170 protein-coding genes are annotated in these 192,005 nt (G+C 41.1%); 159 read left to right on the top strand and 11 right to left on the bottom strand.

What is annotated here, in order from left to right; all coding sequences use genetic code 11:
• The 16 genes from BLR54_RS08765 to BLR54_RS08840 all read left to right on the top strand — a co-directional run.
• Nucleotides 1-202 (top strand): transposase (locus BLR54_RS08765; protein ID WP_176761901.1); only part of this gene is annotated, 202 nt, incomplete at its 5' end.
• A 241-nt stretch (nt 203-443) separates the two neighbouring features.
• Nucleotides 444-2,171, top strand: a complete 1,728-nt coding sequence (locus BLR54_RS08770; RefSeq protein WP_090419714.1) for a glycosyl hydrolase family 18 protein — start codon at nt 444-446, stop codon at nt 2,169-2,171.
• Nucleotides 2,172-2,309: 138 nt separating this feature from the next.
• Nucleotides 2,310-3,374, top strand: a complete 1,065-nt coding sequence (locus BLR54_RS08775) for an L-threonylcarbamoyladenylate synthase (protein ID WP_090419718.1) — start codon at nt 2,310-2,312, stop codon at nt 3,372-3,374.
• A gap of 83 nt (nt 3,375-3,457) precedes the next feature.
• Entirely contained in the window at nt 3,458-3,853 is a 396-nt protein-coding gene (locus BLR54_RS08780; RefSeq protein ID WP_242871233.1) for an arsenate reductase/protein-tyrosine-phosphatase family protein, read from the top strand.
• Nucleotides 3,854-3,895: 42 nt separating this feature from the next.
• Nucleotides 3,896-4,381 carry a deoxycytidylate deaminase gene (locus BLR54_RS08785; RefSeq protein WP_090419727.1) on the top strand — a complete coding sequence of 162 codons (486 nt, stop codon included), beginning with the start codon at nt 3,896-3,898 and terminating at the stop codon, nt 4,379-4,381.
• Between the two features lie 2 nt (nt 4,382-4,383).
• Nucleotides 4,384-4,692: an AtpZ/AtpI family protein gene (locus BLR54_RS08790; RefSeq protein WP_090419730.1), complete on the top strand. Its 309-nt coding sequence runs from the start codon at nt 4,384-4,386 to the stop codon at nt 4,690-4,692.
• Between the two features lie 3 nt (nt 4,693-4,695).
• Nucleotides 4,696-5,097: a hypothetical protein gene (locus tag BLR54_RS08795; protein WP_090419733.1), complete on the top strand. Its 402-nt coding sequence runs from the start codon at nt 4,696-4,698 to the stop codon at nt 5,095-5,097.
• 4 nt (nt 5,098-5,101) lie between these two features.
• On the top strand, nt 5,102-5,833 hold the full coding sequence (atpB, locus tag BLR54_RS08800; RefSeq protein ID WP_176761902.1) for a F0F1 ATP synthase subunit A: 732 nt from the start codon (nt 5,102-5,104) through the stop codon (nt 5,831-5,833).
• A gap of 47 nt (nt 5,834-5,880) precedes the next feature.
• Entirely contained in the window at nt 5,881-6,138 is a 258-nt protein-coding gene (gene atpE / locus BLR54_RS08805; protein ID WP_028247235.1) for an ATP synthase F0 subunit C, read from the top strand.
• Nucleotides 6,139-6,176: 38 nt separating this feature from the next.
• Nucleotides 6,177-6,692 carry a F0F1 ATP synthase subunit B gene (atpF, locus tag BLR54_RS08810; RefSeq protein ID WP_090419736.1) on the top strand — a complete coding sequence of 172 codons (516 nt, stop codon included), beginning with the start codon at nt 6,177-6,179 and terminating at the stop codon, nt 6,690-6,692.
• The gene (atpH, locus tag BLR54_RS08815; protein ID WP_090419739.1) at nt 6,680-7,246 is read left to right on the top strand and encodes an ATP synthase F1 subunit delta; all 567 of its coding nucleotides are present in this window, start codon (nt 6,680-6,682) and stop codon (nt 7,244-7,246) included. The genes atpF and atpH overlap by 13 nt, the downstream gene beginning before the upstream one ends.
• Complete coding sequence (gene atpA / locus BLR54_RS08820) at nt 7,243-8,748, top strand: F0F1 ATP synthase subunit alpha (protein WP_090419742.1); 1,506 nt, start codon at nt 7,243-7,245, stop codon at nt 8,746-8,748. The genes atpH and atpA overlap by 4 nt, the downstream gene beginning before the upstream one ends.
• Nucleotides 8,749-8,763: 15 nt before the next feature.
• Nucleotides 8,764-9,630 carry an ATP synthase F1 subunit gamma gene (gene atpG, locus BLR54_RS08825; protein WP_090419745.1) on the top strand — a complete coding sequence of 289 codons (867 nt, stop codon included), beginning with the start codon at nt 8,764-8,766 and terminating at the stop codon, nt 9,628-9,630.
• 22 nt (nt 9,631-9,652) lie between these two features.
• A complete protein-coding gene (gene atpD, locus BLR54_RS08830) occupies nt 9,653-11,047 on the top strand; it encodes a F0F1 ATP synthase subunit beta (protein ID WP_090419748.1) in 1,395 nt (464 codons plus the stop codon).
• Nucleotides 11,048-11,057: 10 nt separating this feature from the next.
• The gene (gene atpC, locus BLR54_RS08835) at nt 11,058-11,459 is read left to right on the top strand and encodes an ATP synthase F1 subunit epsilon (protein WP_090419751.1); all 402 of its coding nucleotides are present in this window, start codon (nt 11,058-11,060) and stop codon (nt 11,457-11,459) included.
• A 104-nt stretch (nt 11,460-11,563) separates the two neighbouring features.
• The gene (locus BLR54_RS08840) at nt 11,564-11,794 is read left to right on the top strand and encodes a hypothetical protein (RefSeq protein WP_090419756.1); all 231 of its coding nucleotides are present in this window, start codon (nt 11,564-11,566) and stop codon (nt 11,792-11,794) included.
• A 71-nt stretch (nt 11,795-11,865) separates the two neighbouring features.
• Here the strand turns inward: BLR54_RS08840 and BLR54_RS08845 are convergent, their stop codons facing one another.
• Entirely contained in the window at nt 11,866-12,483 is a 618-nt protein-coding gene (locus BLR54_RS08845; protein ID WP_090419759.1) for a helix-turn-helix domain-containing protein, read from the bottom strand.
• A 516-nt stretch (nt 12,484-12,999) separates the two neighbouring features.
• Here BLR54_RS08845 and BLR54_RS08850 point away from each other — a divergent pair.
• Genes BLR54_RS08850 through BLR54_RS08860 form a run of 3 tightly spaced genes read left to right on the top strand, consistent with a single transcriptional unit; the run spans nt 13,000 to nt 15,545 of the window.
• Nucleotides 13,000-14,034: a lysylphosphatidylglycerol synthase transmembrane domain-containing protein gene (locus tag BLR54_RS08850; protein WP_090419762.1), complete on the top strand. Its 1,035-nt coding sequence runs from the start codon at nt 13,000-13,002 to the stop codon at nt 14,032-14,034.
• Entirely contained in the window at nt 14,031-14,726 is a 696-nt protein-coding gene (locus BLR54_RS08855) for a CDP-alcohol phosphatidyltransferase family protein (RefSeq protein ID WP_242871226.1), read from the top strand. Before BLR54_RS08850 ends, BLR54_RS08855 begins: the two co-directional genes overlap by 4 nt.
• A gap of 3 nt (nt 14,727-14,729) precedes the next feature.
• A complete protein-coding gene (locus BLR54_RS08860; RefSeq protein ID WP_090419765.1) occupies nt 14,730-15,545 on the top strand; it encodes a phosphatidylserine decarboxylase in 816 nt (271 codons plus the stop codon).
• Nucleotides 15,546-15,610: 65 nt separating this feature from the next.
• On the opposite strand, the gene BLR54_RS08865 is transcribed toward BLR54_RS08860, so the two are convergent.
• Nucleotides 15,611-16,114 (bottom strand): GreA/GreB family elongation factor, encoded by a 504-nt coding sequence (locus tag BLR54_RS08865; RefSeq protein WP_090419767.1) that lies wholly within the window; start codon nt 16,112-16,114, stop codon nt 15,611-15,613.
• Nucleotides 16,115-16,394: 280 nt separating this feature from the next.
• On the opposite strand from BLR54_RS08865, the gene BLR54_RS08870 reads away from it, so the two are divergent.
• Genes BLR54_RS08870 through recR form a run of 5 tightly spaced genes read left to right on the top strand, consistent with a single transcriptional unit; the run spans nt 16,395 to nt 21,542 of the window.
• Nucleotides 16,395-17,828, top strand: coding sequence for an aminoacyl-histidine dipeptidase (locus BLR54_RS08870; protein ID WP_090419770.1), 1,434 nt, complete (start codon nt 16,395-16,397; stop codon nt 17,826-17,828).
• 30 nt (nt 17,829-17,858) lie between these two features.
• Nucleotides 17,859-18,932, top strand: coding sequence for a 6-phosphofructokinase (locus BLR54_RS08875; RefSeq protein ID WP_090419774.1), 1,074 nt, complete (start codon nt 17,859-17,861; stop codon nt 18,930-18,932).
• 38 nt (nt 18,933-18,970) lie between these two features.
• A complete protein-coding gene (dnaX, locus tag BLR54_RS08880; RefSeq protein WP_242871227.1) occupies nt 18,971-20,563 on the top strand; it encodes a DNA polymerase III subunit gamma/tau in 1,593 nt (530 codons plus the stop codon).
• A 37-nt stretch (nt 20,564-20,600) separates the two neighbouring features.
• Entirely contained in the window at nt 20,601-20,939 is a 339-nt protein-coding gene (locus tag BLR54_RS08885) for a YbaB/EbfC family nucleoid-associated protein (protein WP_090419782.1), read from the top strand.
• 3 nt (nt 20,940-20,942) lie between these two features.
• The gene (gene recR, locus BLR54_RS08890) at nt 20,943-21,542 is read left to right on the top strand and encodes a recombination mediator RecR (protein ID WP_090419784.1); all 600 of its coding nucleotides are present in this window, start codon (nt 20,943-20,945) and stop codon (nt 21,540-21,542) included.
• A 48-nt stretch (nt 21,543-21,590) separates the two neighbouring features.
• Here the strand turns inward: recR and BLR54_RS08895 are convergent, their stop codons facing one another.
• Nucleotides 21,591-24,509 carry a DUF6240 domain-containing protein gene (locus BLR54_RS08895; protein ID WP_090419787.1) on the bottom strand — a complete coding sequence of 973 codons (2,919 nt, stop codon included), beginning with the start codon at nt 24,507-24,509 and terminating at the stop codon, nt 21,591-21,593.
• Between the two features lie 336 nt (nt 24,510-24,845).
• On the opposite strand from BLR54_RS08895, the gene BLR54_RS08900 reads away from it, so the two are divergent.
• The 18 genes from BLR54_RS08900 (at nt 24,846) to BLR54_RS08985 (ending at nt 41,552) form a co-directional block, all read left to right on the top strand.
• Nucleotides 24,846-26,579: a flagellin N-terminal helical domain-containing protein gene (locus BLR54_RS08900; protein ID WP_090419790.1), complete on the top strand. Its 1,734-nt coding sequence runs from the start codon at nt 24,846-24,848 to the stop codon at nt 26,577-26,579.
• A 99-nt stretch (nt 26,580-26,678) separates the two neighbouring features.
• A complete protein-coding gene (locus BLR54_RS08905) occupies nt 26,679-27,155 on the top strand; it encodes a flagellar export chaperone FliS (protein WP_090419793.1) in 477 nt (158 codons plus the stop codon).
• Between the two features lie 229 nt (nt 27,156-27,384).
• Nucleotides 27,385-27,810 (top strand): prepilin peptidase, encoded by a 426-nt coding sequence (locus tag BLR54_RS08910; RefSeq protein ID WP_176761903.1) that lies wholly within the window; start codon nt 27,385-27,387, stop codon nt 27,808-27,810.
• A gap of 16 nt (nt 27,811-27,826) precedes the next feature.
• A complete protein-coding gene (locus BLR54_RS08915) occupies nt 27,827-28,822 on the top strand; it encodes a hypothetical protein (RefSeq protein ID WP_090419800.1) in 996 nt (331 codons plus the stop codon).
• Nucleotides 28,823-28,850: 28 nt separating this feature from the next.
• Nucleotides 28,851-30,023 carry a CpaF family protein gene (locus BLR54_RS08920; protein WP_090420197.1) on the top strand — a complete coding sequence of 391 codons (1,173 nt, stop codon included), beginning with the start codon at nt 28,851-28,853 and terminating at the stop codon, nt 30,021-30,023.
• Between the two features lie 8 nt (nt 30,024-30,031).
• Complete coding sequence (locus BLR54_RS08925) at nt 30,032-30,727, top strand: type II secretion system F family protein (RefSeq protein ID WP_143008418.1); 696 nt, start codon at nt 30,032-30,034, stop codon at nt 30,725-30,727.
• A 15-nt stretch (nt 30,728-30,742) separates the two neighbouring features.
• Nucleotides 30,743-31,966: a type II secretion system F family protein gene (locus BLR54_RS08930; RefSeq protein ID WP_090419806.1), complete on the top strand. Its 1,224-nt coding sequence runs from the start codon at nt 30,743-30,745 to the stop codon at nt 31,964-31,966.
• A 28-nt stretch (nt 31,967-31,994) separates the two neighbouring features.
• Nucleotides 31,995-32,174 carry a Flp1 family type IVb pilin gene (locus BLR54_RS08935; RefSeq protein ID WP_176761905.1) on the top strand — a complete coding sequence of 60 codons (180 nt, stop codon included), beginning with the start codon at nt 31,995-31,997 and terminating at the stop codon, nt 32,172-32,174.
• A complete protein-coding gene (locus tag BLR54_RS08940; protein WP_090419809.1) occupies nt 32,174-33,676 on the top strand; it encodes a DUF5702 domain-containing protein in 1,503 nt (500 codons plus the stop codon). Before BLR54_RS08935 ends, BLR54_RS08940 begins: the two co-directional genes overlap by 1 nt.
• A 339-nt stretch (nt 33,677-34,015) precedes the next feature.
• On the top strand, nt 34,016-34,687 hold the full coding sequence (locus BLR54_RS08945; RefSeq protein WP_143008419.1) for a hypothetical protein: 672 nt from the start codon (nt 34,016-34,018) through the stop codon (nt 34,685-34,687).
• 18 nt (nt 34,688-34,705) lie between these two features.
• Nucleotides 34,706-35,143 carry a prepilin peptidase gene (locus BLR54_RS08950; RefSeq protein ID WP_090419816.1) on the top strand — a complete coding sequence of 146 codons (438 nt, stop codon included), beginning with the start codon at nt 34,706-34,708 and terminating at the stop codon, nt 35,141-35,143.
• The gene (locus BLR54_RS08955; protein ID WP_090419819.1) at nt 35,140-35,358 is read left to right on the top strand and encodes a hypothetical protein; all 219 of its coding nucleotides are present in this window, start codon (nt 35,140-35,142) and stop codon (nt 35,356-35,358) included. Before BLR54_RS08950 ends, BLR54_RS08955 begins: the two co-directional genes overlap by 4 nt.
• Nucleotides 35,359-35,360: 2 nt before the next feature.
• Complete coding sequence (locus tag BLR54_RS08960) at nt 35,361-36,500, top strand: DUF6382 domain-containing protein (RefSeq protein WP_090419822.1); 1,140 nt, start codon at nt 35,361-35,363, stop codon at nt 36,498-36,500.
• A 115-nt stretch (nt 36,501-36,615) separates the two neighbouring features.
• Nucleotides 36,616-39,183 (top strand): preprotein translocase subunit SecA, encoded by a 2,568-nt coding sequence (secA, locus tag BLR54_RS08965; protein WP_090419825.1) that lies wholly within the window; start codon nt 36,616-36,618, stop codon nt 39,181-39,183.
• Nucleotides 39,184-39,344: 161 nt separating this feature from the next.
• Nucleotides 39,345-40,145, top strand: coding sequence for a class I SAM-dependent methyltransferase (locus BLR54_RS08970; protein WP_090419828.1), 801 nt, complete (start codon nt 39,345-39,347; stop codon nt 40,143-40,145).
• Between the two features lie 69 nt (nt 40,146-40,214).
• Nucleotides 40,215-40,385: a hypothetical protein gene (locus BLR54_RS15040; RefSeq protein WP_207645281.1), complete on the top strand. Its 171-nt coding sequence runs from the start codon at nt 40,215-40,217 to the stop codon at nt 40,383-40,385.
• A gap of 96 nt (nt 40,386-40,481) precedes the next feature.
• Complete coding sequence (locus tag BLR54_RS08980) at nt 40,482-40,832, top strand: type II toxin-antitoxin system HicB family antitoxin (protein WP_207645282.1); 351 nt, start codon at nt 40,482-40,484, stop codon at nt 40,830-40,832.
• Between the two features lie 222 nt (nt 40,833-41,054).
• Complete coding sequence (locus tag BLR54_RS08985) at nt 41,055-41,552, top strand: QueT transporter family protein (RefSeq protein ID WP_090419831.1); 498 nt, start codon at nt 41,055-41,057, stop codon at nt 41,550-41,552.
• A gap of 4 nt (nt 41,553-41,556) precedes the next feature.
• On the opposite strand, the gene BLR54_RS08990 is transcribed toward BLR54_RS08985, so the two are convergent.
• Nucleotides 41,557-42,414: an AraC family transcriptional regulator gene (locus tag BLR54_RS08990; protein WP_090419834.1), complete on the bottom strand. Its 858-nt coding sequence runs from the start codon at nt 42,412-42,414 to the stop codon at nt 41,557-41,559.
• Nucleotides 42,415-42,627: 213 nt separating this feature from the next.
• Here BLR54_RS08990 and dapF point away from each other — a divergent pair, with 213 nt between their 5' ends.
• From dapF to BLR54_RS09020, 6 genes are all read left to right on the top strand, one after another.
• The gene (gene dapF / locus BLR54_RS08995; RefSeq protein ID WP_090419837.1) at nt 42,628-43,461 is read left to right on the top strand and encodes a diaminopimelate epimerase; all 834 of its coding nucleotides are present in this window, start codon (nt 42,628-42,630) and stop codon (nt 43,459-43,461) included.
• A gap of 116 nt (nt 43,462-43,577) precedes the next feature.
• Complete coding sequence (locus tag BLR54_RS09000) at nt 43,578-45,050, top strand: UDP-N-acetylmuramoyl-L-alanyl-D-glutamate--2,6-diaminopimelate ligase (RefSeq protein ID WP_090419841.1); 1,473 nt, start codon at nt 43,578-43,580, stop codon at nt 45,048-45,050.
• The gene (gene dapA / locus BLR54_RS09005) at nt 45,037-45,930 is read left to right on the top strand and encodes a 4-hydroxy-tetrahydrodipicolinate synthase (RefSeq protein ID WP_090419843.1); all 894 of its coding nucleotides are present in this window, start codon (nt 45,037-45,039) and stop codon (nt 45,928-45,930) included. The genes BLR54_RS09000 and dapA overlap by 14 nt, the downstream gene beginning before the upstream one ends.
• Before the next feature lies 1 nt (nt 45,931).
• The gene (locus BLR54_RS09010) at nt 45,932-46,606 is read left to right on the top strand and encodes a rhomboid family intramembrane serine protease (protein WP_242871228.1); all 675 of its coding nucleotides are present in this window, start codon (nt 45,932-45,934) and stop codon (nt 46,604-46,606) included.
• Nucleotides 46,607-46,635: 29 nt separating this feature from the next.
• A complete protein-coding gene (locus BLR54_RS09015) occupies nt 46,636-47,631 on the top strand; it encodes an SCP2 sterol-binding domain-containing protein (protein ID WP_090419847.1) in 996 nt (331 codons plus the stop codon).
• An 11-nt stretch (nt 47,632-47,642) separates the two neighbouring features.
• On the top strand, nt 47,643-48,053 hold the full coding sequence (locus tag BLR54_RS09020) for an HIT family protein (protein WP_090419851.1): 411 nt from the start codon (nt 47,643-47,645) through the stop codon (nt 48,051-48,053).
• Between the two features lie 109 nt (nt 48,054-48,162).
• Here the strand turns inward: BLR54_RS09020 and BLR54_RS09025 are convergent, their stop codons facing one another.
• Nucleotides 48,163-49,224 (bottom strand): undecaprenyldiphospho-muramoylpentapeptide beta-N-acetylglucosaminyltransferase, encoded by a 1,062-nt coding sequence (locus BLR54_RS09025; RefSeq protein ID WP_090419854.1) that lies wholly within the window; start codon nt 49,222-49,224, stop codon nt 48,163-48,165.
• Between the two features lie 192 nt (nt 49,225-49,416).
• Here BLR54_RS09025 and BLR54_RS09030 point away from each other — a divergent pair, with 192 nt between their 5' ends.
• The 12 genes from BLR54_RS09030 (at nt 49,417) to BLR54_RS09085 (ending at nt 61,462) form a co-directional block, all read left to right on the top strand.
• On the top strand, nt 49,417-50,628 hold the full coding sequence (locus BLR54_RS09030; RefSeq protein ID WP_090419857.1) for a cell wall hydrolase: 1,212 nt from the start codon (nt 49,417-49,419) through the stop codon (nt 50,626-50,628).
• Nucleotides 50,629-50,766: 138 nt separating this feature from the next.
• Nucleotides 50,767-51,762, top strand: a complete 996-nt coding sequence (gene argF / locus BLR54_RS09035) for an ornithine carbamoyltransferase (protein WP_090419860.1) — start codon at nt 50,767-50,769, stop codon at nt 51,760-51,762.
• Nucleotides 51,755-52,525: a biotin--[acetyl-CoA-carboxylase] ligase gene (locus BLR54_RS09040; RefSeq protein ID WP_090419863.1), complete on the top strand. Its 771-nt coding sequence runs from the start codon at nt 51,755-51,757 to the stop codon at nt 52,523-52,525. The genes argF and BLR54_RS09040 overlap by 8 nt, the downstream gene beginning before the upstream one ends.
• Entirely contained in the window at nt 52,512-52,898 is a 387-nt protein-coding gene (locus BLR54_RS09045) for a DUF6145 family protein (protein WP_330388176.1), read from the top strand. Before BLR54_RS09040 ends, BLR54_RS09045 begins: the two co-directional genes overlap by 14 nt.
• Nucleotides 52,899-53,669, top strand: a complete 771-nt coding sequence (locus BLR54_RS09050; protein ID WP_090419867.1) for a type III pantothenate kinase — start codon at nt 52,899-52,901, stop codon at nt 53,667-53,669.
• 34 nt (nt 53,670-53,703) lie between these two features.
• Complete coding sequence (gene dusB / locus BLR54_RS09055; protein ID WP_090419871.1) at nt 53,704-54,684, top strand: tRNA dihydrouridine synthase DusB; 981 nt, start codon at nt 53,704-53,706, stop codon at nt 54,682-54,684.
• Nucleotides 54,685-54,837: 153 nt separating this feature from the next.
• Nucleotides 54,838-55,317, top strand: a complete 480-nt coding sequence (gene greA, locus BLR54_RS09060) for a transcription elongation factor GreA (protein ID WP_090419875.1) — start codon at nt 54,838-54,840, stop codon at nt 55,315-55,317.
• Between the two features lie 184 nt (nt 55,318-55,501).
• On the top strand, nt 55,502-56,887 hold the full coding sequence (locus BLR54_RS09065) for an MATE family efflux transporter (protein ID WP_090419879.1): 1,386 nt from the start codon (nt 55,502-55,504) through the stop codon (nt 56,885-56,887).
• A gap of 123 nt (nt 56,888-57,010) precedes the next feature.
• Nucleotides 57,011-59,053, top strand: coding sequence for a lysine--tRNA ligase (lysS, locus tag BLR54_RS09070; RefSeq protein WP_090419882.1), 2,043 nt, complete (start codon nt 57,011-57,013; stop codon nt 59,051-59,053).
• A 109-nt stretch (nt 59,054-59,162) separates the two neighbouring features.
• On the top strand, nt 59,163-59,342 hold the full coding sequence (locus tag BLR54_RS09075; protein ID WP_090419884.1) for a hypothetical protein: 180 nt from the start codon (nt 59,163-59,165) through the stop codon (nt 59,340-59,342).
• A complete protein-coding gene (locus BLR54_RS09080) occupies nt 59,343-59,900 on the top strand; it encodes a zeta toxin family protein (protein ID WP_090419886.1) in 558 nt (185 codons plus the stop codon).
• A gap of 266 nt (nt 59,901-60,166) precedes the next feature.
• A complete protein-coding gene (locus tag BLR54_RS09085) occupies nt 60,167-61,462 on the top strand; it encodes a cation:dicarboxylate symporter family transporter (protein ID WP_090419889.1) in 1,296 nt (431 codons plus the stop codon).
• 16 nt (nt 61,463-61,478) lie between these two features.
• Here the strand turns inward: BLR54_RS09085 and BLR54_RS09090 are convergent, their stop codons facing one another.
• A complete protein-coding gene (locus BLR54_RS09090; protein ID WP_090419892.1) occupies nt 61,479-63,104 on the bottom strand; it encodes a diguanylate cyclase domain-containing protein in 1,626 nt (541 codons plus the stop codon).
• 227 nt (nt 63,105-63,331) lie between these two features.
• On the opposite strand from BLR54_RS09090, the gene yjeM reads away from it, so the two are divergent.
• Both yjeM and BLR54_RS09100 read left to right on the top strand, forming a co-directional pair.
• A complete protein-coding gene (yjeM, locus tag BLR54_RS09095; protein WP_090419894.1) occupies nt 63,332-64,864 on the top strand; it encodes a glutamate/gamma-aminobutyrate family transporter YjeM in 1,533 nt (510 codons plus the stop codon).
• A gap of 128 nt (nt 64,865-64,992) precedes the next feature.
• Complete coding sequence (locus tag BLR54_RS09100; RefSeq protein ID WP_090419897.1) at nt 64,993-65,745, top strand: CPBP family intramembrane glutamic endopeptidase; 753 nt, start codon at nt 64,993-64,995, stop codon at nt 65,743-65,745.
• Nucleotides 65,746-65,780: 35 nt separating this feature from the next.
• Here the strand turns inward: BLR54_RS09100 and BLR54_RS09105 are convergent, their stop codons facing one another.
• Nucleotides 65,781-66,842, bottom strand: coding sequence for a 5' nucleotidase, NT5C type (locus tag BLR54_RS09105; RefSeq protein ID WP_176761906.1), 1,062 nt, complete (start codon nt 66,840-66,842; stop codon nt 65,781-65,783).
• Between the two features lie 492 nt (nt 66,843-67,334).
• Here BLR54_RS09105 and BLR54_RS09110 point away from each other — a divergent pair, with 492 nt between their 5' ends.
• The 28 genes from BLR54_RS09110 (at nt 67,335) to BLR54_RS09245 (ending at nt 102,527) form a co-directional block, all read left to right on the top strand.
• Entirely contained in the window at nt 67,335-70,409 is a 3,075-nt protein-coding gene (locus tag BLR54_RS09110) for an EAL domain-containing protein (protein WP_176761907.1), read from the top strand.
• 135 nt (nt 70,410-70,544) lie between these two features.
• Nucleotides 70,545-71,294, top strand: a complete 750-nt coding sequence (locus BLR54_RS09115; protein WP_090419904.1) for a DeoR/GlpR family DNA-binding transcription regulator — start codon at nt 70,545-70,547, stop codon at nt 71,292-71,294.
• Between the two features lie 18 nt (nt 71,295-71,312).
• On the top strand, nt 71,313-72,218 hold the full coding sequence (gene pfkB, locus BLR54_RS09120; protein ID WP_090419908.1) for a 1-phosphofructokinase: 906 nt from the start codon (nt 71,313-71,315) through the stop codon (nt 72,216-72,218).
• Nucleotides 72,219-72,315: 97 nt separating this feature from the next.
• Nucleotides 72,316-74,238, top strand: a complete 1,923-nt coding sequence (locus BLR54_RS09125; protein WP_090419911.1) for a PTS fructose transporter subunit IIABC — start codon at nt 72,316-72,318, stop codon at nt 74,236-74,238.
• A gap of 281 nt (nt 74,239-74,519) precedes the next feature.
• The gene (locus BLR54_RS09130; protein ID WP_090419914.1) at nt 74,520-74,783 is read left to right on the top strand and encodes an HPr family phosphocarrier protein; all 264 of its coding nucleotides are present in this window, start codon (nt 74,520-74,522) and stop codon (nt 74,781-74,783) included.
• A 30-nt stretch (nt 74,784-74,813) separates the two neighbouring features.
• Complete coding sequence (gene ptsP / locus BLR54_RS09135; protein ID WP_090419917.1) at nt 74,814-76,517, top strand: phosphoenolpyruvate--protein phosphotransferase; 1,704 nt, start codon at nt 74,814-74,816, stop codon at nt 76,515-76,517.
• Nucleotides 76,518-76,763: 246 nt separating this feature from the next.
• Nucleotides 76,764-77,972, top strand: a complete 1,209-nt coding sequence (locus BLR54_RS09140) for an SPFH domain-containing protein (RefSeq protein ID WP_090419920.1) — start codon at nt 76,764-76,766, stop codon at nt 77,970-77,972.
• Nucleotides 77,973-78,028: 56 nt separating this feature from the next.
• On the top strand, nt 78,029-79,609 hold the full coding sequence (locus BLR54_RS09145; protein WP_090419923.1) for a hypothetical protein: 1,581 nt from the start codon (nt 78,029-78,031) through the stop codon (nt 79,607-79,609).
• Nucleotides 79,602-80,393, top strand: a complete 792-nt coding sequence (locus BLR54_RS09150; protein WP_090419926.1) for a TPM domain-containing protein — start codon at nt 79,602-79,604, stop codon at nt 80,391-80,393. The genes BLR54_RS09145 and BLR54_RS09150 overlap by 8 nt, the downstream gene beginning before the upstream one ends.
• A gap of 111 nt (nt 80,394-80,504) precedes the next feature.
• Complete coding sequence (gene rbr / locus BLR54_RS09155) at nt 80,505-81,047, top strand: rubrerythrin (RefSeq protein WP_090419929.1); 543 nt, start codon at nt 80,505-80,507, stop codon at nt 81,045-81,047.
• A 339-nt stretch (nt 81,048-81,386) separates the two neighbouring features.
• The gene (locus tag BLR54_RS09160) at nt 81,387-81,773 is read left to right on the top strand and encodes a GntR family transcriptional regulator (protein WP_090419933.1); all 387 of its coding nucleotides are present in this window, start codon (nt 81,387-81,389) and stop codon (nt 81,771-81,773) included.
• Nucleotides 81,757-82,656 (top strand): ABC transporter ATP-binding protein, encoded by a 900-nt coding sequence (locus tag BLR54_RS09165; protein ID WP_090419936.1) that lies wholly within the window; start codon nt 81,757-81,759, stop codon nt 82,654-82,656. Before BLR54_RS09160 ends, BLR54_RS09165 begins: the two co-directional genes overlap by 17 nt.
• A complete protein-coding gene (locus BLR54_RS09170) occupies nt 82,631-84,622 on the top strand; it encodes a hypothetical protein (RefSeq protein WP_090419939.1) in 1,992 nt (663 codons plus the stop codon). Before BLR54_RS09165 ends, BLR54_RS09170 begins: the two co-directional genes overlap by 26 nt.
• Nucleotides 84,623-85,015: 393 nt before the next feature.
• Nucleotides 85,016-85,294, top strand: a complete 279-nt coding sequence (flgM, locus tag BLR54_RS09175) for a flagellar biosynthesis anti-sigma factor FlgM (protein ID WP_090419942.1) — start codon at nt 85,016-85,018, stop codon at nt 85,292-85,294.
• Between the two features lie 72 nt (nt 85,295-85,366).
• A complete protein-coding gene (locus BLR54_RS09180) occupies nt 85,367-85,879 on the top strand; it encodes a flagellar protein FlgN (protein ID WP_090419945.1) in 513 nt (170 codons plus the stop codon).
• A 41-nt stretch (nt 85,880-85,920) separates the two neighbouring features.
• A complete protein-coding gene (gene flgK / locus BLR54_RS09185; RefSeq protein ID WP_090419948.1) occupies nt 85,921-87,777 on the top strand; it encodes a flagellar hook-associated protein FlgK in 1,857 nt (618 codons plus the stop codon).
• A gap of 46 nt (nt 87,778-87,823) precedes the next feature.
• Nucleotides 87,824-89,812, top strand: a complete 1,989-nt coding sequence (gene flgK, locus BLR54_RS09190; RefSeq protein WP_242871229.1) for a flagellar hook-associated protein FlgK — start codon at nt 87,824-87,826, stop codon at nt 89,810-89,812.
• A 137-nt stretch (nt 89,813-89,949) separates the two neighbouring features.
• Nucleotides 89,950-91,611 (top strand): flagellin N-terminal helical domain-containing protein, encoded by a 1,662-nt coding sequence (locus tag BLR54_RS09195; protein WP_090419951.1) that lies wholly within the window; start codon nt 89,950-89,952, stop codon nt 91,609-91,611.
• Between the two features lie 37 nt (nt 91,612-91,648).
• Complete coding sequence (fliW, locus tag BLR54_RS09200) at nt 91,649-92,101, top strand: flagellar assembly protein FliW (RefSeq protein ID WP_090419953.1); 453 nt, start codon at nt 91,649-91,651, stop codon at nt 92,099-92,101.
• A gap of 2 nt (nt 92,102-92,103) precedes the next feature.
• A complete protein-coding gene (gene csrA / locus BLR54_RS09205; RefSeq protein WP_090419956.1) occupies nt 92,104-92,325 on the top strand; it encodes a carbon storage regulator CsrA in 222 nt (73 codons plus the stop codon).
• A 284-nt stretch (nt 92,326-92,609) separates the two neighbouring features.
• Nucleotides 92,610-93,032 carry a flagellar protein FlaG gene (locus BLR54_RS09210; RefSeq protein WP_090419958.1) on the top strand — a complete coding sequence of 141 codons (423 nt, stop codon included), beginning with the start codon at nt 92,610-92,612 and terminating at the stop codon, nt 93,030-93,032.
• Between the two features lie 11 nt (nt 93,033-93,043).
• Nucleotides 93,044-95,539 (top strand): flagellar filament capping protein FliD, encoded by a 2,496-nt coding sequence (fliD, locus tag BLR54_RS09215; protein ID WP_090419961.1) that lies wholly within the window; start codon nt 93,044-93,046, stop codon nt 95,537-95,539.
• Nucleotides 95,540-95,570: 31 nt separating this feature from the next.
• Entirely contained in the window at nt 95,571-95,975 is a 405-nt protein-coding gene (gene fliS, locus BLR54_RS09220; protein ID WP_090419964.1) for a flagellar export chaperone FliS, read from the top strand.
• Between the two features lie 190 nt (nt 95,976-96,165).
• Complete coding sequence (locus BLR54_RS09225) at nt 96,166-96,648, top strand: hypothetical protein (protein WP_090419966.1); 483 nt, start codon at nt 96,166-96,168, stop codon at nt 96,646-96,648.
• A gap of 404 nt (nt 96,649-97,052) precedes the next feature.
• Nucleotides 97,053-98,537, top strand: a complete 1,485-nt coding sequence (locus BLR54_RS09230) for a flagellin N-terminal helical domain-containing protein (RefSeq protein ID WP_090419970.1) — start codon at nt 97,053-97,055, stop codon at nt 98,535-98,537.
• A 241-nt stretch (nt 98,538-98,778) separates the two neighbouring features.
• Nucleotides 98,779-99,276 (top strand): hypothetical protein, encoded by a 498-nt coding sequence (locus tag BLR54_RS09235; RefSeq protein ID WP_090419974.1) that lies wholly within the window; start codon nt 98,779-98,781, stop codon nt 99,274-99,276.
• Between the two features lie 155 nt (nt 99,277-99,431).
• Nucleotides 99,432-101,300 carry a glycosyltransferase gene (locus BLR54_RS09240; protein ID WP_176761908.1) on the top strand — a complete coding sequence of 623 codons (1,869 nt, stop codon included), beginning with the start codon at nt 99,432-99,434 and terminating at the stop codon, nt 101,298-101,300.
• Nucleotides 101,301-101,360: 60 nt separating this feature from the next.
• On the top strand, nt 101,361-102,527 hold the full coding sequence (locus BLR54_RS09245) for a CgeB family protein (RefSeq protein WP_090419980.1): 1,167 nt from the start codon (nt 101,361-101,363) through the stop codon (nt 102,525-102,527).
• Nucleotides 102,528-102,627: 100 nt separating this feature from the next.
• Here BLR54_RS09245 and BLR54_RS09250 read toward each other — a convergent pair whose 3' ends face one another.
• Entirely contained in the window at nt 102,628-103,902 is a 1,275-nt protein-coding gene (locus BLR54_RS09250) for a hypothetical protein (RefSeq protein ID WP_090419983.1), read from the bottom strand.
• 316 nt (nt 103,903-104,218) lie between these two features.
• On the opposite strand from BLR54_RS09250, the gene BLR54_RS09255 reads away from it, so the two are divergent.
• The gene (locus BLR54_RS09255) at nt 104,219-106,060 is read left to right on the top strand and encodes an autotransporter outer membrane beta-barrel domain-containing protein (protein ID WP_090419986.1); all 1,842 of its coding nucleotides are present in this window, start codon (nt 104,219-104,221) and stop codon (nt 106,058-106,060) included.
• Nucleotides 106,061-106,133: 73 nt separating this feature from the next.
• On the opposite strand, the gene BLR54_RS09260 is transcribed toward BLR54_RS09255, so the two are convergent.
• The 3 genes from BLR54_RS09260 to BLR54_RS09270 form a co-directional block, all read right to left on the bottom strand.
• Nucleotides 106,134-106,664: a serine O-acetyltransferase gene (locus BLR54_RS09260; protein WP_176761909.1), complete on the bottom strand. Its 531-nt coding sequence runs from the start codon at nt 106,662-106,664 to the stop codon at nt 106,134-106,136.
• 68 nt (nt 106,665-106,732) lie between these two features.
• Nucleotides 106,733-107,791, bottom strand: coding sequence for a glycosyltransferase (locus BLR54_RS09265; RefSeq protein WP_090419993.1), 1,059 nt, complete (start codon nt 107,789-107,791; stop codon nt 106,733-106,735).
• Between the two features lie 5 nt (nt 107,792-107,796).
• A complete protein-coding gene (locus tag BLR54_RS09270; protein ID WP_090419996.1) occupies nt 107,797-109,230 on the bottom strand; it encodes an ABC transporter substrate-binding protein in 1,434 nt (477 codons plus the stop codon).
• A gap of 76 nt (nt 109,231-109,306) precedes the next feature.
• On the opposite strand from BLR54_RS09270, the gene BLR54_RS09275 reads away from it, so the two are divergent.
• From BLR54_RS09275 to BLR54_RS09610, 68 genes are all read left to right on the top strand, one after another.
• On the top strand, nt 109,307-110,041 hold the full coding sequence (locus BLR54_RS09275; RefSeq protein ID WP_255396692.1) for a ComF family protein: 735 nt from the start codon (nt 109,307-109,309) through the stop codon (nt 110,039-110,041).
• A gap of 14 nt (nt 110,042-110,055) precedes the next feature.
• Complete coding sequence (locus tag BLR54_RS09280; protein ID WP_090419999.1) at nt 110,056-110,463, top strand: flagellar protein; 408 nt, start codon at nt 110,056-110,058, stop codon at nt 110,461-110,463.
• A 232-nt stretch (nt 110,464-110,695) separates the two neighbouring features.
• Nucleotides 110,696-111,148, top strand: a complete 453-nt coding sequence (locus BLR54_RS09285; protein ID WP_090420002.1) for a hypothetical protein — start codon at nt 110,696-110,698, stop codon at nt 111,146-111,148.
• Nucleotides 111,149-112,060: a hypothetical protein gene (locus tag BLR54_RS09290; RefSeq protein ID WP_090420005.1), complete on the top strand. Its 912-nt coding sequence runs from the start codon at nt 111,149-111,151 to the stop codon at nt 112,058-112,060.
• 83 nt (nt 112,061-112,143) lie between these two features.
• On the top strand, nt 112,144-113,007 hold the full coding sequence (gene cdaA, locus BLR54_RS09295; protein WP_242871230.1) for a diadenylate cyclase CdaA: 864 nt from the start codon (nt 112,144-112,146) through the stop codon (nt 113,005-113,007).
• Entirely contained in the window at nt 113,004-114,293 is a 1,290-nt protein-coding gene (locus BLR54_RS09300) for a CdaR family protein (RefSeq protein ID WP_090420008.1), read from the top strand. Before cdaA ends, BLR54_RS09300 begins: the two co-directional genes overlap by 4 nt.
• Nucleotides 114,294-114,298: 5 nt before the next feature.
• Nucleotides 114,299-115,648, top strand: a complete 1,350-nt coding sequence (gene glmM / locus BLR54_RS09305) for a phosphoglucosamine mutase (RefSeq protein WP_090420011.1) — start codon at nt 114,299-114,301, stop codon at nt 115,646-115,648.
• 175 nt (nt 115,649-115,823) lie between these two features.
• On the top strand, nt 115,824-116,090 hold the full coding sequence (locus BLR54_RS09310) for an HPr family phosphocarrier protein (protein WP_090420013.1): 267 nt from the start codon (nt 115,824-115,826) through the stop codon (nt 116,088-116,090).
• A 109-nt stretch (nt 116,091-116,199) separates the two neighbouring features.
• Entirely contained in the window at nt 116,200-117,888 is a 1,689-nt protein-coding gene (gene leuA / locus BLR54_RS09315) for a 2-isopropylmalate synthase (protein ID WP_090420017.1), read from the top strand.
• Nucleotides 117,889-118,103: 215 nt separating this feature from the next.
• Nucleotides 118,104-118,964 (top strand): dTDP-4-dehydrorhamnose reductase, encoded by an 861-nt coding sequence (rfbD, locus tag BLR54_RS09320; protein WP_090420020.1) that lies wholly within the window; start codon nt 118,104-118,106, stop codon nt 118,962-118,964.
• Nucleotides 118,965-119,087: 123 nt separating this feature from the next.
• On the top strand, nt 119,088-120,173 hold the full coding sequence (gene rfbB, locus BLR54_RS09325; RefSeq protein ID WP_090420023.1) for a dTDP-glucose 4,6-dehydratase: 1,086 nt from the start codon (nt 119,088-119,090) through the stop codon (nt 120,171-120,173).
• A gap of 211 nt (nt 120,174-120,384) precedes the next feature.
• A complete protein-coding gene (gene glf, locus BLR54_RS09330; protein ID WP_090420026.1) occupies nt 120,385-121,530 on the top strand; it encodes a UDP-galactopyranose mutase in 1,146 nt (381 codons plus the stop codon).
• 31 nt (nt 121,531-121,561) lie between these two features.
• On the top strand, nt 121,562-122,440 hold the full coding sequence (rfbA, locus tag BLR54_RS09335; RefSeq protein ID WP_090420029.1) for a glucose-1-phosphate thymidylyltransferase RfbA: 879 nt from the start codon (nt 121,562-121,564) through the stop codon (nt 122,438-122,440).
• Between the two features lie 207 nt (nt 122,441-122,647).
• On the top strand, nt 122,648-123,226 hold the full coding sequence (gene rfbC, locus BLR54_RS09340) for a dTDP-4-dehydrorhamnose 3,5-epimerase (protein WP_090420031.1): 579 nt from the start codon (nt 122,648-122,650) through the stop codon (nt 123,224-123,226).
• 46 nt (nt 123,227-123,272) lie between these two features.
• On the top strand, nt 123,273-126,293 hold the full coding sequence (locus BLR54_RS09345) for a glycoside hydrolase family 25 protein (protein ID WP_090420034.1): 3,021 nt from the start codon (nt 123,273-123,275) through the stop codon (nt 126,291-126,293).
• 147 nt (nt 126,294-126,440) lie between these two features.
• Entirely contained in the window at nt 126,441-127,832 is a 1,392-nt protein-coding gene (locus BLR54_RS09350; RefSeq protein WP_090420037.1) for a sugar transferase, read from the top strand.
• Between the two features lie 113 nt (nt 127,833-127,945).
• Nucleotides 127,946-129,154 carry a glycosyltransferase family 4 protein gene (locus BLR54_RS09355; protein ID WP_090420039.1) on the top strand — a complete coding sequence of 403 codons (1,209 nt, stop codon included), beginning with the start codon at nt 127,946-127,948 and terminating at the stop codon, nt 129,152-129,154.
• Between the two features lie 183 nt (nt 129,155-129,337).
• Nucleotides 129,338-130,426, top strand: coding sequence for a glycosyltransferase (locus BLR54_RS09360; protein WP_090420041.1), 1,089 nt, complete (start codon nt 129,338-129,340; stop codon nt 130,424-130,426).
• Nucleotides 130,398-131,843, top strand: a complete 1,446-nt coding sequence (locus tag BLR54_RS09365) for an oligosaccharide flippase family protein (protein ID WP_090420044.1) — start codon at nt 130,398-130,400, stop codon at nt 131,841-131,843. Before BLR54_RS09360 ends, BLR54_RS09365 begins: the two co-directional genes overlap by 29 nt.
• Nucleotides 131,844-132,036: 193 nt before the next feature.
• The gene (locus BLR54_RS09370) at nt 132,037-133,464 is read left to right on the top strand and encodes a capsular polysaccharide export protein, LipB/KpsS family (RefSeq protein WP_090420048.1); all 1,428 of its coding nucleotides are present in this window, start codon (nt 132,037-132,039) and stop codon (nt 133,462-133,464) included.
• A 268-nt stretch (nt 133,465-133,732) separates the two neighbouring features.
• A complete protein-coding gene (locus BLR54_RS09375; protein WP_090420050.1) occupies nt 133,733-134,710 on the top strand; it encodes an NAD-dependent 4,6-dehydratase LegB in 978 nt (325 codons plus the stop codon).
• 176 nt (nt 134,711-134,886) lie between these two features.
• Nucleotides 134,887-135,927, top strand: coding sequence for a sugar phosphate nucleotidyltransferase (locus BLR54_RS09380; protein ID WP_090420053.1), 1,041 nt, complete (start codon nt 134,887-134,889; stop codon nt 135,925-135,927).
• A gap of 17 nt (nt 135,928-135,944) precedes the next feature.
• Nucleotides 135,945-137,531, top strand: a complete 1,587-nt coding sequence (locus BLR54_RS09385; protein ID WP_090420056.1) for an MBOAT family O-acyltransferase — start codon at nt 135,945-135,947, stop codon at nt 137,529-137,531.
• Nucleotides 137,532-137,556: 25 nt separating this feature from the next.
• On the top strand, nt 137,557-138,492 hold the full coding sequence (locus BLR54_RS09390; RefSeq protein WP_090420058.1) for a hypothetical protein: 936 nt from the start codon (nt 137,557-137,559) through the stop codon (nt 138,490-138,492).
• A 13-nt stretch (nt 138,493-138,505) separates the two neighbouring features.
• The gene (locus tag BLR54_RS09395) at nt 138,506-140,287 is read left to right on the top strand and encodes an HAD-IIIC family phosphatase (protein WP_090420061.1); all 1,782 of its coding nucleotides are present in this window, start codon (nt 138,506-138,508) and stop codon (nt 140,285-140,287) included.
• A 34-nt stretch (nt 140,288-140,321) separates the two neighbouring features.
• On the top strand, nt 140,322-140,564 hold the full coding sequence (locus BLR54_RS09400; protein ID WP_090420064.1) for an acyl carrier protein: 243 nt from the start codon (nt 140,322-140,324) through the stop codon (nt 140,562-140,564).
• A 27-nt stretch (nt 140,565-140,591) separates the two neighbouring features.
• Complete coding sequence (locus BLR54_RS09405; RefSeq protein ID WP_090420068.1) at nt 140,592-142,277, top strand: DUF2142 domain-containing protein; 1,686 nt, start codon at nt 140,592-140,594, stop codon at nt 142,275-142,277.
• A 19-nt stretch (nt 142,278-142,296) separates the two neighbouring features.
• A complete protein-coding gene (locus BLR54_RS09410; RefSeq protein ID WP_242871231.1) occupies nt 142,297-143,496 on the top strand; it encodes a glycosyltransferase family 4 protein in 1,200 nt (399 codons plus the stop codon).
• A gap of 92 nt (nt 143,497-143,588) precedes the next feature.
• Nucleotides 143,589-144,440: a hypothetical protein gene (locus BLR54_RS09415; protein WP_090420074.1), complete on the top strand. Its 852-nt coding sequence runs from the start codon at nt 143,589-143,591 to the stop codon at nt 144,438-144,440.
• Nucleotides 144,441-144,445: 5 nt separating this feature from the next.
• On the top strand, nt 144,446-145,630 hold the full coding sequence (locus tag BLR54_RS09420; RefSeq protein ID WP_090420077.1) for a DUF6077 domain-containing protein: 1,185 nt from the start codon (nt 144,446-144,448) through the stop codon (nt 145,628-145,630).
• Nucleotides 145,618-147,171: a ComEC/Rec2 family competence protein gene (locus BLR54_RS09425; protein ID WP_090420080.1), complete on the top strand. Its 1,554-nt coding sequence runs from the start codon at nt 145,618-145,620 to the stop codon at nt 147,169-147,171. Before BLR54_RS09420 ends, BLR54_RS09425 begins: the two co-directional genes overlap by 13 nt.
• Nucleotides 147,172-147,351: 180 nt before the next feature.
• On the top strand, nt 147,352-148,593 hold the full coding sequence (locus BLR54_RS09430; protein ID WP_090420083.1) for an O-antigen ligase family protein: 1,242 nt from the start codon (nt 147,352-147,354) through the stop codon (nt 148,591-148,593).
• A gap of 178 nt (nt 148,594-148,771) precedes the next feature.
• Nucleotides 148,772-149,851 carry a Gfo/Idh/MocA family protein gene (locus BLR54_RS09435; RefSeq protein ID WP_090420085.1) on the top strand — a complete coding sequence of 360 codons (1,080 nt, stop codon included), beginning with the start codon at nt 148,772-148,774 and terminating at the stop codon, nt 149,849-149,851.
• A gap of 392 nt (nt 149,852-150,243) precedes the next feature.
• On the top strand, nt 150,244-151,212 hold the full coding sequence (locus tag BLR54_RS09440) for a hypothetical protein (protein WP_090420088.1): 969 nt from the start codon (nt 150,244-150,246) through the stop codon (nt 151,210-151,212).
• Nucleotides 151,213-151,484: 272 nt separating this feature from the next.
• A complete protein-coding gene (locus BLR54_RS09445; RefSeq protein WP_090420091.1) occupies nt 151,485-152,849 on the top strand; it encodes a sugar transferase in 1,365 nt (454 codons plus the stop codon).
• 147 nt (nt 152,850-152,996) lie between these two features.
• Complete coding sequence (locus BLR54_RS09450) at nt 152,997-154,220, top strand: N-acetyl sugar amidotransferase (RefSeq protein ID WP_242871232.1); 1,224 nt, start codon at nt 152,997-152,999, stop codon at nt 154,218-154,220.
• A gap of 189 nt (nt 154,221-154,409) precedes the next feature.
• Nucleotides 154,410-155,021 carry an imidazole glycerol phosphate synthase subunit HisH gene (hisH, locus tag BLR54_RS09455; RefSeq protein WP_090420096.1) on the top strand — a complete coding sequence of 204 codons (612 nt, stop codon included), beginning with the start codon at nt 154,410-154,412 and terminating at the stop codon, nt 155,019-155,021.
• Between the two features lie 84 nt (nt 155,022-155,105).
• Nucleotides 155,106-155,876, top strand: a complete 771-nt coding sequence (locus BLR54_RS09460; protein ID WP_090420099.1) for an AglZ/HisF2 family acetamidino modification protein — start codon at nt 155,106-155,108, stop codon at nt 155,874-155,876.
• A gap of 149 nt (nt 155,877-156,025) precedes the next feature.
• Nucleotides 156,026-157,264 carry a glycosyltransferase gene (locus BLR54_RS09465; RefSeq protein WP_090420102.1) on the top strand — a complete coding sequence of 413 codons (1,239 nt, stop codon included), beginning with the start codon at nt 156,026-156,028 and terminating at the stop codon, nt 157,262-157,264.
• Between the two features lie 170 nt (nt 157,265-157,434).
• On the top strand, nt 157,435-158,595 hold the full coding sequence (locus tag BLR54_RS09470; RefSeq protein WP_090420105.1) for a glycosyltransferase: 1,161 nt from the start codon (nt 157,435-157,437) through the stop codon (nt 158,593-158,595).
• Nucleotides 158,596-158,768: 173 nt separating this feature from the next.
• Nucleotides 158,769-159,731, top strand: a complete 963-nt coding sequence (locus tag BLR54_RS09475; protein WP_090420108.1) for a GNAT family N-acetyltransferase — start codon at nt 158,769-158,771, stop codon at nt 159,729-159,731.
• On the top strand, nt 159,728-160,783 hold the full coding sequence (locus BLR54_RS09480; protein WP_090420111.1) for a WaaS/CpsH family glycosyltransferase: 1,056 nt from the start codon (nt 159,728-159,730) through the stop codon (nt 160,781-160,783). Before BLR54_RS09475 ends, BLR54_RS09480 begins: the two co-directional genes overlap by 4 nt.
• Nucleotides 160,784-160,984: 201 nt before the next feature.
• Nucleotides 160,985-161,815 (top strand): NAD-dependent epimerase/dehydratase family protein, encoded by an 831-nt coding sequence (locus BLR54_RS09485; RefSeq protein ID WP_090420113.1) that lies wholly within the window; start codon nt 160,985-160,987, stop codon nt 161,813-161,815.
• A gap of 182 nt (nt 161,816-161,997) precedes the next feature.
• A complete protein-coding gene (locus tag BLR54_RS09490) occupies nt 161,998-162,951 on the top strand; it encodes a glycosyltransferase family 2 protein (RefSeq protein ID WP_090420116.1) in 954 nt (317 codons plus the stop codon).
• Nucleotides 162,941-164,371, top strand: a complete 1,431-nt coding sequence (locus BLR54_RS09495; RefSeq protein WP_090420119.1) for a hypothetical protein — start codon at nt 162,941-162,943, stop codon at nt 164,369-164,371. Before BLR54_RS09490 ends, BLR54_RS09495 begins: the two co-directional genes overlap by 11 nt.
• A 202-nt stretch (nt 164,372-164,573) precedes the next feature.
• Nucleotides 164,574-165,242, top strand: a complete 669-nt coding sequence (locus tag BLR54_RS09500) for an acylneuraminate cytidylyltransferase family protein (RefSeq protein ID WP_090420122.1) — start codon at nt 164,574-164,576, stop codon at nt 165,240-165,242.
• A 1-nt stretch (nt 165,243) separates the two neighbouring features.
• Nucleotides 165,244-166,254: a beta/alpha barrel domain-containing protein gene (locus tag BLR54_RS09505; RefSeq protein ID WP_090420123.1), complete on the top strand. Its 1,011-nt coding sequence runs from the start codon at nt 165,244-165,246 to the stop codon at nt 166,252-166,254.
• Between the two features lie 140 nt (nt 166,255-166,394).
• On the top strand, nt 166,395-167,363 hold the full coding sequence (locus tag BLR54_RS09510) for a KpsF/GutQ family sugar-phosphate isomerase (protein WP_090420126.1): 969 nt from the start codon (nt 166,395-166,397) through the stop codon (nt 167,361-167,363).
• 242 nt (nt 167,364-167,605) lie between these two features.
• Entirely contained in the window at nt 167,606-168,190 is a 585-nt protein-coding gene (locus tag BLR54_RS09515; RefSeq protein WP_090420129.1) for a hypothetical protein, read from the top strand.
• Between the two features lie 454 nt (nt 168,191-168,644).
• On the top strand, nt 168,645-168,827 hold the full coding sequence (locus tag BLR54_RS09520) for a hypothetical protein (protein ID WP_090420132.1): 183 nt from the start codon (nt 168,645-168,647) through the stop codon (nt 168,825-168,827).
• A gap of 179 nt (nt 168,828-169,006) precedes the next feature.
• A complete protein-coding gene (locus BLR54_RS09525; protein WP_143008421.1) occupies nt 169,007-170,698 on the top strand; it encodes a glycosyltransferase family protein in 1,692 nt (563 codons plus the stop codon).
• Nucleotides 170,699-172,063 (top strand): hypothetical protein, encoded by a 1,365-nt coding sequence (locus BLR54_RS09530; RefSeq protein WP_090420137.1) that lies wholly within the window; start codon nt 170,699-170,701, stop codon nt 172,061-172,063. It abuts the gene before it with no gap.
• 12 nt (nt 172,064-172,075) lie between these two features.
• Entirely contained in the window at nt 172,076-173,302 is a 1,227-nt protein-coding gene (locus tag BLR54_RS09535) for an ATP-binding protein (protein ID WP_090420140.1), read from the top strand.
• On the top strand, nt 173,303-174,934 hold the full coding sequence (locus BLR54_RS09540) for a hypothetical protein (protein WP_090420143.1): 1,632 nt from the start codon (nt 173,303-173,305) through the stop codon (nt 174,932-174,934). It abuts the gene before it with no gap.
• Between the two features lie 81 nt (nt 174,935-175,015).
• Nucleotides 175,016-176,476 (top strand): hypothetical protein, encoded by a 1,461-nt coding sequence (locus BLR54_RS09545; RefSeq protein ID WP_090420146.1) that lies wholly within the window; start codon nt 175,016-175,018, stop codon nt 176,474-176,476.
• An 83-nt stretch (nt 176,477-176,559) separates the two neighbouring features.
• Nucleotides 176,560-178,224 carry a hypothetical protein gene (locus tag BLR54_RS09550; protein ID WP_090420150.1) on the top strand — a complete coding sequence of 555 codons (1,665 nt, stop codon included), beginning with the start codon at nt 176,560-176,562 and terminating at the stop codon, nt 178,222-178,224.
• A 10-nt stretch (nt 178,225-178,234) separates the two neighbouring features.
• Entirely contained in the window at nt 178,235-179,485 is a 1,251-nt protein-coding gene (locus BLR54_RS09555; protein ID WP_090420153.1) for a hypothetical protein, read from the top strand.
• Nucleotides 179,472-180,686 (top strand): hypothetical protein, encoded by a 1,215-nt coding sequence (locus tag BLR54_RS09560; RefSeq protein ID WP_090420157.1) that lies wholly within the window; start codon nt 179,472-179,474, stop codon nt 180,684-180,686. Before BLR54_RS09555 ends, BLR54_RS09560 begins: the two co-directional genes overlap by 14 nt.
• Nucleotides 180,687-180,715: 29 nt before the next feature.
• Entirely contained in the window at nt 180,716-183,013 is a 2,298-nt protein-coding gene (locus BLR54_RS09565) for a YfhO family protein (RefSeq protein ID WP_090420160.1), read from the top strand.
• A complete protein-coding gene (locus BLR54_RS09570) occupies nt 183,013-183,933 on the top strand; it encodes a glycosyltransferase family 2 protein (RefSeq protein ID WP_090420163.1) in 921 nt (306 codons plus the stop codon). Before BLR54_RS09565 ends, BLR54_RS09570 begins: the two co-directional genes overlap by 1 nt.
• A gap of 12 nt (nt 183,934-183,945) precedes the next feature.
• Nucleotides 183,946-184,905 (top strand): glycosyltransferase family 2 protein, encoded by a 960-nt coding sequence (locus BLR54_RS09575; RefSeq protein WP_090420166.1) that lies wholly within the window; start codon nt 183,946-183,948, stop codon nt 184,903-184,905.
• 9 nt (nt 184,906-184,914) lie between these two features.
• Nucleotides 184,915-185,988, top strand: a complete 1,074-nt coding sequence (locus BLR54_RS09580; RefSeq protein ID WP_090420169.1) for a polysialyltransferase family glycosyltransferase — start codon at nt 184,915-184,917, stop codon at nt 185,986-185,988.
• 63 nt (nt 185,989-186,051) lie between these two features.
• Nucleotides 186,052-187,095 (top strand): N-acetylneuraminate synthase family protein, encoded by a 1,044-nt coding sequence (locus tag BLR54_RS09585; protein WP_090420172.1) that lies wholly within the window; start codon nt 186,052-186,054, stop codon nt 187,093-187,095.
• Complete coding sequence (gene neuC / locus BLR54_RS09590) at nt 187,095-188,228, top strand: UDP-N-acetylglucosamine 2-epimerase (RefSeq protein ID WP_090420175.1); 1,134 nt, start codon at nt 187,095-187,097, stop codon at nt 188,226-188,228. The genes BLR54_RS09585 and neuC overlap by 1 nt, the downstream gene beginning before the upstream one ends.
• Before the next feature lie 23 nt (nt 188,229-188,251).
• A complete protein-coding gene (locus BLR54_RS09595) occupies nt 188,252-189,187 on the top strand; it encodes a polysaccharide deacetylase family protein (protein ID WP_090420178.1) in 936 nt (311 codons plus the stop codon).
• Nucleotides 189,187-189,981, top strand: a complete 795-nt coding sequence (locus BLR54_RS09600) for a formyltransferase family protein (protein ID WP_090420181.1) — start codon at nt 189,187-189,189, stop codon at nt 189,979-189,981. Before BLR54_RS09595 ends, BLR54_RS09600 begins: the two co-directional genes overlap by 1 nt.
• A 10-nt stretch (nt 189,982-189,991) precedes the next feature.
• Nucleotides 189,992-190,690 (top strand): acylneuraminate cytidylyltransferase family protein, encoded by a 699-nt coding sequence (locus BLR54_RS09605; RefSeq protein WP_090420184.1) that lies wholly within the window; start codon nt 189,992-189,994, stop codon nt 190,688-190,690.
• Nucleotides 190,687-191,751: an acyltransferase gene (locus tag BLR54_RS09610; RefSeq protein ID WP_176761910.1), complete on the top strand. Its 1,065-nt coding sequence runs from the start codon at nt 190,687-190,689 to the stop codon at nt 191,749-191,751. Before BLR54_RS09605 ends, BLR54_RS09610 begins: the two co-directional genes overlap by 4 nt.
• Nucleotides 191,752-192,005 lie beyond the last annotated feature (254 nt).

The following is a 192,005-nucleotide window of genomic DNA, read 5'->3' on the forward strand; positions in this document are numbered from 1 at the left end:
AAGACATGCAAATTTAAAATATAAGTATGGGAATAGGCACTTTTGGTGTAGAGGATATTATGTGGATACAGTAGGAAAGAATGCAAAGAAAATTGAAGAGTACATAAGGAATCAATTAAAAGAAGACTTAGAGTACGATCAGATGACACTCAAAGAGTATATTGACCCGTTTACGGGTGAGCCAGTAAACAAAAGCAAATAATTAATGAGCCCAAGGGGCTCGGCAAGTAAATGATGTTGCGGCTGGCGAACCTTTCGATGAGTCTTTAGACTCCAGTGCCGGTAACAAGCCCTTATAGGGCTAGAACAAACCACCGGCTAAGCCGGTGGTTTTGATTTTCTTAAGAATAATTTAAGAATTAGTAGGCCTCTGTAAAGTGGAATTTGAAGGGCAGTTTTGTTATACTTTTACAAGGAAATCTATATACACAGAGGGAGAAACAATGGCTTACCGTAAAAGAAAAAAGAGACATTATATACCTAGAGGATACATATATATTGCAGCTGCATTAATGACCCTTTTGCTTGTCATTGGAGGAGTTATATATGTTAAGAAATATGCTCCTACCAGAGAGCATATGAAGATAACGGACTATTTCAAGGTTTATCATGAAAAGGAAGCGGCCGTTATTCTTAACGGAGAATACCAGCAGTTAGCGGAAGATAGCCAGTTTGGATATGCTATAGTGGAAGGCTCCAACCCATATTTGGAAATTGGATTTGTTAAGGAATATATTGATGATGGTTATGTTTACGATCCAACAGAAATTACCTTACGCTATGCCACTGATACAGAAATCTACACAGCTACCTTAGGAAGCAGTGATTATACAGTTGATAAAAACAATCAGAGCAATACAATTCCTGTTCTTTTAGCTCAGGATGACACTATTTATATTTCGGTAGATTACCTGGAGTTACTTTCTGATTTCGATTGGATGTATGTAGCTGATCCAGACAGAGTATTTATTAATACCTTGGGATTCAGCTGTGATACAGGTGTTGTAAAGCGTAAGTCTCAGATTAGAAAGCTCAATGGTCCTAAGAGTCCTGTTTTAGAGGATGTTAAAAAGGGTGAAGAGTTATTCGTCCTTAGAGATTCAGGAAACTGGAGCTATGTTTATTCAAAAGAGGGTGTTTGCGGTTGGATAAAAAATAGAGCCTTTTCATCAGGGGAAAAATATGAGGTTAAATCTTCTCACGAGAGAACTTATAGCCACATTTCTGCAGGAGAGAACATTTCCTTGTTGTGGCATCAGGTGACTTCACAGGCTGCAAATGGTGATATAGCAAGTGTTCTTGCAGATTCAGGAAAAATAAGCGTTATTTCACCAACCTGGTTCCACTTAAATGACAATAAGGGCGGTATAGCATCAATCGCAAACAGCAATTATGTAAGTGTATGCCATTCAAATAATATTCAGGTTTGGGGACTTGTTAGCAATTTGGAAAATCCTGATATTGATACAACAACCGTTCTCAATACCACATCAGCAAGAGATGCTTTGGTAAACAATCTTATTGCACAGGCTATTACCTATGGCCTTGATGGAATTAACGTGGATATTGAGCAGTTGGCTGGCGCAGCTTCAGATGGATATACTCAGTTCATCAAGGAACTTTCAATCAAGTGTGAAAAGAATGACATTATTCTTTCAGTAGATAACTATGTGCCAACTGCATCTTCAGCTGGTTACAATCGTAGCATTCAGGCTAAGTATGCAGACTACGTAGTCATCATGGGTTATGATGAGCACTATTCAGGCAGTGAAGAGGCTGGCTCAGTTGCATCCCTTGATTGGGTAAGGGAAGGCGTAGAAAAGACCTTAGATGAAGTACCAGCTGAACAGGTAATTCTTGGAATGCCTTTCTATTGTAGAGTATGGGAAGTAGCATCTGATGGAAGCGTTAAGAGCACAGCCTATGGTATTAATGCAATTCAAAGCTATCTTCGTACAAACGGTGTTACCACCTCATGGGACGAGACAGAAGGTCAGTATTACGGTGAATACACCAAGGGCGATGTTACTTACAAGATTTGGGTGGAGGATGAAACCTCTATCGAAGAAAAGCTTAAGGTTATGAAGGATTACAAACTGGCTGGTGGAGCCTTCTGGAAAAAGGGCTTTGACAGCACAGGAGTATGGAATATCATTGCTAAATACTTATAAGGAACATAATTTTGTCCTTATTATCTTCATTGAAGAAACATCAAAATCACAGAAAAATCATAGTTTTTAATGGGATTACGGGTGTTTCACACAGTTAAAAACATTGTGTTCTAAGGGAAAAGTGTTATAATTTTGAGTATGATTACTAGGATTATGGACGTATCCCAAGAGCCAATCAATATGGAAAATATCAGAGAGGCTGCTGAGATACTTAAAAATGGTGGATTGGTAGCATTTCCCACCGAAACAGTATACGGATTAGGCGGGGACGCCACGGACAAAGAGGCCTCAAGAAAGATATATCAAGCAAAGGGTCGTCCGTCGGATAACCCTTTAATTGTTCATATAGCAAAATTTTCACAGCTAGAGCAGATAACATCTGATTTACCAGAAAATGCAAAACTATTGGCCGATGCCTTTTGGCCAGGGCCACTTACAATGGTTTGTAACAAGAATCAGGTGATACCATATGAGACTACAGGAGGTCTTGATACAGTGGCAGTTAGAATGCCAAACAATCCTGTAGCCCTTGCACTTATCGAAGAAAGCGGCTGCATGATAGCAGCTCCAAGCGCCAATACTTCAGGAAGACCAAGTCCTACAAAGGCTGAACATGTATATCAGGACTTGTCAGGGAAGATAGAAGCAATCCTTGATGGTGGTGCTGTTGATATTGGTCTTGAATCTACCATTGTAGATTTAACGGAAGATGTTGTGACAATCCTTCGACCTGGGTTTATAAACATGGATATGCTTAAAGAGGTTGTAGGTGAAGTTAGAATAGATCCAGGTATAGTGTACAACGACAAAGGAACCACAGAAGGCGCAAAGCCAAAGGCTCCAGGCATGAGATATAAGCACTACGCTCCTAAGGGAGACTTGACAATTATCTCTGGTCAGGAAGATAAAGTGGTATCCACAATCAACAAAATGACAAAGCAGGCTATACAAAATGGTCAAAAAGTTGGTATAATAGCAACCTCGGCCACAAGGGATAGATATGAAGCGGGTGAAGTGCTTGTCATTGGAGACCGAGATGATGAGGGCTCAATAGCCCATAATCTATATGATATCTTGAGACAGTTTGATGAACTGGATGTAGATGTTATTTTTTCAGAAAGCTTTGCAACACCAAAGATGGGGCAAGCGATTATGAACAGGCTGTTAAAGGCAGCAGGGCAAAAGACTATAGAAGTTGGCTGATATTATAGTCTTAAGGGAGAAATGTAATGAAAGAAATTAATAGAGTGATTTTTGCCTCTGGAAGTGGAACTTCTCGTGCGCCCATGGCCACGGCTATATTCCATTCGTTTCCACATTCCAGGCCGATTATTTGTGAGGCCAGGGGATTGATTGTTCAATTTCCGGAGCCGTTGAATCAAAAGGCAGACGCCGTACTTATTAGTAACGGTATAGAGCTTAAGGATTATTCCTCTAAGCAGCTACAGGATTCGGATTTTTCCGACAACTCGCTGATAATTACAATGGAGGAAGGCCAAAGGCAAAAGATTTTAAGTGAATATGCAAACGCCACAGAGGAAAATACCAGACTTCTGAATGAGCTTGTGGGGGATGAGCTCGAAGTCATGGACCCTTATGGTGGTTCAGTACAGACCTACGGTTTGTGTTATGAGGTTTTGAAGGTATCTATTGAAAAGTTAGTAAAACTACTTGAAGTTTAGACTAGAATGTGCGGATAAAGCGCATGTATTGGAGGAGAGACCATGAGTGATAAGAGACTTGATTACATTAGCTGGGATGAATACTTTATGGGCGTAGCAGTATTATCGGGTATGAGATCTAAAGACCCAAATACACAGGTTGGAGCTTGCATTGTAAGCCAGGACAACAAGATTTTATCAATGGGCTACAATGGTTTTCCAAATGGATGTTCAGATGACGAGTTCCCTTGGGCAAGAGTAGGGGACCCTCTGGAAAATAAATATTTCTATACAACACACAGCGAGCTTAATGCAATTTTGAACTATAGGGGAGGTTCACTTGAAGGCTCAAAGCTGTATGTATCACTTTTCCCATGTAATGAATGTGCCAAGGCTATCATACAGTCTGGCATAAAAACTATTATCTATGATAGTGACAAGTACGAGAATACACCATCAGTTATAGCATCTAAAAGGATGCTTAGAGCTGCTGGAGTTGAGTTCTACCAGTATCAGCATACAGGTAGAGAGATTAGCATGACTCTATAATTATGAGAGACAAAAAGAAAACAAATAAAGAAGTAGCAAACTCATTAGTTATGGTGCTTCAGTTTAGTATAAATGCAATTGTTCCGATTTTACTTTGCACTGTAGTTGGCACTTTCTTGGCTCGAAAGTTTGATTGCCAAGGGATTGCTATAGGTGGAATTTTAATCGGTATATTGGCGGCTTTTAATGGGGCTTACAAGTCGGTAAGGGGGTATTTAAAAAACGAAGAATCTCCAGGACAGCGGGCGAGACGACTTGAGAGAGAAGCTCACGTTGATAATAAAGCTCAGGGAGAACTACATAAGGATTAAGACATGATTAAATGGATGAAGCGACTAAATCAAGCTCTACCAGGGCTTGTTTTGGGAATACTTGCATACGGACTACTTGTAGAGCTGATTGGTGTTTGGTTTGTCAGCGATAAAATCAGATATACCACAGGACTTTTAATCGGCGTAAGTTGTGCCTGCGGCATGGCAGTTCACATCGCAATGATTATAGAAGAATCAGTGCGAATCGGAGAGGGACACGAGAAATATCTCTCCTTCAAGTCGGTTATGAGATATCTGGTTTTGTGTGCAATTATGATTACGATGGCGTTTTTTAAGCTAGGAAATATGTTTACAGCGCTCATCGGTGTTCTTGGGCTCAAGGTTAGTGCTTATGCACAGCCTTTGCTAGATAAATTAATAAGAAAATTAAATAGAAGGAGGTGAAAGTGTGACAGAAGGAATTTTACTGGCCTCAAGCGATACTGTTGACATGATAAAAGGCTTATTTTCTTATAAAGTCTTTGGGCAGGAAGTATGGATTACAACGTCCCATGTTTGTATTGCAATCGTTTGGCTTTCCTTAGTGCTTTTTTCTATCATCGCTAATCGGAAGCTGAAGAATGCCACTGAAGTTCCTGATACCTTCCAAAATATCCTAGAGCTGATTGTAGGCTTGTTGGATGGAATTGTGGAAGGAAGTATGGGTAAGCACGCACCAGTGTTTGCAAACTGGATTTGTACCATTTTTTGCTTTATTTTGGTATCTAACTTATCCGGTTTAGTTGGCCTAAGACCACCAACAGCCGATTACGGTACGACACTGGCTCTTGCATTAATTACCTTTGTTTGCATTCATGTGGTAAAGGTAAGGCATCAGAGTGCAAAGGATATTTGGATTGACAAATGTTCGCCATTGCCACCATGGTTGCCAATTTGGCTTCCAATTAATGTGATTTCTGATATTGCAGTGCCTATATCAATGTCACTACGTCTATTTGCAAACGTTCTTTCAGGAACAATTATTATGGGTCTTGTGTATGGATTGCTTGGAAAATTCGCCTTAGTATGGCCTGCAGCTTTGCATGTATACTTTGATATTTTCTCAGGTGCAATTCAGACCTACGTATTCTGTATGTTAACAATGACGTACATCACTCAGAGCTACGGAGATAGTAATTAATCCAGGGCTCAAAAAACTAAAAAATTATTTTTAGGAGGGAAACTTTTATGAACATTTCAGGTACAGACTTAATTAAAGCTTGTTCAGCAATCGGTGCTGGTCTCGCAGTTATCGCAGGTATTGGTCCTGGTATTGGACAAGGTATCGCAGCAGGTCACGGTGCATCAGCCGTTGGACGTAACCCAGGAGCACAGGGACAGATCATGTCTACTATGTTACTTGGTCAGGCCGTTGCCGAGACAACAGGTCTTTACGGCTTAGTTATCGCCCTTCTGTTACTCTTTGTACAGCCACTAGTTGGTTAATTAGATCAGGAAGAAAAAATTAAGGAGGGCTAAAAGTTTTGGAAAGACTATTTGATTTGGACTTTCAATTGCTTAATGATGCTGTACTTTTAGCCATAGCAGTATTCTTCCTATTCCTTATAATGTCAAATCTTTTGTTCAATCCAGCTAGAAAGCTGTTACAGGACAGAAAGGATGGCATTGCGAGGGACATTGCAGATGCTAAAAGAGATAAGGAAGAGGCAGAAAAGCTAAAGGCAGAGTATGAAGCAAAGCTTAAGGACATCGGCAAAGAGAAAGATGAAATCTTAAGCGAAGCAAGACAAAAGGCCTTGAAGAATGAAACCAAGATTGTAAGCGACGCTAAGGAAGAAGCTGCAGCCATCGTTGCAAGAGCTAACGAAGAGGCTGAGCTTGAAAAGAAGAAGGTTGCTGACGAGGTTAAGCAGGAAATGATTTCTGTTGCTGCAGTTATGGCACAGAAGGTTGTAGCTGCTAACATGGACACAACCATTCAGAGTACCTTAGTTGAGCAAACACTTAAGGAGATGGGTGAGAAGACATGGCTAAATTAGTCTCAAACGTATATGGTGATGCGTTATTTGAGCTAGCCGTGGAAACAGGAAAGGTCGACGACTTCCTAAGTGAAGCCGAGGGTGTCATTGAAGTCGTGAAAACAAATGACGGCTTTTCTCAAATGATGAATCATCCAAAGATCAATAAAGAAGAAAAGCTTCAGATTATCGACGACATTTTCAAAGGCAGAGTAAGTGATGAGATGGTTGGACTCCTTAGAATGCTTGAGGAGAAAGATCACATCAAGGATACCGAAAGTGTTTTAACTTATTTCATTGAGAAAATCTATGAATACAAAAAGATAGGACGTGCTTTTGTATCCACACCTTTAGAGCTTACTGATGCTCAGAAAAAGGATGTTGAGAAGCGTTTATTAGAAACTACCGACTATAGTTCATTTATTATGGATTATACAGTAGACCCTGAGTTAATCGGGGGTATGGTAATTCGCATTAAAGATAGAGTTGTTGATAGTTCTATCAAAACTCAGATTAGTAAATTGTCACACGAGTTATCAAATATTCAATTGAAAGTAGGTGAATGCGCTCCATGAATTTAAAACCAGAAGAGATTAGCTCGGTTATTAAAGAGCAAATGAAACGCTATGCAGCGCAGCTTGACGTGGCAGACGTAGGAACTGTTATTCAGGTTGCCGATGGAATTGCACGTATTCACGGATTACAGAACGCTATGCAGGGCGAGCTCCTTGAGTTCCCTGGCGAAGTTTATGGCATGGTCTTAAACCTTGAGGAAGACAATGTTGGTTGTGTTCTTTTAGGAAACGACAAGAACATCAACGAAGGCGATCAGGTTAAAACAACAGGTCGTGTAGTTGAGGTTCCAGTTGGTGACGCAATGCTTGGACGTGTAGTAAATGCACTTGGACAGCCTATCGATGGAAAGGGACCTATTGAAACAACAAAGTTCCGTCCAATCGAGCGTGTTGCTTCAGGCGTTATTTCACGTAAATCCGTAGATACACCATTGCAGACAGGTATTAAAGCTATTGATTCCATGATTCCTATTGGACGTGGACAGCGTGAGCTTATTATCGGTGATAGACAGACTGGTAAGACTGCTATCGCAATCGATACAATCATCAATCAGAAGGGACAGGGCGTAAAATGTATTTACGTTGCAATTGGCCAGAAGGCTTCAACAGTTGCAGCCCTTGTTAAAACCTTAGAAGAATATGGTGCTATGGCATGGACAACAGTAGTTGCAGCTACAGCATCAGAGCTTGCACCTTTACAGTATATCGCTCCTTATTCAGGATGTGCTATCGGTGAAGAGTGGATGGAGAATGGACAGGATGTACTTATCATCTATGATGATTTGAGTAAGCATGCTACTGCTTATCGTACACTTTCATTACTTCTCCGTCGTCCACCAGGACGTGAAGCTTACCCAGGTGATGTATTCTACTTACACTCAAGACTTCTTGAGCGTGCAGCTAGACTTTCTGATAAGTTGGGCGGAGGCTCACTTACAGCATTACCAATCATTGAGACACAGGCAGGCGATGTATCTGCATACATCCCTACAAACGTTATCTCAATTACTGATGGTCAGATTTATCTTGAGACAGAAGCCTTCAACGCAGGTTTCAGACCAGCCGTAAACGCAGGTCTTTCAGTATCCCGTGTAGGTGGTTCTGCTCAGATTAAGGCTATGAAGAAAATCGCAGCTCCTATCCGTGTAGAGCTTGCTCAGTATCGTGAGCTTGCAGCTTTCGCACAGTTTGGTTCAGAGCTTGATGCAGATACAGCTGAAAAGCTTGCACAAGGTGAAAGAATCAAGGAGATGTTAAAGCAGCCACAGTATGCTCCAATGCCAGTAGAGTATCAGATTATGATTATCTATGCTGCTACAAAGAAGTATTTGCTGGATATTCCAACAGCAGATGTTCTTGCATTTGAGAAGGCATTGTTTGATTTGGTTGACACCAAATATCCAGAAATCCCAGAATCTATCAGAAAGACAAAGGTTCTTGAGGATGATATGGAGCAGAAGCTTATTTCTGCAATTGAGGAGTGTAAAAAGAGCTACAAGTAAGGAGGGTGATCTGTTATGGCCTCAATGAGAGACATAAAAAGAAGAAAACAGAGTGTCAGCAGCACTCAGCAGATCACTAAGGCCATGAAGCTTGTATCTACAGTAAAGCTCCAAAAGGCTCGTTCCAAGGCAGAGCAGACAACACCGTATTTCAATGCGATGTACAACACTATTTGTAGTATGCTTGCCAAGGCAGGAGAGGTAAACAACAAGTACCTTAGAGACAACGGTTCTAACAAGATTGGCGTTATCGTCATTACTTCTAACCGTGGTCTTGCAGGTGGTTACAATTCAAATGTTGTAAAAATGATTACCGGCTCTGAAATGAACCCAGAGGATGTGAAGCTTTACGTAGTAGGTCACAAGGGTGGTGAAAGTCTTTCTCATAAGGGTTATGAGGTTGTTAAGGACTATTCTCCAGTTATGGAGGCACCAACCTACGCAGATGCAATTGAAATCTGCAAGGACGTACTTGAAGCTTATGCAAGCGGGGAAATCGGACAGATTTACCTTGTGTATACACACTTCAAAAACACAGTTAGCCAGATTCCAAAGCTTATGAAACTGCTTCCAGCAGAGGTTTCAGAAGAGGATGTTGAGGCAGCTAAATCTTCAGGGGCAGAAGCTCTTATGAACTTCGAGCCAAATGAAGAGGAAGCTTTAGATCTCATTGTTCCTAAGTATGTAACTTCACTTGTATATGGCGCATTAGTTGAGGCTGTTGCTTCAGAAAATGGTGCCAGAATGCAGGCCATGGATTCAGCTACAAATAATGCTGAGGAAATCATTAGTGATCTATCATTAAAATACAATCGTGCCCGCCAGGGATCAATCACTCAGGAATTGACCGAGATTATCGCTGGTGCAGAGGCGCTTTCTTAAAAAAGCAGATAGGAGTGAAAAGATGGCAAATAATATTGGTAAAATCACTCAGATCATCGGTGCGGTACTTGACGTAAAGTTCGCTGAAGGCGAGCTTCCAGAAATCAACGACGCTCTTGAAATCACAAGAGAGAACGGTGAGAGACTGGTTGTGGAAGTAGCACAGCATTTGGGTGATGATACAGTTCGTTGCATTGCCATGGGTCCTACAGACGGTTTAGTACGTGGAATGGATGTTGTAGCAACAGGAGCACCAATTTCAGTTCCTGTAGGTGAGGCTACACTTGGTCGAATCTTCAACGTATTGGGCGAAGCTATTGATGAGCAACCAGCACCAGAGGGTGTTGATAAAATGCCTATTCATAGAAAAGCCCCAGCCTTTGAGGAACAGGCAACTTCAACAGAAATGCTTGAGACAGGCATTAAGGTCGTTGACCTTCTTTGTCCTTATCAGAAGGGTGGAAAGATCGGATTGTTCGGTGGTGCCGGCGTAGGTAAAACCGTACTTATTCAGGAGCTTATCCATAATATCGCTACTGAGCACGGTGGATACTCAGTATTCACAGGTGTAGGTGAGCGTACCCGTGAAGGTAATGACCTTTACTACGAAATGAAGGAGTCAGGCGTTATCGACAAGACCTGCATGGTTTTCGGTCAGATGAACGAGCCACCAGGAGCCAGAATGAGAGTTGGTCTTACTGGACTTACAATGGCTGAGTACTTCAGAGATAAGGGTGGAAAGGATGTGCTTCTTTTCATCGATAACATCTTCCGTTTTACTCAGGCTGGTTCAGAGGTTTCAGCCCTCCTTGGACGTATGCCTTCAGCCGTTGGTTACCAGCCAACACTTCAGACAGAGATGGGTGCTCTCCAGGAGCGTATCACATCTACAAAGAACGGATCTATCACATCGGTTCAGGCCGTATACGTTCCTGCCGATGACTTAACTGATCCTGCTCCAGCAACAACATTTGCTCACTTGGATGCTACCACAGTACTTGAGCGTTCTATCGCCGAGCTTGGTATTTATCCAGCGGTAGACCCACTTGGTTCTACATCTCGTATCCTTGACCCACGTATCGTTGGTCAGGAGCACTTTACAGTAGCACGTGGTGTTCAGGAGATTCTCCAGAAGTATAAAGAGTTACAGGATATTATCGCTATCCTTGGTATGGACGAGCTTTCAGAAGAGGATAAGCTTGTTGTTAACCGTGCTCGTAAGATTCAGAGATTCTTGTCACAGCCATTCTTCGTAGCTGGTCAGTTTACTGGTCTCGAAGGAAAGTATGTGCCAATCGCTGAGACAGTACGTGGCTTCAAGGAAATTCTTGAAGGTAAGCATGATGATATCCCAGAGAGTTACTTCCTTAATGCAGGTACAATCGACGAGGTTCGTGCCAAGATGAACGCAAAGTAGGAGGTGGCTTATGGCAGATAACACCTTTAAAGTTTCAATCATAACGCCTGAGCGAACCTTTTATGAAGGAGAGGCTGAGATGGTTGAATTTAATACAGTTGAAGGACAGATTGGTGTATATCCAAAGCACATTCCTTTGACTACTGTTATTGCGCCGGGCATCTGCACAATCCATGAGGCAGAAGGTCAGAAGAGAGCTGCTGTTCATGCTGGTCTCGCTGAGGTTCTGCCTGACAAGGTAACGTTGCTTGCTGAAATAGCTGAGTGGCCAGATGAGATTGATCTTGAAAGAGCTCGCAGCGCAGAAGATAGAGCAAGAGAGCGCTTAGCAAACAAGGCTGGAGATATTGATTTGCTTAGAGCTGAAGTTGCTCTTAAGAAGGCTTTAGTCCGTCAGGATTTAAAGGCTTAGAATTACTATTTGCGGTGAAATTCTAGATAGGTTCTTGAGAGGGGTTCTTCTCAAGGACCAGCTGGAAATAGTGATTATATTTTTTAGATGGGAGGAGTTGCACCATGTTAGATGCTGATACAAGGAGAGATATTGAGGACCTTAAGAGACAGTTATCAATCTTAGAGGGTCAGGAACAAGGGTTGCTCAAAGAACTAGAAACTTTACGTGCGCGAAAGACTGAAGTAAAGGACAAACTGAAGGTTTTGAGCGATGACGATAAGTATCAGCAGGATATGCTTACTATGGTCTATCAGCAGCGACATGGTAAGCCGCTCACTCCACCTACAGAGTAATAAATATATATATTTGTTATGTAATGTAAAAGGCACCGCGTTTGCGGTGCCTTGTTTTTTGATATTTACTGTTAATCTGCTTCTTTTGTAAGTACTTTCTTTTGCATACTCCACTTTCCACACTTAGGACACTTCATATATCTGGATCTTCCTGCGTGAGGAGCCAGGTTTGCTTGCCAGTAGCCTGGAACATGTCTATCAAAGCATTTTTGACACTCATAGTATCCAGCTTTCTGCTCAATTCCAACGGCAATAAATGCAAATGTCAAAATGATTAAAAGACCAAATACTATAAGACAAACTCTCAGATACACGGGCATTTCCAAAAATGATGCTATAAAACACATACCAATTCCAGCAAGAGTAGCAGGTACGCCAATAAAAATTTCCGTATTTAGTAACTGCTTATTTTTTTCTTCAATTTCCTTTCGCATTGCCAGAAGATTCTCTTCCGCCTTTTTGTCGTATGATTCTGTCATAATTTTTTCGCCCGACAGGAGTTCATTAACGTTAATATGAAGTAGCTGGCACAACTCAAGCATAATTCCTGTATCTGGCATAGACTTACCTGTTTCCCATTTACTAACAGCCCTGTCACTGACACCTATTTTCTCTGCCAAAATGGCTTGAGTCATACCCTGTTCCTTTCTGCATGATGATATGAATTTTCCAATCTTTATTTGATCCATGTCGGACCCTCCTTTCTTGAGTCCACTGTATCTTAATGTCGGTATTGTTAACAGGAACTGCTGGTTGAGTTATTGAAAATACGCTATTTTTCTGAATTTCTTAATCTATATTCTAGAAGATTGTGTTGCAATATAAAATATCTTTTATAAATAAAAAACCACTATCTCATATAAGATAGTGGAAGCATCATCTATTGTTTGACCATCAAGCAACATGATTTTGTTTTTCCGAATATGTAAGAAGTTCCTGTGCCTTTTTCAACGCTTTCTCTAAATCAACTTCTTTTGAAAGCTGTTCTTGAACCTCTTCTGGTATTGTTTTCATAACGTCCTCCTCTTATTATGTCTAATAATTTTTATGCAAGCAAAATATTATCAATATTGTTATCACAGAAGTGTCACACTGAAACCTAAATATATGTTAGAATTATTAAGAGTTCTTAAGAATCCTTGATAACAAAAAATTTTTAGTATAAGGTTTGGTGGGAACTAGTAATACAAAGGGACGTTCAAATAATGAATAGGTCACAAATGAAAAAGGCCTTTTGGATGGTTTTGACATTGGCGCTATCTGTGTTGACGGTTGCGGCTCTTTTAAAGCAGAGCGAAAGCATGTCCATCGAGACGCTTATGAAAAAGATATCAGAGGCTGATACAAAATGGATAACAGCTGCAATTATTTCAACAGCCTGCTATGTCATATTTGAAGCTGTGGCGCTTTGTTCCATTTTAAAAGGAATAGGCTACAAGCAAAATATAAATAGGGGATTGATTTATAGCACATCAGATGTATATTTTTCAGCTATCACACCTTCTGCCACTGGTGGTCAGCCTGCCAGCGCATTTTTTATGTTGAAGGATGGTGTTCCAGCTGGTGTTGCATCAGCAGCCCTAATATTAAACTTGATGATGTACAATGCGGCAATCATATTCCTAGGAATTGTTGCAATAATAATTGCCCCAAGAAGCTTTATAGGTTTTGGAATAGCCGCAAAGGTGCTGATTATTCTTGGTTTTGTTGGGTTATCACTCCTTACAGTTTTGTTTTTCTCTATTCTAAGAAATAGCAAGAAGGTATTTTCAGTAATAAGAAGAATTTTAAATTTCCTTGCTTCAAAAAAGATTATCCATAGACTTGAACCACGATTACAAAAGCTGACAAAGATAGAAGCTGATTATAAAAACTGTGCAAAGCTTATGGCTGGTAAAACAAGGATTATGTTTAAAGCCTTTTTCTGGAACGTTTTGCAGCGCGCTTCACAGATAATTGTTCCAGCCTTGGTGTACATATCCTTAGGCGGAAAATGCAGTTTAGTAAAGATGCTGTTCTCAAAGCAGTGCTTAATAAATATAGGTTATAATTATGTTCCAATACCTGGTGCACTTGGTATTGCGGATTATTTGATGATAGATGGTTTTTCTAGTATCATGTTTAAGGATGCCGCTTTTGAGCTAGATATGATAAGTCGAGGACTTACCTTTTATATTTGCGTTACATTAAGCGGTTTAATAACCCTTTTGGGATATTTGAAAGGACGACACAAGAAATGATGATAGGTGTTTATGATTATACGGTTATTTTGACATATTTATCTACACTCTCAGGTGTAATTGGTATTATAGTTACCATGACAGGAATTGGACATCCTTACTGCGGTACTATGTTTTTGATGATTTCAGGCTTACTTGATGGCTTTGATGGAAAGGTTGCTCGAACTAAGAAAAATCGTTCAGATTTTGAAAAGGAATTCGGCGTACAGATTGATTCATTATCTGATTTGATTTGCTTCGGGGTTCTTCCAGCATCCATTGGTATTGCTCAGCTCCGCGTTAGCGGACTTCTTACTGATTTAGGACGTAAGGCAGTTAAGCCAGACAATTACTCATTTGTATTGCTCCTAATTACTATTGCTGCCTTCTATGTATTGGCTGCGCTTATTCGTCTCGCTTATTTCAACTCTACTTCAGACCAAAGAGCTGAAGAGGCTATGATTAAGGGAAAGGCATACTTTACAGGTCTTCCTGTTACTTCGGCTGCATTGATTTTCCCACTTACATTGGTTCTTCACTGGATTCTTTCGGCTGATCTTACTGTTTTCTATTTCTGGCTTATGCTTATAGTTGCAGTATTATTCATTGGTAACTTTAAGGTTCCAAAGCCAAACAAAAAGCAGTTCGCTGTTATATTGGTTATTGGATTAGTAGAATTTATCGGAACATTGTTGATTTTATTTTGCGCGTAAAATATGAGTGGATTAGATTTTTTATATAAGACAAAGTTGGGGCGAATAATACTTCGCCCTTTATTATTAAAACCAGTTTCAGATTTTTCAGGATGGCTGTTGGATACCAAGGCCTCAAAATGTATTATTAAAGGTTTTGCAAGTTCTAATGGAATAAAATTGGAGGATTATATCTTAGATGATATCAATTGTTTCAATGATTTCTTCTGTCGCCCTATAAGGCCTGAACTTAGACCTCTTGATATGGATGAAAATCATCTTATGGCACCATGTGATGGTCTGTTGAAGGTTTATCCTATCGAAGACGGCTTGGTAATGCCAGTAAAACAGAGCCAGTATTCAGTTGCTGATTTGTTGGAAGACGAAGAATTAGCAAAATCCTTTGATGGGGGATATTGCTTAGTATATCGCCTATGTGTAAATCATTATCATCGATATGCATATTTTGAGTCTGGAGAAAAGTCGAAAGACGTTGTTATACCTGGCTTTTATCATACTGTACAGCCAGTAGCACTTGAGGCTGGCCCCGTATTCGTACAAAATGCTCGTCAGTACACTGTTATTGACACAAAGCAATTTGGACGCTGCGTACAGATGGAAGTGGGGGCTATGCTTGTAGGTCGTATCGTTAACGATGAACCTGCGGCTTGCTCCGTAAGACGTGGTGCTGAGAAAGGCCACTTTGAATACGGCGGCTCCACCATCATCATCCTCGTTCCAAAGGATAAGGTGCAGATTGATGAGCACATTATGAAGCTGAGCCATAATGGTGTAGAAACGCCTGTTAAGATGGGTGAATGTGTAGGAATAAAGATGTAAAAATAAAGGCACCGCAACTGCGGTGCCTTTACTTACGTTAAAAATTTGAAAATACAAAACAGGATTTAATATCTCTTAATCTTGTCATCTTCATCGGTCGTTGATTTGTCAATCAACCTAATCTCTACCTCGTAGGAATAGTCATCATTAACCTTAACCATGACCTTATCACCTACATGTTTGCCACGTATTGCGGATCCGAGTGGGGATTCTATGGAAATAAGCCCTTTAAGAGAGTTTCCGCGGATAGAGGTAACAAGTTTGTAGGTTTCCTCACAATCATCCTCTGGAATATAGATGGTGACAGTGTTGTTAATGCCCACTTCATCGTCAGCGCTGGAGTCGTCAACCACCTCTGCGAATTTAAGCATCTTCTCTAAGTAGCGGATGCGGCTGTCGTTCATGTTCTTGGCGCGCTTTGCTTCATGGTACTCAAAGTTCTCAGAAAGGTCACCCTGAGCGCGAGTCTCCTTTACTTCCTCTAAAAGCTTCGGTCTGATAACAAGCTTACGCTCGTCGATTTCTGCCTGAATTTTATCAATATCCCCTTGGGTAAGTCTTTCGCCCATACTAGTCCTCCAATTACAATAAATTAATACAAAAAATATGAGTGGCAAATGAGCTTTGCCACTTATTTAATAATAGCCAATTAAGGTGTGTATTGTCAAAAATTAAACCAAAAGGAGAAATAGCAACTACTAAACCCTGTGTATATAGACCAATACTATAGTAAAGATAGAATTTATTTAGGGAAAATGATATAGTAAATAAAGGAAAATTTTGTTAAATGGCATCTACCTAGAGGTTAAACCTAAAGATGTTAAATATAAATAGTTAGGAGTAATAAAAATGGCAGTATTAGGCAATTGTAAGCCAGAGAGAGTTTTTCATTATTTTGAGGAGATTTGTAGTATCCCACATCCTTCTTATCACGAGGAAAAGATTAGTGCATACTTAGTAGATTTTGCTAAGGCTCACAATCTTGAATATTACACAGACGATTTATACAACGTAATCATGATTAAGGAAGCATCTGCAGGAATGGAGAATGCACCAGCATTAATCCTTCAGGGACACATGGACATGGTTGCTGAGCAGGATCCAGATTGCACAAAGGATATGCTTACAGAAGGCCTTGATCTTGAAATCGTTGATGGCTTTGTTACAGCTAAGGGTACAACTCTTGGTGGCGATGATGGTATCGCTGTTGCTATGGCACTTGCAATCCTTGAGGATGAGGAGCTTAAGCACCCACGTCTTGAGGTTATCATTACGGTTTCAGAAGAGGTTGGAATGGAAGGTGCAGCAGGCATCGATGTTTCAATGCTTAAGGGACGCAAGCTTTTAAATCTTGATTCAGAGGAAGAGGGACATTTCCTTGCTGGCTGTGCAGGCGGCTGCAGAATGGACATTGAGTATCCATTCGTAAAGGAAGAGATTAAGGGCGCCCTTGTTTCAATCAATGTTAAGGATTGTACAGGCGGTCACTCAGGTGCAGAAATCGACAAGGGTCGTGTAAATGCATCACATGCAGCAAACCGTATTCTTGCAGCAGCTGTAGAGGTTGCAGATGTAAACCTTGTTGACTATGTTGGTGGAACAAAGGATAATGCAATCCCACGTTCAACAAGCGCAAAGGTTGTTACAACTCCAGAGGCAATCAAGGCTATGGAAGCTGAAGCAAAGGCTATCATGAATGAGTATGCCGTTACAGATCCAGACATGAAGATTGAAGTTGTAAACGAGGGAAATGTTGTAGTTAACGGTGTTAACGCTGCTGACACAAAGAGAATCGTTGAGCTTATTCTTTCAATGCCAAACGGCATCCAAACAATGAGTCATGACATCGAGGGTCTTGTAGAGACATCTCTTAACCTTGGTATTTTAAATCTTCTTGAGTATGAGCTTAAGTTCTCTTGCTCACTCAGAAGTTCAGTAGATAGCGCAAAGACAGCTCTTATGAGAAAGGTTTCTATGATTGGAAAGGCCTTCGGATGTAAGGTTTCTACTCATGGTGAGTATCCAGCATGGGAGTACAAGCGTGAGTCTAAGTTCAGAGATGAGCTTGTAAAGATTTACGAGGAGATGAACGGAGAGAAGCCAATCGTTGAGACAATTCACGCAGGCGTAGAGTGTGGACTTCTTGCTTCAAAGCTTGAAGGTCTTGATGCTGTTTCAATCGGTCCAGAGATGTACGATATTCATACTCCAAAGGAGCGTTTATCAATTGCTTCTACAGAGAGAGTATACAACTATGTAGTTAAAGTTATCGAGAACATGTAACCGAGCAAATGAAAAGAGGGGTACAAGACTATGATGAGAATCGGATTGCTTACAAGTGGTGGTGACTGTCAGGCTCTTAATGCTGCAATGCGCGGTGTTGTTAAGGGCTTGGCTGCAAACGTAAAGGACCTTGAAGTGTACGGTTATTTCAATGGCTACAAGGGTCTGATTTATGGTGATTACAGACTTCTCACAAGCCAGGATTTCTCAGGTATTCTTACAAGAGGTGGAACAATCCTAGGCTCCAGTCGTCAGCCATTCAAGCTCATGCGTGAGCCTGATGAGAACGGTTTAGACAAGGTTGAGGCAATGAAATCCAACTACTACAAGCTGAATCTCAACTGTCTTGTTATCCTTGGTGGAAATGGAACACAAAAGACTGCAAACCTCCTTCGAGAGGAAGGTCTTAACATCATCCATCTTCCAAAGACTATAGACAACGATATTTACGGCACAGACTTAACCTTTGGTTTCCAAAGTGCCATCGATATTGCTTGTAATACAATCGATTGTATTCATACTACAGCATCTTCTCATAGCCGTGTGTTCATCGTAGAGGTTATGGGACACAAGGTAGGATGGCTCACTCTGTATGCCGGTGTTGCATCAGGTGCAGATATTATCCTTCTTCCAGAGATTCCATACGACATAAAGAAGGTAGTAAAGGCCATCAACAAGCGTGCCGAGGAAGGCAAAGGCTTTACAATCTTAGCTGTAGCTGAGGGTGCTATTTCAAAGGAAGATGCAAAGCTTTCAAAGAAGGAATACAAGAAAAAGCTTGAAGAATCAAAGTATCCTTCAGTTTCTTACGAGATTGCAGACAGAATCCAGAAGGAAACAGGCATCGAGGTTCGTGTTACCGTGCCTGGCCATATGCAGCGAGGTGGAAGCCCAGATCCATTTGATAGAGTGCTTTGTACACGACTTGGTTCTGCAGCAGCTCAGGCAATCCTTGATGAGGATTATGGAAACATGATTGCCATGGTAAATGGCAAAACAAAACGAATTCCACTTGAAGATGTGGCTGGCAAGCTTAAGGTTGTTGAGCCTGATTGTCAGATGATAGAGGAGGCTAAGCGAATCGGCATTAGCTTCGGAGACTAATAAAAGTTTAAGGGTAGGTAATTGTTATGTCCAAATATATGGCGCTTTATAGAAAGTTCAGACCTCAGACCTTCGAGGATGTTAAAGGTCAGGACCATATTGTGACCACTTTACAAAACCAAATAAAAAGTGACCGTATAGGACATGCATACCTTTTTACAGGAACCAGAGGAACTGGTAAGACTACAATAGCAAAGATTCTTGCTAGAACTATCAACTGCCAGAATCCAAAGGAAAATGGAAGTCCATGTATGGAATGCGATATGTGCAAGGCCATTACAGCGGGCAATTCCATGAATGTAATTGAGATGGATGCTGCATCTAACAATGGTGTAGATAGCATCCGACAGATTGTAGAGGAGGTGGCTTATCCTCCAACCGAAGGCAAATACAAGGTTTACATCATCGATGAGGTGCATATGCTTTCCATCGGTGCTTTCAATGCCTTGCTAAAGACCATTGAGGAGCCACCTTCTTATGTTGTGTTTATTTTGGCTACCACAGAGGTGCACAAGATTCCAATCACCATCCTTAGTCGTTGCCAGAGATATGATTTCCATCGTATTTCCATCGACACCATCGCCGCTCGTTTGCAGGAGCTGATGGATAAAGAAGGTGTGCAGGTTGAGGAGAAAGCTATTCGTTACATTGCGAAGGCTGCAGATGGTTCGATGCGTGATGGTCTTTCGCTTTTGGATCAGTGTATTGCTTTTTACATTGGTCAGACTCTTACTTATGACAACGTGCTCAAGGTACTGGGAGCCATCGATACTGAGGTGTTCTCACGATTGTTGAGAAACATCATAAATGGTCAGATTACAGATTGTATTGGTATCATTGAGGAGATAATGACTCAGGGTCGTGACCTGAATCAGTTCGTAAATGATTTCACTTGGTATCTCAGAAACCTAATGCTTCTTAAGAGCTCAGATGATATGGAGGATGTTCTTGAAATGTCTTCCGATAACATCGCTCTTTTAAAGGAAGAGGCTCAGCTTGTAGATACAGAAGTGTTGATGAGATACATTCAGGTGTTGTCAGCACTTTCAAACGATATTAAATATGCAAATCAAAAACGTGTGCTTATAGAGATTGCACTTATAAAGCTTTGTAAGCCACAGATGGAGCAGGATATTTCAGCTCTTAACAATAGAATTGCTAATCTTGAAAAAAAGGTTGAGGAGGGTGTTCCTGTTGTTATGGCACAGGCGCCAGCTTCATCAGGAAATGCGTCTGCTCCCAGTGTAGCTCCTGTAAAGAAGGAGCCACTTCCAGCAGCCATGCCTGAGGAAGTAAAACAGGCTGCTCAAAATTGGAGCAGTATTCTTGGCCGAGTTCCTGTAAATATAAAGATGTATTTAAAACAGGCAACCACTGTAACAGTAAATGAAGTGGGAGAGTTGGTGCTGATTTTCGACCAGATGCAAGGCTCTGAAAATATGGCTGGAGACTTTGTAAACAGGCCAGAAGTCATTGAAGAAATCTCAAAGACTGTTGAAGATGTAATTCATAAATCAGTTAACATAAAGGTTGAAATTAATTCCAGTGGAGTAAGCTCAAGAAGCACTCACACAGATGCGGTTGATTACTTCGCGAACATGGGAATTGAAGTTGAACAAGACACAGAATAATTTTAAATAGATATACACGAAAGAGAGGAATAGAAACATGGGAAAAGGTAGAGGTGGATTTCCAGGAGGCGGAATGCCAGGTAATATGAGCCAGCTTATGAAGCAGGCACAGCGTATGCAGCGTCAGATGGAGGAAGCTCAGGCACAGCTTGAGGAGACAGAGATGACAGGTACAGCTGGTGGCGGTGTTGTTGAGGTTACAGTTTCTGGAAAGAAGGAAATTACAAAGATTAAGATTGACCCAGAAGCAGTTGACCCAGAGGATGTTGAGATGCTTGAGGACCTTGTTATGGCTGCAGCAAATGAAGCTCTTCGCAAGGTTGATGAAGTAAGTCAGGCTTCTATGTCTAAATTCACAGGTGGACTTGGATTATAATAGATGGAATATTACAGCAAAGAAATTAGCAATTTAATAGCAGAGCTAAGTGATTTGCCAAGCATTGGAAGTAAGTCAGCCCAAAGGCTGGCTTTCCATATATTAGGCATGGATGAAGAAAAGGTTAACGACCTGGCCAACGCCATTGTGCAGGCTAGAAAGAATGTGAGATACTGCAAGGAATGCTTTACTCTTACCGACGATGAGCTTTGTCCTATCTGCTCAAATCCTAAGCGTAATAAGAATATTATTATGGTAGTGGAGGACACTAGGGATTTGGCAGCCTATGAAAAAACAGGTAAATTCGATGGAGTGTACCATGTGCTTCACGGTGCAATCTCCCCAATGGCTGGCATTGGCCCAGGGGATATTAAGCTAAAGGAGCTTATGGTACGCCTTCAGCAAAATGATGTTCAGGAGGTTATTGTGGCCACCAATTCATCCTTGGAGGGCGAAACCACAGCCGCTTATATTAGCAAGCTGATTAAACCTACAGGAATCAAGGTCAGCAGAATTGCATCAGGTGTTCCTGTTGGTGGAAACCTGGAGTACATTGACGAAGTAACTTTGCTTCGCGCACTAGATGGAAGAACGGAATTATAAAAGAATTGAAGAAGGTCCAGAAAGCTTAGCTTTCTGGACCTTTTTCTTTTAAAATAATTCATTAATTAGCTGCATGTAGCTTCTAGCTATACCATAGAGAGCCTCTGTTTGCACTTTGTTTTCTTGAATATCGGAATCTGCTGTGGCAAGTATTCCTTGCTGCATATTGTAAATATCGCTGGCTGTCATGCCACTGACTCTTGTAAAGCTGAAGCTAAAGGAGAACCCCGTAGCAGCTTCCATTTGTTCAGATATATGGTCAGCCAAACTTGCAAGTCTTTCTCTCATTTCAGCAGTTTCACATTCTACATTTGCAGTGACTTCACCTGCTTCGTATCTGAAGGTGGTCTGGATGGTGGCTGTTTTCTGAAGATAGATAGCCATCTTCACCATGCCAGTGTTGGCATCACCACGAACAATTCTAAGATTCATATCACCAACTTCGCCGTCAAGGGTAACAGGAATATGATAGGTTTCTCCGGTGGCTGCCATCTGCTGTATAGCCTTGGATTGTTGAACTACCAACTTCATATCCTCTAAATCGATGGTGCGAACATCTTCCATATTAATCATGGATTTCATGATGGTCTCGGCTAAATCCCCAAGAGCCTCTTCAGCTTCATTCATAGCCTCAGGGCTGTGGCAAGCCTCTTCGAATCGGCTGTAAGCTAAATCTATTAGGTCGTTAATATCCATAGCCTGATTTTGAAGCTTTGAAGCTCGGCCGTATAAATCCTTTACAAAGCTACCTGGGTTCTGAAGAAGCCCCTCAACTGCACTTATCATATTTGCAGAAGATGGAATATTAAACTGTTCTAAAATGCTATCAACTGATTCTGCTGGAGCAAGGGAAGCCTTTAGCTGTTCAGTAAGATAATGGTTGTAGTCTGCTTCTGCAGCTTCATCCATTGTTTGTTCCATAGCGGTAGCAAACTCATCAGGATTCATGGCAAGGATGTCCTCTTCCCCAAGAAGATGCATCTTGGCAGGAGTCATAGCTTCCCTAGCATCTCGACATCTATCTGTCAGGAATACCTTCTCAATCTGTTCTGTAATAGAAAGATCTTTAACTACCATTTCATCAAGCTGTCCAAACTTGTCATCAATTTCATATTCACGTCCGGTGTGCTTGCTAGAGCGAACGGCTGTCATAAGATTTCTAAGGGTAACCTCTGTACCTTGACTTATCAACGCACCGATGGCTGCACCATCTGATTTTTCCACTTGATGAAGAAGTCTGTACACACCAACATAGGCATCACGTTCAGCTTCAGTAAGGTCTGAGTTGTGTTCAGCCTTCCAAAGGAACTTAGCGAAGCTTTCCTCATCTGAAGAGCTTCCCATATCAGCCTTAATATCCTCAGCCTTTTGCTTCAATTCACCCATGGTCATATCCAAAGGATTTGAACCACGCTTTATCATTTCAGCTACAACTGCAGGAGTCATGCTCTTAAAGGTGCGAGAAACCATCTCTGTAGAAGCCTTAACATTCATTACGGACTCAGAGGTAATATCCATCTGATTGTAAGCAAGAATGCGAACGGCCTTCTGGCTAGATTCTGTTGCTTCAATATTAAGGTCTGCTAAAATATCATCCACATTCTGGAAAGCTTTATTAATGTTGTCGTCTAAATCTCTTCTAACTTCTGTACCAACAGCTTCGTAGGTCATCTCCATACGTGAATATTCAGCTGTGACAGATACGCTGACTTCATGTACGTAAGAGAAGGTTTCTGCGTTGATGTTAGAAAATCTTCCAAGGGTTGCAGCAGGGGCCTGAGAAATCTCAGCCATCTCATTCATAACCTGCTTGAAGAGATTTACATTGTTGTTGGTAGCTTCTTTGTTTTCAGCCTTCATTAGAATCTGAAGAAGGTTGGTTTCCTGAAGCTTAAGCTTATCCAACAAATCAGAAAGGTCATTGGTATTAACGTCGATGCCGTTTTTCATCATAGTGAAAGTTGCTTCCACGGTCATGGTTAGCTGAATTTCTGTAAGCTGACGCTGAGCAGTAATTGACTGAAGGTCATTTACATCCATGTTCATTACTTCTTCAAAGGTCTTCTTGGCCTGGTCCATAAGAGAATAACCTGGAAGTAAATAAGCGTCTGTCGGCTCCTTTCCTTCAGCTACAATATCTTCAATAGCAGCCTCTAGCTGCTGATCTGTAGGCTTTTCGTACTGCTGTAAACCAACCATGTATTCAAGATGTTCCTTTGTAATAGGAACATCTTGCTTCAGCATGGTTGCCACAATTTCTTTCAAGTCGATTTGTGGCTCAGTTCTTTGCGCAGACTGATTTTGTTCTCCTTCCATCTCTTGGATGAGAGAATCTATTGTATTTCCTAGGTCTTGGAGTAATTGTTGAATATCAGCTGAGGTCTTTGTATCCTCAGGCATAGTTGGAGCAGAATAGGTAGCATTGTAAATATTAGTAATGGTTGGCTCCAATTCATTTTTTACAAGATAAGCCTGGGTTTCTTCGGGAAGAATAGTGCCAAGACCCTTTGTCATCGCTACAGCTTGAGAGATTGAGCCGGACATAGCTTCAATTTCAGCCGCAGACAATCCACCCATCTTTGAAATGTCGGCACCGCCCTTAGCTAGGTTCATTTTAATTTCATCAACAACTGTGACTAGAGTATGGGAATCCATATCCATAGGATTATGTCCATCCTCAGTTGCTTTTGCTGTTGCTTCATCATCCCAAGCTCGCTCAACATTTTTAACAGCGTCAACTGTGGACATACCAAGAGTGGATGCTTCGGTCACTTCTTTTGTGAAATCTGCATCCGCCAGTTTTCCTTTATTGTCATAGAAGGCATTATCAACTGATAATGCTTTAAGTTCCTTATTAGAATTTGCTTTTTTATCGTCCTTGATACCGCTGGTTCCAACACCAAAACCTGTGATGTCGGCGCCTTCTGTTTTGATGTAATCCGTTACCTTGAGTCCTTCAATTTGCATACAGTTCCTCCAGGGTATATTTGGTTTACATCTAATATTTCGGACGAGATTGGAAAAAAATAAGTGGAAATTTGAAAATCAGAGTCAGGTCGACGGAGGAAAAATTTGACATATAATATGAAGAAATCGAAAGGGGCAAAAAAACAAATTCTGGTGATTAATGATTTGCCGAGCCAATAAATAGGCCATGGGAAATTTGCCGACACACAAAAGTTACAGAAATCTAGTTAAGTTTGTATTTCCACATCCGATAATAATGTTGTAAGGACATGGATGATCTTTATCAAACTTAACACCGCACGGATGCTAGACTTGCTTGTTACTTAGGAGGCAACTATGAGAATTAACAATAACATGTCAGCGGTGATAACAAACAACAAACTTCTCGGTACCGAAGGTTCCCTTGCAGATGTAATGGAAAAGTTAAGCTCAGGATTTAGCATTAACCACGCATCTGACGATCCATCTGGAATCGCCATTGCAGGTAAAATGCAGGCTCAGATTAACGGACTTGACCAGGCATCTACAAATGGCTCCGACGGTATTTCTGCTTTACAGACAGCTGAAGGTGCTCTTAACGAAGTTACAGAGATGATCCAGAGAATGAGAGAGCTTTCAATTCAAGCTGCTAATGGAACAAATTCTGATTCAGAACGTGAAAACATTCAAAAGGAAATCGATTCTCTATTAGTAGAAATTGACAGAGTTGCAGCAACTACGGAGTTCAACACCATTAACTTGCTGGACGGGTCCTGCGATTGCAGAACCTATGCTAATAATGTGACTCGTATTGCTACATCAAACACTGTTCCTTCTGGTATTTATCAGTTAAAGATTAAAGAGGCTGCTGTTAGAGCAAAGGCAACCACACTTCCCACAGGTGATACAATAAACTCTCATACTGATAATACCTATTACAAAGAGGAAGTAGATACAACAGTAACTACACCAACAACATCTCCATTTGATTACAAAGCATTTATCGATGGAACAAGTTGGTCAGAGACAGTAACAAAATATGATTATGAATACCAAAGAGATGGTAATGGAAACATTATCTATATCAATGGAGAACCTCAGTATAGTCACGACTCAAATGGTGATCTCATCAAGGTTTATACAACAACTTCAACCTCTACCGGCAACGGCCTTGGATTATCTGGCTCAGTAATTATCAATGGCTATCCTATGGAATTCCAGCGAGGATTATCTGGTGAAGCCGTTTACGGAATGCTAAGAGAAGCCTGTGAGAAGGGCGGAGCAGAGATTTCCGACTATGATAGCGAAAATGGACTTAGCATCTTTTCTCATAAGTATGGAGCAAAAGGTGATGTAAAGATTGAGTTTTCAAGTATTGAATTTGCACGAGCTTTGGGATTTTCCGAAGATTCCCTTGATGAAGATCAGGTGGCTGGAAAGAGACTAGCCAGCATAACAAGCGCAGGCTCAGATGCAAAAATCGTTCTTTTCAAGGATAACAAGGACGATACAGGTGCAGATATAAAATCCTTGTTTGGAAAGCAGGCAACCTACGAAACAGATGGACTTCGAGTAATTGTTAGAGATACAAATGGTTTTGAAATGTCTTTCATGACAGAGGATGGTTACGCCGAAGGTGCCACCGACGCAGAAGGTAACACTATAGATGGAATAGTTACCTTTAACGTAACCGACATCGGTTCAATGTCTTTGCAGATTGGTGCAAATGAAGGACAGTCAATGCTAGTAAGAATTGCAGCAGTTACAACAGAGTTTATGTATATAGACGATGTGGATGTAACAAGAACTGAAGGTCCAGAGGATGCAATGGATGCTTTGGATGAAGCTTTAAGCTACGTGACTTCAGTGCGATCTCAGCTTGGTGCTTATGAGAATCGTTTGGAGCATACAACAAAATCTCTTGATGCCACAGAAGAAAATATGACCTCTGCTATATCAAGAATTGAGGATGCCGACATGGCAACAACAATGGTTGAGTACACCAAGTTAAATGTTTTAGAGCAAGCAGGTGTATCGGCATTGTCACAGGCTAACGAATTACCTCAGTTAGCATTACAGCTTCTACAATAAGCTGACACAGTAGTTTATAAGGCCAATTACTTGTGACAGTGGACAATAGACAGTGGTCTTAGTGAGACGACTAATTTGCTTTAATAGGAGAAATAGTCAATGAACAGAGATAAGATTTCAGCTTTTACCTTGAAAATTGCATCTAGCAACAGAAGCGGATTGATTACAGTTTTGTACGAAATCTACGAGGAATACCAGACAGAAGCGCTAGATTACTTTGAAGCTGGCCAAGTGGATGATGCCATTGCAGCCTTGAAAAAGTGCTCAGAGGTAGTTACCCACCTCCAGAAGGATTTAAATTTTGATTATAAGGTAAGTTCAAATCTGTACGCGCTCTACGATTACGTAAAGCGAAATGTGTCAAAATCCATATATAAAGCAAATTCAGAAGGTTTACTAGAGGCCAAAAGAATTATGGATGAACTGGGAAGTGCGTTTGACCAGATCGCTAAAGAGGATTCTTCTGAGCCTATGATGAAGAATACTCAGTATGTAATGGCTGGGATTACCTATGGAAGGGAGACACTAAATGAAAGCCTAATGGGTAATCAAAGCAGCCGAGGTTTTTGGGCATAAAAACAATTAAATATTATATAAAAAAGAGACTTCTCAAACAGGAGTCTCTTTTTTAATGCTTTAAAGCGGGTTTGTCTGTGTAGATTTAACAGCAGAATGAGAGATAAGCCACTTGTAAGTATTTACTATTAACAAAAAAACGAATTGGAAAAATATACAAAATAAAATATAGCATGGTTTGCTATATACCCCGAGGCCTTCGGTTGATATATTGATGTGCGAAAGCGAGGTGAAAAAAACGGAAGCATTTGTGATCTGGAGTATTTTGACTTTGGCAACCATATTTGATGCCAGGGCTTACAGGATTCCAAATCAACTGATCGGCTTGGGATACGTAGCAGGCTTATACCTGAATATCCTACAGTTTCAAACCATCGGGATTGTCTATTTCATTATCAAAGCAATATGGCCCATTATTCTATTGTACCTGCTGTATCAATGGAAAGGACTTGGGGCAGGGGACATAAAACTATTTTCTGTAATGAGCACCTTAGTGGGTATGCGTGTTACAACAGATGTATTTGTTCTCTCAGTGATGCTTGCTGGCGTTGCGGTGTTGGCTTTGGTGTTATATGAAGGGCGATTAGAGATTAAGAGAAAACTTCATTACTCTTATTACATTGCTGCCGCGTTTTTTTTGCTGCAGGTTAGATAAAGGAATGGAGTGAAATATGAAAAATTTGGAAGTAGCTTTATGTGATTTTGATTCGGACTACATAATAATGTTTGCCAATCACGTGATGTCCCAGCCAAAGGTGTCTGTACATATATTTACGACACCGGAGGGTTTTTTCTCGGATGAAAATGATTTTGACGTTACTATTCTTACAGAGGATTTTGAGGAAATATCAGGTTTTAGACCTAAAGGGTCCGTGGGGCATAAATACATCTTATGTGAAGAATCCGAAAATCTTACGGAGAATCAAATATACAAATACCAGTCGGTAGACAAGATTGTAGATGAAATAAAAGAGTTAAGAGAAATAGGTATAGCTAAAGCTAGTATTAAAAAATCTAATGTAAATTCTAAGTTGGTGGGAGTGTATTCCCCAACTTCTCATGAGCTGCAGTTGCCATTTGCAATGGCATTAGGGCAGGCATATAGGACGGGTGGAAGAGTCCTTTTCATTGATCTTGAGGAATTATCTGTTATGCCAAATCTTATAGGTAATGGTAGCAGACGCAATCTTATGGATCTTCTTTATGACATTAATACTAGCGAAAATGTAGATTTATCCCAATACCTAAGAACTTTCATGGGCTTTGATTATATCGAACCTTTCCTAAATCCAAACGAGATAGGAGAAATAGATGCTGAGACATGGAATAAGTTCTTTGAAATGTTGGCAAAGTCAAGCTATGACGTTGTTGTAGTTTTATTTGGTCGTGCCATTAATGGGTTTACAAATCATCTTCAGCAGCTAAACAAACTGTATGTTTTAGGACGTTCTGGGGACTACTTTAGAAAGGGTCAGGAATTGTTCTTAGATTATTTAAGTCGGATAGAGGCAGAGGTTGAGGTGGAGGATGTGACACTTCCGATGTCTGCTGGAAATCTGATGGATGGAACCTATCAAATCGAGGAGCTTTTACAAGGCAATTTAGGTGTATTTGTAAGAAAGCTAACTGAAGCTAAAAATAACAAGTCGAGTGAAGCTTATGGTTAATTATGAAGAAGAGATACGTCAATCTACCATGAACAAAATAGATCTTAGTTTTGACGTATCAGATGAAGAATTAATACAAATCATCAGGAATGAGATTGTAGCAAAATCAAAGGAATATCCTATATCTTTGGTGGAAAGGAAAAACATCGAAAGTCATGTGTTCAACTCCCTAAGGAAGTTGGATGTTCTGGAGGATTTGCTAGCTGATGAAGAGATAACAGAAATAATGATTAATGGTCCTGACAATATTTTTATAGAGAAAAAGGGCCAGGTAATACATTCCTCTGAGCATTTTTCCTCAGAGGAAAAGCTGAATGACATTATTCAAAGTATAGTGGCAAACAGCAACAAAATAGTCAATGAATCAAATCCTATAGTGGATACCCGACTGGAGGACGGAAGCCGTGTAAACATCGTGCTTAAGCCTGCGGCGGTGGATTATCCAATTCTATCTATAAGAAAATTTCCGAAGGAACAAATGACCATGGAAAGATTGAGGGGCTTTGGTTCTATTGACGGGGAGCAAATTGAGTTTTTAAAGAAGCTGGTGGAAAGCGGATATAACATCTTTGTATCAGGAGGAACGGGTAGTGGAAAAACTTCTTTCCTTAACGCGCTAGGGGAGTACATCCCAAATGATGAGCGTGTAATCACAATAGAAGATTCCGCGGAACTACAGCTTAAAAATGTGGAAAATTTGGTGCGCTTAGAAGCACGAAATGCAAACCTAGAGGGAAAAAACGAAATCAGTATACGAGATTTGTTGAAGTCCGCTCTAAGAATGCGACCAGACAGAATAATCGTTGGTGAATGTAGAGGAGGCGAGGCATTGGAGATGCTTCAGGCTTTCAATACAGGACACGATGGAAGCTGCTCTACAGGGCATAGTAATTCTTGCAAGGATATGCTTTCAAGATTAGAAACTATGGTTTTGATGGGTGCGGAAATCCCTCTTCCAGCCATTAGACAGCAGATTGCATCTGGTATAGACATCATAGTCCAGCTTGGAAGATTAAGGGATAAGAGTAGAAAGCTTCTAGAAATATGTGAGGTTGAAGGGATAGAGAATGGTGAAATTAAACTAAATCCTCTGTATCAATTCAAGGAGCTTGATGAGAAAAATGGAAGGATAATTGGCGAATGGCAAAAGACAGGAAGCTTAATTCATACCGAAAAGTTAATAGCAAATGGAAGGGCTTAACTTCCTACATGCCTTTATTACAGGGGCTAGGAATAACCATATTAATTGCCTTTTTGTTTTATAGGTCAATTATTGGAATGTTGGTAGGAGTATTTATTATTCCTTTTTGGTGGAAGCTTAAACAACAGGAAATGCATGAGAAAAGAGTTGCTAGAATAGCTCTTGAGTTTAAAGAGTATATGATGCTCATAGTTTCTGGTTTGCAGGCTGGTTATTCCTTGGAAAGGGCCGTGAAACAAGGGGAAGAAGAGCTGGTAAAGCTCTACCCTAAAGATTCAGTTTTAGCTGGACCAATTCATATTATGAATCGAAAGCTAACCATGAATGTTCAGCTGGAGAAGGCTTTTGATGAGTTTGCAAGGGAGATTGAATTGGAGGAAGCAATAAGCCTATCGGAAATAATCTCCTTTGCTAAAAGATCTGGTGGAGATTATGGCCGACATATTCGAGAAACTGCTTTGAAGATAGAGGATAACCTTTCAATAAAGCAGGAGATTGAAACCATAACAACAGAAAAGAGACTTGAATTAAAGGTAATGAGTGTTATGCCTATGGGAATTCTTGCCTATATTTCTCTGACCTCAGAAAGCTTTATAGCACCTTTATATGGCAATCCTCTAGGGGCGGCGGTAATGACAGTTTGTTTGCTAGCCTATGGCTTCTGCATTTCTCTTGGAAAAAGAATAATTGATATAAAGGTTTAATGCTAGGAGGAAATCTTGTTTAAGAATCAGGAATTAACAAAGAAACAGATAGTAGAAATATTGCTGGTGATTTTGGTAATGGGAGTATTGCTTCTTGTATCCGACTATATCAAAGCCAATTATAAGTTTGATGGAACTATTGAAAGAAATCAGGCTGGTGAAGGTTCTTCAACAGAAGACTTAAGATTAAGTTTTTTAGATGAAAAGCAGGAAATGACAGTTGAGGTTTCAGACAAGAGACTCTCTAAAAAGCAGATAGATAAAGCCTTTTCCAAGGCAATAAAGGAAATAGATAAAACTTATCTGGGAGATAACAAATCAGCTAATGATGTTACAACGGATTTAGACTTAAGAACCTCCTATGTAGATGGATTAATTGAAGCCCAGTGGAAATTTGATATCTATGGAATCATTGGAAATAATGGAAAGCTTCGTGATGAAAATATCCCTGAGAAGGGAGAAATAGTCAACGTGACGGCACTTCTTTATTACGAGGAAGAGGAATGCATATATAGCTTTTCTGTGGTGGTAAATCAAAAGAGCCTGGATACCCTGGAGGGCCAGCTTGCTGCTATTAATCGAGAAGTAGAGTCCATAGATGAAAACACTAGAACAAAATCTAGTTTGAAGCTACCTGGTGAAGTAGAGGGCATGGACCTTGTTTGGAAGAAAAAGATGGATTACAGGGGGCTTCAGCTTATTTTGCTTGGTTTTGCAGCAGTAGGTGCAATCCTTATAGGCAAAAGAAGAGATGCAGCTAAGGCTGAGAAGGAAGCTATCGAGGCAAAGGAAAAGGATTATCCAATGATAGTGTCTGAGCTTTCAATATTGATGGGTGCAGGCATGAGTTTTAGGAAAGCGTTAGAACGTATTTCTGCCAAGTATCTTGCCAGTGTGAAAAATGGTGGAGAAAAGAAAGCAGGCTTTGAAGAAATTGTAAAGACCTATCGAAAAATGATAGACGGTTTAGGTGAAATCCAGGCTTTAGAAGAACTGGGTAAAAACAGCGAAAGCAAAGAATATAGAAAGCTTTCCATGATGCTAATACAGAACTTGAGAAAGGGTTCAAAGGAACTGATTTCATCCTTGGAAAAGGAAGAGAAATACGCCTTTGAAATGAGAAAGCAAAGAGCACTAAGGGCTGGTGAGGAAGCATCAACAAAGTTATTACTTCCAATGGCAGGAATGCTTGGAATTGTAATTGTGGTTTTAGTAGTGCCAGCAATAATGCAGTTATAAAAAAGTTAAAGAAAGTAGAGGTAAAAAAATGAATTATTTAATGAATAAGGTAAAAGGATTTGTAGTAGAAGAGGATGGAATTGGAACAGTGGAAATGATCTTAATTTTGGTTGTCCTCATCGGTTTAGTATTAATCTTCAAGGATAACTTAAACCAGTTAGTGGAGAGCTTGTTCAAGACAATTAAGGCTCAGGCAGGTCGAGTGTAGTGAGAAAGAAGGTAAAGGGTTCTTTATCAGTTTTCTTTGCAATGATAATGGTGGCAGTGATGGGGCTTATGTTCACCATGAGCGAATGCATCAGGCTATATGAGCTCCATGATTTTGCTACCGAGTATACGGAGATAGCCACTGAAAGCGTATTTTCTGAGTACAATCCTTATCTTTGGACTAACTACAAGATACTTGCTATCGATTTGGGATATGGAACAGAAAATATTGGCCCTGGAATGTTGGAACAAAAAGCACTTGATTACTGTAAGTATAATTCCAGCGTTGAGTCTGGACATAACTATGCAAGGCTGACAGCTGAAACAGCTTATGCTAGCAAATACGCACTTCTTACAGATGAGCAGGGACAAGGCGTGGTGACACTTGGTGTGAAGGCCGCAAAGGAGGGCATGGCAGCCCAAGTGATAGATGGAATACAAGGCCATATAGACAGTATTAATAACATAGAGAAGGTTCCAGTAGAGGAAAAAGCAAAAAATGGAAAGGCGTCTTTACAAGAAGCAAAGACTGCAAATGCTAATGCCAGGCAGTCGGCAGCAGATGATGACGATCCAAACACTAACCCAGAGGATTATCCAGAACCGGAAGATGTGGAGGATAATCCTTTGGATGCCTTTGATGTGCTTAAAGAATCCTTTTCAAAGGGAGTTTTATCTACAGTTACAGAAGTGGATAAGCTCTCAGAAGCTGAGATAAAAGTGGAGAATATGCCCTCCCATAGAGAATTAGAAAAAGGAACAATGGTATTGGCCACAGATGAAAATCTCATAGATAAGGCATTGTTTATAGATTATTTACTTACAAATTATGGATACTTTGGGCATGACTTAAAGCATGATGGTCTTAAATATGAGGTGGAATATCTATTATCTGGAAAGGAAACAGACACCCAGTGTTTAGCCAGTGTGGTTGAGCAGATTATGCTTGTTAGAGAGGCTGCAAATTATGCCACCATATTGAGTAGTCCCACCATGGTGGCGGAGGCAGAGGCGATTGCAGCAGTAATAGCTGGATTTTCAATGAACCCAGCAATTGTTGAACTGGTGAAATATGCAATTATAGCTGCCTGGGCTTATGCAGAATCCACCCTGGACCTTAGATTAATATTAAGCGGTGGCAAAGTAGCTCCCGTAAAGACTGTTGACCAGTGGACCTCAGATGTTTGGCATTTATCTCAGGTGGGAAATGTAAATTTCAAAGCGAAAGATTGCGGAGTTGGTCTTAGTTATAAGGAGTTTTTAATGGCATTTCTGGCCCTTAGATTCAACTCAACTCTAGCCATGAGAGCCTTAGATGTAATGGAAAATGCTTTGAATTCTACTGAGGACTACAAATTAGTAAAGATGGATAACATGCTTTGGGCTGCAGATATTGAGATGGGATATAGCGGAAAAGAAATGTTTTTATCTCTTTTTAATAGTAGTTCAGCAAAAGATGAGGGTGACTATTATATTGTGAAAAACAGGTATTTAGCATATTAATCTTTAGAAAGGAGGTATAAAAAGGTGTCTCTTATAAAAAAGCATTATCAAACGAATTCCAGCTCAAATGCGCCGAGCTGGATGAGTAGTCCGCCAACTACTCCCTTTAAACGAACTAATATCAAATACAAAAGAAAGGTATTTAATCATAGTCAACCATATATACATACCCTTAAAGAGATACCTCTTTATGCCTCCTTCAGAAAGGCAAGCTATACCATTGAAGCGACGGTAATACTGCCTTTGTTTATCACCTTAATGATATTTGGGATGTTCACATTCAGGTTGCTACAGGTTCAATCAGGGGTACAGAAATCAATAAACTTCGCTAGTCGAACAATGGCAGTTACCCTGGGAAACGTAGCAAATTCAGGAGAATCTGATAAAGATGTGGATACTTCAGAAGAAGATCCAACCATAACAGGGGAATTATCAGAGGCGGCATTGATGGCGTCCACTGTAGCTTTGGCAGGAGTAGAAATAGTAAAAAATGATGTACCTATAGAGTTTGTGGATGGAGGACCAATAGGGTTTAATTTCCTAAGCTCATCTGTAGAGGGTAATTATATTGATCTTCGGGTGTCCTATCAAATGACCTTCCCTATAGGTCTATTGGGGAATTATTCCTTTGATGTTGACCAGAGAGCCCGATGTAGAAAATGGGTAGGTTATGACAACGCGGAAAACACAACTGATGCCAGATACGTGTTCATAACCGATAAAGGTGAGAGATATCATACAAATTATAATTGCACATATTTAAATCCTAGTGTTCATCGTCTTCCAAAAGACGAGATAGATGAAGCTAGAAATAAAAGTGGAGCAATATATTATCCATGTGAAAAATGTAAGAAAACAAAGGCTCTTGGCTTTTACTTTATCACTGATTACGGCACTGCCTATCACATGGATGTTAATTGTAAAGAGATAAAACACAACATAAAAAAGGTTTTATTAGAAGAGGTTGAGGATAAGATGGCCCCTTGCAGTAAGTGTTCTGCGGGGCATTGATATTAGGAGTTTGAGTATATGGAAACATTTGGATTACTTTGTTTGTACATTCTTGCTACTTATGAGGATTTGAGAAGCAAACAGGTTAGATTAATAGAAATAGCTATATTTGCGGTGATAGGAATTATTCTTAATGTGATTATGAAACCATATCCTATAACAAGTGTTTTAGGAGGAGTTTTAGTGGGAGGATTAGTGTATCTGTTTAGTGTCATTTCCAAGGAAAAAATAGGAAAAGGTGATGCGCTAATCATTATGGTGACAGGTCTATATCTTGGATTTATGAACACCGTTTTAGTGGTTTGGCTGTCATCTATTATGGCTGCCTTGGTTGGAGCATTGTATATCAATAGAAAGTATAAAAGTCTTGATTATGAAATGCCATTTATGCCCTTTATGTTAACAGGGTATTGCATCCTCTATGTAATAAATAAGCTTGGAGGATTATTCGGATGATTATAAACAAAAGTCTAAAAGCAAGTTACACGGTAGAGGCTACTGTGGTCATAAGTCTATGCCTCATTTTATTTAGTAGTGCAGTCGTACTGTCATACGAAATTTTTAAAGAGACGTTAGATTATGTAGCATACAAACCAAGCGCTTTTGACCCAGTAAAGACATTTAGAACAAAGGAAGGAATTGTTGGCATTTTCAATGCCATAAGGGATTAATTATGGAAATACAATATAAAAGGCAACATAGCGACAGTTTTATGGTTGTGGATGCCGTTGATACACTTTCATCCTATGAAGAAAAAATGATAGAGGAAAATGCCATTGAACATTTGCTGGAGATGAAAAAGGTAAGTGTCAATGGAGTTCTTCAATACAACTACAATATTTCTAGAAAGGAAAACCTAGAAGATTATTTGGAGTCACATGATTTCACGCTAGAACTGTTTAAAAGGATTTTACTAAATCTTCAGTTGGCATACGAAGAATTAGGAAAGTATCTTATTAACGAAAGGCATATTTGGTTAAGCCCAGAAACTGTCTATTTTGAGAAGGCTGCTGAAGCTTTTAAGTTAAGTCTTTGCTACTATCCAAAGGATATGGGAAGTGTTCAGGAGCAATTCCGTAAGATTATGGAATATGCAATTAAGAAGGTCCCAAGCTCCGATAGAGAATTTGCAGCAATGCTTTGTGAAGCATATGACTTAACCTTAAAAGAAGATTACACTCTAGGAGAAATTCTAGATAGTCTTCAGCAGGACCAGGAAGAGTGTCCTGTAGTGCAGCAAATTAATCTTCGAGACGAGGAACCTAGCCTTAGGACGTCTGAATTAACGGAAGAATGTGATGTGGAAATGACAGGATATTATCTTGAGGATGATTTTTCGGATGTTAACGAAGCTGACTCAAAGGGTCCAAAAGGTTTGATTAATAAAATGCAGCAGTTAGCAAAAGGTGTATTGTTTAAGAAAATTGAGTTCAAGGATGATTTTAAAGAAGAGAGAGAAGACTTTGTCTTTGATCCTGATTATGAGTATGAAGAAAGAACTGTTCTTTTGTCTGAAACAAAGCCTTGTGGCAAGCTTGTATATGATGGTTTAAATCAGGAAGATGATTTTCTGGTAACAAAGGATGTTTTTAGGATTGGGAAATCAAAATCCTGTGATGCAGTTCTTCATGCTCCAACAGTAAGTGGAAACCATGCAAAGATAACTCGTGAAGGGGATGATTATTATTTGACAGACTTGAATTCCACCAACGCCACATATATCAACGAGCAAATTCTACCTTATCGTAAGGCTGTAAAGCTTAATATCTCCGATAAAATCAGATTTGCTAATGTTGCCTACACCTTTTTTTGACATTATAGCTAAAGTGGTTTCAAAACCTTATCAAATCATTGTGAAAACCGCCACTTTCTGTTAAAATAGATGCAGTTTGTGGGCTAATGCCCAAGTAGGTTAGGAGATTAAAATAATGAGCATTATTGATAAGGTGTTTGGTACACATTCACAGCGAGAGCTTAAGAGAATTAAGCCTATCGTAGATAAAATAGAATCATATAAGGATGCTATGGGGGCTCTTTCAGATGAGGAGCTTCGTGGAAAGACAGTTGAATTCAAAGAGAGACTTGCAAAGGGTGAGACACTTGATGACATCCTCCCAGAGGCATACGCAACAGTCCGTGAGGCTGGTAAGCGTGCCCTTGGAATGGAGCACTTTAGAGTTCAGCTTATTGGTGGTATCATCCTCCATCAGGGACGTATTGCAGAGATGCGTACTGGTGAAGGTAAGACCCTTGTTTCTACACTTCCAGCATATTTGAATGCTTTGGAGGGCAAGGGCGTTCACATCGTAACTGTAAATGATTACTTAGCAAAGCGTGATGCTGAGTGGATGGGTGAGGTTCACCGTTTCCTTGGTCTTACAGTTGGTGTTGTTCTTAACGACATGACAAAGGAGGAGCGTCAGGCCGCTTACAATTGTGATATCACATACATCACAAACAACGAGCTTGGTTTCGATTACCTCCGTGACAATATGTGTGTTTACGAGAAAGACTTAGTTCAGCGTGGTCTTAATTACTGTATCATCGATGAGGTGGATTCAGTTCTTATTGATGAGGCGCGTACACCTCTTATTATTTCTGGTCAGTCTGGAAAGTCTACAAAGCTTTATGAGCTTTGTGATGTTCTTGCTCGTCAGATGAAGCGTGGTGAGGATCTTCCAGAATTCTCTAAGATGGACGCTATCATGGGCGTTGAGAGAAATGAAACTGGTGATTTCATCGTAGATGAAAAAGACAAGGTTGTTAACCTTACAGCAGACGGTGTTGCAAAGGTTGAGCAGTTCTTCCACATTGAAAACCTTGCAGACCCAGAGAATCTTGAAATTCAGCACAACATCATCCTTGCACTTCGTGCTCATAACCTTATGTTCAAGGATCAGGATTATGTTGTTTCAGATGGTCAGGTTATGATTGTTGATTCATTTACTGGCCGTATTATGCCAGGTCGTCGCTATTCTGATGGTCTTCATCAGGCTATCGAGGCTAAGGAGCATGTTGAGGTTAAGCGTGAGTCTATGACTCTTGCTAGCATCACCTTCCAGAACTTCTTCAATAAGTATGACAAGAAGGCTGGTATGACAGGTACTGCTCTTACAGAGGAGCAGGAGTTCCGTGATATCTACGGAATGGACGTTGTTGAGGTTCCTACAAACCGTCCAATCCAGCGTATCGACCACGATGATGCTGTTTACAAAACAAAGAACGAAAAGTACAAAGCAGTTGTGGAAGAGGTTAAGAAGGCTCACGAAAAGGGTCAGCCTGTTCTTGTTGGTACAATCGATATTGATATTTCAGAGCACGTTTCAAAGCTTCTTCGTAGAGAAGGAATTGAGCACAACGTATTGAATGCTAAGTTCCACGAGAAGGAAGCTGAAATTGTAGCTGAAGCTGGTAAGCATGGTGCCGTTACCATCGCCACTAACATGGCTGGTCGTGGTACTGATATTAAGCTTGACGAGGATGCACGTGCAGCTGGTGGTCTTAAGATTATCGGTACAGAGCGTCACGAGTCACGTCGTATTGACAATCAGCTCCGTGGACGTTCAGGTCGTCAGGGTGACGTTGGTGAGTCTCAGTTCTTCATCTCACTTGAGGATGACCTTATGAGACTTTTCGGTTCAGAGCGTCTTATCAGCATGTTCAACACCCTCGGCGTTCCAGAAGGAGAGCAGATTAAGCACAAGATGCTTTCAGATGCTATCGAAAAGGCACAGAAGAAGATTGAGGAAAATAACTTCTCAGCTCGTAAGAACCTTCTTGATTACGATCAGGTTATGAACGAGCAGAGAGAGCTTATTTATGCACAGCGTCATAGAGTACTTATGGGCGAGGATATGCATGATCAGATTCTTGGCATGATTAAGGATAAGGTTGATGAGTGTGTTGAGAAGACTATTCCAGATGATGTAGAGAAAGAGCTTTGGGAACTTCCAGAATTAAATCACTTACTTTGTCCTGTAATCCCAGTTCCAATGATGAATCAGCTCTCTATCCAGAATATTAAGAGCAAGAAGGAACTCAAGGAAAAGCTTACAGAAATTGCACTTAAGATGTACGATGCAAAGGAAAAGGAATTCGAACAGCCAGAGCAGTTCAGAGAGGTTGAGCGAGTTATCTTGCTTCGAGTTATCGACCGCAAGTGGATGGAAGAAATCGACGATATGGAGCAGCTCCGTCAGGGTATTCGTCTTCAGGCTTATGGTAACCGTAACCCAGTTGATGAGTACAAGGCAGCCAGCTATGATATGCTTGATGCTATGAACGCAGCTATTATCAACGATACACTTACAATGCTTTACAGAATTCGCATCGAGAAGAAGGTAGAGCGTGAGGAAGTAGCCAAGGTTACTGGAACAAACAAGGATGACTCAGCTACCCGCGCACCAAAGAAGCGTGCAGATAAGAAGGTCTTCCCTAACGATCCATGTCCATGTGGAAGTGGTTTGAAATATAAACAGTGTTGTGGCAGGCATTAATAAAATCAAAACTTGATTTTGATTTTTTAATGCTACGACACATCCTCTTTGCCGAAGGCAATCATGTATGGATGTGTCTTCCCGCTAGCCTTAAATAAACTACATGTGATTTAGACAGAACCATCTCAATTATGAGGTGGTTCTTATATTATGAGGTATATATGAATCAATTAGAAGAGTACTATAACAAATTCAACGAAGACAAACGCTTAAACAGCCGTCATGGCATTATGGAATTCACAGTTACCATGAAATATGTCCATAAATACCTTGAAAAGCTTGCAGATGAAACTGGAAAGTCCAAGTCAGAGATTCAAATATTGGATATTGGTGCAGCCACCGGTGGATACAGTATCCCTCTTTGGGAAGAAGGCTATGATGTTACAGCTGTTGAGCTTGTAAAGCATAATCTTGGTATGCTGAAAGCCAAGGGCACAGGCGTAAAAGCTTTCCAAGGAAATGCTCTTAAATTAAAACGCTTTGAAGCAGATAGCTTTGACTTTACCCTTTTATTTGGTCCAATGTATCATCTTAAAACTAGAGAAGAACAGCTTCAGGCCCTTAACGAAGCAAAGCGTGTTACACGTCCAGGTGGTTACATTCTTGTTGCATATGTAATGAACGAATATGCATTCCTTACATATGGAATCAAGGAAGGGCATGTCCTTGAAAACATTTCAGATGGTAAGCTTGACGATACCTTCCACGTTCGCCCAGGCGAGGATGACCTTTATATGTTTATGCGTACTGAGGATATCGAAAGTCTTAACGCAGAAGCAGGTCTTGAACGTATGCAAATCATTTCTCCAGACGGTCCTGCAAATCATATGAGAAGAGAAGTTAATGCGCTCACAGAGGAGCAGTTTAAACAGTTTATAAATTACCAAATGTCAGTGTGCGAGCGAGCAGATTTATTAGGTGCAAGCGCACATACTGTAGACATATTAAGGAAGGATATATAGTGTTTTAGGGTGTTTAAAAATTTAAGAAAGGATGTTATAATGCAACTAGAAAATAGTTGCAATTTTTAAATGCCAAAGAAAAAAGATTTAATAGAAAAACTATTTAGAAAGCCATATCCAAGAAACTTTACAGTTAGAGAGTTGGATATGTTAATGAATAAATGTAATTGTTCAAAATTTCAGGGTGGTAGAGGATCAGGAATAGGATATTATCATGAAAAAACTGGTAGAATGCTTTAGTTTGATGGTCCTCATCCAGGAAAAGAATTATATAAATATCAGATTGATATGATTAAAAGATATATAGAAGAAATTGGAGAAAAGGAGGTGTAATGCATGAAGTCAGATATGATGAAGTATAAAGGATATCGAGCTACAATAGCTTACGATAGAGATGACAACATTTTTTGGGGAGAGGTTTTTGGAATAAAGGATAGCTTGGGATTTCATGGAACATCTATTAAGGAACTGGAAGAATCGTTTCACAATTGTATTGATAATTACCTTGAGACTTGTGAGCAATTTGGAAAGACTCCAGAAAAAGAATACTCTGGAACATTTAATGTTAGAACTTCACCAACAATTCATGAGAAAGCTTCCATATATGCTGCTGAGCATGGTGTAACATTGAATCAAGTTGTTACAATGGCTATGGAGACCTTCCTTGCAAAAGGATTAGCCTATTAGTTGCACAATATGCATAAAAACTTAATGTCGAATCTGTACACTTTGTATATTTGCCCAATAGAAGATTTTAAAAATCATGATATCCTATAGGAGTTACAAGAAATGAGTTTATAGGAGTATTATCATGAATATATTTAGAGAGTTATTTGATAGTGAAAACGGAACATTAATGACATTTATTGATTATTTAAAGAGTGGATATCTTAACTAAGGGACATTATTATGAATAATAAATCTAATGTTTTAAAAATTACACAGGGAGCTATGATTGCTGCACTTTACGTGGTGCTTACATGGGTAGCAAATGTTCTTGGTCTTGCAAATGGTGCCATTCAGGTTAGATTTTCAGAAGCACTTTGTATTTTACCAATATTTACACCAGCAGCCATCCCTGGCTTATTTGTTGGATGTCTTATTTCAAACATCATAAATGGATGTGTAATTTGGGATATTATTTTCGGAAGCCTTGCAACTCTTATTGGTGCAGTTGGAACCTATCTTCTTAGAAAGACAAAGTTCTTTTTTACACTGCCACCAGTAATTGCAAATATGGTGATTGTACCATTCGTTCTTCGCTATGCATATATGTCAGAGGATACATATTGGTTTATGGTAGTGACAGTTGGTATCGGTGAGGTTATCAGTGTATGCATACTCGGTTTTATCCTTAAAACAGTACTTGATAAGAATAAGAGAGCAATCTTTGGTCAGGAAAACTAAATCATTAAAACGACAGTGAGGCCTGTGACTCAGCCTTTTTTCGAGGGCTGGTGCCATAGGTCTTTTTGTATGCACGAAGGAAGGTGGAATAGGTGCCAAAACCAACCTGTTCGCTAGCGTCTACAATTGGAGTGCCAGCATCTATGAGAGTCTGAGCTGCAGAAAGGCGCTTCATAGTGATGTAGTTTCCTATTGTATAGCCAGTCTCATCCTTGAAGGTGTGCATAAGGTAATATCTTGAAAGATAGAATTTTGCGGCTATGTTATCCACGGACAAATCGTCAGTTAGATTCTCATTTATATATTGAATAATTGAATTTATCTTTGTGCCAGAATAGCTGGTGGAGATATATTCTACCTCATCACTGATAGCAGCACGATTAAGCTGTACCATAAACTCTAAAAAGAGCACCTGCATAAAAAGTTCGTTGGCATAAGCATCCTTGCCTAGATTATTAATCAAAGAATTTACTGCGGAAGCTACCGGAGAGTTCTTAAAAGATCTCAAACGTAAAACGTGAGAGTTGTTCTCCATAGCATTTCTAAAGCAATAAGATAAGTCATTCTCATCCTTGGCATATTCAGCCAAAAATTCCTTAGAGATATAAATAATAATTCGTTCGTAGGTAGAATTATCATGGAAGATTGGGCGGTGAACTTCTCCTGCATTTACAAACACAATATCATTAGCTTGTAAATCAAAATTCTGACCTTCAATAGAATATGAAGTATTCCCAGACAAATGGATTAAAACCTTGTGGAAATCATGATAATGGAAATCAATTTCACCAAGGTTTGAATCTGACAAATGGAAGATTTTAAAGTTGGAATATAGGTAACCTTTTTTGCTGTATTCGGTCATATTGTGTACCTTTCCATAACAAGTTAAGAGAACTTTTGTGGCATACTAAAGGAAAAAGCCAAAAGAATATAAAGTATTATCTTAGCATGAGTATAAATCCAAAAAGCACTATTTGCAACATTTATAACACTAACTGGTATTATCCCATTAGAAAGTGCGGTATATAATCAAATTAAGCTAAAAGAACTGTCGACTAGATTCGAAAGGACAACTATGAAATTTACAAAAATGCACGGCTGCGGTAACGACTATGTTTATGTAAATCTTTTTGAAGAGAAGGTTGAGAACCCAGCAGAAGTTTCAATTAAAGTTAGTGACAGACATTTTGGAATCGGCTCAGATGGACTTATCACAATAGGCCCATCGGAGGTGGCAGATTTCAGAATGAGAATATACAACGCAGATGGCTCAGAGGCTGAGATGTGCGGTAACGGCATCCGCTGCGTAGCAAAATATGTTTACGACCATAAGCTTACAGACAAGACTGAGATTTCAGTAGAGTCAGGAGCGGGGATCAAATACCTTACACTTTTCGTGGAGAACGGAAAGGTACAGCAGGTTCGTGTGGACATGGGAGAACCAATCCTTGAGCCTTCACAGATTCCTGTAGTTGCAGATGGAGATAAGGTTATCGATGCTCCAATACAGGCTGGTGGAAAGACATGGAATATGACATGCGTTTCAATGGGAAACCCACACGCTGTTGTGTTTGTAGATGACACAGAGCATTTTGAGCTTGAAAAGTACGGCCCCCTGTTTGAGAACCACGAGAAATTCCCAAAGCGTACAAATACAGAGTTTGTTCAGGTGCTTTCAAGAACAGAGGCTAACATGAGAGTTTGGGAGCGAGGCTCTGCAGAAACATGGGCATGCGGAACAGGTACATGCGCAACTGTTATGGCTTGCATCTTAAATGGAAAGACTGAGGATAAGGTCCTTGTCCACCTTCGTGGTGGCGATTTGACTATCGAATATGATAGAGAGACAAATCACGTATTCATGACAGGACCAGCAACAACCGTATTCTCAGGGGAAATTGATTTGTAGTTTATAAATAGCTTGTAACTATCAAGCTCTTAGTGTTACTCAAGTGAAGCTTTCTTCAGCTGAACGGTGTAATACTAAGGCTTGAGAGAGTAACAGGCGAGTGAAAGGCTAGGATTATGAAATTAGTAGATTTATTAGATAGATTAGACTATGAACTTTATTCAGGTGAGCTTGACCGTGAAATCACCACACTCACCTACGATTCAAGAAAGGTAGAAAAGGATAGCGTTTTCGTTTGTATCTCAGGTACAGTCAGAGATGCCCACGATTTCATTCCAGATGTAATCGAAAAGGGTGCAAGCGTAATCATCATTGAAAAGGATGTTGAGCCAGTTGATGGCATCACTTATATAAAAGTTAAGAACAGCCGTGAGGCACTTGCATATACATCAGCAGCATACTTTGGTCATCCAGCTGAAAAGCTTAAGACTATCGGTATCACAGGAACAAAGGGGAAGACAACAACCACATACATGGTAAAGTCTATCCTCGATAGCGCAGGAATTAAGACAGGTCTTATCGGAACAATCGAGTCAATCGTTGGCGATGAGCGCATCCCAGCAGTTAACACTACACCAGAGTCATACCGCGTGCAGGAGCTTTTTGCTCAGATGGTAGAGGCAGGACTTGATGCAGTAGTAATGGAAGTTAGCTCACAGGCCCTTATGCTTCACAGAGTGTCTGGCTTTACATTTGATATTGGTGTATTTACTAACCTTGAGCCAGATCACATCGGTGATAATGAGCACAAGGATTTCGAAGACTATATGCATTGCAAGAGCCTTCTTTTCCAGCAGTGTAAGACAGGTATCTTCAATGGCGATAGCGAGCACATCGAAGGTATCTTAAAGGGTCACACTTGTGATGTAATCAAGTATGGTTATGGCAAGGACAACGATCTTATTGCTGAGAACGTAGAGCTTCTCAATGAGCACGGTGCTCTTGGAGTTCGTTACCACATCACTGGTAAGGAAGATATGACAGTAGAGGTAAATGTACCAGGAAGCTTCTCTGTGTACAATTCCCTTACAGCAGTTGCAATTTGTAAGCAGTTTAAAGTTGATGAGGACAAGATTAAAGCCGCTCTTATGGATGTACATGTAAAGGGGCGTATCGAGCTTGTTCCAGTTTCAAAGAAGTTCACTGTTATGATTGACTATGCCCACAACGCAATGGCCCTCGAGAGCCTTCTTACAACTCTCAAGGCATACGAGCCAGGCAGACTTGTGTGCATGTTTGGCTGCGGTGGAAACCGTGCAAAGAGCCGTCGTTACGAGATGGGCGAGGTAAGCTCGAAGCTTGCAGATCTCACAGTTATTACATCAGACAACCCACGTAACGAAGAGCCAATGGACATTATCAACGATATTCTAATCGGTGTTAAGAAGGCTGACGGTGAGTACGTAACAGTACCAGACCGTAAGGAAGCTATTAGATATTGTCTCGTAAATGCAAAGGAAGGTGATATCATCGTTCTTGCAGGTAAGGGACATGAGGATTATCAGGAAATTAAAGGCGTTAAGCATCACATGGATGAAAGAGAGCTTATCGCAGAGGTAATTAAGGAGGACGGCAATGACATTATTTAAAGGTGCAGGAGTAGCATTAATCACTCCATTTAATGAGGATGAGACCGTAAATTATGACATGCTTGGAACTCTTATTGACAGACAGATTGAAGGCAAAACCGACGCTATCATTATTTGTGGTACAACTGGTGAGCCAGCTACAATGAGCGAGGAAGAAAAGCTTTCAGTAATTGAATATACTGTAAAACGCGTTAATCATCGTATACCTGTTATTGCAGGTTCAGGTGGAAATTCAACACGTCTTGTTATTGATTTTTCAAAGAAAATACAGGCTCTTGGAGTAGATGGACTTCTTATTGTTACACCATTTTACAACAAGGCTACACAGGAGGGTCTATATCAGCATTACACTACAATCGCAAACGAAGTCGATCTTCCAATAATTATGTACAATGTGCCAAGCCGTACAGGCTGCAATATCCTTCCTGAGACAGCTATGAAGCTTGCTCTCGAGAACAAAAACATTGTTGGTATAAAGGAAGCAAGCGGAAACATCTCACAGATTACAAAGCTTGCAAGCCTTTGTAGAGGATGCCTTGACATTTATTCAGGAAATGATGACCAGATTGTGCCAATTCTTTCCCTTGGTGGAATAGGTGTTATTTCGGTGCTTTCAAATGTTGCACCTAAGGGCACACACGACATGGTAATGTCATATTTAGAGGGGGATGAAGATAGAGCTCGCAGACTTCAGCTTGATTACCTCGAGCTTGTAGATGCTCTATTTTGCGAGGTAAACCCAATCCCTGTTAAATCCACTATGAATATGTTAGGATTTAATGTAGGAAGTCTTAGACTTCCGCTTACAGAGATGGAGGATAAGCATAAAGTGGAGATGAGCAAATTGTTAAGCCGCATGCCACAGGAAATGCTCGCGTAACGTGAAAAAAAGTAAGAGAGAATTTTTAATACCAGCAAATGGACCAATCACATTTTTACTTGTGGCAATTAATATAATTGTCTTTCTTGTGATGGAATATTTAGGTGACACTAACGATGCCGGCTTTATGCTGGAATATGGTGCCATGAATCCTGGTATGGTTTTATATGGGCATGAATGGTATCGTCTTTTTACATGCACATTTATGCACTTTGGAATTGAACATTTAGCGAATAATATGCTCCTACTGTTTCTATTAGGCCAAATATTCGAAAGAGCAGTAGGGACAACTAGATTCGTTGGAATCTATTTGGGGTCAGGACTAGCTGGCTCCTTTTTGTCATTCTTCTATATGTGCTTGATGGGTCAGAATAACATTGTTGCAGGAGCATCAGGTGCTATTTTTGGTATTGTTGGTGGAATGATAATTGTTGTGCTTTGTAACAGGGGAAGTTATAGCGGAATAAGCACAAAAAGAATGATATTTATGGCAGCACTCACCATGTATTTCGGCTTTGCCACAGCTGGAACGGATAATGTAGGACACGTGGGAGGCTTATTAGCCGGTATACTTATGACCTTTGTATCCTACGGAATTCCTACAATTATAAAGAACATAAAGGCGGCAAAACATAGCCGCGACGTTGATTTTGAGGAAGAAAATCCCTATACTTAAATTAACAACGTAACAGTCGGGGGGCTATTATGAAAGTAAACATTTATTATGGCGGAAGGGGTCTTTTAGAGGATCCAACACTTTATGTTATAAACAAAATGGAGCAGGTTCTTACAGAGCTTCAGGTAGAGGTTCATCTTTATAACATCTATGAGCAGAAAAATGCTATCTCCATGCTTCCCCAGACCTTAAAGGAAGCTGATGGTATCATCCTTGCGACCACCGTTGAATGGCTTGGAATAGGCGGATATATGAATCAGTTTTTGGATGCCTGCTGGTTATACGCAGACAAAACTGCTCTTGCCACCACCTATATGCAGCCAGTGGTTATGTCTACCACCTACGGCGAAAGAGAGGCTATGGTCACTCTTGAAAATGCCTGGGAAATCCTTGGCGGATTACCATGCTCAGGTTTTTGCGGTTATGTAGAGGATGTTAAAGAATTCAGAGAGAATCCAGAGTATGCACATATAATAGAAAAGAAGGTTGAAACTTTGTATCGCACCATTTCACAGCATACAAAGGGCCTTCCAACCAGTAATCAAGCTGTTACCAGAAGTATTCTTCGTACTCAGCAGATGCAGCTTTCTCCACAGGAGACAGAGCAGCTTTCTAAATTTGTATCTGACGACGAATATGTTCAGACACAGAAGGCAGATATTGCAGACCTCACTAATATGTTTAGAGATATGATGGGCAAGAAGCAAGAGGATACTGCTGGCGAGTACATAAATGATTTTGAGATTAGCTACAGGCCTACACCTGAGTTTTCAGCTAAGTATCTGTTTATGATAGATGGAAAAGACAAGCCGCTATATGTTTCTGCTGCAGGCGGTGATTTAGATTGTCATTATGGCAAAGAAGATAATATCGATGTCTATATGAAGCTTAATACAAATATCATGGACAATATTGTAGCAGGCCGCGAAACCTTCCAGAGAGCCTTTTCAGTGGGAGACATGACTGCAAAGGGCGATTTCAGAACCTTGATTAAACTAGATGAAATATTCACTTTTAGCAAATAGGAGGACTTAAAATGAAGGACGAAAAGTGTATTTTTTGTAAACTTGCAAATGGCGAAATCCCAACTAATTCTATCTATGAAGATGATGACTTCAAAGTGATTTTGGATGCATCACCAGCAACAAAGGGACACGCTCTTATTTTACCAAAGGAGCATTACGCTAATATTTTTGAAATTGATGAAAAGGTAGCAGGAAAGATTCTTCCTCTTGCAAAGAAGGTTGCTACTAAGATGACAAAGGAATTGGGCTGCGACGGAGTTAACATCCTACAGAACAATGGGGAGGCTGCTGGACAAACAGTTTTCCATTTACATGTTCATGTTATTCCAAGATGGGCTGGAGATGGTGCTATCCAAGATTGGGAGCACAAGAGCTTTACAGAAGCTGAAACAGCTGAGATAGTGAAGAAATTAAGTATGTAAATTTAATATGTAAATTACAAAAGCCTGTTACGCTCTCAAGCCTTAGTATTACTCCGTTCAACGTAGAATGTTTCACTTGAGTATCACTAAGAGCTTGATAGCTACAGGCTTACTTTATATTTTCTATTAAATTTAAGATTACCTTATTCGCATCTAGTAGTTTTGATTCTTCCATTTTAGCAACGATGGCAGCTCTATTTTCATATACGTTATTAACGCTAGAAAGAAGCAATTCCGCAGTGAGAGATTCCTCCTGAAGAACAGTAGAAAAGCCCTGTTTTTCGTAGCTTTCAGCGTTGAGAATCTGGTCTCCACGGCTGGCTGCAGCAGAAAGTGGAATCAAAATATTAGGTATTTTAAGAGCTAGTATTTCACTGATTGAGTTTGCTCCGGCACGGCTAATCATAATGTCTGTCATTGCGAAAACATCATTTAATTCCTTGCTAATAAACTCATATTGTTGATAACCAGCTTTGCCCACAAGGTCTTTGTTGATATTTCCCTTTCCAACCAAATGAACAATCTGGAAAGTCTTAAGTAAGTCTTCTAGAGATGCCCAAACGGCATTATTAATGAATCTTGAGCCGATGCTACCACCCATAATAAGAAGCACTGGCTTATCAGCAGTAAAACCACAGAAGGAAAGACCAGCATCCTTATTGCCACTGAAAAGCTCTTCTCGAATAGGAGAACCTGTGTGGATTGCCTTGCCCTCTGGAAGATATTGTAAGGTTTCAGGGAAGTTGCAGCATACCTTTGTGGCGAAAGGAATAGCAAGCTTGTTAGCAAGTCCTGGGGTCATATCAGACTCATGGATTATAGCTGGAATATGCTGACGTCCTGCTGCCATAACAACAGGTACAGAAACAAAGCCGCCCTTAGAAAAGACCACATCAGGCTGAATATGCTTAAGTAACTGGTTTGCTTCAGAAAAACCCTTGATAACTCTAAATGGATCAGTAAAGTTCTTCCAATCATGATAACGACGAAGCTTACCTGAAGAAATGCCGTAATAGGTGATTCCGGCGTTTTCCACAAGGCTCTTTTCGATACCATTATAAGAACCAATATAGTAGATTTCATAGCCAGCTTCTTTTAATAGAGGAGCTAAGGCAAGATTTGGTGTAACGTGACCAGCTGTTCCACCGCCAGTCATAACTATTTTTTTCATATATAATTACCTTCTATATTAATAAAGATTATTTAGCACAAACTCTATATTATGCACTGCTTTGACAAAAGTCAAATCCCGAATAATTTGACGATTTTTGAGGAAATTTGACTTTTCTTGATAATAATGATATATTAGTCCGCGTAACATATTTGTAATAAATGAAATTTTTCGTAAAAAACCAGGAGGCTTATGAGTAAAATTAACAAGATTGTTTCTGCAAAGTATATGAGGTTCTTTAATAAACGTACAAAGCAGTCAGTTGCGTTAGCATTGTCTACAGCTCTTTTAATAACAGGTGCTTTTATAGATGCACCAGCAGAAAAGATTAAAACAACAGATGTTGATGTAAAGCCAGCAAGCACAGCAGGTGTTTTCTCTGCTGTTTCAGCAATGGATTTTTCAGCAAAGGCTTCAGGTCTTGAAGCATCAAATGTTACAGTAGTTGCCGCTACAACCGATCAGGTCCAGGGAGATACAGATGATATGTATGATGAGTGGTCTGATAAGGTGATGGCAAATGTTAATGAATTCATTTACATCCGTTCAGAAGCAAATACAGCATCACAGGCTATTGGAAAGCTTCGTTCAGGTGATATTGCTACATTAGTAGATGTTTTTGATGGTTGGTATGAGGTTGAGTCAGGAAACGCTCACGGATATGTATCAGCAGATTATTGTGTTACAGGCATCGATGCCTATGAGCTTGCAATTGATGTTTGTGATTATTATGCTACAACAGATGTTAATGGTCTTCGTATCAGAAGCGAGGCATCTGAGGATTCAAAGATTGTTGCAGTTGTTTCTAAGGGAAGCAAGCTTGAGGTAGATACAGAGGCTGAAAAGGTAGAAGGCTGGGTTGCAGTTAAGTCTGGCAACAAGTCTGGCTATGTTAAGGCCGATTATGTAGATGTTGATATGGCTACAGGAGAGGCTATCACTCTTGAAGAGGAAGCAGAAGCTAAGGCAGCCGCAGAGGAAGCCGCAGCAGCTAAGGCTGCAGAACAGGCTGCAATGGCAGAGCAGGCAAAGGCACAGGCAGCAGAGGCTGCAGCTGCAAAGCAGTCAGTTATCACTTCAGCGGATGATGTTACTCTTCTTGCAGCAATTATCCAGATTGAGGCTGGTAGTGAGTCTTACGAAGGACAGGTTGCCGTTGGTGCAGTAGTTATGAACAGAGTTGTTAGTGGTTCATATGCAAACAATATTCATGATGTTATTTTTGCTAAGGGACAGTTCTCTACATCACGTATGTCATCTGTAGTTGCAAAGGGACCAAAGGCTTCATGCGTACAGGCAGCACAGGAGGCTATGGCTGGTTCTGATCCATCAGGCGGACGACTTCACTTTAGACGAGCTGGTTCAAAAGAAGGATTGATTATCGGAAATCACGTCTTCTATTAAAATGAATAATAAAACGTACAAATGTAAAAAAATGCAAAATAAAAGCTTTTAGGACTTTTCCTAGAAGCTTTTTTGTTATATAATGCATAATAAATCACTGGAAATGAATATTTATGCACAAGCAAAAGGAGGTACGTTATGGACTTAAAGGGAAAGAACTTTTTAAAGATGTTGGATTTTACACCAGAAGAGATAAAGGGCTTAATTGATTTATCTTTGCGCTTAAAGGAAGAAAAGAAGCAGGGTAAGTCACAGAAAAGTTATCTTGAAGGAAAGAACATTGCGTTGATTTTTGAAAAGACTTCCACACGTACCCGTTGCTCCTTTGAAGTAGCTGCATATGATATGGGAGCAAATGTTACTTACCTTGACCCATCTGGTTCTCAGATTGGAAAGAAGGAATCAATTGCAGATACAGCCCGTGTCCTTGGTCGTATGTATGATGGAATTGAATACCGTGGTTTTGAGCAAACTATAGTTGAAGATTTGGCTAAGTACGCAGGGGTTCCTGTATGGAATGGTCTTACAAACGAGTCACATCCTACACAGATGATTGCAGATATGATGACAATCAAGGAACATTTTGGTAAGCTTTCAGGAATAAAGTTTGTATATATGGGTGATGCTCGTTATAATATGGGTAATTCACTTATGGTTACATGTGCAAAGCTTGGTATGGATTTTGTGGCATGTACATGCAAGAAATACTTTCCAGATGAATCGCTTGTAAAGCAATGTCAAGATATTGCAAAGGAAACAGGTGCAACTATCACTCTTACAGAGGATGTTGCAGGAGGCTGCAAGGATGCAGATGTCATTTACACAGATGTATGGGTGTCAATGGGTGAGCCTGATGAGGTATGGGCTGAGCGTATCAACGATCTTAGCGAATATCAGGTAAATGCAGAAGCCTTTTCTTATGCAAAGCCAGGAGCAAAGTTTATGCATTGCCTTCCAGCTTTCCACGATTTGAATACCACAATTGGAAAGGAAATCTATGAAAAGTTCGGTATCGACTGTATGGAAGTTACCGATGAAATATTTGAAGGTGAGCGTTCGATTGTTTTTGACGAGGCAGAGAATCGCATGCACTCTATCAAAGCGGTCATGTACGCAACATTAGGAAATGCTTAATAACATCAGATACGAATATTACGAATCAGTAGATTCTACAAATGACAGGATTAAATCACGAGCCCATGAAAATGAAAATCAGGGGCTCGTGATTTCTGCTGGTCAGCAAACTGCAGGAAAGGGACGAATCGGGCGCAAATGGGAATCGCCAAGTCACGATTCTATATCCACCTCTATTTTATTAAAGCCGGAGGAGATAACTCTGGAGGCAATTCCAACCATAACTGTAGTTGCAGCTATGGCCGTCAGGGATGCACTATATCGTATATACGGATTAAATGGACTGATAAAATGGCCAAACGATATTGTTCTGGATGGTAAAAAGATTTGTGGTATCCTTACGGAGATGGAAATGAAGGATGGCAAAGTTTGGTTTGTCATTGTGGGCATTGGAGTTAATGTTCATAACAAAAGTTTCCCAGAAGAGATTGCCTTCAAAGCTACTTCTGTTGATCTTGAGCTAGCGAAGGCGGGTGGCACTCACGGCCATAGACAAGAGCTTACAAAAGAAATATGGAATAGTTTTGCAAAATATTATAATATCTTTATTGAGACACAGGATATGTCTGGTCTTAAAGAGGAATATGAAAAATATCTTGCTAATCGCGGTAATCGTGTTAGAATAGAAGACCGTGAGAACTCCTACGAAGCGACAGCTCTTGGTATCAATGAACGAGGCGAGCTTATTGTAGAGGTTGAAGGTGAAGAAAGGATAATCCGCACCGGGGAAGTTTCAGTCCGGGGGATTTATGGATATATTTAGGATTCCCCTTGAGGGGAAGCTGTCACCACAGGTGACTGATGAGGTATTTATGGAAGAGACAGTTTTATGCGGCGCAAGCTGCTATACTAAAAAATTTTATTTGAATCCAGATTTCAATGGACTTCCTCCAATGATAAAGGATGAGCTGAAAATCATGTGTGTAATGTACACAGAGCAAGTCAGCGGCACCATTCAAATGGTATACGAGGAAGATGGTTCTCTCAGAATCGATGTAGATCATAACCAAGATGATTTTATGTATGACGAAATTGGTTCTGCTCTTGAAGTAAAGAGAATGCAAAGAGAAAGAACAGAGCTTTTTGAGGCTCTTGAAACATATTACAAAGTAGTATTTTTAGGGGAGGGCATGTAGATGCTTCTTACAATCGATGTTGGAAATACAAATATCACAATGGGTGTCTTTGATAGTGAGGAATTACTTGGAAGTTTCCGAGTTACCACAAAGATAAACCGTACTTCTGATGAATTTGGAATCACTTTCCGTGAGATTCTTCGTTCAAACAACTTAGACTATACAAAGATTGACGATGTAATCATTGCATCCGTTGTTCCAAACGTCATGCATTCACTTACAAGCTCAATCATCAAATACTTTGATATTCAGCCAATCATTGTTGAGGCTGGTATAAAGACAGGTATCAGAATCGCAACAGAGAATCCAAAGCAGATCGGTGCAGACAGAATCGTAGATGCTGCTGGTGCTTACGAGCTTTATGGAGGTCCTGTTCTGGTGCTTGATTTTGGCACGGCTACAACCTACGATCTTGTTGATGAAAGTGGAGCCTTTGTTTCAGGTGTTACTGCTCCTGGTATTCGTATTAGTGCTCGTGCTCTTTGGGAAGATGCTGCTAAGCTTCCAGAAATCGAAATTAAAAAGCCAGAGCGCATTCTTGCAAAGGAAACAATTTCTTCAATGCAGGCTGGTCTTGTTTATGGTCAGATTGGTCAGACAGAATATATTGTAAAGCATATGATTGAGGAAAGTGGATACAAGGATGTAAAGGTTGTTGCTACAGGCGGTCTTGGAAATCTTATTTCAAGCGAGACTCAGTGTATCGATATTTACAATCCAAACCTTACCCTTTATGGTATGAAATTTATTTACGATAAACAAAAAAGATAATTCATCAAATCAAACATAGAATAAAAATTTAGATATGATTCAAAAACTTTCAATTGGAAATGTAACATTATACAACAATTTGATTTTGGCACCAATGGCAGGCGTAACAGACCTGCCATTTCGTTTGTTATGCAAGGAGCAGGGGGCTGCCCTTTGCTGCATGGAAATGGTCAGTGCCAAGGGCATATATTACAACAACAAAAATACGGAGAGTCTGCTTACTGTAGATGAGCGAGAACGACCTGTTAGTCTTCAGTTATTTGGTTCAGATCCCGCAATAATGGGAGCTATGGCTGCAAAGATTGAGCATAGAAATTTTGATATCCTTGATATTAATATGGGATGTCCTGTCCCAAAGGTTGTAAACAATGGTGACGGCTCGGCTCTTATGAAAAATCCTGTCCTTGCTGGAAGGATTATTGAAAGCATGGTAAAGGCAATAGACAAGCCTGTTACTGTTAAGATTCGTAAGGGTTTTGACGATGAACATATAAATGCTGTAGAGATGGCTCATGTGGCACAGGAGTCTGGTGCAGCAGCAGTAGCAGTTCATGGTCGTACTCGGGAGCAATACTATTCAGGAAAGGCAGATTGGAGCATCATTGCAGCTGTAAAACAGGCTGTTAAAATCCCGGTCATCGGAAATGGGGATATTCTAGATGCAAAGGATGTTATCGCTATGAAGGAACAGACTGATTGCGATGGCTTTATGATTGGCCGTGGGGCTCAAGGAAATCCTTGGATATTCCATCAGATTCTCCACTATTTTGAAACTGGAGAATTGATTGGCAAGCCACCAATGGAGGAGATGGTCAAGACCATGCTTCGACATGCCAAGCTTCAAATCGAGTTTAAAGGTGATTATCTTGGAATCCGAGAAATGCGTAAACATGCTGCCTGGTATACTGCAGGTTACAAGGGAGCCAGCAAGCTCCGTGGACGCATTAATGATGTGGAATCTTACCAGGAATTAGAGCAGCTTTTCACGGAATTTTTAAGTACATATTGTAGCTGATTTTGAATATTCTATGAATAGCTGCAGGAGTTCTTGACATCAATATGTGTGTGGCTTATAATTCACTAAGTTACTAAGAAAAGCTAGGGATTTTGCTGGGCAATTTTTAGGCAAAATCATTTAAGAATACATCCGACAGGAAAGGAAATTATTATGGAAGCAAAGAAGAATTTACTTACAGCCGAAGGACTTAAGATATTAGAGGACGAGCTTGAGGATCTCAAGGTCAATAAACGTAAAGAAGTATCTCAGAAGATTAAGGAAGCCAGAGAGCAGGGCGACCTTTCTGAGAACGCAGAGTACGATGCAGCTAAGGATGAGCAGAGAGATATCGAAGCTCGTATCGAAGAAATCGAAAAGATTTTAAAGAACGCTGAGGTCGTTACAGAAGAGCACGACACAAAGAACATTAACATCGGTTGGACAGTTACACTTCTTGATGTAGAGTTCGACGAGGAAGTTGAGTACAGAATCGTTGGTTCTACTGAGGCAAACAGCCTTAAGGGCAAGATTTCAAACGAGTCTCCAGTTGGTAAGGCCATTCTTGGACGTAAGAAGGGCGATGTTGTTACAGTAGAGACAGAAGCTGGTGAATTCCAGTACAAGATTCTTGCAGCAAAGAAGAGTAAATAATTGATGAATAATTAGTGCCGCGACTCATGCGTATATGGGTCGCGGTATTTTTTTATTACTTGCAAAAACTAGGTGATAGCTAACAATGTCTGCAAGTGTTTTCTGAGAGTATAGTGGCAACGATGAAGAAAACATTTGCAGATATTGTTAGTGTAATCAGCAGAGATTTTAGGAGGGACTGGAAATGTTAGAAAAATTTAAGAAAAAATACATAGGTGACAAGGCATTTTATAAGAGATACATATTCCTAGCAACTCCTATGATTATTCAAAATGCCATTACTAACTTTGTTAGCTTCCTAGATAATATCATGGTTGGCCAGCTAGGCCAGGAATCCATTTCCGCAGTAGCCACAGTCAACCAGTTAAACTTTGTTTTTATGCTGGCGGTATTTGGCGCAGCTTCAGCTGGAAGCATTTATGGAGCCCAGTATTTTGGTAAGGGAGACCATGAAGGACATATGCATACCTTCCGTTTCAAGCTGTATGCCACATTATTTGCAACCATCGTAGGAATCTTTATTTTCCTTACCTGGGGAAGTGATTTAATATCATTGTTCCTCACTGAAAGTGAAGGCGCTTCAACAGAGCTGGCTTTATCTCTTGGTATGAAATACTTAAGGATTATTCTTATAGGATTAATTCCTTTTGCAGTAAACCAAGCTTACGCCACAAACATTAAAGAGACTGGTCAGACAGTTGTTCCAATGATTGCAGGTATGATAGCTGTAGGAACAAACGCTATCTTGGATTATTGTTTGATTTTTGGAGTTGGTCCATTTCCAGAACTTGGAGTTGAGGGAGCTGCTATTGCTACAGTTGTGTCTCGATATATAGAGGCCACAGTTGTTATTGTTTGGGCTCACACTCATCTTTCAGTTAATAAATATTTACATGGTGCATACACTGGTTTTGGTATTCCAAAGTACGTATTCCGAAAGATTCTTTTCAAGGGGGCGCCACTTATGTTTAACGAGGTGCTTTGGGCAGCTGGTGTTAGTGCAGTAACACAAAGCTATTCAGTAAGAGGAATGAATGTGCTTACAGCTCTTAGTATTTCAAATACTGTTGGAAATCTTTTCAACATCGTATTTATTCAGTTAGGTGCATGTATCAGTATTATTGTAGGCCAGTACCTTGGTGCTGGTGAGCTTGAAGAGGCAAAGGATGCAGACAACAAAATGATTTTCTTCTCAGTTTCTTGTTGTACTGTTATGGCAATCTTAATGTTTGTGTGTGGAGGATTGTTCCCACAAATTTACAACGTAGACGACAACATAAGACATCTTGCAACACGCTTTATAGCAGTGGCTGCAGTTTGGATGCCATTCTGTTCCTTCAGTCATTGCTCATACTTTACACTTCGCTCAGGAGGAAAGACTCTTGTTACCTTCCTGTTTGATTCAGTGTTTACATGGGTGATTATGGCACCACTTGCATTTGTGCTTGCTCATTATTCACCACTTGGAATCGTTGCAATCTATTTCTTTGTACAGGGTACAGAGCTAATAAAGAATGTGATTGGATACTTTATGGTTAAGAGTGATGTGTGGTTGGTGCAGATGGTTTAAATCCTTGACATGCATTTGAACCCTGTACCCTTGACACCTAGAGTTTTCTAGGTCTATAATTAAAAGACTTTTTGAGTATTTACTAATCTAATTAAATATAAATGAAATAAAGAAGGAGAAAATATGGCACAGCAGAACAATGGTGGCAACCAGGACGTAAATCAGTTACTTCAGGTTCGCCGTGAAAAGCTTGCTGCACTTCAGGAAGCAGGCAGAGATCCATTTGAGATTACAAAGTTTGATCAGACTCATCACACAGATGAGGTTAGAGATTTATATGAGGAGCACGAGGCTAAGCTTTTAGCAGGACGTCAGCCTGTAAACACAGATGGCATGGACGAAGAGGCTGCTAAGCAGGCAGTTAATGACGATTACAACGAGCGTCGTGCAATTATGGATGCTCAGCCAATTAACGTTAGCATCGCAGGACGTATGATGTTCAAGCGTGTTATGGGTAAGGCTAGCTTCTGCAACATCCGTGACCGCAAGGGCGATGTTCAGGTTTACGTTGCAAGAGATGCTATCGGAGAGGAGCCATACGCAGATTTCAAGAAGTCTGATATCGGTGATATCTTTGGTATCAAGGGATATGCTTTCAGAACTAAGACAGGTGAGATTTCTATCCACGCTGAGGAGATTACACTTCTTTCAAAGTCTCTTCAGATTCTTCCAGAGAAGTTCCACGGTCTTACAGATACAGATATGAGATACCGTCAGAGATATGTTGACCTTGTTATGAACAAGGATTCTCGTGAGGTATTTGTTAAGCGTTCACTTATGATGAAGGAAATCCGTAATTTCCTTGCAGAGCGTGATTTCATGGAGGTTGAGACACCTATCCTTGTTTCTAATGCAGGTGGTGCAGCAGCTCGTCCATTTGAGACACACTACAACTCCCTTAACGAGGATGTTAAGCTTCGTATTTCTCTTGAGCTTTACCTTAAGAGACTTATCGTTGGTGGTTTCGAGCGCGTATACGAAATCGGTCGTGTATTCCGTAACGAGGGTGTTGATACTCGTCACAATCCTGAGTTCACACTTATGGAGCTTTACCAGGCATACACAGATTACGAAGGCATGATGGAGCTTACAGAGACTATGTTCCGTCGTCTTGCAGAGAAGGTTGTTGGTTCTACAAAGATTTCTTACAACGGAATCGAAATCGACCTTGGCAAGCCATTTGCTAGAATGACAATGACAGACGCTGTTAAGAAGTATGCAGGCGTTGATTTTGATACTATTGCTGACGATGAGGCAGCAAAGGCTATCGCTCGTGAAAAGGGCGTTGAGTTTGAGGATCGTCACAAGAAGGGTGATATCCTTAACCTCTTCTTCGAGGAGTTCTGTGAGGAGAATCTTATCCAGCCTACATTTATTACAGATCATCCAATCGAGATTTCACCACTCACAAAGAAGAAGCCTACAGACCCTACAAAGGTAGAGCGTTTCGAGCTCTTCATCAATACATGGGAGATGTGTAACGCATACTCAGAGCTTAATGATCCAATCGATCAGCGTGAACGTTTCGCAGCACAGGATGCTAACGCTGAAGCAGGCGATGACGAGGCTGAGCACACAGATGAGGACTTCCTCAATGCACTTGAAATCGGTATGCCACCTACAGGCGGTATCGGTTATGGTCTTGATCGTCTCTGTATGTTACTTACAGATAGCCAGGCTATCCGTGATGTACTCCTCTTCCCGACTATGAAGAGTCTTGATGCACCAAAGAAGAGTGGTTCAGCAGAGGAGGCAACAGGCTTCTTCACACCAAACAGCCAGATTGATTTCTCAAATGTAGCTATCGAGCCATTATTTGAGGAGCAGGTTGACTTTGAGACATTCTCTAAGTCAGACTTCCGTGCAGTTAAGGTTAAGGCTTGCCAGGCAGTTCCAAAGTCAAAGAAGCTTCTCCAGTTCACACTTGATGATGGAACAGGCACAGATAGAACAATCCTTTCAGGAATTCACGAGTTCTACGAGCCAGAGGAATTAGTTGGTAAGACACTTGTAGCAATTACAAACCTTCCACCTCGTGCTATGATGGGTATCGAGTCTTGCGGTATGTTACTCTCAGCAGTTAACAACCTCAAGGATTCAGACGGTGAAGAGCTTCACCTTCTTATGATTGATAACCACATCCCAGCCGGTGCAAAGTTATACTAGAATAAGTATTTAAAATCTTCTTGGATAGAAATATCCAAGAAGGTTTTTGTTTATATGGAAACGTGATAAAATGAAACTAATTCAAAGGATGTTTTACGGAGGTTGAATTATGTGTGATGTTAAGAAATACTCAGATATATATAAAGAGATAAAAAAACTTGAGCCTCATGACACATTGCAATTAGTATTAGAGTGCGAGGATGATGAAGAAAAAGATTTTTACGAGCTTGTAGGAGATTTCCTTCTTCAAAAGAGACAAAAAGAAGCGATTGCGAGGAATGTATTTTAGATGAAAGAATATATAATTCTTGCAGGTGTTAATGGAGCTGGGAAATCAACCTATTTTTCTTTAGATTCTAGATTTATGAAATATGAGAAAATCAACCTAGATGATATAGTGAGAGAAATGGGCGATTGGAGAGATACGACAAATGTCGTTAACGCAGGAAAGATAGTAATATCCAGAATGAATCACTATTATTCTGATGGGATATCTTTCTCACAAGAAACTACGCTATGTGGAAAATCTATTTTAAGGAATATCGATAAAGCTAAACAGCTAGGATATTTAGTTGAAATGCATTATGTAGGCGTAGATTCGGTTGATATAGCAAAGGCTAGAGTAGCAAATAGAGTAGCAAAAGGTGGACATGGTATAGCTGAAGCGGACATAGAAAGAAGATACATAGAATCATTTGAGAATTTAAAACTTGTATTGTCGAAGTGTGATTTGGTATCACTTTATGATAATACTGATAGTTTTAGAAGAATTGCAATATATAAAAAGGGTAAGCAGGTCAGGGTATCTAGCAGAGTACCCGAGTGGTTTAGAAAACTAAATATTTAATCATTAGTCATTTAGTTCTATGCTAGATGACTTTTTTATTGGAATGGGTAATTGCAACAATTACTAGTGTTAGTTATAATAACCGTTGTTGTAAATTATGAAAGTACAGAAAATAATTATGGAGGCAATAATGCAAACACGAGGTAAATACTCGGTGCAGTTTTGATGCTGACAGCAGATTGTACCGAGGTTAATAGAAGTAGTTGCTGTCACAGGCTGCACCAAACAAATAATAGCGACTAATAATTATTTGAAAAGGAGCAGATATGAATACAGATAGGGTGACAAGATTAAGAAAAGAGTGGGTATCAGAGGAGAGGATAGCTCAAATTCATGGTTGGGATTTTTCTCATATTAATGGCAGGTATGAAGAGGAGGAAGATCTTCCTTGGGATTACAGGCAGATTATTAATGAGAACCTTATAGATACTATGAAGCTTTTAGATTTTGATACAGGTGGTGGAGAGTTCTTGTTATCACTTGAACATCCTTATAAAAATATTGCAGCTACAGAGGGGTATCCACCAAATGTGGATCTTTGCAGAAAGAAATTATGTCCTCTGGGGATTGATTTTAGGGCGTGTGATGATGAGGCTAATATTCCTTTTGAAGATGCTACTTTTGATGTTTTGATAAACAGACACGGAAGGTATAATCCTAAAGAAGCTAGAAGACTTCTAAAAGTAGGTGGTTTATTTATTACCCAGCAAGTAGGTGGGAGAAATGATAGGGAACTAATAAATTGGGTGTTGCCTGACATATCACATCCATTTAATGAAGCAGAATTGCATATTCAAATGGAGAAATTTGAACAATCAGGTTTTAGCGTAATACAGGGAGAGGAAGCATCTCCAGTTGTGACTGGAATCAATTCCTTGAACGTGGTGTTTATGAAATGTATGGAAATGATTCTGAAACTTTCACCTATAGGAGTTTTCTGTCTTATTTGTCCTGTAGTAGCTGCAAACGGAAGTGCTGTTCTTGGTTCCCTTGCAATGGTACTTTTAGCTGCATATTGCTGTTATGCTCTTCATATGGCAATTGTGTATTCTACTGCGATTGCATCTTTTGGAGGCATTAGTCCATTGAAATTTTTCAAAGCCCAGTGGCCTGCAATGATTTTTGCATTTTCTAGTGCATCCAGTGTAGGAACCCTTCCAATTAACATGAAGGGTTGCGAAACCATGGGAGCTGACAAGGAAATAACATCCTTTGTATTGCCTCTTGGTGCAACAATAAATATGGATGGTACTGCTATTTACCAAGGAGTATGTGCCATATTTATAGCATCATGCTATGGTGTTGACCTTACATTCTCTCAGATGTTAACTATTGTTCTTACTGCAACTTTGGCTTCTATAGGAACAGCAGGAGTACCTGGAGCAGGTATGGTCATGCTTGCTATGGTTCTTACATCAGTAGGGCTTCCTGTAGATGGAATTGCTCTTGTGGCTGGTATTGATAGAATCTTTGATATGGGAAGAACAGTTGTAAATATTACAGGAGATGCATCCTGTGCTGTTGTAGTTTCAAATTTGGAAAGAAAGAAGAGTAGAAAATAAAAATTATTTTGGGGCGTCAATCTTGACGCCCCATTTTTCTTTCGTGTTTATCTTCATACATGAGCATATCAGCTCGTTGCATCATCTTCTGAACGATATCATCTTCAGCAGGATCATAGATGGCAAAGCCTTTTGATAGCCATACTTGTTCCCAAGGATTATCGGCCGAAGCATTTATTCCTTCGATAACAACATCTAAGCGTTTTAAAAGGAATTCCAGATTATGGAAATCTTCGTTTTTCAGGATAATAAAGAACTCATCGCCGCCAACTCTGTAAACAGGACTACGTTTGAAAACGTCACTGATGGTGCGGCAGGCTTTCTTTAAATAGATGTCGCCCTTATCATGTCCATATTCATCATTTATTCGTTTGAGACCGTCACAGTCGAATTCACCTAAGGCAAAATTTGGATTAATTGAGCCGTTGTTAATTTGTTCTTGTAGCTCTTCGATAGCCAGTAAGAAGGCTCCCTTGTTTTTTACATGAGTAAGAGGATCCTTAAAAGCTTGTTCATTTAGTGCACTGATATGAGCTTTCATATTGCCGGTAAGGTTCTTGAAGGATTTGGTGAGTCGTCCGATTTCATCATCCTTATCATAGCTCAAATCTACATCGAAATTACCTTTGTCTACCTGTGCGGCAGCCTCAGTAAGTTGAATCAGTGGTTTCGTAATTAATCCAAGTGAGAAAACTAAAAAGATTCCCGCAGCAAATAGTGCAATTACAGCACATATAAGAATATTTATTATTAGACCACGCCATTCACCTTGAGTTTCACTAAGTGGAACGGTGATGTTAAGGTACATGCCATTGCTAAGAGGTAACCAGACAGCTTCCTTAAGTACACCGTCATAGGTATATTGGGCAGAGGTAGTGTCAGCCTTATTGTTATAAGGCATTTGTTTTTCTTCTTCGGAAGGAAGATTTGCCACATCAATATAAGGATGATAGAAGAGTGTGCCATTAGCGTCACTTAAGAAAGCATATCCATTGTCGTAGAACTTTATACTATCTACCTCTTCAGCCATGGCAGAGTAGTCGATTTCTATTCCAACAACGCCTATAAACTGCTCTTTATAATAAATAGGCGCATCGTATGAGATAACCTTTACATCAAGATTATCTGTTACATAAGGAGGTAGCCAGATGGATTTTCCTTCAAATTTTGGAACTGTGAACCATACCAGTTTTGAGGTGTCGTTTACATCATAAAGGGAAATGTCGGTTACTTCATGTTCGGTAAAACCCTTGCCATCAAGATTCGTATACCAAAAGCCTTTTACGTTGGAGGAGATAGTAGGGTCAATACGGTAATAATAAGTTAAGACACCATTTGTATGTGAAATCACAAAATCAAAATACTCACGGACATCTTCCATATGTTCTTCCAGCTGCTCATCGTCAAGGCCCTGTAAATCGTTTTCTACAAAGTCAGTGATGTCGTTAACAGAGTTTTGAACACTGTCAAAATAATAGTTTAAGCTATATTGGCCATTTTCGCACAGCATAAGAAGCAGCTGATCGGATTTTCGGCTGGCAGTAATACGTATGAAAATTGCACTTAGCAATGTAATAATCAAAATAACTGTAAATATCACACAGAGCATTGTGACAGTTAATTTTGTTCTTATTGATCGCATTACACAGACTCCTCATAAAAATAGCGTTTACTGATACTCGTGATTATAACACCGGACTATGTCCGTTTTTTGTCCAAATAATCTTTTACACTTAAAAGCGCTAATGCATTGCATTTCCTTTGTTCAAAAACAATCATTTCATAGAAGAAAAACTTTAATCATGATATAATCAATGACGCTGCCGTTACTCGGCAGTGTTATATTGTTATAAAGGAAGTAGTTTAGTAATGAAAGAAAAAAAGCTGGGGCTTATGTCCCTCATACTGATGATTTTCACATCAGTTTACGGATTCAATAATATCCCAAGATCTTATTACTTAATGGGATATGCAGCGATTCCTTGGTTCGTAATCGCAGGTATTTTATTCTTTATTCCATTTGCCTTCATGGTTGCAGAGTTTGGTTCTGCATTCAGAAATGAGACAGGTGGTATGTACTCATGGATGTGCAAATCAGTAGGTCCTAAGTACGCATTTATCGGAACATTTATGTGGTACACATCTTACGTTCTTTGGATGGTAAATGTATCATCAGGTATTTGGGTACCTGTATCAAATCTTATTTTCGGTGAAGACTGCACTTCAAACTGGTCATTCTTTGGCTCTGAGTTTTTATCAGGTTCAAGACTCCTTGGTATCATGGCAGTTGCTTTCTTCATTTTCATCACATACTTTGATGCAAAGGGTGTTGATAAAATCAGCAAGGTTACATCAATCGGTGGTACAGCCGTTCTTACAATCAACATTTTAGTTGTTGTTGGTTCTATCGTTATGATTATTGCACGTGGTGGTCACCTTCAGCAGCCATTTGCAGGTATGGAATCACTTAAGGTACCTCTTAATGTTGCTTACCAGGGTAGCCCAATTATGATTCTCTCATTTATTGTTTATGCACTTTTTGCATACGGCGGAATCGAGGCAGTTGGTGGTCTTGTAGATAAGACAGAAAACCCTAAGAAGAACTTCCCTAAGGGAATCATTACAGCAGCTATGGTAATCGTTGTTGGTTATGCATCACTTATCATGCTTGTTGGTTCATTCACAAATTACAGTGAAATCCTTGGCACAGATACAATCACACTTGGAAACGTATCATATGTAATCATGTCAAACTTCGCAGCAGAGTTTGGTAAGGCTTTCGGTGCTTCAGCAGCAACACAGCTTGCATTAGCTCACGGCTTCGCTCGTGTTTATGCACTTATCATGCTTCTTGCTCTTATGGGTGCTATGTTTACACTTGTTTACTCACCACTTAAGCAGTTAATCGAGGGTACTGCAAAGGAAGTTTGGCCTGGAAAGATGGGCGAGATCGCTCCTGATGGAATGCCAAAGAACGCTATGTGGATTCAGTGTGCAATTGTTTGCGTTATGATTCTTCTTGTTTCCTTCGGTGGAGACACAATGCAGCAGTTCTTCGTAATCCTTACAGCGATGGTAAACGTTGGTATGACAGTACCATACATGTTTATCTCATTTGCTTTCCCTAAGTTCAAGAAGCTTAAGGGAATCGACAGAAGCTTTGTAATTTACAAGTCACAGAAGTCAGCTACTATCTGGGGTTACATTGTTACATTGACACTTTTCTTTGCAAACCTTTTTGCTATTATTCAGCCAGCATTAGATGGCGATATCAAGACAACAATTTGGTCACTCAGTGGTCCTGTTATCTTCGGTATTGTTGCTTGGGCAATATACACACGCTATGAAAACAAGGTAGGTTCAGAGGAAGCTGTCATGGAAGATATGGCAAAGGAAAGCTAATTCAACAGAATAATTTAGAGATAATATTGAGCTGTCTAGTTTTTGGACTAGGCAGCTCTTTTTATGTACACAAAAACGAAAAGAGTGCTAAAATGTTACTATAGTAATAGAAGAAGGAATACAGAGTTATGGACAGAAGCAGTATTGGCGATACCAGCGCCACAAATAATATACGACCAACAAGAAGGACTTCACCTAGAAAGCAATATTCAGAATATCTTTTAATAGCATTTCTGACATACATGTCGCTTTATATCATTATTAATTCCGCCTTGGAACAATTTTATGATACAAATCCAGTTTATAAGATTGGAAATTTTGTGGGATTGTTTTTGGCCATTGCAACCCTGATTCCACTTGCAAGAAAGGTACCATGCGATTTTCTAATCCAGCCTCTTATTGTAAATAAAAAGAGAGTATCCTATGCCTTGAAGGTAGGAGGCCAGCTGTGCCTGCTTTTTGGTGGCTTTATGATAGTACTAAAGCTTGGTCTTCTTCATTTTGCGCCAGATATGTTAAATAGAGCCCATCCATTTTTCTATTGGGAAAGATTGATGCCAGGAAACATAACAACCAACACTATTCTTTATCCATTCACCGCCTTTTGGCAGGAATACTGTATTAATGTCATGGGTTATGATGGCATGAGAACCCTTTTAGTAGGTAATCATAGAAAGAACAAATCAGTTTCTGTAGTTGCACTTTTCTTCGGAGCAATGCATTATTTATATGGCTTCCCAATGATAGTGTTTACAGCATTGTTTGTGCTATTTATGAATTTCATTTATCGAAAGACTAGAAACCTGTGGGTATGCATGGTTATTCACTTCTTCTTAGGGCAGCTTTTGTTTACCCTTCAGCTTCAAAAAATTGGATTTTGATTATAAAAAAAGCCTTCCCCTTGAGGGGAAGGTTTTTATGCAAACAAATCTTTTATCACTTCAACCGCATCCTCTACACGTTCACTGTTTACTACAACATCACAAAGTTCTTTATTCATAAGCTCTTTTTCCATAGAAAGCCAACGATATTTAATAGCTTCATTGTCCAGGCCTTTACTTAAGATATTGTCAATCATGTATTCATGGCTGGCCTTGCAGAATACAAGAACAACTGGATATTCTTTTTTCATGGCAATGGAGCCTGTGATATCTGTTGGGATAACAGCATTAAGTCCAGATGCCAAGGCCTCTTCAATTGCATCTACAGGAATGCCGTATCGATTACCAGCATAAACTGTGTGTGAGATAAATTTGAGACCGGAAAATTCTTCCTCACTTACCTTGTCATGATTTTTGCTGGCTTCACCGGTGGTGACTGAATGAATTCTCATGGCAAATCCATCTGCAGCAAGCTTGTCAGCAATGGCATTTTTGTTGCAACCACTAGGGCCGATTAAGGCAATAACAGACGGCACAGTAGGTTTAACCTTTTTAATTGAGGCAGTGATTATCTGTTCCACCATAATAAGAAATTCTGAATAGTCGTTTACCGCCAAAACTCCTGACAAATGAGAGTTCCAAGGACGACGCATCAATATAGGATACTTAGCTTGGCTCTTGAGGATGTTGTGTCCACCATCATCCAATTGAAAATCAACCTTAACAGTCTGTTTAGAGAAAGTAAGAATTACATTTTCAAGTGGAAAGTCAGGTAGCTGCTCAGCAATTTGCTCGTAGCGAAGACCAGCATATTTAGGAGACACTGCAGTGTTGATGTACACATCTCCCATTTCCATAAGCTTATATATAAATTCGCGAGCAGCGTCAGATACATGCTGCTTTCTCAAAATGCGTTCGTCATCATAATAGCGTGCAATTATCGATTGCTTTGAGCCTTCCTCACCTGCGCCCCAGGATTTAATATCCTCCACAGTGGCATTAAGGCCAGGATTTTCTGCGTTAGCGAGCTCTACAGCAATGCCGCAGAATGGCGCAAGAACATCATCAAAATCAATTTCAAAAGTGTAGTTTCTCATATATTTATGCTCCCTTCCCCGATGATTCAGTAGATAACTTATATATACAATTATCCACAGAAGCATGTCCCTATTTAGGGGGTGACTTCTAGTCTATCACTTTTAAAACCATATTCAATTAGCAATATCAAAATGTTATAAATAAATTTAAAATCAGCTATAAAGAAATAAAAATAACTGTCGATAAATAGAATAACAAAACAAAAAAGAATTGAAAGTCAGAGCAAGCTGAACAAATCTCCGTTAATCGATTTGGCAAAGGTCTTACCGGTTGACGCGAAGGGGAAGTAACTTTGATACCAATTCAGGCAGAAAGGAACTAAATAATGAAATTTACAGTCTTAGCTTGAGAGCTGCTTTTCGATTTCGAAACCGGGAAATCGATTAGCAGCTCATTTTACGTGACTAACTCTTTCCACATTTATTAGATAGAAAATTCACAAATGGGTGTTAGAATAAAATGACTCATAGTTGATGAGTAGGGGTATTTTTATGGACAACAGTAGTGATTTCAGGGAAATCAGAATATCTACAGATGAGTTGACCGGGTTGCTAGACAAGCAGGCTTTCTATGAGTGTGCCCAGGATTTGATTAATTCAGCAGGGGAAGATAATGAGTATGCCTTCATATTCTTCGATTTGGAAAACTTCAAATTCTACAATGTTAACTATGGATATGAGTTAGGTGATGAACTGCTTATTTCTATCGGATATATAATCAAAGACGTATTTCAGGGTCAGCTTATTTCCAGATTTTCAGGTGACCATTTCGTAGTATGTGCAAATTCTGTGCAAATCGTTCCATCAATTAACAACATTAGAGATAGAATAAAACTCATTCAAAAGAGTGTAAATGTTGAGCTTAAAGCTGGAATCTATATTTACGATGGTGAGGAAAATGATGTTATTCGATGCTGCGATCGTGCACGAATGGCGTGTGTCAGTATAAAGAAAAAATACGATGTAGCCTTTAGATTCTATGATGATGATTTGGGAGGATCTCTTCAGCGTAAGCAGGAAATCCTTGATAGCTTGGATGAGGCTATAGAAAAGAAATATATTAAGGTGTTTTACCAGCCAATAGTCCGCACTCTTACAGGAGAAGTGTGTGGTTGGGAGGCTTTGGTAAGATGGATTGATCCAAACAAGGGAATGGTATTCCCTAATGAGTTTATTCCTGTTCTCGAGGAGTATCGTCTAATCGCAAAGGTAGATGCCTTTGTCATGGAGGAGGTATTATCAAGATTCCATTCAGCTGTCGTAGAAAGAAATAATCATGTGCCTGTTTCCATTAATCTTTCACGAATTGATTTTGAGGTATTGGATGTAGTCTCTCTTATTAATCAATTGGTGAAAAAATATAACATCCCTAAGAATATGTTCCATCTGGAGGTAACAGAAAGTGCCTTAACAAAGGATGCGGGATTTATTACTGAGCAAATAAAAAAGCTACGAGACCAAGGTTATATCGTTTGGATGGACGATTTCGGTAGCGGTTATTCATCTTTGAACTTGCTGAAGAATTATGAGTTTGATCTTATCAAAATTGACATGGATTTCCTAAGTCAGTTTGATGAGACAGATAATGGAAAGATTATCCTTAGACATATTGTGTCTATGATTAAGAACCTTAACATTCATACATTGGCAGAGGGTGTGGAAACTAAGGAACAATATGACTTTTTAAAGAGTATTGGTTGCGAAATGATTCAAGGATATTTGATTGGTAGACCAATGCCTTATATGGAAAGCTTAGAGTGCATTAAGAAAGACGGACGTAAACTAGAAAGCTCAGAGGATCGATTCTTTTTTGAAGAATTGGGATGCGTGGATATTCTCCGTCAGAATCCTCTGCAAAATATTGCAAATACTGAGATTGAGAATCCTTTACCATTGGCTATAGGAGTATGCACAAAGGGTGTTTGGGATATTATCTACACTAATTCTAGCTTCAGAGAGCTTATGCGCATGTTTAGATTTGAGGAAATTGATGAAGTGCAAGACATGCTCAACGATAAGGGCCACAGAAAATGGGCTCGAAACAAAGATTTTAACGAGATATGTGCTCACAGTAGGGAGACAGAAACTCCTGCCAGCATAGATTATATTGTAGAAGGACATATTGTAAACCTGAGAGCTCGTTATTTGTGCTCTGCAAACGGTGAAGAAAAGAATGCATATCTTGTATCTTTAAGATTGCTTTCAAGATTCTTAACCAGCGATAATGACAGCAGAATCACGGCTATTAGTCGCGCTATGCTTACAAAGTACGAGTGTGTAGATTTATTTGGAATCGGAAATAATTACTTTGAAAATATATTCCTTAATGACAGCCGCTTGCATGTTAACTACACAGGTCAAAAGCCAAAGGATGTTTTAAATGCAATTAGGGATACGTTGGTACATCCAGATGATAAGAAGTATTTTGATGAACTAATGGATTTGGATACGATAGAAAAACGTATAAACGATGAAGTCAGCGGCACCATTATTGGCTTTATAAGAGTAAAAAATGCAAGAAAGACCTTTATTTGGAAAACCATTAGCCTTTCCATAGTACATTTTGAAGGCTATGATGTAATGTTAAGTTGTGTAAGCGAATCTCCAAACGAAATTGCAAGAAGAATGACTGCAGCAACAAGCGTCGCTGTTACCCAATATGAAGATATGTTGGAGTCTCATGAGAATGCTGTTATTCCTAGACCGGAGGATGTTCTTCAAATGCTTCCTATGGGTGTATTTTGGAAGGATGCCAACAGAAAATTCCTGGGAGCAAATCAAATGTTCTTAGATTACTTTGGCTTCCAGTCTTTAGAAAGCATCCTCGGGAAAACAGACGAGGATATGGGTTGGCATATTAACCCTGAGCCATTCAAGAAGGACGAGGAAAGTGTAATCAAGGAAGGTAACATCATAGAGAACGTTCATGGTGAATGTATAGTTAAGGGGCAGGTTAGACATATCGTAGCTAACAAACGACCTTGCTACGTGGACCGTAAGATAGTTGGATTAATTGGGTACTTTGTGGATATTACCAAGGAGCTTGAGAAGCAGAGCGAGATGGAGAATCTGATTAATACAGATGCTCTTACAGGTCTTTACAATCGTAGATCCTTTGAGGAGGTTGTTGGTAAGTATAAAGAGCAGTACGAGAAGAAGAAAACTGATTTTGCAATATGTCTGCTTGATATCGACAAGTTCAAACAGATTAATGATATGTACGGACATGATGTTGGTGATGATGTGCTTAGGGAAGTTGCAAAGGTACTCGCCAAGGTGGCCTCTGAGAGTAGTGTTGTGTTCAGATTTGGTGGTGACGAGTTTATAGTACTTCATCAGCAAAAAAGCCGTTCTGAAATGGAAAGCATAAAGCAAGAAATAGATAGTGGAATTGCCAAGCTGGAAAAGATAGGCAAAGTTCAGATGACGGTTCGATTGTCTAAAGGAATGGCCTTCTACTCAGATTACGAAAATATAGGCAAATGTTTGGATGCCGCTGACAAAGGAATGTATGCAGACAAGGAGAGTAAACAAAAGAAGAAAAAAATTAACAAAAACAAAACTTAAAAAATGTGGATAATGACGGAATTTGATTATCCTTGATGATTTATGCTCATTTGTGATTGCGTTACGTATTTTAACGTGTTATATTTTGACTATAGCAATCATAAATGAGCAAAATTGTGCAAGGGGTGTTAATACATGCTAACGGAAGAAAGACGTGCGCGGATAATCGAAATTGTAAATGAAAAGAAGGCTGTATCAGTCAATGAACTGGTTGATCTTTTAGATACATCGGCAGCCACTATTCGTCGAGACATTAACGCGTTGAATCGTTCCCGTAAGCTGGTAAAGGTTTTTGGAGGTGCTACTTCCTTAACCTCTCACGATGTTAACACTAAAGAAGATGCAGTTAAGATGAAGGCCCAAAAGAACGTGGCGGAAAAGGACAACATCAGCCGTTATGCAGCAGGGCTTATTGAGGACAATGATTTTGTTTACATAGATGCTGGTACCACAACACTTGCAATGATTGATTACATTAACAATCGTCAAGCAAAGTACATCACAAACGGTGTGGTACATGCCAAACGTCTTATGGAAAAAGGTCTTGAAACCATTATGATTGGCGGAAGACTTAAGGCTTCCACTGAAGCGGTAGTTGGCCCTGATTGTATAGAGTTTATTCGCAAATATCATTTTACAAAAGCTTTTATGGGTACAAATGGTATTTCAGTTCAAGCGGGCTTCACTACACCTGATGTTGACGAAGCTATGATTAAGACCGAGGCAATCAGACATGCTTACATGTCATACGTATTAGCAGATCACACGAAATTCGACGAGGTAAATTCGGTGACCTTCGCCAACATTGGCGAGTGCAATATCATCACCGATAAAGTTACATCTAAAGAGTATATGAGCCAAACAACAGTTATGGTGTGTGATTAGATGAATGGAGGTAAAGCGATGATTTATACGGTTACATTTAACCCAGCACTTGATTATGTAGTTAGAATGGACGGAGACTTACTCCCAGGTATGACCAACCGTTCAGCTAGCGAGGAGTACTATTTCGGTGGAAAGGGTATCAATGTATCCATGGTTTTGTCTGAGCTTGGACTTAAGAGCACAGCTCTTGGATTCGTAGCAGGCTTCACTGGTAGAGCTATTGACGAAGGTGTTCAGGCTGCAGGTATCGACACAGATTTTATTCACCTTAAGGAAGGCATTTCAAGAATCAATGTAAAGCTTAAGGCAACAGAGGAAACTGAGATTAATGCTCAGGGACCAAAGATTGATGAGCAGTCACAGATGGAGCTTTTCAATAAGCTTTCTAAGTTAGTTGAGGGTGATGTGCTTATCCTTGCAGGTTCAATTCCAAATTCACTTCCAGATGATGTATATGAAAGAATTCTTTCAGCACTTGATGGAAAGGGAATAGAGTTCGTTGTTGATGCAACAAAGGACTTACTTACAAACGTTCTCAAGTATCATCCATTCCTTATCAAGCCAAACAACTTTGAGCTTGGTGAGATTGTTGGAAAGACACTTGAGACAGATGATGAAATTTACGAAGGAGCTTTAAAGCTTCAGGAAATGGGTGCAAGAAACGTGCTTATCTCTATGGCAGGAGATGGGGCTATGCTAGTTGATGAAAATGGTCAGCGTTATCGTATCGGTGTACCTAAGGGAACAGTTAGAAACTCAGTTGGAGCTGGTGATTCAATGGTGGCAGGCTTTGTTGCAGGCTACATGAAGACAAAGAATTACGAGACAGCTTTAAAGATGGGAACAGCAGCAGGTTCAGCAACAGCATTCTCTGACGGACTAGCAAAGGCAGCTGATATCGATGCACTGTTCAAGGGCTTATAAGAGCCACATCTTATATTGAAATTAATTGCTTTGCGGAGAGGGCAATTGATTTATAGATTATTATTCAATTTTAAAGTTTTAAAATGTAGGAGGGAATATGAGAATTTCAGAGTTCATTGATCCAAAAGGGATCCAGCTTCAGGTAGCTCTTGCTGACCAGAATGAAGCGATTGATAAGCTTATTGCTCTTCATGATGCAGTTGGCAACTTGAAGGATGCAGCAGGCTTCAAGACTGCAATCCTTGAGCGTGAAGCAAAGGGATCTACAGCAATCGGGAATGGTATAGCTGTTCCTCATGGTAAGTCAGCATCAGTTGCTAAGGCAGGTCTTGTTGCTATCACTTGCCCAGACGGTGTTGATTACAAAGCACTTGATGGAAAGCCAAGCAATCTTTTATTTATGATTGCAGCTCCAGAGGGTGGTGCAGATACACATCTTGAAGTTTTATCAAAGCTTATGACTATGCTTATGGACACAGCTTTCTGCAAGACTCTTGTTCAGGCAAAGTCAGTTGATGAATTCTTAAGTCTTATTGATAAGAAGGAAGCAGAGAAGGATGCTGAGTCTGGCGTAAAGGCTACAGCTACACCTTCAAAGAGCGGAAAGAAGATTGTTGCTGTTACAGCATGTCCAACAGGTATTGCTCATACTTTTATGGCTGCTGAGTCTCTTGAGCTTAAGGCTAAGGAGCTCGGTATTGGCTTCAGAGTAGAGAAGGATGGCTCAGGCGGAGCAAAGGATCCTCTTACTGCAGCAGAAATCGCTGAGGCAGATGCAGTTATCGTAGCTTGCGACAAGAACATTGATATGAGCGTATTCGATGGTAAGAAGGTTGTGCTTGCTTCTACAAAGGAAGCTATCCACACTCCTGAAGTATTATTCGAAAAGGCTGAGACAGCTTCTGTATATCATCATTCAGGAGCAGTTACAAAGAGAACAGACGATGCTAACGAGTCAATTGGCCGTCAGCTATACAAGCACCTTATGAATGGTGTATCTCACATGCTTCCATTCGTAATTGGTGGTGGTATCCTTATCGCTATCGCATTCTTGCTCGATGATTACTCAATCGATCCTAGCAACTTTGGTACAAATACACCAGTAGCTGCTTGGTTCAAGACAATTGGTGGTGGAGCATTTGGATTTATGCTTCCTGTACTTGCTGGTTTCATTGCTCAGTCTATCGCTGACAGACCAGGTCTTGCAGTTGGTTTCGTAGGTGGTTTACTTGCATCTACAGGTGCTACATTCGCTAATCCAGGTGGAGCTATTCCATCAGCTTTCCTTGGCGCATTAGTAGCAGGTTTCGCAGCTGGTTACTTCATGAAGTGGCTTGAAAAGGTATGTGAAGTACTTCCACAGTCTCTTGAAGGTATTAAGCCAGTACTTATTTACCCACTTGTTGGTATTGCAGTAATCGGTCTCATCATGTGCGCAGTAAACCCAATCGTTGGTGCTCTTAACGCTTGGATTTCTGGTGTACTTAATGGAATGGGTACAACATCACTTGTTCCACTTGGAATTATCCTTGGTGCTATGATGGCTACAGATATGGGTGGTCCTCTTAACAAGGCAGCATATGTATTCGGTACAGCAGCTCTTGCAGAGGCTAGCCAGGAGAACCCAACAGGTTGGATGATTATGGCAGCTGTTATGGTTGGTGGTATGGTTCCTCCAATCGCAATCGCACTTGCTACAATTATCTTCCCTAAGAAGTTTACAGTAGCTGAGAGAAAGGCTGGTCCTGTTAACTTTGTTATGGGCTTCTGCTTCATCACAGAGGGTGCTATCCCTTACGCAGCAGCAGATCCACTTCACGTAATCCCATCACTTATGGTTGGTTCAGGTGTTGCTGGTGCCCTTTCAATGGCATTCAAGTGTACACTTATGGCTCCACACGGTGGAATCTTCGTATTCCCTGTAGTTGGTCGCTGGGCTATGTACCTTGTAGCGCTTGCAGTTGGATCAGCAGTTAGCTGCTTGCTCCTTGGTGTATTAAAGAAGACAGTTGAGGATTAATTTCTCAATATCAATAATTCCTTCTATATAGAAGGTGCCAGAAGTGAGGATGAGGTGGACAAAATTAACTCCACCTCATCAGTCACCTCCGGTGTTAGCTTCCCCTGGAGGGGAAGCCTTGTTTTGTTTTTGACTAATTTGTTTGTTTTTTTTGATTTTTTTTATATTTTTTGTAGAAAAACGATTGTAGACAAATTGATTGTTTTTCTATAAAGTATATAAGTGACTTTTTATAGGGATTTATTTACGTAGTTTACGTTGAAACGAAAGGAGTTTTATTTATGGTTTCAAAAGTAGTTAAGGTTACAAACGAGCAGGGTATGCACATGCGTCCAGCAACAGTATTCAGCGCAGCTGTTACACCATTCGAGTCAGATGTTAAGATTGGTTTCAATGGTATGCAGTATGATGGTAAGAGCGTTATGATGCTTATGGCAGCTTGCATCAAGTGTGGTGCAGAAATCGAAATCATCTGTGATGGTTCTGATGAGGAAGCAGCACTTGCAAAGGCAGTAGAGCTCGTTGAGAGTGGTCTCGGAGATTAATTCTTCGGTAGATAAGGAGGAATAACATCTATGTACAAAGGCATAGAAGCGTCTAGAGGAATAGGTATTGGTAGCATTTGCCTTATCGTTGAGCGTGATTTATCTTTTGAGTCAAAGCACATCGATGATACAGAGGCAGAAAAGGCAAGATTCAACTCAGCAATTGAAAGTTTCAAGGCTGAGACAGCTGAGATGGCTGAGAATATCAGAAAGAACATCGGTCCAAAGGAAGCAGAGATTATGGAAGGCCATTTGGCTATGATCGCTGATCCTACAATGGCTGGTGAGATGACAAAGATGATCGATGCAGGTCAGTGTGCTGAGGCAGCTGTTACAGCAGTTTGCGATATGTTCATTGGCATGTTCTCTAAGATGGAGGACGATATGATGCGTCAGCGTGCATCTGATATCGCTGATATTAAGGTTAGCTTGCTTAAGATTTTACTTGGGGTAGAAGATGTAGATATCAGCAAGGTGGCACCGGGCACAGTTTTAGTTGCTCATGATTTAACACCATCTATGACATCTCAGATTGTTAAAGAGAATGTTGTTGGTATCATCACAGAAGTTGGTGGTAAGACATCTCATTCTGCAATTCTTGCAAGAGCATTAGAGATACCTGCAGTTCTTTCAGTTCCTAACATTACAGAAATTGTAAAGGACAAGGATACTGCTATCGTCGACGGTACAGAGGGTGATGTATATATTAATCCAGACGGTGAAGTTGTTTCAAAGTACGTGATTAAGCGTGAGGAGTTCATCCGTGCTCAGGCTGAGCTTAAGAACTTCTTTGGTAAAGAAACACTTACAGCTGATGGCGACAGAGTTGAACTTTTCTGTAACATCGGTACACCAAAGGATGCAAAGAAGGCTATCGAATGCGATGGCGAGGGCATTGGTCTTTTCCGTTCAGAGTTCCTTTTCATGGACAAGCCACATCTTCCATCTGAGGATGAGCAGTTTGAGGCTTACAAGGAAGCTGTTGAGACAATGGGTGGAAAGACAGTCATCATCCGTACACTTGATATCGGTGGTGACAAGGATATCCCTTATCTCGGTCTTGAGAAAGAGGAGAATCCATTCTTAGGTTACAGAGCAGTTCGTTACTGCCTTGCAAATGCAGATATTTACAAGACACAGCTTAGAGGTATCCTCAGAGCTAGTGCTTTCGGTAAGGTTAAGATTATGGTACCTCTCGTTACTTGCGTTGACGAGGTTCGTGCTGTTAAGGCTCTCGTTGAAGAGTGCAAGAACGAGCTTAAGTCAGAGGGCGTAAGCTTTGACGAGAAGATCGAAGTAGGTTGCATGGTTGAGACAGCAGCAGCTTCTCTTATTGCAGATATGCTTGCTAAGGAAGCAGATTTCTTCTCAATCGGTACAAACGACTTAACACAGTACACAATGTCTGTAGATAGAGGTAATGCAAACGTTGCATATCTTTACTCAGCATTCCAGCCAGCTGTTCTTCGTTCAATCAAGAACATTATCGAAGCTGGTAACAAGGCTGGTATTCCAGTTGGTATGTGTGGTGAGGCAGCAGCTGACCCACTTATGATTCCACTTCTTATGTCCTTCGGACTTGATGAGTACAGTGTGAACCCAGTTCTCGTACTCACAGCTCGTAGCATCATTTCTAAGTGGTCAAAGGCTGAAGCTGATGCTTTAGCAGAGAAGGTACTTAGCCTTTCTACAGAAAAAGAAATTGTTGAGGCTCTTAAGGCTGCAGCAAAATAAAGGCTTCTCCTTGAGGGTGCTAGGCTCCAGTGGAGCATGTTTAGCACCGACCGAGCCGGGAGGCGAGACAAGCTGTCACCAGAGGTGACTGATGAGGTGTGTTTTTGGATGAAGATACACCTCATCCGGGTCCTCTGGACCTACCTTCCCCTCAAGGGGAAGGCTTTTTTTTTATATGTACTTTTATAAAGGAGTCGGATTTGTTACAATGTAATAAATTCGTAAAAATTAGGGAGGATTATTCAAATGGGATTAATTCAGGCATTTAAGGGCTCAGTTTCAAATGAGCTTGCAAATCAGTGGAAGGAGTTCTTCGTTTGTGATTCTATGTCAAACGATATCCTTCTCAAGAGAGCAACACATAAGGTGTCAGGCTCTAGCTCAAACACAAAGGGCGAGCAGGATGTTATTACAAAGGATTCAGTGGTTATTGTAAATGAGGGCCAGTGTGCTCTTTTAGTAGATAGTGGAGCTATTATTGATGTGGCTGCAGAGCCAGGAGCATATTCTTGGGAAGACAACGGTTCTGCTTCAATCTTTGCAGGAGATTTTGCTGCAATATTTAAGGAGTTTGGTAGAAGATTTACCTTTGGTGGTGAGAAGCCAGTTCAGCAGAGAGTCTACTTTGTAAACACAAAGGATATTACTGGTCTTAAGTTTGGTACACCAAGCCCAATTCCATTCAGAGTATTAGACGCAAACATCGGTCTTGATATGGATACAAACTTAAAGTGCAACGGTAACTACAGCCTTAAGGTTTCAGATCCTACTGCACTTTACACAAATCTTGCAGGTAACGTAAAGAACGAGTACACAATCGATGATATTCAGGATCAGCTTCGTGCTACATTTATTCAGGGCTTACAGCCAGCGCTTGGCAAGCTTTCTGGTATGGGAATCAGACCATCAGCAATTCCTGGTTACACAAAGGAAATCTCTGATGCAATGGCAGAGGAGCTTAACCACGACTGGACAGAGAAGTATGGCTTAAGTGTTACTTCTGTACAGATTCTTGCAACAATCATTCCAGAGGATGATGCGGCAACTCTTAAGGAGCTTCAGAAGACAGGTGCTCTTCGTTCACAGGCTATGGCAGGCGCTACACTTGTACAGGCTCAGGCAGAGGCTATGAAGACAGCAGCTGGCAACGCAAACGGAGCAGCAATGGGATTCTTTGGTATGAACATGGCTATGCAGGCTGGTGGCGCAAATGCAGCTGATTTATTGAACCAGGGTGCACAGCAGGGCATGATGGCAGGACAGGCTATGGGTCAGCAGGGAATGATGCAGGGCCAGCAGATGGGTCAGCCACAGGCTCAGCCAAACTTCAACGAAGTTCAGCAGGGACAGGCACCAGCAGGACAGGCTCCAGCAGGTGACAGATGGTTCTGCCCAAATTGCGGAAATGAGAATCATGGTAATTTCTGCATCAACTGCGGAACAAAGAGACCATAGCAATAAGGTCTTTCTGATAGCAGAAAGTATTAATAATAGTTTTTGGAGAATAATGAATGGCAACAATGTTTCCCTGTCCAAATTGCGGTGGACAGCTTAGATATTCTATCGAAGGTCATGCTTTAAGATGCCAATCCTGCGGTGAGTTAACTGAGATGGCAGACTACAAGCCTGACGATAAGATAGGCTTTGATACAGTAACAACTAATATTTATCAGTGCCCAACCTGTGCGGGTGAGATTCAGCTTTTTGATAATGATGGCATGGAGTTTTGTCCATTCTGTGGCAATCAGGCTGTCATGTCAGAAAAGTTCTCCACAGAGGGAGCACCCAAATATGTACTTCCTTTCAAGCTCACAAAGCAGCAGGCAAAGGACAAATATGATCTTTTCACTAAGAAGCTTCATTTTGCACCTGAAGGACTTAATAGCAACGAGAGCATCGACAAGATGGTGCCTTTGTATGTGCCATATTACTTGTATGATTACAGCGCAAGGGATACCATCACCTTCAAGGGTGTATCAAATCAGACTAGTGGAGATTACACCATCATTAACAAGGCTAATGTGAACGTAAAGGTGGATGTTGATCACTTGAAGGTTCCATTTGATGCATCACAAAGCTTGGATGATACCATGGCAGAGGTTTTGGAGCCTTTCCCTATGGAAGAGATTGAGGATTTCAATCCGGGATTTTTAGCAGGTTTCTTCGTGGAGAATTCCACAGTAGAAAAGGATCTTTATCAGGATGATGCCATGGATAAAGCGGTGGATTATTTAACTGGAAAGGTCATTGCCAAAGCTGGCGAATACCATCCAGAGCTTGGTGCAAAGACAGAGGTAGAAGGTGCTATTATAAACGACCTTAACTACAACTGCACAGATGGTGCTTATCTTCCAATGTACTTCCTGACTTCACGTGAAGGCGACAGAGTGGCATATTCCATCGTGAACGGAGCCACAGGAAAGACTTACATAGATATGCCGATTGAAAAGCACAAGTTGTTTAGACGTGCAATCAGCACTTCAGCAATTATATTTGTAGTTCTTCTTTTGGCAAGCTTTGTAATGGGCTTCAGCTTTAAGGTTAAGAGCCTTTGTTCAATCGGAGCATTTATTTCTTCTTTGGTGGCACTTACTGGTGCCATCCTTGCCAACAAGACCTATCGTCGAGACAATCACCTGGATGATAAGGGATACTTCATGACAAAGGATGAAGCAAAGAAGAGCAAGGCTACTGTTAAGAAGAAGCCAGGCAGTCTTCCAACCTTTGTTTGGTCTGCACTTATAGTATTCTTTGGAATCATAGTATTCCTTGTATTCATGGGCAACGTAAACGTGTTTGGCATACTGCCATATCTTTTATATCCTACCAGCTTTGTGATGGTTATAGTTGCTTTATGCAAGGTTGGAAAAGGAAAGAAGAAGGTTATGCTTCTTGGAATTCTTGGCTGGTTTGCAGCCTTGGTAGTTCGTTTGGCTAACCTTCCAAATGATATATGGTATTTCGGAGCCCTAATCATAGCCTTTATGATTATTCTGAAGGCCATCACTTCAATCGTGGAGGAGTACAATCGATTTGCAACCCACCCATCACCTCAATTCTTAAAGAAGGGAGGTAGATTGGAGAATGCGTAAGCTTTTAAATTGTTTGGTAGTAGTCTTCACATTAACATTTCTGCTTCTACCTATAAATGCAAAGGCAGAGGGCAACAATGTTTATGTGGTGGATGATGCTAATCTATTAACCTCAGATGAAAGAACTGAGATACGAAACTATCTTCAGGGTCTAAAAGATAGTATCAATTATGTGGTTGTAACCAGCGACACCAGTGCTTATGGCTACAACCCAGATGATATTTTGACTCACTACTACACAGCAAAATATTCAAACTATGATGATGGTATTGCTTTCATCATTGATATGTACGACCGTGAGATTTATATCCAGGGATATGGCGATGTTCAGAGAAAAATCGGCAATGCTGACGCCCTTGATATCACAGACAATTGCTATAGATACGCTTCTAAGGGAGACTACTTCAGCTGTGTTATGACAGCCATGAAGCAGGCAGATACCTTGGTTAATGGCGGATTTATTCTTCGTCCAATGAGAATTATTGCAGCGTTCCTTTTGTCTATCTTGCTTGGTTTCCTTGGAACCTTCTTTATGGCAATGATGGAGCGCTCGAAGGTGGATTTCTCATCTTCAGGAAAGGCTTCCCAGATAATTATGACTGGTGCAGCCCTTGCTGGCACAGCGGTAATCTACGACACAAAGCGTATTCATAGAGCTCAGTCCAATACCTCAAGCGGAGGCTTTTCTGGCGGAGGCGGAGGATTCTCCGGCGGCGGAGGCGGTTTCTCGGGAGGCGGCCATTCAGGCGGCGGTGGACACTCTGGCGGTGGACACAGTTTCTAAAATCAGTTAATAAAAATTTAAGAATTACCCAAGCCTATTTCTATATAGGTTTGGGTTTTTTTATGTTATACTGACCTCAACGTAAACGTTTCGTAAAAGGAGGATTTTTATATGGCAGAAAACAAATATGCAGGCACAAAGACAGAGAAGAACCTCTGGGAGGCATTTGCTGGTGAATCAATGGCTCGCAACAAGTACACATACTTTGCATCGGTAGCAAAGAAGGCTGGATACGAGCAGATTGCAGCACTTTTCCTTAAGACAGCAGACAACGAGAAAGAACACGCTAAGCTTTGGTTCAAAGCTCTTGGCGGAGTTGGTGATACGAAAGAAAACCTTCTTCATGCAGCAGAGGGTGAGAATGCAGAGTGGACTGATATGTACGAGCGCATGGCAAAGGAAGCAGACGAGGAAGGCTTCCATGACCTTGCTGAGCAGTTCCGTGGGGTAGCCGCTATCGAGAAGGCTCACGAAGAGCGTTACCGCAAGCTTCTCCACAACGTAGAAGCAATGGAAGTGTTCAAGAAGAGCGGTGTAACCATGTGGGAGTGCCGCAACTGTGGACACGTGGTAGTAGGCATCGAGGCCCCAGACGTCTGCCCAGTTTGCAAACATCCACAATCATACTTCGAAGTTCGCGAAGAAAACTACTAAACCGTACCCTCGTATCTAATATACTAAGCCAGCACTTTTATAAAGTGTTGGCTTATTTTTTTTCAGCACACAACCTTGGCAGCGCGAGCAGTAGTATTAAAGGTTAAGTAGACTTTTTTCAGCTCATAGTCTTGGTAGGCGCGAGCAAGAGGGCCCCATGCCAAGCTAGGAAGGAACCCGAAGGGGAGGTTGCCTAGCTTGAGTATGGGAGATGGCTTGCGGGAGCATGTTGACTTAGGATGCTGAAAAAAATTGTTGACATTTGGAATGGGCTGGGTTATAAGTGTATTAGAACAGATAATACAGTTAATACACTGTGGCATTTTAGGAGGGTATTAGATGATCCAGCTAAATTTCAGGGACGCTAAGCCTATCTACGAGCAAATAAAGGATGGCCTCCGCCGGCTGGTAGTAACCGGTGCGGTGAGGAAGGATGAGAAGCTACCTAGCGTTCGCGAGCTAGCCACCAGCTTGTCAATCAACCCAAACACTATCCAAAAAGCTTATAGAGAGCTAGAGCAAGAAGGATACATTTACACAGTTGCTGGTAAAGGAAGCTATGCAGCGGAGCGAGCTGACGTTGCCTCAAGGAGGAATGATGAACTTATGAAGGAATTCGATGAGATTGTAAAAGAACTTCTATATTTATGTGAAGATAAAGATATCCTGATTAGACGTATTGAAGAACTGGCGAAGGGAGGAGAACAAAGTGATAGAAGTAAGTAAAGTTACAAAAAAATTTGGCGACTTTGTTGCTCTCGACGCCTTGGATATGAGAGTTCCCAAGGGAGCCATCTATGGCCTTGTTGGCCCTAACGGAGCTGGTAAGTCCACAATCATTCGTCATCTTTCAGGTGTTTACAAGCAGGATGAAGGTCAGGTGCTCATCGACGGTCAGCCTGTATACGAAAACGATGCAATCAAAAGAAGATATGCTGTAATCCCAGATGATATCTTTTATTTCACTCAGGCAAACACCATTGATATGATGAAATTCTATAAGAGCATGTATCCAAACTTCGATGAAGCTCTTTTCAAGAAGATTATGGATTGCTTCCCAGCAATCGATCCTAAGAAAATGGTGAGAAGTCTTTCAAAGGGTATGCAAAAGCAGGTTGCTTTTATGCTTTCCATAGCATCAAGACCTGAACTTATGATTCTTGATGAGCCTGTAGATGGACTTGATCCTGTTATGCGTCGTCAGATTTGGAGCCTTATTATGTCTGACGTGGCAGAGAATGGCCTTACTGTTTTAGTCAGCTCCCACAATTTACGTGAGCTTGAGGATGTTTGTGACCATGTGGGTATTATGAACAATGGTAAGATTCTGATTGAGCGTTCTTTAGACGAGCTTCAGACTTCAATCACCAAGATTCAGATTGCCTTCGAAGGTGAAATGCCACCTATCCCACAAGAGATTAAGGTGCTTAAGAAAATCACAAACGGACGTGTACATACACTCATCGTCAAGGGGGAACCAAGAGAAGCTGAGCAGAAGATTGCTCAAATGAAGCCACTTCTTATGGATGTGCTTCCTCTTACCCTTGAAGAAATCTTCATTTATGAGTTAGGAGGTGAAAACTATGCAGTCAAAGACATCATTTTTTAACATGACTTTGTTTAAGAAGAATATTAGTAGAACTTGGATAGCTGGACTTGTATATTTCATCATCCTGATTTTATCATTACCAGTTACATTTATAATTAGCAATGCAAATGCAGCAGATGATTATATGGCAGATATGGGATACACTATGGAGATGCGACTTTATCAGCATATGTCAGTGGTACCTACTGCATCCTTTGCAATGGTAATGTCAATTATTGTGACAGCAATTACATTTTGGTATTTGTTTAGTAAGCGTGACAATTATATGATGCATTCTTTCCCAGTTAACAGGGCAAGCTTGTTTTTCACAGGTATACTTTCAAGCATGGTTGTAACCTTATTACCAGTGCTTGTAACAGCTATCCTTATGACAGGTGTAGCAGTTGGAATGGGAACAGCTAGTGTTAGCTGTATCTGGTATTGGACAATTATTGTGGTAGTCAGCACCATCCTGTTTACATCCATTGCAATGTTTTCACTTATGACCACAGGTCAGATGGTGACAGCCATACTATTTTATTTTACCTTCAACTTCCTATATCTTTTAATGGAATTAGCTTTTAGACTCACAGCAAGTGCCCTTATGTTTGGTATGGGACAGGCATTAACAGGAATAACCTTCAAGATTTGGTCTCCAATAATGTTCATTCCAGTTAATACATCTGTTACATCAGATATTCAGACAGATGACTATGGCAGCAAGGTAATAGGCTTCACACATAGCTTTGATGGAGCACAGTATTTGCTGATTTACTTTATTGCAGCTCTTGTAATCATAGCTATCAGCTTCATGATGTATAAAAAGAAGAAGCTAGAAACCGTTCAGGATTTCATTTCTGTACCATGGCTCAAGCCTGTATTTTCAGTTGGAATGTCCTTCTTCATTTCAATGGTAGCAGGTGCTTCAGCAGCATCTATGCTTGAAGTGTTTAAGCCATTCTCTTTCAATGTAAGATACATAGTTGCCATTATATTTATTACAGTAATTGGTATAGTAATTTTCTATGCAACACAGATGATGATTGAAAAGACTCTTAGAGTTTTCTCTGTGAAGACTTTGAGCAAATGTCTTGGTTACACTGTAGCAGCTCTAGTTGTTATACTTGGTCTTCGCCTTGATGTATTTAAAATCGAGGATAAGGTTCCTGCTGAAAAGAATATTGAGTGGGCAGCTATTAGCGGCGAGTACACAATGGTTTTTCAGGATCAAAAAAATATAAAGCAAGTTCGAGAGCTTCACAAGAATTTCTTAGAGGATAAGAAGGAACTTAGAGACGTTGCAACACTTTTCCCAGAGGATGGAACATCAACTCTTGATATTAAGTATAAGTTGAAAAACGGTGATGTTATAGTCCGAAGCTACGATGTGATAAACACAGAGGCTAAGGATGCGACAGCAACCTACGTTGCAGCTACACAACCTATATTGGATTTTGTTAACAAGCCAGAGATTATCAAGGAACATGTCATTGGAAACACTTGGAACACAGGTTTTATAAAAGAAATGACATTCAGTACCTATATTTATGATGACAACGTAAAGGATTTCGTGTATGATAGTAACGAATTTGTGAACCTTACAGACAAGGAAAAGAGAGAAAAGTATGAAAGAGTTTACAAAGCCCTGCTTAAGGATGTAGATGAAGGCAAGGTTTTCGTTCAGAAGTTTGGTTATGATGAGGATGATGCAAGCATCTCAGACAATCAGCTTTACAACGATTTCTATTTCACAATACGTGATGAGAAGAACATTTATATCTCTGATTTAGATCTATATTGGGGAGAACAATTCGTTCAGACCATGTATGAGCAGGATATTTCAGTAGCCCTTACAAGAGATTGCAAGAATGTACTTAAAGCTCTTAAGGACGAAGAATTCTATGACGATGATGACAAGCTTGTTACCTATGGTGAATATAATAAAATCATGGGATATAATGAGGATGAATCATACGCTAGTTATTAATTTGCTTACTTCTTAATTCTCAATCCGAAATACTATTCAACAAAGCTAGGCTTTGGATGAATAGACCAATTCTCATGAACCCGAGGACCTCTCATCCTCGGGTATTTTTTTATTTATAGCGATTTTCTTGCTGGAAGAGGAAAGAATCCTGTAAAATAAAGAAAAATAGTCCGCTAAAGAAACCCTAAGAACAGTCCGATATAAAAATAGACAAAAGAAATTTGAAATTTTTGTTAATTTTTTTATTGTTAGGTGTTAAGTTTTATTTAGCACGTTCCGATAAATGAAGTGTAGAGAATAATGCAGCTATTCATTTATGTTTATGGGATTATGAAAAATGGTGTTGAATAGCTGAAAAAATGGCCAACAAAGGGAGGAAAGGAGTGTGGCGATATGCGTATAGAGGCTTACAATCAGGTAGCTCAGCTCTATCAGACATCAAACACTAAAAACACAACACAGACTGCAAAGGCAAATGGAATGGGCCGTGACCAGGTTCAGATTTCATCAACAGGTAAAGACTACCATGTTGCAAAGAAGGCAGTCTCTGAGGCGGCGGACATCAGAGAAGATCTTGTAGCAGACGTAAAGGCTAGAATTAAAGCTGGTACTTACGATGTTAGTTCAGACGACTTCGCTGAGAAATTATTGTCTCGTCTTGAATCAATTTAGTGCTATTTCAGACAGAGCGACAGTGTGCAAAAAATGCTGAATAGTAACTACGGTTAAAGTGAGGATGATTGCGTGGCTAGTTTAATGGATGAATTGCTCTTAACTATGGATGGTGAAAGGGAGCAGTATGAAAAGTTAATTAGTCTTAATGGAGAAAAGAAGGATTCTATTATCCATAAGAAGCTTGACGTACTGGAAGCTATAACCGCCCAGGAGCAGGCCATCGCAGACTCCTTGTTGGAGCTGGAGAAGAGACGTGGGGACCTGTTGCGTAGCATTGCAGCAGTAATGGGTCACGACGGTGAGCAGATTACCGTATCATGGATGATCGATAATTTGTCCAACCAGCCTGTAGAGAGAGAACAGCTTATAACAGCAAGAGGCAAGTTAATTGAGGCAGCTGACAGTGTTCAGGTGTTAAATTTTCAAACCCAAAATTTACTTAAGCAAGCACTGGAAATGGTGGAATTTGACATCACACTTTTGAAGAGCATTAAGCAAGCTCCTCAAACATCAAACTATGGCAGGGATGCTGTTACTACAGGAGATTTATTAGGTAGATCAGGATTTGATGCTAAACAGTAGGAAAAGGATGTCCTTAAAGTTAGCAGCTTTAAGGAGGACTTATGGCTAATAGTTTTGGAAGCTTATATGTTGGAGCATCTGGCCTTCAGTCAGCATCACATGGTTTAAATACAACAGCTAACAACCTTTCGAACATCAACACAGAAGGTTATGTTCGTGAGCAGGTTGTTTATGAAGATAAAAACTATCAGAAAATAGGGGATGCCGCTATAAGTACACAGTTCCGTGGACTTGGCGTGCAGGTAGGAACGATCGTCCACGCTCGCGATATCTTTTTAGACAAAGCATATCGTCAAGAGAATGGGCGACATTCTTTTTATGACGCTAGCTCAGAAGCAGTGCAGGAGGTTATCACACATCTGCAGGAATCTGACGGCGAAGCTTTTAAGGCTGCTATCGAAAACTTCGAGGAAGCCTTTGAAGAGTTTGCCAAGAATCCTTCAGATACTGTTAACCAGAACCTGGTATTGCAGAAGGCTAGCCTTTTTTTGGCCCGTGCACAGGCGGTGGAAGATGGATTCGAAGATTATCAGACTATTATCAATTCCAAGATTAAGGAAAAGATAAATCGTATAAACGATATTGGAAAAGAATTAATTGATTTAAATAAAAGAATACAGACTATTGAAGCAGGACGTGTCGAAAAAGCTATGGAGCTAAGAGACAAGCGAGACCTGCTTATTGATGAGCTTTCAGGCTTAGCAAGAATTGCATATGAAGAGCAGCCTTCTGGTGTTGTAAAGATTGAAATCGAAGGCGTTGAATTCGTAGACGAGGTTAATTACTATCCTGTAGGAATTCTTGAAAACAAGAGAACCGGCTATGTAACACCATATTGGCCACAGCTTTCAGATATAAAGGATCCTGACGACGAAAGTCAGAATTATTATTATCCTTTATTTGATACCACACAGGTAAGTGCCGAGAAGAATTCAGATATTGGTGAATTGAAGGCCTTGATAATGGCAAGAGGTACTGGTTGGAGTAATTATCTTGGATTCTACGATGATTATGGTAATCCAATTAGTTCAGAGAGTTACGAAAAGGGAATTGCAAATTCCATAATGATGAACTCTGAAGCCGAGCTGGATACCCTTATCCATCAGGTAGTAACAGAGATTAACGATATCTTTTCACCTGTTACAGCTGCTTCAAACCTTAGCAAGTTCCAGGGAGTAACAGAATTCTCTTATCAGGATGAAGAAGGAAATACAGTTGTAGTAGATGACCTGAGCAAATTCTTAGTTTTGGATGAAGATAACTGCTCAGTTGGTAGCGACAAGATAATGCCACCAAAGGAACTGTTCGTTAGAAATGGTTGCGATAGATATTTGGATATGAACGGAACGGAAGTTACCTACTATGCACCAAAGCTGGATGATAACGGAAATCCTACAGATGAGGTTGAGGAGAAAAAAGCTATCGTTTACATCTACAACGAAGAAGACATTACCGACACCTCAATGTGCTACACCTTAAAGAGCTTAACAATAAACGAGAACCTGATTAAGCAGGAAGCTTATCTTCCTCATTTAAAGTATCAGGAAAATACATGGGCAGTTGATTATGAGCTTGGTGTCAGCCTCAGTAAGATTTGGAATCAGCAGGATTTCCACCTGAATCCAAGCGACACCACACCATGTGGCTACAGCGGTTTCTATGTAAAGTGGATTGGTGAAATCGGAAACACAGGAAATGTTTACAAGTCCACAGCCCAGTCTTTAGAGGGCACCAAAGAAGAAATCGAGTTTAGTCGACAGGGGGTCATCGGAGTTTCTTCTGATGAAGAGCTTACAATAATGATTAAATATCAGTCAGCATACAACGCAGCTAGCCGATATATAAATGTAGTAAATGAAATGATTGAGCATGTGGTTACATCTCTTGGTCATCCTTAAAGTCTAGTTTTGATTAACAAAATAGAGTGACAGAAAGGAACAGCTTATGTCATCAACATTCTTTGGATTAACAATCGCATATTCAGGCTTGAATACAGCACAGGCTCAGATTAACACCACAGCCAACAATATTTCCAATGTAAATACTGTTGGATATAGCCGTCAGGTAGTTAATACTGTTGCTTCTTCAGCTCTTCGTTGTTATCAGAGCTGGGGCACAACCGGTACTGGTGTTGAAGCCGAGTCAGTAACTCAGCATCGCGATGCCTATTATGATGAAAAATACTGGAATAATTCTTCAGCCCTGGGCTTCTACGAGAAGAAGCAGTACTACATGAACCAGATTGAGAATTATTATTCTGAGCTTAACAGCCAGGCAGGTTTCTCTACTATTTATGCAAAGATGTTTAATGCCATGAGCACCATGCAGGGTTCACCTGGTGATATGACAGTAAGAAAGCAGTTTATTTCCACTGCTAAACAGCTTACAGAATATTTCAATCAGTTATCCACAAAGCTGGATGAATTACAGAGTGCTATAAACGATGAGATTAAAACAGCTGTTGATGATATTAATGCTGTATCAGAAAAGGTAGCAATCCTTACAAAGCAGATTAACGTTATCGAGCAAGGTGGCGGACATGCCAACGAGCTTCGCGATCAGCGTTCAAATCTTATAGATAAGCTTTCTAAATTAGTGGACGTAAAAGTAGAGGAGAGAGAAGTTAGAAACTCAGCGGATCCTGATATGAAAACAGGAGCCACTTACTATACTGTATATATCAATGGTCAGGTTTTGGTAGATACCTACGAGCACAATACTTTGGCGGTTAAGTCCCGCGAGCTTAGCGAGCTTCACAACCAGTCAGATATTGATGGTTTGTATGACATCATTTGGGAAAAGGATGGAAATGTCTTTAACGCAACACCAAGTTCTAGTGGCGGTGAGCTAAAGGCCATGTTTGAGGTTCGTGATGGTAATAATAAAGAAAATTTGCAGGGGCAGGTAGTTCAATCCTCAGCAAAAACAATTACTATCGCATATACGAATACAACAAAGATTAACGAACTGAATCTTCCATCAAGAGGACAGCTGGAAACCAACAGCACCAAGTACACTTACGATGATTTCTCTTTCAACACAAATGAAGATGGCGAGATTGAAACCGTAACCTTCTATCTTAACGAAACACTTAATGTGCTTGAGCAGAAGAATGTGCTTTCAAAGCCTTTGGAGGTTGGTAACGCTGTTGCTTACATGGGTATCCCATATTATCACAATCAGATGAATCTCTTCCTTCGTAATTTCTGTGAGGCCTTTAATAACGTGGAAATCGGAGCAGAACTTTATGATGCTAATGGAAGAGCCATTACAGACATTGACCTGGACAATCTTCCAGCAGAGCTTTACGACAAAAATGGTGATTTGATTGACGATATTGATAAATATCTTGAAGATGTAGGTGTTGACCGAAATGGCGACAGAATGGGATCCTTCTTCATCGCAAAGGATAAGATTGATCTTAGCGTAGAGCATCAGATGCGTGATGACAACACCAGCGCAACTATCTATAGCAAGGAAGATGTGGATGATAGCACAAAGAAATATGAGAGCTATTATCTTCTCACAGCAAAGAATGTAAGTATCGCAAAGAAGACAGATAAGGATGCAGCTCTCTTTGCCACCACAAACTTAGGCAACTTCACCTCTGGCGTGGATGCTGCACATTTAATCGAAGATATTCAAAAGCTTCAGTCAAAGACAGAACTTTTCAGAGGTAGCGGCGGAGATTCTTTCCTCCAGTGTATGTACTCAGACGTTACTGTTGATACACAGGAATGTAAAATCTTCACCTCTAACTTTACAAACATACAGAGCGCCATCTCTGATCAGCGAATGTCAATCGCTGGTGTAGATGAAGACGAAGAGGCATTGGACCTTATCAAATTCCAAAATGCCTACAACTTGGCATCTAAATGTATTTCGGTTTTCTCCGAAATATATGATAGATTGATATTGCAGACTGGAGTCTAATACGGAGGATATTTTCATATGCTTTAGCTTATGAAAATGTTCTCCCACAGCACATCCCCATTGCCCATTAGGGCAATCATTAATGGATGTGCTTTCCCGCTAGCCTTAGAAAGAGTTAATTATTTGAGGTGATTTTTATGAGAGTTACAAACAAAATGATAATGAACAACGCAGCATCAAATATCAACACCACCAAGGAGTGCGTCAACACCCGAAACAAGCAGATGACATCTCAGAAGAAAATTGACCGCCCTTCAGATGACCCTGTAGTAGCTGTGCGTTCCCTCAGATTGTCAACAACACTCTCTCAGGTAACTCAGTATTACAAGAAAAATATACCTGATGCTACAAGCTGGTTGGATGTTACAGAGACATCCCTCATAAACATCAGAAAGCTGATGGACGACTGCAGAACCATAGCAGTGAAGGGCTCTACAGACACCTACAACCACGAGGATAGAAACACAATGATTACTCAGCTGGAGTCTCTCCAAAAGCAAATTTTCGCTGAAGGAAATGCAGACTATGCTAGCCGTACAGTTTTCACCGGCTTCAGAACAAATTGCAATCTTACTTTCCTTGAGGAAGAGCCAGAGACTACCTATAGAATCACTCAAAACCTCAGTGTGGAAGATTGCATGGAAGAGCATAGATATTATTCTGGCACAAGCGTTGTTCCTACAACGGAAACAGAGCTTGCTGCAACAGAAAATATTAATGATTTGTCTCAGACAAACCTTTATCGCATGCGCTTGAACTACAGCTTAAACTATAACAACAATGTTGGAACTATTAATAGCTTCAAGTTTGGTGACATATTTGATTACACCATGGACTATAACGCTACTACAGATACCTATGATGATAATGCAATAGTTACCCATGTAGTCGGTTCCGACACCTATGTCTTTGCATCCTTTGAAAACGAGGACGCTTGGGCAGCAAGCACCGCAGAAAATATAAAGGGTGCGCCAGATACAGAAAGTGGAATCACAACTATCGAAGGTCTTAAAACTGTGGGCGACAACAACATCATCTTGATTAAGGAAACTGGCGAGCTTATCCTAGGCAAGGAAATTGCAGCGAAGCTTAAGAAGGAAAATGCAGTTGTTGAAGTGCAGTATGATAAGACAGGATTTAGAGAGGGTGAACTTCGACCAGAGTATTACTACAACTGTGAGAAGCTTGCATCTTCTAATCCTAACGATGTAAAGCTTCCTATCACTTACAAGAAATTTGATGACAACGGTGATGTAATTCACTTTGATATTGAATATACCATCGCAGCAAATCAGACTATCACCATTAACACTGAGGCATCCAACGTGTTTACCAGCGATATCCAAAGAGATATTTCTGAAATGATTGAGGCTGTTAAATTGGCCAAGAATGCAGAGGATAAGCTGAACGACATTAAGAGAATGCAGGGTGAAAGCAAGTATGCTTCTGACGAAGATCAGGCTTATTTAAAGCAGTGGTATGACGCAGTTAAAAAGGAAAGCGATTACTTTAATGATAATATGCAAAAACTTTTTAACACAGAACTAGGCAAAATTGATGAATATTATGCTACAATAAGTTTAGGTATAACTGATTTGGGATGTAAGAAGGATTCACTTGACCTTACGAAGACCAGAGTGGGGGACCAGCAAGAAACGGTACAGGGTCTTCAGTCAAGCAATGATGATTTAGATTTATCCCAGATAATCATCGACTATACAGCCGCTTACACCGCATATCAGGCATCGCTTACAGCCGCTGGAAAGCTGGGCGAATCTACACTTTTGAATTACTTATAGTAGTTGTTACAAAATAACACCAAAAGGAGAAGGGATAATGCGCGTAAAAACTAGACTGTTCGGCGAAATCGAGATTTCCGATGAAAAAGTCATCAATCTCATTCATGGGCTTATAGGTTTTCCAGACATGAAGAGATATACCCTCATTTTCGACGAAGAAAAAAATGACAAGGGCAATATCATGTGGCTGCAATCTCTGGATGAAACAGATTTTGCTATGCCAGTTATGCTTCCACACGTTGTAAAGCCAGATTATGCACCAGCTTTCAACGAAGATGCACTTCAGCAGCTTGGGGATTTAAAGCAAGGCAACACCTACATGCTTGTTACAGTACGTGTACCTAAAAATCCAAAGGAAGCATCAATCAATTTAAAGGCTCCAATCGTCATTAACACAGACACAAATGTAGGCGACCAAATTATTATCGATGGTAATGAGCCAGTTAGATACCTTATTCATGACGCAATACATGGAAAGGATGGTGAGTAGCGATGTTGGCATTAACTAGAAAAACAGGCGACGCTATTATGATCAACAACAACATCGAGATTACAGTCCTTGAAGTTCGCGGTGATCAGGTCAAGATAGGTATTTCAGCACCAAAAGAGGTGTCCATATATCGTAAAGAAGTATACTTAGAGATTCAGAAAGAAAATGAAGAAGCTCAACAGATGACAATGGATGATGTTGAAGCTCTTAAGAATTTACTCTAATAATAAAATCCACTGGTTACGGCTACAAGCCTTATATCTCTCAGATTCAGCTGAAGAAAGCTTCACTTGAGAGATATAAGAGCTTGATGCCTACCAGTTCACTTAATGAGTTAGCTTTTTAGCTAACTTAATTTTTTTAGAATTTTTTTTGTAAGAGCTATAAACATTACGCTAGTACCCTCCGATATAAAACATAGAAAACTATAGATTTCTGTTTCTATGCAGAAAACTAAGAATTTTTATAAATCTTTACATATACAAGGAAGTATAGAAGGAGGAGTACCATGAAAATAGGCGAAGTAAGTAGTGCAGTTAGTAGCTACCAGGGACAAGGAAGTTCAGCAAAGACGGCGCCAGTACAATCATCAGGTCAGAGCACACCAATTGATTTCGCAGCAGCAAAGGAAATGCGCGCCAGCGAACCTGAATATAGAGTCCCAAATTACAGTACTGAGCAGCAGGCAGAGGAAGAAGAGGGCAAAGCACAACCAACTTCTTCTCTGAAGGAAGCAATCAGCAAGATCAACTCTGCTCAGGGAAATGCCGAAGCAGTATTTGGCATTCATGAGGGAACAAACCGTGTAATGATTAAGATGGTTGATAAGCAAACCAGAAAAGTCATTAAGGAATTTCCAGCAGAGGAAACCCTGGACCTTATTGCAAAGGCATGGGAGCTTGCAGGAATTATGGTTGATGAAAAGAGATAGGGGGGTTCTTTATGCCTATTAGAATTTCAGGACTGACATCGGGTTTGGATACCGAATCCATTGTTGGTGCATTAGTATCAGCCTATAGCTACAAGAAGGACAAGTATGTCAAAGCTCAGACAAAGGTTTCTTGGAAGCAGGACGCTTGGAAGGCGCTGAACACCAAGGTGTATAGTCTTTATACATCTGTAGGTAGTATGCGTTATTCTTCAAATTATGCAGTAAAGAAAACCACAGTCAGTGATACAACAAAGGCTAAAGCTACGGCCAGTGGTACAGCCATCAATGGTACTCAAAGCCTAAAGATAAACAAGCTTGCCAGCACAGCTTATATTACAGGTGCTCAGCTTGAAGGAAATGTTACCGGATCTTCAACCCTTGCATCTCTTGGAATCAAGACCGATTCAAGTGGAGAGAAGGCTAGCATCTCACTTAGAACAGGTACGAAAGTAACAAACGTTGATATTGAGGGTAGTATGACCATCAATCAGTTTGTTAACAAGCTGAAGGATGCTGGTGTTGAGGCAAACTTCGACGAGAAGAATCGTCGTTTCTATATCAGTGCAAAGACCTCTGGTAAGGCTGGAGATTTTACTCTTTCAGCAAATACCTCTATGGGTCTTAGCAGCTTGACTAAGTTGGGACTTCTTTCAGGAGAAGAGATTTCTGATATCAAGGACAGTGCTTCTAGCGCAGGTATGGCAAAGAAGGTTATGCCATTTACGGTAGATGGTAATTCATCTAAGTTGATGGATTCTACAGAGCTTAAGACTTTGCTTACCAGCGTAATGGAATATAAGAAGGACCCAAGTTCAGTTACAGATGCAGATAAAATCGCTGAGTACGACAGCATCGTATCTTACTTAGAGGAAAACTATGGTGAAGAGGGTGTCATTAATTGGGAAGACATGACCGAGGATGAGCTTTCTGAACTTGTAGGTAATGTTTATAAGGATGCCGCTTACGATACAACTGGCACAAAGGTTAACACCGCAACCAGAAGTCTTATTTATACCGTAGGCGAAGGCGATGATAAAAAGACATATACATTATCTGGAAGTTTAGCCGATATAAAGAGTAAGCTACAATCTTTGGCGACAGCCACTGATGAAGAGTCAACAGCTTTGAAGGAATATCTAAATAAGAAGTATTCCGACGAGGTTTATAAGACCACCCGCGATGAAAATAACAACATCGTGGTTGAAAAATACGGCTCAGGCGGAACTATCGACTGGGATAATCTGGATGACGAAAAGCTATCAAAGCTTGCAGAGGATGTTTATACCAGTGGAACCTATGATATTTCCAATGATGCCACCTATAAAGAGCTTCAAACCTCTATCAATGCTGTAAGAGATGGATATTTGGCAGTTGCAGCAGCTAAGGCACTTCCTCAGAAAACCTCCGAGGAAATTGCTATCAGAAGTGAGAAGCTTCGCGAGGCTCAGGAGCAGCTTAGCACAGCCCTTGCAGATCCTACAAATGCTAAGTGGGCTAAGTATGTAGAAGAGAATTTTGGTGCACAGAATTCTGAGTATGATTCAAGCTACAGCGACTTCTGGACCCAGACTGATAATATCGATTTGATTAGTAGCGTTTACTACAGAGTTGATTTGGCAGCTAATATTCAGGCAGGAAATGTTGATATCGACCCAGGTAACGTGGCTAAGAAGGTGGATGGCGCCGATGCTGAAATCGAGCTGAATGGCGTTGTTTACACAAATGGTACCAATTCAATTACTGTAAATGGTCTGACCATTGAAGCAATGGCCACAACCGGTGATTCAGAAATCACCGTTACAGTAAACAATGATATAGATGGTATATACGATAAGGTAAAGGATTTCCTGACCCAGTACAACAATCTGATGAATGAAATGCAGAAGCTTTATAATGCTGATTCTGCAAAGGACTATGAGCCTCTTACCGATGATGAGAAGGCTGAAATGTCAGAAGACCAGATTGAAAAGTGGGAGCAGAAGATTAAGGATTCCTTACTCCGTCGTGACAATAGCTTGAGTAGTATCATCTCTGCAATGACCATGTCTATGATGAAGACCATCGAGATTGATGGCAAGACTTATGCTTGGTCAACCTTCGGAGTGCACACTCTTGGAAATATGAATGCAGAGAAGAACGAGGGATACGCTTATCATATTGATGGCGATTCTGAGGATACCTACACCTCTGGTAAAACAGATAAGCTAAGAACTGCGTTGGCAGAGGAGCCAGATGTAGTTATCGAATTCCTGAAGCAGATGACCAGTAATCTGTATTCTGCAATGGATGAGAAGATGAAGTCAACCTCAGTTAAATCCGTATATACGGTTTACAACGACAAGGAAATGGCTTCAGAATACTCTAGCTATTCAACATTGATTAAGACATGGCAAGATAGAGTTACTGACATGGAAGATGCTTACTATAAGAAGTTTGCAAAGATGGAATCAGCACTTGCACAGTTGCAAAGCAATTCATCTTCAATCACCTCAATGCTTGGAGGTTGATCAATAAAGGGATTTTCAGGAGGCGAATTATATGACACCAATGAATGGTTATGATGCTTACGCAAAGAACAGAATATTAACAGCAAGTCCTGCGGAGCTAACATTGATGCTATATGAAGGAGCAATCAAGTTTTGCAACATTGCAATTGTAGCTTGCGAGAACAAGGATATTGAGAAGGCACACATCAATATTCGTAAAACCGATAGAATTATAGAAGAATTCGAGATTACCTTGGATGAAAAATATCCTGTAGCAAAGGATTTCCATGCAGTGTATACTTATCTTAGGAGCTGTTTAAGACATGCTATGATAGATAAGGATCCAGAAACCCTCCAGGAGGTGCTTAAGCACTTGCGTACCATGCGCGACACCTGGAAGGACGTAATGAAGCTTACCGCCAACGGAAAGAAGTTGGATGGACAAGCTGCTGGCTAACCAATAGTGTAACGACAGCCCCTCTTGTGAGGGGCTGATTTTATGTTGTGAGCTGGTTACGATAACAAGCCAAATGTATCTCCGCTCTGCTATAGAAAGCATCGCTTGAGACACATATGAGCTTGTTATCTACCAGCACTTACTATAAGCTTGCCAGGCAGGGTGACGGATGAGGTGGGGAGGTTTTAAAATGGAAAATATGGATTATGTAATTATGTTACGTGAATCGCTAGAGAAGAAGGCGGACATATTGCGCGTTCTTCAGATTCGTAACAAGGAGCAAACCGCAATCCTACAGGACCCAAATACTACACCAGAGGATTTGGAGAAGAACATGAATATGAAAGCGGAGCTCATTGATAGAATCATTATGTTAGATGATGGCTTTGAGCAGCTTTTCAATCGTGTGAAGGATATTATAGAAGCAGATCGTGAGACCTATGCTGACGAAATCAAGCTCATGCAGGATTTAATAAGAAAGGTTACAGAACTTGCAGCAGATGTGGAGGCCAGCGAATATAAAAATAGAGAGTACGCAAAGACTCGCTTCGCTAATATCAAAAAAGATATCCGCGAAGTAAAAAAATCCAACGACGTAGTTACTTCTTATTATAGAAACATGATGTCCCACAACAAGGTAGAAGACCCTGCATTTCTTGATAAGAAGAAATGAAATAAAGGCTTCCCCCTGGGGGGAAGCTGTCAGCTTAAGCTGACTGATGAGGGGTAATTTAGCACTTTTTGTAGAAAAATTTAATTAAATTTTATAACTTTTTTTAACGTATATACGAATTCCGCAAACCCAGTATTTACAAGGGTTTGCGGTTTTTTGTGTCATAAGTATTTAAGTGGGAATTATTAGACAATTTAATTTTTTTTCAGTTAAGGGGTAAAGTTTTCTAGGGTAGATTCGATAAATAAGGTGTAAGGAACAATTACAACCCAGAAAACACCTTACAAATCGAATTCGAATTTCAAATCAAATTTAATAACCAGGCCAGACACGGATGTTGGGCTATCAACAAAAACGGATTTAAATGCTAAATGGATTTAGCAGAATCTCATGGAGGAATTATTATGGTAGTACAACATAACATGCAGGCAGCTAATGCTTCAAGAACATTGAACATTACAACAGATTCTCAGTCAAAGTCTACAGAAAAGCTTTCATCTGGTTATAAAATCAACAGAGCAGCAGATGACGCAGCTGGACTTTCAATTTCAGAGAAGATGAGAAAGCAGATTCGTGGTTTGACCCAGGCTTCTACAAACGCATCAGACGGTGTATCTTCAGTACAGACCGCTGAAGGTGCCCTCACAGAAGTTCACGACATGCTCCAGAGAATGAACGAATTAGCAGTTCAGGCAGCTAACGGAACAAACTCAGAATCAGATCGTGACGATATCCAGAACGAAATCGGACAGCTTTCACAGGAAATCGATAGAATTGCATCTACAACAAAGTTTAACGAGACCTTCTTACTTAAGGGCGATATCGGATTAAAGAGAATGTATATCAACGCTCACGACGCAGGTCTTGAAGGAACATTAGTACAGAACTCTACAAGAGCTACATTTACAATGGAATCTCTTGAAGCAGGTGAGAAGTACAGAATCGGTGGTACTCAGTACACAATCGGTGCAAAGACTAATACAGAAGTTGCTAAGGCTCTTAAGTTTGGTGAGGGCATGTACGATGAGACAGCACACGCTGATACACAGGGCTGGAATATCACAGCTGGTGATACAATCTCAATCGACGGCAAGACCTACACAATCATCGACGGCGACAACTCAGACGTAGCAAACTCAAAGGTTACAAACGGATACCTTAAGAACCTCATCGTTGATGGATCAACTATCAAATACAATGGTAATGAAGTTACAAGATTCGCAACTCTCGATGATGAGACTGGTATCGATAAGTCTAACGCAACACTTATCACAGCAGAAGCAGCATACAACATGGTAGCAATCGAGCTTAAGGCAGCTTCATCAGTTGGTGCTACAGATAATGCAGCAGACGTAGATAAGGATGCAGCAGGCAAGTACACATACGTATCAAGAGAGATTATGCAGTCCGTAAACGGCAACGAAGAGAAGAACACAACAATCAGCTTCTCAATCTCAAAGGGTCACGTAAACGTACAGAATGCTCTTACACTTAACCTTCACGTTGGTGCTGACGCAGCAATGTCAAACAAGATCAATGTAGCAATCGAAGCAATGAACTCTAAGTCAATCGGTATCAACGGTATCAACGTATCCGATGCAACTGGTAAGGCAGCTACATACGCAATCGACGCTATCGCAGATGCAATCCAGAGAGTATCAGCACAGAGAGCAGAACTTGGTGCTATCCAGAACAGATTAGAGCACTCAATCCGCAACCTCGACAACGTAGTTGAGAACACAGAAGCAGCTGAATCTCGTATCCGTGATACAGATATGGCCGACACAATGGTTGAGTACAGCAAGAACAACATCTTACAGCAGGCTGGACAGTCAATGCTGGCTCAGGCAAACCAGGCTACACAGGGTGTTATGAACCTTCTTCAGTAACATCAGAATTAGTTAACATAATAGCAATCCCCACCTCTTCAAAGAGGTGGGGAATTTACTAAAGAGAACAATTGAATAAAATTTTAACGAAGATAATTATTCTTCCATTCAAGCCTTCCCCTCGAGGGTTGCTAGGCTCCAGTGGAGCCTGTTTAGCAACGACCGAGCCGGGAGGCGAGACAAGGGGCACCGGAGGTGACTGATGAGGTGGAAGATTCATAAATAGAAAGAGGTAAGGCTTATGGCATATTTTACAAGAAACAAGATGTTAACAATGGTTTTGGAGCTTTACACAGCAAATAACAGATTTGCTCAAGGTAGTACAGGAGATGACGCAGCTGACCTTCAGGTATTAATCGGATGTCAGCAGAAAGCATTAGTTTTAGGTGAATATCTCGAATCCATGGGAATGGATTACTCAGACATAGTTGAAAAGTTTGAAAAATACTGCAATATGATTTACGATATAAGTGAGAACTTAAACGACACAGTGCTTGTTATGGAGCACAAAGCAGCCATAGCAAATGTACTTTCAGACATTCTCGCAGACATTGAAAACAGAATAGTAGAAATTAGAAGTATTGATATTTACGACTTTAGAGGATTGGTGGATGCTCCTGGTGAGAAGACCATCGTCAGCAAGGAAATCAACCGATTGATTGATGCTTGCTTAAACAGTGCAGGACCACTTAGTGAAGGAGAGGAAATGTACAGACCGCTGGTAGTTGGAACATATTAATAAAAAAGTTGTAAGGCTCGTCGAAAGACGAGCCTTTAAAGCATTAAGGCAAGCCTTCCCCTTGAGGGGAAGGGGGAATGTAAGCGTTGCTTACTAGGCCACAAAAGTTGATTGCTAAAGCAATCATCCTTTTGGACCATGTGATGAGGTGGACAATGAACAATAAACCAAAAACAAAACTTCTAACAATTAGTCTATTATGCTGTGGCAGACCGGACACCACCGAGCGCTGCCTAAAATCCCTTATGCCTATCCGTCAGGCCATCGACTCTGAACTTCAGGTGGTAGACACCGGCTGTTCAAAGGAAACCAGAGCCGTAATCGAAAAGTATGCAGATGAAATCTTTGAGTTCAAATGGGTAAACGATTTTGCTGCAGCCAGAAACTTCCAGCTGGACCAGGCAAACGGAAAAATGTTTTTATTTATTGATGACGATGAATGGTTCCTTGATACGAAATACATCATCGAATTTTTCAAGGAAAAGGAATGCGTCACCTACAATATCGGCGGCTATTTCCAGAGAAACTATTTGGATTTCGATGGAAAAGAATACGATGATGTGGAAGTAATCCGCATGTGTTCAGTGACACCTGAGACCAGATTTGTGGGCAAGGTTCACGAGTATATAGAACCAGCCTACGGCAACGCCATGTTCATGGACGCTAGGGCAGGTCACTTTGGCTATGTTTATGCAAACGAAGAGGATAACATCAAGCATTCAATGCGAAACATTCCTCTTTTACAGGATATGATGAAGGAAGATCCTGATAACTTCCGCTGGCCTTATCAGCTTGCACAGGAGCTTAGGGCAACCAAAAACTATGAGGAATTGTATAAGCTTTGCAAGGAAAACTACGAGAAAGCCAGCAAGCTAGAGGATAACGAAAGTGTCAGATATCGTGGCAGCTTTATTTGTGGTGTGGTCTATGCCCTGAGACATATGGCTAACAAAGAAGATGAAGTTATTGCCATTTATGAAGAGCAAAAGAAAAATCAAACCATTATGGACCCTGCTTTGTATAGCTTGGCATTTATGGCATCTTGTGAGTATTTTTCAATGCATGAAAACGAAAAATGTAAGGATGCCTGCAATTCTTATCTGAAATTCTATGAGAAATACCATGAGGATAAGGCAAAATTCATCCTTGAGGGCGGTTTGTTCATAAACAACGCCTATGACGACACCAGCGTAAGCATGGTTTATTGCTTCCTGATGACAATCGGAATGGATGAGGACGATTATGGTCCACTAGTTCATTACTATAGAAAGATTGGTTGGAACTCAGGCGTAGTTCGACTTAATCGTGGCTTTATGATGATGCTTTTACAGAAGTCTGCAGAGATTGGTTACAAGAAGGAACTCCGGGATGTTTTAAATAAATTCTTTGTAAATAAGGGGTTCAGAGATCTGATTGAGCACGAAATAGAAGAGATCTACACCGGCCTGACTGTAGAGCAGCTGGATAATATGAAGGCGGCCTTCAGAGAGACTGATGGTCAAAAGGAGATGGAGCTATTCCTGCACATTCGCACTATGGAAAAGCGAATCAGCAGTGTGGAGTATTGGGAAAATTATAAGCAGCTTCGAGATATTTTAGAGGCATACGCTCAGGTTACTGTAAAGTGGCAGCGAGCTCACGACAATCTATTCCCAAGTGAAACAGCGACTTTTGCACTGGCACCAGAAACTAAGCTTGGCTGTGCTATCACAGATTTCTTGGAAGTGGCAGAGACTGATTCCACCAAAGCATTGAAGATCATTAAGGACATGTTTGGTCATCGCTCTATTATGACTGACACCATCCAAGCCCTTGGAAATCTTTACAGCGACTATGTGAAGGTAAGGGTAGCCAAGGAAACCGACCCAGCAAAGTTCCAGGAAATGTATAACCTGGAGGAGCAGGTTCTTCGCCAAATCGCTGACTTAGATGCCGCCGGCCACACCGACGAAGCTGTCGCCACCTACCAGCAACTCGTTCGTATAATAAGCGATACTTACGGAGTAGAATCGTTACACGTATAGGCGTAACATGAAATCTTATTATTGTAAACTAGCTTGTGAGTGTAACTGCGGAGTAAAGTTATGAGAAAAATTCTAATGTATCGCTGGAAAGCGTACAATTACAAAGATGTTAAGTACACATTCGAAGCGTTAGGCTATGAGGTTGAGGAGGTCTACCAAGACCTCCTCAATTATGATGTAGATGAAGCCTTTGCTGAAAGATTAAAATCCATAATCAAAGGGGATAGCTATGAATTTCTTTTTACTGTAAACTATTTCCCTCTAATTTCTAATGTCTGCCAGGAAATGAGATTGCTCTATGTATGCTGGAGTTGCGATAATCCACTAATCTCCCTTTACCACCAGTCAGTTTTCAACAGTGTGAACCGAATTTTCCTCTTTGACTTAACGGGAGTGGAGGAGTTTAAAGGAATGGGAGTGGAACATGTCTATCACCTTCCTTTAGCGGTGGATACCAACAGATTGGATTATCTCTTTGCTAACTCCAAGGACGATAGTTTATATGAAAATGAAATTAGCTTTGTAGGTTCCTTATATGAAAAGAATTCCTACGACAAGATGGAATTTACCTTGCCAGATTATTTGCGAGGATATTTCGAGGCTACCATGGAAGCTCAGAAAGACCTGCACGGCATCAACATCATCGATAGAATGTTGACCCCAGAGATACTGGCAGAGCTATCAAATTATTTTGAGTTGGAGAAGTCAGAGGATTCTCTTTCGGATTTGAATCTAATTTTCTCGGTAACAACCTTGGGCTTTAAGATTGCTCAGAAGCAGCGCCGAAGCATATTGATAGAGCTATCGAAACATCATGACGTAAGCATTTATACAAACTCTAATGTGAAGGATTTAATTAATGTAAATTATAGGGGAAGCGTAGATTACTGGAGCGAAATGCCAAAGGTTTTCCGGGGTTCTAAAATCAATCTGAACATGACCATACCAAACATTAAAAGTGGAGTGCCACTTCGTATATACGATATACTTGGCGCTGGAGGCTTCTGCATCTCCAACTTCCAAGCCGAGCTTCCAATGTTCTTCGAAAATGAAAAACACCTAGTATGGTATTACAATCAGCAAGACCTGATGGATAAAGTGAAATACTACCTTGCCCACGACACGCAGCGCTCCCACATCGCCCGTGAAGGCTACGAATACGTGCGTGCAAATTGCACCTATCAACAGAGAATAAATGATATGTTAGACATAATAAAAGCCATCTAGTAACTATCAAGCTCTTAGTGTTGTACTGTGAAACGTGTTAGTTGAACAGTACAATATTAAGGCTTGAGAGTGTAACTAGATGGCGTAGTTTTTTGTTGATTTACTGACTATAGTCAACCATCATTCCTGAGTAGGCGCTGGTTGCATAAGGTGCCGACAAGGTTTTGCCTGGATTCTTATATTCCACAATGGCCTTGTCCACATAAGCCATAGGGTTTATAGACGCCTTAGAAGCCGCAGCCCTAATGGCAATCTTTAATTCGTTCAGTATGCTGAAGGCCTGGGCCTTGTCACTACTGTTAATAACTTCCGAAAGTCTCTGGCCGTCCAAACTCAGATGTCCAAAACCATCCATAGTAATACCTGCGAAAGCTAGGCTACCTGACATACCCTTTGCGATGGATGAAATCTCATTAAATAAAGTACGGTTCTGATGTGCACCGGTATATTTCAATCCGATGTCAATCATTCCATTGTAGCTGTCTAGCAGCTGGTTAACTCCATCAGAAAGAGCTTCTGTATCGTTTTTCAAACCAACTGTAACTTCACCATGGGTTGGAGCCTTAAGCACCAGTTCGTAAGCCTTGTTTACAGTGAAGGTGTTTGATAGGGATTGATGCTCAACACCATTTAGCTTAAAGTCTGAATTGCTAGGCTGTTGTGTAATCCTATCAATACCAAGAATATCAAGCTCTCTTCGAGAAATTGTAGAAGAGATATTAAACAAGGTGGTTTCATCGTCTGAGATGCCCGTTGATTTGGAAGCTATCTGTATAGCGTTCGAACCGTTCCTATCTTCTATGAGCTGTGCGCTCAAACCAACATCTGAAGTATTTATCAATCTAACAATCTTGTTCTGAACTCTCAGGTTATCCTCGCCAGCATTAACATTAAACTGGAATTCATAGGAATGATTCCTGATATCCAAATCAAAGGAATATGATCCCGGTCTGAAGCTTTGCTCGTTAGGCTCCATGAAGTTTCCAGTGTTAATCTGAGGCTTTGCCAAGGAGTAAACTTCGATGGTGAAATCGTCCACATCAGAGTTTTCATCGCCAACATACATAGTTTCAATCGTGTCAGGATTGGTGGAAGAGGCCACACGCTTATCAAGAACGGAGGCAATATCTTCACCAGCTGAAGAAAGGTTCGACACTGAAAGAGCCATATTGTTAGCATGCTCTTTAATATCTATTGCGAACTGTCCCATATCCTCTGTGTCCTTAATCTTGTAGAGAGGAGAGTCTTTGTTCGTCTTAACTATTCTATTGTATGTGTCACGTAGCTCACTTTTCTTATGAGATTCGTAACGAGACCCTATGCTATCGCCATAGGTCGTCATGAAATAATTGTACGCTGTATCAATGCGTGACATAAGACGTCCCTCCTTTCTTCCTTGAATTTGGTGCCTTCGACAATCCATTGTCTAATGGCGGGACACAGATATCGATACTTATACTTATAGTTAATATCATAATATCATATGTCAAGCAATTTGAAAACCCGCTAGGTTTAGTAATGTTTTCAGATAACTCAACAAAATGTAGTGGCAAAATAACATATCTTAATCTTCCGGTAAAAAACACCTAACCATCACATTGCCGATAAATGATGTTCACAACCAGATGGTTAAATACAACTTGTAAAGCACAGCAGGTGCAAAAAAATTAGACTTAATTGGAGGAATAAGAATGTTGAAGAAAATTACTGCATTGATGATGACAGCGGCAGTGACATGCGGAGGCTTGCTAGCTTGTGGGACTGCATCTACCACAGCTTATGCCAGCGAAACTATTTATGGTCAGGTAACAGCTGTCAGTGACGATGGCTTCACCATCACTGTAGGAACTTACGAAGATGGTGAGCTTACTCTTGGTAAGGAAACAGCAGACATCACAGTAAGCGATGACACTACCTATTCAATGAGTATGGCTGGGGGACAGGGACAACCTGAAGGAGGTCAGCCTGGCGGCGGTCAGTCAGAAGGAGAAGCCCCAAGCGGAGAGGCCCCAGAGAAGCCAGATGGAGATCAGAGTGAAGCCCCAAGTGGAGAAGCCCCAGAGAAGCCAGAAGGAGACCAGGGTGAAGCCCCAGAGAAGCCAGATGGAGATCAAGGAGGCCCAGGTGGCCAACCTGCAGGAGAGGCTCCAGATGGAAACGGCCCAATGGAACTTTCCTTATCTAGTATTAGTGTAGGCACACAGGTTGCTGTAACCTTTGATGCAGATGGAAATGTAGAATCTGTAGAAATCATTGGTGGCATGACTTCCGCTATGGGTAACCCTGGCGGAGGAATGTCTGCAGCAGACATCACATACACAGCTTTAAAAGAGTATTCAGAAGATGCAACTGTAGAGGGCGAGACAATCGCCTCTACAGGCACTGATGAAAATGCAATCCTTGTAACGGACGGTGATGTGACAGTTAAGGATTCAACAATTACAAGAAATTCAGAAGACAGTACAGGCGGCGACAATGCAAGTTTTTATGGTGTCGGCGCTACTCTTTTAACTACAGGTGGAACTCTTACCGTTGAAAACTGCGATATTGAATCAGATGCTGCTGGTGCAGCAGGAGTGTTTGCATACGGTGATGGTGTTGCTTATGTAAATAATTGTACAATCAACACAACTCAGAATACATCAGGTGGTATCCATGCAGCTGGTGGCGGAACAGTTTATGCCACAAACAATACAGTAACAACAAATGGCGAATCTGCAGCAGCAATTCGTTCAGATCGTGGCGGCGGAACAATGGTTGTTGATGGTGGTACTTACACATCAAATGGTAAGGGCTCACCAGCAGTTTATTGTACAGCTGATATCACTATCTCAAATGCAACCCTTACAGCAACTGGCTCAGAGGCAGTATGTATCGAAGGTCTCAACTCCCTCACATTAACAGATTGTGACCTTTCAGGTTCAATGCCAGAAAACGAGCAGAACGATTGTGATTGGAACATCATCCTTTACCAGTCAATGTCAGGTGACTCTGAGGTTGGTAACTCTACCTTTAGCATGACAGGCGGTAGCATCACAGCCACAAACGGTGGTATGTTCTACACAACAAATACTGAATCAACATTTATCCTTGAAAACGTAGATATAACATATGCAGATGAAAATGATTTCTTCCTTAAGGTAACAGGAAATTCAAACAAGCGTGGCTGGGGAACAAGCGGCGACAACGGAGCGCAGTGTAACTTCACAGCTACAAACCAGAAGATGGAAGGGGATATTATCTGGGATACAATTTCAACTCTTGATATGGAAATGAAGGATGGCAGTGTCCTCACAGGTGCGTTTATCAATGACGAGTCCGCAGCAGGAAACGGCGGTGATGGCTATGCCAATCTTACAATTTCTTCAGACAGCAAGTGGATTGTCACAGGTAACTCAATCCTATCTAGCCTTACAAACAATGGAACAATCGTAGATGCCCAGGGTAACACAGTTACTATTGTCGGCACAGACGGAACAGTCTATGTCCAGGGCACAAGCAGCTACACAATCACAGTAGGTAGCTATAAGTAAACTTAGCCAACATCATTCAACTCACTATTATATATGAGAAGCCCCAAGGCAATGCCTTGGGGCTTCTCTATTTTTATTTCATTCTAATCACTTTTGCAGGATTACCAGCTACGGTTGCACCGGCTGGCACGTTGTGGGTTACAACTGAGTTAGCGCCGATAATGGCGTTTTTGCCAACGGTGATAGGACCGATAACAGCAGCGCCTGCGCCGATGTCTACGCCGTCTTCAATGACAGGAACACCACGTCCGTTGGTGCCCACCACGCAGCCTTGGCGGATGGTTACATTGTTACCGATGACAGCGTCAGTGTGAATGACGATGCAGGAGAAATGATCAATCATAAATCCTGAGCCAATGTGCTTTACATGGCTTGGAATGTCGATACCGTACTTAACAGAAACATTGTGAAAGCGAAGTCTGGTAAAGAAAGCCAGTGGCTTCATCCAACTGTGAGAGTTTTGGTAGCAAAGCTTGCGATACCAATAGCTCCAAGCATAGCCAGGTTTCATTTTATAGATTTTATAATGTGCTAAAAGTGATGAAGAATCAGAATATCTTCTGTAATCACTTTCTAGCAAATCTTTGTATTCTTGTTTAGTCATATTAACGCTCCAAAAGTAATTGAAGTAAAAAGTCATCAAATGAGAAGATTCTTAACATCAGAAGAATATTATCTCACCGAATCATAAATCTCATAAAGCTTATTACAATACTCTTTAATATTATTATATTCCTGGGCGCGCTTCAATGCGCCCCGAGTTTTTGTATTATATATTTCAGGGTTATCTAAAAGCTCTTTAACAGCTGAAACGTAAGAATCAACATCTGTGCAGACATAGCCGCAAGTTTCATCAATGATGTTTTTTAAGCCACCATTGTCTGTTCCAACAACAGGCTTTCCAAGAGCCATTGCTTCAAGAGCTACAAGGCCGAAGCCCTCCCACTTAGATGGCATAATCTGAACCTTTGTGTTTGCCATATAGTCATAGGAATTCTTCTTGAAGCCTTCAAGGATTAGTTTGCCCTCCAGATGATTCTCGGCTACGAATGTTTCAAGTGAAGGCATATACTCGCCATCACCAACCATGCGAGCAGTCCCAATGGAACCAGAGTCCAAAAGCTCTTTAGCAACCTCAGCTACCAACATAGGATTCTTCTGCTCCACAAGTCTTCCTACGAAGAGTAAATCAGACTTCAAATCCTCAGAACCAGCACAACCAACAGCCCCCTCACTAACCTGGGAAACAACCCCCTCCACCGAGAAAGGATTTCCCACAATAGTGATAGGACATTTCAGCTTGCTAGTGTAGCGATACTCCTCGCGAACAGCCTCTGAAACCATAAGGATATGGTCGATATACTTGCAGGCCATCAGATAAGAGATGGTCTTTATATGAAATTTCTTAATCCAAGGTGGGTTGTTGTGAAGGTGTGAAATGACTGGTACGCGACCCTTTAGGGCGAAGCCACAAAGAACGCTGGCTGTGAAATCGTGGGCGTGAACCACTGTAGGATGTAGCTCATCAACGGCCTTGCGAATCTCATCAGCGGAGAGAGAGTCGATGCCGCGATAGCAATCATATAAGCCAATAGATTTCAGCTTATCTTCAATAGGACCGTGGGGAGACATATAGATGAACTCCTCACGGTCTGAAAGCTCTTTTATAATCTGGCAAACCACGTTTTCAGCGCCAGAATAGATTTTAGATTTGATTACGTGAAGTACCATAAGAATTATTCTCCTGAGGCAGTGTATCTTGTGGTAGTGCTGCCGTATTCGTAGGTATCAAGGAAATCGTTAAGCTCCTTGAAGGATTTTGGAAATTCCATTCCAAACTTATCAGCGATTACTCCGTTGTAAAGCTTTACAGAATCATCGCCATCAACAGAACCGATTTTGATGGTCTGGATATCTTCTCCCTCGAAAACCTTTACAGCCTTCTTTCCTGCAGCATATCCCAAGGTGTATGGGTCTGAGAAAAGAGTAACGAGAGAGTGTTTTCCGATAGTTGTGTCGCCAGCTACAACTGTGACCCCAGCATCCTCTGCGATGGTACCGATGGTATCCATTTCGTTGGTAAGCATGCTGCCAAAAGGAATGTAGATGGCAGAACACTCTGCACAGGTCTCGCGGATTCTATCTGCAAGATTGATGCTGTCAATATTTTCAGCGTTGTTTAGCTCATCATCAGATGCCTCAGTTCCAGTCTTTGGAGCTGTGTCTGACTCAATTTTTTTGTCGGTGCTAGTAGCTGAATCCTCGGAGTTACCATCTTCATTATCAGATGACTTTTCTTCGCCAGAAGCCTCGGCAACTATCTTGCCTCCGGTCCAAAACTGAGAAACGAGAGCAACTCTGGTTGAGGAAGTGGAGTTAAGTCCAAGAACACTGTCCTCACCGAGAGGAGTGATGTCGTTGTCCATTCCCTGCTTTGCAGAAGAAGCAACATATTTACTAGGAGTGAGGGCTGTTGAGCTCTGCTCCTCTGAATCCACTGCAACGGTAGGCTTTGTAGCAGGGATAAGATATTCCTTCCAAGGAATGCCTGCTTGATCTAAGTAAGCTTCAAAAATTTCATTTTGATAAATGGCGTCTGTATCTTCAGGTGAGAAGAGGATGCCTACGGTTTGTAAATCCTCAGTAGCCTCAATCATAAGAGAAACCTGATCTACAATGCTAGGCTTGCTGCTGACACCAGTAACATTTGTCCCTGTGGTTTTGTCCCATGACTTTCCGTTTAAGCTGGCGATTCGAAGTGTTCCCTTGAAATCAACAATTCCAGTAGCAACGATTGGAATCATGTCAGTGGCTGACTTTGCAGAAACCAATGTGGATTTACCAGCGGTGAAAATCATATCAGGAGATTTCGCAACTGCGCCTGCAGCGATTTGGTCGCTGGAGAGTTTGTCGCTCGCAACTGATGTGGTGATTTTAAAGTGATCTTCCCCAAGATAGTCGGTGAGACAATCAGTGAAGCCCTGAAGTAGAATTTTATTGTAGGTATTGTTTTCTGTTAAAAGTGCTGATATATTATACGAATATGAATCCTCTTGGGATTCTTCTGTTACCTCATTTGGCTTTGGCTTGCTATCAGATTTGTTGCTACATGCTACAGCTGAAACAGCAAGAGAAGCTACCAAAATCAAACTTAAAAATCTTTTTTTCATATTTAAATCCTTTTTCTTTTTAAATGTTACTAAATTTTAATTACAAATTAAAAATAAGTCAATAAAGGAGACTGACTTGATTCATAATATAAAGAACATTATAACCCCTGTTCTTACCTTATTATATCCAAAACGTTGCGTGGCTTGCGACAAAGTTTTATTGAAAATGGAAAAAGAAACCGGGTTTTGCAGGGATTGTATAAAGAAAGTAAAGCTGGTGGGGCCAGTTTGTTGCTTGAAATGTGGTGGCCCTATATCTGATGATACAAAGGAATTTTGCAGAAATTGTGAAAGGAATACACATGCCTTTCTTCAGAATAAAGCTATATTCCAGTACACAGGGGATATGAAAAATGCCATGTATCGCTTTAAATATGCTAACAGACGCTGCTACGGCAAGGTTTTTGCAAAGCATGCAAATCGCTATTATGGCAGATGGCTAAAGGATAACAATATAGAAGCAATTGTGCCTGTTCCTATGTATAAAAAGAAGGAGAAACGCCGTGGTTACAATCAGGCCACAGTGTTTGCAAGAGAGCTAAGTGCAATTACTGGAATTCCTGTGGCAGAAGAAATTGTCAGACGAGAAGCAGATACAAAAGCGATGAAACAATTAAATGGCTTAAAAAGAAAGAAAAATCTGTTAAATGCTTTTAGTTTAGGGGAAAATGTTGTACAATTTAGAAAAGTACTTATAGTTGATGATATTTATACAACTGGCACAACAATGGACGAAGTAGCGAAGGTACTTAAGAGTGGGGGAGTGAAAGAAATTTTCGGTATGTGCGTCTGCATCGGAGAAATGCAGTAGAGGAGGTATAACCTATGGAAGTACGTAACTGTAGAAATTGTGGAAGACTCTTTAATTACTTGGGAGGCATGAATATTTGCCCAGCCTGCCGCGATGAGGTTGAAAAGAAATTCCAAGATGTAAAAGAGTACATTAGGGAAAATCCTCGTTCAAACATCCAAGAAATTGCTGAAGCTAACGATGTTTCTACAAGCCAGATTAAGCAGTGGATTCGTGAGGAGCGCCTCCAGTTTGCTGACGATTCTCCTATGGGAATCGAGTGTGAGATTTGTGGAGCTACTATCAAGACTGGTAAGTACTGTGACGCTTGCAAGGCTAACACAGCAAACGCTTTGGCAAAATCTATAGAAAAGCCAAAAGCTCCAGAGCCTCCAAAGGAAAAACCAAAGAAAGAAAACAAGATGAGATTCTTGAAAGAATAATTGAAATTGTGCATCAGTGCCTGCTGGATTACCCGGCAGGCACTTTTTAGTGCGAGTCTAGTAATGCATGAATCTAAAGAACCCTAAATACCTTAAAACCTTAGTTTTATTTTATGATTAGTTTATGCTATACTGATTCTGACTCAGTATGAGTTTTAGTGGGTGGACTATGTCCATTTCTAAGAAACTCTACCAGAAACTTGAATTAAACACAGGCATTAAGGGGTAATGTATGATTAACGAAGAACGCGTAAGGCACATGACCTCCATGGCCATCTTCGAAAAGGAGCTTGGCCCAGAGTATCAGCCAATGATGCGCTATTCAAAGAAAGAATATATCGCTCTTCACGGATGGGGAGGCTTCCTAGCAGGCACTATCTTTTTTGGAGCGGTTTATGCAGCTATAGTTTTATATTTAGTGAGTAATGTTATCGAAAATCTCAACACAATGTATCTCTTGATAATTGCTCTAGCAGGCCTTCTTGTTTATGCGGCCTACATCATCATCCATGTGCATGGGGTGAGAGTCAGAGCAGCCAAACGCTACAAGAAAGGCAAACGTCTTATCAAGGAGCTTGGCGCAAAGTATTCAAAGCTTAGCAAGATGTACGAGGATGAGGTTCAGCAGACTAAGCCTTTGCTGGCCAGAGATTCAGACGAAGAAAAGGGACTAGAGGATTTATAAATGAATGCTTTTATTACTTTACGTGACAATATAAGAAGATTTGTGCTTTCACGCGAAATGCTCTTTTTAAAGATATGGAGCGGTTTGGTAGCCTTCGTAGGCCTCATGTGTATTCGCGCAAACTTCGGACATAACAAGCAGATCAGCCAGATTTGGCTTTCTATAGTAATATCAATAATCTGTGCCTTCTTCCCAATGCAGGGAGTGTCACTGGTTCTTGTTATTGTGCTGTTGATAGATTTAGCTTCACTTAGCCCACAGGTGGCAATCGTCACCCTTGGTCTTTTGATTATTGGCTATTTCGTTTGCGCATATTTTAGAAGCAAGAACACCTACAACATGGTGGCGGTGCCAATCTGTTACAGCTTCCACGCACCATACGTAGTGCCACTTGGCGCAGGTCTTATGTCCAATATCAACGAGCTTGCTTCAGTAGTTTGCGGTTCGGTGATGGCCTTCTATTTAAGCATAATTAAAGATAATACCACAGCTATCGTAGATGAAACTTCCGAGGTTTCTGTGGTTTCTCTTATCCAGGAGCAGATGATTACAAACCGCATGTTTTGGTTTTACATAGTGGCAATGGTGGCTATGTACCTGGTGGTTTACATGCTTAGACAGTCCAGCATCAATATGTCATGGATGATTGCAAATGCAGTTGGTGTGGCTGTTGAATTTATCATTATGCTTGCAGGATATTTACTTACCAGCCAAAAGACAGAGATTCCTAGTCTTATCATTGGAAACCTTCTAGTAATTGTGGTTGGTTTGATTCTTAATTACTTTGTTCTTGATTTGGACTATTCTCGAATCGAGAAGGTTCAGTTTGAAGATGATGATTATTACTACTACGTTACAGCAGTTCCGAAAATCAGAATTGCTGAAGAAGATAAGGAAGTAAAAAAGATTTAATTCTTCCTGTTGTTCTAGGATTTGGCAGTAAGATATTATAACTATTCACGGTGGATTTATAATAGCCTAGAAAGGTATGAAAATTGGTTGATTTTGTCAATGCGATTGATGCCTTCATCGATGATTATTTCAATGTAAATATTCCCGATGTTTCCATCACGGACGCAATCGAAGTTATCATAATTGCATATTTCATGTATCACCTGCTGGTTTGGGTAAAAAACAGCAGGGTTTGGATGCTAATTAGAGGCGTGCTTATTATCATGCTGTTCTTCCTGGTGGCAGCAATCTTCCAGATGAACACCATCCTGTGGTTGGGAGAAAAGCTGGTATCAGTAGCAGTGACCGTACTTATTGTGGTGTTCCAGCCAGAGCTTCGTAGAGCTTTGGAGCAAATCGGTCGTCGTAAAATCACGTCTATTTTCTCATGGAATATTTTAAAAACAGGCGCTAAGAAATTCGACGACTCAACCATCGTTGGACTTGTTACAGCCTGCTATGAAATGGGCGCAGTTAAGACAGGTGCCCTTATTGTTGTTGAAAAGGATATGCAGCTTACCGAGTTCGAACGTACAGGTATCGGTATCGATGCTGTGGTTAGCCGTCAGCTTCTTATCAACATTTTTGAGAAGAATACCCCGCTCCACGATGGAGCTGTCATAGTTCGAGGAGACCGTGTGGTTTCCGCAACCTGCTACTTGCCATTGTCCGACAACATGGCACTTTCCAAGGATTTGGGAACAAGACACAGAGCAGCAGTTGGAATCAGCGAGGTTTCCGACTCCCTCACAATCGTTGTTTCCGAGGAGACAGGTACTGTTTCTTACGCAAGGGAAGGACGTATCGTCAGAGATGTAAAGGAAGATGAGCTTATTGCTGAGCTTAAGCTTCTCCAGAATCCTGATGAGCAGGGAATATTTGACGCAGAAAAGGAGGGCAGACTATGAATCAGAAAATAATCAATGCCCTCACAAAGAATATTGGATTGAAGCTTTTGGCGGTGATGTTTTCATTCGTGCTTTGGCTTGTGGTTGTCAACATCGACGATCCAAAGCAGACCAGAACCTTCACCTCTGTTGTTTCAGTTTCAAACGAGGATGTGCTTACACAGGCTGGAAAGCTTTATGAGATAAAGGATGGAGTAAACACTGTTAGCTTCAGAGTTACAGCGAAGCGTTCCATCATTGAAAAGCTTTCTCCTTCAGATTTTTCTGCAGTGGCAGATATGAACAACCTTGAAAACGAAGAGAGAATTCCGGTTACTATTGCAGCAAAATCCTATGCCAGCTACATAACCATCTCTAGCCGTCAGAATTATCTGTACGTTACATTGAAGGATTTGAGCACCGAGCGATTTGTTATTAATGCTCAGACCACTGGTACTCTTGAGCCTGAGCTTGCAGTTCAGGAAGTCAGCTGCAGTCCTACAGTAATCACTGTTAGTGGCCCACAGGATGTGGTTGACAAGATTGATTCGGTTGTTGCTACTGCCAACATCACTGGTGTAACCAGCAACTTCACAGAAAATGTTATTCCGAAGTTTTACGATGAAAAGGGCGAGACAGTAGATTCTAAGAACTTGAATCTTTCGGTTTCTACAGTAAGTGTTAGCGTCAACTTCGTAAATACGAAGGCTGTTGACATCACAGTTAAGACCAGCGGTTCTTTGGCACCAGGTCTTACACTTGGCTCAATAAAGACCGACCCATCATCAGTAATGATTATCGGAGAGGCCGGAGCACTTAATGATGTTTCTACAATCACTATCCCAGATAGTGTTATAAACCTTTCGAACCTGACAGGTTCTTTCACCACCACAGTAGACATCTCAAGCTACTTGCCTGAGGGCGTACAGCTGGCAGAGGGAACATCTTCAAAGGTTCAGATTTATGTGACAATGCAAAATGAAAATGCATCCACCATTGAGGTGCCTGCAGCAAATATTAGTTTCCACAACCTTGGCCACGGTTTGGCTGCATCGTTGGATGCCGAGACTGTCACCGTCAATGTATTCGGTACAGACGAAGCTCTTGCGGCACTTAAGGCTGGCGAGGTTAAAGGATATATTGATTGTTCTCACCTGACAGTAGGGGAGGGACAGAACGCCGTCCTAGTATTTGAAAATACTGATGACGTTACAATTCAGAATACTTCAGTATCGGTTACAGTCATCGAGGATCCTGATGCAAAGGGCAACGATGAAGCTGACAATGCTGACAAGAAAGAGGATTAATTAATATGGGAAGATTATTTGGAACAGACGGAGTTAGAGGAGTAGCAGGCTCTGAGCTTACTATAGATTTAGCTCGTTCACTTGGACAGGCTGGCGCTTATGTGCTTACAAAGGAGGCTAGCCATCAGCCAACAATTATCGTTGGTTGCGATACACGTATTTCAGGAACAATGCTTGCATCAGCACTTATGTCTGGTATTTGTTCAGTAGGAGCTAACGCAGTTTATGTTGGAGTGCTTCCAACACCTGCAATTGCTTACCTTACACGTAAGCACAAGGTTGATGCTGGTGTTGTTATTTCAGCTAGCCACAACCCAATGGAGTTCAACGGAATCAAGTTCTTCAACGGAGAAGGTTTCAAGCTTTCTGATGAGCTTGAGGATGAGATTCAGGCACTTATTGAAAGTGATATGAAGGGTGTAAACCTTCCTACAGGTGCTGAGATTGGAAAGATTGATTATCGTTTCGACCTTGGAAGAGAGTATGTTGACTTCCTTAAGAACACAGTTCCACTTGATTTATCAGGATTAAAGATTGTTATCGACTGTGCCGAGGGTGCATCTTATCGCACTAGCGTTGCATGTCTTTCAGAAATGGGTGCTGAGCTTATCACCATCCACAACAATCCAGATGGAACAAACATCAACAGCAACTGTGGCTCTACACACATGGATGAGCTTAAGGCTCGTGTGGTTGCAGAGAATGCACAGGTTGGTCTTGCCTTCGACGGTGATGCCGACAGAATGCTTGCTGTAGATGAAAAGGGACGCCTTGTTGATGGCGACCAGATTATGGCAATCTGCGCAAAGCACATGAAGGACAAGGGTACTCTTAAAAAGGATACTTGCGTTGTTACAGTAATGACAAACCTTGGTTTCACATTAATGGCAAAGGAACAGGGCCTTAATGTTGAGTCTACAAAGGTTGGCGATAGATACGTGTTGGAGAATATGCTTGCTAATGGCTACAACCTTGGTGGCGAGCAGAGTGGTCACGTTATCTTCTTAGATGACAACACCACAGGTGATGGACTTCTTTCAGCTCTTCACCTTCTCAGAGTTATGGTTGAGACAGAAAAGCCTCTTTCAGAACTTGCTTCAATCATGAGTGTTCTTCCACAGGCTCTTGTTAATGCAAAGGTTCCAAACCACAAGAAAGAGAGCTACATGGAATACCCAGAGATTGCTTCAGCAATCGAAAAGCTTGGTGAGAAGTTCGCAGGCGAAGGACGCGTTCTTATCCGCCCATCAGGTACCGAGCCACTCGTTCGTGTCATGATCGAAGGCAAGGACCAGGCAGAAATCGAGGCTGATGCCCGTAATTTAGCTGAACTAATCACTAAGACGATGCTTTAGTCTGACGTTAATGCGTATTTTGAAAGCAAAATATAATTTAATGTATTAGTAATACTTAGGAACAAAACTTAGTTAACAATGTAATATGTCTCTGAAATGAACATCTAGTGAATGTAAGAGATATAATTATTGTTAACGTAAAGTTTTGAACATGATAAATTAGGAAATTAGATATATGGTTTCACAAAAAGTTAAGATAAAGAATGCAACTGGGTTACATTTGCGTCCCGCAGGATTGCTATGTGAAATAGCCATGAAATATCAAAGCAAAGTAACCTTTCACACTGACGACAATTACGAAGCCAACGCCAAGTCAGTGCTTAGCGTCCTTGGCGCATGCGTAAAGTCAGGTGAAGAAATCGAGGTCATCTGTGATGGCGTCGACGAAGCCGAGGCCCTAGCCGACCTAGTAGCGTCCATTGAAAATGGACTCGGCGAGTAGTTTAAGTGAGAATAACCATTATTATGGTTTATTCATAGATTTAAAAGAGCCTGTAACCAGCGAGATTTAAAGTATATTTACAGGCGGATTATATTAGGAGGACAGAATAATGTTAAACTACCAACGTTACAAAGCTAACCCTGTACTGAAGTTTCCAGAGCGTACTTGGCCTGAGAAGCAGATCACAAAAGCTCCAATTTGGTGTTCAGTTGATCTACGTGACGGCAATCAAGCCCTCGTCGAGCCAATGTCAGTCGACGAAAAAATGGAACTATTTGACCTCCTAATTAAGCTAGGCTTTAAAGAAATTGAGATAGGCTTTCCTGCAGCCTCTCAGATTGAATTTGATTTTTTAAGACAGTTAGTTGCTGAAAATAAAATCCCTGATGATGTTAAGGTTCAGGTGCTTTCACAGTGTCGTGAGGAATTAATCGACCGCACCTTCGAAGCAATCCAGGGTATTAAAAATGTAATTTTCCACATTTACAATTCAACCTCTACTCTTCAGCGTGATGTTGTTTTCAATGCTGAAAAGGAAGAGATTATTGAAATCGCAAAGAAGGGGACCCAGATGGTAAAGGACCGTCTTTGCAAATATGATGGAAATCTTCAGTTGGAATATTCACCAGAATCCTTCACAGGAACAGAGGTGGAATTCTCACTTGAAATTTGTACAGCAGTTCAGGAGACTTGGGACAAGGCTACTGACGCACCAATCATCTTCAACCTTCCAGCAACAGTTGAGATGAACACACCAAATGTTTACGCAGACCAGATTGAGTGGATGAGCACTCACTTTAAGGATAGAGAAAACATCATCCTTTCAATTCATCCACACAACGATAGAGGAACAGGCGTGGCTATCACAGAGCTTGGACTTCTTGCTGGTGCAGACCGTGTAGAAGGTACACTTCTTGGAAACGGCGAGCGTACTGGTAACGTAGATATTCTTACAATCGCTTACAATATGTTCTCACAGGGTGTTAACCCAGAGCTTAACCTTGATGACATCAAAGAGATTGTTGAGGTTTGTGAGCGAGTTACAAAAATGCCTACAGACGCAAGACACCCATATGCAGGTGAGCTTGTGTTTACAGCTTTCTCTGGTTCACACCAGGATGCTATAAATAAGGGCGTCCGTGCTATGAAGGAACGTCAGAACATGTACTGGGAGGTTCCATATCTTCCAATCGATCCTGCAGATATCGGACGTAAGTACGAGCCAGTGGTTCGTATCAACAGCCAGTCTGGCAAGGGCGGAGTTGCCTTTGTTATGGACACAGTTTACGGCTACAAGCTTCCAAAGAAGATGCAGCGTGAGTTCGCTGATGTTGTTCAGTACATTTCTGAAAAGCAGGGCGGCGAGGTTACACCACAGCGCATTATGGAGGCCTTCAAGTCTCAGTACTTGGAGAACAAGGAGCCACTTACTCTGGAGTATGTGGTTATCCAGGACAGCAAAGATTCAGACGATACAGTTGCAGTGCTTGACTTCAGCTACCATGGAGAGAAGTTCCACTCAGAGGCTGAAGGAAACGGACCTATCGATGCTGTTAAGCTTGCTATCAAGCAGTGCGTACCAGAGCTTGAGTTTACACTCATCGACTACACTGAGCACACACTTGCTCAGAGCCAGGGCTCAGGTGCAAAGGCTGCAGCATATATCGAGATGCGCGACGAGCGTCACGGCAACACAACCTTCGGCGTTGGCGTAAGCTCAAACATCACACGTGCATCTATCCGCAGTCTGTTCAGCGCTTACAATAGATTGATTGCAAAAGCCAAAGACTATGTGTAAATGACGCCAAACACCTAGGCTAAGAAGTAATCTTACTGTATAAACATCAAACGGCACGCTTTCGCTCTTATTCGCTCGTTGCCCTACATAAGATGCCAGTTTCACTGCCATCTAAGTAGGGATGGCTCATCAAGGCCTTATTGATTGCTTATACAGTATGATTAATGCCAAAAGTAATGAGTTTGGCTGTAAATATAAAACGATAGAGGATTACAATGAGAAAGATACTAGTAACGGGATGTAATGGTCAGCTTGGAAGAGCTATACAGAACGAGTATGGTGATGAAGTTGAATTCATCCTCACAGATGTAATTGAGAGTGATGTTATAAGCTCACTTAACATCACGAATTTAGACGAGGTTATGAGCTTCGTAGAAGCCAACAAGCCAAATGTAATTATCAACTGCGCGGCTGCTACAAATGTAGATGGTTGCGAGAAGGATTGGGATTTTGCTTACAAGCTTAACGCTCTCGGTCCTAGAAACTTGGCTATCGCAGCAACAAAGGTGGGAGCAAAGCTTGTGCATGTCAGCACAGATTATGTTTTCCCTGGTAATGCTACAAAGCCAATCACAGAGTTTGATCAGCCAGGCCCAATCAGTGCCTATGGCAAGACAAAATACGAGGGTGAGAAATTCGTTCAGCAGTTTGCAGACAAGTGGTTCATCGTTCGTACAGCTTGGCTCTACGGCGATGGTAAAAACTTTGTTAAGACTATGCTTAGCCTTGCAGAGACCCACGATGAGCTTTCAGTAGTTTGCGACCAGCTTGGTTCACCAACCTCAGCTGTGGAGCTTGCTCGAATGATTCATCATCTTGAGCCAACAGAAAACTACGGAATCTTCCACGGCACCTGCGAAGGCGACACCAACTGGGCAGATTTCACCGAGGAAATCTTCAAGCTCAAGGGAATCAACGTAAAGGTTAACCACGTTACCAGCGAAGAGTACAAGCGAATGAATCCTGCCAGCGCAGATCGTCCACACTACTCAATCCTCGACAACTACATGCTACGTTTAACGTCAGGTTATCAGATGAAACATTGGAAAGATGCTCTTCGCGAATACTTAGCGTAATAATCGTTAATCGTTGTTCGAATGAACAATTATTATAAATTTTATTAACAAAGACTATAAGTAGGCATTCAATAAACTAGGAATAATATAGAAATTAAAGAATGCCGAGAGAGGGATTAGAAAATGAGAACATATTTAGTTACAGGTGGTGCAGGCTTCATCGGAAGCAACTACATCCACTACATGTTTAAGAAGTACGATAACGAAATCAGAATCATCAACGTAGATAAGCTTACCTATGCAGGTAACCTTGAAAACCTTAAGGATGTTGAGAACAGAGATAACTACACATTCGTAAAGGCTGATATCTGCGATAAGGAAGCAATCCGCAAGGTATTCGCTGAGAACGATATCGATAGAGTTGTTCATTTCGCAGCTGAGTCACACGTTGACCGTTCAATCAAGAACCCTGAGGTTTTCGTTCAGACAAACGTTCTTGGTACAGCTGTTATGCTTAACTGTGCAAAGGAAGCTTGGGAGCTTCCAGACGGATCATTCAAGGAGGGTAAGAAGTTCCTTCACGTTTCTACAGACGAAGTTTACGGTTCTCTTCCAGATGATGAGAATGCATTCTTCTATGAGACAACACCATACGATCCACATTCACCATACTCAGCTTCAAAGGCATCTTCAGACATGCTTGTAAAGGCTTACATGGATACTTACAAGTTCCCTGCAAACATTACAAACTGCTCTAACAACTATGGACCTTACCAGTTCCCAGAGAAGCTTATTCCACTTATCATCAACAATGCTCTTCAAGGCAAGGATCTTCCTGTATACGGTGATGGTAAGAACGTTCGTGACTGGTTATTCGTAGAGGATCACGCTAAGGGAATCGATATGGTTCAGGAGAAGGGTAAGCTCTTCGAGACCTACAACATCGGTGGTCACAATGAAAAGCAGAACATCGAAATCATCCACATCATCCTTGATACACTTCAGGATATGCTTCCAGAAGATGATGAGCGTCAGAAGCTTGTTTCAGAGGATCTTATTAAGTACGTTACAGACCGTAAGGGTCATGATAGAAGATATGCTATCGCTCCAGACAAGATCAAGGCTGAGGTAGGCTGGGAGCCAGAGACATGCTTCGAGGAAGGTATCAAGAAGACAATCAAGTGGTTCTTCGAGCACGAAGACTGGATGAAGAATGTAACCTCTGGAGACTACCAGAAGTACTACTCAGATATGTACTCTAATAAATAATAAAATCCGCAATCCTCATTTATCTCTAAAACTATTTTCAATATCGTTTTCACTATATTCATTGAAAATAGTTAGAGATAATATTCGGATTGCTCATTAAAATATCAAAGGCTTCCCCTTGAGGTTGCTAGGCTCCAGTGGAGCCTGTTTAGCAACGACCGAGCGGGAAGCGAGATAAGCTGTCAGCTTTGCTGACTGATGAGGTGTGAAATTGACTAATTACGATTATCTTGTAGTAGGCGCAGGCCTTTTCGGTGCTACGTTTACTTACGAAGCGATTAAACGTGGTAAGTCCGTGCTAGTTATCGACAGACGAAATCACATTGCTGGAAATATTTACACTAAGGAAGAGGATGGCATTAACGTGCATGTGTACGGCGCCCACATCTTCCACACAAGCGACAAAAAGATTTGGGAATACATGAACCAGTTCGCTGAGTTCAATAACTATATAAATTCACCAGTGGCAGTTTACAAGGATGAGCTCTACAATCTTCCATTCAACATGAATACTTTTTCGAAGATGTGGAACATCAAAACTCCTGCTGAGGCTAAGGCAAAGATTGCTGAGCAGATTAAAGAGCTCAACATCACAGAGCCAAAGAACCTTGAGGAGCAGGCGCTTTCCCTTGTTGGTACTGATGTATATGAGAAGCTGATTAAGGGCTACACTCAGAAGCAGTGGGGACGTCCATGTGACGAGCTTCCAGCCTTCATCATCAAAAGATTGCCGCTTAGATTTACTTACGACAACAATTACTTTAATGATAGATTCCAAGGCATCCCAATGGGTGGCTACACACAGATTGTAGAGGCTATGCTTAAGGGTGCTGATGTTGTTTTGGAGCAGGATTACTTCGATATGGTTGGTGGTGTTGAAAACGCGCCAGAATCCTTCGAGGGAATTCTCAACGATGGAACAAAGGTTGGCTGGGGCAAGCTGATATTCACCGGTCAGATTGATGAATATTATGGCAGCTGCTATGGTCCACTTGAGTATCGTTCCGTTCGCTTCGAGACAGAAAAGATAGACTGCGACAACTATCAGGGAAACGCAGTTGTAAATTACACTGAGGCAGAGGTGCCATACACTCGTATTATCGAGCACAAGCACTTTGAGTTTGGCAAGCAGCCTACCACCATTATTTCTAAAGAATATTCTAGTGAGTGGCAGCCGGGCGTTGAGCCTTACTACCCAGTAAACAATGACAAAAACAATGCAGTATACGAGGAGTACGCAAGCCGCGCAATCCGTGAGCATGGCGTAATCTTCGGAGGCCGTCTCGGCCAATATAAATACTACGACATGGACAAGGTCGTAGCCGCAGCACTGGAAACAGTTGCTAAAGAATTCTAAAATTGTATTAATATTTGTGACGGAGGAAACTATGAAAGGTATTATATTAGCAGGTGGTTCAGGTACAAGACTTTATCCACTTACAAAGGCGAGCTCAAAGCAGATTATGCCAATCTATGACAAGCCAATGATTTATTATCCATTGTCTACACTTATGTTGGCTGGCATCCGCGAAGTACTTATCATCTCTACACCAAGAGATCTTCCAGTATTTGAAGAGCTTCTTGGAGATGGCAAGCAGCTTGGTATGGATATTCAGTATGCAGTTCAGGAGGCTCCAAACGGACTTGCTGAGGCATTTATCATCGGTGCAGATTTCATCGGTAAGGATGCCGTTGCACTTGTTCTTGGCGACAACATCTTCTATGGTCAGTCTTTCTCAAAGGTGCTCCTTTCAGCAGCTACAAGAACAGAGTCTGAGCCAGGCGCTACAATCTTCGGTTACTATGTTCGTGACCCAAGAGAGTACGGCGTTGTTGAGTTTGACGAGAACGGTGTGGCTATTTCAATCGAGGAAAAGCCAGCTAATCCAAAGAGCAACTATGCAGTTCCAGGTCTTTACTTCTATGACAACTCAGTTGTAGAAATCGCAAAGACAATCAAGCCTTCAGCACGTGGAGAGCTTGAAATCACAGCTGTTAACAACGAATATTTAAACCGTGGAAACCTCCACGTAGAGACACTTGGCCGTGGATTTGCATGGCTTGACACAGGAAACCACGATATGCTTCTTCAGGCAGCAGAGTTTGTCAGCACCTTCCAGAAGAGACAGGGTATGTACATCTCTTGCATTGAGGAAATCGCTTACAAGCGTGGCTTCATCAACAAGGACCAGCTCCTCAAGCTCGCCGAGCCACTCATGAAGACAGCATACGGACAGTATCTCGTAGATATAGCTAACGGACTTTAAGTCGATTTAATCATTTTTTTAATTATTCTATAAAGTAAGGAGCAAAACTTGAATTTAGCTAACACTGTCAATAAGATGACCTTGATGAGCCATCCCTACTTAGATGGTTCTGAAAGAAGCATCTTATGTAGGGCAATGAGCGAATAAGAGCGCAAGCGTGTCAGTGATTGATAGTGATAGATAAATGAAAAGTTTTGGAGATAAATTATGGCAATTACAGTAGAGAAAAATGTTAATGGTATAGAAGGCCTTTGCGTCATCACCCCAAAGGTTTTTGGTGATGACCGTGGTTACTTCATGGAGACTTACAACGAAAACGATATGAAGGCTGAGGGCCTTGACTATGTATTCGTTCAGGACAACCAGTCTGCAAGCAAAAAGGGTGTCCTTAGAGGTCTTCACTTCCAGAAGAATTTCCCACAGGACAAGCTCGTCCGCGTTATCAAGGGCGAAGTTTATGATGTGGCTGTTGACCTTCGTGAAGGTTCAAAGACTTTCGGAAAGCACTATGGAATCCTTCTTTCAGAGGAAAACAAGAAGCAGTTTATGATTCCAAAGGGCTTTGCTCATGGATTCTTAGTAGTCAGCGAGTATGCAGAGTTCTGCTACAAGGTTACTGATTTCTATCATCCAAACGATGAGGGCGGACTTGCCTTCGACGACCCTGACATCAATGTTCAGTGGCCAATCCCAGCGGGAATGACAAAGGATGATTTAATCCTTTCAGATAAAGATAAAGTCAACGCAAGCTTTAAGGAATATTGTAAGGAGCACGGCGTTCAGTAACTGACCTGACGATATTACTAGTTTTGATTATTTGGGAGATGATGATATGCGAGGATTTTTTGCGGGCCTAAAGTTTTTTATTGGCACTCACAAGGCTGCAAGTATTGCGGTTGCCAGTGTGCTAGGCCTTTCCGCTATTGGTGGAGCAGGTTATGGAATCTATAATCTTGTTCATGAAGACAAAGAAGACGACGTTGTCGTTGAAGTGGTCGTGGATGAGGAACAGGGTGCTGAGGATGTTTACATCCCAGACTTTAAAAATATTGTGCTCACAAGTGAATCCCTTGAAAAGGATTTAACAATTTACATTTCTGATGAGAATGACAATGCCATCACAGGCGTTCCATTTTCTGTAAAGCTTATGTCTAAGGACAAGGCTTCAGAGCTTCAGACATATGTGGATGCCATTACCGATATCGATAATCAGATTAACGATATTGTTGGTGGCGCAGGAAAATCTACAGAGACTTCAGAGGAGGCTGACTCAGAAGAAGCTGTGGAGGCTACAGAGGAAGCAGCAGAAGGTGAAGAGCAGGCAAAGCCATCAGAGGCTGACAGAATCCGTTCAATCCTTCAGGATAGAAATGTTGCCATCACTGTTACAGATGAAAAAGGTGAGGTTGTAGATAAAGAAAAATCTAGCATCAAGGATGATCCTTTATATCAGCTTTACCTTGATAAGGAAACAGCAATCCAGTCCTTCGCTATGGCTCTTAAGGATGCTGAGGGACAGGTTTACACTGACGACGATGAAGATGGTGTGATTCAGGAAAAGGACATGACACCTGGTGACTATGTTGCTTGTGTTATGTACGACTTCGACAATCAGCCAGTTTACGCTCCTGTCAGCTATGAGACTGATGTAAACGTAAAGGATAAGGTTGAGCTTAAGGTTCAGAAGGAAATCATCAAGCAGGTTAAGAAGGATGCTCCAAAGGAAGATGGTCAGAAGAAAGAGGCCGTTCCTGTGGAGAATACTCTTAAGGATACAGTAGAGTTTGTAGAGTCTAAGAAGGTTGAAAACGGCTCAAGCGCCAAGGGAGTTTCTGGTGCTGATATCACAGCTCCAAAGACTACAGCAAAGGCTAGCAAGGTAGCTGTAAAGGACAAGGGACGAGTTAAGGTTGCGCACAAGCTTCAGGCCGCTGCAGCAACTGAGTTTGTAATCACCTACAACTATCAGCTTCAGGATGCAGACGGCAAGGCTGTTGGAAATCCAATCAAGGCTAAGGAAGAAAAGCTTAAGAAGGATGCAACTCCAGCCTTTAAGCCAGAGGCTACTTACAAGTCTGGTGATGTTACATACAAGCTCGTTAGCGACAAGCCAAACCCAGCTTATGAAAAGGTTACAGCTGCAAAGACTTACACCTTCACATATAAGTCAGATAAAAAGGTAGATCCAGCAAAGTATACCTTTAACGTAAAGTATGTTTGCGGCGACAAGTTACTTGGTTCAGACTCTGTGACAAAGGCTGCGGGAGAATCAGTTTCACCAAAGACAATTGATGGATATAAGTGCTCTGAGGCTGCAGTTACAGTTAAAGCTAATCAGGGTGAAATCACTTTCCACTATGAGGAAGTAAAGAAGCCAGAGCAGAAGCAAGAGCCAGCAAAGTATACTTTCAATGTAAAGTATGTTTGTGGAGACAAGAATCTTGGTTCCGACTCTGTAACAAAAGCTGCAGGAGAATCAGTTTCACCAAAGACAATCGATGGATATAAGTGCACTGATTCTGCAGTAACAGTTAAGGAAAATCAGGGTGAAATCACTTTCCATTACGAGGAAGTAAAGAAGCCTGAGCAAACTGAAGAGAAAAAAGAAGAAAAAGTAGAAGAGAAGAAAGATGAAGCAGCTCCTGCAGAGCCAGAAGCTAGAGCAAAGGCTCATGGCCGTCAGGGCGTTTCAAACTTCGCTATAAAGGATGCTCTTATTGCAGCAAAGATTATGAGAGTCGCAGCTCAGACACCAGCAGCTGGTACTGAGGAAACAGCAACTCTTGATATGAGCTACAAAGAGGGCGTATTTACCATCGTAGCCAGCAAGAATGTAACTGATGTAAAGGTTAACGGCACAGCAGTTACTATGAAGGATGGCAAGGGAACCTTCACAGCAACAGCTGATGGAGATTACAAGCTTACAGGTACTCCTGTATGGTCTGACAAGGTAGCAGCAACAGACGCTGAAAAGCTTTACGTGGTTTACACAGTTTCAGGCTTCGGTACAGCTTCTACCCAGCGTCTCAAGGATAAGGCAGGAAACGAATTATTCCTTGATGAAGGCCTTACAAAGCCAGCTACAGCAGCAGATTATGGCAAGGACAAGACCTTCTATTACAAGGCTGCAACCTACACCTATTACGGTTGGCAGACAATTGATGGAAACACATATTACTTCGATAAGAATGCAAATAAGGTAACAGGAACTCAGGTAATCCAGGGCGTTCAGTACGACTTTGGAGCAGACGGAGTGCTTGTTGTTAAGGGAAATGGTATCGACGTTTCTAAGTACCAGGGCAACATCGATTGGAAGTCTGCTAAGTCAGCAGTAAACTTCGCAATCATCCGATGTGGTTACCGTGGTATGTATGATGGTCAGCTTCATGAGGACCCATACTTCTACAAGAATATGTCAGGTGCCAAGTCAGCAGGAGTAAACGTTGGTGTTTACATCTATTCAACAGCTCTTAACGAAGCCGAGGCAGTTCAGGAAGCTTCAATGGCTGTAGCAATGGCAGCAAAGGCTGGCGGATGTTCATATCCAATCTTCCTTGATATGGAGGATACAGTCAGAGGCCAGAGCTCCCTTTCAACAGAACAGAGAATGGCTATTGTAAATGCATTCGTAACAACAGTACAGTCTTCTGGCTACAGAGCAGGCTTCTACTGCAGCAAGAACTGGATGACAGGTCGAATGAATGCCGGCGCAATCCCAGGCTCATGCAGCATCTGGATTGCACAGTACAACACATCTTGCACTTACTCAGGCCGCAAGAACATCTGGCAGTATTCAAGCAAGGGCTCTGTCCCAGGAATCAAGGGCTACGTAGACATGAATAAGGCGTTCTAATCGTAGGCATATAATAATTTGTTAATAAAAGTAAAGATCAAGTGTAATTCACAATCTATTATGTTTCTGAAAGTGACATTCTAAAGTCACTGGAAGAAATATAATGATTGTGAATGTAACACTTGCACATAAACTTGGATATAACATATGAATAAAAATATAAATAATGTTGAGACAAATAAAAAGTTATTCCGCTTTGTAAGTAGCGTGGTTTTAGTAGCAGTACTAGCCACGCTCTTTGGCGTTATGTGGTATCTGCGCTTGCAGAACCTTATGAATCCATACACAAGATTCATGGGCAAAGGAAATTATTTGATGATTGCCCTATATGGAATCCTTACAATTTTGGTGATTAACACCTTCAAGGGGTTCAGTATAGGAAGCGGCAGAATCTCAATTCTTACTATGTCACAGGCTATTGCCATGGGGCTTGTAAACGGTCTTGAGTTCATCATCATCATTTTGATGACTCGAATTAAATCTTTAATGTGGATGACACTTGCCTACATCATCGTGCTTACAGTGATTGATGCACTGGCAGTGCTTATTGTTACTTTCCTTTGTACAAAGATTTACCGCATGATCTTCCCACCATTTACAATTCTTAACATCTTCGGTCAGTATGAAAACGACCTTGTTATTAAGATGAATCGTCGTGCTGATAAGTACAGAATCACAGGTGAGATGAGCTGCAGAGAGTCTTTGGACAAGATTACAAAAGAGCTTCAGAACTACGATGCGGTTCTTATCAACGATGTTCCATCAGAGATTAGAAACGATATTATCAAGGCGTGCTTCGCAACTGACAAGCGTGTTTATTTCACACCAAAGATTTCAGACATCCTTATCAAGGGTTCTGACGAGGTGAACCTTTTTGATACACCTCTTTACCTTTGCAAGAATGTTGGAATGGATGGAATTTCATCAGCTATCAAGCGTGCAGGAGATATTATTATTTCAAGTATTGGAATCATCCTTACATCTCCAATTATGCTTGTGACAGCTATACTTATCCACAATTACGATGGCGGCCCTGTTTTTTATAAACAGACTCGTTGCACCATCGGTGGAAAGGAATACAAAATCATGAAGTTCCGTTCCATGATTACTGATGCTGAAAAGGATGGCAAGGCTCGTCTTGCCAGCGTTAACGACGATAGAATCACTCCAATCGGACACTTTATCCGTGCTACACGTATTGATGAGCTTCCACAGTTCTTCAACATCTTCAAGGGTGAAATGTCTGTGGTTGGTCCTCGTCCAGAGCGTCCAGAAATCATTGCGGAATACGTTAAAGAGGTACCAGAGTTTGCCTTCCGTACCCACGTAAAGGCTGGCCTTACAGGCTACGCCCAGGTTTACGGCAAGTACAACACCACCTCATACGACAAGCTGAAGCTGGATATGATTTATTGTGAGAAATGTTCAGTACTATTGGATATTCAGTTAATTCTAATGACATTGCGCGTAATCTTCACCAAGGATGCCACCGAAGGCGTCGAAGAGGGTGCAGTCAATGCTAATGTACATAAACAATAAAACTAAAAGTAGGTTGTAATTAACAAAATATTACTTCTCTGAAAGCGACATGTTAGGAGCTGTAAGAGAATGTAATTTTTGTTAATGTAACAACCGAGGGATAGAATAAGATTATGAAAAAGGCTTTGATGCATGCGCATACTGCGTACATGGTGACACAATTTAATATTGATAATATAAAGATTTTGCAGGAGCTTGGCTATACAGTTGACGTGGCTTGCTGTTGGAATGATGATGACAGCGCTTTGAGCCCGGAGGCTATGAAGGAACGTCGCAAGAAGCTGGATGAGCTTGGCTGTAGAGTTATTGAGACAGCCAGCCTCAGAAAGTTTTTCAATATCAGCGAGCTTTCAAAGTCTTATAACCAGCTGAAGACAGAGGTGGAGACAAATCAGTATGAGATTGTCCACACTCAGTCGCCAATCGGCGGTGTTATCTGTAGACTGGCCTGCCGCAAAGCAAGAAAGCTCTATGGCACAAAGGTTATCTATGCAGCCCACGGCTTCCACTTCTTCAAGGGAGCTCCACTTAAGAACTGGATTGTGTTCTACAATGTGGAAAAGTGGTGCAGCAAATTCACCGACATGTTGATAACCATTAATAGAGAAGACTACGGTCACGCCAGGAAGTTTAAGGCTAAGAACACTGCCTTGATTCACGGTGCTGGTGTTGATACCAATAAATTCGTGGCCAGCGATGGGGCCAGAGCCAAGGTTCGTAAGGAGCTTGGTATTGATGATGACACCATCGTGCTCTTATCCGTAGGCGAGTTGATTCCTAGAAAGAATCACAGCGAGGTTTTAAGAGCGCTGAAGATTATGAAGGAAAACGGCACACTGCTCACACCGGAAAGCGATGAGAGAGTGCAGCCAAAGTATAAGCTGAAATACTTAATCGCCGGTCGCGGCAAGATTCAAAAGCAGTTGCAGGAAGAAATCAAACATCTTGGACTTGGGGATTATGTTCAGATGCTTGGCTTCCGTAGAGACGTGGCTGATGTATTTGCCGCAAGCGATATCTACGTTTTCCCATCTCATCAGGAGGGACTTCCAGTAGCATTAATGGAGGCGATGTCTGTGGGAATGCCAGTGGTTTGTAGTAAAATCCGTGGAAACACAGATCTTATCACCGATGGAGTGGGTGGATATCTTTTCGATTCCAAAAACGCTAAAACTCTTGTGGCAGCCTTGGGGAAGGCTTTAGCTGATAGTGATCAGCGCCGCGCAGAGATGGGCGAAACCAACATTGCGACCATGAAGGCGTTTGATAAGCAACCTGTCAACGAAGAGATGCGTCAAATTTATAGCAATATAAGTAAGTAGATTTTGCAGATTATATAAATTCTTTTTGAAAATAATATGTTATGAACTTCATAAATTGGGAATTATTTTGAAGAACAGACTGTAACTAACAAGTTAATATGACTCTGAAGGTGACATGTTAGTCACCGTAAGAGAGGTATTGCTTGTGAGTGTAACAGTCTGTGGACTGGGGGATTACAGAGAATGAAGGTTTTACATGTTTCAAAGAGTAGTACTTATTCAGGCATGGAAAATGTTGCCATCAACATCATGAAGTCTATGCCGGAGAGTATACAGACCATGTATCTAACGGCTACAGGTTCCATCGAGGCGAAGCTACTTGATAATGACCTGCCTTACATCGGCGTGGAGAAGGTGGATGAAAAGGCAATCAAGCGAGCTATCGAGGATTTCAAGCCTGATATTATTCATGCCTATGAATATGAATGCAGCCTTATGTGCACCAAGGTCACAGACGAGATTCCAATTATTAGCCACCTGTATTCGCTTCCAAAGTGGGTCCAGAAGATTGGCCCAAAGTCGGTGGTATACGGCGGGGCCTGCAAAAGCTTTGCCAAGATTATCCTGCCTGACAAAAAGGTGGAGGAGATGTCTTGGTTCAAGGATAAGATGGAAGACAAGACTGTGGAGCTAGGCGTGCCATTTAACGCAGTTGCTGTGTTTGAGCGTGGTTACATGGCTGGTACAGATATGACCAAGGAAAAGCTGGAGGGCTTCAGATCAGATTTGCTTTTCGTGGGATACCTTACAGATGATAAAAATCCTTACGAGTTTGTAAAGCTCGTGGCAGAAATAAAAAAGACCCATCCTGACATTAAAGCGGTTATGGTGGGAGGTGGAGATTTAGGCTCAGAATGCCTGAAGCTCATTGGAAAGCTGAAGCTGCAGGACAATGTTAAAATGGTAGGAATGCAGCATAATCCATACATCTACATGAATCAAACTAAGGTGGTAGTTATCCCATCCAAGTTTGAAGGCTTCGGCATGGTTGCCCCAGAGGCTATGGCCTTTGGCAAGCCGGTTATCGCCAGTTGCGTTGGTGGATTAAAGGTGACTGTGGATGATAGCTGTGGAAAACTATGCGGCACAGACAAGAAGCCTGTGGATAGAGAGGCTTTCATCGCAAATATAAATGAGCTCTTGGACAACAGCGAGATTTATCGCATGAAATCCGAGGGTGCTAGAAGACGTGCCAAGGACCTGAACAATTTTGACACGTATATGGAAGAGATTGTAAAGATTTATGAGGATATTAAAAACACTGCTAAATAAGCTAAAAAGTGCAGATTTTATACTTGTGACATTGTCTACAGTTGCATGCTCGGCAATGTCATTTGTATTTAGCGTATATTCAAAATCACTGGTGCCAAACAAGCCAATGGGTATTTACAGCACCTGTCTGATTGTCCAGACCTATATGACCTACGCTCAGTTCGGTGTGCTCAACGCCTACAATAGGGATTACCCACAGGCCTTGGGTCGAAAGGATTTTGAAGCCGCTAACAAAATGAAAAACACAGCCGTCACATTTATGCTTATGGTGTATGCACTGATTTTCCTTTGCTTCGAGGCTTGGGTGCTTTTTAGATATCATGGCTCAATCGGTGTTGACCAGTACCAGACCTTCTTTGCTTTTGGTTACGCCATGTGTCCAGTGATGATTCTTTTAAAGAGTTTTGATGATATGTCAAACGCCACCGTGAGAATGAACGGCAAGTACAACAAATCTGCCTACATCGGTTTTGGCCGTACCTTAGCAGCACTTTTGATTGGCGTTGTTGTTCTTCGATTCGCAGGATATTATGGCCTTTATGCCATGACAATGTCCTCAGCTATTCTTGGAATTATTCTTTTCCACAAGGATTCCCTTAAGGGAGTAAAGCTTGATTTTGATTTTTCATATATGAAGCTGATGATTATGGGTGGGTTACCACTTCTTATTAACAGCTTGATTTGGACTATCGTTCAGAACGTGGACAAGCACGTTATTCTGACCTTTATGGATACAGAAGCGCTGGGTGTCTACACCGTTCCAACCATGGGATTCACCACAATGGTACTGGTGCCTCAGACAATTTCTCAGGTATTTTACATAAAGATTTCTCATCTCTACGGTGCTCACCAGGATGAGAAGGAGCTTCTTGATAAGGCTGGATATTTCACCAGCATTACAGCTCTGGTTTCCGGCGCAGCTTGTCTGTTCGTTTTTTATGTAATGCCAATTTTCGTTCGCTATTTTATGCCAATGTACACCGAAGGAACAGCCGCAACTCAGATTCTTGTAATCGGCGTTGCCATTTATTCCACCACAATGATTTTCGGAAACATCTTCAGCGTCCTTAAGCTGAACAAATCCTTAATCGCCAACTCGGTGGCACTTTGCATTTTCAATATTATTTTTTCAAGTGCGTTAGTAGTGCTGGTGGAGCGCAGCATCAATATGGTAGCTATAGGAACAGGATTATCCTACGCCCTTTATTCCCTGCTGCTTATTGTAAAGCTGTCACGCCGTTTCAAATACCCAATGCTTAAGCTACTTACCAACAGCTGGCTTCCACTTATCGCCATCGTAGCACCAGGCGTTGCGTATTATATGCTAATTCGAAATGTCTATATAGCGATTGTGGCGTCTTTGTTTACCGTAACTATTGTGTGTGGTATAATACTTAAGTTAATTTTCCGTAAATAGCGGAAATAATATAATTGAGTAAAAAATTAGATGATAAACTATGGATTTGTATATCTAAACTCCTGACCTTCTTTTTCCATCCCTACTTAGATGGTCCTGAAGGGAGCATCTTATGTAGGGTAATGAGAAAAAGCAGAGCGAAAGCGTGTCAGGAGTTAGGTATACATAGCCATAGTTTAGGAGTAAATTATTAATGTACACATTATGTTACATGGCCCGTCGCCCTTTTGACGACTTCGCGCCTGCAGTATATAAAAAGATAAAAGAGAATCACGACAGCGAAACCAAAGGTGTTTTCATCACTTGCGACAGCAAGGAGACCAAATATATCTATGATAAGTTTGGCAAGGATGAGGTGGTGGTTTGTGAGATTTCAGAGTTCATGAACACTCACTGGGATGAGTTCACTCTTGAGAAGCTTGCAGAGTATGAAAAGAAATACGATGCAGCTCCAATGTGGAAATACATCTACACTGACAGGTTTTTGATTTACAGAGATTATGATTACTGTGTTCACACAGCCGCTGGTCTCTTCGCATTTTGGGAGCACGTTTTCACCACCTACAAAGTAGATTTCTTCTATGACGAGGTTGTGGCTACGCTCCTTACTTACACAGCATATTTAGTTGGTCAGAAGACCGGCACAGGCTATTATTCATTAATGTTCATGAGAGCCTGCGGCATGGATTTGACCCATCACTATATTTTGAATGATCCATTCGAGAAGATTTACAACTTCCCAGCGGATTACAAAAACGTTCCTGTTACAGAGGAACAGAAGGCAAAGGCCGAGGCTTTCCTTTCAGGTTTTGAGGAAAAGCATTCTAAGCCAGCTTTCATGCAGTTTTCAGGAAAGAAGCCAAAGTGGAAGGCAAAGTTTTTCGTGCTTCCATTCTTCTATATTAGACAGAAGTACTTCAATCCTTTCACCAGGGACAAGGGCTCATACATTTATTACAAGGCCTATGAGCAGACCATGGACGAAATCAAGTGGTACTTCAGATACAAGAAGGCTAAGTCATATTTCAAGAAGGCGGATTTCTCAAAGAAGTTTGTTTACTTCCCACTTCACCTTCAGCCAGAGGCCACCACAATCGTGTGTGCCCAGAAATATGAAAAGCAGCTGTATTTCATCGACAACTTGGTAAAGTCACTTCCAGCAGATACAGTGCTTTACGTGAAGGAACATTATTCCTTCCTTGGAATCAGAGACAACAGCTTTTACGAAGCTTTCAGTCAGTATCCAAACGTGGTTCTTATCGACCCATGGGAGGATTCAATCAAGCTCATTGAAAAGAGTGAGTGCGTTGCCACACTTACAGGCACCGCAGGCCAGGAGGCAATGCTTCTTCGCCATCCAGTATTCATGAGCGGCGAGATTGTTTACACCGGCGCCCCAGGCGTAATGAAGCTGGACGAGGTATTTGGAAACTATCAGTCAATGATGGCAAACTACAAACAGCCAACCCGCGAGGAAATCATCCAGTACCTTGCAGTGTATATGAGTTGCGCCCGGCCAGGCAACACTTACGTAATGAGCGAAGCTCGTCTCGAGGACGAAAACATTACGTTGGTTGCTAAGTCAATGTATGATTATTTTGTAGAGCAGAAGACTAAATAAGATAATAATTTGGATATTATATAAACTGAGGCTTGAAAAGAAATATATATACTCAATAAAGACCTTCTTTTTCCATCCCTACTTAGATGGTCCTGAAAGGAGCATCTTATGTAGGGGAATATATGACCCAAAAGGCATGATTGCTTTAGCAATCAACTTTTGTGGTCTAGTAAGCAAAGCTTACACAAGAAGAAAAAGCAGAGCGAAAGCGTGTCTGTTTGAGTATATATATTTCTTGAAAAGCCGTAGTATTTAGAGGAGATTTAGAATGAGTAAAGTTTTAGTAACAGGTTCTGATGGATTCATCGGTTCTCACTTAGTTGAGGAACTTGTAAAAAAAGGATATGAAGTAAGAGCATTTGTATATTACAACAGTTTCAATAACTGGGGATGGCTTGACACTCTCCCAAAGGAGATTATGGATCATGTTGAGGTTTTCGCAGGTGATGTCCGCGACCCTAACGGTGTCCGCGAGTCTATGAAGGGTGTGGATGCAGTGTTCCATCTTGCAGCACTTATTGCAATCCCATTCTCTTATCACAGCCCAGATGCTTACGTTGACACAAACATCAAGGGAACTTTGAACGTGCTTCAGGCAGCAAGAGACCTTGGCACACGTGTACTTGTTACATCAACTTCAGAGGTTTATGGAACAGCTCAGTACGTGCCAATCGACGAGAAGCACCCATACCAGGGTCAGTCACCATATTCAGCAACAAAGATTGGTGCAGATAGACTTGCAGAGTCTTTCTATCGTTCCTTTGATTTGCCTGTTACAATCGTGCGCCCATTCAACACCTTCGGACCACGTCAGTCAGCTCGTGCGGTTATTCCTACTATCATCACACAGCTTCTTGCAGGTAAGGAAGAAATCAAGCTTGGTTCACTTACACCAACTCGTGATTTCAACTACGTAAAGGATACTGCTAATGGTTTCATCGCAATGTACGAAAGCGACAAGACCATCGGCCAGGAAATCAATATTGCAACACAGAAGGAAATCTCTATCGGACAGCTTGCTGAGGAGCTTATCCGCCAGATTAATCCAAACGCAAAGATTATCTGCGACGAGGATCGTCTCCGTCCAGAGAAGTCTGAGGTAAACCGTCTCCTTGGCTCAAACCAGAAGATTCTCCAGCTCACAGACTGGAAGCCACAGTACACGTTTGAGGAAGGCCTTGCTGAGACCGTTGAGTTTTTACGTAATAATTTGGATAAATACAAAGTTGATATATATAACATTTAAAAATAGCTAAAAAGTAAGCATATAAATATAACATAGACAATACATAAGACCTTGATGAGCCATCCCTACTTAGATGGTGCATAGCAGCATCTTATGTAGGGCAATGAGCGAATAAGAGCGAAAGCGTGTCGTTGTATGTTTATGTTATATTTAGATGCGTAGTATTGAGTAAATTTATGGAAAATGTATTTATAAGTGAAAATGATACAGTGCTCCAGGCAATGAAGACTTTTGATACTTCTGGCCGACGTACCGTATTCATTGTTGATGAAAATAAAAAATTGTTAGCAGCATTATCAGAAGGAGATGTGCGCCGTTTTATATTAGCCGGTGGAGATCTTAATGATGCTGCATCTACAATTGCCAATTACAAGCCAAGAAAGCTTAAGGAGGATGAAAAGGGCGACGCTCGCGATTTCCTCCGTAGTCACAACATCGAAGGTCTCCCAATCGTGGACGACCAGGGCATCGTTGTTGACACCGTTTTCTGGAGCGAGAACAATCTTACAAAGCACAGCACACTTTCAACACCTGTTGTTATGATGGCTGGCGGCAAGGGCACACGTTTGTATCCTTACACACGTATCCTTCCAAAGCCACTTATTCCAGTTGGGGAAAAGCCAATTGCTGAGCTTATTTTGGACGGCTTTGCTGAGTACGGCATCAGCCGCATGATTATGATTGTCAACCACAAGAAGAATATGATTAAGTCATACTTTGCCGAGGCTGACAGACCATACGAGGTTGAGTACGCTGACGAGGATATTCCTCTTGGCACAGGTGGCGGTCTTGCTCTCCTTCGTGGAAAGCTTGACGAGACTTTCATCCTTACAAACTGCGATATCCTTATTGAAGAGGATTACTCAAAGATTTACGCTCACCACAAGGCAGAGGGCAACATCGTAACTATGGTTTGCTCCCTTCGCAATTTCCAGGTGGCTTACGGCGTGGTTGAGTTTGGCGAGCACGGAAATATCATCGATATGAAGGAAAAGCCAGAGTTCAGCTTCTTTACAAATACAGGAATTTACATTGTTGAGCCTGAGGTTTTCAACTACATCAAGGACAACGAGTTCATCGGATTCCCAGACATCATCAACCGTATCAAGGACGACGGTGGCAAGGTCGGCGTTTACCCAATCAACGAGAATTCTTGGATGGACATGGGCCAGTTGGACGAGCTTAACAAGATGGAAAATCGCCTTAGGGGCAAATAAGGGCTTAGGAGTAGAAAATGAGTTTTACAACCCTAAAGTTTATTATATTCTTCGGAATTGTATTCTGTTGCTACTTTACATTTCCGAAGAAATATCAGCGTTATATATTGCTTGTAGCTAGTTATGTTTTTTATGCATTCACCAGTGTACAGGCTTTTTTGATGTTAATAGCAATCACCCTTATCACATATGTGGGTGGCTTAAGGATTGGCAAAATCAATGACCTGGAGTCAGAGTATTTAAAAGCCAACACCTTAGAAAAAGATGAAAAGAAAAAATATAAAGCCCTTCAGCAGAAGAAAAGAAAGAGAGTAATCACTCTGGTTATCCTTTTACTTCTTGCCATCCTAGGCTTTTTCAAATATTCAAAATTTATTTTTGCAGATGTACAGTGGGTGCTCAATCTGTTAAACATGGGTGTCCATTTCAAATACGAGTCTATCCTGCTTCCTGCTGGATTATCATTCTATATCTTCCAGAGTATGGGCTATACCATCGATGTGTACCGAGGAATGGTGGAAGCAGAGCATGACCTTAGCAAGTATGCCCTTTATGTGGCATACTTCCCTCATATCATGCAGGGACCTTTAGGAGATTACAGTCGTTTATCTCCTCAGCTTTACGGCCAGCATGATTTTGACAGGCGAAGTGCTGTCTTTGGTTTACAGCGTGTGGCATGGGGCTTTTTCAAAAAGCTTGTTATTGCTAACAGCTTGCAGATTGCAGTAGACAGAGCTTTTAACGCTTACTACACCTACGAAGGAATCGTTTGGATCCTCGTATTGTTTTTCTATAGCATCCAGATGTATGCAGATTTCTCTGGATACATGGATATCGCCAATGGTTGCTCTCAGATGATGGGCATCACCTTGGACGAAAACTTTTCAACTCCATACTTCTCAAAGAACATTGCCGAGTATTGGAGAAGATGGCACATTTCACTTGGTGCCTGGTTTAGAAATTACGTTTTCTATTCCCTTCTTAGAAGTCCATGGCTTGATGGAATTCGAAAGAAATATAAGAAGCAGAAGAAAACTTATCTTTCACAGACACTTCCAAACGTATTTGCCTTGCTTATCACCTGGCTTTGTATTGGTATGTGGCACGGAGCTGCCTGGACCTATATCGCCCACGGTATGTTCCACGGCTTCTTTGTAATAATGGATTCAGCAATGTCTCCAGTGGTTACAAAGTGGAGAAAGAATCATGCTAAGATTTCTGATTCAGTTTGGTTCAACGGGTTTAGAATCGTTAGAACTTTTATCATTGTAAATATTGGTTATGCAATGTTCAGAGCACAGTCTCTCGAGGTGACAGGCTATGTGCTTAAGAGCATTTTCAGTGGCGTTCACAAGAGCGTGCTCGGAGCCTTCTTGTTCAACCACTACTATTACATTATTTCCGCATTTATCGGCGGCATTGTGCTGCTTTTAGTGGATATCTATCACGAGAAGCACCTTGAGCTTGGCGGTCTTCGCACAGTCATTTCTCAGAAGAGTGCACCAGTGAGATATGCAATTTATATCATGGGTATCGTTGCTATCATTTTCCTTGGAACTTATGGAGATGCATCACTTAATTCCTTTGCATACTTCCAGTTCTAAAGTTACCCATTATTAAGGAGAACTAATGGCAAAGTTTTTAAAGAAGAGCCTTGTAATTTTATTAATTGCCTTGGTGGCCTGCGGTGTTTTGGGCTATGCCATCACCATCGCCACAAAGGATATTTATAAGGACAATTATCAAAAGGGATATGTCTATCAGTATCGCCGCTTGCAGCAGGCCGATGCAAACACTCCAAAGATTATTGTTTTCGGCGGCTCTTATCTTACATTTAGTTTAAATACAAAACAGCTTGAGGAAGAGACAGGCATGCCTTCCTATGAGTTTGGTGTTCAGTCCAACATGGGCATGTGTTACACCATCGAGCTTATGGAAGACTACATCAACGAGGGTGATATCGTGGTGTTCCCATTCCAGGATTTTGCAAAGGAAGATTATGGAATGGATTTGATTTATACCAGTATCGAAAGCGAGCCTGATATGCTTGCTGGCTTTTTGAAGGAGCATCCTTCGCAGCTTCTCACAGCACTTCCTCATTGCGTAGCAAGAAGAGTTTTTGGATTGTTCAGAAACACCGATGATCCTTACTATACAGCAAAGGCCTTTGATAAGGACTATGCATATTATGATTTAGACAGACCTGAGCCACTCATGACTCCAGAGGAGCTTGAGGCAGCAGGTTACGCCTTCACTATGCAGGATGTTGACCCTACCTGCTTGGGGCGTCTCAACGAGCTTAATGCTCTCTGCGAAGAAAAGGGTGCAAAGCTTTTACTTACTTACGCACCTATCTGTGAGCAGTCAGTTTTCTCAAGACCAGAGCTTAGAGAAGAGTACATGAACGCCCTTGATGAAGCCCTTGATCCTGAGTTTATCTGCAAGCTTGACGATTGCTTCTACGATGCAAGCCTTGTTTTCAACGGCAACATGCATCTTAACAACGAAGGCATGAAGGCATACACAAGTGATTTGGCTAAAATGTTAAAGCCTTATATTAAATAATGGTTGGTGAAATATGAGAGAATTAGAGTATCCATTTGACTCAGAATTTATTAGAAAAAAAAGAATAAAGCTTCGCAAGCAGCTTTTGGCAGATGAGTCTGTAAAGTTTATTGAAAAGCGAATAGCAATCCTTGGAGGAAGCACCACTAGCGAAATCAAAAATATGATTGAGTTGTTCCTTTTAAACAACGGAATCAAGCCTTCCTTCTACGAGTCTGAGTACAACAAATTCTACGAGGATGGAATGTTTGATAATCCTGAGCTTGTAGAGTTTGATCCAGAGATTATTTACATTCATACATCAAATAGAAATATTACCGATTGGCCAACAGTGGCTGATGGTGAAGATACAGTAAAGGCTCTTTTAGATGCCCAGCTTGGAAAGTTCGTTGGCCTTTGGGAGCATCTTTTCGAAAAGTATCATTGCCCAATTATACAGAATAACTTCGAGATGCCTTTCTACAGATTGTTGGGTAATCAGGATGCGGTAATGCTTCAGGGCCGCAGCCGTTTTGTGAACCTTATGAACGAAGGCATCTATGATTACGCAAGAAGTCATGAGAACTTCTTCATTCACGACATCAATTACGAGTCAGCTACTTATGGTTTGGCTGAGTGGTCAAATCCTTTGTACTGGCATATGTATAAATACGCAGTGGCAGTGCCAGCTATACCATACACAGCCTACGGTGTGGCAACCATCATAAAGTCCTTCCTTGGAAAGAATAAAAAGGTTCTTGCACTTGATTTGGACAACACTCTCTGGGGTGGCGTAATCGGTGATGATGGCGTTGAGAATATCGAGATAGGTCAGGAGACCTCCCTCGGTCAGACCTACAGCGAGTTCCAGAACTATGTTAAGGAGCAGAAGCAGATTGGTACACTCCTTACCGTTATTACAAAGAACAACGACGACGTGGCACGAACTGGTTTTGAGAGACCAGACTCAGTGCTTAAGATAGACGACTTTGTATCCTTCAAGGCCAACTGGGATCCAAAAGATAGAAACTTGGTGGAGGAAGCAAATGAGCTGAATCTTCTTCCAGAATCCTTCGTGTTTGTAGACGACAATCCTGCAGAGCGCGAGATTATCCGTCAGAGCATTCCTGGTGTGGCAGTGCCAGAAATCGGAAACGTGGAGGAATACATTCAGACCATCGACCGTGCAGGATACTTTGAGGTTACAAAGCTTTCTGCTGACGATATGAAGCGTAATGAAATGTACGCGGCAAATGCCAAGAGAAACATTGCTCAGGCTAGCTTTACAGATTACGGCGAGTATCTGAAATCTCTTGAGATGATTGGAACTATCAAGCCTTTCGAGGATATTTATATGTCTCGAATCGCTCAGCTTTCCAACAAGAGTAATCAGTTCAATCTCACCACACATAGATACACACAGGCTGAAATCGAGGAGATTGCTGCCAGCGGCAATCACATCACCCTCTACGGAAAGCTTGAGGATAAGTTCGGTGACAACGGTGTTGTAAGTGTTGTTATCGGTGAAGTGAAGTCGGATGAGCTTCACATGGATTTGTGGCTTATGAGCTGTCGTGTTCTTAAGCGCGATATGGAATTTGCCATGATGGATGAGCTTGTTAGTGCCTGCAAGGCTCACGGTATTACAAAGATTTTTGGCTACTATTATCCTACAGCCAAGAATGCTATGGTAAAGGATTTCTACGGAATTCAGGGCTTTGAAAAGATTGCTGAGGACCAGGAGGGAAACACCACCTGGCAGTTTAATATTCCACAGGCTTATGAAAATAAAAACAAAGCCATAAAGGTAAATTAGAAAAGATAAATCAGTAGATTAGGAGATAAGAATTATGACAAGAGAAGAAGTATTAGCTAAGGTAAATGAAATCATTCAGGAAGTTTTTGACGACGAGGATATCCAGGTTACAGATGCAACTGTAGCCAGCGATGTAGATGGTTGGGACAGCCTTATGCACATTACACTCATCGGTACAATCGAGGATGAGTTCGACATCAAGTTCGCTATGAAGGATGTTGTTGGAATGAAGAATGTAGGCCAGATGGTGGACCTTATTCTTGAGCAGTTGGACTAATAGGATTAATTGGACTGGAGACTTTAAATGATTAACAATTTATCCCTGTATGTAAAAAGCAAAGAAAACTGGCCAAGACTTGTAGCTCTTTTGGCAGGTATGGTGGCCATTGTTTATTCCATATATTTTTATTTTGCAAATTGCTATGATGCTATCGCTACAAAGAAGACCAACTTCTATTATGCAGCTATCTTTATCGTGATGATTGCCGTGGTGGTTTATCTTCTGACAGTTATTATGAAGGGCAAAGAGTGGAACTACCCACGCACCTTCGTGATTATGGCACTGGGATGGACCTTCTGTATGCAGCTTGTAATGCCACCTATCTCAGGTGTAGATGAGGTGCAGCATTTCTACAGCGCATATCACTGTTCTAACATTATGATGGGCATGAAGGATCACAATCTTAGCATGGACACCAGCCGCCCTATGACTTGGGTGGAGGGAGAATCCTTCTTCTATATGAGAGGCGAGGATTACAACATGCTTCCATATGTGGATGTTACCTTCCCTTATCAGTATCCAATTCTTGCAAATGGAAATTGGATTACACATTATGAGGATCAGGAAGGTCTTGTGGAATGCAAGATTAACCCTACAAGAGCATCACGCTACTTGGTTTCAGGTGTGGGAATCACCATCGCCAGACTTTTAGGCTTCGGCTTCTCAGGAGTTGTTTTCCTTGGCCGATTTATGAATTCACTTTCACTTATTATTGCAGGATGGATTGCCTTGAAGCTTCTTCCTGTTGGTAAATTGCAGTTCGTAACCTTCGCACTTTTCCCAACTGTACTTAGCCTTTGCAGCTCATATTCATATGACAATATGAGTATCCTGTTTTCACTTGCACTTTTGACCTTGTGTCTATACTACAGTCAGGACCAAGTGAAGCTGCATGCTTGGGATTTGATAATCCTTGCAGGCTGTGTAATTATGCTGGTTCCAAACAAGACTGTTTACGCACTTTTCGCCGTTTGGATTTTTGCTATTCCAGTTAAGAAATGGTGGAAGGATGTTGTGCTTAGCAAGAAGTGGTACGAATACGTTATCCTTGGCATCCTTGGAACGGGTGCAGTTGCTGTAGGTTACAAGGTCATCAGGGTTTACTACTGGTACGTAGTTGCCAATGTGGTTTGGCGTACACCAGGTGTTGCTATGATTGAGCAGGACCCATCCAAGTCCGCTTACACTATTTACGACATTTATGATAATCCACTGGGCACTTTAAAGTTCGCTTGGGAAGGCATCAAGGTGGATTTCTGGTATAATATTAAGCATATTGTAGGTAGTGAAATTGGCCATGTTATGCTGAACGCACAGGTTCCAATGTTCTGCGTAATCACCATGCTTCTTTGCTTGATTGTTGGTCTCTTCATTGTGAAGGGAAAGCGAATCAAGAAGTGGCAGATGGTTATCATCGGCATCGGCTTATTCCTTTGCGTAGCTGCCATATTTATTGGATGTTTATCTCGCTTCACACCGGCTGAAGGAAGTCAGAGAATTCAGATATCCTTTAGATATTTGATTCCAGTATATATGTGCATGTGCATCGCCCTTGGTTCTGATGCCAAGGAGGACAACAAGCAGTTGGCACTTATCTACATTCAAAATATCGCACTTGTATTCTCAATGTGCGGACTATTATATTTCTTATTCCATCTGAGAGATGGAATGGAGGCACCAGAGATTCTCAAAGGAATCCTGGGACAATAGCCTCATTAGGGAGAAACAATTGGAAAAGAAACATATACTTATTATTTGCCAGTACTTTTACCCTGAGCAATTCCGTATCAACGATATGGCCTTCGAATGGGTGAAACGAGGATACAAGGTGTCTGTTGTGACCGGACTTCCAAACTATCCTGAGGGCAAGATATATGATGGCTACGGCCTATTCAAAAAGAGAAAAGAGACTATCAATGGGGTGGAGGTTTACCGCATCCCATTGATTCCAAGAGGAAATGGAAAGCTGGGATTAGTGATGAACTATTTCAGCTTCCCTTTCTTTGGTTTTTTCTGGAATTTATTTACAAAAATTAAGGCGGATGAGGTGTTCATGTTTGAGACCTCACCAATGAATCAGTGTAAGGTTGGCGTGGCATATGCAAAGAAGCATAAGGTGCCATGCTACTTGTATGTTCAGGACCTTTGGCCAGAAAACGTGGAAATGATTACAGGCATCCACAGCCCGATTGTCATCAAGCCAATCGAGCGTATGGTGAGAAAGATATACAAGGGCTGCACTCACATTTGGGGAACCAGCCCAAGCTTCGTTACTGAAATTCGTAAATACGTAGACGAAGCAGAGGCAGACAAGGTCAGCTTCTGGCCACAGTATGCAGAGGAATTTTACGAGCCACTTCCAAAGAAGGAGCACAAGGGCTTTAATGTTATCTTCACAGGAAACATTGGTCAGGCTCAGGGCTTAGAGATTCTTCCAGAGGCAGCAAAGATTATTCGCAGCGAAGGCTACAAGGATATTCGCTTTACCATCGTTGGTGACGGTCGTGCTCGCCATTCCTTTGAAAACAGCATCACTGATGCTGGCGTCTGGGATCTTTTCGAGTTTGCTGGAAGAGTCCAGCCAACAGAGGTGCCAGGTTATTTAGCTGGAGGCGACGCAGCTTTCATTTCTTTTGCAGACGACGAACTTTTCGCAAAGACTATCCCTGCAAAGCTTCAGTCTTACATGGCTTGCGCTATGCCAATCATCGCCTCAGCCAAGGGTGAAACCGCTCGCGTGATTTCCGAGGCCGACTGCGGCATGTGCTCCGATATCGGAGACGCCAAAGCGTTAGCAGAAAATATCATCGCAATGAGAAAGCAGTCAGATGCTCGACTTCGTGAGCTGGGCGAGAACGCGTACGCATATAACAAGGAGCATTTCGCGAAGCGCAAATTGATGGATGAGATGGATAATTATTTAAACTAAAAGGCTTCCCCTTGAGAAGCTGTTATTTAGAAAGACCAAAGGCTTCCCCTTGAGGGGAAGCTGTCACCGCAGGTGACTGATGAGGTGTATATATGAAAACCTGCTTTGCAACAGTAATATATAAACAAGCTAAGTCATTTTTTAGTGACTTGGTGAACTCTATAGATTCACAAACTGACAAGGATTTTGATTTCGTTATATTCAACGACAACTACACCCATGAAGACCTCCAATCTCTTGGAGTCTTCTCCTCAGAGGGTCAGGTAACCAAAATCACCCCATCACTCACAGGTGAAGTAAGCCTAGTAGACCTGTCAGATTGGCACTGCAGCATTGCTGGCACAAGAATCGAGTTGCTAAAGATTACAAAGCAATTAGGCTATGAACTGGTCATCATCGGCGACGCAGATGACACCTTTGATAGCGCCAGAATTGGTGAGCTAAAAAAGGCTGCAGAATTAGACAAAGACAGCGTATTCTTTTATAATAAATTGGTTAAGGACAATGGCGAAGAGGTGTTTGATTATCTTCCGGAATCCTTAACAGATATAGAGCAAATCGCTCAGGAAAACTTCGTTGGAATGTCCACCTCAGCCATTAGAGTGGACAAGCTTTCAGAGGAGTTTTTAGATAGCCTTTCAGAAGGCGAAAGCAATGTTTTCGACTGGTACCTTTTCTCAAGAATTGTTCTTGATGTAGGGCCTGGCAAATATGTTCCAACAGCTTCCACTATCTACCGTTTATATGACAACAACGAGGTGGGAACTAACCGAGATTTGGAAAAAGAAAAGTCAGTGAAGCTTGTGCATTACGCAAATCTTGCAAAGAGATACGAAAGCTTCAAAGAGCTTCATGACAAGCTAGAGCAGCTTGATGTTTCAAAGCTGCAATTATCCGCTCATCACCAGGGCTACTGGTGGAGCGATATTAAACTGGAGAATTAGTTAAATTGACAATAATTAGAGCAATAGCCTTTTTGCTGCATCTCACCTTGGTGCCTGCAGCTTTCGGCCAACTAATTACATACAGAGTCAAAGACGAATCCTTAAAGACTCCAATCATCGTCTACATCACAGGCTTGCTTGGAAGCTGGGGATTGTTTTATGTTTTGTTCGCCGCGCTAGAGTGGCATCAGAACTGGATTACCTTCAACGAAATCGTCACAGGTTGCTTCACAGGCTTGACCTACATCTATTCCGTTGTTTGTGGAATCGTGGTGGTGATTGCAGGGGTGATTTTCGCTAAGAAGTTTAAGAGCTTCAAGGCAGAGACAGGTGATTATCTGAAGTGTACCAAGGATGATTACTTGGCAAACAAATTTACTTTCATTTATTTGGGAATCTTTATCGTAGCTCTTGCAATTCAGTGTTATTTTGCATTTGGCTACGAGATTAACGAATGGTCTTACGACGATTACGACTATGTGGTGTCCAGCTTGGATACCATCTCAAATGACGTGTTGGCAAACACCAGCGTCATCACCGGAAGTCCTCAGACCATGCTTGAAAAGCGTGCGGTTGCCTCTTGGACTACCTACATCGCTTACCTTGCAAAGGTGTCAGGCTTCGAGGTTACAACCATTTGCCACACAATCCTTCCAGTACTTTTACTTTTGGTGGCATACTCAGTTTACTTTTGGATATCAGGTCTTCTTTTCAAGGAGATTGACAATAGATTGATTTTTATGGATATCTTCGCCGTGGCATTAATGTTCGGCCAGTATTCACATTATTCCCTCACCTTCAGAATGCTTTGCACTCTCTGGCAGGGAAAGGCAGTACTTTTCACCATAAGCGTGCCATTTTTGTTAGCATATTTCATCAAGCTTTACAGCGTAGATATAGACAACGGCAACATCCTTCCGCTGATTGCGGTATCATTGGGCAGCACATCGCTTAGTGCTATGTCTATGATGGTGGTTGGCCTTGTGGTGGTGCTCACATGGATTGCCATGAGCATCTACAGCAAAAAGCCACAGAGCCTCAGATACTTAATCGCCGGTATGGTTGGACCACTTTTCCAGTACGTGTTCTACAAACTGATAGTTCTCTTGCTGGAGGATATGCAGGGCCATTGGCCACAGCACTTCAATAGAAGCCGCGAGAAATCATGGTGGTATAGATGGTTTGGTTAAATTTCATTAAAGACATGACCCAGCAATACTGGGGTGACTTTGGCTACGTGACATTGTTCTTGCTGGCCTTGGTCACAATATTTTTCATAAAGCGTGATTCCTTAAAACGCGGTGTGATTTTGCTTTACACCACAGTGGTTTTGATTTTTATTTACAATCCAATCACATACTTTGTTTGCCGGTCTTTCATGGAGGAAACCACCTTCATTCAGTACTATCAGAGATTTTTCAGTGTACTGCCGGTGTTTGTGATTATCGCCTTTGGCGCCACCCTTTTGGTGGACAAACTCAAAGGCTTCAAGAAGCTGATTGCAGTGATTGGATGCTTGGCACTTCTTGTTGTTTTGGGCGACGCCCTTTACAAGGAGGAATGGTTCACAAAGGCCGAGAACCGTAACAAGGTTCCTCAGGATGTGGTTACCATCTGTGATGTTTTTGCAGATTACGAGGGAGATGTGATTCGCATCATGGCTCCACAGGACATCGCAGTTTACCTGCGCCAGATGGACAGCCGTTTTTCAATGCCTTACAGTAGATACATTCCTGATGAGGCATATCATTTGACAAATGCCGTTCCTGATCCACAGGTCATCGTGGATTATGCCAAGGAAAACGACGTGGATTTCGTGGTGGTTTCAGCAGTTGACACCACCCTTAACACATATTTGAATTACGGTTTCAAGCTCTTTGGCCGCACTCCTTATTACGCAGTGCTTCAGCCAAACGACCCAACCTGGATTGTGACAGAGTACGCTGATGCTTCCGGCGACCAGGGTCTGGCTTGGACAGCCAAGAATATGAATGACGGAACCTTCATCGTCATCGATGGAGGCAACGCCGGAAATGAGCAACAGATGCGAGAAGCCATCAAGGAAAACGGTGGCACCGTTGATGCCTGGATTCTCACCCATTATCACAAGGATCACATAGATACCTTCAACGCCATCTATGAAGATCCAAAGGGAATCAAGATAAAGGATATTTACGTAACACCTCTTGCTCCAGACACCTTCTACGGATTGAATCTCCAGGAGTGGGACGATGTGGACACATATAAAAAGTTCATGGAAATCACCGAGGGTGCAGACAACATCCATGAGCTCAGCCGTGACCAGAAGCTTAGCTTTGGCAAGGCTCAGGACTTAAAGCTTACATGTTTTAACGTAGGCGATGATGTGGTTTTAAATAATCCAGAGGACATTCCAAACAATGTTTCCCTGGTGTTTAAATTAGAAACAGAGCAGCGCAGCGCTTTGATTTGCGCCGACGCTCACAGCAAATATCTTGCAGATTATTTGGTGGAAACCTATGGTGACAAGCTAGATGCAGACATCCTCCAGTGCGGTCACCATGGCAACAATAGCATGCCTGTTGAGTCTGGCTTCTACAAAATGGTCAGCCCAGAGATTGCAGTTTTCGATGCCCCTGATTGGCTCATGACTGGCCCAGAATACACCGCCGGCCAGCTGGCAGATTACCTGCAGAAGCTTGGGGCTAGAGTTGTGTGGTTCAACACCGCACCAAATGTTTTTGGATTTTAAAAAAAAACATTGATAAAAACTATCACAGGAATATAAAAACATATTCTGAAGACCATTATGATTTAAATCTAAAAAAATACAAATTAAAGAAAATATCTTAAGAATAATTTAGAAGATATAAAGAATAAAAGAGAATATACTTTAACAAGATTATAGCTAGAATATAACTAGAGTATAGATATGATTGAAAAGAACAAAACACTAATAACTAAAATTTTATTGATACTTGTCATCTACTTCAGATGCAACTGGGGTATTGTCACAAAGCCTACACTTGGAATTAACCTTCTGGTGGATGTGATTGCATTTGCTTTTGCAGCAATCCTTTGCTGGAGCAACAAAAAGGATTTCAAGGAAAGCATTCTGAATCCTGCCATCCTGTGGCTCATTCTTTTCCAGGGATTGCAGTTTGTGTATGGACACTTTGGACTTTTCTTCGATGCCAAGATGTACAGCATGCAATACACCATCATGACTGTGCTTCCAGCGTTGCTTGCCTATGAGCTTTTGTGGCATAACCGCGACTGTCTCATTGAGGTGCTCAGCGATGTGGGAGGAATTGTTATCCTTGCCACCTTCATCACAAACGTGTGCTACGATCGCCTTTGGCTCGATGCTCTTCACGGAGAGTTTTACCGACTTGGGGAAGTTCCAGGGGGCACCGTTATCGACACCGGAAATCTCTACATCCTTATGCTTATCCCAATGATGTATTCCATCCTTGTGGAGCGCAAGGTGAAGAGATATATCTTCCAGGCAATTGTAGGTTCCGTTGGAATCCTACTTGCTGGATCAAAATCGTCAGTAGGTCCGCTTATCGTGGTTTTTGCAATCATGATGATTGGTGCTTCAAAGGATAAAAAGACCATGCGTCGCAACATCGCCATCATCGCCGCAGTGGGCGTGGCAGGTCTTGTGGCAATCATGGTTGTTCCAATCCTCTATGAGGTAATCGGTTCGAGAATCGTGGAGCTGTTCACTCAGACCGGCACCACCGATTACGATTTACACACCAGCACCGGCCAGCGAATGGCAGTGCTTGCAGCCTTCAAGGCTCACTTTCCAGAGTCGCCGATTTTCGGTCACGGTTTTTACGCTTTCAAATCCATGCCTTACTCTCAGCTGGAGGAATACGTGGAAGATGGAGTGGTAATGTACCGAAACATCCAGACTCACATGAACTTTATGGAGCTGCTGTTCAGCTTCGGATTTGTTGGATTGATTTGCTATTACTGGTTCCCTATCTGGGAAACCATTAAAATAACAGTATGCAAAAAGGGAATGTCGAAGTTGTTGGGATTATCTTTCTTAATCACCTTCCTTTCAATCGACCTTGGACTTGATATGTTTTACAAGTACATGACCCCGATTTATACTTACTTGCTAGTGTATATCTTAATTAAGAAATCATCAGAAAAATAATTATAGTAGAGAAAAGGTTACTTAAAGAATATATCAGCAAGAATCCTGATTTACACAGCATTAGCTCAATTCAGAGAATGTTGCTTTAAGTATGAATTATAGAGAAAAAAGAAACATAATTAACCAAGCTTAGTTGTTTCATAAAATAAATACATGTTACTTCACAGGAGGTAGAATAATGAAATATGCAATTATTGGATGTGGACGAATTTCACCAAACCACGTAGTAGCTTCACAGAAGACAGGTCTTGACCTTGTAGCACTTTGCGATCTTGACCTTAAGAACACAGAGGATAAAATCAAGAAGTTTGATCTTGATGCAAACTATGTTAAGCAGTACACAGATTACAAGGAGATGCTTGCAAAGGAAAAGCCAGAGCTTGTAGCAATCGCAACAGAGTCTGGCAAGCATGCTCAGATTGCTCTCGACTGTATCGAGGCTGGCTGCAACGTTATCATCGAAAAGCCAATCGCTCTTTCACTTGCTGATGCTGACAAAATCATCGAAGCAGGTCACAAGAAGGGGGTTAAGGTGTGCGCTTGCCACCAGAACCGTTTCAACAAGTCAATTCAGATGATTAGAGAAGCTCTTGAAAAGGGCAGATTTGGTCGTCTTTTATATGGAACAGCTCATATTCGTTGGGCACGTGACCACGAGTACTACGACCGTGCTTCATGGAGAGGCACTTGGGAGCAGGACGGTGGCGCACTTATGAATCAGTGTATCCACGACATCGACCTTCTTCGTTGGATGATGGGCGACGATGTTGTCCGCGTGGTTGGTATGACTGACAGACTTAAGCATGATTACATTCAGGCTGAGGATTTAGGTATCGCCCTTGTGCAGTTTGCCAACGGAAGTTACGGTATCATTGAAGGAACAACAAATGTCTTCCCTAAGAACCTTGAGGAGACTCTTTACATTTTCGGCGACAAGGGAACAGTTAAGGCTGGCGGCGACGCTGTAAACCTTCTCGAGGAGTGGAACTTCTCAGATTACATCGACGAGCCAGAGCAGGTTAAGAAGGAATGCTCAGAGCTTCCTCCAAACGTTTACGGCTTCGGTCATTCAAAGCTTTACAAGGATGTTATCGACGCTATCGAGAACGACCGCGAGCCATACGTCAACGGTGAGGCTGGCCGCCGCGCCCTTGAGATGGTTCTCGCAATCTACAAGTCAGCTGCAACAGGCGAATCAGTAGAGTTCCCAATGAAGGACTGCAGCACCATGGATTTCGTAGGTAGATTTGATAAATAAAATGAAAATCATATAGAAATGAAATTCTCATCTGATTTATATGCATTTTCATTAAATCTATGATTTAGATTCATCTAATAAAATTGAGAAATCATATAAAACAAATGATTTTTAATGATTCTATATGACTTTTTTGAAATACTTAATTGATAGTAATCAAATGATAAGAAGAAAATGCATATAGAATTAATAAATAATATGCATTCTATATGATTCATAAGAAATCATTAGAATAATCAGAGTATCTGATATAGAAAAATACATATAAAAACTACTAAAGTAGGTGTTTTTATATGACTGTGGGAAAATCATGCTCAACTAGGACAGTATACAGGGCATGCAGATAATTCAAGAATAAATATAAAATTATAATCATGACTTGGAGGAAATCCATGGCTAGAGAATATGGAGGTTGCTTACCTCTTGAATTAAAAAAAGTAAATATAGATTTCTTCCCAGGTTTTGACAGCGTAGCACTTAACTCTGGTCGCAGCGCAATTGCTTATGCAGCACTGGCAGGAGGCTTTAAAAAAGTTTATATTCCTTATTACACCTGCAAGACTGTTGAGGCTGGCCTCCTTGAAGCAGGGGTTGAGGTGTGTTGCTACAACATTGATGAAACTTTGATGCCAATTGAGCCAGCTGGAGGATTTGATGATAAAGCACTATTCGTATATACGAATTACTTTGGTATAATGACTCATGTGCAGCAGAGGGATATCATCGCTGAGCACAGCCATGTTTTATTTGATAACACTCAGGGCTTCTTCACAAAGCCGCTTAGAGGAACTTATAGTGCTTACAGCTGCCGCAAGTTCTTCGGTGTGCCAGACGGTGCATTTCTTGTAGGCGACAAGCTGGAAAGGCTTGATATTAAAACAGGCACCAGCGCAGATGTTGCCCAGTTCCTGCTTCAGGCAATCGAGGGTGGTCCAAACTCAGCCTACGATATGTCAAAGGAAAACGAGGAGCACATCAATGGCGAAGGCATGTGCTACATGTCAAAGCTTACTAAGGCTCTGATGGACGGCATCGACCTTCAGTATGTAAATGAAAAGCGTCTTGAAAACTTCAAGGCACTTCATGAAAAGCTTGGCAAATACAACGAGCTTAAGATAAACTTGGAAAACGGCGCTCCAATGGTTTACCCACTTTTGGTTGACAAGGATGGCGTCCGCGAATACCTGGTTGAAAACAATATCTTCGTCCCACGCTGGTGGAGATGGATTGCAGAATCAAAAGAAACAAATGACTTCGAAAAGCATTTGTCTCGCTTCCTGGTTCCAATCCCAATCACCCAAACCTATGATGTGGAAGATATGGAATACATAGGCAATAAAGTGTTGTCATATATAGGATGATTTATCGCGGCAAGTGCTATTAAGCCTATAAATAGAACTTTCATTGATAAATAATGAAGAGACTTAGAGGATGATTTATCGCGGGAAGCAAAATAAAGTCTATAAATGCGATACTCATTGATAAAAAATCAAGAAAATTGGAGATTTAAAATTAGTTTTCCATAGAGACAAAATAAACCTTCCTCCAATTTTGAAGAGTAGCTGATTATAAAAACAGCATCTGCAAGTTGGAGAAGCTGTCACCGAAGGTGACTGATGAGGTGGAATAATTTATGAAAAATAAAAACACAATCAGAAAAATAGAAAGCATAATCGAGCTTCTCATAATGGCCATCGCCTACTACTATGTTTGGAAGCACCACATATTCGACCGAGAATATTTCTACCCATTCCTTGGTCGAGGCAAATATGTGTTGATGGGAATTTACTTCCTGATGATGCTGGTCATCATCCATCTGTGCGAGGGCTTCAAGTATGGATACCTGCGAATCGCAGATGTGCTGTTCTCACAATGGATAGGAATTTTCATTGTAAACACCATCACCTACCTGCAGCTGTGCTTGATGGCAAACATCCTGATACCAGCTGGTCCACTGCTTTGGCTCACACTTGGTGATTTTGGTATTTCACTGGTTTGCGTTTATGTTTTCTTTGCTATATACGACAAACACGCCAGAGCCAGCAAGCTTCTTATGGTTTACGGAAACAAGGAATCCGTTGGACTGAAGGTGAAGATGGATACTCGTTCTGATAGCTACAACGTCAGCAAGATTGTCAGCATTTCTGAGGGCATGGATTCCATCATCGAGATGCTGAAGGAATATGATGGAATCGTTATTTCCGATGTTAGCGCCAAGGAGCGAAACGATTTGCTGAAGTATTGCTACATGCATGACATTCAGACTTATATCACTCCAAAGATTTCTGATGTAATCATCGCTGGCGGCGAGGGGATTCATCAGTTTGATACACCGCTGGTGCACATTAACACCATCGGCCTCACTCCTGAGCAGGAGATTGTGAAGAGATTCTTCGACGTTGTTCTTTGCACCGTTGCAGCCGTTGTCTTTTCACCACTTATGTTGATTATCGCTCTTGCAATCAAGCTTGAGGACCACGGCCCAGTATTTTACAAGCAGGCCCGTGTCACCAAGGATGGCAAGGTTTTTGATATTTTGAAATTTAGAAGTATGGTGGAGGATGCCGAGCAGCGTCCAGCCACTGACGATGATGATAGAATCACAAAGGTTGGTCACGTGATTCGTGCCACCCGAGTGGACGAGCTCCCACAGCTTTTCAACATCATTAAGGGCGACATGTCCATCGTTGGTCCTCGCCCAGAGCGTATCGAGCACGTAGAAGCCTACACTGCAGCGATTCCAGAATTCGAATTCCGCAGTAAGGTCAAAGGCGGCCTCACCGGCTACGCCCAAATCTATGGCAAGTACAACACATCCGCTTACGACAAAATCAAGCTGGACCTTATGTACATCGAGAAGTACAGCTTCCTCCTTGATGTGAAGCTTGTCCTTATGACCGTCCGCATCCTCTTCAAAAAAGAGAGCACCGAGGGCTTCGATAAAGTCGTAGACGTTGACGAAATCCTCTCGTCAATAGAGAATCGTGAAAGCGACTAATTCGAAATTTAATTTGAAAAAGTAATATAGTAAATATAAAAACTAAGCTTGTAGGCTACAATGCATATGGGTATTTTTAATATTATTGTAGAGTAAGCTGGTAGGGAACAATGCTTGTTGCTCTTTTTTGAGAGTATAGTGAAAACGATGAGAAAAAGAGCAAGAAGTATTGTACCTGTAACCAGCGTAGTTTATAGAAAGAGTAAATTACTTATGCCAATTTATGTACCTAAAATTAAAAGAGAATTCCAGCGCTGTACGCAGTGCGTCATGGACACCACAGATTCCATGATAGTCTTCGATGAGGAAGGCGTCTGCGACCACTGCCGCAACTTCGAAAGAAACATAAAGCCATACTGGGATCCTACAAAGGAGAATCGCGAGGAACTTGAAAAGGTTGCTGCGCAGATTCGAAAGGATGGAGAGGGCAAGGATTACGATTGCATCCTTGGTATGTCAGGTGGAGCAGACAGCTCGTACCTTGCTTACATCGCCAAGGAGGTTATGCACCTTCGTCCTCTTATTTACGTTGTAGACACCGGTTGGAATCTGAACGTTGCCGTTGAAAACATCGAGAAGATTGTTAAGGGCATGGACCTTGATATGTACACCGATGTTATCAATTGGAAGGAGATGAGCGACTTCCAGCTTTCTATGTTCAAGTCTGGAATCAGCAGCTGCGACGCTCCACAGGATCACGCAATTTTCTCTTCACTTTACAATTACGCAGTGAAGCACAAGATTAAGTGGGTTCTCACAGGTTCCAACAACAGTACAGAGTTCGTTCGTCCTCCAGTTGAGTGGATTTACATGAACGACCTTCGTATGTATAAGGATATTCACAAGAAGTTCGGCAAGCGCCCAATGAAGACATATCCAACCTGCGGAATTTTGAAGTACCGTCTGCTTTACAAGTATGTGTACGGCATGAAGCGTTTTTATCCGCTTGATTATGTAGTATACGACAAGGCAAAGGCAGAGGAATTCCTTCACGAGAAGTACGGTTGGACTAAATACGAGAATAAGCACTATGAGAACGTATTCACCAGATTCTTCGAGGGATATTATTTACCATATAAGTTTGGTTTCGATACTAGAAAGAATGTATTCTCTACTCAGATTCTCGCAGGTACTATGACCCGCGAGGAAGCTCTTGAGAAGCTTAAGTCTAATCCATACGACACAGATCAGATGGAGCAGGATAAGGAATACATCGCCAAGAAGCTTGGCATCTCTGTGGAAGAGTTTGACGAAATCATCAACGCCCCAGCCCACATCCCTGACGACTACAAAAACTCTATGTGGATGATTCGTTTAGGCGTAAAGATTTCTCAGCTTCTCGGCATTGAGAAACGTAATATGCGATTCTAGTGGGATTGCGAGGTAAAGAATTTTAGTATAAGTAAGCATTCCAAGTAAACTTGGCAAGCGCGAGGAAGAGGGCCCCATGCCCTATGGAAGGGACCTACACCGGCGGGAGGGTCCATAGGGCAATGGGAGATGGCTTCCGGGAGCATGATGAACTTGGATGGAATGCGTAGTATATAGAAAGAGTAAATTATGATTGCAATAATAAATTATGGCTTAGGCAACTTAGGCAGCATCGCCAACATGTTAAAGGTTATTGGCGAGAAAAGCGTAATCACCGCCGACCCAGAGAAAATCAACGCCGCAGACAAAATCATCCTTCCTGGCGTTGGCGCCTTCGACGCCGGCATGGGAAAACTTAATGAAACAGGCCTAATCGACTTAATCAAAGAGCAGGCGGCAGCTGGCAAGCCAATCCTTGGTATTTGCCTTGGTATGCAGCTCCTTGGAAATGCTTCTGAGGAAGGCGAACTTCCAGGCCTTGGACTTATTGATTTCGAGTGTAAGAAGTTCAACATTCCTGCTGAGATGAACCTGAAGGTTCCTCACATGGGATGGGACATTGTCGAGTTCAAAAAGGATGTTCCACTTTTAGATGGAATCGAAGGACGCCAGAGATATTACTTCGTACATACGTATCACGCTGTTTGCAAGAACCCTGAGGACGTGATGATGACTTGCGATTATGGCTATGAATTTGCATGCGCTGTAAACAAAGGAAATGTGTACGGCGTGCAGTTCCACCCAGAAAAGAGTCATGATTTCGGAATGAGACTTCTGGAGAATTTCACCAGGAAGTGCTAGTAGCAAGAAGAAAGTTTCTAATTATAGAAAAGATGCTAACTAATATTCAACTGGCAGGACTTGAACCTGCAGGGAAAGGTAGCTATGTTTAATAGACCAAGAATTATCCCAGTTCTCTTGATTGATGACAGAGACCTGATAAAGACAATAAATTTCAAAAAGCCAACTTACCTTGGTGACCCAGTCAATGCCTTGAAGATTTTCAACCGTAAGGGAATCGACGAGATGGCAGTCCTTGATATTTCTGCCAGCAAGAAGGGGTTGGAGCCAGACTTCGAGCTTCTTACAGATATGGCGTCTGAGGCCTTTATGCCACTTTCATACGGCGGCGGAATCAAGACCTTGGACCAGGTGAGAAAGCTTCTTGCCATCGGCTACGAGAAGGTGGTTTTGAACACCAGCCTTGTGGAGGATGAGCAGCTTGTAAAGGACGCGGTTGCACTAGCTGGATCCCAGTCAGTGGTGGCATCCATCGATGCAAAGCTTGTAAAGGGTCAGTACAAATGTGTCATCTGCGACGGAACAAAGGTTATCGATATGACACCAGTGGAGCTTGCAAAGCATGCTGAGGAGCTTGGCGTTGGCGAAATCTTCCTGAACAGCATTGACCGAGATGGTATGATGACAGGCTACGACACAAAGCTTATCAACGAAGTTGTGGAGGCTGTCAGCATCCCTGTTACAGCATGCGGTGGCGCAGGCGGAATCAACGACCTTAAGGATGCTCTCCAGAATGGCCACGCCCACGCAGCAGCGGGCGGCAGCATGTTCGTATACTACGGCCGTTTAAAAGCTGTACTCATCACCGCCCCAACTGAAGCCGAGTTGACAGAAGCTGGTATCTACACAGAATAGAGGAACAGCCCCTTGACATAGTTGGAAAGCGTGAGCAAGAGGGCCCCATGCCTAGCTAGGAAGGAAACCGAAGGGGAGGTTGCCTAGCGTAGTATGGGAGATGGCTTGCGGGAGCATGTGAACCTTGGAGGGGGCTGTGGTATATATTAATGAAAATACTTTTAATAGATGTAAATTGCAAATACAGCTCCACAGGCAAAATAGTCTACGACCTTTATCGTCGCCTTCGCGCGGATGGCCACGAGGCCAGCGTAGCCTACGGCCGTGGAGATGTCATAGATGAACCAGGAATTTACAAATTTGGTATAGACTCAGAGACAAAAAAGCATGCCCTCCTTGCGCGAATCACCGGCAAGAACGGCTGCTACTCTCCAAAGTCTACAAAGAATTTGATTAATTATATAAAGGAATACAAGCCAGATTTGATTCACATCCACGAGCTTCACGCTTACTTTGTGAATATTGCTGAGCTTCTTGAATTCCTTAAGCAGGAGCAAATTCCTGTAGTGTGGACCTTCCACTGCGAGTACATGTACACCGGTAAGTGCGGCTTCGCCTACGAGTGCGAAAAGTACAAAAACGGCTGCGGCCAGTGCCCATATCTTCACGAGTATATCAGCTCCTTTGGAATCGATAAATCTGCCCAGCTTCTTGCTGAGAAAAAGCAGAGCATGGCAGGATTGAATTTGAAAGCAATAGTCACTCCTTCAAAGTGGCTTGCAGATAAAACTAGGGAAACCTATCTTGGGGACAACAGCATCCAGGTGATTCACAACGGAATCGACACTGACGGGATCTTCTATCCAAGAGACCTAGCATCAGAAACTGGCAAGATTTCTGAGCAGGAGGGCTCAACAGACAATAATCTTCGTCAGGAGTATGGAATCCCAGCCGATGCAAGATTAGTTCTTGCGGTAGCGCCGAACATCATGGATGTGCGCAAGGGCGGCCAGATGGTTCTCGACCTGGCGGCAACAATGCCAGACACCCAGTTTGTGCTGGTGGGAGCCGACGAAACCAAGCGTCATTCTGAAAACGTGCAGCTCATTGCTCGCACCAAGAATCAGGATGAGTTAGCAAGATGGTATTCCGAAGCGGATTTGTTTATAATATGCTCTAAGGCGGAAAACTTCCCAACCACCTGCATCGAAGCACTTTGCTGCGGCACACCCGTGGTAGGCCTCGACGCATGCGGCACCAAGGAAACCGCACCAGAGCCTTACGGCACCTTCGTCCCAAACGACGACCACGCGCTAGCGTCCCTTCGCGACGCCATCGCCACCCAACTCGCCCGTAACCTAACGGTAGAGCAGGTGCGTAACTTCGCCGTGGAAAACTATGATAACAGCGTAATGTACGCTGAATATTTAAAACTATATAGAATGTAAATTGCTTATATGCTAGACAGCGCATAACCTTGGTAAGCGCGAGCAGGGAAGTATCATATCATGCTAGGAGGGAGCCGCGAAGCGGAAAGTTGCCTAGCTTGAATATGAGGGGTGCCCTGCGGGAGCACGGAATACTTGGGACTGTCTAGCAGAAAAGCGAGAGGGAAAATATGAAAGTTTTACATATAGGCATGCCATCGCATTTTACCGAGGGTATGCTCTACCAAGAAAATATGCTTATTGCCATGAACGTCAAGGATGGCCACGACACCACCATCATCACCGACGTATACCACTACGAGGGTAGCAACCTGGTGGAAGGTCCAGAGGAGGACCGCATAATGGATAACGGCGCCCGTCTCATCCGTTTGAAGTATGACCGCGTCTTCTTCAGCGATTTGTGGACCGAGAAAATCCAGAAGTGTCGCAAGCTGAAGAAATATTTGAACGAGATTCAGCCAGACACCATCCTTTATCACGGTGTGTGCGGATTCGAGATGATGGATGTGGCAGACTATTGCAAGCACCATCCAGAGTGCCTGTTTTTCATGGATAGCCACGAGGATTATACAAATTCAGCAATGACTCCACTGAGCAAGGCCTTCTATAAAATCATCCATGGTCACTTCGTGCACAAGGCTTTGCCGGAGGTGGACAAGGTCCTTTATCTGGGCGTGCAGATGCGCGATTGGCTGAAGGATATTTACAACATTCCTGAGAGCAAGATGGAATTTATGGCCATCGGCGGCATCATCTATACACAGGAGCAGCAGGCCGAGGCCCGTCAGGACATCATCAATAGATACGCCCTTCCAAAGGATGCAATCATCTTGGCTCACTCAGGAAAGCTTTCAGCAGGAAAGCGTACAGCCGAGCTTCTTACAGCCTTCAAGCAGATTAATGACCCAAGAATGGCTCTGTTCGTATTCGGCTCAATCCCTGAGGAGATGGAAAGCACAATCCGTCCTCTTTTGGATTCCGACAGCAGAATCCATTTCATGGGCTGGAAGGTTAATAAGGAAATTGAGGAGTTCCTTGCCGGCGTGGATCTTTACTGTCAGCCAGGTGGCCAGTCGTCAACCTTCGAGACTGCTATGTGCTGCGGTTGCGCCAACATGACCTATCCTCATGAGACCTACAAGGATAAGACTTATTCAGATTGTGACGGAGAGAACTATTTCTTCGTGGATTCTGTGGAGGACATGGTGAAGGTGTTCAAGCAGGTTTCTGAGAACCCTATGATTCTGGACCAGACAAAGGCAAAATCTTTTGCTTTCGCAAAGCTTCAGTTTGATTATGAGGTTATCGCCAGAAGAATTTACAGCAAGTAAGAAGCAAAAAAGAAATGCTATAACCCAAAAGAAGACTGCTAAAAAAGCAATAGTTAAAGAATGCTAATATGAAAAAAAGATTTCTATTAGCAAAAAAATAGCAGTAAATAAATGAGTAATTAACTCACTAGAAAAGCTGTCAAGAAATAAAAGATAGCAAATGAGGAATACAAATGACTAACAAAGAGTTATTTAATAAATTTTGTGAAGATAATTATGTGTGCATATATTCCAAGCCTTGGTGGCTAGATGCCATCGTAGGTCCTGAGAATTGGGATGTATGGATTTACGAAAAGGGTGGACGCATCTGGGCTGCCATGCCTTATTATCTGGAGGATAAAAACGGCGTGAAGCGCATCACAAAGCCACCACTCACTCAGACCAATGGCCTTGTGGTTAGCTACCCAAAGGACCCACAGTCCTTGGCAAAGCGCGCCAGCTATGAAGAAGAAATTTGCGATGCTGCCATTGAGTTCATCGAGAGCATGGGTCTCGATATCTACGAGCAGCAGTTTCAATATAAATACACCAACTTCCTGCCTTTTTTCTGGCACCGCTATAGCGTGATTCCTCGCTACACCTATGTCATCGAGGACACCAGCGACATGGAAAAGGTGGATGCTGGAATCAGCAGCAAGTACAAGAACATGATCCGCAAGGGTGAGAAGAACGTGCATCATTTTGGCACTATCGATGCAGACACCTTCTACACCGAGCATGAAAAGATTTTCGCTCGTCAGGATTTGCCAGTGCCTTTCACACGTGAGCAGTGGATTCGTATATACGAAGCAGCTTACGCTCACAACGCAGGTGAGGTTTTCGCAGCACTTGGTGAGAACGACGAAGTTCTTTCACTTAGCTTTTTAGTATGGGATGAGGAGAGCCTCTACCTCGATGCAGGCGGCCCAATCCCAGAACATTCAAGACTACAGACCTACGATGCATTGGTTCACAAGTCAATCGAAAAGGCTCACGAAAAGGGCTTGAAGTTCGACTTCGAAGGCAGCGTAGTTAAACAGATAAATCACAGCTTCAGAGAATACGGCGGTCTCCCAGTAGAATACTACCGCTTCCGCAAAGTATTCAATCCAGAGATTATCCGCAAAGAAGCTGAGGAGACTATAGCAAGACTATGATCGATTTAAAAAACAAAAATATATTAATAATCATGCCCAAATTCTACGCCTACCAGGCGAAGATGAAGGAGGACCTCCTAGACCGAGGCGCCAACCCTCACTTCTACGATGAGGAGCCAGAGAAGACAAAGTTTCTTATTCTGAAGAACCTTGAGAGCATCTTCCATAAGAAGAACGTCTTCGATAAGTTCAATCGCCAGCTCACACAGCAGATTTTGGCAGAGGCTCCAGCAGGGGGCTATGATTATTTCCTTGTAATCCGAGGAAACGTGCTTACAGAGCAGACCATCACAGAGATTAAGGAAAAGGCACTCAAGCCTACAGGAAAGTCCATCTATTATTCTTGGGATTCCTTTGAAAACATGCGCCACAAGGGCGAGATTGGAGAGCTTTTCGACTGGCGTGGAACCTTTGATTCCGTGGATGCAAAGAACAGCGATATGGGTTACGAGCTCCTTCCTCTTTTCTATTCAGATGAGTTCGATGCAGAAAAGCTTGAGCCAGTGGAAGAATACAAGTATGATTACGTCAGCGTGTCAGCCTTCTTCCCATTTAGATACAGACAGTTCAAGGCCTTCAAGGAGGCCAATCCTGATAAAAAGCTTTGCTTGAAGATATACCTGAACCCTAGCGTGTATCGCGGTAAAAAGCTGAAGGACCCAAAGCTTGTAAAGAACCTGGACATGGATATCATCAGCTTTGAGCCTTTTACTCCAGAGCAGATTCGCGACATGGTGAGAAACTCCAAGGCGGTTCTGGATTTGGCACACATCAAGCAGCAAGGCTTGACAATGCGCACAATGGAAACTCTTGGAATCAAGAGAAAACTAGTCACAAACAACATTTATTTACGTGACTACGAGTTTTATAATGAGACTAACGATTTAATCCTCGAGGACTTGGAAACCAAGGCCGACGAAGCCGAACGCTCCGGCGACTACAGCGCGTTCACGTTACCAGGCGCCGAGTGGCTCGACCAACCGTATGCCGAGGACGAGGATATTCGTCGCAAGTATAGCATCCACTCATGGATCGACAACTTGTTCAAGTAGAATTATTAGATATTTAGATTTTTATATGAGCATATGGGTCTTACTCATTAATTAACTAAGCTGGTAGGAAACAAGCTCTTAGATGTCTCAAGCGAAGCTTTCTATAGCTGAGCGGAGATATCTATGGCTTGTTGCCGTAACCAGCATTGAGAAGTAAAGGTAAGACCCAATATGCGGATTAAAACTAGGAGAATTGAGTATATGAAATACTTAGTAACTGGTGCAAATGGATACATAGGCCAAGGCGTCGTCAAGACCATGCTGGACCTGGGCGCTGATGTCATCGCCACAGACTTCCACACAGACGAAGTGGACAGCAGAGCCAAGCGCATCGACGCAGACCTATTCACATTGGATGACCCATACGGCTATTTCGAAAAGCCGGACGTGGTAATCCACCTGGCATGGCGCGACGGCTTCCGCCACGCATCACAAAACCACATGCTGGACCTTCCAAAGCACTATGATTTTATTGAAAAGATGTGCCGCGCAGGCATCCGTAAGATGTGCGTCATGGGAACCATGCACGAGATAGGCTTTATGGAAGGCTGCATCAAGGCAGACACTCCTTGTGCGCCACAGTCCCTTTACGGTATCGCAAAGAACGCACTTCGCCAAGCAACAATACTTATTTGTAAGGAAACAGGCGTGAAGCTTCAGTGGCTTCGCGGTTATTATATCGTGGGCAACACCCACAGAGGCTGCAGCATTTTCTCAAAGCTGACAGCAGCTGCCGAGGCAGGAGATGAGACCTTCCCATTCACCACAGGCCAGAACCAGTTTGATTTCACAGACTACGATTTGTTCTGTGAGCAGGTAGCGAAAGCCAGCATGCAGGATGATGTTCTTGGAATCATCGAGTGCTGCACCGGCAAGCCTATGAAGCTTGCAGACCGCGTGGAGAAGTTCATAACCGACAACGGCTACAACATCAGCTTAGCCTACGGCACCTTCCCAGACCGCCCATACGACTCCAAAGCCGTTTGGGGCGACTCACGTAAAATTGACAAGATACTTATGGATTGGCATTAGTATTTAGATGAGCTGGTAGCTATCAAGTACTTAGTTTAAATTGCTAGTAAGCATCAAGCTCTTATATCTCTCAAGTGAAGCTTTCTATAGCTGAATGGAGAGATATAAGGCTTGTAGCCGTAACTAGCATTGTAGTGTAGATTACTTAATAGATAACAGCGGATTTAGATAATGGAGGATTTATGAAACCAGTATTATATATTGTTATCCCATGTTACAACGAAGAAGAAGTATTACCAATTACAGCCCCTTTATTCTTAGACAAAATCAAGGAGCTCGTAAGCTTAGACAAAATTGATGACAAGTCTCGCGTAATGTTCGTAAACGATGGTTCAAAGGACAAGACCTGGGAAATCATCAAGGACCTTGCATCAAAGGAAGAGCATTTCGTAGGAATCACACAGAGCCGCAACCGTGGCCACCAGAACGCAGTTCTCGCTGGCCTTATGGAAGCAAAGGAATTGTGCGATATCACAATCTCAATCGACTGCGATGGTCAGGATGATATCAACGCAATGAACGAGATGGTAGATGCTTACGCAGATGGATGCGAGGTTGTTTACGGCGTCCGCAGCAAGCGTGACACAGATACCTTCTTCAAGAGATTCACAGCTGAGAGCTTCTACAAGCTCCTCAACAGCATGGGCGCAGAGGTTGTTTATAACCATGCAGATTATCGTCTTGTTTCTAGTCGCGTTCTTAACGAGTTCGCAAACTACAAGGAGGTCAACATCTTCCTTAGAGGTATGTTCCCACTTGTTGGTTTCAAGAGCACCAGCGTTTACTATGAGAGAAACGAGCGTATCGCCGGCGAGAGCCATTATCCACTTTCAAAGATGCTCAGTCTTGCCTTCGACGGTATCACATCCCTCAGCGTTAAGCCTATCAGAATGATTACAGGCTTCGGTGTGTTTGTAGCTTTTGTCAGCCTTGTGCTTCTTGTTTACTCAATCGTTCAGCATATCCTTGGCAACACAAACGATGGCTGGTCTAGTATCATGGTGGCTATCTGCTTCCTTGGTGGTGTTCAGCTTATCTCCATTGGTGTCATCGGAGAGTATGTGGGCAAGACCTATATGGAAACTAAAGCAAGACCACGATATATCATTAGTGAGAGAACTTACGATGAGAAATAAAATGGAACCAACCATAGAAAACTTTCTAGCTTTCGAAAGAGAGCACAACTGCAACAGCATAGAGATAGAAGGCCTCCACGTATGGGCCCTGTACCGCTATGAAATCCACAACGCCATCAAAAAAGCAGTTGATGGCTGGGGTGGGGCAGCAAGCAGCGGTGATGAGCAGGCCTACACAAAGAGCGAGCTCATCGCCATGGCTAAGAATGCCTTGAAGCCTTTTACCTATAGAAATGTGGATGTCCTTTTTATCGGAAACGGCCGCCGCACAAAGAATGTGGACACAGGTGTTTTCGAGGATATCTACTGCGACGAAGTTGCAAAGAAATATAATAGCGTAATACTTGAGCACCCTGAGAATCACGGACATTGCCAGCCAAATGGTATGGACAATGTCTATTTTACTGACAGGGTAGCTTTTCAGACAAATATAGCGGTGAAGCTGTCGCGAAAGTTCAACACAAAGACTAGACAGCGCAGAACTAAAGCAGTGACAGAGGTATTCACTCCACTGTTTGAGGCAATCAAGGAAGAGTTTGGCCCAGACCTTAAAGAAAAGATGATTCCAGAAATCGTAGATAGAATGTACTATGTGGACATCACCAAGAAATTCTGCGGCAAGATTTTGGACAAGGCAAAGCCAAAGCTCATCATCGAGATTTGCTATTATACCATGGAAAGTTATGCCATGAGTATCCTAGGGCATGATCGAGGAATTCCAACAGCTGAGTACAGCCACGGATTTGCATTCCCAACTCACACTCCTATGCAGTACAACCCAGAGGATCATATCACAGAGCTTCCAGATTACGAGTTGATTTATTCAAAGACACAGCTTCCAATCGTGCACTTGCCAGATAATGTGCAGATGCTTACAGTGGGCTTCCCATTTTTTGAAAAGCAGCGTGAGCATTATCAAGCCCTCAATCCAAAGGAAGAAAAGACTATATGCTTCATTTCCACCCTTCACGAGGGAGAGGAAATCAGCAAGGTGGCTGCAGCAGTTGCCGAGGCCATCGGCGATGAATATCGAGTTATTTACAAGCTGCATCCATTTGAGTTTGCTACTTATAAAGAAAAATATCCATGGACCAACACAGATAAGCTGGAGGTCATTGCCAACAATGGCGAGCACATCTTCAAGTACCTGGCTGCCAGCTCTGTAGTTGTCAGCGCCCGCACTGCTTCAGTGTGGGAGGGCATCGGCTTCGGCTGTAAGACCATCCTTTTAAATTTTGGTGACACAGCCGTAAATATGGAGTATTTTATTAAAGAGAAAAACGTACCGCTAGCCGACACCGCCGATGAGGTCGTAGACCTCATCCGTACCGACCGCGCCGGCTTCGTCGAACCTGATGGCATGTTTGAACCCGACGCTATGCGTAACATCTGTGGGTTTATTGATAGATTCGTAAAGTAAATAAATGAGCTGGTAATTAAAGTATAAATAGCTTGTGCTTAATAATGTAAATAGCTGGTAGACATCAAGCTCATATATGTCTCAAGCGATGCTTTCTATAGCAGAGCGGAGACATATATGGCTTGTAGTCGTAACCAGCTGTATTAAGAGTAAAGAACACAAGCGGGTGATAGAGTAAAGAACCAGCGGATTAGGAGTATATATGAAAACAGTAGCATTTGTACCAATCAAGCTCAACAACGAGCGTTTGCCAGGAAAGAACATTAAAGAGTTCGGCGATGGCACCCCTCTAATTAACGTAGTCCTCAAGAAGCTTGTCCAGCTCAAGGAAGACAACACACTTGATGAAATCTATGTTTATTGTTCAGATGAAGCCATCATCCCATATCTTCCAGAGGGCGTGCAGTTCCTTCAGCGTCCAAAGTTTTTGGATGAGAAGACCACAAAGGGCCGTGTAATCTATGAGGAGTTTGTAAAGACCATCGACGCAGATGTATATCTTCTCGAGCACGTAACTACTCCACTTGTTACTGTGGAGCACATCAAGGATTGCGTGGATCACGTAAAGAGCGGTGAGTACGAGTCAGCTTTCACAGCAAAGAAGATGCAGACCTTCTTCTGGAAGGGTGGCAAGCCTCTCAACTTCGACCTTTACAACCCACCACGTACACAGGATATGGAGCCATTCTACATCGAGACAACATCCACATTCGTGTTTAATAAAGAGTCATTTATGCGCAATCATTCCCGCACATCTGAGAATCCTTACATGTGTGAGGTAGAGGAAATCGAGGCAGTTGACATCGACTACGCCGAGGATTTCGAGATTGCAAATGCTATATATATGAATCAGTTAAAGAAAGGTAATTAGAATGAACAAGCAGTATCGTTTATTAGATTGTACACTCCGTGACGGCGGCCACATTACAGGCGGCAACTACGGCGAAAAGACCATCACAGGCACAATCGAAAAGTTAGTTGAGGCCAAGGTAGACATCATCGAAGTTGGATTTATGTGGGACAAGCCACTTTCAACTGACTACACCAGATTCTATTCCATGGAGGATGTTAAGCGTATCCTTCCAAAGGATCTTGGCCAGTCAATCATCTCTGTAATGGTGGAGAAGCCTGACCTTCTCGGTCACATCGAGGAATGCGACGGCACAATCAAGTATGTCCGTGTCATCTTCAAGAGACACCTTCTTGATTGGGCTTGCGAGACAGCGACAGAGCTTTTGAAGAAGGGTTACCAGGTTTCAATGAACCCTGTAAACTGCACAGTTTACACAGACGAGGAATACATCAACGTTATCAAGCGAGTAAACGAGGTTCATCCTACTGTTTTCTCTATGGTTGATACTTTCGGAAATATGAGACTAGAGGATTTCGAAAAGAGATTCATCCTTGTAAACGAGCATCTTGATAAGGATATCCAGATGGGTATCCACCTTCACGAGAACCTTGGCCTTGCTTTTGCAATGGCTCAGCGTGCCATCGAGAAGAGCTATCCAGATCGTAAATACGTAATCGACGGTTCCCTTATTGGAATGGGCCGCGATCCAGGAAACCTTAAGATTGAGCAGATTGCCGAGTACATGAACTACAAGTTCGACCAGGGCTACGACATTCCTGCCATCTACGATGCAATCAGCGAATACATCCAGCCACTCCACGAGAAGTACGGCTGGGGCTTCAAGCTTCCATACGCTATGAGCGCATACTACGACCTTCATCGTACATACCCAGAGTTTTTAATGAACAAGGGCGACCTTACAATGCGCGACATCGATGTAATCCTTTCTCGCGTAGAACGCAGTGAAGCTGAATACTACAACGAAGAATATATTGAGAAGCTTTATCAGGAGTATAAGGCAAATAAATAGGAAAGCTTTTCTTAGAGAAAAGCTAGATGTAAGCTTCGCTTACTAGGCCACAAAAGTTGATTGCAAAAGCAATCATCCTTTTGGACCATGTGACACAACTGTGATAATAAAGATAGTATTATACAAAGGAATTCAAATCCATGGAACGATTAGACGTTATCAAAGAAGCAAAAAGAGTTTTCGACATCGAAATAGCCGCCCTTGAAAAAACAAGGGACGCCCTTGATGGCGAGTTTGAGGAAATCCTCAAGGCTGTTATCAGCTGCACAGGAAAGGTTATCATCACTGGTATGGGCAAGCCAGGACACATTGGAGAGAAGCTTGCTGCAACCTTCTCCAGCCTGGGTACACCATCCTTCTTCCTGCATCCTGCAGAGGCAATGCACGGAGACCTTGGAATGGTGGCAAAGGATGATGTGGTTATCGCTATTTCCTTCAGCGGCGAAAGCGACGAGATTGTAAAGATTCTTCCAACAATCAAGCTTATAGGTGCAAAGCTTATTGGAATTACAGGCAATCCGAACTCTACTCTTGCTGAAGCGTCAGATATCCTTCAGGTGCTTCCTGATTTCGAGGAGGCATGTTACCTTGGGTTAGCTCCAACCAGCAGCACCACAGTGGCCCTTTGCTACGGCGATGCCCTTGCAGTAGTGGCCAGCGGTGTGTACGGTTTCAAGGATGCGGACTTCGGAAAGTTCCATCCAGCAGGAGCCCTTGGAAAGAAGCTTATCTATCGTGTAAACGATTTGATGGATGCAGAGGATAAGAACGCAGTGATTTCTGTGGACGTTTCCCTGAAGGAAGCTATCATCGAGCTTTCAGATAAGGGCCTTGGCCTTGTATCCCTAGTGGATAACAATGGTGAGCTAAAGGGCGTCATCACAGAAGGTGACCTTCGCCGTATGCTTAAGAACGAGGCAAAGGTTTACGAGATGTCTGCCAAGGAGGCTATGACAGCAAATCCAAAGACTATCGAAAGCGGAAAACTTGCATATGAGGCACTCTCTATTATGAGAGACAAGAACATCGCCAGCCTACCAGTTATGGAAAACGGAAAAGTTGTCGGTACCATCCGCATGCAAGCAATTTTAGGCGCCGGAATAGTGTAAAGGAGGCTTCCCCCCTGGGGGGAAGCTGTCAGCGCAGCTGACTGATGAGGGGTAAGTATTCCCCGTCTCTCTGCCGATATATTATATGTGGAGCACCCCCCTCGTGACAGGTCACGAATTAGACACGATTTGTTCAAGAAAAATGCTTGAAACAAAGCCCCTAAAGGTCTATATTTAAGCTAGGTTAATCCACATTGTTATTCATTAAAAGAAACAAATTATATTAAGGAAAGGTGAATGCTATGAAGATGTTAAAAGTATCAAAAATCTTGTCTCTAGCACTTGCAACTGTTGTTGCTATTTCGTTCTTTTCAGTAAACAGTTTCGCAGCTAGTCGTGCAGAGACACACAAGAGAGCTCTTACTGCGGAGGAGATTTCTGTAATCACACCACTTGTGGATTGGGAGTATTATCAGAAGGTTAATCCAGACCTTGTAAAGGCCTTCGGTCGCGACAATCAGGCAGCTCTTGTTAATCACTTCCTTGAGTGGGGTATCTGGGAAGAGAGACAGCCACGCGCTGATTTCAATGTAGACGCTTACGCTACAAGAAACTTAGATCTTAGAAGTGCTTTCGGTGATGACATCATCGCATACTATATGCACTATGGACAGGCTTCTCAGACAGACAAGTATTACAGACCAACACCAACACTTGAGGATTGCTACTACAAGAACACAAATGTTTACTCTGTTTACGATTTCGTAAAGGGTCAGACAGCTCCTCGTGCTGGCGCACTTCCAATTCAGACTTACAACTTCCATCCAAAGCTTCACTTCGCTTGGGAGGATGAGCAGAAGGCTGAGAACGAGAAGAACAATAAGTAATAATGATATTCCAAAGACTTGGGTTCGTGAAACGGCCCAAGTCTTTTTCTGTTGTGAGGCATAAATAGAAAAGGAAGCAACACCTACCGGTGTTGCCTTGAATGAAGTGCTTCGCACAATAGTAACATAAAAAAATGATGGTTACATTAGGAATTTTACTTTGTAAAAAATATGTCATTTAAAAAATGATATAAGTAGTTATTTGTTTTTATATATTGTATTTTTATTTAAACGGGAAAAATGTTTAAATGTAGATAATCGAGGCGTATAATGTGAAATGAGGAGAATTAGAGCTTAAATTAAAAGTATACTCAAAGAATTATAAAATTTTTCAAAAGATGCGCATATAAATTTTGTTGCTAAATATAGAAAAAACAATTGAGAACAAGGAATACTAACTATCGGGATTTGCAGTAAACGATGAAGAATTGATAGAGATTAAGAAGGCGTTAAGATGAAAATAGTACACAATAATGATTTAAAAGAGGTGCCATTCAAGAATACTGATTTTAATGACTATGCCGAATCAATGGAAAATGCTCAGAAGTGGGCTAGGATTGTTGGAATCAAGGGATCTGATATTGAGGATGCCATAAAGGCTGTGAGACTAGGTGAAAATAGAAAGAAAAATCATTGACAGTCTGGCAAAGTAGAACTATTATATTAACATAATTGAAAAGTTGAACGACTTTTGTCGAGGGTGGAAGCACGAATGTGCATCCGCTCTCGATTTTTTTGCTTATACAGTTACGTTGTGATAGAATACAAGCGTATATGTATAAATAATTAAATTGGAGAAAAAGGGTTTTACTAGAAATGACGAAGCTATTTAATTCCACACCTTTTAAGATTATATTGGCGGTTGTGTTGGGGGCGGCAGTGTTTGTCAACCTGGTGCAGGGTATGTATCTGGATGAAAACGGGCTTCTCACCCTATACAGAGGTATTTATCAGGGCGAGAGAGTGTTCGTGGATTCCTGGTCAGAGTACAACATGGCGGGAGTGCTGATGTATCCAATCTTCGCACTGTACTATCAGGTACTGGAGCCAAGCCTCACTTCCATCGGCGTTGGAATGGTGCTTTACACCAGAATCGTATACATGATTCTCAGACTTCTGATTGCGGTATACCTTTACTTCACACTTAAGAAGACAGAGTTTGAGGAAGGAGCGTTTTACACAGCTCTTTTCTATTTCCTATTTATTGTTGGCTGGAGGAATTTTTCTTACAAATCCATCTGTGATTTTGGGCTGATTCTTCTCATCTGTTTCATTTTCAGATATTGCCAGCATAACCACGGCTTTTATTTCGTGCTTATGGGCATCGCAAGCTGCATCTGCATCCTTGCATACCCTACCATGATTATCCTTCCATTTGCATTTGTTATTGGAGGATTGATTCTCAGCTATCAGGGCTATGAGATGATAAAGAACTTGACAATCTACGGTATTACCTGCCTGGTGTGCGGGGCACTGTACCTTGTATATATGCAGTTTACCTGCGGTATCCTTCAGGGTATTAACAGCTTTATGCTGTTTTTGAATTCATCAAACGATTATGATGATTCTTTTGTAGTACGCCTTGGAATGATGGTGCTCAGCTACGTGGTAACCGCTGCCATCGCATATTTCCCAGTGGTTTGCATCGAGCTTTATAAGAAGTTCAGAGCTATGTCAGAGGTTGCGGCAGAAGTTATCCTTGGCGTATACTGGATCGCTTTCATGGTGGCTGTGTGCGTGGTCAAAGTGGACAGCATCAGCTACTCTAGATATATTTACGGCATTTTGATTTTATTCTGGTGGTTCCCATATTTTGCCAGAGAGGCAAAGTCTAGCTACACAGTGGTTGGCTCTTACAAGCAGGCAGACATTTCTGCCACCTTGGTTTGCTGGGTAGTGTTTGCTATCACCTGCGTATCACAGGGGGTGTGGGCTATTTCTACAAATCAGGATATTACCGTGCCAGGGCACATGGCATATTACATCGTCCTTGCCATGATTGCTATGCTCATTTCTAACGAGCAGTATCATCACTTGGTGACAGGGCTTTTCCTTGCAGAGATTTTCTTCACTTGCATTTGGATGCCTGATAAGAACGGTGGCTTCCACCATGTGTTTGAACAGAGATTTTATGTGACAGAGGGGGCTCTTCAGGGGGTTGCCTTGTCACAGGAGGATTATGATAAAAATCAGCAGGTTATGGAGCTGATGAACGACTATGTGACACCAGAGGACAAGCTTTTGGTGACATTTGCCTTCAACTCTACTGCTTATTTAAATACAGATGCCATTATGGCAACAGGTTCGCCTTACACCAGACCTCAGATTGACACTCAGCTTTTAAGCTTCTGGGAGTCAAACCCTGACTATGTGGCAAACCTTGTTTTGATTGATAAAGGAATAGACAAATACCAGGAGTTGCTGGAGTCTGAGTGCGGCCAGTACCTGCTTTCAGAGTATGCTAATGAGGTTGCAACAAATGGGGATTTTGTCTTGTTGTCGAAATAAATGTTTGATAATAATAGTTCAGCAAAATTAAATAAGATATTATCTAGCAAGTATTATAAGGCTCTGGATTGGGCTAGCTTTGCGGTAGCTCTGATAGGCAGCTGTGCTGCTATGTACTATCTGTTTTCCAGACAGGTACACACCGATGGCGAGACATATATGTCAGACATACTGCCATATATATCAGAGATGATGGGTAGGGAAACTCAGTTTGATTTCCCATACCCTGTGTTGTTTAAAACAGGCCATCTGATAGCTGTTCTTATATATAATCCAGAGATTGCCATGGCAATCACAGTGATGCTTTTTCAGGCACTTGGCATGATTATCACAAAGGTGGTTTTGAACAAGCAGACAGGTGCCAGACTTTTATCCACCTTCTGTACCTTGGGATTGTTCTTTGATTCCATGATCTTCTCAGACTTCTTTAAGCAGTTTGGTATTAGATATCATTACGAAGGTGTAATGTCTTCAAACCCTTGGCACAATGCCACCTATATGGCAGCAAGGCCATTTATGATATTGGCCTTCGTGCTTGGCGCGGCCACTTTGGTTAGATATGAGAAGGAACTTGTAAAAAAGGTCAATACAGAGCCTTATCATGTGATAGAAGATGGAAAGATTGATTTAGTAGAAGCTCCAGCAGCTTTGAAACGATTTTTGTCAGAATATGGCTTGTATGTAGGCTTCACAGCATCGCTACTTCTTGCAACAATGTCAAAGCCAAGCTACACCATTATCCACATGGCTGCAGCAGGCATTATTATGGTATGGCGATTTGTGGCATGCCACTTCAAAAACTTCAGACAAACCCTCCTTATGGGAGTTTGTTATATACCTACAATTATCGCTCTTTTATATCAGTATTCTGGCGTGTTCACAGGCCAGGGTGCAGATTCGGTGGAGCGCGGAATTGGCTTTGGAATCGGAAGAGTGTGGGGCCAGTACACCACAAACATTCCACTTGCTTTGTTACTTGGTGCAGCCTTCCCATTTGTGGCATTGCTGTTCCATTTAAAAGACCTTAAAACCGACGCCCAGTATCGCTTCGGCTGGCAAGTATACCTTGCAGCTACAGTGATGGCCCTTGTGCTTTATGAAAAGGGCTTTAGAGAGTGGCACTTTAACTTTGGTTGGGGCTATATCTGTGGGCTGTTTATAGTGTTTATGATTTCGGCAGTTGTGGTATTGCGAGATACCTTGGCACTATTTGGACTGAAGACATGCCAGGAATCACCAACAATACAAACTAATAAAATACTATTTGCTTTAAAACTTATACTCCAGTGGTCAGTGTTCGGAGTCCATATCTTGATGGGACTCAGATACTTCCAGCTTCTTTGCTGGGGTGCAAACTATATGTAAAAAGGATTCCAAATGAAAAAATTACCTTTGGGAATTCAGTCATTTGAGAAGTTAAGACAAGAGAATTTCCTATACATTGATAAAACTAAATATGTATTTGATTTGGCCTCAAACAATATCCCTTATTTCCTTAGCAGACCAAGACGATTTGGAAAGAGCTTGCTACTCTCTACCATGCGTGCCTACTTCGAGGGAAAGAAGGAACTATTTACTGGACTTGATATTGAAAAGCTAGAGGAACAAAAAGAGAATCCTTGGGCGCAGTACCCAGTATTTTATTTTGATTTTAATGGGAAAAATTACCAATCTAAGGGGGCTCTTGAGCAAAAGATCGATGGCTTGCTCAATAAATGGGAACCTCAGTATGGAATAACATGCCAAGGTATACCACTAGAAGAGAGATTTGCAACCCTATTAAGAGTTGCTTCAGAACAAACTGGCAAACGCTGTGTTGTTCTTATCGATGAATATGACAAGCCTCTTCTTGAGGTAATAGAAGACCCTGAGCTACAGCAGCATAACAAAGATGTTTTTAAGGGCTTTTTCAGTACCCTTAAAAGCGAAGATGAGTTTATTCATTTTATATTCATCACAGGTGTCACAAAGTTTCATAAGGTCAGCATATTCAGTGATTTGAATCAGTTGGTGGATATATCTCTGAATAGAGATTATGCAGGAATATGCGGTATCACAGAAGACGAAATCAAAGATTATTTCAAGGATGAGACTGATGCTTTAGCAAAGACACAGAGCCTTAAGCTGGAAGAATGCCAGGCTATCTTAAAGAAGAAATACGATGGCTACAAATTCCACCAGGATGGTGTGAATATATATAATCCTTACAGTGTGATGAATGTGTTCTTCTCCAAGGAGTTTGGCTCTTACTGGTTTGAAACAGGTACACCAAGCTTTTTGGTACAGAGGATATCAAAGAGTGATTTTGATGTTAGAAAATTCACAGACAAAACTCTTTATGCAAGCGAAAGCTCGCTGAAGGATTACACTGGTGATTCCTTGGATTTGATACCATTATTGTATCAGACTGGTTACATTACAATAAATGACTATGATAGAAGACTTGGTAGATACACTCTGACCTTTCCTAATGAGGAAGTGAAGATTGCTTTTGAAGAAAGTTTAATACCGCAGTATGTGATGCCATATATAGTAGATAACAGAAAGATATTCAACTTCAGTTCTGAAAGTAGAATGCTTGAAGAATGGAAGGTGGAAGAGTAGATGACGGCTAGAATAAATAGGTTTTTCCAGAAGACATGGGTTAAAGTGATAGTTGCTGTGCTTATACCGCTTGTTGGATGTGGATTATATATGATAAAAAATGGTGTCGGTATCGGCCAATACTCCATCTTCTGTTCCGGCTGGAATGACGAGCTTAGCTACTACAAGCACGTAGAAGGAATGCTAAAGTACGGTGTGCCTCAAGGTTATTTCGGCTTCAACGAGAGCACAGCCAGGATAGGAACCTTTGGAGCATGGAATCCTGCTAGCATGATTCCTTTTTATGTAGTAGGAAAAGTATTTGGGTGGAATTACAACACACCTATGATTTTTAACATGGTTTTAAACTGCTTGATATTTGCTGTGTTTGCATTAGTACTGAAACCAAACTATAAGCAGTTAATTATATCAGGTGTCATTTGGACAGCCTTTTCATGTAATTCCAGATATATATTTTCTGGAACACCAGAATCATATATTACATTTTTAGTATTTCTGTTTTTCGTTTGCTTAATAAAATATATAAGAGAACAATCAAAAGCCTCTATCATTGTTTGTAATATAGCAATGATATTTTTAACCTTAATCAGAGGATACTATGTTGCTTTTGGACTGATTCTATTGTATGTTTTGACAAGCAACAGAATGCAAAAGGATGGATTGCTAGAAAATGCAGAAGCTAAAGAAACACAAAAGAGCTTTAAGAATGCAATGAAGGCTCTGACCTACAAAGATGCAATTATGCAAATAATTGTAATGATTGCATCAGCCATAGCCTTTGCACTGCAAAAGCATTTCTTTGCAGCAGAATACTTTACAGATATTGTAAACACAGAGAGCTTACTCAATCCAAAGCACGCTATAAAGCTTATATTATTAAGCGGTAAAGAGACACTTGAGTATATGGTCAGTGCACTGACGAGAGATAGCATGCGTGGAACCTGGTATATAGTGTTTTTCTTTGTAATTGGTATGCTGTTATACTTGCACAAAGAAAGCAAAAACAAAAAGCAAGACCTAAGACAAGATATAAAGGAAAACCAAAGGAACAGTATACATAACAATGCTGCAGGCGCAACCCTAAGTGGATTAGAACGCATCTACCTAGTCATCATAGCTGTAGGCATAATGCTTGTCACAGCCATGTGGCTTTTATACAACGCCAAAGAAGGTTCAAGACACCTTATGGCTTGCGCAATCGTAGGCATAATGCTAGTAAATTATCTGATAGACAAGCGAACTGTAGCAATCATATCTATATTGATAGTGCTATACTTGTCTTGGTTTTCAAAGGATGATTTCTACAACAAGATTTATCCATTGAACGAAGATCAGGTAGCAAGCTACGAAGTGGAGCAAAAGCGCCTAACAGAGCTTATGCCTATCTCAGAAAATAAATGGGATAACACAGCTATCTACACCCTTTCAATGGCTTTTGATGATCTCTATGCTTTGCCAGCTGGAATGGGTATCAGCGATTGTGATGATAGCTATGTTATGGAAAACCTAGATGGTCTTAAATCAAAGTATGTATGCACCAGAATTGGTGAAGAAGTTGATGACTTCATGATGAACAGTGACGCAGAGTTGATAGAGACTTTTGCTAATACTAGAATTTATAAGTTAAGATAAATTCATAATAGATAAACAAGCCTTCTGATAGCAATCTAAGATTTATCTTCAGAAGGTAACATAGACTAATATAGAGGAATAATGGAAAAGAAAAAACTATCTATAAATCTTATACTTGGAATTTTATATACAGCCATATTTCTTCCAATTGCATTTGCGATAATGAATTCGGTGCCAGCCTCAGATGATTTTGCTTTTGGTAGCAACACCATATCAGACAATCTGCTGGTAAATGCAGCAGGATATAGCTGGTGGAACTGGAAATATCACAGCGGAAGATGGCTTACATTCTTCTTCCAGAAGATGATTAATCCGCTTAACAGCCATACACATCTTGGAAGAACTTATGGAGTGTGGATGATGGCAGTGTTTGCATTGACCTTCATCATGCTTCATTATTCGCTCAACACAATATACAAGAAGATGATGAGTGAAGAGCACTCTAAGATTGCGGTGTTTTTAAGCTTAGCAGTATTCTATACCACATATTATTATTCAGAGACTTATAACTGGTATGTGGGAGCTACAGCATATGCCATTCCTTTGGGATTATTACTTCTTACTGTAGCCTTTACAATTAAGTATTATGACACAGAAAATAATAAGTACTACGTGCTTGCAATTTTAGCAGGATTAATACCTGCTACAAATGAGTTTATGGATGTGGCAATTGGTCTGCTATATATTTATACGGTAGGATTCATCTCAAAGGTAAATTTGAGAGATAAGAGCAAGTTAATCAAAGCAATTATTCCACTTGTAATATTCATCATTGGTGGTATCACAGTAGTATTTGCTCCAGGAAACTTTGCTAGACAGCAGGTATATGAAATCCAGCCTGATGTTGTTCTCGCAACTAGACAGATTATCTACGACATGCTAATTCGTATTTACGATATACTTCGCAATCACCCATTAGCACTTGTATTCTTTGCACTACTATTTATACTAGGACTAAAAGCAGGAACAGATAATAACATTGGAAAAATAGTTTTAAGAGTAGTATTATTATTCCTTGTGGCCTTTGGTACATTGTTCCCATATGTGTATGGACGTGCAATGACCACAAGTTATCTTGATATTAGAATGCAGTATTTGTTGGATTTCATTATCGAGATTGGAATCGCAATTACATTCCTTGGCTTAGGTGGATGGATTTCAAACAATTTGAACCTTAGCCTAAACAACAAAATAGCTATCACAGTATCTTCAGCTATCGTTGTATTAGGTTCAGCAGCCTTAATCATTATTGGTAGATATCAGACAGTCATCCAGTATGACATCTACGCAAAGCGACAGCTCATTAAAGATAGCTACGCCTTCTGGGACGGAGTAATTACAGAAATTGAAAACTCGCCAGAAGATGATGTTGTCATCCACAGACCAGCAGAAATCACATGGTCTCCATACTTCTTGTATACCGGACTGACAGATGGTGATGTGTATGCTGTGAAGTTTGACACAGTATATGACAAAGAATTCATTATGCCAAATGTTTACTATGGCAAGAAATCAATTCAGTTAAATTATGATGCTGAGTAAAAGATAAAGAATCAATATGAACAATGAGCCACAAAAGCAAAAGTAGCTCAAAAAGTCATATTACCAACAAAAGGATAAGAATAATGCATACAGAAAAAAGAGTCATAGCTATATCCACAGTGGTAGTGGCAGTGATGTTGGCAGTAATATGGTGGAAATGCCCTATCTGCTTTCAAAACAATGATGATAGAACTTTGATGTATTTTACAGCTGGATATATGACAGGCCATAAAGAAATCGGCTCAGTGTTTGGTGGATTTCTTTGGTATGGCCTTATAGCTTTTTTTTACAAGATTTATGATGGAATAGCATGGTACACAGTACTTCAGCTTGCGGCCATAGCAGTCAGCCTAATATGCATTTGTTCAGCATACATGAAGGCAGCAAAGAAGCAGTGGTATTTAGGAATTGTCACATTTGCTATTATCCTAATCACCATAATGTTTCATTTTGTTACAGCCTTGCAGTACACTGTATCTGCAGGAATAATAGGAGCAGCAGCGGTTTGCCTGTATTACCTATCCCTAAAGGAAGATGATGTTTACAACATCTGGATAGTACTATCAGCAGTAGCCTTAGTGCTATCATACGAAATGCGTAAGCAAATGGGCTTTGTAGCCCTCAGCGGATTGTGCATCGTAGCATTCACTCATTTCTGGAGCAACAGAAAGCGCGTTATCAAAACAGGCATAGCCTTAATACTATTATTTGCAGCTGCCTTCGTCTCAAACACTGTATATGAAAACATAACAGGCGTTGCAGATTTCAATAAGTATTATAAAAGTGCTGGCACCTGGAATGATTACCCACACCTATCATACGAAGGCAATGAAGATGTCTATGAAGCGGTTGGTTGGGATGACACATTATTTGACTTAGCAGAAGATTGGTACTTCATGGATGAAAATGTCACCATAGAAAACTTCGATAAGCTTAACGAGACCTATGGCGATGGTGGAGTAACATTTAATGACAGAGTTCAAAAGGCAAAGGATATAATCAAATCAAACATGATGTCAAATATTCAGACTGGTATGTTGATTTTTGTAATCTTTGTTGGAAATATATTAGTTATAATTAAAAAGAAGGCAGACAAGAGATTAGCATGTGCTGATTTACTAACAGCCATGTTCATAGTTGCATCTGCATACTTCTTGCTGAAGGGAAGATTCCCACTTAGAGTTTATCAGGCGCTGATTTATGTGTATCTAATACCAGCAGTGATGATGCTGCTGGATGCGTTAGCAGACATGGAACAACTCCCATTCAAGCTAGCATACCCAGTGCTCCTTGCAATTATGCCATTTTTGCTATGCAACAAATTTCCAGAAGCAAACGTGGTGAAGTACACTTATGCAGTTTGCAATGATGTAAATCGAGCAAAGGACATCAGTCAGGCAAAGAGCCTGGATAGATACGCAATAGCTAATCACAAGAACTTTTATGTTTATGATTTTGATTTATCTCTTCCAGTAGATCCATTTTTAACATACACAGATGTAATGCCAAATAACTTGGCGTTGTGGGGTGGCTGGCAGTACAACACTCCAGAGTATTGGAATCAATTGGAAGAAAACGATTTTTCAGACGGATTCTACAGCAAGGATTTTTTGCAGGATAATGTATGTTTCTGCACAAGAGAATTGCCAGAGAAGTTTGTGAATTATATTACAAAACGTCATCCTGGTGCTGAGTTCAAGCAGGTGGATGAATGCGACGGAATTAAGATTTATTCGATTAGAGAATAGGATTTAGTTTATGAAGATTAGAGAAAAGCTGTATGATTATTGGTTTATAGTGCTGATGGCATCAGTATTTACATTTTCATTTGTTCTTACAGCTATTACATATGAGCAGTGGTTTGCTACAGGAATGGTGATGGCCATTGTGCTTGTGGCAGGTGTGGCAATAACTGGTCATATAGAGTTTGACTTAAAACTACTTTTTTTATTTGAAGCATTTTTGCTTGTAGCAGTAAAAGATAATATTAACTATGCTAAATATGATGTGGCTTTTGCGTGGATATTGGTTATTCCATACTTGCTGGGAAAGCTCGTAGTTGGAAAGAAAGAGGGCTCCGATAAAAGACTTTTCTATGCGTATAATGTTTTAGGTTTTGCAATGGCTTTTCTTTGTCTTGGAGATATTCTTTACACACATATCCGAGGGAGCATGTGGATTACACTGTTTTATCGCTTTTGGAATGATGAAAACTATTCTAGAAGTAGTGCTGAAATGTTTTTCACATTGGTACAGGGAGCACTTGCATACGCTTTTTTATACAGACAAAAGAAAAAGGCTTACTTTGCTCTGATTAGCTTACTAAATATTACGATATTTGGTTTAATGATATATCATGAGGGGAGATTCAGCTTAGTAGCTGTTTTTGCTGGCATAATAATTGTAGTGGCAATGTATTACATTGATAATTTCAGCCACGAAAAGATGAAGCAGCTTCTTAAGATTGTTGGTGTCATATCTGCTATGGCTGTATTGGTTATCTTATTAGTAAAGATTAATCTCTTTGGATTAGGAGATATTTATAACAACTCTTTCCTATCTAGAGATGGAGGTTTACTTAAAAATGTTCGTATAGCCTCAACGCTAACAATTCTATCTAACCTTAAGAACTATCCATTAGGTGGCTATAACGAGCTGTCAGAAATAGGTAGCCATGATATGTGGCTTGACTATGGTAATCACTATGGCTTGCCGGTTCTAGCATGCCTGGTATGTTATTTATTACTGACATTTATAGATGCCGCTAGGCTTTGCTTTATAAAAGAAAAAGACTTCGGAATAAAATATTTATTAATTCCAGGTTTTATACTATTAAACCTGAACTATATTATTGAAGGTGCAGCATTTTCTATTAGATTATATTTGTGCTATGGACTCTTCCTCGCAGGAATGATTAGAGCTAAGCTGGAACAGGAAAAACAAAGTGGTCCAGTTATAACACACATGGCACAATGTGAAGGGATTAAATACGTAAATGAAGAATCCTAGTAATGAAATAATAAATAAGGGATATACGATTATTGGTGCTTTACTATTATTGCTATACGGAACGTTCTGTGAAAACATATCTCTGAAAGCGTTTATAATAGTGAGTATAGTTTTAATTGCAGGTGGCATTATAATAAATAAAAGAATCTGTTATGATACGGCGCTTTTAATATTAGCTCAAGCGCTAATATTAGTTGTTTATTCAAACTTCTTTCTTAGGGGTTTAGTGGATACGCACGCCACTGAAATAATGGCACCTGTATTGGCATATATTGTAGGCCTATCGTTGGTAAGAAAAAGTGAGGGTAGAAACAACACTACTCTTCTTTATTTTGCGTTATTCATAGGTTTAGGAATATATGGTATTATGTCTATAGCACTGACAAAGAAAACTGGTGCTATAGGTACATACTTTGGAATAAAACAAGCTAATCCGGAGCTTATGAATTTGCAGCTAGTTGAGTTTTTCTTTTTAGGAATTAGCGCATCTCTTATCTGGGCTGTTATAACATTCAAAAATCATAAAGCGATTTCAACAATTCTTATCTTGGCAGCAATTGTAATTCAGCCTGTAATGATAAAATTACATGGAAGATACAATGCTTATATTTTTGTAGTAGAACTAATTGTATTGTTAGCATTGCTAATAAACAAATTAGTAAGTTCAAAGATAGATAATCAAGTAAAAGCAAGAGTAATATCAGCGACTATAATCACAGCCATAATTGCTCTAAGCCTACTTATTTTTAACCTAGACATAGTAAATATAAAATCAAAGTATTACACCAGCTTTTGGGGCATCGACGGAGGCTTATTAAAAAGTGCAAAGTTTTTGAACATGAAAGAAATGTTCAAACTTCTCTTTATCAATTGGCACAATCCGTCATACATTACTTCAAACGGAATAAATACCAGCTTTAACTTATGGTTAGACTTTGGTAGAGACTATGGCATTGTTTGTTTCGCTGTGATATATGCATTTAAAATATGCACAGTAATTAATGCTATTAGACTTGTAATCAGCAAAAAAGTGACAGCCGAAATAAAGGTATTATTGTTACCAGCTTTTGTTATTTTAAATATTTTTTATAGTTATGAATATATTGCCAAGACAAACACATATCTTTTGAATGCAGGCCTTGTTGTAGCAACAATGATAAGTGTTAATCTAAAAGGGAATAATTGGGGAGAATCTAAATAGAAATCCTATAAAGGGGAGTATATTAGTTAATGGGAAAATTGTTTACTATTGAAAACAAAAAAGAATTCAATGAAAAGATATTCACATTTCTTATTTGCTTTGGAATAGCTTTATTATCATTTATATACTTCATATGGAAAGGTGATGGCTTCCTTGTCATCACCAATGATTTTAATGATCAACAAATACCTTTTACTATTTCAGCCCACAAAGCAATTTTAAATGGAGGAATTAGTGGCTTTAGTTGGGATGTGGATTTGGGAACATCAACACTTAATGCCTACAGCTTTTACTGCCTGGGAAGCCCTTTCTTTTGGCTCACAATGCTCTTCCCGGCAAATGCATTTCCTTACATTGCTGGCTGGATATATATGCTAAAGTATGCCTGTGCAGGATTATTTGCATATATATATTTAAAGCGATTTGTAAAAGATACCAGATGGGCAATGGTAGGAGCTATTCTTTATGCATTTTCAGGTTATTCTTCTATAAATCTTATTTTTTATCATTTTCATGATGTAATAGCGCTATTTCCGTTGTTGCTAATTGGAATAGAGATTATCCATGAGAAGAAAGACTATAGATTATTTATTTTTGCCGTATTTTTAAATTGTTTCCTGAATTACTTCTTCTTTATAGGAGAGGTTATTTTCTGTATTATATATTTTATCTTCAGATTTGTTGGAATTGTATCGGTTCAAGAATTTTTAGTAAGAACAGGTAAGTGTATTATATCAGGTGTGCTTGGTGTAGGAATGGCAGCGGTGTTGTTCATTCCAAGTATCATTTTTATTACAGACAATCCAAGAGCAAGAACTTCCATTTATCTTGAAAAGATTCTTGAATGGCAGCCTAGGTTCTTACTTTATCTGTTTAAGTCCATGCTTCTTCCAGGAGAAGCAATGACTTCTTTAAGTAGTGTTTATTTACAGAAGTTTTATAGCTCTGGTATGTATCTTCCGATGGTTGGATTTGTACTTGTTTTTGCCTACATGCTAAAAAACAAAGATTGGCTGTTTAAGCTACTAATAGCTTTAATATGTACATGCTTTTTCCCATTTTTTAGTGAGGCCTTTTATTTATACAACGAATCCCAAATGAGATGGTGGTACATGCTAGTGTTGATGATGGCATTGGCATCCATCAAGGTTCTTGAAAATTTGGAAGAAAACAAGATCACAATTCTTGGAGGAGCCATCGGTTATGGTGCCCTAATTGCGTTTTTGTATGTCTTATTAGAATTTGTAAATTATTCGGAAGCAGAGCCAGATTTAATATATAGTCATTTTAAGCTATACACACTAATCATGATAGCTGGCTTAGGGTTGCTGATTACATATTTTTTATGTACTAGATTTGATAATCCTTTTAAGGTGATTCTTGCTACAGTTTCGCTGTTCGCTTTTGGAACGACTTTTTTAACACTATATATCTATACAAAGCATGGTGTGCCTGTAGAACAATATAAGGCAAATTTCCAAAGTGCTGCACAGTATCAGCTTCCAAATAATCAATATCGACTTAATGATACTTACAATTTGGATTCTATGGTAAATAATCTGGCGGGATTTAATAATCAATGCTCAACAGATTCTAACAGTATAAGAGAATTTGAAGCATTGTTTGATTATTATGACCCGGTTTGTGCTATTAACAAAAATGAGTATAAGGGGCTAGCCGAGTTACTTGGTGGAAAGTATTATATAACGCCGGATTATACAGTTGTTAATGGACAGTTGATAGCAGAATATCCTAATGATTTGGGATCGACATATATGGTTGAGGTGTGCGCGAATCCAATAGGCTACGCTGTTGATTCATACATCACAATGGAAAGATTAAAAGAAATAAACGTTGTTGACAGAGGTCTTGCACTTTTAATTGCACCAGTAATTGAGGAAAACAATTCAACTGCTCTTATGAGGAAGGAATTGGCTGAGGACACAGTAAATGTTTCAATTCCTGTTTCAGATTATGTTGAAAAGAATGCCAGCAAAGCGGTAGAAAATTTTGTAAGAAACAATCGAGGCTTTACATGTAGAACAGATTATGACAAGGATCAATATGTATATTTCGCCGTTCCAAATGATGATGGATGGAGCGCATATGTAGATGATACACAAGTGGATATTATAAATTCTGGCGGAATGATGATTATAAAAGTGCCAGAAGGAGAACATTCAGTAGCCTTCGAATATGTGACTCCAGGCTATAAAGTAGGCTTGGTTATATCAATATTCTCATGGGGGTTATTTGTGTTGTACTTATTATTTTATAAGAAGCTGGTTCTTGATTATTCCATGCAAAAAACAGAAGGAATTGATTAATGGCTAAAGATAAACTAATTACTATATATACTTCCACATATAACAGAGCAACACTGTTGCCAAGAGTATACGAGTCTTTAAAAAGGCAGACTTCGTACAATTTTATATGGCAAGTAATAGATGACGGATCAACAGATGACACCAAAATCGTTGTAGAAAAATGGAAATCTGAAACAAAAGAATTCGAGATTAGATATTACTACAAAGAAAACGGTGGAATCCATACGGCTAGAGACGCGGCATATAAACTGTGTGATACTGAGCTTATCTTAGGAGTAGACTCTGATGATTGGCTTATGGATGATGCGGTAGAAAAAATAGAAAATATCTGGAATGAAAATGATGATAAAAACGTCATAGGTATATTTGCAAAAACCACACTAGAAAGTGGGAAGATCGCATGTGAATCATTTCCAGAATCATTAAAAAAGGCTACCTGCCAAGATTTCTTGTATAAGTATAAACTTCAAAGTGATACGGTGAATGTTTTTAAAACTGATGAAATGAAAAAACTGGTAGATGCTCCAAAGTTTGATGGTGAGAACCTGATAGGGGAAGGCTATAAAATGATTCAGCTGCCAGAGAAACCGTTTTTGGTAAGAGATATTCCTATAGTTGTTGTAGAGTATCAAGAAAATGGATATTCTATGGGGGCGCATGAAGCCGTTTTTAGAAACCCAAAAGGGTTCAGAGAAGATTATAAAATGCATATGGTAAAAGCCAGATATTTCAAGCCTAAGATGAGAGGATACTTGGGGTATATTTCCTGTAGTTTCATTCTTCATGATTATAAATATATTAAAAAATCACCAAAAAAAATAATGACAGTGTTATTAACGCCATTAGGTGTATTATCTTATTTATATCTTTTATCAAGAACACACAAGAAAACAAAAGCTGCCCGTATTTCAGAAAAATAGTTAGGAAACAAAATGAGATTTAGTGTAATAATTCCAGTATATAACATAAAAGAATATATAGAATATGCTGTGGAAAGTGTGATTGACCAGTCTTATAAGAATTATGAGATAATACTGGTTGATGACGGTTCATCTGATGGCAGTGAAAGGATATGTGATGAATTAGAGGCTAAATATCAAACAGTTAGGGTTATTCATAAAGAAAATGGTGGATTGAGTAGTGCTAGAAATGCTGGAATCAAAGCTGCAGAAGGTGAGTATATCTTGTTCCTTGATGGAGATGATTATTGGCAGTATGATAATGGACTCTATGAGATAGATAAAGTGATTAGTGAGACTGAAACAGAAATTGTTGAGTTCTTGATGGCCAAGAGTTATCCGGATACAGGTGTTATTCACAACCACCTAAACAACACAATTCCAGAAGGTTTAAGTGTGGAAGAAACCTACAGATACATGATTAAAAATCAGATTATAAGTGGTTCTGCTTGTGATAAGGCATATAAAAGAACGTTTTTGGTAAATAACAGTTTATTATTTAAAAAAGGTATAAAAAGCGAAGATATTGAATTCTTTTTTAGACTTCTACTATACAAGCCAAAGATTCAAACAATTGATATGGATTTATATGTGTATCGACAGAATCGAGTAGGGTCAATAACAAATAATGTTACTGAAAAACATTGCGAGGACTTGTTGGATACAATAGAATCAGTTTGTTCCATAAAAGAAACAAATATGCGAGAAATCCTTTTACACTATGCGGGATTTCAATATGTTGTATTATACGGTAATATTTTTTCATTAAAAGATGGGGAAACAAAAGACAATCTAATTGCTAGATTAAAAGAAAAGAACTGGGTATTGAAATATAACAGTAACAAGAAAGTTTTTACAATTTATTTGATAGAGAAAATGATTGGTTTTAAATTAACAGGATTATTATTATCAAAATACTTGACGAGGAAATAATAAATATAGATGGTTAATGATTTTATAAAAGAAGTAAATTCCAACTCGAATATTGATTTTATTGGGTATGCAGAAACGCCATTTCATCTATTGGGAGTAAAGGCGTTTATATTACATTTAAGTGAGCAATTGCAGAGAAATGTTAATGGAATAATAATAGAAGGAAAACACAGCACTGCGGGTTACTTGCTTAATGATGATGTGATAAATTTTCCAGTTTGTGATTATATAAAAGTATTTAGATTTAGCTTAACAGAACTAAATCATCGATGTTTTAAAAGTGAGTCGGCAATTAATGAAAGTAGAAATCCGTTAGTTATTATCTCTCCAGTTTCGCCTTGGATACGTTTAGCGGTTGAATATAAAAAAGCATTTCATGTAAAGGTTGATACAGCTTGTATTGATGATGGAACAGGTGCATATTTATCAAGACATGAGTTTATAAAGATAACACAACAGGGAAAAACGGCATTATATGTAGAATTAAAATCGATAATACGTGATTGCGCTAAAGTAATTGTGCGAGAATGTAATAAAATTGGTGAAGTTGAGTTTTCAATATTCAAAAAACGTAGTTTTATGAATGATAAGGTTGTTGATTACTATCGAAGGGTAATTGAACAAGATGTTGAGAAAAACAACGATTTGGGGAATAAATATATTATATATCTTGGAACTGTCGACGAGATAAAAGATGTACAAACTGCTCATAATACAAGAGTGATTTGTTTGCTAAAAGAGTTTTATAATAAAGGATATAAGGTATATATTAAAATGCATCCAAGAGATACTGATGGTTTGGGTGAAGTGGATTTTCCAGTGGTTTCATTGCCTCAAGAAAAATCAATTGAAGAAATAATAGCTTCAGTTACAAATAAACCAGACGTAGTGATTGGGCATGGTAGCACAGCATTGTTGACGTTAGCTGTATTTTGGGGTATAGAAACATGGTCGCTTTCAGACTCGAAATTGAACTATGATAGTGTAAATGGTTTCAACAAGATGGTTACAGATAATCCGCAAAAGACAGGGAAGATAAAACTCTATGATATAAATGCAAATATAGAAGTTAATATACACTAAAAAGAGATAGATTAATATTTTTATGAGAGGAGTGTACAGTTAAAAAACGGTACAATCAATATTATGATAATTCAAAATGGTAATAAAACAATAGAAATCGGAGAAAATGCACCAGCTCTGGTTATACCAGAGATTGGTATCAACCATAATGGCTCTCTTCAGGTGGCTAAGGAAATGGTGGATGCTGCATATCGTGCAGGAGCTAGATTGATTAAGCATCAGACACATGTTTGTTCTGATGAGATGGCAGGCGCTGCCAAGAAGGTAATCCCTGGAAACGCTGATATTTCTATTTATGACATCATGGAACAAGCAGCTTTATCTGAAGAGGAAGAATTAGAATTAAAGGATTATGTTGAGTCTAAGGGGATGTTGTTCCTTAGTACTCCATTCTCGCGTGCAGCAGCTGACCGCTTAGAGAAGTTTGGTGTTAATGCATACAAGATTGGATCAGGAGAACTTAACAACTATCCACTCATCGAACACATTGCGGAGTTCGGTAAGCCTATGATTGTATCCACAGGTATGAACGACCTGAAGAGCATTGAGAAAACTGTCAACATTATGGAAAAATACGGTGTCCAGTATGCCCTTATGCATACAACCAATTTGTACCCAACCAAGCCGGAATGGGTTCGTCTTGGCGCAATGCAGGAGATGATGCATGCATTTCCAGGTGTACCGGTTGGTCTTTCTGATCATACATTGAATAACAATGCTTGTATCGCGGCCATTGCACTTGGCGCAAGCTTGGTAGAACGTCACTTTACCGATCATATGGACCGTATTGGACCGGATATCGTATGCTCAATGGATGAGCACGCGCTTGGCGAACTTTTACAGGCAGCTAGAGAAGTACCGCTTATGCGAGGTGGTCACAAGGGGGCTATCCCAGAAGAGCAAGTTACCATTGATTTTGCCTTTGCAACGTGTGTTACAATCAAGCCTGTGAAGGTCGGAGAAGTATTCACAAAAGAGAATCTTTGGGTGAAACGTCCGGGCACTGGAGAAATTCCAGCAGAAGAGTATGAGAATATCCTTGGAAAGAAAGCTACTTGCGATATCGAAAACGATATACAGTTAACACGGAGTATGGTAGAAAACTAATGAAGAAGATTTTATTTATCACCGGAACACGCGCTGATTATGGTAAGATTAAGTCTCTAATTAAGGGCGTGGAAGAAGATTCAAATCTAGAGGCTTATGTATATGTATCTGGTATGCATCTAATTGAAAAATTTGGAAACACTTATCAAGAAGTTTTGAAGGATAAGTATAAGAATATTTATGTGGATTTTTCACAGAATAATACAGGCGACATGAGCTATGATCTCGGTAATGTCATTTGCAACCTGACAGGTTATGCAAAGCATGTACAGCCAGATATGATTGTGGTTCACGGAGATCGTATCGATGCGTTGGCAGGCGCTATCGTAGGAGCGCTTAATAATTATCGTGTAGCTCATATTGAAGGCGGTGAGTTATCTGGTACCATCGATGAGTCTATTCGACATGCTATATCTAAGTTCTCTCACTTGCACTTTGTTTGCAACGAAGAGGCGAAGACAAGACTTCTTCAGATGGGTGAGCACGAAGAAGATATCTATATCATTGGTTCTCCAGATATCGACATTATGTTATCCGATGAACTTCCATCATTAAAGGCTGCCAAGGAACGCTACGAAATCCCGTATGACAAGTACGGAATTCTTATGTATCATCCTGTAACTACTGAGTTTGATATTTTGGAAGGTCATGTGAAAGAGTTGATAGATGCATTGGTTGCATCTGAGAAGAACTATATCGTAGTATATCCAAACAACGACTACGGTTCTGAAATCATCATGAGCGCATTTAAGAAGTTGAGCGATAATCAGCATTTTAAGATGTTCCCATCTATTCGTTTAGAATACTTCTTAACACTGCTTAAGAATGCTGACTTTATGATTGGAAATTCTAGTGCTGGTGTACGTGAGACCAGCGTATATGGTATTCCTGCTATCGATGTGGGAACTCGTCAGTCAGGACGTTATTCTCTAGATAATACCAATATCCAGCATGCAGATGAGGATATGAAAGCACTTTTAGGAGCTATTGGAAATATTGAGAACTATCGCAAGAAGTCCTTTGACTTTGGTAAGGGTGAGAGTACAGAGCGCTTTATGGAGACCGTTCGAAGCAGTGAAGTATGGGAACGTGATATCCAGAAAAGCTTTGTAGACTTGACAAGCGCATTTTAGTTAGAATTGAGGAATTGTAATACATGAATACCCAAGCACATGGTATTATGTTCCACCATTTCCACGGTGGAGAACATATCAAGGCACAGGGATTCTTATCTGCCCAGGATTTTGATGATTTGCTTACCTGGTATGGTAAGAATAATAACATTATTGGTGCAGAAGAATTTTATGAGAAGGCAATCGGTGGTAAGTTAGGGAAGAATGATGTGGTACTTACTTTTGATGATGCACTGCGTTGCCAATATGATATTGCAGGTCCGGTGATGAAGGATAGAGGTCTCACCGGATTCTGGTTTGTTTATACGTCTCCAATGACTGGCGTATATGAGAAGTTGGAGATTTATCATCACTTCCGCTTCTATATGTATCCGGAGATTGATGACTTCTATGCAGCATTTTTCGAAGCTGCAGAAGATATCAAGGATATGTTGAAAGTCGATGTAACTGCAGGACTTGCGGATGAGAAGTGGCGTGGTTATAAGCCGGAGAGTACCTTCTATACCGACAATGACCGCAGATTCCGTTATGCCAGAGATTATATCCTGGGTGCAGACCGATATAATCGCGTCATGGATGCCATGATGGAGGCAGCAGGTTATGACTATGAGAAGTATGTAGACCTGCTCTGGGTAAAGGAGCAGGAGTTGAAAGCACTTCACAAGGAGAATCATATCATCGGTCTTCATTCCCATACTCATCCAACCACCCTTGGTATGATGAATTATGAGGATCAGAAGGCAGAGTATGCGACCTGTAAGAAGCTTTTGGAAGCCTTCCTTCCAACCATCACCACCGTATCCTATCCATGTGATTCCTTCAATGATGATACCAAGGGAATCATGCAGGAGTTGGGCGTGAAGATGGGATTTCGCGCATATCCAATTGAGAATGCAGATCCATTTTTTATACCAAGAGAGGATCATTCGAATCTATTCAAGACAATGAGGAATCAATAATGAAGATTACAGTATTTACCAGCAATCAGCCAAGACACTTAAGCTTGCTTCGTAGACTTTCCGAAGTGGCTGACGTTGTATATGCCATCGAAGAGGGAACCACCGTATTCCCTGGAGAGGTGAAGGATCGATATGATAATTCGCCGGTGATGAAGGAGTACTTCGAGCACGTAAGAGCCGCAGAGGCAGAAGTCTTTGGAACTGTTGGATTCCTTCAAAATAATGTAAAGCAGCTTTGCTTGAAGTCCGGAGACTTGAAGTACATGACCATGGAGCAGCTGGATGAAGCTCTTCATAGTGATTTGTACCTAGTATTTGGTTCAGGATTCATCAAGGGTGATTTAATCCGCTTCCTAGAAGACCATAAGGCTATCAACATCCATATGGGTGTAAGTCCATACTTTCGTGGCGCATCTTGTAACTTCTGGGCTGCCTATGATGGATACCCTGAGTTGGTGGGTGCAACAATTCATATGTTATCTGAGAAGTTGGATGCCGGTGATATGTTGTATCATGCCCTACCAAAGCCTCAGAAGGCTGATCCGTTCGTTCTGGGTATGATTGCAGTAAAGGCTGCTCATGATTCTGTAGTCGAGCGTATCAAAGATGGCACTCTTTTTACCATTCAGGGACAGAAGCAGGATGCTACCGGTGAGATTCGCTACAGCAAGAATGCAGAGTTCGACGATGTGGTAGCAGAGGATTACCTGCATAATCGAATGACACCGGAAGAAGTGGAGCAGAAGTTATTACAGAGAGACTTATCAATGTTAAAGGATCCGTATATCGGATAAGGTATAGAGCATGATTCAGGGAAAGAGAGTCCTTGCACTGATTCCAGCCAGAGGCGGAAGCAAGGGCATTAAGGATAAGAATATTCGACCGGTGGCAGACAAGCCACTGATTGCGTACTCCATTGAGGCAGGTAAGAACTGTGAATACGTAGATGATGTAGTAATTACTACAGATTCCGGGCGTATCAAGGCAGTAGCAGAGGAGTATGGTGCATGGGTACCATTCCTACGTCCAGATGAGTTAGCATCCGATACGGCAACCACCTTGGATGCAGTATTGCATGCTGTAAATACACTAAAAGAGATGGGCAAGGAGTATGATATTTTAGTCATCCTGCAGCCAACCTCTCCACTTCGTGATGGAGAGGACTTGAAGGGTGCCTTGGAGAAGTATATTACGTCGGGGGAACGTTCAATGGCGTCCGTATCCGTGGTGGAAGATCATCCTTTGTTGATTCGTACACTTCAGGATGATACGCATATGAAAAAGATGCTGGATGTATCTTCAACCTGTCGTCGTCAGGATATGCCAGAATTTTATCGAATCAATGGAGCTATTTATATCAATTCTATTTCAGAATTGAACGATGATACCAGCTTCAATGATAATGAAGTACCCTATATTATTTCAGAGGAACATGCTGTCGATATCGATGAGTACAAGGACTTGATATTGGCCGAGTGGTATTTATGCGGGAAACCTATATGAGAGAAGAAAAACGCCTGGTAGGAATTGATTTACTGAGAAATCTATCTATGTTTGGAATAGTGTTGCTACATATGACTGGGGCTAGCGGTATAATTACATCTGCCACACCTGGTACTACAAATTACTACTGTGCATGGTTTGTAGAGGCAATTGTATTTTGTTCGGTAAATGTATTTGGATTAATCTCTGGTTATGTTGGTGTAGAAGGAAAATGGAAAATTTCAAACTATATGTATTTATGGTTAGAGGTTGAGTTCTATAATGTGTTGATCTATTTCTTCGCAAGACTAATCCATCCAGAGTGGATAGATGGGTACGAGCTTAAAGAATTATTTTTCCCAGTATCATCAAATCTATATTGGTATTTTAGCGCGTATTTTATGGTTTTTGCGTTTATGCCTATCATAAATGCTGCATTTGAAACTCTCAACAAAGGCTCCTTGACTATTATTTTAATACTAATGTTTATTATGTATTCAATAATTCCTTTGATAATAGGAGATACATTTTATGCAGGATTTGGATATAGTGGAAGTTGGCTTGTATTTTTATATTATTTTGGAGGGTACATAAGGAGATTTTCAGAAATAGAGAAGAAAAGTGCGTTGTTTCTTTTGGGATATATCATAATAACACTATTAGCATTTTGTATTTATATCATGAGAAATTACGTATCAGAAAATTATGTGTCGAATTTGCTAAATGGGTTATTTAAGTATAACTCTCCCGTTGTTCTTGCTCAGGCCATTTTTTTGATATACGCATTTAAATCTTTGAATCTTAACAGTATATTAAGAAGAATTACCATTAGTATAGCTCCGTTATCTTTTGCAGTGTACTTAATACATGGACATAAGATTTTGTTTTGGGCGCTTATTGTTGAAAAGTGGAATTATTTTGCTAGTTGTAGTATCTACAAACAACTTTTGGTATCTGGTGGGATGAGCATACTAATATTTGTATCCTGTATTTTAATTGACTGGATAAGATATAGGATTTTTGAAATATTGAGGGTGAGGACCATTTTGAAGAAACTTGATGTATATGTAAAAAAGATGTAAACTATACTCGTCGAGTCTGAAGACTGTTCTCAATAGAGGGAATCATTTGATATGTCCAATTGACTTTGACAGTCATTTTGAATGAAAAATTTGATTGGTTAAATCAAACAATTAAGCATAATATGCTTGTAAACAGGGAGTAGTAATGAGTATAATCTTGACAGACAGACAGACAGACAGACAGACAGACAGACAGACAGACAGACAGACAGACAGACAGACAGACAGACAGACAGACAGACAGACAGACAGAC

The organism is Pseudobutyrivibrio sp. YE44 (assembly GCF_900104335.1).
Lineage (GTDB): Bacteria > Bacillota > Clostridia > Lachnospirales > Lachnospiraceae > Pseudobutyrivibrio.

Bases quoted from the DNA above. Each gene is read 5' to 3' on its own strand.
- BLR54_RS08770 (WP_090419714.1), top strand. From the start codon at position 444: ATGGCTTACCGTAAAAGAAAAAAGAGACATTATATACCTAGAGGATAC.
- BLR54_RS08775 (WP_090419718.1), top strand. From the start codon at position 2,310: ATGATTACTAGGATTATGGACGTATCCCAAGAGCCAATCAATATGGAA.
- BLR54_RS08780 (WP_242871233.1), top strand. From the start codon at position 3,458: ATGGCCACGGCTATATTCCATTCGTTTCCACATTCCAGGCCGATTATT.
- BLR54_RS08785 (WP_090419727.1), top strand. From the start codon at position 3,896: ATGAGTGATAAGAGACTTGATTACATTAGCTGGGATGAATACTTTATG.
- BLR54_RS08790 (WP_090419730.1), top strand. From the start codon at position 4,384: ATGAGAGACAAAAAGAAAACAAATAAAGAAGTAGCAAACTCATTAGTT.
- BLR54_RS08795 (WP_090419733.1), top strand. From the start codon at position 4,696: ATGATTAAATGGATGAAGCGACTAAATCAAGCTCTACCAGGGCTTGTT.
- atpE (WP_028247235.1), top strand. From the start codon at position 5,881: ATGAACATTTCAGGTACAGACTTAATTAAAGCTTGTTCAGCAATCGGT.
- atpH (WP_090419739.1), top strand. From the start codon at position 6,680: ATGGCTAAATTAGTCTCAAACGTATATGGTGATGCGTTATTTGAGCTA.
- atpA (WP_090419742.1), top strand. From the start codon at position 7,243: ATGAATTTAAAACCAGAAGAGATTAGCTCGGTTATTAAAGAGCAAATG.
- atpG (WP_090419745.1), top strand. From the start codon at position 8,764: ATGGCCTCAATGAGAGACATAAAAAGAAGAAAACAGAGTGTCAGCAGC.
- atpD (WP_090419748.1), top strand. From the start codon at position 9,653: ATGGCAAATAATATTGGTAAAATCACTCAGATCATCGGTGCGGTACTT.
- atpC (WP_090419751.1), top strand. From the start codon at position 11,058: ATGGCAGATAACACCTTTAAAGTTTCAATCATAACGCCTGAGCGAACC.
- BLR54_RS08840 (WP_090419756.1), top strand. From the start codon at position 11,564: ATGTTAGATGCTGATACAAGGAGAGATATTGAGGACCTTAAGAGACAG.
- BLR54_RS08845 (WP_090419759.1), bottom strand. From the start codon at position 12,483: ATGGATCAAATAAAGATTGGAAAATTCATATCATCATGCAGAAAGGAA.
- BLR54_RS08850 (WP_090419762.1), top strand. From the start codon at position 13,000: ATGAATAGGTCACAAATGAAAAAGGCCTTTTGGATGGTTTTGACATTG.
- BLR54_RS08855 (WP_242871226.1), top strand. From the start codon at position 14,031: ATGATGATAGGTGTTTATGATTATACGGTTATTTTGACATATTTATCT.
- BLR54_RS08860 (WP_090419765.1), top strand. From the start codon at position 14,730: ATGAGTGGATTAGATTTTTTATATAAGACAAAGTTGGGGCGAATAATA.
- BLR54_RS08865 (WP_090419767.1), bottom strand. From the start codon at position 16,114: ATGGGCGAAAGACTTACCCAAGGGGATATTGATAAAATTCAGGCAGAA.
- BLR54_RS08870 (WP_090419770.1), top strand. From the start codon at position 16,395: ATGGCAGTATTAGGCAATTGTAAGCCAGAGAGAGTTTTTCATTATTTT.
- BLR54_RS08875 (WP_090419774.1), top strand. From the start codon at position 17,859: ATGATGAGAATCGGATTGCTTACAAGTGGTGGTGACTGTCAGGCTCTT.
- dnaX (WP_242871227.1), top strand. From the start codon at position 18,971: ATGGCGCTTTATAGAAAGTTCAGACCTCAGACCTTCGAGGATGTTAAA.
- BLR54_RS08885 (WP_090419782.1), top strand. From the start codon at position 20,601: ATGGGAAAAGGTAGAGGTGGATTTCCAGGAGGCGGAATGCCAGGTAAT.
- recR (WP_090419784.1), top strand. From the start codon at position 20,943: ATGGAATATTACAGCAAAGAAATTAGCAATTTAATAGCAGAGCTAAGT.
- BLR54_RS08895 (WP_090419787.1), bottom strand. From the start codon at position 24,509: ATGCAAATTGAAGGACTCAAGGTAACGGATTACATCAAAACAGAAGGC.
- BLR54_RS08900 (WP_090419790.1), top strand. From the start codon at position 24,846: ATGAGAATTAACAATAACATGTCAGCGGTGATAACAAACAACAAACTT.
- BLR54_RS08905 (WP_090419793.1), top strand. From the start codon at position 26,679: ATGAACAGAGATAAGATTTCAGCTTTTACCTTGAAAATTGCATCTAGC.
- BLR54_RS08915 (WP_090419800.1), top strand. From the start codon at position 27,827: ATGAAAAATTTGGAAGTAGCTTTATGTGATTTTGATTCGGACTACATA.
- BLR54_RS08920 (WP_090420197.1), top strand. From the start codon at position 28,851: ATGAACAAAATAGATCTTAGTTTTGACGTATCAGATGAAGAATTAATA.
- BLR54_RS08925 (WP_143008418.1), top strand. From the start codon at position 30,032: ATGCCTTTATTACAGGGGCTAGGAATAACCATATTAATTGCCTTTTTG.
- BLR54_RS08935 (WP_176761905.1), top strand. From the start codon at position 31,995: ATGAATTATTTAATGAATAAGGTAAAAGGATTTGTAGTAGAAGAGGAT.
- BLR54_RS08945 (WP_143008419.1), top strand. From the start codon at position 34,016: ATGGCAGTTACCCTGGGAAACGTAGCAAATTCAGGAGAATCTGATAAA.
- BLR54_RS08950 (WP_090419816.1), top strand. From the start codon at position 34,706: ATGGAAACATTTGGATTACTTTGTTTGTACATTCTTGCTACTTATGAG.
- BLR54_RS08955 (WP_090419819.1), top strand. From the start codon at position 35,140: ATGATTATAAACAAAAGTCTAAAAGCAAGTTACACGGTAGAGGCTACT.
- BLR54_RS08960 (WP_090419822.1), top strand. From the start codon at position 35,361: ATGGAAATACAATATAAAAGGCAACATAGCGACAGTTTTATGGTTGTG.
- secA (WP_090419825.1), top strand. From the start codon at position 36,616: ATGAGCATTATTGATAAGGTGTTTGGTACACATTCACAGCGAGAGCTT.
- BLR54_RS08970 (WP_090419828.1), top strand. From the start codon at position 39,345: ATGAATCAATTAGAAGAGTACTATAACAAATTCAACGAAGACAAACGC.
- BLR54_RS15040 (WP_207645281.1), top strand. From the start codon at position 40,215: ATGCCAAAGAAAAAAGATTTAATAGAAAAACTATTTAGAAAGCCATAT.
- BLR54_RS08980 (WP_207645282.1), top strand. From the start codon at position 40,482: ATGAAGTCAGATATGATGAAGTATAAAGGATATCGAGCTACAATAGCT.
- BLR54_RS08985 (WP_090419831.1), top strand. From the start codon at position 41,055: ATGAATAATAAATCTAATGTTTTAAAAATTACACAGGGAGCTATGATT.
- BLR54_RS08990 (WP_090419834.1), bottom strand. From the start codon at position 42,414: ATGACCGAATACAGCAAAAAAGGTTACCTATATTCCAACTTTAAAATC.
- dapF (WP_090419837.1), top strand. From the start codon at position 42,628: ATGAAATTTACAAAAATGCACGGCTGCGGTAACGACTATGTTTATGTA.
- BLR54_RS09000 (WP_090419841.1), top strand. From the start codon at position 43,578: ATGAAATTAGTAGATTTATTAGATAGATTAGACTATGAACTTTATTCA.
- dapA (WP_090419843.1), top strand. From the start codon at position 45,037: ATGACATTATTTAAAGGTGCAGGAGTAGCATTAATCACTCCATTTAAT.
- BLR54_RS09015 (WP_090419847.1), top strand. From the start codon at position 46,636: ATGAAAGTAAACATTTATTATGGCGGAAGGGGTCTTTTAGAGGATCCA.
- BLR54_RS09020 (WP_090419851.1), top strand. From the start codon at position 47,643: ATGAAGGACGAAAAGTGTATTTTTTGTAAACTTGCAAATGGCGAAATC.
- BLR54_RS09025 (WP_090419854.1), bottom strand. From the start codon at position 49,224: ATGAAAAAAATAGTTATGACTGGCGGTGGAACAGCTGGTCACGTTACA.
- BLR54_RS09030 (WP_090419857.1), top strand. From the start codon at position 49,417: ATGAGTAAAATTAACAAGATTGTTTCTGCAAAGTATATGAGGTTCTTT.
- argF (WP_090419860.1), top strand. From the start codon at position 50,767: ATGGACTTAAAGGGAAAGAACTTTTTAAAGATGTTGGATTTTACACCA.
- BLR54_RS09040 (WP_090419863.1), top strand. From the start codon at position 51,755: ATGCTTAATAACATCAGATACGAATATTACGAATCAGTAGATTCTACA.
- BLR54_RS09045 (WP_330388176.1), top strand. From the start codon at position 52,512: ATGGATATATTTAGGATTCCCCTTGAGGGGAAGCTGTCACCACAGGTG.
- BLR54_RS09050 (WP_090419867.1), top strand. From the start codon at position 52,899: ATGCTTCTTACAATCGATGTTGGAAATACAAATATCACAATGGGTGTC.
- dusB (WP_090419871.1), top strand. From the start codon at position 53,704: ATGATTCAAAAACTTTCAATTGGAAATGTAACATTATACAACAATTTG.
- greA (WP_090419875.1), top strand. From the start codon at position 54,838: ATGGAAGCAAAGAAGAATTTACTTACAGCCGAAGGACTTAAGATATTA.
- BLR54_RS09065 (WP_090419879.1), top strand. From the start codon at position 55,502: ATGTTAGAAAAATTTAAGAAAAAATACATAGGTGACAAGGCATTTTAT.
- lysS (WP_090419882.1), top strand. From the start codon at position 57,011: ATGGCACAGCAGAACAATGGTGGCAACCAGGACGTAAATCAGTTACTT.
- BLR54_RS09075 (WP_090419884.1), top strand. From the start codon at position 59,163: ATGTGTGATGTTAAGAAATACTCAGATATATATAAAGAGATAAAAAAA.
- BLR54_RS09080 (WP_090419886.1), top strand. From the start codon at position 59,343: ATGAAAGAATATATAATTCTTGCAGGTGTTAATGGAGCTGGGAAATCA.
- BLR54_RS09085 (WP_090419889.1), top strand. From the start codon at position 60,167: ATGAATACAGATAGGGTGACAAGATTAAGAAAAGAGTGGGTATCAGAG.
- BLR54_RS09090 (WP_090419892.1), bottom strand. From the start codon at position 63,104: ATGCGATCAATAAGAACAAAATTAACTGTCACAATGCTCTGTGTGATA.
- yjeM (WP_090419894.1), top strand. From the start codon at position 63,332: ATGAAAGAAAAAAAGCTGGGGCTTATGTCCCTCATACTGATGATTTTC.
- BLR54_RS09100 (WP_090419897.1), top strand. From the start codon at position 64,993: ATGGACAGAAGCAGTATTGGCGATACCAGCGCCACAAATAATATACGA.
- BLR54_RS09105 (WP_176761906.1), bottom strand. From the start codon at position 66,842: ATGAGAAACTACACTTTTGAAATTGATTTTGATGATGTTCTTGCGCCA.
- BLR54_RS09110 (WP_176761907.1), top strand. From the start codon at position 67,335: ATGGACAACAGTAGTGATTTCAGGGAAATCAGAATATCTACAGATGAG.
- BLR54_RS09115 (WP_090419904.1), top strand. From the start codon at position 70,545: ATGCTAACGGAAGAAAGACGTGCGCGGATAATCGAAATTGTAAATGAA.
- pfkB (WP_090419908.1), top strand. From the start codon at position 71,313: ATGATTTATACGGTTACATTTAACCCAGCACTTGATTATGTAGTTAGA.
- BLR54_RS09125 (WP_090419911.1), top strand. From the start codon at position 72,316: ATGAGAATTTCAGAGTTCATTGATCCAAAAGGGATCCAGCTTCAGGTA.
- BLR54_RS09130 (WP_090419914.1), top strand. From the start codon at position 74,520: ATGGTTTCAAAAGTAGTTAAGGTTACAAACGAGCAGGGTATGCACATG.
- ptsP (WP_090419917.1), top strand. From the start codon at position 74,814: ATGTACAAAGGCATAGAAGCGTCTAGAGGAATAGGTATTGGTAGCATT.
- BLR54_RS09140 (WP_090419920.1), top strand. From the start codon at position 76,764: ATGGGATTAATTCAGGCATTTAAGGGCTCAGTTTCAAATGAGCTTGCA.
- BLR54_RS09145 (WP_090419923.1), top strand. From the start codon at position 78,029: ATGGCAACAATGTTTCCCTGTCCAAATTGCGGTGGACAGCTTAGATAT.
- BLR54_RS09150 (WP_090419926.1), top strand. From the start codon at position 79,602: ATGCGTAAGCTTTTAAATTGTTTGGTAGTAGTCTTCACATTAACATTT.
- rbr (WP_090419929.1), top strand. From the start codon at position 80,505: ATGGCAGAAAACAAATATGCAGGCACAAAGACAGAGAAGAACCTCTGG.
- BLR54_RS09160 (WP_090419933.1), top strand. From the start codon at position 81,387: ATGATCCAGCTAAATTTCAGGGACGCTAAGCCTATCTACGAGCAAATA.
- BLR54_RS09170 (WP_090419939.1), top strand. From the start codon at position 82,631: ATGCAGTCAAAGACATCATTTTTTAACATGACTTTGTTTAAGAAGAAT.
- flgM (WP_090419942.1), top strand. From the start codon at position 85,016: ATGCGTATAGAGGCTTACAATCAGGTAGCTCAGCTCTATCAGACATCA.
- flgK (WP_090419948.1), top strand. From the start codon at position 85,921: ATGGCTAATAGTTTTGGAAGCTTATATGTTGGAGCATCTGGCCTTCAG.
- flgK (WP_242871229.1), top strand. From the start codon at position 87,824: ATGTCATCAACATTCTTTGGATTAACAATCGCATATTCAGGCTTGAAT.
- BLR54_RS09195 (WP_090419951.1), top strand. From the start codon at position 89,950: ATGAGAGTTACAAACAAAATGATAATGAACAACGCAGCATCAAATATC.
- fliW (WP_090419953.1), top strand. From the start codon at position 91,649: ATGCGCGTAAAAACTAGACTGTTCGGCGAAATCGAGATTTCCGATGAA.
- csrA (WP_090419956.1), top strand. From the start codon at position 92,104: ATGTTGGCATTAACTAGAAAAACAGGCGACGCTATTATGATCAACAAC.
- BLR54_RS09210 (WP_090419958.1), top strand. From the start codon at position 92,610: ATGAAAATAGGCGAAGTAAGTAGTGCAGTTAGTAGCTACCAGGGACAA.
- fliD (WP_090419961.1), top strand. From the start codon at position 93,044: ATGCCTATTAGAATTTCAGGACTGACATCGGGTTTGGATACCGAATCC.
- fliS (WP_090419964.1), top strand. From the start codon at position 95,571: ATGACACCAATGAATGGTTATGATGCTTACGCAAAGAACAGAATATTA.
- BLR54_RS09225 (WP_090419966.1), top strand. From the start codon at position 96,166: ATGGAAAATATGGATTATGTAATTATGTTACGTGAATCGCTAGAGAAG.
- BLR54_RS09230 (WP_090419970.1), top strand. From the start codon at position 97,053: ATGGTAGTACAACATAACATGCAGGCAGCTAATGCTTCAAGAACATTG.
- BLR54_RS09235 (WP_090419974.1), top strand. From the start codon at position 98,779: ATGGCATATTTTACAAGAAACAAGATGTTAACAATGGTTTTGGAGCTT.
- BLR54_RS09240 (WP_176761908.1), top strand. From the start codon at position 99,432: ATGAACAATAAACCAAAAACAAAACTTCTAACAATTAGTCTATTATGC.
- BLR54_RS09245 (WP_090419980.1), top strand. From the start codon at position 101,361: ATGAGAAAAATTCTAATGTATCGCTGGAAAGCGTACAATTACAAAGAT.
- BLR54_RS09250 (WP_090419983.1), bottom strand. From the start codon at position 103,902: ATGTCACGCATTGATACAGCGTACAATTATTTCATGACGACCTATGGC.
- BLR54_RS09255 (WP_090419986.1), top strand. From the start codon at position 104,219: ATGTTGAAGAAAATTACTGCATTGATGATGACAGCGGCAGTGACATGC.
- BLR54_RS09260 (WP_176761909.1), bottom strand. From the start codon at position 106,664: ATGACTAAACAAGAATACAAAGATTTGCTAGAAAGTGATTACAGAAGA.
- BLR54_RS09265 (WP_090419993.1), bottom strand. From the start codon at position 107,791: ATGGTACTTCACGTAATCAAATCTAAAATCTATTCTGGCGCTGAAAAC.
- BLR54_RS09270 (WP_090419996.1), bottom strand. From the start codon at position 109,230: ATGAAAAAAAGATTTTTAAGTTTGATTTTGGTAGCTTCTCTTGCTGTT.
- BLR54_RS09280 (WP_090419999.1), top strand. From the start codon at position 110,056: ATGGAAGTACGTAACTGTAGAAATTGTGGAAGACTCTTTAATTACTTG.
- BLR54_RS09285 (WP_090420002.1), top strand. From the start codon at position 110,696: ATGATTAACGAAGAACGCGTAAGGCACATGACCTCCATGGCCATCTTC.
- BLR54_RS09290 (WP_090420005.1), top strand. From the start codon at position 111,149: ATGAATGCTTTTATTACTTTACGTGACAATATAAGAAGATTTGTGCTT.
- BLR54_RS09300 (WP_090420008.1), top strand. From the start codon at position 113,004: ATGAATCAGAAAATAATCAATGCCCTCACAAAGAATATTGGATTGAAG.
- glmM (WP_090420011.1), top strand. From the start codon at position 114,299: ATGGGAAGATTATTTGGAACAGACGGAGTTAGAGGAGTAGCAGGCTCT.
- BLR54_RS09310 (WP_090420013.1), top strand. From the start codon at position 115,824: ATGGTTTCACAAAAAGTTAAGATAAAGAATGCAACTGGGTTACATTTG.
- leuA (WP_090420017.1), top strand. From the start codon at position 116,200: ATGTTAAACTACCAACGTTACAAAGCTAACCCTGTACTGAAGTTTCCA.
- rfbD (WP_090420020.1), top strand. From the start codon at position 118,104: ATGAGAAAGATACTAGTAACGGGATGTAATGGTCAGCTTGGAAGAGCT.
- rfbB (WP_090420023.1), top strand. From the start codon at position 119,088: ATGAGAACATATTTAGTTACAGGTGGTGCAGGCTTCATCGGAAGCAAC.
- rfbA (WP_090420029.1), top strand. From the start codon at position 121,562: ATGAAAGGTATTATATTAGCAGGTGGTTCAGGTACAAGACTTTATCCA.
- rfbC (WP_090420031.1), top strand. From the start codon at position 122,648: ATGGCAATTACAGTAGAGAAAAATGTTAATGGTATAGAAGGCCTTTGC.
- BLR54_RS09345 (WP_090420034.1), top strand. From the start codon at position 123,273: ATGCGAGGATTTTTTGCGGGCCTAAAGTTTTTTATTGGCACTCACAAG.
- BLR54_RS09350 (WP_090420037.1), top strand. From the start codon at position 126,441: ATGAATAAAAATATAAATAATGTTGAGACAAATAAAAAGTTATTCCGC.
- BLR54_RS09355 (WP_090420039.1), top strand. From the start codon at position 127,946: ATGAAAAAGGCTTTGATGCATGCGCATACTGCGTACATGGTGACACAA.
- BLR54_RS09360 (WP_090420041.1), top strand. From the start codon at position 129,338: ATGAAGGTTTTACATGTTTCAAAGAGTAGTACTTATTCAGGCATGGAA.
- BLR54_RS09365 (WP_090420044.1), top strand. From the start codon at position 130,398: ATGAGGATATTAAAAACACTGCTAAATAAGCTAAAAAGTGCAGATTTT.
- BLR54_RS09370 (WP_090420048.1), top strand. From the start codon at position 132,037: ATGTACACATTATGTTACATGGCCCGTCGCCCTTTTGACGACTTCGCG.
- BLR54_RS09375 (WP_090420050.1), top strand. From the start codon at position 133,733: ATGAGTAAAGTTTTAGTAACAGGTTCTGATGGATTCATCGGTTCTCAC.
- BLR54_RS09380 (WP_090420053.1), top strand. From the start codon at position 134,887: ATGGAAAATGTATTTATAAGTGAAAATGATACAGTGCTCCAGGCAATG.
- BLR54_RS09385 (WP_090420056.1), top strand. From the start codon at position 135,945: ATGAGTTTTACAACCCTAAAGTTTATTATATTCTTCGGAATTGTATTC.
- BLR54_RS09390 (WP_090420058.1), top strand. From the start codon at position 137,557: ATGGCAAAGTTTTTAAAGAAGAGCCTTGTAATTTTATTAATTGCCTTG.
- BLR54_RS09395 (WP_090420061.1), top strand. From the start codon at position 138,506: ATGAGAGAATTAGAGTATCCATTTGACTCAGAATTTATTAGAAAAAAA.
- BLR54_RS09400 (WP_090420064.1), top strand. From the start codon at position 140,322: ATGACAAGAGAAGAAGTATTAGCTAAGGTAAATGAAATCATTCAGGAA.
- BLR54_RS09405 (WP_090420068.1), top strand. From the start codon at position 140,592: ATGATTAACAATTTATCCCTGTATGTAAAAAGCAAAGAAAACTGGCCA.
- BLR54_RS09415 (WP_090420074.1), top strand. From the start codon at position 143,589: ATGAAAACCTGCTTTGCAACAGTAATATATAAACAAGCTAAGTCATTT.
- BLR54_RS09425 (WP_090420080.1), top strand. From the start codon at position 145,618: ATGGTTTGGTTAAATTTCATTAAAGACATGACCCAGCAATACTGGGGT.
- BLR54_RS09430 (WP_090420083.1), top strand. From the start codon at position 147,352: ATGATTGAAAAGAACAAAACACTAATAACTAAAATTTTATTGATACTT.
- BLR54_RS09435 (WP_090420085.1), top strand. From the start codon at position 148,772: ATGAAATATGCAATTATTGGATGTGGACGAATTTCACCAAACCACGTA.
- BLR54_RS09440 (WP_090420088.1), top strand. From the start codon at position 150,244: ATGGCTAGAGAATATGGAGGTTGCTTACCTCTTGAATTAAAAAAAGTA.
- BLR54_RS09445 (WP_090420091.1), top strand. From the start codon at position 151,485: ATGAAAAATAAAAACACAATCAGAAAAATAGAAAGCATAATCGAGCTT.
- BLR54_RS09450 (WP_242871232.1), top strand. From the start codon at position 152,997: ATGAGAAAAAGAGCAAGAAGTATTGTACCTGTAACCAGCGTAGTTTAT.
- hisH (WP_090420096.1), top strand. From the start codon at position 154,410: ATGATTGCAATAATAAATTATGGCTTAGGCAACTTAGGCAGCATCGCC.
- BLR54_RS09460 (WP_090420099.1), top strand. From the start codon at position 155,106: ATGTTTAATAGACCAAGAATTATCCCAGTTCTCTTGATTGATGACAGA.
- BLR54_RS09465 (WP_090420102.1), top strand. From the start codon at position 156,026: ATGAAAATACTTTTAATAGATGTAAATTGCAAATACAGCTCCACAGGC.
- BLR54_RS09470 (WP_090420105.1), top strand. From the start codon at position 157,435: ATGAAAGTTTTACATATAGGCATGCCATCGCATTTTACCGAGGGTATG.
- BLR54_RS09475 (WP_090420108.1), top strand. From the start codon at position 158,769: ATGACTAACAAAGAGTTATTTAATAAATTTTGTGAAGATAATTATGTG.
- BLR54_RS09480 (WP_090420111.1), top strand. From the start codon at position 159,728: ATGATCGATTTAAAAAACAAAAATATATTAATAATCATGCCCAAATTC.
- BLR54_RS09485 (WP_090420113.1), top strand. From the start codon at position 160,985: ATGAAATACTTAGTAACTGGTGCAAATGGATACATAGGCCAAGGCGTC.
- BLR54_RS09490 (WP_090420116.1), top strand. From the start codon at position 161,998: ATGAAACCAGTATTATATATTGTTATCCCATGTTACAACGAAGAAGAA.
- BLR54_RS09495 (WP_090420119.1), top strand. From the start codon at position 162,941: ATGAGAAATAAAATGGAACCAACCATAGAAAACTTTCTAGCTTTCGAA.
- BLR54_RS09500 (WP_090420122.1), top strand. From the start codon at position 164,574: ATGAAAACAGTAGCATTTGTACCAATCAAGCTCAACAACGAGCGTTTG.
- BLR54_RS09505 (WP_090420123.1), top strand. From the start codon at position 165,244: ATGAACAAGCAGTATCGTTTATTAGATTGTACACTCCGTGACGGCGGC.
- BLR54_RS09510 (WP_090420126.1), top strand. From the start codon at position 166,395: ATGGAACGATTAGACGTTATCAAAGAAGCAAAAAGAGTTTTCGACATC.
- BLR54_RS09515 (WP_090420129.1), top strand. From the start codon at position 167,606: ATGAAGATGTTAAAAGTATCAAAAATCTTGTCTCTAGCACTTGCAACT.
- BLR54_RS09520 (WP_090420132.1), top strand. From the start codon at position 168,645: ATGAAAATAGTACACAATAATGATTTAAAAGAGGTGCCATTCAAGAAT.
- BLR54_RS09525 (WP_143008421.1), top strand. From the start codon at position 169,007: ATGACGAAGCTATTTAATTCCACACCTTTTAAGATTATATTGGCGGTT.
- BLR54_RS09530 (WP_090420137.1), top strand. From the start codon at position 170,699: ATGTTTGATAATAATAGTTCAGCAAAATTAAATAAGATATTATCTAGC.
- BLR54_RS09535 (WP_090420140.1), top strand. From the start codon at position 172,076: ATGAAAAAATTACCTTTGGGAATTCAGTCATTTGAGAAGTTAAGACAA.
- BLR54_RS09540 (WP_090420143.1), top strand. From the start codon at position 173,303: ATGACGGCTAGAATAAATAGGTTTTTCCAGAAGACATGGGTTAAAGTG.
- BLR54_RS09545 (WP_090420146.1), top strand. From the start codon at position 175,016: ATGGAAAAGAAAAAACTATCTATAAATCTTATACTTGGAATTTTATAT.
- BLR54_RS09550 (WP_090420150.1), top strand. From the start codon at position 176,560: ATGCATACAGAAAAAAGAGTCATAGCTATATCCACAGTGGTAGTGGCA.
- BLR54_RS09555 (WP_090420153.1), top strand. From the start codon at position 178,235: ATGAAGATTAGAGAAAAGCTGTATGATTATTGGTTTATAGTGCTGATG.
- BLR54_RS09560 (WP_090420157.1), top strand. From the start codon at position 179,472: ATGAAGAATCCTAGTAATGAAATAATAAATAAGGGATATACGATTATT.
- BLR54_RS09565 (WP_090420160.1), top strand. From the start codon at position 180,716: ATGGGAAAATTGTTTACTATTGAAAACAAAAAAGAATTCAATGAAAAG.
- BLR54_RS09570 (WP_090420163.1), top strand. From the start codon at position 183,013: ATGGCTAAAGATAAACTAATTACTATATATACTTCCACATATAACAGA.
- BLR54_RS09575 (WP_090420166.1), top strand. From the start codon at position 183,946: ATGAGATTTAGTGTAATAATTCCAGTATATAACATAAAAGAATATATA.
- BLR54_RS09580 (WP_090420169.1), top strand. From the start codon at position 184,915: ATGGTTAATGATTTTATAAAAGAAGTAAATTCCAACTCGAATATTGAT.
- BLR54_RS09585 (WP_090420172.1), top strand. From the start codon at position 186,052: ATGATAATTCAAAATGGTAATAAAACAATAGAAATCGGAGAAAATGCA.
- neuC (WP_090420175.1), top strand. From the start codon at position 187,095: ATGAAGAAGATTTTATTTATCACCGGAACACGCGCTGATTATGGTAAG.
- BLR54_RS09595 (WP_090420178.1), top strand. From the start codon at position 188,252: ATGAATACCCAAGCACATGGTATTATGTTCCACCATTTCCACGGTGGA.
- BLR54_RS09600 (WP_090420181.1), top strand. From the start codon at position 189,187: ATGAAGATTACAGTATTTACCAGCAATCAGCCAAGACACTTAAGCTTG.
- BLR54_RS09605 (WP_090420184.1), top strand. From the start codon at position 189,992: ATGATTCAGGGAAAGAGAGTCCTTGCACTGATTCCAGCCAGAGGCGGA.
- BLR54_RS09610 (WP_176761910.1), top strand. From the start codon at position 190,687: ATGAGAGAAGAAAAACGCCTGGTAGGAATTGATTTACTGAGAAATCTA.